Origin of the sequence: Streptomyces violens (genome assembly GCF_000717745.1) — a bacterium.
GTDB classification, from domain to species: domain Bacteria; phylum Actinomycetota; class Actinomycetes; order Streptomycetales; family Streptomycetaceae; genus Streptomyces; species Streptomyces violens.
Map to the genome: position 1 here is coordinate 1 of NZ_JOBH01000005.1, position 226,887 is coordinate 226,887.

At 71.9% G+C, this 226,887-nt stretch carries 196 protein-coding genes, 4 pseudogenes and 1 riboswitch (1 of these 201 only partly in view); of the genes and pseudogenes, 91 read left to right on the top strand and 109 right to left on the bottom strand.

Going from position 1 to position 226,887, the window contains the following annotated elements:
• Positions 1-691, top strand: a pseudogene (locus IF04_RS0110740) (biotin/lipoyl-containing protein); the annotation flags it as partial.
• Between the two features lie 71 nt (positions 692-762).
• Complete coding sequence (locus IF04_RS0110745; RefSeq protein ID WP_030254016.1) at positions 763-1,314, top strand: TetR/AcrR family transcriptional regulator; 552 nt, start codon at positions 763-765, stop codon at positions 1,312-1,314.
• Positions 1,315-1,368: 54 nt separating this feature from the next.
• Here the strand turns inward: IF04_RS0110745 and IF04_RS0110750 are convergent, their stop codons facing one another.
• Positions 1,369-2,358: a DeoR/GlpR family DNA-binding transcription regulator gene (locus IF04_RS0110750; RefSeq protein WP_078600152.1), complete on the bottom strand. Its 990-nt coding sequence runs from the start codon at positions 2,356-2,358 to the stop codon at positions 1,369-1,371.
• Positions 2,359-2,491: 133 nt separating this feature from the next.
• Positions 2,492-3,928: an NAD(P)H-quinone dehydrogenase gene (locus IF04_RS0110755; RefSeq protein WP_030254018.1), complete on the bottom strand. Its 1,437-nt coding sequence runs from the start codon at positions 3,926-3,928 to the stop codon at positions 2,492-2,494.
• Between the two features lie 229 nt (positions 3,929-4,157).
• Between IF04_RS0110755 and IF04_RS0110760 the strand changes: the two genes are divergently transcribed.
• From IF04_RS0110760 to IF04_RS0110770, 3 genes are all read left to right on the top strand, one after another.
• Positions 4,158-4,595 (top strand): gamma-glutamylcyclotransferase family protein, encoded by a 438-nt coding sequence (locus IF04_RS0110760; RefSeq protein ID WP_030254019.1) that lies wholly within the window; start codon positions 4,158-4,160, stop codon positions 4,593-4,595.
• 105 nt (positions 4,596-4,700) lie between these two features.
• The gene (locus tag IF04_RS0110765) at positions 4,701-5,528 is read left to right on the top strand and encodes a purine-nucleoside phosphorylase (protein WP_030254022.1); all 828 of its coding nucleotides are present in this window, start codon (positions 4,701-4,703) and stop codon (positions 5,526-5,528) included.
• A 267-nt stretch (positions 5,529-5,795) separates the two neighbouring features.
• Positions 5,796-7,469 (top strand): phospho-sugar mutase, encoded by a 1,674-nt coding sequence (locus IF04_RS0110770; RefSeq protein WP_030254024.1) that lies wholly within the window; start codon positions 5,796-5,798, stop codon positions 7,467-7,469.
• Positions 7,470-7,589: 120 nt separating this feature from the next.
• Here IF04_RS0110770 and IF04_RS0110775 read toward each other — a convergent pair whose 3' ends face one another.
• On the bottom strand, positions 7,590-8,204 hold the full coding sequence (locus IF04_RS0110775) for a PH domain-containing protein (protein WP_030254027.1): 615 nt from the start codon (positions 8,202-8,204) through the stop codon (positions 7,590-7,592).
• Positions 8,205-8,322: 118 nt separating this feature from the next.
• Between IF04_RS0110775 and deoC the strand changes: the two genes are divergently transcribed.
• The 3 genes from deoC to IF04_RS0110790 are packed head-to-tail and all read left to right on the top strand — an operon-like array spanning position 8,323 to position 11,628.
• Positions 8,323-9,318, top strand: a complete 996-nt coding sequence (deoC, locus tag IF04_RS0110780; protein WP_030254029.1) for a deoxyribose-phosphate aldolase — start codon at positions 8,323-8,325, stop codon at positions 9,316-9,318.
• A gap of 11 nt (positions 9,319-9,329) precedes the next feature.
• Positions 9,330-10,769: an aldehyde dehydrogenase family protein gene (locus IF04_RS0110785; RefSeq protein WP_030254031.1), complete on the top strand. Its 1,440-nt coding sequence runs from the start codon at positions 9,330-9,332 to the stop codon at positions 10,767-10,769.
• Complete coding sequence (locus IF04_RS0110790) at positions 10,762-11,628, top strand: aldehyde dehydrogenase family protein (RefSeq protein WP_030254033.1); 867 nt, start codon at positions 10,762-10,764, stop codon at positions 11,626-11,628. Before IF04_RS0110785 ends, IF04_RS0110790 begins: the two co-directional genes overlap by 8 nt.
• A gap of 81 nt (positions 11,629-11,709) precedes the next feature.
• Here the strand turns inward: IF04_RS0110790 and IF04_RS0110795 are convergent, their stop codons facing one another.
• Entirely contained in the window at positions 11,710-12,132 is a 423-nt protein-coding gene (locus IF04_RS0110795; protein WP_030254034.1) for a hypothetical protein, read from the bottom strand.
• Positions 12,133-12,304: 172 nt separating this feature from the next.
• On the opposite strand from IF04_RS0110795, the gene IF04_RS0110800 reads away from it, so the two are divergent.
• Positions 12,305-12,931, top strand: coding sequence for a uridine kinase family protein (locus tag IF04_RS0110800; protein ID WP_030254035.1), 627 nt, complete (start codon positions 12,305-12,307; stop codon positions 12,929-12,931).
• A gap of 119 nt (positions 12,932-13,050) precedes the next feature.
• Here the strand turns inward: IF04_RS0110800 and IF04_RS0110810 are convergent, their stop codons facing one another.
• A complete protein-coding gene (locus tag IF04_RS0110810) occupies positions 13,051-13,818 on the bottom strand; it encodes a SigE family RNA polymerase sigma factor (RefSeq protein ID WP_030254036.1) in 768 nt (255 codons plus the stop codon).
• Between the two features lie 253 nt (positions 13,819-14,071).
• Between IF04_RS0110810 and afsQ1 the strand changes: the two genes are divergently transcribed.
• The 5 genes from afsQ1 to IF04_RS0110835 all read left to right on the top strand — a co-directional run bounded on the left by afsQ1 (position 14,072) and on the right by IF04_RS0110835 (position 17,864).
• Positions 14,072-14,749 (top strand): two-component system response regulator AfsQ1, encoded by a 678-nt coding sequence (gene afsQ1 / locus IF04_RS0110815; protein ID WP_131124765.1) that lies wholly within the window; start codon positions 14,072-14,074, stop codon positions 14,747-14,749.
• A complete protein-coding gene (locus tag IF04_RS0110820; protein ID WP_078600154.1) occupies positions 14,647-16,341 on the top strand; it encodes a sensor histidine kinase in 1,695 nt (564 codons plus the stop codon). The genes afsQ1 and IF04_RS0110820 overlap by 103 nt, the downstream gene beginning before the upstream one ends.
• A complete protein-coding gene (locus IF04_RS0110825; protein WP_051831091.1) occupies positions 16,338-16,967 on the top strand; it encodes a hypothetical protein in 630 nt (209 codons plus the stop codon). Before IF04_RS0110820 ends, IF04_RS0110825 begins: the two co-directional genes overlap by 4 nt.
• 111 nt (positions 16,968-17,078) lie before the next feature.
• Positions 17,079-17,600 carry a VanZ family protein gene (locus tag IF04_RS0110830; RefSeq protein WP_245654367.1) on the top strand — a complete coding sequence of 174 codons (522 nt, stop codon included), beginning with the start codon at positions 17,079-17,081 and terminating at the stop codon, positions 17,598-17,600.
• A 60-nt stretch (positions 17,601-17,660) separates the two neighbouring features.
• On the top strand, positions 17,661-17,864 hold the full coding sequence (locus IF04_RS0110835) for a PspC domain-containing protein (protein ID WP_030254046.1): 204 nt from the start codon (positions 17,661-17,663) through the stop codon (positions 17,862-17,864).
• A gap of 110 nt (positions 17,865-17,974) precedes the next feature.
• On the opposite strand, the gene IF04_RS0110840 is transcribed toward IF04_RS0110835, so the two are convergent.
• Both IF04_RS0110840 and IF04_RS0110845 read right to left on the bottom strand, forming a co-directional pair.
• A complete protein-coding gene (locus IF04_RS0110840) occupies positions 17,975-18,244 on the bottom strand; it encodes a hypothetical protein (RefSeq protein ID WP_030254048.1) in 270 nt (89 codons plus the stop codon).
• Positions 18,245-18,398: 154 nt separating this feature from the next.
• A complete protein-coding gene (locus IF04_RS0110845) occupies positions 18,399-19,535 on the bottom strand; it encodes an adenosine deaminase (RefSeq protein WP_030254050.1) in 1,137 nt (378 codons plus the stop codon).
• Positions 19,536-19,702: 167 nt separating this feature from the next.
• On the opposite strand from IF04_RS0110845, the gene IF04_RS0110850 reads away from it, so the two are divergent.
• Entirely contained in the window at positions 19,703-20,473 is a 771-nt protein-coding gene (locus IF04_RS0110850; RefSeq protein ID WP_078600156.1) for an alpha/beta hydrolase, read from the top strand.
• Positions 20,474-20,653: 180 nt separating this feature from the next.
• On the opposite strand, the gene IF04_RS0110855 is transcribed toward IF04_RS0110850, so the two are convergent.
• Complete coding sequence (locus tag IF04_RS0110855; RefSeq protein ID WP_037959097.1) at positions 20,654-21,619, bottom strand: LysR family transcriptional regulator; 966 nt, start codon at positions 21,617-21,619, stop codon at positions 20,654-20,656.
• A gap of 63 nt (positions 21,620-21,682) precedes the next feature.
• On the opposite strand from IF04_RS0110855, the gene IF04_RS0110860 reads away from it, so the two are divergent.
• Positions 21,683-23,002 (top strand): MFS transporter, encoded by a 1,320-nt coding sequence (locus IF04_RS0110860; protein WP_030254057.1) that lies wholly within the window; start codon positions 21,683-21,685, stop codon positions 23,000-23,002.
• Positions 23,003-23,070: 68 nt separating this feature from the next.
• Here IF04_RS0110860 and IF04_RS0110865 read toward each other — a convergent pair whose 3' ends face one another.
• The 12 genes from IF04_RS0110865 to IF04_RS0110920 all read right to left on the bottom strand — a co-directional run bounded on the left by IF04_RS0110865 (position 23,071) and on the right by IF04_RS0110920 (position 37,014).
• Positions 23,071-23,667, bottom strand: a complete 597-nt coding sequence (locus IF04_RS0110865; RefSeq protein ID WP_030254059.1) for a Uma2 family endonuclease — start codon at positions 23,665-23,667, stop codon at positions 23,071-23,073.
• Positions 23,668-23,764: 97 nt separating this feature from the next.
• Positions 23,765-25,042 carry a thymidine phosphorylase gene (locus IF04_RS0110870; RefSeq protein WP_030254061.1) on the bottom strand — a complete coding sequence of 426 codons (1,278 nt, stop codon included), beginning with the start codon at positions 25,040-25,042 and terminating at the stop codon, positions 23,765-23,767.
• A gap of 14 nt (positions 25,043-25,056) precedes the next feature.
• The gene (locus IF04_RS0110875; protein WP_245654375.1) at positions 25,057-25,401 is read right to left on the bottom strand and encodes a cytidine deaminase; all 345 of its coding nucleotides are present in this window, start codon (positions 25,399-25,401) and stop codon (positions 25,057-25,059) included.
• Positions 25,402-25,480: 79 nt separating this feature from the next.
• Complete coding sequence (locus IF04_RS0110880) at positions 25,481-26,776, bottom strand: ABC transporter permease (protein ID WP_030254065.1); 1,296 nt, start codon at positions 26,774-26,776, stop codon at positions 25,481-25,483.
• Complete coding sequence (locus IF04_RS0110885; protein WP_030254067.1) at positions 26,773-27,879, bottom strand: ABC transporter permease; 1,107 nt, start codon at positions 27,877-27,879, stop codon at positions 26,773-26,775. Before IF04_RS0110885 ends, IF04_RS0110880 begins: the two co-directional genes overlap by 4 nt.
• Positions 27,876-29,546 carry an ABC transporter ATP-binding protein gene (locus IF04_RS0110890; protein ID WP_425428380.1) on the bottom strand — a complete coding sequence of 557 codons (1,671 nt, stop codon included), beginning with the start codon at positions 29,544-29,546 and terminating at the stop codon, positions 27,876-27,878. Before IF04_RS0110890 ends, IF04_RS0110885 begins: the two co-directional genes overlap by 4 nt.
• A 15-nt stretch (positions 29,547-29,561) precedes the next feature.
• Positions 29,562-30,596 (bottom strand): BMP family lipoprotein, encoded by a 1,035-nt coding sequence (locus tag IF04_RS0110895; protein WP_030254072.1) that lies wholly within the window; start codon positions 30,594-30,596, stop codon positions 29,562-29,564.
• A gap of 132 nt (positions 30,597-30,728) precedes the next feature.
• A complete protein-coding gene (locus IF04_RS0110900; protein WP_030254074.1) occupies positions 30,729-31,967 on the bottom strand; it encodes an amidohydrolase in 1,239 nt (412 codons plus the stop codon).
• A gap of 208 nt (positions 31,968-32,175) precedes the next feature.
• Positions 32,176-33,384, bottom strand: a complete 1,209-nt coding sequence (locus IF04_RS0110905; protein ID WP_425428381.1) for a hypothetical protein — start codon at positions 33,382-33,384, stop codon at positions 32,176-32,178.
• A gap of 20 nt (positions 33,385-33,404) precedes the next feature.
• Positions 33,405-34,343, bottom strand: coding sequence for an N-acetylneuraminate synthase family protein (locus IF04_RS0110910; protein WP_030254079.1), 939 nt, complete (start codon positions 34,341-34,343; stop codon positions 33,405-33,407).
• Between the two features lie 56 nt (positions 34,344-34,399).
• Complete coding sequence (locus IF04_RS0110915; protein ID WP_030254082.1) at positions 34,400-35,677, bottom strand: acylneuraminate cytidylyltransferase; 1,278 nt, start codon at positions 35,675-35,677, stop codon at positions 34,400-34,402.
• A gap of 35 nt (positions 35,678-35,712) precedes the next feature.
• Positions 35,713-37,014, bottom strand: coding sequence for a DUF6716 putative glycosyltransferase (locus IF04_RS0110920; protein WP_030254083.1), 1,302 nt, complete (start codon positions 37,012-37,014; stop codon positions 35,713-35,715).
• 223 nt (positions 37,015-37,237) lie between these two features.
• On the opposite strand from IF04_RS0110920, the gene IF04_RS0110925 reads away from it, so the two are divergent.
• Genes IF04_RS0110925 through IF04_RS0110935 form a run of 3 tightly spaced genes read left to right on the top strand, consistent with a single transcriptional unit; the run spans position 37,238 to position 40,763 of the window.
• A complete protein-coding gene (locus tag IF04_RS0110925; RefSeq protein WP_030254085.1) occupies positions 37,238-38,215 on the top strand; it encodes a glycosyltransferase family 2 protein in 978 nt (325 codons plus the stop codon).
• Positions 38,215-39,633, top strand: a complete 1,419-nt coding sequence (locus tag IF04_RS0110930; RefSeq protein ID WP_030254087.1) for an alpha-2,8-polysialyltransferase family protein — start codon at positions 38,215-38,217, stop codon at positions 39,631-39,633. The genes IF04_RS0110925 and IF04_RS0110930 overlap by 1 nt, the downstream gene beginning before the upstream one ends.
• Positions 39,630-40,763 carry an acyltransferase family protein gene (locus tag IF04_RS0110935; RefSeq protein WP_037959100.1) on the top strand — a complete coding sequence of 378 codons (1,134 nt, stop codon included), beginning with the start codon at positions 39,630-39,632 and terminating at the stop codon, positions 40,761-40,763. The genes IF04_RS0110930 and IF04_RS0110935 overlap by 4 nt, the downstream gene beginning before the upstream one ends.
• Here the strand turns inward: IF04_RS0110935 and IF04_RS0110940 are convergent.
• A complete protein-coding gene (locus IF04_RS0110940) occupies positions 40,753-41,436 on the bottom strand; it encodes a TetR/AcrR family transcriptional regulator C-terminal domain-containing protein (protein ID WP_030254089.1) in 684 nt (227 codons plus the stop codon). The genes IF04_RS0110935 and IF04_RS0110940 overlap by 11 nt on opposite strands.
• Before the next feature lie 76 nt (positions 41,437-41,512).
• On the opposite strand from IF04_RS0110940, the gene IF04_RS0110945 reads away from it, so the two are divergent.
• The gene (locus IF04_RS0110945; protein WP_030254091.1) at positions 41,513-43,036 is read left to right on the top strand and encodes an FAD-dependent monooxygenase; all 1,524 of its coding nucleotides are present in this window, start codon (positions 41,513-41,515) and stop codon (positions 43,034-43,036) included.
• Positions 43,037-43,049: 13 nt separating this feature from the next.
• On the opposite strand, the pseudogene IF04_RS37275 reads toward IF04_RS0110945, so the two are convergent.
• From IF04_RS37275 to IF04_RS0110955, 3 genes and pseudogenes are all read right to left on the bottom strand, one after another.
• Positions 43,050-43,474 (bottom strand): annotated as a pseudogene (locus IF04_RS37275) (cytidine deaminase family protein).
• A gap of 106 nt (positions 43,475-43,580) precedes the next feature.
• Positions 43,581-44,978, bottom strand: a complete 1,398-nt coding sequence (locus IF04_RS0110950) for a GntT/GntP/DsdX family permease (protein WP_030254093.1) — start codon at positions 44,976-44,978, stop codon at positions 43,581-43,583.
• A 110-nt stretch (positions 44,979-45,088) separates the two neighbouring features.
• Complete coding sequence (locus IF04_RS0110955) at positions 45,089-45,625, bottom strand: gluconokinase (protein WP_030254095.1); 537 nt, start codon at positions 45,623-45,625, stop codon at positions 45,089-45,091.
• A gap of 165 nt (positions 45,626-45,790) precedes the next feature.
• Here IF04_RS0110955 and IF04_RS0110960 point away from each other — a divergent pair, with 165 nt between their 5' ends.
• On the top strand, positions 45,791-46,492 hold the full coding sequence (locus tag IF04_RS0110960) for a FadR/GntR family transcriptional regulator (protein WP_030254098.1): 702 nt from the start codon (positions 45,791-45,793) through the stop codon (positions 46,490-46,492).
• 21 nt (positions 46,493-46,513) lie between these two features.
• Here the strand turns inward: IF04_RS0110960 and IF04_RS0110965 are convergent, their stop codons facing one another.
• Complete coding sequence (locus IF04_RS0110965; RefSeq protein ID WP_030254100.1) at positions 46,514-46,726, bottom strand: hypothetical protein; 213 nt, start codon at positions 46,724-46,726, stop codon at positions 46,514-46,516.
• Between the two features lie 89 nt (positions 46,727-46,815).
• Positions 46,816-48,414, bottom strand: coding sequence for an acyl-CoA mutase large subunit family protein (locus IF04_RS0110970; protein WP_030254102.1), 1,599 nt, complete (start codon positions 48,412-48,414; stop codon positions 46,816-46,818).
• Between the two features lie 183 nt (positions 48,415-48,597).
• Here IF04_RS0110970 and IF04_RS0110975 point away from each other — a divergent pair, with 183 nt between their 5' ends.
• Entirely contained in the window at positions 48,598-49,455 is an 858-nt protein-coding gene (locus tag IF04_RS0110975; RefSeq protein WP_030254104.1) for a L,D-transpeptidase family protein, read from the top strand.
• 248 nt (positions 49,456-49,703) lie between these two features.
• Here IF04_RS0110975 and IF04_RS0110980 read toward each other — a convergent pair whose 3' ends face one another.
• The 5 genes from IF04_RS0110980 to IF04_RS0111000 form a co-directional block, all read right to left on the bottom strand.
• The gene (locus IF04_RS0110980) at positions 49,704-50,798 is read right to left on the bottom strand and encodes a serine/threonine-protein kinase (RefSeq protein WP_030254106.1); all 1,095 of its coding nucleotides are present in this window, start codon (positions 50,796-50,798) and stop codon (positions 49,704-49,706) included.
• Complete coding sequence (locus tag IF04_RS0110985) at positions 50,798-51,562, bottom strand: RNA polymerase sigma factor (protein ID WP_030254109.1); 765 nt, start codon at positions 51,560-51,562, stop codon at positions 50,798-50,800. Before IF04_RS0110985 ends, IF04_RS0110980 begins: the two co-directional genes overlap by 1 nt.
• A gap of 409 nt (positions 51,563-51,971) precedes the next feature.
• Entirely contained in the window at positions 51,972-52,706 is a 735-nt protein-coding gene (locus tag IF04_RS36570) for a hypothetical protein (RefSeq protein WP_157847637.1), read from the bottom strand.
• Between the two features lie 7 nt (positions 52,707-52,713).
• Positions 52,714-53,322, bottom strand: coding sequence for an RNA polymerase sigma factor (locus IF04_RS0110995; RefSeq protein ID WP_078600160.1), 609 nt, complete (start codon positions 53,320-53,322; stop codon positions 52,714-52,716).
• Between the two features lie 101 nt (positions 53,323-53,423).
• A complete protein-coding gene (locus tag IF04_RS0111000) occupies positions 53,424-53,852 on the bottom strand; it encodes a hypothetical protein (RefSeq protein ID WP_030254116.1) in 429 nt (142 codons plus the stop codon).
• 253 nt (positions 53,853-54,105) lie between these two features.
• On the opposite strand from IF04_RS0111000, the gene IF04_RS0111005 reads away from it, so the two are divergent.
• Positions 54,106-56,778, top strand: a complete 2,673-nt coding sequence (locus IF04_RS0111005) for an N-acetylmuramoyl-L-alanine amidase (RefSeq protein WP_342668124.1) — start codon at positions 54,106-54,108, stop codon at positions 56,776-56,778.
• A gap of 43 nt (positions 56,779-56,821) precedes the next feature.
• Here the strand turns inward: IF04_RS0111005 and IF04_RS0111010 are convergent, their stop codons facing one another.
• Entirely contained in the window at positions 56,822-57,385 is a 564-nt protein-coding gene (locus tag IF04_RS0111010; protein WP_030254120.1) for a hypothetical protein, read from the bottom strand.
• Positions 57,386-57,667: 282 nt separating this feature from the next.
• Positions 57,668-59,332, bottom strand: a complete 1,665-nt coding sequence (locus IF04_RS0111015) for a beta-N-acetylhexosaminidase (protein ID WP_030254122.1) — start codon at positions 59,330-59,332, stop codon at positions 57,668-57,670.
• 289 nt (positions 59,333-59,621) lie between these two features.
• Here IF04_RS0111015 and IF04_RS0111020 point away from each other — a divergent pair, with 289 nt between their 5' ends.
• The 7 genes from IF04_RS0111020 (at position 59,622) to IF04_RS0111050 (ending at position 65,462) form a co-directional block, all read left to right on the top strand.
• Positions 59,622-60,203 (top strand): 2-oxo-4-hydroxy-4-carboxy-5-ureidoimidazoline decarboxylase, encoded by a 582-nt coding sequence (locus tag IF04_RS0111020; protein WP_425428406.1) that lies wholly within the window; start codon positions 59,622-59,624, stop codon positions 60,201-60,203.
• A 192-nt stretch (positions 60,204-60,395) separates the two neighbouring features.
• On the top strand, positions 60,396-60,776 hold the full coding sequence (gene sdhC / locus IF04_RS0111025) for a succinate dehydrogenase, cytochrome b556 subunit (protein ID WP_030254126.1): 381 nt from the start codon (positions 60,396-60,398) through the stop codon (positions 60,774-60,776).
• Between the two features lie 9 nt (positions 60,777-60,785).
• Complete coding sequence (locus IF04_RS0111030; protein ID WP_030254128.1) at positions 60,786-61,256, top strand: succinate dehydrogenase hydrophobic membrane anchor subunit; 471 nt, start codon at positions 60,786-60,788, stop codon at positions 61,254-61,256.
• 20 nt (positions 61,257-61,276) lie between these two features.
• Positions 61,277-63,031 (top strand): succinate dehydrogenase flavoprotein subunit, encoded by a 1,755-nt coding sequence (gene sdhA, locus IF04_RS0111035; RefSeq protein ID WP_030254130.1) that lies wholly within the window; start codon positions 61,277-61,279, stop codon positions 63,029-63,031.
• Positions 63,031-63,807, top strand: coding sequence for a succinate dehydrogenase iron-sulfur subunit (locus IF04_RS0111040; RefSeq protein ID WP_030254132.1), 777 nt, complete (start codon positions 63,031-63,033; stop codon positions 63,805-63,807). The genes sdhA and IF04_RS0111040 overlap by 1 nt, the downstream gene beginning before the upstream one ends.
• A gap of 98 nt (positions 63,808-63,905) precedes the next feature.
• The gene (locus tag IF04_RS0111045; protein ID WP_051831097.1) at positions 63,906-64,718 is read left to right on the top strand and encodes an alpha/beta fold hydrolase; all 813 of its coding nucleotides are present in this window, start codon (positions 63,906-63,908) and stop codon (positions 64,716-64,718) included.
• Between the two features lie 60 nt (positions 64,719-64,778).
• On the top strand, positions 64,779-65,462 hold the full coding sequence (locus IF04_RS0111050) for a TetR/AcrR family transcriptional regulator (protein ID WP_051831099.1): 684 nt from the start codon (positions 64,779-64,781) through the stop codon (positions 65,460-65,462).
• Here IF04_RS0111050 and IF04_RS0111055 read toward each other — a convergent pair.
• From IF04_RS0111055 to IF04_RS0111065, 3 genes are all read right to left on the bottom strand, one after another.
• Positions 65,443-65,979 carry an FBP domain-containing protein gene (locus IF04_RS0111055; RefSeq protein ID WP_030254137.1) on the bottom strand — a complete coding sequence of 179 codons (537 nt, stop codon included), beginning with the start codon at positions 65,977-65,979 and terminating at the stop codon, positions 65,443-65,445. The genes IF04_RS0111050 and IF04_RS0111055 overlap by 20 nt on opposite strands.
• A 62-nt stretch (positions 65,980-66,041) precedes the next feature.
• The gene (locus IF04_RS0111060) at positions 66,042-67,319 is read right to left on the bottom strand and encodes a metallophosphoesterase (protein WP_030254140.1); all 1,278 of its coding nucleotides are present in this window, start codon (positions 67,317-67,319) and stop codon (positions 66,042-66,044) included.
• On the bottom strand, positions 67,316-67,588 hold the full coding sequence (locus IF04_RS0111065; protein WP_030254142.1) for an SCO4848 family membrane protein: 273 nt from the start codon (positions 67,586-67,588) through the stop codon (positions 67,316-67,318). The genes IF04_RS0111060 and IF04_RS0111065 overlap by 4 nt, the downstream gene beginning before the upstream one ends.
• Before the next feature lie 100 nt (positions 67,589-67,688).
• On the opposite strand from IF04_RS0111065, the gene IF04_RS0111070 reads away from it, so the two are divergent.
• Positions 67,689-68,972: a D-alanyl-D-alanine carboxypeptidase family protein gene (locus IF04_RS0111070; RefSeq protein ID WP_425428382.1), complete on the top strand. Its 1,284-nt coding sequence runs from the start codon at positions 67,689-67,691 to the stop codon at positions 68,970-68,972.
• Between the two features lie 40 nt (positions 68,973-69,012).
• Here the strand turns inward: IF04_RS0111070 and IF04_RS0111075 are convergent, their stop codons facing one another.
• From IF04_RS0111075 to IF04_RS0111105, 7 genes are all read right to left on the bottom strand, one after another.
• Positions 69,013-69,924 (bottom strand): YihY/virulence factor BrkB family protein, encoded by a 912-nt coding sequence (locus tag IF04_RS0111075; RefSeq protein ID WP_051831100.1) that lies wholly within the window; start codon positions 69,922-69,924, stop codon positions 69,013-69,015.
• 101 nt (positions 69,925-70,025) lie between these two features.
• Positions 70,026-70,607 (bottom strand): 2'-5' RNA ligase family protein, encoded by a 582-nt coding sequence (locus tag IF04_RS0111080; protein WP_030254149.1) that lies wholly within the window; start codon positions 70,605-70,607, stop codon positions 70,026-70,028.
• A gap of 143 nt (positions 70,608-70,750) precedes the next feature.
• Positions 70,751-71,764: a tryptophan--tRNA ligase gene (gene trpS / locus IF04_RS0111085; RefSeq protein ID WP_030254151.1), complete on the bottom strand. Its 1,014-nt coding sequence runs from the start codon at positions 71,762-71,764 to the stop codon at positions 70,751-70,753.
• A 128-nt stretch (positions 71,765-71,892) separates the two neighbouring features.
• Positions 71,893-73,077 (bottom strand): glutathionylspermidine synthase family protein, encoded by a 1,185-nt coding sequence (locus tag IF04_RS0111090; RefSeq protein WP_030254154.1) that lies wholly within the window; start codon positions 73,075-73,077, stop codon positions 71,893-71,895.
• A gap of 14 nt (positions 73,078-73,091) precedes the next feature.
• Positions 73,092-73,451, bottom strand: coding sequence for a hypothetical protein (locus IF04_RS0111095; protein WP_030254156.1), 360 nt, complete (start codon positions 73,449-73,451; stop codon positions 73,092-73,094).
• 44 nt (positions 73,452-73,495) lie between these two features.
• Positions 73,496-73,708, bottom strand: a complete 213-nt coding sequence (locus IF04_RS0111100; protein WP_030254158.1) for an AroM family protein — start codon at positions 73,706-73,708, stop codon at positions 73,496-73,498.
• Positions 73,709-73,743: 35 nt separating this feature from the next.
• Entirely contained in the window at positions 73,744-74,487 is a 744-nt protein-coding gene (locus tag IF04_RS0111105) for a glucose 1-dehydrogenase (RefSeq protein WP_030254160.1), read from the bottom strand.
• A 108-nt stretch (positions 74,488-74,595) separates the two neighbouring features.
• On the opposite strand from IF04_RS0111105, the gene IF04_RS0111110 reads away from it, so the two are divergent.
• On the top strand, positions 74,596-75,357 hold the full coding sequence (locus IF04_RS0111110; RefSeq protein WP_245654368.1) for an isocitrate lyase/PEP mutase family protein: 762 nt from the start codon (positions 74,596-74,598) through the stop codon (positions 75,355-75,357).
• Between the two features lie 51 nt (positions 75,358-75,408).
• Here the strand turns inward: IF04_RS0111110 and IF04_RS0111115 are convergent, their stop codons facing one another.
• Complete coding sequence (locus IF04_RS0111115) at positions 75,409-76,566, bottom strand: trypsin-like serine peptidase (RefSeq protein ID WP_030254164.1); 1,158 nt, start codon at positions 76,564-76,566, stop codon at positions 75,409-75,411.
• A 104-nt stretch (positions 76,567-76,670) separates the two neighbouring features.
• On the opposite strand from IF04_RS0111115, the gene IF04_RS0111120 reads away from it, so the two are divergent.
• Positions 76,671-77,210 carry a GNAT family N-acetyltransferase gene (locus tag IF04_RS0111120; RefSeq protein ID WP_030254166.1) on the top strand — a complete coding sequence of 180 codons (540 nt, stop codon included), beginning with the start codon at positions 76,671-76,673 and terminating at the stop codon, positions 77,208-77,210.
• Between the two features lie 33 nt (positions 77,211-77,243).
• Here the strand turns inward: IF04_RS0111120 and IF04_RS0111125 are convergent, their stop codons facing one another.
• From IF04_RS0111125 to IF04_RS0111170, 10 genes are all read right to left on the bottom strand, one after another.
• The gene (locus IF04_RS0111125; protein WP_030254168.1) at positions 77,244-78,236 is read right to left on the bottom strand and encodes an ABC transporter substrate-binding protein; all 993 of its coding nucleotides are present in this window, start codon (positions 78,234-78,236) and stop codon (positions 77,244-77,246) included.
• Positions 78,237-78,238: 2 nt separating this feature from the next.
• On the bottom strand, positions 78,239-80,233 hold the full coding sequence (locus IF04_RS0111130; RefSeq protein WP_030254171.1) for an ABC transporter permease: 1,995 nt from the start codon (positions 80,231-80,233) through the stop codon (positions 78,239-78,241).
• Complete coding sequence (locus tag IF04_RS0111135; protein ID WP_030254173.1) at positions 80,230-80,409, bottom strand: hypothetical protein; 180 nt, start codon at positions 80,407-80,409, stop codon at positions 80,230-80,232. Before IF04_RS0111135 ends, IF04_RS0111130 begins: the two co-directional genes overlap by 4 nt.
• Positions 80,409-81,536 carry a quaternary amine ABC transporter ATP-binding protein gene (locus IF04_RS0111140; RefSeq protein ID WP_030254175.1) on the bottom strand — a complete coding sequence of 376 codons (1,128 nt, stop codon included), beginning with the start codon at positions 81,534-81,536 and terminating at the stop codon, positions 80,409-80,411. Before IF04_RS0111140 ends, IF04_RS0111135 begins: the two co-directional genes overlap by 1 nt.
• Positions 81,536-83,098: a GMC family oxidoreductase gene (locus IF04_RS0111145; protein ID WP_030254177.1), complete on the bottom strand. Its 1,563-nt coding sequence runs from the start codon at positions 83,096-83,098 to the stop codon at positions 81,536-81,538. The genes IF04_RS0111140 and IF04_RS0111145 overlap by 1 nt, the downstream gene beginning before the upstream one ends.
• A 217-nt stretch (positions 83,099-83,315) precedes the next feature.
• Entirely contained in the window at positions 83,316-84,824 is a 1,509-nt protein-coding gene (locus IF04_RS0111150; protein ID WP_030254180.1) for an aldehyde dehydrogenase family protein, read from the bottom strand.
• Positions 84,825-85,087: 263 nt separating this feature from the next.
• On the bottom strand, positions 85,088-86,077 hold the full coding sequence (locus IF04_RS0111155; protein WP_030254182.1) for a malate dehydrogenase: 990 nt from the start codon (positions 86,075-86,077) through the stop codon (positions 85,088-85,090).
• A 406-nt stretch (positions 86,078-86,483) separates the two neighbouring features.
• Positions 86,484-87,608, bottom strand: coding sequence for a helix-turn-helix domain-containing protein (locus IF04_RS0111160; protein ID WP_030254183.1), 1,125 nt, complete (start codon positions 87,606-87,608; stop codon positions 86,484-86,486).
• Positions 87,609-87,787: 179 nt separating this feature from the next.
• Positions 87,788-88,216 carry a DUF3017 domain-containing protein gene (locus tag IF04_RS0111165; protein ID WP_030254184.1) on the bottom strand — a complete coding sequence of 143 codons (429 nt, stop codon included), beginning with the start codon at positions 88,214-88,216 and terminating at the stop codon, positions 87,788-87,790.
• A gap of 49 nt (positions 88,217-88,265) precedes the next feature.
• Positions 88,266-89,120, bottom strand: a complete 855-nt coding sequence (locus IF04_RS0111170) for a bifunctional methylenetetrahydrofolate dehydrogenase/methenyltetrahydrofolate cyclohydrolase (protein WP_030254185.1) — start codon at positions 89,118-89,120, stop codon at positions 88,266-88,268.
• A gap of 367 nt (positions 89,121-89,487) precedes the next feature.
• Here IF04_RS0111170 and IF04_RS0111175 point away from each other — a divergent pair, with 367 nt between their 5' ends.
• From IF04_RS0111175 to IF04_RS0111190, 4 genes are all read left to right on the top strand, one after another.
• Positions 89,488-90,246, top strand: a complete 759-nt coding sequence (locus tag IF04_RS0111175; protein ID WP_030254186.1) for an RDD family protein — start codon at positions 89,488-89,490, stop codon at positions 90,244-90,246.
• A gap of 172 nt (positions 90,247-90,418) precedes the next feature.
• Positions 90,419-91,162: a hypothetical protein gene (locus IF04_RS0111180; RefSeq protein WP_030254187.1), complete on the top strand. Its 744-nt coding sequence runs from the start codon at positions 90,419-90,421 to the stop codon at positions 91,160-91,162.
• The gene (locus IF04_RS0111185) at positions 91,159-92,589 is read left to right on the top strand and encodes a protein kinase domain-containing protein (RefSeq protein ID WP_030254188.1); all 1,431 of its coding nucleotides are present in this window, start codon (positions 91,159-91,161) and stop codon (positions 92,587-92,589) included. Before IF04_RS0111180 ends, IF04_RS0111185 begins: the two co-directional genes overlap by 4 nt.
• Positions 92,590-92,688: 99 nt before the next feature.
• Entirely contained in the window at positions 92,689-93,069 is a 381-nt protein-coding gene (locus IF04_RS0111190) for a peptidase inhibitor family I36 protein (RefSeq protein ID WP_030254189.1), read from the top strand.
• Positions 93,070-93,125: 56 nt separating this feature from the next.
• Here IF04_RS0111190 and purH read toward each other — a convergent pair whose 3' ends face one another.
• Together purH and purN are read right to left on the bottom strand one after the other, a co-directional pair.
• The gene (gene purH / locus IF04_RS0111195; protein ID WP_030254190.1) at positions 93,126-94,694 is read right to left on the bottom strand and encodes a bifunctional phosphoribosylaminoimidazolecarboxamide formyltransferase/IMP cyclohydrolase; all 1,569 of its coding nucleotides are present in this window, start codon (positions 94,692-94,694) and stop codon (positions 93,126-93,128) included.
• Positions 94,691-95,350 (bottom strand): phosphoribosylglycinamide formyltransferase, encoded by a 660-nt coding sequence (purN, locus tag IF04_RS0111200; RefSeq protein WP_030254191.1) that lies wholly within the window; start codon positions 95,348-95,350, stop codon positions 94,691-94,693. Before purN ends, purH begins: the two co-directional genes overlap by 4 nt.
• Positions 95,351-95,614: 264 nt before the next feature.
• Here purN and IF04_RS0111205 point away from each other — a divergent pair, with 264 nt between their 5' ends.
• On the top strand, positions 95,615-96,598 hold the full coding sequence (locus IF04_RS0111205; protein WP_030254192.1) for a hypothetical protein: 984 nt from the start codon (positions 95,615-95,617) through the stop codon (positions 96,596-96,598).
• Between the two features lie 21 nt (positions 96,599-96,619).
• Here IF04_RS0111205 and IF04_RS0111210 read toward each other — a convergent pair whose 3' ends face one another.
• Positions 96,620-97,987, bottom strand: a complete 1,368-nt coding sequence (locus IF04_RS0111210) for a cell division protein PerM (RefSeq protein WP_051831103.1) — start codon at positions 97,985-97,987, stop codon at positions 96,620-96,622.
• A gap of 174 nt (positions 97,988-98,161) precedes the next feature.
• On the opposite strand from IF04_RS0111210, the gene IF04_RS0111215 reads away from it, so the two are divergent.
• A complete protein-coding gene (locus tag IF04_RS0111215; RefSeq protein ID WP_051831105.1) occupies positions 98,162-98,923 on the top strand; it encodes a sigma factor-like helix-turn-helix DNA-binding protein in 762 nt (253 codons plus the stop codon).
• A gap of 142 nt (positions 98,924-99,065) precedes the next feature.
• Here IF04_RS0111215 and sucD read toward each other — a convergent pair whose 3' ends face one another.
• Positions 99,066-99,950, bottom strand: coding sequence for a succinate--CoA ligase subunit alpha (gene sucD / locus IF04_RS0111220; protein ID WP_030254199.1), 885 nt, complete (start codon positions 99,948-99,950; stop codon positions 99,066-99,068).
• A gap of 21 nt (positions 99,951-99,971) precedes the next feature.
• Positions 99,972-101,150: an ADP-forming succinate--CoA ligase subunit beta gene (gene sucC / locus IF04_RS0111225; RefSeq protein WP_030254201.1), complete on the bottom strand. Its 1,179-nt coding sequence runs from the start codon at positions 101,148-101,150 to the stop codon at positions 99,972-99,974.
• 708 nt (positions 101,151-101,858) lie between these two features.
• Between sucC and IF04_RS0111230 the strand changes: the two genes are divergently transcribed.
• From IF04_RS0111230 to IF04_RS0111315, 19 genes are all read left to right on the top strand, one after another.
• Positions 101,859-103,706: a phage tail sheath C-terminal domain-containing protein gene (locus IF04_RS0111230; RefSeq protein ID WP_030254203.1), complete on the top strand. Its 1,848-nt coding sequence runs from the start codon at positions 101,859-101,861 to the stop codon at positions 103,704-103,706.
• A gap of 44 nt (positions 103,707-103,750) precedes the next feature.
• Positions 103,751-104,275, top strand: coding sequence for a phage tail protein (locus IF04_RS0111235; RefSeq protein ID WP_030254205.1), 525 nt, complete (start codon positions 103,751-103,753; stop codon positions 104,273-104,275).
• A 63-nt stretch (positions 104,276-104,338) separates the two neighbouring features.
• The gene (locus tag IF04_RS0111240; RefSeq protein WP_030254207.1) at positions 104,339-105,094 is read left to right on the top strand and encodes a T4 family baseplate hub assembly chaperone; all 756 of its coding nucleotides are present in this window, start codon (positions 104,339-104,341) and stop codon (positions 105,092-105,094) included.
• The gene (locus IF04_RS0111245) at positions 105,087-105,824 is read left to right on the top strand and encodes a hypothetical protein (protein ID WP_037959117.1); all 738 of its coding nucleotides are present in this window, start codon (positions 105,087-105,089) and stop codon (positions 105,822-105,824) included. Before IF04_RS0111240 ends, IF04_RS0111245 begins: the two co-directional genes overlap by 8 nt.
• Before the next feature lie 55 nt (positions 105,825-105,879).
• Entirely contained in the window at positions 105,880-106,812 is a 933-nt protein-coding gene (locus IF04_RS0111250; RefSeq protein WP_030254212.1) for a Pvc16 family protein, read from the top strand.
• Between the two features lie 32 nt (positions 106,813-106,844).
• The gene (locus IF04_RS0111255) at positions 106,845-108,848 is read left to right on the top strand and encodes an ATP-binding protein (protein ID WP_030254214.1); all 2,004 of its coding nucleotides are present in this window, start codon (positions 106,845-106,847) and stop codon (positions 108,846-108,848) included.
• Entirely contained in the window at positions 108,839-109,135 is a 297-nt protein-coding gene (locus tag IF04_RS0111260; protein WP_030254216.1) for a hypothetical protein, read from the top strand. Before IF04_RS0111255 ends, IF04_RS0111260 begins: the two co-directional genes overlap by 10 nt.
• Positions 109,132-115,878, top strand: coding sequence for an eCIS core domain-containing protein (locus IF04_RS0111265; protein ID WP_051831107.1), 6,747 nt, complete (start codon positions 109,132-109,134; stop codon positions 115,876-115,878). Before IF04_RS0111260 ends, IF04_RS0111265 begins: the two co-directional genes overlap by 4 nt.
• Positions 115,879-115,928: 50 nt before the next feature.
• Positions 115,929-116,702 carry a HEAT repeat domain-containing protein gene (locus IF04_RS38660; RefSeq protein WP_157847638.1) on the top strand — a complete coding sequence of 258 codons (774 nt, stop codon included), beginning with the start codon at positions 115,929-115,931 and terminating at the stop codon, positions 116,700-116,702.
• 28 nt (positions 116,703-116,730) lie between these two features.
• Positions 116,731-117,396 (top strand): hypothetical protein, encoded by a 666-nt coding sequence (locus IF04_RS0111270; protein WP_030254220.1) that lies wholly within the window; start codon positions 116,731-116,733, stop codon positions 117,394-117,396.
• A gap of 375 nt (positions 117,397-117,771) precedes the next feature.
• The gene (locus IF04_RS0111275; RefSeq protein WP_030254223.1) at positions 117,772-118,914 is read left to right on the top strand and encodes a hypothetical protein; all 1,143 of its coding nucleotides are present in this window, start codon (positions 117,772-117,774) and stop codon (positions 118,912-118,914) included.
• Between the two features lie 70 nt (positions 118,915-118,984).
• The gene (locus tag IF04_RS0111280; RefSeq protein ID WP_030254226.1) at positions 118,985-119,512 is read left to right on the top strand and encodes a phage baseplate assembly protein V; all 528 of its coding nucleotides are present in this window, start codon (positions 118,985-118,987) and stop codon (positions 119,510-119,512) included.
• A gap of 52 nt (positions 119,513-119,564) precedes the next feature.
• The gene (locus tag IF04_RS0111285) at positions 119,565-119,909 is read left to right on the top strand and encodes a hypothetical protein (protein ID WP_030254228.1); all 345 of its coding nucleotides are present in this window, start codon (positions 119,565-119,567) and stop codon (positions 119,907-119,909) included.
• Positions 119,906-120,292, top strand: coding sequence for a GPW/gp25 family protein (locus IF04_RS0111290; protein ID WP_030254230.1), 387 nt, complete (start codon positions 119,906-119,908; stop codon positions 120,290-120,292). Before IF04_RS0111285 ends, IF04_RS0111290 begins: the two co-directional genes overlap by 4 nt.
• Positions 120,289-123,510: a putative baseplate assembly protein gene (locus IF04_RS0111295; RefSeq protein WP_051831111.1), complete on the top strand. Its 3,222-nt coding sequence runs from the start codon at positions 120,289-120,291 to the stop codon at positions 123,508-123,510. The genes IF04_RS0111290 and IF04_RS0111295 overlap by 4 nt, the downstream gene beginning before the upstream one ends.
• Entirely contained in the window at positions 123,507-127,301 is a 3,795-nt protein-coding gene (locus IF04_RS0111300) for a putative baseplate assembly protein (protein ID WP_030254235.1), read from the top strand. The genes IF04_RS0111295 and IF04_RS0111300 overlap by 4 nt, the downstream gene beginning before the upstream one ends.
• Positions 127,301-129,484, top strand: a complete 2,184-nt coding sequence (locus IF04_RS0111305; RefSeq protein ID WP_030254237.1) for a hypothetical protein — start codon at positions 127,301-127,303, stop codon at positions 129,482-129,484. The genes IF04_RS0111300 and IF04_RS0111305 overlap by 1 nt, the downstream gene beginning before the upstream one ends.
• 62 nt (positions 129,485-129,546) lie before the next feature.
• Entirely contained in the window at positions 129,547-131,178 is a 1,632-nt protein-coding gene (locus tag IF04_RS0111310; protein ID WP_030254240.1) for a DUF6519 domain-containing protein, read from the top strand.
• 124 nt (positions 131,179-131,302) lie between these two features.
• A complete protein-coding gene (locus tag IF04_RS0111315) occupies positions 131,303-132,235 on the top strand; it encodes a peptidoglycan-binding protein (protein WP_030254242.1) in 933 nt (310 codons plus the stop codon).
• A gap of 214 nt (positions 132,236-132,449) precedes the next feature.
• On the opposite strand, the gene IF04_RS38665 is transcribed toward IF04_RS0111315, so the two are convergent.
• The 5 genes from IF04_RS38665 to IF04_RS0111340 all read right to left on the bottom strand — a co-directional run bounded on the left by IF04_RS38665 (position 132,450) and on the right by IF04_RS0111340 (position 140,189).
• Positions 132,450-133,844 (bottom strand): hypothetical protein, encoded by a 1,395-nt coding sequence (locus tag IF04_RS38665; RefSeq protein ID WP_051831113.1) that lies wholly within the window; start codon positions 133,842-133,844, stop codon positions 132,450-132,452.
• 159 nt (positions 133,845-134,003) lie between these two features.
• Entirely contained in the window at positions 134,004-134,888 is an 885-nt protein-coding gene (locus IF04_RS0111325) for a hypothetical protein (RefSeq protein WP_157847639.1), read from the bottom strand.
• 320 nt (positions 134,889-135,208) lie between these two features.
• Entirely contained in the window at positions 135,209-136,444 is a 1,236-nt protein-coding gene (locus IF04_RS0111330; protein WP_051831114.1) for a VWA domain-containing protein, read from the bottom strand.
• Between the two features lie 32 nt (positions 136,445-136,476).
• Positions 136,477-139,047, bottom strand: coding sequence for a DUF5682 family protein (locus tag IF04_RS0111335; RefSeq protein WP_078600171.1), 2,571 nt, complete (start codon positions 139,045-139,047; stop codon positions 136,477-136,479).
• A complete protein-coding gene (locus tag IF04_RS0111340) occupies positions 139,044-140,189 on the bottom strand; it encodes an ATP-binding protein (protein WP_030254253.1) in 1,146 nt (381 codons plus the stop codon). Before IF04_RS0111340 ends, IF04_RS0111335 begins: the two co-directional genes overlap by 4 nt.
• Before the next feature lie 174 nt (positions 140,190-140,363).
• Between IF04_RS0111340 and IF04_RS0111345 the strand changes: the two genes are divergently transcribed.
• Positions 140,364-141,827, top strand: a complete 1,464-nt coding sequence (locus IF04_RS0111345; RefSeq protein ID WP_030254255.1) for an SWIM zinc finger family protein — start codon at positions 140,364-140,366, stop codon at positions 141,825-141,827.
• A 117-nt stretch (positions 141,828-141,944) separates the two neighbouring features.
• Positions 141,945-143,720, top strand: a complete 1,776-nt coding sequence (locus IF04_RS0111350) for a DUF5691 domain-containing protein (RefSeq protein WP_051831117.1) — start codon at positions 141,945-141,947, stop codon at positions 143,718-143,720.
• 119 nt (positions 143,721-143,839) lie between these two features.
• Here the strand turns inward: IF04_RS0111350 and icmB are convergent, their stop codons facing one another.
• A complete protein-coding gene (gene icmB / locus IF04_RS0111355; protein ID WP_030254259.1) occupies positions 143,840-144,250 on the bottom strand; it encodes a coenzyme B12-dependent isobutyryl CoA mutase small subunit in 411 nt (136 codons plus the stop codon).
• Positions 144,251-144,790: 540 nt separating this feature from the next.
• On the opposite strand from icmB, the gene IF04_RS39670 reads away from it, so the two are divergent.
• Both IF04_RS39670 and IF04_RS0111365 read left to right on the top strand, forming a co-directional pair.
• The gene (locus IF04_RS39670) at positions 144,791-145,978 is read left to right on the top strand and encodes an alpha/beta hydrolase (RefSeq protein ID WP_245654369.1); all 1,188 of its coding nucleotides are present in this window, start codon (positions 144,791-144,793) and stop codon (positions 145,976-145,978) included.
• A gap of 209 nt (positions 145,979-146,187) precedes the next feature.
• Complete coding sequence (locus tag IF04_RS0111365; RefSeq protein ID WP_030254264.1) at positions 146,188-147,768, top strand: peptidoglycan DD-metalloendopeptidase family protein; 1,581 nt, start codon at positions 146,188-146,190, stop codon at positions 147,766-147,768.
• 73 nt (positions 147,769-147,841) lie between these two features.
• Here IF04_RS0111365 and pcrA read toward each other — a convergent pair whose 3' ends face one another.
• On the bottom strand, positions 147,842-150,310 hold the full coding sequence (pcrA, locus tag IF04_RS0111370) for a DNA helicase PcrA (protein ID WP_030254267.1): 2,469 nt from the start codon (positions 150,308-150,310) through the stop codon (positions 147,842-147,844).
• A 294-nt stretch (positions 150,311-150,604) separates the two neighbouring features.
• A riboswitch (cyclic di-AMP (ydaO/yuaA leader) is annotated at positions 150,605-150,783 on the top strand.
• An 8-nt stretch (positions 150,784-150,791) separates the two neighbouring features.
• On the opposite strand from pcrA, the gene IF04_RS0111375 reads away from it, so the two are divergent.
• Positions 150,792-151,964 carry a C40 family peptidase gene (locus tag IF04_RS0111375; RefSeq protein WP_030254269.1) on the top strand — a complete coding sequence of 391 codons (1,173 nt, stop codon included), beginning with the start codon at positions 150,792-150,794 and terminating at the stop codon, positions 151,962-151,964.
• Positions 151,965-152,037: 73 nt separating this feature from the next.
• On the opposite strand, the gene IF04_RS0111380 is transcribed toward IF04_RS0111375, so the two are convergent.
• Both IF04_RS0111380 and IF04_RS0111385 read right to left on the bottom strand, forming a co-directional pair.
• Positions 152,038-152,391, bottom strand: a complete 354-nt coding sequence (locus IF04_RS0111380) for a hypothetical protein (RefSeq protein WP_030254273.1) — start codon at positions 152,389-152,391, stop codon at positions 152,038-152,040.
• Between the two features lie 467 nt (positions 152,392-152,858).
• On the bottom strand, positions 152,859-153,737 hold the full coding sequence (locus IF04_RS0111385) for an alpha/beta fold hydrolase (protein WP_030254276.1): 879 nt from the start codon (positions 153,735-153,737) through the stop codon (positions 152,859-152,861).
• Positions 153,738-153,867: 130 nt separating this feature from the next.
• Between IF04_RS0111385 and IF04_RS0111390 the strand changes: the two genes are divergently transcribed.
• A complete protein-coding gene (locus IF04_RS0111390; RefSeq protein WP_030254279.1) occupies positions 153,868-154,617 on the top strand; it encodes a GNAT family N-acetyltransferase in 750 nt (249 codons plus the stop codon).
• Here the strand turns inward: IF04_RS0111390 and IF04_RS0111395 are convergent, their stop codons facing one another.
• Positions 154,618-154,806 carry a DUF397 domain-containing protein gene (locus IF04_RS0111395; RefSeq protein ID WP_030254282.1) on the bottom strand — a complete coding sequence of 63 codons (189 nt, stop codon included), beginning with the start codon at positions 154,804-154,806 and terminating at the stop codon, positions 154,618-154,620. It abuts the gene before it with no gap.
• Positions 154,803-155,597, bottom strand: coding sequence for a helix-turn-helix domain-containing protein (locus IF04_RS0111400; protein WP_030254284.1), 795 nt, complete (start codon positions 155,595-155,597; stop codon positions 154,803-154,805). Before IF04_RS0111400 ends, IF04_RS0111395 begins: the two co-directional genes overlap by 4 nt.
• Positions 155,598-155,688: 91 nt before the next feature.
• On the opposite strand from IF04_RS0111400, the gene IF04_RS37285 reads away from it, so the two are divergent.
• Positions 155,689-156,204 (top strand): ATP-binding protein, encoded by a 516-nt coding sequence (locus tag IF04_RS37285; RefSeq protein ID WP_078600173.1) that lies wholly within the window; start codon positions 155,689-155,691, stop codon positions 156,202-156,204.
• Here IF04_RS37285 and IF04_RS0111405 read toward each other — a convergent pair.
• The 3 genes from IF04_RS0111405 to IF04_RS0111415 form a co-directional block, all read right to left on the bottom strand.
• Positions 156,104-156,808, bottom strand: coding sequence for a LuxR C-terminal-related transcriptional regulator (locus IF04_RS0111405; protein WP_030254287.1), 705 nt, complete (start codon positions 156,806-156,808; stop codon positions 156,104-156,106). The two genes, IF04_RS37285 and IF04_RS0111405, sit on opposite strands and share 101 nt — an antisense overlap.
• Complete coding sequence (locus tag IF04_RS0111410) at positions 156,805-158,124, bottom strand: ATP-binding protein (RefSeq protein ID WP_030254291.1); 1,320 nt, start codon at positions 158,122-158,124, stop codon at positions 156,805-156,807. The genes IF04_RS0111405 and IF04_RS0111410 overlap by 4 nt, the downstream gene beginning before the upstream one ends.
• 106 nt (positions 158,125-158,230) lie before the next feature.
• Positions 158,231-159,937, bottom strand: coding sequence for a serine/threonine-protein kinase (locus tag IF04_RS0111415; RefSeq protein ID WP_030254294.1), 1,707 nt, complete (start codon positions 159,935-159,937; stop codon positions 158,231-158,233).
• Positions 159,938-160,094: 157 nt separating this feature from the next.
• Here IF04_RS0111415 and IF04_RS0111420 point away from each other — a divergent pair, with 157 nt between their 5' ends.
• Together IF04_RS0111420 and IF04_RS0111425 are read left to right on the top strand one after the other, a co-directional pair.
• Complete coding sequence (locus tag IF04_RS0111420) at positions 160,095-161,531, top strand: PspC domain-containing protein (RefSeq protein WP_063829468.1); 1,437 nt, start codon at positions 160,095-160,097, stop codon at positions 161,529-161,531.
• The gene (locus IF04_RS0111425; protein ID WP_030254298.1) at positions 161,518-161,739 is read left to right on the top strand and encodes a hypothetical protein; all 222 of its coding nucleotides are present in this window, start codon (positions 161,518-161,520) and stop codon (positions 161,737-161,739) included. Before IF04_RS0111420 ends, IF04_RS0111425 begins: the two co-directional genes overlap by 14 nt.
• Here IF04_RS0111425 and IF04_RS0111430 read toward each other — a convergent pair.
• From IF04_RS0111430 to guaA, 7 genes and pseudogenes are all read right to left on the bottom strand, one after another.
• Complete coding sequence (locus IF04_RS0111430; RefSeq protein WP_030254302.1) at positions 161,729-162,274, bottom strand: DoxX family membrane protein; 546 nt, start codon at positions 162,272-162,274, stop codon at positions 161,729-161,731. The genes IF04_RS0111425 and IF04_RS0111430 overlap by 11 nt on opposite strands.
• A 137-nt stretch (positions 162,275-162,411) precedes the next feature.
• On the bottom strand, positions 162,412-163,701 hold the full coding sequence (locus IF04_RS0111435; RefSeq protein WP_106975584.1) for a hypothetical protein: 1,290 nt from the start codon (positions 163,699-163,701) through the stop codon (positions 162,412-162,414).
• Between the two features lie 148 nt (positions 163,702-163,849).
• Positions 163,850-164,641, bottom strand: a pseudogene (locus IF04_RS0111440) (class II aldolase/adducin family protein); the annotation flags it as partial.
• Between the two features lie 79 nt (positions 164,642-164,720).
• Positions 164,721-165,605, bottom strand: coding sequence for a 2-hydroxy-3-oxopropionate reductase (locus tag IF04_RS0111445; RefSeq protein ID WP_030254310.1), 885 nt, complete (start codon positions 165,603-165,605; stop codon positions 164,721-164,723).
• Positions 165,606-165,700: 95 nt separating this feature from the next.
• Complete coding sequence (locus tag IF04_RS0111450; protein WP_030254313.1) at positions 165,701-166,288, bottom strand: Uma2 family endonuclease; 588 nt, start codon at positions 166,286-166,288, stop codon at positions 165,701-165,703.
• Entirely contained in the window at positions 166,288-166,884 is a 597-nt protein-coding gene (locus IF04_RS0111455; protein ID WP_078600179.1) for a Uma2 family endonuclease, read from the bottom strand. Before IF04_RS0111455 ends, IF04_RS0111450 begins: the two co-directional genes overlap by 1 nt.
• Before the next feature lie 111 nt (positions 166,885-166,995).
• On the bottom strand, positions 166,996-168,582 hold the full coding sequence (guaA, locus tag IF04_RS0111460) for a glutamine-hydrolyzing GMP synthase (protein ID WP_030254318.1): 1,587 nt from the start codon (positions 168,580-168,582) through the stop codon (positions 166,996-166,998).
• A 306-nt stretch (positions 168,583-168,888) separates the two neighbouring features.
• Between guaA and IF04_RS0111465 the strand changes: the two genes are divergently transcribed.
• On the top strand, positions 168,889-169,209 hold the full coding sequence (locus IF04_RS0111465; RefSeq protein WP_030254321.1) for a chorismate mutase: 321 nt from the start codon (positions 168,889-168,891) through the stop codon (positions 169,207-169,209).
• A 769-nt stretch (positions 169,210-169,978) separates the two neighbouring features.
• A complete protein-coding gene (locus tag IF04_RS0111470; protein WP_030254325.1) occupies positions 169,979-171,007 on the top strand; it encodes an LAETG motif-containing sortase-dependent surface protein in 1,029 nt (342 codons plus the stop codon).
• 73 nt (positions 171,008-171,080) lie between these two features.
• Here the strand turns inward: IF04_RS0111470 and IF04_RS0111475 are convergent, their stop codons facing one another.
• The 3 genes from IF04_RS0111475 to IF04_RS0111485 all read right to left on the bottom strand — a co-directional run bounded on the left by IF04_RS0111475 (position 171,081) and on the right by IF04_RS0111485 (position 176,333).
• The gene (locus IF04_RS0111475; protein ID WP_030254328.1) at positions 171,081-172,901 is read right to left on the bottom strand and encodes a GMC family oxidoreductase; all 1,821 of its coding nucleotides are present in this window, start codon (positions 172,899-172,901) and stop codon (positions 171,081-171,083) included.
• 38 nt (positions 172,902-172,939) lie between these two features.
• Positions 172,940-174,562: a succinic semialdehyde dehydrogenase gene (locus tag IF04_RS0111480; RefSeq protein ID WP_030254330.1), complete on the bottom strand. Its 1,623-nt coding sequence runs from the start codon at positions 174,560-174,562 to the stop codon at positions 172,940-172,942.
• 139 nt (positions 174,563-174,701) lie between these two features.
• The gene (locus tag IF04_RS0111485) at positions 174,702-176,333 is read right to left on the bottom strand and encodes a serine/threonine-protein kinase (protein WP_030254333.1); all 1,632 of its coding nucleotides are present in this window, start codon (positions 176,331-176,333) and stop codon (positions 174,702-174,704) included.
• Between the two features lie 118 nt (positions 176,334-176,451).
• On the opposite strand from IF04_RS0111485, the gene IF04_RS0111490 reads away from it, so the two are divergent.
• From IF04_RS0111490 to IF04_RS0111505, 4 genes are all read left to right on the top strand, one after another.
• Positions 176,452-176,922: a hypothetical protein gene (locus IF04_RS0111490; RefSeq protein WP_030254336.1), complete on the top strand. Its 471-nt coding sequence runs from the start codon at positions 176,452-176,454 to the stop codon at positions 176,920-176,922.
• Positions 176,923-177,101: 179 nt separating this feature from the next.
• Positions 177,102-178,106, top strand: a complete 1,005-nt coding sequence (locus IF04_RS38675) for a hypothetical protein (protein ID WP_051831123.1) — start codon at positions 177,102-177,104, stop codon at positions 178,104-178,106.
• A gap of 259 nt (positions 178,107-178,365) precedes the next feature.
• The gene (locus tag IF04_RS0111500) at positions 178,366-179,019 is read left to right on the top strand and encodes a response regulator (RefSeq protein WP_030254341.1); all 654 of its coding nucleotides are present in this window, start codon (positions 178,366-178,368) and stop codon (positions 179,017-179,019) included.
• Positions 179,016-180,245 carry a sensor histidine kinase gene (locus IF04_RS0111505; RefSeq protein WP_078600181.1) on the top strand — a complete coding sequence of 410 codons (1,230 nt, stop codon included), beginning with the start codon at positions 179,016-179,018 and terminating at the stop codon, positions 180,243-180,245. Before IF04_RS0111500 ends, IF04_RS0111505 begins: the two co-directional genes overlap by 4 nt.
• Before the next feature lie 144 nt (positions 180,246-180,389).
• Here the strand turns inward: IF04_RS0111505 and IF04_RS0111510 are convergent, their stop codons facing one another.
• On the bottom strand, positions 180,390-180,764 hold the full coding sequence (locus IF04_RS0111510) for an STAS domain-containing protein (protein WP_030254346.1): 375 nt from the start codon (positions 180,762-180,764) through the stop codon (positions 180,390-180,392).
• Positions 180,765-181,196: 432 nt separating this feature from the next.
• On the opposite strand from IF04_RS0111510, the gene IF04_RS0111515 reads away from it, so the two are divergent.
• Together IF04_RS0111515 and IF04_RS35645 are read left to right on the top strand one after the other, a co-directional pair.
• Positions 181,197-181,814 carry a sigma-70 family RNA polymerase sigma factor gene (locus tag IF04_RS0111515; RefSeq protein WP_030254349.1) on the top strand — a complete coding sequence of 206 codons (618 nt, stop codon included), beginning with the start codon at positions 181,197-181,199 and terminating at the stop codon, positions 181,812-181,814.
• Positions 181,811-183,257 (top strand): annotated as a pseudogene (locus IF04_RS35645) (MDMPI N domain containing protein). Before IF04_RS0111515 ends, IF04_RS35645 begins: the two are co-directional and overlap by 4 nt.
• 87 nt (positions 183,258-183,344) lie before the next feature.
• On the opposite strand, the gene purU reads toward IF04_RS35645, so the two are convergent.
• Both purU and IF04_RS0111530 read right to left on the bottom strand, forming a co-directional pair.
• The gene (gene purU, locus IF04_RS0111525; RefSeq protein ID WP_030254351.1) at positions 183,345-184,217 is read right to left on the bottom strand and encodes a formyltetrahydrofolate deformylase; all 873 of its coding nucleotides are present in this window, start codon (positions 184,215-184,217) and stop codon (positions 183,345-183,347) included.
• An 85-nt stretch (positions 184,218-184,302) separates the two neighbouring features.
• Positions 184,303-184,815 carry an SCO4402 family protein gene (locus tag IF04_RS0111530; protein ID WP_078600211.1) on the bottom strand — a complete coding sequence of 171 codons (513 nt, stop codon included), beginning with the start codon at positions 184,813-184,815 and terminating at the stop codon, positions 184,303-184,305.
• A gap of 136 nt (positions 184,816-184,951) precedes the next feature.
• Here IF04_RS0111530 and IF04_RS0111535 point away from each other — a divergent pair, with 136 nt between their 5' ends.
• A complete protein-coding gene (locus IF04_RS0111535) occupies positions 184,952-186,301 on the top strand; it encodes an ABC transporter substrate-binding protein (RefSeq protein WP_030254358.1) in 1,350 nt (449 codons plus the stop codon).
• 42 nt (positions 186,302-186,343) lie between these two features.
• Here the strand turns inward: IF04_RS0111535 and IF04_RS0111540 are convergent, their stop codons facing one another.
• Positions 186,344-188,350, bottom strand: coding sequence for a hypothetical protein (locus IF04_RS0111540; protein ID WP_030254362.1), 2,007 nt, complete (start codon positions 188,348-188,350; stop codon positions 186,344-186,346).
• 215 nt (positions 188,351-188,565) lie between these two features.
• Positions 188,566-189,954 carry an NsdA family TPR-like regulatory protein gene (locus IF04_RS0111545; protein WP_030254365.1) on the bottom strand — a complete coding sequence of 463 codons (1,389 nt, stop codon included), beginning with the start codon at positions 189,952-189,954 and terminating at the stop codon, positions 188,566-188,568.
• Positions 189,955-190,287: 333 nt separating this feature from the next.
• Between IF04_RS0111545 and IF04_RS0111550 the strand changes: the two genes are divergently transcribed.
• From IF04_RS0111550 to IF04_RS0111560, 3 genes are all read left to right on the top strand, one after another.
• Complete coding sequence (locus IF04_RS0111550; protein ID WP_030254368.1) at positions 190,288-190,965, top strand: bifunctional DNA primase/polymerase; 678 nt, start codon at positions 190,288-190,290, stop codon at positions 190,963-190,965.
• 391 nt (positions 190,966-191,356) lie between these two features.
• Complete coding sequence (locus IF04_RS0111555) at positions 191,357-192,181, top strand: ABC transporter ATP-binding protein (RefSeq protein WP_051831124.1); 825 nt, start codon at positions 191,357-191,359, stop codon at positions 192,179-192,181.
• A complete protein-coding gene (locus tag IF04_RS0111560) occupies positions 192,178-193,821 on the top strand; it encodes a hypothetical protein (RefSeq protein ID WP_030254374.1) in 1,644 nt (547 codons plus the stop codon). The genes IF04_RS0111555 and IF04_RS0111560 overlap by 4 nt, the downstream gene beginning before the upstream one ends.
• Before the next feature lie 115 nt (positions 193,822-193,936).
• Here the strand turns inward: IF04_RS0111560 and IF04_RS0111565 are convergent, their stop codons facing one another.
• Positions 193,937-194,818: an alpha/beta fold hydrolase gene (locus tag IF04_RS0111565; protein ID WP_030254376.1), complete on the bottom strand. Its 882-nt coding sequence runs from the start codon at positions 194,816-194,818 to the stop codon at positions 193,937-193,939.
• A 771-nt stretch (positions 194,819-195,589) separates the two neighbouring features.
• Entirely contained in the window at positions 195,590-196,282 is a 693-nt protein-coding gene (locus IF04_RS0111570; RefSeq protein ID WP_030254379.1) for an iron-dependent transcriptional repressor DtxR, read from the bottom strand.
• Between the two features lie 289 nt (positions 196,283-196,571).
• On the opposite strand from IF04_RS0111570, the gene IF04_RS0111575 reads away from it, so the two are divergent.
• Entirely contained in the window at positions 196,572-197,336 is a 765-nt protein-coding gene (locus IF04_RS0111575; RefSeq protein WP_030254381.1) for an SIS domain-containing protein, read from the top strand.
• A 67-nt stretch (positions 197,337-197,403) separates the two neighbouring features.
• Here the strand turns inward: IF04_RS0111575 and IF04_RS0111580 are convergent, their stop codons facing one another.
• Together IF04_RS0111580 and pdxH are read right to left on the bottom strand one after the other, a co-directional pair.
• Entirely contained in the window at positions 197,404-198,759 is a 1,356-nt protein-coding gene (locus IF04_RS0111580) for a PAS domain-containing protein (protein ID WP_037959190.1), read from the bottom strand.
• Positions 198,760-199,305: 546 nt separating this feature from the next.
• Entirely contained in the window at positions 199,306-199,986 is a 681-nt protein-coding gene (gene pdxH, locus IF04_RS0111585; protein WP_245654370.1) for a pyridoxamine 5'-phosphate oxidase, read from the bottom strand.
• A gap of 408 nt (positions 199,987-200,394) precedes the next feature.
• On the opposite strand from pdxH, the gene IF04_RS0111590 reads away from it, so the two are divergent.
• Positions 200,395-201,498, top strand: a complete 1,104-nt coding sequence (locus IF04_RS0111590; protein WP_030254390.1) for a citrate synthase 2 — start codon at positions 200,395-200,397, stop codon at positions 201,496-201,498.
• A 33-nt stretch (positions 201,499-201,531) separates the two neighbouring features.
• Here the strand turns inward: IF04_RS0111590 and IF04_RS0111595 are convergent, their stop codons facing one another.
• The 8 genes from IF04_RS0111595 to IF04_RS0111630 all read right to left on the bottom strand — a co-directional run bounded on the left by IF04_RS0111595 (position 201,532) and on the right by IF04_RS0111630 (position 211,720).
• Positions 201,532-202,134 (bottom strand): TetR/AcrR family transcriptional regulator, encoded by a 603-nt coding sequence (locus tag IF04_RS0111595; RefSeq protein WP_030254393.1) that lies wholly within the window; start codon positions 202,132-202,134, stop codon positions 201,532-201,534.
• A complete protein-coding gene (locus IF04_RS0111600; protein ID WP_030254396.1) occupies positions 202,122-202,874 on the bottom strand; it encodes an enoyl-CoA hydratase family protein in 753 nt (250 codons plus the stop codon). The genes IF04_RS0111595 and IF04_RS0111600 overlap by 13 nt, the downstream gene beginning before the upstream one ends.
• Entirely contained in the window at positions 202,871-204,448 is a 1,578-nt protein-coding gene (locus IF04_RS0111605; protein WP_030254399.1) for an AMP-binding protein, read from the bottom strand. The genes IF04_RS0111600 and IF04_RS0111605 overlap by 4 nt, the downstream gene beginning before the upstream one ends.
• Positions 204,449-204,541: 93 nt before the next feature.
• Positions 204,542-205,705 (bottom strand): acyl-CoA dehydrogenase family protein, encoded by a 1,164-nt coding sequence (locus IF04_RS0111610; protein ID WP_030254402.1) that lies wholly within the window; start codon positions 205,703-205,705, stop codon positions 204,542-204,544.
• Between the two features lie 49 nt (positions 205,706-205,754).
• A complete protein-coding gene (locus IF04_RS0111615; protein WP_030254405.1) occupies positions 205,755-207,596 on the bottom strand; it encodes an acetyl/propionyl/methylcrotonyl-CoA carboxylase subunit alpha in 1,842 nt (613 codons plus the stop codon).
• 7 nt (positions 207,597-207,603) lie between these two features.
• Entirely contained in the window at positions 207,604-209,202 is a 1,599-nt protein-coding gene (locus IF04_RS0111620) for an acyl-CoA carboxylase subunit beta (RefSeq protein ID WP_030254408.1), read from the bottom strand.
• On the bottom strand, positions 209,199-210,908 hold the full coding sequence (locus tag IF04_RS0111625; protein ID WP_030254411.1) for an acyclic terpene utilization AtuA family protein: 1,710 nt from the start codon (positions 210,906-210,908) through the stop codon (positions 209,199-209,201). The genes IF04_RS0111620 and IF04_RS0111625 overlap by 4 nt, the downstream gene beginning before the upstream one ends.
• Positions 210,905-211,720, bottom strand: coding sequence for a TIGR03084 family metal-binding protein (locus tag IF04_RS0111630; RefSeq protein WP_030254414.1), 816 nt, complete (start codon positions 211,718-211,720; stop codon positions 210,905-210,907). Before IF04_RS0111630 ends, IF04_RS0111625 begins: the two co-directional genes overlap by 4 nt.
• A 241-nt stretch (positions 211,721-211,961) precedes the next feature.
• Here IF04_RS0111630 and IF04_RS0111635 point away from each other — a divergent pair, with 241 nt between their 5' ends.
• Positions 211,962-212,321: a cupin domain-containing protein gene (locus tag IF04_RS0111635; RefSeq protein ID WP_030254417.1), complete on the top strand. Its 360-nt coding sequence runs from the start codon at positions 211,962-211,964 to the stop codon at positions 212,319-212,321.
• A gap of 27 nt (positions 212,322-212,348) precedes the next feature.
• Here the strand turns inward: IF04_RS0111635 and IF04_RS0111640 are convergent, their stop codons facing one another.
• The 3 genes from IF04_RS0111640 to IF04_RS0111650 all read right to left on the bottom strand — a co-directional run bounded on the left by IF04_RS0111640 (position 212,349) and on the right by IF04_RS0111650 (position 217,611).
• On the bottom strand, positions 212,349-213,443 hold the full coding sequence (locus IF04_RS0111640; RefSeq protein ID WP_051831127.1) for a phage baseplate protein: 1,095 nt from the start codon (positions 213,441-213,443) through the stop codon (positions 212,349-212,351).
• A 203-nt stretch (positions 213,444-213,646) separates the two neighbouring features.
• Positions 213,647-214,477, bottom strand: coding sequence for an EamA family transporter (locus tag IF04_RS0111645; protein ID WP_037959196.1), 831 nt, complete (start codon positions 214,475-214,477; stop codon positions 213,647-213,649).
• Between the two features lie 269 nt (positions 214,478-214,746).
• On the bottom strand, positions 214,747-217,611 hold the full coding sequence (locus IF04_RS0111650; RefSeq protein ID WP_030254421.1) for an FAD-binding and (Fe-S)-binding domain-containing protein: 2,865 nt from the start codon (positions 217,609-217,611) through the stop codon (positions 214,747-214,749).
• A gap of 123 nt (positions 217,612-217,734) precedes the next feature.
• Here IF04_RS0111650 and serC point away from each other — a divergent pair, with 123 nt between their 5' ends.
• Positions 217,735-218,853 (top strand): phosphoserine transaminase, encoded by a 1,119-nt coding sequence (serC, locus tag IF04_RS0111655; RefSeq protein ID WP_030254424.1) that lies wholly within the window; start codon positions 217,735-217,737, stop codon positions 218,851-218,853.
• Between the two features lie 78 nt (positions 218,854-218,931).
• Here the strand turns inward: serC and IF04_RS0111660 are convergent, their stop codons facing one another.
• Together IF04_RS0111660 and IF04_RS0111665 are read right to left on the bottom strand one after the other, a co-directional pair.
• Complete coding sequence (locus IF04_RS0111660) at positions 218,932-219,528, bottom strand: Uma2 family endonuclease (protein WP_030254426.1); 597 nt, start codon at positions 219,526-219,528, stop codon at positions 218,932-218,934.
• A gap of 78 nt (positions 219,529-219,606) precedes the next feature.
• Positions 219,607-220,644, bottom strand: a complete 1,038-nt coding sequence (locus IF04_RS0111665; protein WP_030254429.1) for a hypothetical protein — start codon at positions 220,642-220,644, stop codon at positions 219,607-219,609.
• A 90-nt stretch (positions 220,645-220,734) separates the two neighbouring features.
• Here IF04_RS0111665 and IF04_RS0111670 point away from each other — a divergent pair, with 90 nt between their 5' ends.
• Positions 220,735-221,421, top strand: a complete 687-nt coding sequence (locus IF04_RS0111670) for a GDSL-type esterase/lipase family protein (RefSeq protein WP_030254431.1) — start codon at positions 220,735-220,737, stop codon at positions 221,419-221,421.
• 40 nt (positions 221,422-221,461) lie between these two features.
• Here the strand turns inward: IF04_RS0111670 and IF04_RS0111675 are convergent, their stop codons facing one another.
• Together IF04_RS0111675 and IF04_RS0111680 are read right to left on the bottom strand one after the other, a co-directional pair.
• Complete coding sequence (locus tag IF04_RS0111675) at positions 221,462-221,920, bottom strand: VOC family protein (protein WP_030254434.1); 459 nt, start codon at positions 221,918-221,920, stop codon at positions 221,462-221,464.
• Between the two features lie 62 nt (positions 221,921-221,982).
• Positions 221,983-222,402 (bottom strand): hypothetical protein, encoded by a 420-nt coding sequence (locus IF04_RS0111680; protein ID WP_030254437.1) that lies wholly within the window; start codon positions 222,400-222,402, stop codon positions 221,983-221,985.
• Positions 222,403-222,521: 119 nt separating this feature from the next.
• Between IF04_RS0111680 and IF04_RS0111685 the strand changes: the two genes are divergently transcribed.
• From IF04_RS0111685 to IF04_RS0111695, 4 genes are read left to right on the top strand one after another with little or no spacing between them, the layout of a single operon-like run.
• Positions 222,522-223,298: a helix-turn-helix domain-containing protein gene (locus IF04_RS0111685; protein ID WP_037959127.1), complete on the top strand. Its 777-nt coding sequence runs from the start codon at positions 222,522-222,524 to the stop codon at positions 223,296-223,298.
• Positions 223,295-223,543 (top strand): DUF397 domain-containing protein, encoded by a 249-nt coding sequence (locus IF04_RS0111690; RefSeq protein WP_030254444.1) that lies wholly within the window; start codon positions 223,295-223,297, stop codon positions 223,541-223,543. The genes IF04_RS0111685 and IF04_RS0111690 overlap by 4 nt, the downstream gene beginning before the upstream one ends.
• On the top strand, positions 223,533-223,751 hold the full coding sequence (locus tag IF04_RS37290; protein WP_078600183.1) for a DUF397 domain-containing protein: 219 nt from the start codon (positions 223,533-223,535) through the stop codon (positions 223,749-223,751). Before IF04_RS0111690 ends, IF04_RS37290 begins: the two co-directional genes overlap by 11 nt.
• Positions 223,733-224,731 (top strand): aldo/keto reductase, encoded by a 999-nt coding sequence (locus tag IF04_RS0111695; RefSeq protein WP_030254447.1) that lies wholly within the window; start codon positions 223,733-223,735, stop codon positions 224,729-224,731. Before IF04_RS37290 ends, IF04_RS0111695 begins: the two co-directional genes overlap by 19 nt.
• A gap of 162 nt (positions 224,732-224,893) precedes the next feature.
• Here IF04_RS0111695 and thpR read toward each other — a convergent pair whose 3' ends face one another.
• Entirely contained in the window at positions 224,894-225,472 is a 579-nt protein-coding gene (thpR, locus tag IF04_RS0111705) for an RNA 2',3'-cyclic phosphodiesterase (RefSeq protein ID WP_030254450.1), read from the bottom strand.
• A 115-nt stretch (positions 225,473-225,587) separates the two neighbouring features.
• Between thpR and IF04_RS0111710 the strand changes: the two genes are divergently transcribed.
• From IF04_RS0111710 to IF04_RS0111720, 3 genes are read left to right on the top strand one after another with little or no spacing between them, the layout of a single operon-like run.
• Positions 225,588-225,947: a hypothetical protein gene (locus IF04_RS0111710; RefSeq protein ID WP_030254453.1), complete on the top strand. Its 360-nt coding sequence runs from the start codon at positions 225,588-225,590 to the stop codon at positions 225,945-225,947.
• 24 nt (positions 225,948-225,971) lie between these two features.
• Positions 225,972-226,322 carry a hypothetical protein gene (locus IF04_RS0111715; protein ID WP_030254456.1) on the top strand — a complete coding sequence of 117 codons (351 nt, stop codon included), beginning with the start codon at positions 225,972-225,974 and terminating at the stop codon, positions 226,320-226,322.
• Entirely contained in the window at positions 226,319-226,576 is a 258-nt protein-coding gene (locus IF04_RS0111720; RefSeq protein ID WP_030254458.1) for a hypothetical protein, read from the top strand. Before IF04_RS0111715 ends, IF04_RS0111720 begins: the two co-directional genes overlap by 4 nt.
• A 58-nt stretch (positions 226,577-226,634) precedes the next feature.
• Here IF04_RS0111720 and IF04_RS0111725 read toward each other — a convergent pair whose 3' ends face one another.
• Positions 226,635-226,887: the 3' portion of an MFS transporter gene (locus IF04_RS0111725; protein ID WP_030254461.1), read on the bottom strand. It continues 1,118 nt past the right edge of the window; the window shows 253 of its 1,371 coding nt (coding positions 1,119-1,371); the start codon falls outside the window, past its right edge; the stop codon is at positions 226,635-226,637.

Genomic DNA, 226,887 nt, shown 5'->3' on the forward strand with positions numbered 1-226,887 from the left:
CATCAACGGCGAGGACCCCGGCCGCAACTTCCTGCCCGCGCCCGGCACCGTCACCAAGTTCGAGGCCCCCGCCGGCCCCGGCGTGCGCCTGGACGCCGGCGTGGAATCCGGCAGCGTCATCGGCCCGGCCTGGGACTCCCTGCTCGCCAAGCTCATCGTCACCGGCGCCACCCGCCAGCAGGCCCTGCAGCGGGCCGCCCGCGCCCTGAACGAGTTCACCGTCGAGGGCATGGCCACCGCCATCCCCTTCCACCAGACGGTCGTGCAGGACCCGGCGTTCGCGCCGGAGCTGACCGGCTCCACCGAGCCGTTCCAGGTCCACACCCGCTGGATCGAGACCGAGTTCGTCAACGACATCAAGCCGTTCGCGGCGGCCGGGACGGACGAGGCCGAGGCCGACACCCGTGAGACGGTCGTCGTCGAGGTCGGTGGCAAGCGCCTGGAGGTCTCCCTCCCGGCCTCCCTCGGGATGCCGCTGGCGCGCGCCGCGGTGGCCGGGGGTGCCAAGCCCAAGCGCAAGGCCGGCAAGAAGTCCGGCTCCGCCGCCTCCGGCGACGCGCTCGCCTCCCCCATGCAGGGCACCATCGTCAAGATCGCGGTGGAGGAGGGCCAGGAGGTCAAGGAAGGCGACCTGGTCGTCGTCCTGGAGGCCATGAAGATGGAGCAGCCGCTCAACGCGCACCGCTCCGGCATCCTGGACCCATCACAGCAGGGAGGACGGCGATGGCGACCGACACGGCGCAGGACGCGGCCGCACGCCCCATGCGTGCCGATGCGCGCCGGAACTACGAGCGGCTGCTGGCGGAGGCGCGTACGGCCTTCACCGAGCGTGGCACGGACACCTCGCTGGAGGACGTCGCGCGCCGCGCCGGTGTCGGCATCGGGACGCTCTACCGCCACTTCCCCAATCGGACCGCGCTGATGGGCGCCGTCTTCCAGGGGGAGGTGGACGCCCTGCTGTCCCGCGCGCGGGAGCTGGGGGACGCGCCGCAGCCGTGCACGGCGCTCGTGGAGTGGCTGCGCGCGATCATCACGCACGCCAGCACCTATCGCGGCCTGTCGCGCGCGCTGATGGCGGCGCCGGCCGACGAGAGCTCCGGGCTGGCGCGGTGCAGCCGGCCGATGCGAGAGGCGGGCGAGGTGCTGCTCACCCGCGCTCAGCGGTCCGGTGCCGTGCGGCCCGATGTGGACATCCGCGATCTGATGCAGCTGACCAATGGGATCGCGCTGGCCGCGGAGGAGTCGCCGGACGACCCGGAACTGGCCGACCGGCTGCTGACGCTCACGCTGACCGGCCTGAAGGCCGGCCGGTGAGCGACCGCGTACGAATGCTGCTGTGAGCGACTGGGACCCCGCGGTTCCCAGTGCTCAGCGCCTGCGCGGCGCCAGGTCGGCGACCCGGCCGCCCTGTGGATCGGCGGTCAGTGGGGCCGAGCGGAGCTGTGGCGCGGCGCCGGGCGCCGCCGTCGGATGGCTGCGGCGCTGACCGGGCAGTGGTACCTCCCTTCTCGGCCCCCGGCGGTCGGCCGCCGGGGTGCCCTCCGCGCCTCCCTGCCCCTGGGCGGCCGCGGCCGCGGCCCCGCCGGCGACGGTGATCTGTACGCCCTGGTCGGCCAGGGCCTGCAGTTCGGTCGCGGCACGGTCGTCGTGGCCGGGTGGCTCGTCGGTCACCAGGCGGGTGATGACGTCGGTCGGCACGGTCTGGAACATGGTGTCCGTGCCGAGCTTGGTGTGGTCGGCGAGGACCACCACCTCCGCCGCGGCCTGCACCAGCGCTCTGTCGACGCTGGCGGAGAGCATGTTGGAGGTGGAGAGTCCGCGCTCGGCGGTCAGGCCGCTGCCCGACAGGAAGGCACGGGAGACCCGCAGTCCCTGGAGGGACTGCTCGGCGCCGCTGCCGACCAGTGCGTAGTTGGAGCCCCGGAGCGTGCCGCCGGTCATCACGACCTCGACGCGGTTGGCGTGCGCCAGGGCCTGGGCGACCAGCAGGGAGTTGGTCACCACGGTCAGCCCCGGGACCCGGGCGAGCCGGCGGGCCAGCTCCTGTGTGGTCGTCCCCGCGCCGACGACAATCGCTTCGCCTTCTTCGACGAAGCCCGCGGCGAGATCGGCGATGGCCGTCTTCTCCGCGGTTGCTAGATGGGATTTCTGCGGAAAGCCGGATTCGCGGGTGAAGCCACCCGGCAGCACCGCACCGCCGTGCCGGCGGTCGAGCAGTCCTTCTGCCTCCAGTGCCCGCACGTCCCGCCGTACGGTCACTTCTGAGGTCTGGACGACGCGGGCGAGCTCACGGAGCGAAACCGCTCCGTTCGCTCGCACCATTTCAAGGATCAATTGGCGACGTTCTGCAGCGAACACGAAACTGACAGTAACGCCAACGACCGTCTGTTTTCAGCAGGTTGCACCAATTATCGGAAGTTGTTCGTCTGCGGTACCCGCGAGTGATATAGAGCGGGCGTCCGTGCGAACGTGTTCGCACGGACGCCCGGACTCACTCCCCGGCGGTCTTGCGCGTGTGCAACTGCCGTGCGACCTCGGCTATCGAGCCGGAAAGGGAGGGGTAGACCGTGAAGGCGCTGGCGATCTGCTCGACCGTCAGGTTGTTGTCGACCGCGATCGATATCGGATGAATCAGTTCGCTCGCGCGCGGTGATACGACCACACCGCCCACGACGATGCCCGTGCCGGGGCGGCAGAAGAGCTTGACGAAGCCGTCGCGGATGCCCTGCATCTTGGCGCGCGGGTTGCGCAGCAGCGGCAGTTTCACGACCCGGGCGTCGATCTTTCCGTTGTCGACGTCGGCCTGGCTGTAACCGACCGTGGCGATCTCCGGGTCGGTGAAGACGTTCGCGGAGACCGTCCTGAGGTTCAGCGGGGCCACCGCGTCGCCGAGGAAGTGGTACATCGCGATCCGGCCCTGCATGGCCGCGACGGAGGCGAGCGCGAAGACGCCGGTGCAGTCGCCGGCCGCGTACACACCGGGCGCCGAGGTGCGGGAGACCTTGTCGGTCCAGATGTGGCCGGAGTCCTTGAGCTTGACGCCGGCCTCCTCCAGGCCGACGCCGGCGGTGTTCGGGATCGAGCCGACGGCCATCAGGCAGTGCGTGCCGGAGATCGTCCGACCATCCGAAAGAGTGACCTCGACGCGGTCGCCGACGCGCTTGGCGGAGGCGGCGCGGGAGCGGGACATCACGTTCATGCCGCGGCGGCGGAAGACGTCCTCCAGGACGGCGGCGGCGTCCGGGTCCTCGCCCGGGAGCACGCGGTCGCGGGAGGAGACGAGGGTGACGCGGGAGCCGAGGGCCTGGTAGGCGCCGGCGAACTCGGCGCCGGTGACGCCGGAGCCGACCACGATGAGCTCCTCGGGGAGCTCGTCCAGGTCGTAGACCTGCGTCCAGTTCAGGATGCGCTCGCCGTCGGGCAGCGCGTCGGGGATCTCACGGGGGTGCGCGCCGGTCGCGATCAGTACGGCGTCGGCGGTGAGCGTCTCCTCCGTACCGTCGGCGGCGGTCACCGTGACCTTGCGGGAGCCGTCCACGGCCTGGCCGGGCTCCAGCCGGCCGCGGCCGCGCACGACCCGGCCGCCCGCGCGGGTGACGGAGGCGGTGATGTCGTGGGACTGGGCGAGTGCGAGGCGCTTCACACGGCGGTTGACCTTGCCGAGGTCCACGCCGACGACGCGCGCGGGGCGGTCGATGTGCGGGGTGTCGTCCTCGACGATGATGCCGAGCTCTTCGTACGACGAGTCGAAGGTGGTCATCACCTCGGCCGTCGCGATCAGAGTCTTCGACGGTACGCAGTCGGTGAGCACGGATGCGCCGCCGAGGCCGTCGCAGTCGACGACGGTCACCTCCGCGCCGAGCTGGGCGCCCACCAGCGCCGCTTCGTAGCCGCCGGGTCCGCCACCGATGATCACGATACGGGTCAAGGGTTTACGCCTCGCGCTCTCGTTTCCGGCCCACCCAGCGCGGTTCCGGCCGGGGGTCCGGGGGTCGCCCCCCGGGGGAGATGCAGTACGTACTCCATTGTCCCGCACGCTCCTCCCGTGGTCAGCGCGGGGGCCGCCGTACGGACCGCGCGCCTCATGACCGCAGGCCGGACGCCGTGGCCCCGGCGGATCCACGGGACGCGGCCCGCGCTCCCGTACGCTCTGACCCATGTCGCTCTACGCCGCCTACGCCGGCAACCTCGACGCGCGGCTGATGTCCCGCCGCGCTCCCCACTCACCACTGCGCGGCACCGGCTGGCTGAACGGCTGGCGGCTCACCTTCGGCGGGGAGCAGATGGGCTGGGAGGGCGCGCTCGCCACGCTCGTGGAGGCGCCGCGCTCGCAGGTCTTCGTCGCGCTGTACGACATCGCCCCGATGGACGAGGAGTCGATGGACCGCTGGGAGGGCGTCGGGATGGACATATACCGCCGGATGCGGGTGCGGGTGCACACCCTGGACGGCGACGAGGCGGCCTGGCTGTACGTCCTGAACGGCTACGAGGGCGGGCTGCCCTCCGCGCGGTACCTCGGTGAGATCGCCGACGCCGCGGAGTCGGCGGGCGCGCCGCACGACTATGTGATGGAGCTGCGGAAACGGCCTTGCTGAGGGGCTGACGGGGCCCGGTTCGTAGGAAGCCACAAATGGGGCCGCCGAAGGTCCGTGACGAGACACATCTACGCGCGTAGGCGATTACCGGCTACCCTCGTCCGCGTGAACGCATCAGTTACCCCGGACCTGGACCTGGCGAGCGACCCCCGTGCCGCCGCCGACGCCGCCGCCGACCGCCTGCGCGAGCTGACCGGCGCCGAGACCCACGACGTTGCCCTGGTCATGGGCTCGGGCTGGGCCCCGGCCGCCGAGGCGCTGGGCGAGCCCGAGCACGAATTCCCCGTCACCGAGCTGCCGGGCTTCCCGCCCCCGGCCGTGGAGGGCCACGGCGGCAAGATCCGCTCGTACGCCCTCGGCGACAAGCGCGCACTGGTCTTCCTCGGCCGGACGCATTACTACGAGGGCCGCGGAGTGGCGGCGGTCTCGCACGGCGTCCGTACCGCCGTGGCCGCCGGCTGCAAGACGATCGTCCTCACCAACGGCTGCGGCGGCCTGCGCGAGGGCATGCGCCCCGGCCAGCCGGTCCTCATCAGCGACCACCTGAACCTCACCGCCACCTCCCCCATCGTCGGCGCGAACTTCGTCGACCTGACCGACCTGTACTCGCCGCGGCTGCGCGCGCTGTGCAAGGAGGTCGACCCGACCCTGGAAGAGGGCGTCTACGCCCAGTTCCCCGGGCCGCACTACGAGACCCCCGCCGAGATCCGCATGATCCGCACGCTGGGCGCCGACCTGGTCGGCATGTCCACCGTGCTGGAGGCCATCGCCGCACGTGAGGCGGGCGCCGAGGTGCTGGGCCTGTCCCTGGTGACCAACCTCGCCGCGGGCATGACCGGCGAGCCGCTCAACCACGAAGAGGTGCTCCAGGCCGGCCGCGACTCCGCGACCCGCATGGGCAGCCTGCTCGGTCAGGTGCTCGGCAAGATCTGATCCGGCGGTACGGAACCGGCCGGTGCGGCCGGTTCCCGCCGTCCGCGCCGGGCGCGGGGTATGGGTTACGCACCGGGGCACGCGCCGCCCTGTACGCCTTGGGCACGCCGTCCCCGTACGCCCGGGCACGCGCCGCACGCGTGCGCCCCGGGAAGGGAACCAGGGCGCACGCCGGCCCGTCCGTAGGGCACGCACGCCCCGGTCCCGTACCGCACCCGCACCGCACCCACAGGCACCCCTCACGCACCCACAGGCAGGAGCATCACCGTGGCAACCGTCCCCGAGGAGCTGGCCGGCCGGGCGAAGGTCTGGCTGGCCGAGGACCCCGACCCGGAGACCCGCGAAGAGCTGGCCAAGCTCATCGCGACCGAGGACACCGACGAGCTGGCGGAGCGGTTCGCCGGCACCCTGCAGTTCGGCACCGCGGGGCTCCGCGGCGAGCTGGGCGCCGGCCCGATGCGGATGAACCGCGCCGTCGTCATCCGCGCCGCCGCCGGGCTCGCCGCGTACCTCAAGGACCAGGGCCAGGGCGACGGCCTGGTCGTCATCGGCTACGACGCGCGCCACAAGAGCGCCGACTTCGCCCGGGACACCGCCGCGGTGATGGTGGGCGCCGGCCTGAAGGCCGCGCTGCTCCCCCGCCCGCTGCCCACGCCCGTACTCGCCTTCGCGATCCGGCATCTGGGCGCGGTGGCCGGCGTCGAGGTCACCGCCAGCCACAACCCGCCCCGCGACAACGGCTACAAGGTCTACCTCGGCGACGGCTCGCAGATCGTGCCGCCCGCCGACGGCGAGATCGCGGCCCGCATCGCCGCGGTCGGCCCGCTCACCGACGTACCCCGCCCGGAGGACGGCTGGGACGTGCTCGGCGAGGACGTCCTGCAGGCGTACCTGGCCCGTACGGAGGCGGTCCTGGCCCCCGGCTCGCCGCGGGACACCCGCGTCGTCTACACGCCGATGCACGGCGTCGGCCGCGACGTCCTGGTGGCCGCGTTCGAGCGGGCCGGATTCCCGGCGCCGGTCGTCGTGGCCGAGCAGGCCGACCCCGACCCGGACTTCCCTACGGTCGCGTTCCCCAACCCCGAGGAGCCGGGGGCGATGGACCTGGCCTTCGAGGCGGCCCGTACGGCCGCTCAGGCCCCGGACATCGTCATCGCCAACGACCCGGACGCGGACCGCTGCGCCGTGGCCGTACCGGCCCCGGAGACGCCCTCGGGCTGGCGGATGCTGCGCGGTGACGAGGTCGGCGCGCTGCTCGCCGCGCACGTGGTCGGCTCGGGCGCGCAGGGCACGCTCGCCACGACGATCGTCTCCTCCTCGCTGCTCTCCCGGATCGCCGCGGCGGCCGGCCTGCCGTACACCGAGACGCTGACCGGCTTCAAGTGGCTGGCCCGCGTCGACGGCCTGCGGTACGCCTTCGAGGAGGCGCTGGGCTACGCGGTGGACCCGGCCGGGGTGCGGGACAAGGACGGCATCACGGCAGCCCTGCTGATCACCGAGCTCGCGGCCGTCCTCAAGCGGGACGGGCGCACGCTCACCGACCTGCTGGACGACCTGGCGGTGGAGCACGGGCTGCACGCCACGGACCAGCTCTCCGTCCGTGTCGAGGACCTGTCCGTCATCGCCGACGCGATGCGCAAGCTGCGCGAACAGCCGCCGGCCGCGCTCGGCGGGCTCGCGGTGGCCGCGGCCGAAGACCTGTCGCAGGGAACGGAGACGCTGCCCCCGACCGACGGCCTGCGGTACACGCTGTCCGGGGCCGGCGAGGTGGCCGCGGGCCGGGTCGTCGTCCGCCCCAGCGGCACGGAGCCGAAGCTGAAGTGCTACCTGGAGGCCGTGGTCCCGGTCGCGTCACGTGACGCGCTTCCCGAGGCCCGCCGCACGGCCGACGCGGCACTGGCCGCGGTGAAGGCCGACCTGTCGGCCGCCGCCGGGCTCTGAGCCGCCCGGGGGGGGGACGGGCCGCCAGGCCCGCCCCCCTCAGGGGCGCGGGGAACTGCGCGACCGGCCACAACGCCGCGGCACCCGGGGTCAGGGAAGCACCCCCCACCCCCGCTGCCGCTACAGCGCAAGCACCACAAGCCCGATCGCGCCCACCACGATCGGCACGATGATCTCGTACATCCAACGAACCGTAACGGCCCCCTGAGCCGTCTCCCGGCCGGAATTCCGCTCCCGCAACTCCCGCAGCTCGTCCAGCGCCTGGTCCGCCGACGCACGCCGCACCTCGACCGGCTCCTCGCCGCGCCCCGCGGCCCCCGCGGCCTTCGCCGAGGCCCGGTTCGCCCGCTTGCGCTGCCGCAGCGAGACCGGGATCGACCAGAGCTGGTACTTCTTGTCGCCCGCGAACACCTCGCAGGAGAAGGACGCGCGCAGGTCGTCCACCGCGGCCCAGGGCAGCACGATGGTGCGGAAGGGGTTCCGTACGGTGAGCCGGTCCTCGTTCGCGCGGACCACGGGCCGCAGCGTGAACGCGGCCACCAGCGGCACGGCGAACAGCAGTCCGGCCACCGCCAGCAGGCGGGTGCGCGCGGTGCCGTGCACCAGCGCGTCGATGCCCAGCCAGGCGAGCAGCGCGAGCAGCAGGACGCCGCCGACGAGGGCGGCGGGCGACCGGTAACTGCGGTCCGCGTAGGGCTGCGTGGGCGTACGGGAGGAGTTGTCCGGGCTCGTCATAGGGGCGATTGTGCCCGAGAGTCCGGCATCCGGACGTTGCGGTCCGGCATCGATGCACAACCGCCCGACGGCGGGGGTGTCCTGTCACTACGCGCGTAGATATGCTCCCCTCGTGACCATGCCCACCACTGTTCCCGCATACGGCAAGGAAGCCGCGGGGCGTCTGGCGTCGATGGCGGACGTGACCGCCAACGACGGTGCGCTGCGCCGCTTCCTCCACGGCCTCCCGGGCGTCGACGAGGTCGGGCTCAACGCCCGCGCCGCCGCGCTCGGCACCCGCTCGATCAAGAACACGGCGAAGGCGTACGCCATCGACCTCGCCATTTCGATGATCGACCTGACGACGCTCGAAGGAGCGGACACCCCGGGCAAGGTCCGGGCCCTGTGCGCCAAGGGCGTCAACCCCGACCCCACGGACCGCACGGTGCCCAAGGTCGCCGCGATCTGCGTGTACCCGGACATGGTGGCGACCGCCAAGGACGCGCTCGGCGCCTCCGGCGTCCACGTCGCCTCCGTGGCCACCGCGTTCCCCGCGGGCCGCGCCGCGCTGCCGGTGAAGCTCGCCGACACCCGGGACGCGGTCGCGGCCGGCGCCGACGAGATCGACATGGTGATCGACCGGGGCGCCTTCCTCTCCGGCCGCTATCTGGAGGTCTTCGAGGAGATCAAGGCCGTCAAGGAGGCCTGCGTCCGCGCGGACGGCAGCGCGGCGCACCTCAAGGTCATCTTCGAGACCGGCGAACTCCAGACGTACGACAACGTCCGCCGCGTCTCCTGGCTCGCGATGCTCGCGGGCGCCGACTTCATCAAGACCTCCACCGGCAAGGTCGGCGTCAACGCCACTCCCCCGGTCACCCTGCTGATGCTGGAGGCCGTGCGCGACTTCCACGCCCAGCTCGGGGTGCAGGTCGGTGTGAAGCCGGCGGGCGGCATCCGCACGTCGAAGGACGCGATCAAGTACCTGGTGATGGTCAACGAGACGCTGGGCGAGGAGTGGCTGACCGCGGACTGGTTCCGCTTCGGCGCGTCCAGCCTCCTCAACGACCTGCTGATGCAGCGCCAGAAGCTCGGTACCGGCCGCTACTCCGGCCCCGACTACGTGACGGTGGACTGAGACCCATGCCCATGGAAAAGCAGGCTTTTGCGTACGCACCCGCGCCGGAGTCGCGCGCGGTCGTCGACATCGCTCCGTCGTACGGGCTGTTCATCGACGGCGAGTTCGCCGAGGCGGCCGACGGCAAGGTCTTCAAGACCGTCTCGCCCGCGAACGAGGAGGTCCTCTCCGAGGTCGCACAGGCCGGGACCGCCGACGTCGAGCGCGCCGTGAAGGCCGCGCGCAAGGCGTTCGAGAAGTGGGCGGCACTGCCCGGTGCCGAGCGCGCCAAGTACCTCTTCCGGATCGCGCGCATCATCCAGGAGCGCTCGCGCGAACTGGCGGTGCTGGAGTCGCTGGACAACGGCAAGCCGATCAAGGAGTCCCGCGACGCCGACCTGCCGCTGGTCGCCGCGCACTTCTTCTACTACGCGGGCTGGGCCGACAAGCTCGGCCACGCGGGCCTCGGGCCCGACCCGAAGCCGCTGGGCGTCGCGGGCCAGGTCATCCCCTGGAACTTCCCGCTGCTGATGCTGGCGTGGAAGATCGCCCCGGCGCTGGCCTGCGGTAACACCGTCGTACTGAAGCCCGCCGAGACCACGCCGCTCTCCGCGCTCTTCTTCGCGGACATCTGCCGCCAGGCCGGGCTGCCCAAGGGCGTCGTCAACATCCTGACCGGCGACGGCTCGACCGGCGCCGAGCTGGTCGCGCACCCGGACGTCAACAAGGTCGCCTTCACCGGCTCCACCGAGGTCGGCAAGGCCATCGCCCGCACGGTCGCGGGGACGGACAAGAAGCTCACCCTGGAGCTGGGCGGCAAGGCCGCGAACATCGTCTTCGACGACGCGCCCATCGACCAGGCCGTCGAGGGCATCGTCAACGGCATCTTCTTCAACCAGGGCCACGTGTGCTGCGCGGGCTCCCGGCTGCTGGTCCAGGAGTCGGTCCAGGACGAGGTGCTGGACGCGCTCAAGCGCCGTATGCAGACCCTCCGGGTCGGCGACCCGCTGGACAAGAACACCGACATCGGCGCGATCAACTCCGCCGAGCAGCTCGGCCGCATCAAGGAGCTGGCCGCCGCGGGCGAGGCCGAGGGCGCCGAGCGCTGGGCGCCGGCCTGCGAACTGCCCGGCGAGGGGTACTGGTTCGCGCCGACCCTGTTCACCGGCGTCACGCAGGCGCACCGCATCGCCCGCGAGGAGATCTTCGGCCCGGTGCTGTCGGTGCTGACCTTCCGTACGCCGGAGGAGGCCGTGGCCAAGGCGAACAACACGCCGTACGGCCTGTCGGCGGGCATCTGGACCGAGAAGGGCTCCCGCAGCCTGTGGATGGCGGGCAAGCTGCGCGCGGGCGTCGTCTGGTCCAACACGTTCAACAAGTTCGACCCGGCCTCGCCCTTCGGCGGCTACAAGGAGTCGGGCTTCGGCCGCGAGGGCGGCCGGCACGGTCTGGAGGCGTACCTCAATGTCTGAACGGCTCTCCGTCCTCAAGACCTACAAGCTGTACGTCGGGGGCAAGTTCCCCCGGTCCGAGAGCGGGCGGGTGTACGAAGTGACCGACTCGAAGTCGAACTGGCTCGCCAACGCCCCGCTCGCCTCCCGCAAGGACGCCCGGGACGCGGTCGTCGCCGCCCGCAAGGCGTTCGGCGGCTGGTCGGGCGCCACCGCGTACAACCGCGGGCAGATCCTGTACCGCATCGCCGAGATGCTGGAGGGCCGCCGCGACCAGTTCATCGCGGAGGTCGCGGACGCCGAGGGGCGCTCGAAGTCCAAGGCGGCGGCGCAGGTGGACGCGGCGGTCGACCGCTGGGTCTGGTACGCGGGCTGGTCCGACAAGATCGCGCAGATCGCGGGCGGTGCGAACCCGGTCGCGGGCCCGTACTTCAACCTCTCCACGCCGGAGCCGACCGGTGTGGTGGCCGTCCTCGCGCCGCAGGAGTCCTCGTTCCTGGGGCTGGTGTCGGTGATCGCGCCGGCGATCGTGACCGGTAACACGGTCGTGGTGGTGGCCGCCGAGAAGGCGCCGCTGCCTGCCCTGTCGCTGGGCGAGGTGCTGGCCACGTCCGACCTGCCGGGCGGCGTGGTGAACGTACTGTCGGGCCGTACGGCGGAGATCGCCGGGCCGCTGGCCGCGCACCAGGACGTCAACGCGATCGACCTCGCGGGCGTGTCCGGCGACGCGGCGGAGGCGACCGCGCTGGAAACCGCCGCGGCCGACAATCTCAAGCGCGTCCTTCGTCCACAGGCTGTGGACTGGGCCGCCGATCCCGGCACCGGCCGCATGCTGGCCTTCCTGGAGACCAAGACGGTCTGGCACCCGATGGGCGTCTGAGGACGCCGCACGGCGCACGTGAGGGCGCCCGCAGCCGTACATACGGACGGCTGCGGGCGCCCTTTCGCGTACGCGCCCGATCTAGCCCGGCAGGACCTGCGTCAGCTGGCCCACGACGGGGAGCTGGCCCAGCGACGCGCCACTGGCCAGCGGGGCGGTCAGCACCGCCGTGCTGATCGGCTTGAAGTCGGCGATCTGGGTGCCGACGGCGTTGTTCAGCGGGTCGCTGCCGGTGCCCGCGAGGGGGTTCAGGCGGAGGTTCTTGACCGTGCCCAGACCGCTGGAGGTGGCCTGCTCCAGGGCGCCGACCGTGGACTTCGTGGCCGCCCGGATGTCCTCCAGGCTGGCCGGATCGGACTTCCCGTCGGCCTTCCCGTCGGCGGCGGTGGCGGCCGGGGCGCCGACGGCGAGTGCGGCGCCCGCCACGGACACCGCCAGCCCGGCGCGCAGCAGCAGCCCGCGCGCGGTGCGGCTCTGGTGGGGAGGACGTGCGTGAGAGGCCATGAGCACCTGCCTGTGGTTCGCGTGGCGGCGGCGATGCCGACCGCCGCACCGCCGCCGGTGTCCTGATCGTACGTAATGGGTCGGATGCGCAGAGTAGTTGACGGATGTGTCCACATTCCACCTTGTGCGGCCGGGGTAGCTCACACGGGCGAATGCGGGACAATGAGTGCCCGTGAGCTTTCTCCTCGGTGCACCGTCCGCCCGCGTCATCCTGCTGACCGGCCCCTCCGGCTCCGGAAAGTCCTCCCTCGCCGCCCGCACCGGCCTGCCCGTGCTGCGCCTGGACGACTTCTACAAGGAGGGCACGGACGCCTCCCTGCCCCAGCTCCCGGACGGCGGCGGCGCCGACTGGGACTCGCCGCTCTCGTGGGACGCGGCCGCCGCGCTCGCGGCCGTCGAGGAGCTGTGCCGTACGGGCCGCACGGCCGTCCCCGAGTACGACCTCGCCAGCAGCTCCCGGGTCGGCGAGGGCAAGCTGGAACTGGCGAGGGCGCCGCTCTTCATCGCCGAGGGCATCTTCGCCGCGGAGATCGTCGCCGGCTGCCGGGCCGCGGGCGTACTGGCCGACGCGCTGTGCCTGCGCGGCAGGGCCACCACGACCTTCCGGCGGCGGCTGCTGCGGGACCTGCGCGAGGCCCGGAAGCCCGCGGGGTATCTGGTGCGCCGGGGGCTGCGGCTGCTGCGCGCCGAGCGGTCCGTGGTGGCGCGGCAGACGGCCCTGGGCGCGTACGCCTGCGCGAAGCCCGAGGCGCTGGCGCGGATCGCCGCGGCGGACGGGGCCGGCGCGCGGGCAGCATGAAAGAGCGGGAATCGGCAGACCCCCCGGCTGCCGGTTCCCGCTCCTTCTTCCCCCGTGTCCCCCTGCGGTCCCCCGTCCGCTCTTCCCCCGTTGTCCCCCAGCCCCCTCGGGCCGGTTCCTCAGGCCACCAGCTCGCCGAAGGACTCCTCCTGGTCGCGGCCGAAGCTGAGGACCTCGTCCTCGCGCAGCCGCCGCAGCGAACGCCAGATGCTCGACTTCACCGTGCCGACGCTGATGTTCAGTATGTCGGCGATCTCCGGGTCCGTCCGGCCCTCGTAGTAGCGCAGGACGAGCATCGTGCGCTGGGTCTCGGGCAGCTTGGCCAGCGCCTGCCACAGCACGGCGCGCAGCTCCGTGCCGCGCATCGCGTCGTGGTCGCCGGCCGTCTCCGGCAGTTCCTCGGTGGGGTACTCGTTCAGCTTCCGCCGACGCCACGCACTGATGTGCAGGTTGGTCATCGTGCGGCGCAGGTACCCACCGACCGCCCCCTTGTCGCTGATCCGGTCCCACGCCCGGTAGGTCGAGAACAGCGCGCTCTGCAGCAGGTCCTCGGCCTCGTGGCGGTCGCCGGTCAGGTGGTAGGCGGTGGCGTACAGGGAGGCGCGGCGCTCCTGGACGTAGGCGGTGAACTCGGCTTCGCTGTCCACCGCCGGCGACGCGGAACCCCGCTCCCCCGTGGCCTCCCCGTACGCGTTCCCCCCGTCGGTCCCCGCTACGACGGTGTCAACGGCCTCGACCGGCGTCACGAAGAACGCGGTCTGCCGCTGACGCCCGGTGCCGCGAGCGCACCCCCGCCCGATCGCGGCACCGGACTTCTCCCCGGCCCGTACGACATCGTGGAGCCGCGTGATTACTGCGCTGTTGGCGGTGCTGTGCAGTGTGTTCATCTCGCGCCCCCCGTCGGTAGAGCCGGCTCGTTCAGCTGCTTCCCGGGCCGTCTTTCCCACCCGGTGACAGAAACTCTGCCGCGGCAGTTTCATCGCGGTGTCCGCCGACTGTCACAGCCCTGTCACAGGGGGCCGCGGGAGGTTCACAACGCCCGCTTCGGGCGTACGCCGGTGCAGGTGGGGCGGGTGTGCGGCGGTGCCGGGGGTCGCCGCCGGTCGAAGTCCGGCCGTGCCATGCGCCAGAATGGCGCACGTGCCTTTCCTGTTGCTGATCGAGGACGACGACGCCATCCGCACGGCCCTCGAACTCTCGCTGTCGCGCCAGGGTCACCGTGTGGTGACCGCGGCGACGGGCGAGGACGGCCTGAAACTGCTGCGTGAGCAGCGCCCCGACCTGATCGTCCTGGACGTGATGCTGCCGGGGATCGACGGTTTCGAGGTGTGCCGGCGGATCCGCCGTACGGACCAACTGCCCATCATCCTGCTGACCGCACGCAACGACGACATCGATGTGGTCGTCGGACTGGAGTCCGGCGCCGACGACTATGTCGTCAAGCCGGTGCAGGGGCGGGTGCTGGACGCCCGCATCCGGGCGGTGCTGCGCCGCGGCGAGCGCGAGTCGAGCGACTCGGCGACGTTCGGGTCGCTGGTCATCGACCGTTCGGCGATGACCGTCACCAAGAACGGCGAGGACCTCCAACTGACGCCGACCGAGCTGCGGTTGCTGCTGGAGCTGAGCCGCCGGCCCGGGCAGGCGCTGTCCAGACAGCAGCTGCTCCGCCTGGTGTGGGAGCACGACTACCTCGGCGACTCGCGCCTGGTGGACGCGTGTGTGCAGCGGCTGCGGGCCAAGGTGGAGGACGTACCGTCCTCGCCGACGCTCATCCGCACGGTCCGCGGGGTCGGTTACCGGCTGGACACCCCGCAGTGAGCGAACCGGCCCCGGGCCGGCTGCGCGGCGTCGCCTCGGGCCTGCTGCGCTGGACGAGCCTGCGGCTGCGCCTGGTCGTGGTCTTCGCGCTGGTGGCGCTGACCGCCGCGGTCTCGGCGTCCGGCATCGCGTACTGGCTCAACCGCAACACCGTGCTGGACCGCACGCAGAACGCCGCGCTGAAGGACTTCCGCACCCAGCTCGAGGAGCGCACGCGGTCGCTGCCGCTCCACCCGGCCTGCGAGGAACTGCGGGACGCCGCGCGCCAGATGGCCGCGGGGCCGCAGAACTACGCGGTACTGCTGCTGGCGAAGGACGGCGCGGGCAGGACCTGTACGGCCACCACCGACCGGGAACTGCTGAACCTGAAGACCGTGCCGGCGACGCTCCAGAAGGCAGTGGAGCAGCGACGCCCTGTGGACGCGTCGAACAAGGCGCCGTACCACCTGTACTGGCAGCGGCAGGAGATCGAGGACGACCCGTACTTCGTGGCCGGGGCGAAGCTGAACGGCGGCGGCCCGACCGGTTACATGCTGAAGTCGCTGGCCACCGAGCGGCAGGACCTGAACTCGCTCGCCTGGTCACTGGGCGTGGCGACGCTGCTCGCGCTGGTCGGCTCGGCGCTGCTGGCGCAGGCCGCCGCGACGACCGTACTGCGGCCCGTGCAGCGGCTCGGCACGGCCGCGCGCGAGCTGGGCGAGGGCAAGCTCGACACCCGGCTGCGGGTGACCGGCACCGACGAGCTGGCCGATCTCTCCCGTACGTTCAACAGGACCGCCGAGCGGCTGCAGCAGCGGGTGGAGGAGCTGAGCGCCCGGGAGGCGTCCTCGCGGCGGTTCGTCGCGGACATGTCGCACGAGCTGCGGACGCCGCTGACCGCGATCACGGCCGTGACGGAGGTCCTGGAGGACGAGGCCGAGTCGCTGGACCCGATGATCGCACCCGCGGTACAGCTCGTGGTCAGCGAGACCCGGCGGCTGAACGACCTGGTGGAGAACTTGATGGAGGTCACCCGCTTCGACGCGGGGACGGCGCGGCTGGTCCTGGACGACGTGGACGTCGCCGACCAGGTGACCGCGTGCATCGACGCGCGGGCCTGGCTGGACGCGGTGGAGCTGGACGCCGAGCGCGGCATCATGGCGCGGCTGGACCCGCGCCGCCTCGACGTGATCCTGGCGAATCTGATCGGCAACGCGCTCAAGCACGGCGGGTCGCCGGTGCGGGTCTCCGTGCGCACGGAGGGGGACTCCCTTCTGGTGCGGGTACGGGACCACGGGCCCGGTATCCCCGAAGAGGTACTGCCGCATGTCTTCGACCGGTTCTACAAGGCGAGTGCCTCCCGGCCACGGTCGGAGGGCAGCGGGCTGGGACTGTCGATCGCGCTCGAGAACGCGCACATTCACGGCGGTGAGATCACGGCCGCCAACTCCGAGGAGGGCGGCGCGGTCTTCACGCTGCGGCTCCCGAGGGACGCGTCGCGGCTGACGGCGGACGGGGAATCCGGCTCCGAGGCCGGCTCCGGGGCGTCCGCCGAGCGGAAGCGGCACGACGGCGGCAGCGACGGCGGCACGACTGCGGAGGGTGAGCGATGAGGCGGGCAGCCGCGCTCCTGGCGCTCGCCCTCACGGCCGCGGGCTGCGGCATCCGCGGCACGTCGGTGCCGGTGGACGCGGGCGGCGCGCCCTCACGGGTGAGCTGCCGGGCCGAGGAGCCGGCCGGGGTGCCCGAGGTGCCGGTCGGCGACCCGGTCAGGATCTACCTGGTGTGCAGCTCGGCGCTGGTCCCCGTGGAGCGGACCGTGTCGCTGCCCAAGGGCGGTACGTCCGAGGACCGGCCCGAGGTGGCCCGTACGCTCCTGGACGAGCTGCGGCAGCGGCCCGCGCCCGGCGAGGAGGACGCGGGCTTCGGCACGGCGGTACCGGACGACCTGACGGTGTCCGGGCCGCGCGCGGGCGACCCGGACGACGCGCTGCGGCTGAACATCCGCCCCGAGGACCTGCCGTCGTTCGCGCTCGCCCAGCTCGTGTGCACGTACGGGACGCGGCTGCCGGTGGACGGGAAGCGGGCCGCGGTGCTCGGCGGCCCGGACGACGCGCCGCCGCGCCACTACGAGTGCTCCGACGCCGTCCTGCGCCACCCGGACATCTCCCAGCACGCCGACTGGGGCAGCCCGGTACCGGACCCGGACGGGACGGACGGGGCGGACGGCAAGGGCTGAGCCCCGGCCCCGGTCCGGCTCCCGCTGTGCCCCGGCTGTGACCACGCGCACGGAACCGCTGCCGCCCGTCGCGACGTCTGGGCGGGTGTGCAGCGTCATGGCCCCGGCGGGATGGCCGGTTTCCGTATGCGCGCCGCGGGCTTCGTCCTCCTTCTGGCGCACCTGTCGATCGTCTACTCGGTGATGCTGCGTCCACGCGCGGTGCCCTGGGTACCGGCCGCCAATCTCCGGCCCCTGGAGACGATCCGCGCCGCGCTGGCGCTGGGGCCGTGGGAGGCCGTGCACCAGCTGGGCGGCGCGGTGCTGCTGATGGCGCCGCTGGGCGTGCTGCTGCCGCTCGCGGGCGGCCGGCTGACCGCCTCGGCGCTGGGCTCCTTCACCCGTACCGTCTTCACGGGCGCGATGATCGCGTGCGCCGTCGCGGTGCTGCAGGGCACGGTGCCCGGGCGGGTGCCGGACGTGGACGTGGTGCTGCTGAACACGCTCGGGGTGGCGCTGGCACACCTGGTGATCGTCCCTGTGGTCAGGGCCCGGCTCCGCCGTCGGGAGTACGCGGGGGCGGGGCCGACCCCGACGATCCCCAGGGTCGGTCTCGCTCCGCAGGCCGACGCACTGTCCGGCTCGCGGACCTAGCGTGGAGTCATCGGGTCGCACCGGAAGCGGACCCGGAAACCGAGCAAGGAGTCGAGCCCCATGGCCGCCGCACTGGTCCGCCCCCGCAACAACAGGATGATCGCCGGAGTCTGCGCGGGCCTGGCCCGGCGCTTCGGCACGACCCCCACCACGATGCGCGTGATCTTCGTGCTGTCGTGTCTGCTGCCCGGCCCGCAGTTCCTCGTCTACCTCGCGCTGTGGATCTTTCTCCCGACGGAGAAGAAGTACAGCGAAGCCTGGTGATCCGCGCGCGGTCCGTCGCTTCGGCCGGCCGCGCGCCGCAGTACCCGGGCACAGCCGCGCCCCGGTCCGTACGGATGCGTACGGGCCGGGGCGCGGTGCGTGGCGGCGTCTCAGCCCCCGAGGGGGAGGCCGCCGCCCACGGCCTTGGTGATGCCGCCGGCGGGCAGCCCGCCGAGGAGGTTCCCCTTGGCGTTCGTCGTGCTCTTGCCGCCGTCGTCGGAGGACGGCGCGGCCTGGCCGGTGAGGCTCTGCAGCGGGCCGCTGGCGGCACCGGTGACCGGCTCGGCCACGGAAGCGGCGGAGGCGGTGCCGGCCGCGGTGGCGGCGAAGGCCGCTCCGAGGGCCGCGGCACCGATGATCTTGACGGTTCCCTGCTTCATCAACTTTTGTCCTCGTGACGGGGTTTTGTCCGGCCACTGGACGCTAAAGACATGATCGCCCAAGCCGCAAACATCCCACATGCCCGGTTCGGCACCTCGGCGGACGGTCCGAACTCCCCGCCCCAGCACCTCACTCAGCGTCAGGACGCCCAGCTCACACGGACCCTGCGACGCCCTTCGGGAAGAGCCATTCCGACTTCAGCTCGGCGTAACCGGGCTTGATCACGTCGTTGATCATGGCCAGACGTTCATCAAAAGGAAGGAACGCGCTCTTCATCCCATTGACGGTGAACCACTGCATGTCGTCGAACGTGTACTGGAACGTCTTGACCAGGTGCTCGAATTCGCGCGACATGCTCGTGCCGCTCATCAAGCGGTTGTCCGTGTTGACCGTGAGCCGGAACTGCAGCCGGCGCAGCAGCCCGATCGGGTGCTCGGCGTACGAACTGGCCGCGCCGGTCTGGAGGTTCGAGGTCGGGCACATCTCCAGCGGAATGCGCTTGTCGCGCACGTACGACGCCAGCCGGCCCAGCTTCACGCCGCCGTCGTCGTCGACCTGGATGTCGTCGATGATCCGCACGCCGTGCCCGAGACGGTCGGCGCCGCACCACTGCAGCGCCTGCCAGATGGACGGCAGTCCGAACGCCTCGCCCGCGTGGATCGTGAAGTGGTTGTTCTCGCGCTTGAGGTACTCGAACGCGTCCAGGTGGCGGGTGGGCGGGTAGCCGGCCTCGGCGCCCGCGATGTCGAAGCCGACCACGCCCAGGTCGCGGTAGCGGTTGGCGAGTTCGGCGATCTCCAGGGCGCGGGCGGCGTGCCGCATCGCGGTGAGCAGCGCGCCGACACGGATGCGGTGGCCGTTGGCGCGCGCCCGCCGCTCGCCCTCCCGGAAGCCCTCGTTGACCGCCTCGACGACCTCTTCGAGGGTCAGCCCCTTCTCCAGGTGCTGCTCGGGCGCGTACCGGATCTCGGCGTAGACGACGCCGTCGGCGGCCAGGTCCTCGGCGCACTCGGCGGCCACCCTGGCCAGCGCGTCGCGGGTCTGCATGACGGCGCAGGTGTGCGCGAAGGTCTCCAGGTAGCGCTCCAGCGAGCCGGAGTCGGCGGCCTCGCGGAACCAGATGCCGAGCTTCTCGGAATCCGTCTCGGGCAGGCCGTCGTACCCGGTCTCGCGGGCGAGTTCGACGATCGTGGCGGGACGCAGACCGCCGTCGAGGTGGTCGTGGAGCAGCACCTTCGGCGCGCGGCGGATCTGCTCTGCGGTCGGGAGATTGCTGGTCTGGCTCGTCATTGCGGCACTGTAGCCCCTACGCGCGTAGAACGCACTAGCGATTCGGCCCCTTATCGGCGGGCGCCGAGTCGCTTCCGTACGGCTCACGGCCGGGCCGGCCACCGATACGGAACAGTGACCCGTACACGGGGTGGGCCACCGACCCCCCGTCTGCCATCGTTCATCCCATGGATGGGCAATCGTTGTCCGGGCGCACGGCCCGGCTGGGGAAACGACTGGGAGCGGGTACGGGACCGGCGGGCGACGCGGTGAACGCGGTCGCCCTCTTACTTCCCGAGGGCGGCGAGACGGGCACCGGGCGCCCCTCGCCGGTGGCCACGCTGACGGCCCGCGCGCTGGCCACGGGCCTGGCACGGGCCGGCCGCAGGGACGGGCTGACCACCCACGTCCTGCACTTCCGCTGCCGCGGCTGGAACGGGGACGCGGCCCACCCCGCGCAGGACGCGGAGTGGGCGGTGGCCGAGATCGTCCGCCGCTACGGCGACGTCCCGGTCTGCCTGATCGGTACGGGCACGGGCGCCCGGGCAGCGCTCCTCGCCGCCGGCCACCCGGCGGTCAACTCCGTTCTGGGCATCGCCCCCTGGCTCCCGGCCGGCCCGGCCACCACCCCGCCCGACCCGGTCAAACAGCTCGTCGGCCGCCGCGTACTGCTCGTACACGGCACCAACGACGAACGCGTCGACCCCGACCTGTCCTACCGCTACGCCGAGCGCGCCAAGAAGATCAACCGCGACACCTGCCGCTTCGAGGTCCACTCCGACGGCCACGGCCTCCACCAGCACCGCTCCGAAGTCCGCTCCCTCGCCGCCGACTTCGTCCTCGGCTCCCTCTTCCACCGCGCCTACTCCCGCCCCGTCCAGGACGCCATGGCCGCACCCCCACCCCTCGGCCTCCGCATGCCCCTGGCAGCGGGCTTCGGGGCGACACTGCGGGGGTGAGCCGGCTCCGGCCGGATTGTCAGTGGGGCGCGGTAGCTTCGGGAGCAGTGTGGCGGAGGTGGGGGAGGGGCCTCGTCACCGGGCTCCCGGGGCTTGCCCCTTGCGGGGAGAGGGAGGGGCCCTGCCAGGAAACATGCGAGCCGGGCCCCCACCACGACCGCCCCTCCCCCGCACCCACCCTCAATCCAGCAACTGCCCCCGCCGGCTCAGCAGGAACTTCTTGAATGCGGCCACCGGCGGGGTGTCCACATGGCCGTCCAGCCACGCGACGCCGATCTCGCGGACGGCGCGTGGGGCCGTGACGGTCAGTTCGACGACGCCCGGGCGCGGGACCGGCGGGGGTGGCAGCAGGGCGACGCCCAGACCCGCCGCGACCAGGCCGCGCAGCGTCTCGGCCTCCTCGCCCTCGAAGGCGACCTTCGGGGTGAAGCCGGCCTCGGCGCACAGCGCGTCGGTGATGCGGCGCAGCCCGAAGCCCGCTTCGAGGGTGACGAACAGCTCGTCGGCGGCCTCCGCGAGGCGGATGCGCTTGCGGGTGGCGAGGGGGTGGTCGTCGGGGACGACCAGGCGCAGCTTCTGTTCGTCCAGGCGGCGGGCGACCAGCTCGGGCGCGTCGGGGACCGGCGAGGTCAGGCAGAGGTCCAGGTCGCCCGCGCGGAGCCGGTCGAGCATGGCCTCGCCGTAGGTCTGTACGAGCTGGAAGCGGACCTTGGGGTGGTCGACGCGGAAGGTGCGCAGCAGGCCCGGTACGGTCTCGGAGCCGAGGGTGTGCAGGAAGCCAAAGGCGACCTTGCCGGCGGTCGGGTCGGCGTCGGCGCGTACGGACTCCGCGGCCCGTTCGATGTCGGTCAGGGCGCGCTCGACGGAGCCGAGGAAGGCGCGGCCCGCCGGGCTGAGGGAGAGCGTGCGGCCGTGCCGGGCGAAGAGCGCGACGCCCAGTTCCTCCTCCAGGCGGACGATGGCGCGGCTGAGGGTCGGCTGCGGCATGCCCAGTTCGTATGCGGCGCGCGTCACGTGTTCGTGCCTCGCCACCGCCTCGAACTGGGCGAGGCGGGGCGCGAGGGCCAGCGCCCAGGACGAATCAGGGATGTCTTTTCTGTTGCGAAGCTGCAACAGGGGCCGCTGTGAGCTGTGATCATGCCGCATGGCATCGATTATCGCGTTTCTATGCATTGGACGCATGAAACGCGTCCGCCGTACGTTCGAGCCATGCCTCCTGCTGATACCAGGGCGTCCGCCGAAACCCGCGCGGACGCCTCTGCCCTGTCGTCCACCACTGCCGATTCCGCCGCCACCGCTGCCGACCCCGAGGCCGGCAAGCTGCGGCCCGGGGGCCCCGGCTATCGCCGGATGAGCTTCGCCCTCTTCGCGTCCGGCATCTCCACCTTCGCCCTCCTGTACTCCACGCAGGCGCTGCTGCCCGCCATCTCCGACGACCTCGGGGTGACGCCGGACCAGGCCAGCTGGACCGTGTCGGCGGCGACCTTCGGCCTTGCGCTCGCGGTGCTGCCGCTGAGCGCCTGTTCCGAGCGGTTCGGCCGCCGCACGATGATGACGGTCTCGCTGAGCGTCGCCGCCGTGATCGCGATGCTGGTGCCGTTCGCCCCCTCCCTCGGGGCGCTGATCGCGCTGCGCGCGCTCCAGGGTGTCGCGCTGGCCGGCGTCCCGGCCTCGGCGATGGCCTTCCTGGCGGAAGAGGTACGGGCCAAGGCGCTGGTCGCCGCGGTGGGGCTGTTCGTCGCGGGCAACAGCATCGGCGGCATGTCGGGCCGGATCGTGACCGGCTGGGTCGCGCAGGCGTGGGGCTGGCGGGCCGGGCTCGCCGCGGTCGGTGTGATGGCCGTGGTGTGCGCGGTGGCGTTCCGGGTGCTGGTGCCCAAGGCCCGGCACTTCGTACCGAAGGCGGTCGGCCCCAAGGCACTCGGCAGGACGATCCTCGGCCACCTCTCCGACCCGCTCCTCTGCCGTCTGTACGCCATCGGCGCGCTGTTCATGACGGTGTTCGGCGCGGTGTACACGGTGATCGGGTACCGCCTGGTCGGCGAGCCGTTCTCGCTGCCGCAGGGCATCGCGGGCTCGGTCTTCCTGGTGTACCTCGTCGGCACGGTCTCCTCGGCCGCGGCGGGCCGCCTGGTCGGCCGGCTGGGTCGGCGCGGGGCGCTCTACCTCGCCGTGGGCACCACGGCCGCTGGCCTGCTCCTCTCCCTCGCCGACGTCCTGATCCTCGTCGTCCTCGGCCTGGTACTGATCACCGCCGGCTTCTTCGCGGGCCACGCGGTGGCGTCCTCGGCGGTCAGCCGCACGGCCAAGACGGCCCGCGCGCAGGCGTCGGCGCTGTACCAGAGCGCGTACTACGTCGGCTCCAGCGTGGGCGGCGCGCTCGGCGCGGCCGCCTTCCACGCCGGCGGCTGGCCCGCCACGGTCGCCCTCGGCCTCCTGGCCATGGTCGCGGCGGCGTCGGTCACCCTGTACGCCACCCGCAAGGCGGTCGTGGAACAGCGCGTACTGCACATGCAGAAGGCCGCGTAAGCGGCCCTGCCGAAAGCCCGAAGGGGCCGCCCCGCCACCTGTCCTGGCGGGACGGCCCCTTCGTCGTGTCAGTTCCCGCCGTAGGGGAAAAGGCCGGTGTCGATCGTGAGGCCGAAGGGTTCCGGGAGGTGGATCGCCTCGCCGAACTTCACCTTCTGGAGCTCCCGGTAGACGTCGCCCTGCGGCTCCCCGAAGAGCGTGACCGTCGGCCCGGGCGGGGCGAAGCGATCGATGAGGAGGTACAGCGGAACGGCTGCCTGCGCATAGGCAGCCGCCTTGTTGATCCGGTCGTAGCTCGCGTTGGACAGCGAAGTGACCTCGACGACCAGCTCGGCGGCTGTGAGCGGTACGGCGTTGCCCTCCTCCGCCTCGTCCACTGCCGCATGGGGGATCACGACGAGGTCCGGGATGTAGAGGCGGCCGTACGGGGGATGTGCGACCCCGAGAGTCTCGTAGGCCCCCCAATCCGCAGGCAGCACTGTGTACATCAAGCGATGAAGTGTCTCGGCAATTCGGTTGTGCGGCGCAGCAGGCGGTGGTGACACAACGATGATCCCCTCGATGATCTCCACCTTGCTGCCCTCAGGCCAGTCCGACTCCTCCCAGAACCGGAGAAGGTCGTCCCAGTGCCGACCCGGATCGGGATCGACGGGGAGTGCACTCATGGCGGTCTCCTTACTCGGTGCGTCACCGATCCCAGCATGCCGAACAGGACCCGAACCGGTCCACTGATGCCGTTCACCCGTACGAGGAAACCGCAGGTCAGGCGATACGTTCCAGCACGACGGGGGGCGGCGTGGCGGGCGCGGCGTCGGGGGCGATCAGGACGCCACCGTCCAGGGCTTCGAGCGCGGCGGGGAGTCGGTCCGGGGTGTCCGTGTGGAGGGTGAGGAGGGGCTGGCCCGCCTGCACGGCGTCGCCGGGTTTGGCGTGGAGTTCGATGCCGGCGGCGGGCTGTACCGGGTCCTCCTTGCGGGCGCGGCCGGCGCCGAGGCGCCAGGCGGACAGGCCGATGGCGTAGGCGTCGAGGGTGGTGAGGATGCCGGAGGAGGACGCGTTGACGGTGTGCTGTTCGCGGGCCACGGGGAGCGGCGCGTCGGGGTCGCCGCCCTGGGCCTGGATCATGCGGCGCCAGTGGTCCATCGCGGAGCCGTCGGCGAGGGCCTTGGCCGGATCGGCGTCGCCCAGCCCCGCCGCGTCCAGCATCTCGCGGGCGAGGGCGAGGGTGAGTTCGACGACGTCCGCCGGGCCGCCGCCCGCGAGGACCTCGACCGACTCCCGGACCTCCAGCGCGTTGCCCGCGGTCAGGCCGAGGGGGGTGGCCATGTTGGTGAGGAGGGCGGTGGTGCGTACGCCGTGGTCGGTGCCCAGTTCGACCATGGTGGCGGCCAGTTCGCGGGCGTCGTCGAGGTTCTTCATGAAGGCGCCGGAGCCGACCTTGACGTCGAGGACGAGGGAGCCGGTGCCTTCGGCGATCTTCTTGGACATGATGGAGGAGGCGATCAGGGGGATCGACTCGACCGTGCCCGTGACGTCGCGGAGGGCGTAGAGCTTCTTGTCGGCGGGGGCGAGGCCGGCACCGGCCGCGCAGACGACCGAGCCGACGTCCCCGAGAATCGCCAGCATCTCGTCGTTGGTGAGATCGGCGCGCCAGCCGGGGATGGCTTCGAGCTTGTCCAGCGTGCCGCCGGTGTGGCCGAGGCCCCGGCCGGAAAGCTGGGGTACGGCGGCGCCGCAGGCCGCGACCAGCGGCGCCAGCGGGAGGGTGATCTTGTCGCCGACGCCGCCGGTGGAGTGCTTGTCGGCGGTGGGGCGGGAGAGGGAAGAGAAGTCCATCCGTTCGCCGGAATTGATCATTGCGGCGGTCCAGCGGGCGATCTCCTTGCGGTTCATGCCGTTGAGGAGGGTCGCCATGGCGAGGGACGACATCTGCTCGTCGGCGACCTCGCCGCGGGTGTACGCGTCGATGATCCAGTCGATCTGGTCGTCGGTCAGCTCGGCACGGTCGCGCTTGGCGCGGATGACGGAGATGGCGTCCATCGGCTCTCCTTTGTTCAGCGGGACAGGTGTTCCGGGCCGAAGGCGTCCGGGAGGAGGTCGCTCAGGGGGCGGATGCCGGATTCCGTGTCGATCAGGAGGTCCGGGCCGCCGTGTTCGTACAGGAGCTGGCGGCAGCGGCCGCAGGGGATCAGGACCTTGCCGTACCGGTCCACGCACGCGAACGCGGTGAGCCGGCCGCCGCCGGTCGCGAACAGCTCGGAGATCAGGCCGCATTCGGCGCACAGGCCGAGGCCGTAGGAGGCGTTCTCCACGTTGCAGCCGGTGACGGTGCGGCCGTCGTCGACGAGCGCGGCCGCACCGACGGGATAGCCGGAGTAGGGCGCGTAGGCCCGGGACATCGCGTCCCGGGCCCGTTCGCGCAGCTTCTCCCAGTCGGGAGCTTCGGTCACGTGCGCGAGCCCCCTCGCTGTACGTCGGTCACTTGCCCTGGCCCCTTCGGTACGCCTTGCCGATGGCTTTCGGTGCCCGCAGTCGCTGGGCGGCCAGCGACAGGACCAGCAGCGTAGCGATGTACGGCGCCACGGAGACGATTTCCAGCGGGACCGTGTCGGTCGTGGCGTACCAGAGGCCGAGCAGGGCCGCGACGGCGATGCTGGCGATGCCCTGGACGCGGTGGCCGCCGCGCAGCTTCCAGACCGCGAGGCCGACGAGCAGCACCGCGAGCAGGAGGAGCAGGGCGTGCACGGTGGTGCCGCCGCCGCGGAGCTGGAAGGCGTCCATGAAGCCGAAGAGGCCCGCGCCCATGGCGACGCCGCCGGGCCGCCAGTTGCCGAAGATCATGGTGGCGAGGCCGATGTAGCCGCGGCCGCCGGTCTGGCCGTCCTGGTAGATGTGCACGTAGATGGCGAGGAACGCGCCACCGAGACCGGCCAGCGCGCCGGAGACGATCACCGCCGCGTACTTGTACGTGTAGACGTTGACGCCGAGGGACTCGGCCGCGACCGGGCTCTCGCCGCAGGACCGCAGCCGCAGTCCGAAGGACGAGCGCCACAGGACGAAGAAGCTGAGCGCGAAGACGGCCGCGGCCAGCACGGCGAGCCAGGAGACGTTCGTGACCAGCGAGCCGAGGATGCCGGCCAGGTCGGAGACCAGGAACCAGTGGTGCTTCTCGATGGAGAGCAGCCAGTCGGAGAGGCCGGGGACCGTGAAGGTCGGCATGTCGTCCATCGGCGGGGACTGCTTGTCGTTGCCGCCCGCCTGGGCCGCCGCGCTGCCTTCCGCGCCGAACCACAGCTTGGCGAGGAACTGGGTCAGGCCGAGCGCCATGATGTTGACGGCGACGCCGGAGATGATGTGGTCGACGCCGAAGGTGACGGTGGCGATCGCGTGGATCAGGCCGCCGAGCGCGCCGCCGAGGACGCCGGCCAGCGCCGCCGCCCAGGGTCCGTACTCCCAGCCGACGAAGCCGGCGGAGAACGCGCCGAGCATCATCATGCCTTCGAGGCCGATGTTGATGACGCCGGAGCGCTCGGCCCACAGGCCGCCGAGGCCGGCGAGGCCGATCGGCACGGCGGCGTTGAGGGCCGCGGTGTACTGGCCGGAGCCGGTGAGGTCGGTCGCGCCGGTGACGACGCGGAGCAGGGACAGCAGGACGAGGGCGCCCGCGATGATCAGCAGGACCTTGGGGTAGGTCAGCTTCGCGCGGAGGGCGGCGGGCTTGCCGCCCTTGCCGCCCGGGTCCTTCGCGACCGGGGCCGTGAGGTTCTGGCTCACGCGGACACCTCCGCCTTGTCGGTCTTGCGGGCCTGCGCGGCGAGCTCCTCGCCGACCTTGCGCTGCTGGATCCGCAGGCCGTAGCGGCGTACGACTTCGTAGGCGATGACCACGCACAGCACGATGACGCCCTGCATCACGCCGACGATCTCCTGCTCGTAGTCCTCGAACTCCAGCTGGGTGCCGGTGCGTTCCAGGAAGCCCCACAGCAGCGCGCCGGCGGCCATGCCGAGGGGGTGGTTGCGGCCGAGCAGCGCGATGGCGATGCCGGTGAAGCCGATGCCGACGGGGAAGTCGGTGCCGTAGTTGTGCGAGACGCCGAGCAGCGTCGGCATGCCGATCAGGCCCGCGGCGGCGCCGGAGAGCAGCATGGACGTGATGACCATGCGCTTGACGCTGACGCCGCCGGCCTGCGCCGCGGACTCCGACCGGCCGACCGTGCGGAGGTCGAACCCGAAGCGGGTGCGGCCGAGCACGAACCAGTACGCGAGGCCGACGACGGCCGCGACGACGAGGAAGCCGTCGAGCGGGTCGGGCTGGGTCGGGATCGTGAAGAAGTGGCTGGAGGCCGGGATGTTCGGGGTGTGGAAGAGGTTGCCGTCCTTGACCGCGAGCCGGCCTTCCTGGAGGAAGTAGCCGATCACGGCGGCCGCGATGGAGTTCAGCATGATGGTCGTGATGACCTCGCTGACCCCGCGGGTGGTCTTCAGTACGCCCGCGATGCCCGCCCAGACCGAGCCGACCAGCATCGCCACGATGATGATCAGCGGGATCTGGAGGAAGCCGGGGAGGGTGAGCGCGCCGCCGACGACCGCGGCGAAGAAGGCCGCGATGCGGTACTGGCCGTCCACGCCGATGTTGAAGAGGTTCATCCGGAAGCCGATGGCCACGGCCAGCGCGGAGAGGTAGTACGGCACCGCCTTGTTGATGATCCAGACCTGGCTGTCGCTCTTGGAGCCGAAGTCCACCATCACGGCGTAGGCGTGCAGCGGGTCCTTGCCGGTGGCCAGGATGATCACCGAGGTGATGACGAGGGCCGCGACGATGGCGAGGACCGGGGCCGCGATGCCCAGCGTGAGCTTCGTACGGTCGATCTTCTTCACTCCGCCGCACCTCCCCCGGTCTCCGCGCCGTCCTCGGCGTGTTCCAGATGGCCGCTGGCGGCGCCGGTCATGGCCGAGCCCAACTCCTCGGGAGTGATGGTGGCGGGGTCCGCGTCGGCGACCAGCCGGCCGCGGAACATCACCCGCAGGGTGTCGGACAGGCCGATCAGCTCGTCCAGGTCCGCGGAGATCAGCAGGACGGCCAGGCCCTCGCGGCGGGCCTCGCGGATCTGGTCCCAGATCTGCGCCTGCGCGCCGACGTCCACGCCGCGCGTGGGGTGCGCCGCGATCAGCAGCTTGGGGCGGTGGCTCATCTCGCGGCCGACGATCAGCTTCTGCTGGTTGCCGCCGGAGAGCGAGGCCGCGGTGACCTCGATGCCGGGGGTGCGGACGTCGTACTCGGCGACGATCCGCTCGGTGTCGGCGCGCGCCGCCTTCAGGTCCAGCAGCTTGCCCTTGGAGTTGGGCTTCTCGGTGACATGACCGAGGATGCGGTTCTCCCAGAGCGGGGCCTCCAGCAGCAGGCCGTGCCGGTGCCGGTCCTCGGGGACGTACCCGATGCCGTCCTCGCGCCGCTTGCGGGTGGGCGCGTGGCTGATGTCCGCGCCGTCCAGGGTGATGGTGCCGCCGTCCGGGTCGCGCATGCCCATGATGGCCTCGACCAGTTCGGCCTGGCCGTTGCCCTCGACGCCGGCGATGCCCAGGACCTCGCCCTTGTGGATGGTGAAGCCGATGCCGTCCAGGACGGCGCGCGTGACGCCGTCGGGGTCGGTGGCGCTCAGGTGCAGCCCGTCGACCGTCAGCATCGGGGTGTCGGTGACCGTGGACTCGCGGGTCTCCGGGGAGGGCAGTTCGCTGCCGACCATCAGCTCGGCGAGCTGCTTGGGGGTGGTGTCGGCCGGTGCCACGGAGGCGACGGTCGTGCCGCGCCGGATGACGGTGATGTCGTCGGCGACGGAGAGCACTTCACCCAGCTTGTGCGAGATGAAGATGACGGTGAGGCCCTCGGCCTTGAGCTCACGCAGGTTGTCGAAGAGCGCGTCGACCTCCTGCGGGACCAGGACGGCCGTCGGCTCGTCGAGGATGAGCGTACGGGCGCCTCGGTAGAGGACCTTGAGGATCTCCACGCGCTGCCGGTCGGCGACGCCGAGGTCCTCGACCAGGACGTCGGGGCGTACGTTCAGCCCGTACCGGTCGGAGACCTCGAGAACGGCCTTGCGGGCCGCCGCGCCGATGCCGTGCAGCTTCTCGGCGCCCAGGACGATGTTCTCCAGGACGGTGAGATTGTCGGCGAGCATGAAGTGCTGGTGCACCATGCCGATACCGCGGGCGATGGCGTCGGCGGGGCTCGCGAAGCTCACCTGCTCGCCGTCGATCGCGATGGTGCCCTCGTCCGGCTTCTGCATGCCGTAGAGGATCTTCATCAGGGTGGACTTGCCCGCGCCGTTCTCCCCGACCAGGGCGTGCACGGTGCCGCGCCGGACGGTGATGCCGATGTCGTGGTTGGCGACGACGCCGGGGAACCGCTTGGTGATGCCGCGGAGTTCGACGGCAGGGGCCGCGGCGGGGGCGCGCTCTGCCGGGGGGCTGCTGGACGCTGTGATGGCGCACTCTCCTCGGAGAGAAGGAGCGAGGGCGGGGCGGAGCAGGGCCCCGCCCTCGGACACAGGCTCGTGGAGCTCTTACTTGGCGGGGTTCTCGGCGACCTTGACCTTGCCGTCGACGATCCGCTTCTTCGCCGCGTCCAGTTCGTCCTTGAGGTCGTCGATGTGGCCGCCGGAGGTGGCCAGGCTGACGCCGTCCTGCTTCAGCGTGAGGTGGACGGTGCCGGTCAGCGGCTTGCCGTCCTTGACGCTCTTGATCACGTCGTAGACCGCCACGTCGACGTTCTTCACGACGGAGGTCAGGATCTGGTCCTTGTACTTGGCCAGGCCCGGCTGCTCGTACTGGTCGGAGTCCACGCCGATCGCCCAGGCGCCCTTCTTGCCGGCGACCATCTCGATCGCGCCGGCGCCGGACTGGCCCGCCGCGGAGTAGATGACGTCCTTGCCGTCGTCGAGCATGCCCTTGGCCTTGCCCTTGGCGGCCGCCGGGTCGTTGAAGCCCTTGTCGTCGTTGGCGTAGAGGTACTGGGACGTGACCTTGACCTTCGGGTCGGTGTCCTTGACGCCCTGCTCGAAGCCGGCCTGGAACTTCTGGATCAGCGCGTTGTTCACACCGCCGATGAAGCCGACCTTCTTGGTCTTGGTCTTCAGGGCCGCGGCGACGCCGGCGAGGTAGGAGCCCTCGTTCTCGGCGAAGTTGATGCCGTAGACGTTCTTGGCGGTGGACGCGGAGTCCACGACCGCGAAGGTCGTCTTGGGGAACTTCTTGGCGACCTTGTTGATGGAATTGCCGTAGTTGAAGCCGACGCCGATGACGGGGTTGAAGCCGGCCTCCGCGAGGGAGGTGAGCCGCTGCTCGCGGTCGGCCTCCGTCTCGCCGTTCTTGGCGGTCATGAGCTTGGACTTCACGCCCAGCTCCTTCTCGGCCTTGTCCGTGCCGCGGGCGGCCGCCTCGTTGAACGAGTGGTCGTCCCGGCCGCCGACGTCGAAGGCGAGGCCGACGCCCTTGTTCTTGCCGGCGGCCTCCGTGGAGGATTCACCGCATGCGGTCAGCGAACAGGCGAGGGCCGCGGAGGCTATACCCGCGGCAGCGATCTTGGTTACCCGGCGCACGAGGGGTCCCCTTCGGCTCGTAGCGCCTCCTACGGCGCTGATTCCGCCGCATCGTAACGCGCGTAGATGCCAGATAAAGGGGTGTCTGGAAGCCGTTATCGGATCGTCGCGAAGCGCGGCCGACGGCTGTGTTTACAGCACGTTGCGGTCGAGCAACGCGGCGGCCGTGAACAGTTCGACGCCCACCCGGACCGCCTCTTCGTCGACGTCGAAGTCGCCCTGGTGCAGGTCGCGTCCGACGGGGTCGCCGACCGGCTTCACGCCCAGGCGCGCCATCGCGCCCGGCACCTTCTCCAGGTACCAGGAGAAGTCCTCGCCGCCGAGGGACTGCTCGGTGTCCTCCACCGACTCGGGGCCGCGGCGGGCCGCCATGGCGTTCTGCAGCAGCGAGGTGGTCATCGGCTCGTTGACCACCGGCGGGACTCCGCGCACGTACGTGATCTGGGACTTGGCGCGGTGCAGCGTGGCGATCTCGTCGATCGCGGCGTAGACCAGGTCCGGCGCCTGCCGCCAGGCCTCCAGGTCCAGGCAGCGGACCGTGCCGGACAGCTCGGCGCGCTGCGGGATGACGTTGCACGCGTGGCCGGTCTCCAGGCGGCCCCAGGTCACGGCGAGCCCGGCGCGGGCGTCGACCCGGCGGGCGATCAGCGAGGGCACGTCGACGGCGACCCGTGCGGCGGCGGTGACCAGATCGGTGGTCAGATGCGGGCGGGCCGTGTGGCCGCCGGGGCCCTCCAGCGCGACCTCCAGCCGGTCGCAGGCGGAGGTGATCGGGCCGGTCCGCAGCCCGATCCGGCCCACCTCGACCTTCGGGTCGCAGTGCACCGCGAGGATGCGGCCGACGCCTTCCAGGACGCCGCAGTCGATCGCGTCGGTGGCGCCGCCGGGCAGCACCTCCTCGGCGGGCTGGAACAGCAGCCGTACGGGGCCGGGCAGCAGGCCCTGCGCCGCGAGGTCGGCGAGCACCAGCCCGGCGCCGAGCACGACGGTGGTGTGCACGTCGTGGCCGCAGGCGTGGGCGCGGTCGGGCACCGTGGAGCGGTAGTCGACGGTCTTGGTGTCCGGGATGGGCAGCGCGTCGATGTCGGCCCGCAGCGCGAGCATGGGGCGCCCGGCGGCCGGTGTCGTACCGGGGTCCCTGCCGATGTCGCAGATCAGCCCCGTACCGGTGTCCAGCACCCGCGGGGCGAGGCCGGCCTTCTCCAGCCGCGCCTTGAGCGCCGCGGTGGTCCGGAACTCCTGATTCCCCAGCTCTGGATGCATGTGCAAGTCCCGCCGGAAGGCGATGAGTTCGGCGAGCAACTCCTCGGTGAGCGCTCCGGGCAGGGAACCGTGTACAGGGCTGGCATCGGCTTCGGGTCCGCGGGACATCAGTTGGTTCACCCGCTGAAGGTTACGGGGCCGAGCGGGGCAACTGTCCGTCGATCAACAAAAGTTCAGCCCGTTAGGGGAAGACAATCTAGGCCGCCCGGCGCATGGACAGGTCATCGAGGGGGTATGACCAAGGGTTTCACACAGCGGCGAATCCCAAACACCGATCTTGTCCGCGAGGCCTGTCCCGGCGCCCGTCCGCAGCTCTTCAGAAGCTCCCGGCGTAGGTGAGTCGCTGCACGTCACGGGCGGTGCCGGTGACGCCGGAGAGGAATCCCTGGGCGCGCGGGGACGCCTTGGTGGTGAGCCAGGCCGGGTCCACGTCGCACACCGCGACCTTCACTCCCGTGCCGACGAGCGCGAGCGGCAGGGTGTGCACCACGGTGGACGGGAAGCTGAGGATCGTGCGGCCGATCGGGCCGCGCCGGGCGATCAGTTCGAGCGGCAGGTCGGGCCGGACGATCTCCAGCCCGGTGGCGGCCTCCAGCGCGTGCAGCTTGTCGGCGCTCTCCCTGCGGTGCGCGAAGTAGCGGGTGGCGCCGTGCGTACGGGCCAGGGCGCGGACGGCCGCGAGGTAGTGGTCCGGGTCGACGACGCCGGTCTCGACCAGGGAGGTGCCGACGATGTCGGTGCCGCGGGTGAGCCTGGGCGGGCCGAAGCGGGCCCGGGTCCAGGAGAAGTCGTTGGCGGTGACCGTCACGCCCGGCGGGGGCTCGACGGGCATCGAGGAGAAAACTCCGACGCTACGGCTGCCCGTACGGCGGTCGCTGTCCGGTACGGGGGTGAGCCGGCGGCGTGCGGTGGCGGAGAACGGCGCGAAAACGAGGTCGCGCGCGCCGCGGCTGCCGCCGCTGCGGTGCCAGCGCACCAGCCGCTCGCCGCGCGCCAGCTGGGAGATGAACTCCATGGTCGCGGTGCCGTCGTCGACCACGACGAGGTCCCGGGCCCGGGCCAGCGTCAGCAGTAGCTGGACGTAGCGCGAGAACGGGTCGCCGATGACGATGCGGCGGGCGCGGCGCAGCAGCGGGGCCAGGCCCCCGATGGTCCGCAGGGGGGCGGCCGCGCCGCCGCGCGCCTCCTCCCAGCGGACCGTGCAGCCCTCGTCCCGGGCCAGCTCCGCCATCCGGCGCAGCTGGCCACGGGTCATCGGGTCGTGCGGGGAGAGCACGACGACGGTGAGCGCACCGGCCTCCATGGCCTGCGCAGTTTTCGCTCCGTACGCCCATTCCAGGACGTTCAGGAGCTGCACCGGGCTCTCGACGAAGGCGAGGGTGGTGCCGGCGGCGTCCGAGTTCCGCCGGAACACCCTGCGGGGGCGGGCGGCCCTGCGGGAGTCAGGGCTGCCCGCCGCCTCCTGGGCCGGGTCCCCACACCCGGCCTCGGGGACAGGGCGCCGGGCCCCGCCTGCTGCGCTCACGGTGTCGTCGCGCTTTCTGTTCAGACCGAGACCGGCTCGCGGTCGGCCTCGGCGGCCTCGGTCTCGGCGACGACGCCCGCGACGCGGCGGAGCTTCTTCATCGGGCCGAGCTCGCTCTCGTACACCTTCTTGACGCCGTCACCGAGGGACTCCTCGATGGTGCGGATGTCGCGGACCAGGCGGGTCAGACCGCCCGGCTCGACGGAGGCGGCCTGGTCGGAGCCCCACATCGCGCGGTCGAGGGTGATGTGGCGCTCGACGAAGGTGGCGCCGAGGGCGACGGCGGCGAGGGTGGTCTGCAGGCCGGTCTCGTGGCCGGAGTAGCCGATCGGGACGTTCGGGTACTCGTCCTGCAGAGTGTTGATCATCCGCAGGTTCAGCTCCTCGGCCTTGGCCGGGTAGGTGCTGGTGGCGTGGCAGAGCAGGATGTTGTCGCTGCCCAGGACCTCGACCGCGTGGCGGATCTGCTTCGGAGTGGACATACCGGTGGAGAGGATGACCGTACGGCCGGTGGCGCGCATGGCCTTCAGCAGCTCGTCGTCGGTCAGCGAGGCGGAGGCGACCTTGTAGGCCGGAACCTCGAACTTCTCCAGGAAGTCGACCGACTCGACGTCCCACGGGGAAGCGAACCAGTGGATGTTGCGCTTCTTGCAGTAGTCCGCGATGGCGCGGTAGCCGTCCTCGTCGAACTCCACGCGGTGGCGGTAGTCGATGTAGGTCATCCGGCCCCAGGGGGTGTCGCGCTCGATCTCCCACTGGTCGCGCGGGGTGCAGACCTCGGGGGTGCGCTTCTGGAACTTCACGGCGTCGCAGCCGGCGTCCGCGGCGGCGTCGATCAGCGCGAACGCGTTCTCCAGGTCGCCGTTGTGGTTGATGCCGATTTCACCGGTGACGTAGACGGGGTGGCCGGGGCCGACGAGGCGGTCACCGATGGTGCGAACGCGGTTGTTGCTGGTCATCTTGGGGAGTTCCTTCTTCACTAGGGGTTCTCTGGGCTACGGGTGGTGGGTGCGGCTCAGAGAGACGGGCCGAGGATCCACGAGGCGATCTCGCGGATCGCGCCGTTTCCTCCGGGAGTCGAGGTGACGGCGCGTGCAGCGCCACGCACGACGTCGTGTGCACTGGAGACCGCCACGGGCCAGCCGACGAGGCCGAAGCACGGGAGGTCGTTGACGTCGTTGCCGACGTAGAGCACGCGCTCCGGCGCGATGCCCTGGTCCTCGCACCACTGCTTGAGCGCGAGGTCCTTGCGGTCGATGCCGTGCAGGACCGGGATCTTGAGCTTCCTGGCCCGGGCGGCGACGACCGGGTTCTGTTCCGTGGACAGGATGAGCATCTTCAGCTCTGCCTTGCGCAGAGCTGCGATGCCCAGGCCGTCGCCGCGGTGCACGGCGACGATCTCCCGTCCGTCGGAGTCGATCAGCACCCTGTCGTCGGTCTGGGTGCCGTCGAAGTCGATGACGACCGCGTCGATGTCGTCGCGGGTCGGCAGGGCGCCCGGCCGGGGGCCGTCCAGCAGGGGCGCGAGGGCGCGGGCGCGGGCCAGGTCGTGCGGGTCGTCGACCTCCAGCACGCGGGCCGGGTCGGTGCGCACGAGTTCGGTACGGCCGAAGAAGCGGTGGCCCGCGGTGCGGAAGCCCGCCGCGTCCATGGCGTACGCGGCGCCGGTCTCCAGGAGGTCCTGGGGGCGGTCCTGGCGGCGCGGCCGGAAGGACTTGTCGTGGTTGACGCCGTAGCCGCCCTCGGTCGTGGTGGTGACGGTGGCCACCGGGGCGTCCTGCCCGTCCGCCGTCCGCGCGTCACGGCCGGCGCCGATGCCCGAGGCCGCGTCGTCCGCCGCGTCCCGCCACACGAAGCCGTGGAAGGGGGCGACGGTCAGCGCGGAGTCGGCGCCCTGCTCGACGACCGCGGACGCGACGCCGTCGATGTCCTCGCGGGCGATGAAGGGGCTGGTGCACTGGACGAGGAGGACCGCGTCGACGGCGGTGCCGTGCTCGGTCTCGTACGCGTCCATGGCGTGCAGGACGGCGGCCTCGCTGGTGGCGGTGTCGCCGGCGATGGCGCCGGGGCGGCGGACGATCACGGCGCCCGCGCCGCGCGCCGTCGCGGCGATCGCGTCGTCGTCGGTGGAGACCACGACGTCGGTGATCAGGCGGGACGCCAGGCACTCGCGCACGGCGCGGGCCACCAGCGGCACGCCGCCGACGGCGGCCAGGTTCTTGGCGGGCACACCCTTCGATCCGCCTCTGGCGGGGATGACGGCCACCACGGTGGGCCGGTCGGTCTGCGGCATCTCAGGCTCCTTCCGGAGACCGGTAGAGGGGGAGTTCACAGCTGGCCCCAGCGGCGGATGGCGGGGGCGACGCGCTGGACGCCGTGCCGGTAGGCGCCGCGGGCCGCCTCGCGGACGGTGTCGCGGGCCATCCGGCGCAGTCCCGTGGGCTCCGCGGCCTCGGCCGCGTAGCCGGGCAGCGGCTCACCCGTCGCGTCCAGGCCGTGCCGGGCGAGGATCCCGGGCAGATAGCCGGGGGCCGTACGGGGCGTGTAGTACGGGGCGAGCGGCGGCAGCGCGTCGGCGTCGCACAGCTCGGTGACTCGGGCGCGGGCCGCGTCGAAGGCGTTCTCGTACGTACCGTCGGCGCAGACACCCTGGCGGGCCAGCCACTCCGGGTCCGGCTCGGGCAGGTACCCGGCGTCCAGCTCGTCCCAGGAGGCCAGGCAGCCGGAGCCGAGGAAGTGGTGGTTGCCCAGCGCCTCGCGGATGCCGAGGTCGGTGAGGACGGCGGTGGGGACGCCGCGGTGCAGGGACTCCAGCGCGGCGGTCGAGGAGACCGTGACCATCAGGTCGGTGCGGTCCAGGACCTCGCCCATGTTCCCGTACACCAGGCGGCAGTTGGCGGGCAGTCCGCCGGGGATCCTGGCCGCGAGCTTCTGGTACGGCAGTTCCTCGATGTGCGTGGTGTGCTCGCCCGGCTTGCTGCGGAGCTTGATCAGCACCTCGCGGCCGGGGTGCCGGCGGGCGTGCTCGGCGGCGCGGTGCAGCAGGTAGGCGCGGTCGTTGCGGTTGTCGGGCACGGAGGGCTGGACGGCGAAGACGACGGTGCGCACCTCGCCGGTGCCGTCGGCGCCCTTCGTACGGTCGTGCCGGGCGCCGCCCAGGAAGGGCAGTGCGCACTCCACGACGCTGCGCTCGTCCGCGTTGACGCCCCGGTAGACCGCGCGGAAGCGGTCCGCGTCGTGCCGGGAGTTGGCGAGCACCACGTCGGCGCCGTGCCGCAGCAGCAGCCCGTCGGCGAGCTTCTCGTAGACCACGCCGACGTAGCCGGTGACGACGACGGGGCGGCGGGCGCTGCCCTCCCAGGCGCGGGCCAGGCCGTGCAGCATCGCCTGCACCGCGCCGCCCACGCAGGACAGCAGGACCACGTCGTAGCCGGTACGGTCGATGGACCGCACGAAGTCGACCCCGCGGATCTCGCGCAGCGTGTCCGCCCGGGCCCCGACCTCGTCGAGCTGGCGGACCGTGGGGGTGGCGCGGCCGCGGAGCAGAAAGCCGTCGAGCCGGCAGCCGGGCTGGAGACGGTGCGCCGTGAGGGCGCCCCATTTCCACCGGGTGTCCGAGTCGGCGAGCACCGCGACCCGCGGCTGAGAAGGTGTACGTGATGGCACGTCGAAGACGCTAGGAAGGCATTTCGATTCGCGGGCCAACCAGGGCGCAACAAAGGGTTAACAGCACATCGACGAACGGCGAACCGGCAGGCCGGAAAGGGTGGTTAACCATTCCGCCATTCTTCGTTCACCCAAGCGCCCCCATACGGCAAAGACGAATGCCGGAGCCGCACCTAACGTCTCCTGAGTGGTTAAGCTCTCCGTCATCGTGCCGTTCTACAACGTGCAGACATACGCGCCCGACACCCTGAGAAGTCTCGCGGCCAATGCCCGTGAGGACTTCGAATTCCTTCTCGTCGACGACTGCTCGCGCGACGGGACGCCGCAGATTCTGGAGCGCGCCGAGCGTGAGCTGCCGGGTGCCCGGCTGCTGCGGCACGAACAGAACGGCGGCCTGGCCACCGCCCGGAACACCGGGCTGGACGCGGCCCGCGGCGAATACATCACTTTCCTGGACGGCGACGACTGGCTCGCGCCCGGTTATTACCAGGAACTCCTCGCCGCGATCGAAGCCCTGGGGTGCGATTTCGTCCGCACCGACCACGTGCAGTGCACCGCACGCGCACGCTCCGTGCACCGCGTGCCGTACGGCCGCCGCAACGTCGTCCTCGACCCGCGCGAGCTGATCCTGCCCGCCGACCGCTCCACCTCGGTGGACTACGCGTTCGCCTGGGCCGGGATGTACCACCGGCGGCTGCTGGACGACGGGGTGCTGCACTTCCGTCACGGGCTGCGCACGGCCGAGGACCGGCCGTGGATCTGGCGGCTGCACCGCGAGGCGGAGTCGATGGCGGTGCTCGGGATGCTGGGCGTGTTCTACCGGCGCGGCGTGGCCTCGTCGCTGACCCAGATCGGCGACGTCCGCCAGCTGGACTTCATCCGCGCATTCGACCAGGTCATCGAGGAGACGGCCAAGGACCGGGACGCCGCGGTGCTGCTGCCGAAGGCGGTCCGGACGTATTGCGCGATCATTTCCCACCACCTCGGTTCGATCGACCGTTTCGAGCCGCAGGTGGCCCGTAAATTGCGTTCGATGAGTGCCGCGGCATTGAAGCGAATGCCGCAGGACGTATTGAAGGAAGCCCTCGATTCCATGGATGTACAGCGCGCTTCCCGGCTGCGTCGGCTCCGCCGCAAGCCGGTTCCGGCGGAGGTGGCCGCCTGATGTCCGCCGCCGGATTCTCCCCGCGGTCCACCGGGCCGCGTACGCAGATCTTCTTCGCGTCCACGCTGTACGGCGCCGCCACGCTGGCCGCCGCCCTGGACGCCGACCGCTTCGAGCCGGCCGGCCGCCGGATCCTGCTGGTCAGCAATAACGCCGCCATCCCGGAGACCACCCCGGCGCTGGACACGATGCCGGGCTTCGAGCGGCTGCGCGGCCGCTTCGACGAGGTGCGGTCCTGGAACGAGGCGATCAGCCCGTTCCACCCCGGCGGCTGGTCCCCGCGCGGCGACGACGCCCCCCTGTGGGAGCGCCACCTCCGCCTCCTCTGGGAGCTCGGAGACGCGCCGATCGAGCTGATCGTCGAGTCCATCCAGGTCAACCCGGCCCTGGCCCTCTGCCAGATCTTCCAGGGCGCGCCGGTCGAGGTCTACGCCGACGGCCTGATGAGCTACGGCCCCACCCGCTCCAAGCTCGACCCGCTGGTCGGCACGCGCATCCGGCGGCTGCTCCACCTGGACCTCGTACCCGGCCTGAAGCCGCTGCTCCTCACCGAGTTCGGTGTGCCCGCCGAGACCGTGCCGACCGAGCCGTTCCTGGCAGTGCTCACGGAGCTGGCCGAGGAGGCGGAGCGGACCGCGCGCCGTACGGGCGAGGCGTCCGTACCGGCCGAGGGCGGTGCCCTGCTGCTGGGCCAGTACCTCTCCGCGCTCTCCATCCTCACCCCCGAGGAAGAGGAGGAGCTGCACGTCCAGATGTTGCGCGGGGCCGTGGACCTGGGCCACCGTCAGGTGGTCTTCAAGCCGCACCCGACCGCGCCCGCGCGCTGGTCGCGCGTCCTGGAGCAGGAGGCGGAGCGGCTGGGCGCGGAGCTGACCGTGCTGGACACGCCGCAGCTCGCCGAGGTCCTCTACCAGCGCATCAAGCCGGCCCTCGTCGTCGGCTGCTTCTCCACCGCGCTGCTGACCGCCACCGCGTTCTACGGCCTGCCCGCGGCCCGCATCGGCACGGACCTGCTGCTGGAGCGCCTCGCGCCGTACCAGAACAGCAACCGCGTCCCGGTCACGATCGTCGACGCGCTGCTGCCCCCGCTGACCGACGCGACCGCGGTGGCCCGCTGGACGCCGCCCACCGAGGGCGAGGTCGCGCGCGACCTGACCGGTCTGATCAAGGCCGTCGGCTACGCGATGCAGCACCAGATCTACCCGAACCTCCGCCCGGCGGCCGAGCGTTACCTCTCGGCCCATCTGGACGACACCACCTGGCGCTACTTCAAGCGCCGCCGGCTCACTGCCCTGGCGCTGCCGGGCGGCGTCCCGGTCCAGCTGGCGTTCATCCCGCGCAATCCCACGGTGCGGAAGGTCGCCCGGCGGGCCCGGTCCGTGCAGCGCCGGCTGAAGAAGCGGGCCGCGTTCGGATGACGACCGCACCGGCTCCCCCCACGCTCCCCCGCACCACGGGAGCGCCTGTACCTGTCGTTCCTTCTCGCGGAGCCGGCCCCACCCGGCTGCGCGCCCTGGACGGACTGCGGCTGCTCGCCGCCCTGATGGTCGCCGCGTACCACTACGGCGGCCGGGACGGCGAGATCGGTGACGCCTGGGGCAGTTCGCCCGCGTACCAATTCCCGACCGCGTCGGGCTACTTCGCGTACGGCTGCCTCGGCGTCCAGATCTTCTTCGTCATCAGCGGCTTCGTGATCTGCATGAGCGGCTGGGGCAGACCGCTCCGGGCGTTCTTCGCCTCCCGCGTCTCCCGCCTCTTCCCGGCCTACTGGGCCGCGGTCATCCTGGTCACGGTCGTCTTCGCCCTCCCCTGGGTGGCGTACGAGGCCGTCTCCCCGACCGACGCCCTGACCAACCTCACGATGCTGCAGATGCCACTCGGCGTGGACCGCGTCCTCGGCGTCTGCTGGACCCTCTGGGCCGAGATGCGCTTCTACGCGCTCTTCGCACTCTGCGTCGTCCTGCCGGGCGCCACCCGCAGCCGCGTCGTCCTCTTCTGCGCGGGCTGGACCCTGGCGGCGGTCATCGCCGAGGCGGCGAACAACTCCGTCCTCGACATCGTCCTGATGCCCGAGTACGCACCGTTCTTCATCGGCGGCATCGGCTTCTACCTGATCCACCGCTACGGCAGCCGGGACACCGCCGGCTGGGCGATCGTCGCCGTCAGCTGGCTCCTCGGCCAGCACTACGCGGTCACCCGCCTCTGGCACCCGGCGGACATGCCCGACGCCTTCTCCTACCGCCCCTCCCTCGGCATCGTCGCCGTCATCACCCTCGGCTACCTGCTGATCGCAGCCATTGCCCTGGGCAAACTCCGCTGGGCGAACTGGCGCTGGCTGACCGTCGCGGGCGCGCTGACCTACCCCTTCTACCTGATACACGAACACCTGGGCTGGGTCGCCGTACACCTCTTCCACCAGAGCCTCGGCCTCCCGGCCGCCGCCACGTTCCCCCTGGTCCTGGCCCTGATGCTCGCCCTGGCCTGGTGCCTGTACCGCTTCGTGGAGCGCCCGCTGACGCCTCGGCTGAAGCGGGCGATCATGGGGTGACGCGCGGCACCGCCGCCTCGATCCCCGCCACGACGATCCGCAGGCCGGTTTCGAAGCTGTGGTCGAAGTCGCCGAACATCTCCCGGCCCGCGAGTGCCGCGAGCGGATATCGGTCCGCCAGCCGGCGCTCGCGGTCCGCGAGGTCGTATGCCGGGTCGCGGGCCTCGGGGGCGCGGTCCTCCGGCGCCCCCGGCTCGGGGAAGACCGACTGCTCCTCGATGACCAGGCCGATCGTGAAGTTGTACGCGGTCCACCAGGCGCGCGCCGCGTCGCCGAGCGCGAAGCCGGCGTCCGTCAGCTCCCGCAGGAAGTCGTCCATCGGCCCGGCGTAGCTGTCGTCCGTCATCCGGGTACCGGAGAAGACCTTGCCGCCGTCCCGGTACCGCAGCAGCGTGCGGCGCAGCCCGCGGCAGGACGCGGTCAGCGACTCCTGCCAGGACGAGCCACGACCACCCGCCCGGCCGCCGGGGAATTCCGCCCGCATCCGCCGGAACATCTCCGTGGCCATCTCGTCGAGCAGTTCCTGCTTGTTCTTGAAGTGCCAGTACAGGGCCGGGGCCTGGACGTTCAGCTCCTTCGCGATGCGGCGCAGGGTGAGCCCGTCCAGGCCCACGTCGTTCAGCAGCCGCAGGGCGGTGTCCACCACCAGTGTCCGGTCCAGTCGCGTCGCCATGTTGACAACTTAACACCGTTAAGCGCATCCTCGGCACGAGGGGCATTTAACGGCGTTAAGGAACGGGGATCCGAAGATGACCATGGCCATGACCGTGGACGTGGAAGTACTGGTCGCCGGGGCCGGGCCGACCGGGCTGGCGCTCGGGATCGATCTGGCCCGGCGCGGTGTGCGGGCGCTGGTCGTCGAGCGGCAGGACCGGCTCTCGCCCGGGGCCCGCGGGACCGGGCTGCAGCCGCGTACCCAGGAGGTGTACGACGACCTCGGCGTGCTCGCGGCCGTGCGCGCCGCGGGCGGCCCGTACCCGCCCATGGCGACCTGGCGGGACGGCCGGAAGACGGACGTCTTCGAGATGGTCGAGCGGGTGGCGCCGACGCCGCACACGCCCTACGCGGACACGCTGATGATCCCGCAGTGGCGCAACCTGGAGCTGCTGCACGGCCGGCTGGCGGAGCTGGGCGGCGCGGTGGCGTTCGGCACCGAACTGACGGCCATCGGCCAGGACGCGGCCGGCGTCACCGCCGAGCTGACCTCGGCCGCCGACGGCACGACCCGCACCGTGCGCGCCGCGTACCTGGTCGGCGCCGACGGCGGCCGCAGCGTCGTCCGGCGGCACCTGGGCGTCCCGATGAGCGGCCCGGACCTGGAGCCGGGCGCCGCGCTCCTCACGGACCTGCGCATCGACGGCCTGGACCGGGACCACTGGCACCGTTTCCCGCAGCCGCACGGCGGCTTCGTGATGCTGCTGCCACTCGCCGGAACGGACCACTTCCAGTGCATGGTGGCGCCCTCCGACGCCGCCACCCCGGACACCGGCCCCGAGGCCGTACGCGCCACCGTCGCGGACCGCACCCACCTGACCACCGACCAGATCCGCGAGGTGCTGTGGACCTCGGTCTTCCGGCCCCGCGCGGGCATGGCCGAACGGTTCCGCGACGGCCGGATCTTCCTGGCCGGGGACGCCGCGCACATCCACTCCCCCGCCGGCGGCCAGGGCCTGAACACCAGCGTCCAGGACGCCTACAACCTCGGCTGGAAGCTCGGCCAGGTACTGCGGCACGGCGCGCCCGACGCGCTGCTGGACACGTACGGGACCGAACGGCTGCCCGTCGCCGCCGGCATCCTGGAGACCAGCACCCGGCTGCACCGCTCGGGCTCCCTGCGCCGCGGCCGCGACCTGCACCAACTCACCCTGCACTACCGCGAGTCACCGTTGACCGCCGACCACCGCGCCGGCCTCGCCCCGAACGCCCTGCAAGCCGGCGACCGCGCCCCGAACGCCCCCTGCGCGACCCCCGACGGCACCCCCTCCCACCTCTTCGACGCCTTCCGCGGCCCCCACTTCACACTCCTCGCCCTCGGCGACACGGAACTGCCCCGGCCCGCCGACGAGTGGTCCGGACACGTCCACACGTACCGCGTGGGCGGCCGCACCCCCGACCTGACGGACCCCGAGGGCCACGCCCAACAGGCGTACGGGGAGGGCCTGTTCCTCGTCCGGCCGGACGGCTACGTGGCGGTGGCGGCGGCCGAGCCCGGACCGGTCACCGCCGAACTGTCCCGCTACTTCCCGCCCAGCGGGGCGGCGCGGGCGGCCTGAGGCGCCCGGTGAGTCAGGGCTGCTGGTCGGCCTGCACGTATGCCGCGGGCAGGAGAGCGCGGAGGGGGGGGCGCGGGGCTCGTCGGACGGGCCGAGGATGACGGTGAGGTCCGGGTAGTAGTCCAGCAGGACCTGGCGGCAGCGGCCGCAGGGCGGGAGGATGCCGCGGTTCTCGTCGGCGACCGCGACGATCTGGCGGAGGTCGTACGCGCCCTGGGCGGCCGCGGCGCCCATGACGACCAGTTCGGCGCAGGGGCCGCCAGTGAAGTGGTAGACGTTCAGGCCGGTGACGATGCGGCCGTCGGCGGTGCGGGCGGCCGCCGCCACGGTGTGGTCATCGCCGCGTGCGTGGGCCGCTACGGCTTCCTCAGCAGCGCGTACCAGGGCGTGGTCGACCAGTACGCCGCTGTCGACCGGTACGTCGTCGTGCGTGGACATGGGGTCGCCTCTCGTACGGGAAGGGCCGTACGGACGCTACCCGTCCGTACGGCCCTTCCGCGATGGCATTTCCCGTGCCGGGCTGCCGGGTTACCGGGCTACCCGGCTACAACACCAGCGACAGCAGCAGTACGAAGATGATCGAGACGACGGAGATGACCGTCTCCATCAGGGACCAGGTCTTGACCGTCTGGCCGACGTTCATCCCGAAGTACTCCTTCACCAGCCAGAAGCCCGCGTCGTTGACGTGGCTGAAGAAGAGGGAGCCGGCGCCGACGGCGAGGACCATGAGTGCCGCGTGGGTGGTGCTCATGTCGGCGGCGAGCGGGGCGACGAGGCCGGCCGCGGAGACCGTGGCGACCGTCGCGGAGCCGGTCGCGAGGCGGATGGCGACCGCGATCAGCCAGGCCAGCAGCAGTGCCGGCAGGCCCCAGTCCTTGGACATGTCCAGGATCATGTCGCCGACGCCGACGTCGACCAGGGTCTGCTTGAAGCCGCCGCCCGCGCCGACGATCAGCAGGATGCCGGCGATCGGGGCGAGGGACTTCTCCACTGTCGAGGAAAGCCGGCCGGCGCTGAAGCCCGCGGCCCTGCCCAGGGTGAACATGCCGACCAGGACCGCGGCCAGCAGGGCGACCAGCGGCGAGCCGATGACGTCGAAGACGCGCTGCACGTGCTGCTCGGGGTCGTCGACGACGATGTCGACCAGGGCCTTGGCGAGCATCAGGACGACCGGCAGCAGGACGGTGGAGAGCGTCGCGGCGAAGCTGGGGCGCTTCTCCAGCTCCTCGGAGGGACGCTGGGGGATCATCTTCTCCGGCGGCGCGATGTCCACCCAGCGGGAGGCGAAGCGGGCGAAGACCGGGCCGGCCAGGATCGCGGTCGGGATAGCGACGATCACGCCGAGGCCGAGGGTGACGCCCAGGTTGGCCTTGATCGCGTCGATGGCGACGAGCGGGCCGGGGTGCGGCGGGATCAGCCCGTGCATCACGGAGAGGCCGGCCAGCGCCGGGATGCCGATCCGCATCAGGGAGAAGTTGCCGCGCTTGGCGACCAGCAGCACGACCGGGATCAGCAGCACGATGCCGACCTCGAAGAAGAGCGGCAGGCCGACGATCGCGGCGATCAGGACCATCGCCCAGGGCATCATCCGCCGGCTGGACTTGGCGAGGATGGTGTCGACGATCTGGTCGGCGCCGCCGGAGTCGGCGAGCAGCTTGCCGAGGATCGCGCCGAGCGCGATCAGTACGCCCACGCCCGCGACGGTCGAGCCGAGGCCGTTGGTGAAGCTGGTGATCGCCTTGTCCAGCGGCGCGCCCGCCACCGCACCGAGCACCAGCGAGCCGATGGTCAGTGACAGGAAGGCGTGCAGCTTAAATCTGGTGATGAGAAGGACGATGACGGCGATGCCGACGAGCACGGAGATGCCCAGCTGCGCGTTGCCGGCCGAGGTGATCGGCTCGACCGCGTCCGCTGCCATCATCTCGACGCTGAGATGGGTCACGGCTTTTCCTTCGGTTGGAGCCCGGTCTGGCGATCGGAGCTCGTGGGTACGGCTCGGGACCGGACCCCGGGGGAAGGGGCCGGTTCAGAGCTCGGGGGTGCGGCTCCTGATCAGAGCTCGGTGGTGGCCGGAGAGGTGCCCTCGTCGAGCTGCCGCAGCGCGGCGACGGCCCGCTCGGTGATCTCTTCGGGGGTCCCGGCGACGTCCACCGCCACGCCCCGCTCGTCGTCGCCGAGCGGCTGCAGGGTGGCGAACTGGGAGTCGAGGAGCGCGGTGGGCATGAAGTGCCCCTTGCGCTCGGCCATGCGGCCCGCGATCAGCTCGCGCGAGCCGGTGAGGTGCAGGAAGACGATGCCGGGGGCCTCGGCCCGCAGCCGGTCGCGGTAGGCCCGCTTGAGCGCGGAGCTGCTGACCACACCGCCCTTGCCGGCCCGGCCGTGCGCCCAGGCGCCGATGGCGTCGAGCCAGGGCCAGCGGTCGGCGTCGTCGAGGGGGGTGCCGGCGGACATCTTGGCGATGTTGGCCGGGGGATGGAAGTCGTCTCCCTCGGCGTACGGGACATCCAGCGCATCAGCGACGAGCGGTCCGATCGTCGTCTTGCCGGTGCCGGCGACTCCCATCACGACGATGACATGGGGGGTGCTCATCGCGGTCTACCTCGCTCTTCGTCCTCATTGACTTGGCGTGTCGAGTCACCTGAGTGGCTCGAATGCATCGCTCCACTGAAACGCATTAGGTACGACGTATTCAAGAGTCTGTGACACAAACGTCATACTTATTATTCCCGGGAGCCGGGAACGTAGGCTTATCCCATGGAGAACACGGGGCAGGGGCTGCATGCCAGAGTGCTGGAGTCCCTCGGGCCGGAGATCACCGCGGGCGAGCACTCCCCGGGCACGGTGCTCCGCACCGATGAGCTGGCCCAGCGCTTCGACGTCTCCCGTACGGTCATCCGCGAGGCGATCCGGGTCCTGGAGTCGATGCACCTGGTCGAGTCCCGGCGCCGGGTGGGCGTGACCGTACGCCCCACCGAGGAGTGGAACGTCTTCGATCCGCGGGTCATCCGCTGGCGGCTGGCCGGCGCCGACCGGCCCCGCCAGCTCCGCTCGCTCACCGTGCTGCGCTGCGCCATCGAGCCGGCCGCGGCGGGCCTGGCCGCCCGGCACGCCACGCCCGATCAGTGCGCGGCGCTCACCGAGCACGCCATGGGCATGGTCGCCACGTCACGCGGCCAGCAGCTGGAGGCGTACCTCGTCCATGACACGGCCTTCCACCGGACCCTGCTCACGGCCTCGGGCAATGAGATGTTCGCCCGGCTCAACGACGTCGTGGCGGCGATCCTGACCGGCCGCACCCACCACCACGTGATGTTCACCGACCCGGACCCGGCGGCGGTCACGCTGCACGTCCAGGTCGCGGAGGCGGTACGCACGGGCGACGCGGCCCGCGCGGAGGAACTGACGCGTGAGATCACCGTCGGCGCGATGGCCGAGCTGGACATCCTCGCGCCGTAAGCGCCGCCGGCCCGTACGGGCTCAGAACAGCGGCTGCTGCCCCGGGAACGGCGGCTCCTCCGGGTCGAACAGCTTCTCCGCCGGCGCCATCATGGGCGCCATCCGCCGCGAGCCGGGACACGAGATCAGTTCGAGCCCCGTACGCCGCCCGGGCGGATCGTGCCGGGCGAACCGCCCGCCGACCACGGCGATCTCTCTGGTGCAGACGGGGCAGGTGCGGCGGGGTGACGACATGCACCTAGTTTGACGCAGGGCGCGGACAGCGGTCCGCGCCCCTGTGCTCAGTACGCGAAGAAACGCGTCAGCAGAACGTCTCCAGTCGCTCAGAACGCGTCCGTCGGGACGTAAGCGCCCCAGACCTCGCGCAGCGTGTTGCAGACCTCGCCGACCGTCGCCTTGGCCTTCAGCGCGTCCTTCATCGGGTACAGGACGTTGTCCGTGCCCTCGGCGGCCTTCTTCAGGTCGGCCAGCGCCGCGTCCACCGCGGCCTGGTCCCGCTCGGCACGCAGCTTCTTCAGGCGCTCGGCCTGCTGCGCCTCGATGGCCGGGTCGACGCGGAGCGGCTCGTACGGCTCCTCCTCGTCGAGCTGGTAGCGGTTGACGCCGACCACGACGCGCTCACCCGAGTCGGTCTCCTGGGCGATGCGGTACGCGCTGCGCTCGATCTCGTTCTTCTGGAAGCCGTGCTCGATGGCGGACACGGCGCCGCCCAGCTCCTCGACCTTGCCCATCAGTTCGACGGCCGCGGCCTCGACGTCGTCGGTCATCTTCTCGACGACGTAAGAACCGGCGAACGGGTCGACGGTGGCCGTCACGTCCGTCTCGTACGCCAGCACCTGCTGCGTACGGAGCGCCAGTCGCGCGGACTTGTCGGTCGGCAGCGCGATGGCCTCGTCGAAGGAGTTGGTGTGCAGCGACTGCGTGCCGCCGAGGACCGCACCGAGGCCCTGGATGGCGACGCGGACGAGGTTGACCTCGGGCTGCTGGGCCGTGAGCTGCACGCCCGCGGTCTGGGTGTGGAAGCGCAGCATCAGCGACTTGGGGTTCTTCGCGCCGAACTCCTCCTTCATCACCCGGGCCCAGATCCGGCGCGCGGCACGGAACTTGGCGACCTCTTCGAGGATGGTGGTGCGGGCGACGAAGAAGAAGGAGAGGCGGGGCGCGAAGTCGTCGACGTCCATGCCGGCCGCGACGGCGGTCCGTACGTACTCGATGCCGTCCGCGAGGGTGAAGGCGATCTCCTGCGCGGGCGAGGCGCCGGCCTCGGCCATGTGGTAGCCGGAGATCGAGATGGTGTTCCACTTCGGGATCTCGGCCTTGCAGTACTTGAAGATGTCGGCGATCAGGCGGAGCGAGGGCTTGGGCGGGAAGATGTACGTCCCGCGCGCGATGTACTCCTTGAGGACATCGTTCTGGATGGTGCCGGTGAGCTTCGCCGGGTCCACGCCCTGCTCCTCGCCGACGAGTTGGTACAGGAGCAGCAGCAGGGCACCGGGCGCGTTGATGGTCATCGAGGTGGAGACCTTGTCCAGCGGGATGCCGCCGAAGAGCACCCGCATGTCCTCGATGGAGTCGATCGCCACGCCGACCTTGCCGACCTCGCCGCTGGCGATCGGCGCGTCGGAGTCGTGACCCATCTGGGTCGGCAGGTCGAAGGCGACGGACAGGCCCATCGTGCCGTTCGCGATGAGCTGCTTATACCGGGCGTTCGACTCGGCGGCCGTACCGAATCCGGCGTACTGGCGCATCGTCCAGGGGCGTCCCGTGTACATCGTCGGGTACACGCCACGGGTGTACGGGTAGGCGCCGGGCTCACCCAGCTTCTCCGCCGGGTCCCAGTCGCCGAGGGCGTCCGGACCGTAAACGGGCTCGATGGGCAATCCGCTCTCGGTGTGTCGAGAGCTGCCGGACTCGCGCGCCATGGTGCCTGCCTCCCGCTGTGCTACTGCTCAGTAGTGAAGTGCCTTCGCGACGGACTGTAGCGGCGACCGTGCGCCCCGTGGAGGGGCGCAGCCTAGGACCTTGCTCACAGCATGGCCGCAGGTTCGGCGGCCCGCAGCGCCGGGAAGTATGGGGAGGGGCGGGTGAGACCACAGGGGTGGGATATGCGTCGCAGCAGAGCCTTCCGTACGACGCTGACGGGCACGCTGGCGCTGGCGGCCGCGCTGTCGGTGACTACCGGCTGCAAGGAGGTGCGGGTCCGGATCGACGACGGCAAGGGCGCCGGGCATGCCGCCCCGGCGCCGAGCGCATCCCTCCCGACGGCGCCGACGGCACCGGCCGCGCCGTCCTCGACGCGCGCGCCCGCTACCCGCCCGCCGGCGACGCACCCGAAGCCGGTGCTCGCACCGGGGGCCCGCAGTGAGCGGGTGCGTGAACTACAGGCGCGGCTGCGGCAGTTGAAGCACTTCGACCGGAATCCGACCGGGTACTACGGATCCGTTACGGCCGCTGCCGTCACGGCCTTCCAGCGTGAGCAAGGGCTTCCCCGGACCGGCAGTGTGGACGAGGCGACGCTGAGCGCCCTCCGGGTGCGGACACAGCGGCCGACGCGCGACGAGCTGTATCCGCCCACCACCCGGCCGGTCGCGGCGCCCGACAAGCGGTGCCTGACGGGCCGGGTGATCTGCATCAGCAAGACGAGTGACACGCTGGCCTGGATGGTTGACGGCAAGGTCGTCTCGGCGATGGACGTGCGCTTCGGCTCGCAGTACACCCCCACCCGCGAAGGCACCTTCGGCATCACCTTCAAGAGCCGCCACCATGTCTCGACGATCTACGACACGCCCATGCCGTACGCGATGTTCTTCAGCGGCGGCCAGGCGATCCACTACTCCAGCGACTTCGCGGCCCGCGGCTACGCCGGCGCCTCGCACGGCTGCGTCAACGTCCGCGACAAGAAGAAGATCGCCGCCCTGTTCCAGCAGGTCAGACCGGGGACGAAGGTCGTCATATACAAGTAACCCGTCACACAGCAACCATCAATTGAGCAACCCCCACGGCGCCCAGCCACATCCGCGAGAGCGGCGGCGGTTTAGCCGCAAAGAAGGGGCGCGAGCGGGGCCGGGGGAACGTGCCCCGCTCGCGCCGAACGCGCGGTGCCGTAGGTACGGGGGGAACCCCGGCTCCCGCGCAGCCGATGACCAGTCGGCTTCAGTACGTACAGCGTCACGCGCTCCAAAAACGTCACACCGGATGGTCAGGAGGGGTGTCAGCCGACCGGGGACGGTGTGGTGGAGGGGGCCGGCGCGGTAGTGGCCGGAGCCGTCGTGGGGCTCGGGGAAGTGGTAGGGGCGGCGGCTGGGTGGCTTTCGTCGTCACCCGTCTTAGTGTCGTCGCCCGACTCCTGGTCGCCGGAGTCGTTGCCGCCTGTGGCGGGGGCGTCCGAGGAGTCTCCGTCGTTTCCGCCGCCGGTGAGGCCGGTGTCGGGGGTGGGGGCCGAGCCGCCTGCGCCCTCCGTGACGCCGTTCTTCTGCAGGTACTGGTGGCAGAAGGTGTGGAGTTTTTCTGCGCCGCCCATGGTGCGTTCCAGGCGTTGGCGGTCCTTGGGCGGGGTGCGGCCTGCTTCGTAGTCGCGGCAGAGGGCCAGTGCCGCTGCGCGGCGCTTTGTCTTGTCGGTGTTCAGGTCGCCGGCTCCGGGGGTGAGCTGCGGGAGCGGGGCCTTCGAGGTGTGGTCGGTGCCCTCTCGGCCGGGGGTCGATCTGCCGTGTGATGCGCCGGGGGATTCGGGCGTGGCGGGCTTCGAGGAGTGCGGGGTCGCGTCGGGGGACTTCGCGGTGTCGTCCGAGGCGTCCGCTTCGGGGGCCCGGCTCTCCAGGAGGCTGGGGGTGGCGGCCTTCGTGACGCTCGGGGACGGGCCTGCGTGGCCGCCCTGGAAGGGAGTGGGGAGGACGCCCGTACTGGCGGCCACCGCGACGCCGCCGAGCGCGCAGCCGGCGAGGGCGACGGCGAGGCCGCGCCGGAACGGGCGGCCGAAGCGAGCGCCTTCAGCGGTGCGGGACGCGCCTCCGCCGGGCACGGACCGCACCACGGGTATGCCGTCCTCCGCGGCGGCCCGCGCCGCGCCGCCGGCCGCGGCAGTGTCGCGCGTAGACCTTCCCGACGAAACCTGGCGGAACGCGGCGACCGCGGCCTCCTCGCCGGGCAGCGGGGCGTCCGCCGACGGGACCGCGCGGGCCACGGCGGCGGCGCTCAGCAGGTCGTTCAGTTCGTCCGCGCCGAAGCCGTCGCCGGCATCGACCCGTTCGCCGCGCAGCAAATTCTCCGCGGCGTTCTTGTCGAGCCAGCTGTACCGGTCGTCGGCCATCACATGTCCTTCTGCGTCCGTGCGGCCGTTTCCGTCACACCTGGTGCATACGATTCCGTTCCGCCGGTCCGGCATCCGCGGCGCGGGAAGGGCACCCCTCCCACGGGCCCGCCGGCCGGCCTGCTCCCTGGTACAGGACGGTCCGGAAGTCCTTCCGGTTGCTCCGGCACGGCCCCTTCACGGGGGGCCTGATCGTCGTCACGGTCGGTGATCAGCTCGGCGAGCCGGCGCAGCCCGCGGTGGGCGGCCGTACGGACCGCGCCCGGGCGCTTGCCGAGCACCCCGGCCGCGCTCTTGGCGTCCAGCCCGACGACCACGCGCAGCACGACCGCCTCGGCCTGGTCCTGCGGGAGCTGGCCGATCAGCCGGAACGCGCGTCCCGTACCGAGCGACTCCAGGGCCTCGCCGACCGTGTCGGACGGGCCCGGCTTCTCGGTGAGCTCGCTCTCGTCGCCGCCGATGGCCGGGCGGCGGCCGCGCATACGGATGTGGTCGAGCGCGCGGTTCCTGGCGATGCGGGCCGCCCAGCCGCGGAAGCGGTCGGCGTCGCCGCTGAAGCGGGCGAGGTCCCGGGTGATCTGCAGCCAGGCTTCGGAGGCGACGTCCTCGGCGTCCGCTTCGCCCACCAAGGTCCGTACATATCCCAGAAGACGGGGATGTACGGCCCGGTAGACGGTACGGAAGGCCGTCTCGTCACCGTCCTGTGCCGCCTGTACGGCGACCGTCAACCGGCTGTCGTCCGGCTGAGTGTCGTCCCCTTGCACGGGTCCATCCTGTCGCACGCGGAGCATCCGCCGCCCGGTCGTTGCTGCCTACGTCTGCTGCCGGCGTCCGGCTACCGCAGGTAAAGGAACATCTTCTGGCGCCGACGGTATCCCGTGGTGCCCCCTACGCCGAAGTAAGTACGCCTGGCGGCCGTCCACCGGGCCCGCAGGGCCGCCGCAGGACGCGTGGCAAGCGCACCGACCGGCGCGGACCTGCACGTTACGGGCATCGGCCGCTCTGCGTCCAGAGTCGCCGGGATGTGGGCGTCCGTACGGCGCGTGACGCCACTGTGACGCTTTTGGACCCGGTGGCGCTGTAGAGAGTGAGGGCCCGCGCGGCCCTCCCTCGAACGACGGCCGGGGCCTCTCCTGTGGGGGGTGGCGGCCCCGGCCGTCCCCCTTTTGTTCTTTACTTCTTCACCTTGGGCGAGTGCTGCGCCTTGTGCGGGGGCTTCGCCTTGGGCCCGTGGTGCGCCTTCTGCGGCGGCTTTCCCTTGTGCGGGCGCTGCGTCGCCTGCTGCCCCTGGTCCCGCGCCTCCCCCTTCGGGGATTTCGGGGGCTTCTTGGGCTGCTGCCCCGGCTTCTGCTTCTCCTCCTGCCCCGGCTTCGGTCCCGGCTTGTGTTTGCCGTGGTGGTCGTGCTTGCCCGGTGCTCCGGTCTCCGGAGGGGTTTCCGGGGAGGGCTCCGGGGGGCGGAGAAGGGGGACGGTCGGGCGCGCGGGCAGGGTCGGGCGGCCGGACGGGGGTACGGCGTGGCCGGGTGCCGAGGGGGACGGGGCGGGGCGGTCCGGGGTGCTGTCGAACGTACCGATCGAGGCCACCGCCACGCCGCCCAGCATCACCGACGCCAGCAGCGCGCCGACCGCGGCGCGTACCGGCAATCCGGTACGCCTCGGGCGCCGGTCGCCCCACGGCAGGGCACCCCGCAGCCGGCCGGGCCGGTGCCGGACGTCAGCCGACGCCCGTGCCTCCTGGGCGGCGCGGAATGCGGCGACCGCCCGCTCTTCCCCCTCGGGGGTGGGGGCCGAGCCGGCGCGTACCGCGGTGCCGAGCAGTTCGGCGAGCTCGGAGAGGTCGCCCGTGTCGTCTTCTCCGGACGCCGCACCGGCGTTCCTGGAACCGCCGCCCATGCGTGGCTTCCTCACCTTCGCCTCATGTCCTTCGTTCCGCTTCGTTCTTCCCGTTCCGCCGCACGCCCATCTGCTCCGCCAGCCGCTGCAGCCCGCGGTGCGCCGACGTGCGGACGGCGCCGGGCCGCTTGCCGAGGACCCGGGCGGCGGCCGGGCCGTCGAGGCCGACCACGACGCGCAGCAGTACAGCCTCGCCCTGGTCGCGCGGGAGTCCCGCGATCAGGTCCAGCACCCGCTCGGTCGAGAGCGTCTCCAGGGCCTGCTCGGAGGTGCTGTGCGGGCCCGGGAGCTCGACCAGGTCCGGCTCGAACGCGGCAGCGCGCGGCCGTACCTTCTGCCGGCGCAGCAGGTCCAGCGCCCGGTGCCGGGCGATGGTCGCGGTCCAGCCGCGGAAGCCGGCGCCGTCCCCGCTGAACCGCCCGAGGTCGCGGGCGATCTCCAGCCACGCCTCGGCGGCCACGTCCTCGGCCTCGTCGCCGACGAGGCCGCGCAGATAGCCCAGCAGCCCCGGCTGCACCAGGCGGTACGCGGCCGCGAAGGCGGCCTCGTCGCCCTGCTGCGCCCGTGTCACCGCCGCGCCCAGCTCCCCGTCGTGCGCCTGCACCCGACGGGGTTCCCCTCCCCGGCCCAACCCCGTTGTCCCCTTCTCGGCGGATCCGCGGCGGCCGCCGCGCGGCACGGATCAGGGCATCTGCGCCTCCAGAGTCATCAGCGTCGAAGCGGACGGAAATGTCACAGTGCCGCCCCCGCGCGACCCCGGCCGTGCAGCTGGAGGTAGAAGGTCAGCAGCGAGTCCTCGGGGCCGAATTCGAAGCGGTTCGCCACCCGGCCCAGCGGATTCCACACCCGGCCGTCGGGCATCCGCACGCCGACCGGCTGCTCGAAGTACGCACGCTGCGCCTCGTCCAGGTCGACCCACACGGCGCCGGCCTGCCGGACCAGCACCTCGCCGACGTACGCGCCGAGCCCGAAGAGCGCGTCCGCGGGCCGGGCCCGCCCGGTACCGCCCTTGCGCAGCCCGTCGACCAGGAAGTCGGCGACCCGCAGGCTGGCCACGGTGTAGTCGAGCGGCAGCCGGTTCCGCACCGTCACGCGGGCGACGAACGCCGCCGCCCGGCCGCGCATCTCCGCCGCCGGCACCTGTCTCGCGGCCTCGTCCATCTGCTCCCCCTCGGCTGCCCGGACCGGATACCGGGAGGCCGGGCATGCCTCCCACCAAGTCCCAGCGGACGGCGGCGGCGAATCATCACAGGACACGCCTGCATAGCGCCTTTTGCCCCGCCATGTCCGCTCACTGGAGCGGACATCGTGGCCTGCGGTATAACCAGCCGGTTTTCCGCACCGGCGCATCCGCGCAGGCGGTGCGTCGCGCCTTCACGGCGAAGAATCCTGAAGAACACTGAGGAGTGGGCACGTGAGCCCTCGAAGACCGCGCTCGTCGCGCCTGCCGCGCACATCGCACGCGTACCGGCCGATGAGCCTGAAGAGCAGGGTGTGGGTGACGGCCGGTGCCGTCCTGCTGGGCGGCGCGGGGGTGGCGACGTACGCCGTCGCGGGCCCCGCGGGCCTCGACGGGAAGGCCCGCAAGCCCGCCGTCCACGACGTGAAGCTGGCGGACCTCGGCGCGGGCCGCAAGGGCCTGGCGAAGCGGGACACCAGCCGGTTCAGCGCCGTGATGGTGTCGTGGAACGACCCGCACGCCGAGGTGAAGGGCACCCCCGAGGTGCGGTACCGCGCCGCCGGGACCGACGAGTGGTCGGGCTGGACGAAGCTGCCCGACGACCCGTACTCGGCGGACGGCGCGGAGGCGGAGCGGGCCGGGACCCGCGGCGGCACCACCTCGGTGTGGACCGGTGACGCGGACGGCGTCGAGGTGCGGCTGGTGCGCGCGGACGGCTCGGCGGCCACCGGCCAGCCCGCCGGGCTCGAAGTGAACCTGCTCGACCCCGGTACCGGCGGCGCCCCCGCGGCGTTCGCGGAGCCCGTCGCGTACGCCGAGGACCCCACGACCGCGCCCACGGCCCCGGCGACGGACACCCCCTCGCCCACTCCCACGGAGCCGGCAACCGGCACCCCCTCCCCCACCCCGACCGGGACGGCCACCACGACGCCGTCGCCCGAGCCGACCCCGACGGTCCCCGCGCCCCGCCCGTCGACGGTGGTGAAGCCGCCGGTGATCACGCAGCAGGAGTGGGGCGCGTCCACGGACTACGACGGCACGCCCTCGTACGGCACGGAGATCAAGGCCGCCGTCGTCCACCACACCGGTGTCGACAGCGACAACAAGATCTCCTGCGCCGAGTCCCGGCAGCGGATGCGGACCATCCAGCAGGAGCACTTCACCCGCGGCTACTACGACATCGGGTACAACTTCGTCGTCGACAAGTGCGGGCAGATCTTCGAGGGCCGCAGCGGCGGCATGGAGCTGCCCGTCACGGGCGCCCACGACGTCGGCTTCAACACCAACACGGTCGGCATCTCCTACATCGGCAACTACATGAGCGCCAAGCCGAGCCGGGCCGCGATGGATGCCGTGGCCCGGGTCATCGCCTGGAAGTTCGGGATGTACGGGATCGACCCGGCCGGCAAGGTCACCATGACCTCGGGCACCGACGCGGGCGTGGACGGCAACAAGATCCCCAAGGGCTCCTCCGTCGAGCTGCCGCGGGTCTTCGGGCACCGCGACACCAACAGCACGCTCTGCCCCGGCGACAACCTCTACTCCAAGCTGTCCCTGATCCGGTCCCTGGCGGCCGCCCCCGGCGTCTCGCACGCCCTGGCCACCTCCGACGTCGACCGGGACGGCGTCAGCGACCTGGTCGCCGGCACGCCGAAGGCGTCCTCGGGCGGACGGGTCACCGTCGTGCCCGGCGGCATCAACGGCCCGGTGTCCGCGAAGAAGATCGCGCTCACCCAGTCCAGCGCGGGCGTGCCCGGCGCGAACGAGTCCGGCGACCAGTGGGGCGCCGCGACCGCCTGGGGCGACCTGAACGGCGACGGCCACGCGGACCTCGCGATCGGCTCCCCCGGCGAGGACGACTCCTCGAACACGGACCGCGGCGCGGTCACCCTGCTCTACGGCCCGGCCCTGAACACCGGCACGACGATGCAGCTCGGTGACGGCTTCTCGTACGCCGGGGCCAAGTTCGGCGCCGCGGTCGCGGTCGGCGACTTCGACGCCGACGGCAAGGCGGACGTCTTCGCGGCGTCCACCGGCTCCGGCGGCACCTGGTCAGCGCGGTACAGCAAGGGCGGCGAGGACGCCTCGACGATCAGCACGGCGTCCGGTTCGCTGGCGTACGCGGACGCCGCCTCCGGTGACTTCAACCGCGACGGCTACGCGGACGTGGCGCTGAACTACCGCGACACGGGCCTCGTCGGCCGCGTCGTGTGGTTCAAGGGCGGCGCGAACGGCCTGTCCAAGGTGGGGACGCTCTCCGTGAAGGGCGGGCGCGCGATCGCCGCGGGGGACGTCAACGGCAACGGGTACGACGACATCGCCATCGGCCAGCCGTACACCTCCGAGTCCGGCGCCTACGCGGGCGGCCAGGTCACCGTGGTCCCCGGCACCGCCACCGGCTTCACCACCACCGGCATGAAGACCGTCCACCAGGACACCTCCGGGGTCCCGGGCGCCGCCGAGGCGGGCGACGCGCTGGGCTGGTCGGTCTCGGTGGGCGACTACGACGCCGACGGATACGCGGATGTCCTGGCGGGTGCCCCGAACGAGGACACCACCCGGGACGGGACCAACCGCGGCAACTCGGGCACCTCGCTGCTGCTGCGCGGCACATCGAGCGGCCTCACCGGGACCGGCGCGCTCTCCCTCCACCAGGACACCAGCGGGGTGTCCGGCGCGACGGAGACCGACGACAAGCTGGGCTCCGCCGCCTCGCTGACGGACCTCTCCGGCTACGGCCGGGCGGATCTGACCCTCGGCGCCGAGGGCGAGGACGCGGGCAACGGCACGCTGCTGCACATCCCGAGCAACAGCACGGGCGTCAGCCCGTCGCAGGCCGTCTACTTCGGCCTGACCCAGCTCGGTACGCCGACGGGCGCCCGGCTGGGGCAGCAGCTGACGCCCTGACGGACCCGGGTCCCCGTGGACGGCTCGCGCCGTTCACGGGGGCTCAGACCGCGCCGCGTGCCTGCCGCGAGACCACCGCGCGCAGCACGCGGCGCCCCTCGGCGGAGATCTCCACCGCCTGCCGCAGGCCCACGGGGCCGTGCCCGGCCAGCAGTTCCAGGATCGTCGTCTGGCGCCGGAGCTCGGCCTCGACCAGCGGGGTCGTGCCGTCCGTGCGGCCCGCGCGGCGGTCCGCGAGGGTGTGCGGGCCCTCGTACGACCTGCCGGGGTGGTCCAGCAGGTGGTGCACCTGGAGCGCCGTGCTGGAGCAGTCGTCGGCCCAGGCGCGGAGCGCTTCCTCGTCGGAGTGGGTGGCCGGCGCGGCGTCGAGCATCCGGCGGACCAGTACGGCCGGTTCATCGCCGTCCGCCGGGCCCGGCGGCAGCACGGCCCGTACCGCCGCGAGCTGGGTGCCCCACTCGGCGCCGTCCGCCGTCAGGCTCGCCCACAGCGGGCGCAGCGCGTCGTCGTCCGCGCCGAGCAGCGGCAGGCAGCGGTCCACGCAGGCGAGGCCGCTCGCCGCCAGCCCGCGCGCATCCGCGCGCGCGACCAGTTCCACCAGGCTCATGACGTACGCCTTCCCCTTCGCACCGGGCACTTCCCTTGCTGCGCCCTACTGCGTGCCGACGCGCGGGAACGTCACAGCGGACCGTGACATACCGGGGTGAAGGCGTACGTCCTTAGGGGGCTTCTGACGGATCTCCGCGGCGTCACGACGCCTGGCACCCACGCTCGCGGCGTTGTCGTCACTCGCCGACGCTCCGCGTCGACTCCCTCCTCCGCCTTGCGATCGCACGCGCCAGACGCCGCTCCTTGCTCCACGGAGATCCGTCAGAAGCCCCCTAACCGCTCAGCGCGCGGGCGCCACCGTCGCCGCGCGAGCCTTGAAGTCCGTCCAGGACAGGGACGGCTTGCGCGGGTCCCAGACCTTCTGGGAGAGCGCGGCGAGCGGCAGCCGGATGCCGCGGGCGACCTGCTCGGTGGTCTGGGACTGGGCGAGGTCGCACCAGACGCCGAAGCGGGCGCCGGGGATGCGGTCGGGGCCTGCGAGCGAGGCCGGGACGGGCTTGGTGCCGCGCAGCACGGCCGGGGTCCACTCCTTGTAGATCCGCTCGCCGGTCGGGTAGGTGAAGTCGTTCGGCTGGCCGAGGACGTAGTAGAGGTACTCGTCGTTGAGGTTGACGACCCTGCGACCCTCCTTCAGGAACCCGGCCGGGTCGTTCGCGCCGATCTCCTTGCCGGTCCAGTACGCCACTGTGCGGTCCTTGTCGGGGGTGACCACCTTGGAGTCGTGGAAGCCGTCGTTCCACGCCTCGACGTGCTTCACCCCCGCCTTGCGCAGGGTCTTCTCGCGGTCGTTGAGCCAGCCGGTCGTCAGGTCCGAGACCGTGGCCCCGGAGCCGTACTTCTTCGTGGCGGCGCGCGCGAGCTGCGGATAGGTGGCGCCGGGCGACTTCACGGTCAGGGCGCGGTACTCGTCGCCGCCCAGGTGCCAGCGCGGTCCGGGCACGCCCTCCTCGGCGAACAGCTTGGCGTACTCGCGCAGCAGGTCGTCGACGATCTGCGCCGCCTTGGGCTGCGAGATGTCGATCGCACCGCGCTGGGAGGTGCCGGCGGCGCTGCGCAGCTGGAGCTCAGGGTGCTTGTCGATCACCGCGCCGAGGTGGCCCGGGGAGTCGATCTCGGGGATGACCGTGATGTGCAGCTCGCGCGCGAGCTTCACCAGGCGGCGGACCTGCGCCTTGGTCAGGTGGTCCTTGGAGACGATCTCCGGGTGGCTGCTGCTCTCGATGCGGAACGCCTGATCGTCGGAGAAGTGCAGCTGGAGCTGGTTGAGCTTGAGGTCGGCCATCTCGCGGATGCGCTTCTCCAGCCAGTCCGCGCTGAAGTGCTTGCGCGCGGTGTCGACGAGCAGGCCGCGCTGGGCCCGGTCGGGGCGGTCCTGGATCGTCCCTTCGGGGACGCCGCCGGAAGCCCGTACGGACTGCACGACCGTGCGGGTGGCGTTGAAGATCCCGGTGTCGGTGGGCGCGGTCAGGGTGAGGCGGGTGTCGCGGGCGGTGATCGTGTACGACTCGTCGGCGGTGCTCGCGGGGGCCGCGTTGTTCTCGCCCGCCGCCTTGCCCTTGCCCGAGAGCGTCAGCTCGACGTCGCCGGGGCGCGCGTCGTCCTTCCAGGACAGCTTCAGGCCGCCGAGGTCGGCGGCGAGCCGGCGGGCCTCGTCGGCGACCGGGCTGTCCTGCCCGGCGGGGACGACGACGCGGGCGTTCTTCGAGGCGCGCCAGCCGGTGCCGTCGGCCGCCTTGAAACCGCGGACCGCGGGGATCGTGCGCGGGGGCCCCTTGACCGCGGCCCAGCGGGGCGTGGGCGCCGCTGAGGACGCGGCGGACGTGGGCGACTTGGAATCCTGGTTTCCGGTACCGCTGCCGCCGCCGTGCTGCGCGGAGCCGTCCGAGCAGCCGGTGATGGTCAGGGCCGAGGCGGCCAGTGCCACCCATGCCGTCAACTTCCTCATCTACGCAAACCTCCCTTTCCAGGGCGAAGTATGACCAGCTTGAGAAATGTCCCGTCCACTACGCGCGCGAAAGCTCTCTCATCCGGGTGAAATTCGCGCATCCGTCGGACAGAAGACGGCTTGCGTCGTTACGGTGACACCGCTCCCGCCCGTCGCCCGACCTCCACCCCCAGGAGACGGCGCGAGCGCCGACAGCCCCTCCTTCCCCGGGGCCCTCGCCTGCCCCCCACGGAGTCGCCCCGGTCCCGCGCCGCGCGCGCGTAGTCCCCTGTTCCCCGAGGAGATCACGCTGACCAGCGAGCCCCCGGCCGCCCCGCCGACCACGCTGCATGCTCCCCGCTCCGGCATACCTTCGCAGAAGTGCCGGCCGCGGCGGACGCTGCCCGACGGCGCGTCCGGTCTCGATCGTTTCAATTCGGCCGCGGCGGGCGCCGTCGAGGCCGCGTTGCTCGCCTGCTGCGGCAGCCGCCGCTGGGCCCGCCGGATCGCCGCGCACCGCCCGTACCCCGACCTGGAAGCGCTGCTGGCCGCCGCCGACGAGGCCAGCTACGACCTCAGCCCGGGCGATCTCACCGAGGCGCTCGCCGAGGAGTCCCTCTCCCCGCAGCCGCTCGCGGGCGCCCGCGGCCGCGGCACCCTCGCGGCGCACACCGCGCTGCGCGCCGCGCACGCCGAGTACGAGCGCCGCTTCCGGCACGCCTTCGTGATCTGCCTGGACGGGCTGCGCGAGGAGGAGCTGCTGGACCGCGTGCTGAGCGGGATCAGGGACCGGCTGGGACACGAGCCGGACGAGGAGCGCGCCATCGCCGCCGACGAGCTGCGCCGGATCGCGCGGGGGCGGCTCGCCCACCTCGCGGGCGAAAGTCCGTGATGTTCGCTTTCCTCCCCGTCCGTTAGCCCGTCCGATCGCCCGTCCGTGCTTGTTTGATCACACCTGAGGACCCCGGCGGGAGGAACCGACAAGTCGTCGCTACGATGGCCAGGGCCGGTGGACCGTACCCGGCCGGGCCAGACCGACAGTGAAGCCGGCAGGCCCCAGTCCCCGCTCCCGGAGGGTTTTTCCGTGCCGGCTGGAACGCTGTATCGCGGCCGGGAAGGTATGTGGTCCTGGGTGGCTCATCGAGTCACCGGCGTCCTCATTTTCTTCTTCCTGTTCGTGCACGTGCTCGACACCGCTCTCGTTCGTGTCTCCCCGGAGGCCTACGACGACGTCGTCGCCACGTACAAGACGCCTCTCGTCAACGTGATGGAGTACGGCCTCGTGGCCGCCATCCTCTTCCACGCGCTCAACGGCCTGCGCGTCGTGGCCGTGGACTTCTGGTCCAAGGGCACGAAGTACCAGAAGCAGCTGCTGTGGACCGTTGTCGGTGTGTGGGCCGTCCTGATGGCCGGCGCCTTCTACCCCGTGCTGCAGCACACCCTGCGCACGCTGTTCGGGAGCTGATGAAGCGCGATGTCCTCTGCTGAGACGACTCCTGTGAACGACTCCGTGTCCCTGTACGACGTGGACAACCCGGCTCCCGTCATCGAGCCGCCCCGCGCCCGTACCAAGAAGACCCCGCGGTCGACCCGGACCAACTTCGAGCTGTACGGCTGGCTGTTCATGCGGCTGTCCGGCATCGTGCTGGTCGTCCTGGTCCTCGGCCACCTGCTGGTCCAGCTGGTGCTGGACGGCGGCGTGAGCAAGATCGGCTTCGCCTTCGTGGCCGGTCGCTGGGCCTCGCCGTTCTGGCAGGCATGGGACCTGATCATGCTGTGGCTGGCGATGCTGCACGGCGCCAACGGCCTGCGTACGGTCATCAACGACTACGCGCAGCGGGACAACACCCGCTTCTGGCTGAAGATGCTGCTGTACGCCGCCACGGTGTTCACCGTCCTTCTGGGCACGCTGGTGATCTTCACCTTCGACCCGAACATCCGCTAACGCCGGGGCTGACTGGAACAATGAAGATCCACAAGTACGACACCGTCATCGTCGGCGCGGGTGGCGCCGGTATGCGCGCGGCCATCGAGTCGACCAAGCGCAGCCGCACCGCCGTCCTGACGAAGCTCTACCCGACCCGCTCCCACACCGGCGCAGCGCAGGGCGGCATGGCCGCCGCCCTCGCGAACGTCGAGGAGGACAACTGGGAGTGGCACACCTTCGACACGATCAAGGGTGGCGACTACCTGGTCGACCAGGACGCCGCCGAGATCCTCGCGAAGGAGGCCATCGACTCCGTCCTCGACCTGGAGAAGATGGGCCTGCCGTTCAACCGCACCCCGAACGGCACGATCGACCAGCGCCGCTTCGGCGGTCACTCCCGTAACCACGGTGAGGCCCCGGTCCGCCGGTCCTGCTACGCCTCGGACCGCACGGGCCACATGATCCTCCAGACGCTGTACCAGAACTGCGTCAAGGAGGGCGTGGAGTTCTTCAACGAGTTCTACGTCCTGGACCTGCTGCTCAACGAGGTCGACGGGGTCAAGAAGTCCGCCGGTGTCGTCGCCTACGAGCTGGCGACCGGCGAGATCCACGTCTTCCAGGCGAAGTCGATCATCTTCGCGTCCGGCGGCACCGGCAAGTTCTTCAAGGTGACCTCCAACGCGCACACCCTGACCGGTGACGGCCAGGCCGCCGCCTGGCGCCGCGGGCTGCCGCTGGAGGACATGGAGTTCTTCCAGTTCCACCCGACCGGCATCTGGCGGATGGGCATCCTGCTGACGGAGGGCGCCCGTGGTGAGGGCGGCATCCTCCGCAACAAGGACGGCGAGCGCTTCATGGAGAAGTACGCGCCGGTCATGAAGGACCTCGCCTCGCGTGACGTCGTCTCGCGCTCCATCTACACGGAGATCCGCGAGGGCCGCGGCTGCGGTCCCGAGGGCGACCACGTCTACCTCGACCTCACGCACCTCCCGCCGGAGCAGCTGGACGCCAAGCTGCCCGACATCACCGAGTTCGCGCGGACCTACCTCGGCATCGAGCCCTACACGGACCCGATCCCGATCCAGCCGACCGCGCACTACGCCATGGGCGGCATCCCGACCAACGTCGAGGGCGAGGTGCTGGCCGACAACACCACCGTCGTGCCGGGCCTGTACGCCGCCGGCGAGGTCGCCTGTGTCTCCGTGCACGGCGCCAACCGCCTGGGCACCAACTCGCTGCTCGACATCAACGTGTTCGGCCGCCGCGCGGGCATCGCCGCCGCGGAGTACGCGCACAAGAACGACTTCGTCGAGCTGCCCGAGAACCCGGCGAAGCAGGTCCAGGACCAGGTCGAGCGGCTGCGCGACTCGAACGGTACGGAGAGCGTGACCAAGCTCCGCACCGAGCTGCAGGAGTGCATGGACGCCAACGTGATGGTGTTCCGCACCGAGCAGACGATCAAGACCGCGGTCGAGAAGATCGGCGAGCTGCGCGAGCGCTACCTGAACGTCTCCGTCCAGGACAAGGGCAAGCGCTTCAACACCGACCTGCTGGAGGCCATCGAGCTGGGCAACCTGCTCGACCTGGCCGAGGTCATGGCGGTCTCCGCGCTGGCCCGCAAGGAGTCCCGCGGTGGTCACTACCGCGAGGACTACCCGAACCGCGACGACGTCAACTTCATGCGGCACACCATGGCGTACCGCGAGGTCGGCGCTGACGGCAAGGAGTCGATCCGTCTCGACTACAAGCCGGTCGTCCAGACCCGCTACCAGCCGATGGAGCGTAAGTACTGATGAGCACCCCCACGCTTGAGAAGCACTCGGCAGCGCTGGACGCGGCCGAGAGCACCGCTGCCCAGAAGATCACCGTCACGTTCCGCATCCGCCGGTTCAACCCGGAGGTCTCGGACGAGGCGAAGTGGCAGGACTTCCAGCTGGAGCTGGACCCGAAGGAGCGCGTGCTCGACGGGCTGCACAAGATCAAGTGGGAGCAGGACGGCACCCTGACCTTCCGCCGGTCCTGCGCGCACGGCATCTGCGGCTCCGACGCCATGCGGATCAACGGCAAGAACCGGCTCGCCTGCAAGACGCTGATCAAGGACATCAACCCTGAGAAGCCGATCACGGTCGAGGCCATCAAGGGCCTGACGGTCCTGAAGGACCTGGTCGTGGACATGGAGCCGTTCTTCCAGGCGTACCGCGACGTGATGCCCTTCCTGATCACGAAGGACACCAACGAGCCGACGCGCGAGCGTCTGCAGTCCGCCGAGGACCGCGAGCGCTTCGACGACACCACCAAGTGCATCCTGTGCGCCGCGTGCACGACCTCGTGCCCGGTGTTCTGGAACGACGGCCAGTACTTCGGCCCGGCGGCGATCGTCAACGCGCACCGCTTCATCTTCGACTCGCGTGACGAGGCCGGTGAGCAGCGCCTGGAGATCCTGAACGACAAGGACGGCGTCTGGCGCTGCCGTACGACCTTCAACTGCACGGACGCCTGCCCGCGCGGTATCGAGGTCACGAAGGCGATCCAGGAAGTGAAGCGGGCCCTGATTACCCGGCGCTTCTGATTTCGGCCTGATCCCGCGAAGGGCCCCTGTCCGGTTTTCGTACCGGACAGGGGCCCTTCGCGTAGGTTCGCCTGCCGTGCCGGGGAATGCTCATTCGTATGAGGAACGACACCACCCCCCTTTCCCCGCACCGGCCCCTGCCTCCGCTCTCCGCCACCGTCACCGGTTCCGGCCCGGGCATCGTCCTGGCCCACGGCGCCACCGGCAGCATCGACGAGAACTACGCCCGCCTCTTACCGGCACTCGCCGCCGGCCACACCGTCGTCGCCCCCGACTACCCCGGCTCGGGCCGCACCCCGCGCGCGGCCGGGCCGCTCACCCTGGACGGCCTCACCGACGCGGTCGTCGACGGCGCGGTCGCCGCCGGGCTGGAGACCTTCACCCTGGTCGGGTACTCGCTCGGCACGGCCGTCGCGGTGCGCACCGCCACCCGCTACCCGCAGCACGTCAGCGGCCTCGTGCTGACCGCGGGGCTGGCCGTCCCGGACCGCCGTACCGATCTCTGGCTGGCGCTCTGGCAACGCCTGCTGGCGCAGGACGACTACACGGGCCTGGCGCTGGCCCGTACGCTCAGCGGCTGGTCCCCCGGCCGCCTCCAGGACCTGCCGCACGACGACCTGGACGCACTGCTGGATCCCTGCCCGGAGCTGGTGCCCGACGGTTCGGCGGACCAGGCGGCGCTCGTACGGTCCCTGGACGTCCGCGCCGACCTGCCGGGCATCGCCGTCCCTACGCTGGTCATCGCCACCCTCCACGACCAGCTGGTCGACCCCGCGCACTCCCGCTACCTGGCCGCGCACATACCCGGCGCGCAGTACGCCGAACTCGCCGCCGGCCACGTGCCGATGCACGAGTGCCCCGAGGAGTGGGAGCGGCTGATCACCGGCTTCCTCGCCGCGCACGGCCTCTAGGAAGCGCCCGACGGGCCCCTGCGGTCCCCCGCGTCCCGGCCGCTCGCTTAGGGTCGGGGCGTGGACGACGCGAAGCAGGTATCCCGGGGAGAGCAGACGCGGGCGCTGATTCTGGCCACCGCGATGCGGCTCTTCGAGGAACGCGGGTACGACCGGACGACGATGCGGGCCATCGCCCAGGAGGCGGGCGTCTCCACCGGTAACGCGTACTACTACTTCGCGTCCAAGGAACACCTGGTCCAGGGGTTCTACGACCGGATCGCCGAGGAGCACCGGGCGGCAGCGCGCGAGGTGCTCGCCACCGAGACGGAGCTGGCCGGGCGGATCCGCGGGGTGCTGCTGGCCTGGCTGGACGTGGCGGCGCCGTACCACCGGTTCGCCACCCAGTTCTTCAAGAACGCCGCCGACCCCGACAGCCCGCTCAGCCCCTTCTCCGAGGCCTCGGCGGGCCCCCGGGAGGCCGCCGTCGCGCTGCACCGCGAGGTGCTCGCGGGCGCGGGCGTGAAGGCCGCGCCGGAGCTGGCGGACCAGCTCCCGCGGCTGCTGTGGCTGCACCAGATGGGGCTGGTGCTGTTCTGGGTGCACGACCGATCGCCGGACTGCGCCCGGTCGCGGGCGCTGGCGGCCCGTACGGCGCCGCTGATCGCCCGCGCGATCGCCCTCTCGCGCTACCGCGTCCTGCGGCCGCTCGTACGGGAACTGACCGGTCTGCTGGACGACTTCCTCACACCCGGCCGTCGGTGACCTGGCCGGCGCTGACCTTGTCGTCGATGACCTTCGCGAGGAAGGCGTCGAGGTTGGCGGTCATCCGGGCGACCTTCTCCTCGACGCTGAGCTGCTCCTCGTAACGCGCGGCGAGGTCGGGCCGCTTCTTGCCGCGGAGGTACAGCGGGCAGGCGAGGTCGGCGCAGACGTACGCGCCGACGGTGTTGCCCTGGCGGCCCGCCGCGCCGGCCCGGGGCGCGGCGAGCAGGCTGACGCCCGAACCACCGTGCCCGGTCAGGCAGAAGGAGCAGACCGTGGTCTTGGTGAACGTACGGCGGACGTTCGTGGGGCGGCGCAGCGTGACGCCGAGCGGGCCGTCCGCGCGCGGGACGACGAGATAGGCGCGGTCGGGCGCCTGCGGGTCACGCCAGCCGAGGAAGTCCAGGTCGGGCCAGGGAAGTTCGGCGAGCCCGGCGGGGAGGTTCAGCCGACGGGCCTCGCCCTTGGAACAGTTCACGAAAGAGGCGCGGATGTCGGGTTCTGCCAGGGGATCCATGATCCGAAAGCTAACAGGCGGTACGGACGGGCGTCGCCCGATTTTTCTGTGGCCCGCGCGGGTCATGCCTGCCGGGAGGCCAGCTGGACGAGGGTGACGTCCGGCGGGGCGCCGACGCGGACCGGCGGGCCCCAGGCGCCCGCGCCGCGGCTGACGTAGAGCTGGGTGTCGCCGTAGCGGTCCAGGCCCGCGACGGTGGGGTTGGCGGCCGCGGCGATGTAGTTGACGGGCCACATCTGGCCGCCGTGAGTGTGCCCGGAGAGCTGCAGATCGACACCGTGCCGTACCGCCTCGTGGATCATCACCGGCTGGTGGGCGAGGAGGACCGAGGCCCGCGCGGGGTCGCGGTCGCCCAGGGCGCGGTCGTAGTCGGGGCCGTCGGCGTGGTTCTCGCCGGAGATGTCGTTGACGCCGGCGAGGTCGAAGCCGGGCATCTCGACGCGGGCGTTCTCCAGGGGGTGCACGCCCAGTTCGCGGACGTGGTCGACCCATTCGTGGGCGGCGCCCGAGATGTACTCGTGGTTGCCGGTGACGAAGTACGCGCCGTGCCGGGCGGTCAGCGCGCGCAGCGGCTCGGCGGCCGGGCCCAGGTCCGCCACGCTGCCGTCGACGAGGTCGCCGACGATCGCGATCAGGTCGGGGTTGGTGCGGTTGACGGTGTCCACGACGCGCTGGGTGTGCGCGCGGCCCAGGATGGGGCCGAGGTGGATGTCGCTGACGACGGCGATACGGAAGCCGTGCGCGGCGCGCGGCAGCTTGGCGAGGGGTACGGTCACCCGCTTCAGCCGCGGCCCGCCGAGCACGCTGTACGTGCCGTACCCGACGGTCGCGGCGGCGGCTGCCGAGGCCCCGACGGCCACCGAGCGGGCGACGAAGAGGCGCCGGGAGGGGGCGGCGGGGGCAGCGGCGGGAGGCGCGCTCGCGACGACCGTGTCGCCGCCCGCGCCCGCGTCCGCACCCGCGTCTGCTCCCGCGAGAGCCGGCTCCGGCTCGCGTATCTGCTCCCGTACCGGCTCCGGCACCGTCTCGCGCGCCCGGACCCGCAGCCACACCGCGCGGACCACCTCGCCCGCCAGCAGGGCGAGGGTGAGGTAGAGCACCGTGGCGAGCCACAGGTAGCCCGGCCAGGCGAAGAGCTGCTGGAGGGGGAACGGGGCGCCCGCACGGGGCGCGACGAAGGCGCCGAGGATCAGCAGCGGCAGCACGACGGCGAGCACGGTGCCGGTCCGGCGCGCGCCGCTGCCGGGCGAGGTCGTGTCGCGGACCAGGCGGCGCCACAGGTACCAGTGGACCGCGCCGAGCAGCGCGAAGATCGTCGCGACGACCAGAAGGAAGATCACTTACCGGACTTCTCGCTCGCCGGGGCCGCGGTCTCGCGCCGCAGAGCCCGTACCCCGCGGAACCCGATCACTCCGATTGCCGTCCCCAAGAGAAAGGACGTCACGGCGAGCGCCAGATGCACCCAGAAATAGGCAGTCGGGTCACCTGCGTCATCGAAGGCGAGACCACTTCCGTCCTTGACCAGATTCTTGACGAAAGTGATCCAGATGAACCAGCTCCAGACCCCGAAGGCGAGCAGGAACCAGGAGACGGGGCGCGAGAGCTTCATGCCTTCCAGTATGAGCGGCGGCTTCGTAAGGCCGCTGTCAGGGGCCGCGTCGTGCGGGGTGACGGTGGCCGCGCCGGACACGGCGGGTACGTTCACCGTCGTGCCGACGATCTCGCCCTCCCTCGCCCCGTCCCCCGCCCGCCGCCGCACCGCCCACAGGGCCGCGGCCGCCGCCCTGGTGTGTGCCGCGCTGACCGCGCCGCTGGCCGTGGCGGCGCCCGCGTACGCCGACGACGCGAAGCCGACGAAGTCGAAGGCGCCCGCGCCGCCCGCCACGATGTCCGCCGTCGGCGGCGGGCCGCTGGCGAAGCCCGGCACGCAGGTACGGCTGAAGGACGGCGCCCCGAAGCTCCCCAAGGGCCTCTCCGCGCGCTCCTGGATCGTCTCCGACCCGGAGTCCGGGGACGTGCTCGCCGCGCACAACGCGCACTGGCCGCTGCCGCCCGCCTCCACGCTGAAGATGCTCTTCGCCGACACCCTGCTGCCGAAGTTCCCGAAGACCGAGCAGCACAAGGTCGCGCCCGAGGACCTGGCGGGCATGGGCGAGGGCAGCAGCCTGGTGGGCATCAAGGAGAACCAGACCTACTCCGTGCACGACCTGTGGCTGGGCGTCTTTCTTCGCTCCGGCAACGACGCGGTGCACACGCTGGCCGCGATGAACCATGGCGTCGAGCAGACGGTCCGCGACATGCAGGCGCACGCGGACGAGCTGAACGCCCACGACACGCACGTCGTCACCCCGGACGGCTATGACGCGAAGGGGCAGGTCTCCAGCGCGTACGACCTGAGCCTGTTCGCCCGCTCCGGGCTGCAGAACGCGGACTTCCGGGAGTACGCCTCGACGGCGTTCGCGCAGTTCCCGGGCGAGGCGAAGAAGGGCAAGAAGCGCCCGACCTTCGGCATACAGAACACCAACCGGCTGCTGACCGGCGCGTTCGGCATGAAGCCGTACAAGGGCATCGCGGGCGTGAAGAACGGCAACACCACGAACGCGGGATCGACCTTCACCGGCGTCGCGCAGCGCGGCGACAAGGTCCTCCTCGTCACGGTCATGAACCCGGCCAAGAAGGACCTGAACGAGGTCTACAAGGAGACCGCGGCGCTGTTCGACTGGGGATTCGCGGCGCGGGACAAGGTCGAGCCGGTGGGACGGCTGGTCGGCCCGAAGAGCGAGGAGGGCGACGCCGCCAAGCACAGCGCCGGCCAGCAGCACGGCAAGCCGGGCGCGGCGCATCTGTCCGCTACGGAGGGCGACGGAGAGCGGGGCGGCGCGTCGACCGCCCTGGGGATCGCGGGCGGCGCGCTGGTCGTCCTCGGCGGCGTGGCCTTCGCGGTGCACCGCCGCTGGCCGCTGCCGGAGCTGGTACGGCGACGCGGACGCTGAGCCGGGCCGCTGAGCCGGTCCCCGACGGGCGGGGAGGGCGTCAGGCGGCGTCCTCCGCCGCCCCGCCGCCCGGCTCGGCGGCGGGCACCTCCACCGGCTCGTCGGCCGGCTCCTGGGTGGCCGTCCAGGCCGCACAGAAGACCAGCAGCTTCGCGGTGAAGTTGATCCACAGCAGCAGCGCGATCGGGGTGCCGAACGCGCCGTACATGCTCTTCGCCGCGACGCCCTGCAGATAGCCGCTGAGCGCGTACTTCAGTACCTCGAAGCCGACCGCTCCGATCAGCGCCGCAACGGCCACCGCCCGCCGTGGCGGCACCGCGCCGGGCAGCTGCGTCAGGACGTACGCCAGCAGCAGGAAGTCGGCGAGCACGGCGATCAGGAAGCCCGCCAGCGTCAGCAGGACGCTGCCCGCGCCGTCCTCGGGGATGCCGATGGCCTGTGCCACCCGGCCCACCGCCGCCGAGGCGAACACCGAGCAGGCCAGCGAGACCACCGCCACCCCGCCCAGGCCCAGCAGCAGCGCGCCGTCCTTGGCCTTGGCGAGGAAGAAGTTGCCGTCCTCGTCGTCGGTCTCCCACACCGCGCGCAGACAGTCCCGCAGCGACTGGACCCAACCCACGCCCGTGAAGAGCAGCGCGGCACCGGCGATCACCCCGACCGTGCCCGCGTTGTCCACCAGCGCCCCGATGTCCAGCTGCCCGGCGATGCCGGGGACCTGATCGGCGAGTCGGCCCTGGAACTCGCGCAGCTGCGCGTCGCTGAGCAGCGCGGCGCCGATGGCCGCCGCCACCGTGAGCAGCGGGAAGAGCGCCACGAAGCTGGTGAAGGTGAGGGCGGCGGCCAGCCGGGTCCAGTGCACGCGGTCCATCCGCTGGTACGCCCGCCACAGGTGGGTGCGCATCAGCCACACCACCGCGGGCCCGATCAGCGGCAGCCTGGTCAGCCACTCCATGAGCCGCGGGTACCCCTTCCCGAGGGCCGTTGTCCCCCATCCGGCGGAACACTAGCCTCCGGATGGCCGCATACGGCGCAGACGCGCCAGGGCGCGGCGGGTTACCGGGAGGGGGCCGGCGGCCGGGTCAGGTCGGCCTGCCGCGGTACACCGCCGACCGGCGCGCCGAAAGGGTATTCGCGCTCCAACCGCCACACGCCGTCCGCGCCCTGCTGGTACAGCGCGAAACCGCCTATCGTCCAGGCGGCCTCGAAGTCCGCCAGCTCCCGCTGCGCCCGGTCCATCGCCTCTTCGGAGATGCCGTGCGCGACGGTGACGTGCGGGTGGTACGGGAACTGCAGCTCACGGGCGCACGGCCCGGACGCGGCACGGATGCGCTCCTGCAGCTCCGTGCAGCCCGCCTTGCCGTCGACGAGCTTGACGTAGACGACGGGCGAGAGCGGCCGGAAGGTGTCGGTGCCCTTCAGGCGCAGCGTGAAGGGCGTGAAGGCCGCCGCGACCTCCGCGAGGTACTCCTCGATCCGGGGCAGGGCCGCCGGGTCGGTCTCGGTGGGCGGGAGGAGGGTGATGTGGGTGGGGATGGCCTGCGCGGCCGGGTCACCGAAGCTCGCGCGCTGCTCCTGGAGGAAGCGGCCGTACGGCTCCGGGACCGCGATCGAAACGCCGAGCGTTACGGTCCCCACTGCGTTCTCCTCCCTGAAACGGATGGTTGCCCCGGATGCCAGTGTGCCGGGTGCGCCGCCCTTACGGCGAGCGCCGACGGTCCTGCCCCGGCGGGACCTCGGCCCCCCTGTGCGGGGGCGCGCGGCGCCCGCCCGGCGCGCGATCAGTGCTTGGCGGGCAGGAAGCCGATCCGGTCGTACGTGGTGGCCAGCGTCTCGGCGGCCACCGCGCGCGCCTTCTCGGCACCCTTGGCCAGGATCGAGTCCAGCGTCTCGGGGTCGTCGAGGTATTCCTTCGTACGGTCCCGGAAGGGTGTGACGAAGTCGACCATCACCTCGGCGAGGTCGGTCTTGAGCGCGCCGTACATCTTGCCCTCGTAGTCCTTCTCCAGCTGCGGGATGTCCGTGCCGGTGAGGGTGGAGAGGATGGTCAGCAGGTTGGACACGCCCGGCTTGGCCTCGCGGTCGAAGCGGATCACCGTGTCGGTGTCGGTCACCGCGCTCTTGATCTTCTTGGCCGTGACCTTGGGCTCGTCGAGCAGGTCGATGATGCCCTTCGGCGAGGACGCCGACTTGCTCATCTTGATCGCCGGGTCCTGAAGATCCTGGATCTTCGCGGTCTCCTTGACGATGTGCGGGTTCGGGATCGTGAAGGTGTCACCGAAGCGCTGGTTGAAGCGGTCCGCGAGGTCGCGGGTCAGCTCCAGGTGCTGGCGCTGGTCCTCGCCGACCGGGACCTGGTTGGCCTGGTACAGCAGGATGTCCGCGACCATCAGCACGGGGTACGTGAAGAGGCCGACCGTCGTGCGGTCCTGGCCCTGCTTCGCCGACTTGTCCTTGAACTGGGTCATGCGGGACGCCTCGCCGAAGCCGGTGAGGCAGTTCAGCACCCAGCCGAGCTGCGCGTGCTCCGGCACATGGCTCTGGACGAAGAGGGTGCAGCGCTCGGGGTCCAGACCGGCGGCGAGCAGCTGGGCTGCCGCGACGCGGGTGTTCGCGCGCAGCTCCTTCGGGTCCTGCGGCACGGTGATCGCGTGCAGGTCCACGACCATGTAGAAGGCGTCGTGGGACTCCTGGAGCGCTACCCACTGGCGGACGGCGCCGAGGTAGTTGCCGAGGTGGAAGGAGCCGGCGGTGGGCTGGATACCGGAGAGCACACGCGGACGATCGAGAGCCATGGCACTTATTCTCTCAGGTCCGCGGCCCGTCCTGGCCGCCGGTGGGAATACCGACAGGTAGGACATGGCCCCGGGGCCGGCCACGTGGGGTGCCCGCCCGGTGACGGTGCGGGCACGGGGCCGCGCTCCTACAAGATCACATGCGGCAGGAAGCGCGCGTACTCGTCCGTGATCAGCCCGGCCGACTCCCGGATCCCGAGCCCGGCCGCCTCGTCCTCGACGACCCAGGCACCGAGGACGACATGGTTGCCGTCGAAGTCGGGAAGCGGGGCGAGCTCCTGGTAGCAGCAGGGTTCGTCGCGTACCACCGGCTCGGCGCCGGCCCTGTGGACCGTGACGCCGGCCCCCTCCCGGCCGAGCAGCGGCTTGGCGACGTATCCCGCCGTGTCCGCGAGTGCGCGCGGGCCGTCCAGGTACGCCGGGAGGAGGTTCGGGTGGCCCGGGTACAGCTCCCAGAGGATCGCGAGCAGCGCCTTGTTGGAGAGGAGCATCTTCCACGCGGGCTCGATCCACAGCGTGGTACCGGTGCCGCCACCGTTGTCGAGGGTGTCCAGGACGTGCGGGCCGAACCGGTCGGTGGCCAGCCACTCCCACGGGTAGAGCTTGAAGCAGGAGCGGATGAACTTCAGCCGCTGGTCGACGAAGCGGCCGGCGAGGCGGTCCCAGCCGATCTCCTCCATGGAGATCGCGACCGTTTCCAGACCGGCCTGCTGGGCGGTCTCCTCCAGGTAGGCGACGGTCATCAGGTCCTCGCCCAGCTCGTCCCCCGCGGAGTGCGCGAAGTGCAGGGGCGCGCCGGGCGGCAGCAGCTTCGCCTGCCGCCGCCATGCTTCGACCAGCCGTTCGTGCAGCGAGTTCCACTGGTCGGCGCCGGGGAAGCGCTCCTCCATCCAGAACCACTGCGGGCCGGCCGCCTCGATCAGCGAGGTGGGCGTGTCGGCGTTGTACTCCAGCATCTTCGCCGGCCCGGTGCCGTCGTAGTGCAGATCGAACCGGCCGTAGAGGGAGGGCAGTTCGTCCCTGCGCTGCCACGCCTCGGTGATCAGGCCGGCCAGCCGCGGGTCGTCGATGCCGAGATCGGTGAAGCGGTCGTGCTCGACGATGTGCGCCGCCGCGGCCAGGCACATGCCGTGCAGCTCCTCGACGACCTCCTCCAGCGCCTCGACCTCGGGCAGCGTGAAGGAGTAGTACGCGCTCTCGTCCCAGTACGGGCGCAGCGAGTCGTCCGGGTACCGGGTCAGCGGATAGATCAGGCCCTGTGCCTCGACGGTCTGCTGCCAGCCGGGGCGGGGCTCGATGGTGTGCCGTTCCATGCCGCCGCGCCCGCTCAGCCGCCGGCCGAACCCGAGCAGCCGAAACCGCCCCGGTCCACGGCCTGGCTCTTGCTGAACGTGCCGTAGTCGGCGTGGCGCCCGTCGACGTCCGCGTCGTAGTACCACTGGCCGTCGACCGACCCGCCGCGGCCGCCGCTCTTGCCGCTCTTGCCGCTCTTGCCCGCCGACGTACTGCCGCTCGTGCAGTTCTTGGAATCGACGATGCGGTATCCGTTGAGCGTGTCGTAACTGCCGCGGTCCACGCAGCGCTTGTCGGGCTCGGAGCCGCAGGAGGTGAGGGCCGCGGCCAGCGCGCCCATCCCGCCCAGGATCACCGTGCTCGACCGCAGCCTGCGCCGTGCCTTTTCGGCCATGGTTCGTCGTCCCCCGTAGAAGCGATTGTCGTGCTCCCGCCAGCCTAGGGGGCGGTCGGACGCGACGCGCAGGCGGCCTCTGCTGCGAGCCGGACGGCGAGGCCGCGGGCGAGGAGGACGGGGACGGTGCAGGTGGCGGCCACGCGGTGGGCTTCGGTGTAGCCGATGCAGTCCAGAACCAGCCGGCGACCGGGGCCCGCCTCTTCCTCTCCGGCTCCGCCCCGTCCGAACACGGCCCGGGCACCGACCTGAGTCATCTCCTTAGCGCCCCGGCCCACTTCGTGCTAGTCGCTCACCGCCCGCCGGACACCCTCAGGACCGTGCCCGTGGTGTACGAGGCGTCCGGGGAGAGCAGCCAGGCGATGGCGGCGGCGATCTCGTCGGGCTCGCCGGCGCGGCCGAGGGGGATGCCGGGGGCGGCCTGTGCCGCGCGGTCCGGGGCGCCCATCGCGGCGTGCATGTCGGTGTCGGTGATGCCGGGGGCCACGGCGTTGACGCGGATGCCGTCGGGGCCGAGCTCCTTGGCGAGCCCGACGGTCAGCGCGTCGAGGGCCGCCTTCGAGGCGGCGTAGTGCACGTAGTCGCCGGGGCTGCCGAGGGTGGCGGCCGCCGAGGAGACGTTGACGATGGCCCCGGTCCGACGCGGGGCCATGACCTGGGCTGCGCGGCGGCAGCAGAGCAGCGCGCCGAGGACGTTGACGTCCAGGACGCGACGGAGCACGGCGGTGTCGGCGTCGGCGAGCCTGCCGAGCGGTCCGGTCACGCCCGCGTTGTTCACCAGCCCGGTGACCGGTCCGAGCCGCTCGGCCGCCGCGTCGAACAGCCGGTCCACGTCGGCCTCTTCGGCGGTGTCGGCCCGGACGACGACGCAGCGGGCCCCGGCGGCGCGTACCGCCTCGGCGGTCCGCTCAGCGGCCCCGGCGTCCTGGACGTAGGACAGCGCGAGGTCGTGGCCCGCGGCGGCCAGCCGGACGCAGGTGGCTGCGCCGATGCCGCGGCTGCCGCCGGTGACGAGGGTGACGGGGCGCGCGGTCATGGTGAACTCCTCAGCGGGCGACGGGCGATCGGCCTGCCGGAGACGGATTCCCGGCGAAGACCGGGAAGGACCCTACCCAGCTGCCAGGAGCGTCGTACCGTCGGGCGCATGACGATGAACACGACGGCCGGCTCCGGCGACGATCGCGCGAGCGCCGCGGCGCTGCGCGCTCTGCATCTGCGGCGGGCGCCGGAGGATCCGCTGGTGCTGCCCGGGCCCTGGGATGCCGCGAGTGCGCGGGTTTTTGTGGAGGCCGGTTTCGAGGCGCTGGCCACGCCCAGTGCGGGGATCGGCGAGTCGCTGGGGTACGGGGACGGGCACACGCCGCCGGACGAGATGTTCGCGGCGATCGCGCGGATCACCCGGGCCGTGGACGTGCCGGTCACCGCCGATGTGGAGGCGGGGTACGGACTGCCCGCCAAGGAGCTGGTCGAGCGGCTGCTGGACGCGGGCGCGGTGGGCTGCAATCTGGAGGACTCGGACGCGGCGACCGGCACCCTGCGCGACCCGGAGGAGCAGGCGGACCGGCTGGCCGAGGTGCGGGCCGTCGCCGGGGACGCGCTGGTGATCAACGCCCGGATCGATACGTTCCTGCGCGGGGAGACCGGGGCCGCGCCGGCCGTGGCGCGCGGGCTGCGGTACGTCGCCGCGGGCGCGGACTGTGTGTATCCGATCCTCGCGCCGCCGGAGCTGCTGGCCGAGCTGGCCGCCGGGATCGGTGCGCCGGTCAACGCGATCGCGGTGCCGGGCGGCCCGTCGCCGCGCGCGCTGGGTGCCGCCGGTGCCTCCCGCGTCACCTTCGGCGGCGGGCTGCAGCGCCGGGCCATGGAGACGCTGCGCGGGGTGGCGGCGGAGCTGCGGGCGGGCTGAACGTGCGCGGGCGGCGGTACGTCTGTGCCTCGTACCGCCGCCCGCCCCGCGTCACTGCCCCGCGTACTTCTTGCTGATCGCGTCGAACACGCCCTTCGCCTCGGAGCCGAGGTGCGGGCCGGCCAGCCAGGTGTGATCCAGGGAGCCGATGGAGCTGTTGGAGACCAGGGAGAGCTCGCCGTTGTGGTTGGCGAGCCAGCCGCCGCCGGAGGTGCCGCCGGTCATGCCGCAGCCGATCCAGTGCATGGCGGGGGTGCCCTGGGCCATGGTCAGCCGCACCGGCCGGTCGAGGCAGTTCATCATCTTCGCGCCGTCGTACGGGGGCGCCGCCGGGTAGCCGATCGCCTTCGTGGCGCCGAGGCCGGTCACGCCGCTGCCCGAGGGCGCGCCGAACCAGACCGGCAGCGAGGCGCCGACGGTCTCCTCCAGGGACTTGCCGCCGCCGTTCTCCGGCTTCACGTGCAGCACGGCGAAGTCGTAGGCGGACGCGGCGTTGCCGCTGTGGCCGCCGCCGTCGATCCACTGCGAGGAGGTCTGCGACCAGTCCGCCCACCAGGTGCCGTACGGGGTGACGTTCCGCTCCGAGGAGGCGGAGACCTGGTTCGCGGGCAGCCCGTTGTCGTTGTACGAGGGCACGAAGACGATGTTGCGCATCCAGCCGCCGTTCTTGCCGGAGTGCACGCAGTGGCCCGCGGTCCACACCAGGTTGGACTTCCCCGGGTTGGCGGGGTCCGCGACGACGGTGCCGGAGCAGACCATCGGGCCGTCGGGGCTGTCGAAGAAGATCTTCCCGATGGGCGCCATGTGCTGGTGGTACGGGCGCTCGACCTGCTGCGCGGTCACCGGGCGCGGCTCGGGGTCGGTGGCGCCCGTGCCGGTGCTCTGGGTGGTCACCACGGGGGTGTCCGCGGCCTTCGCCATCCGGGAGGGCTTCCAGAGGTCCTTGATGACCGGGTTGGCGAACTCGGACGCCTTCCGGGCCCAGGTCTCCTTGTCCCAGTCCTTCCAGCCGCCCTGTTCCCACTTCTTCAGCGAATCGAGGTCCTTGGGGAGGCCGTTGGGGAGCTTGATCCCGTCCGGCTTCCCGCCGGCCTCCGCCGCGCCGTCCTGGCCCGCGGCCCTGGTGTCCTCGGGCCCGCAGGCGGTGGCGGTGACGAGCAGCGCGGCGACCGCCACGGCGGCTGCTGCGGTCCGGCGTATGGATGGCATGGGTCCTGCTCCCCCTGGTAACTCTGTATTTGTCATGACCCCATTCAGGGGCGGGCCCCTACTATGCCGGTACGCAGGGGCTGACGCGCGAGTAGGGGGCTGTGATGCACGTCTTGCTGGAGACGGAACGGCTGCGTTTGCGCGCTTTCGCCGGGGCGGATCTGGACAATCTGCATGAGATGGATGGAGATCCTGAAGTCATGCGATTTCTGGACAGGGGGCATCCGGCGGCCGAGTTGCTCGTCACGCGGTATGCGCAGCCTTCGCCATTCGGATACTGGGCCGCCGAGGAAAGGGACACCGCCGCATTTCTCGGCTGGTTCGAATTCCGGCCCGTGCGGGACGGCCGTACGGACGAGGTCGAGCTGGGCTACCGGCTCCGGCGCGCCGCCTGGGGAAAGGGGTACGCCACGGAGGGCGCCCGGGCGCTGGTCCGCAGGGGTTTCGCGGAGCTGGGTGTGGTGCGGGTGACGGCCACGACGATGGCGGTGAACACCGGGTCCCGGCGGGTGCTGGAGAAAAGCGGGCTGCGGTATGTCCGTACGTTCCACGAGGAATGGGCCGACCCGCTGCCGGGCGCGGAGCACGGGGACGTCGAATACGCGCTGACCGCCGGGGAATGGCGGCGGCCGGGCACCCCCTGAGGGATGCCCGGCCGCGTCCTCACCCGGCGGGTGTCACTTCTTCGGAAGCCACTTCTTCCAGACGTCCGGGTTCTTCTTCACCCAGCGCGCGGCCGCTTCGTCCGCGGGCAGATGCTGGGAGGCGATGAGCTCCGAGACGTAATTCTGGTCCTCGGTGGTCCACTTGAAATTCTTCAGGAACTTCGCGGCCGAGCTGTTGCCCTTGGCGAAGTCGGCGTTGAGGAACTTCTGCAGCGGCGTCGTCGGATAGGCGCAGTCGATCGACTCCGGGTCCTTCTCGCCCTTCTTCGCACACTCGTCGGTGTACTTCGGAAGCTTGACTTCCTTCAGCGGGAGCTGGTTGAAGAGCCAGTGCGGTGCGTACCAGTACGTCAGGAAGGGCTTCTTCTCCTTGGCGAACTGCTGCATCTGCGTGATCTGGGCCGCCTCGGACCCGGCGAAGACCACCTCGTAGTCCAGCTTGAGGTTCTTCACCAGGGCCTTGTCATTGGTGACATAGGACGGCGAGCCGTCCATCAGCTGGCCCTTGTCGCCGCTCTCGGCGGTCTTCAGCTCCTTGGCGTACTTGTTGAGGTTCTTCCAGTTCAGTACGTCCGGGTGCTTGTCCGCCCAGTACTTGGGGACCCACCAGCCGATGTGGCCGTCGACGCCCAGGTCGCCGCCGCGGGCGATGGTCTTCTTCTCGTCGACGTACAGCTTCTCCTGGGCGGGGTGGCCCCAGTCCTCCATGATCGCGTCGACGCGGCCCTGGCTGAGCGCGTCCCAGGCCGGGGTCTCGTCCACCTGGACGGTGTCGACCCGGTAGCCCAGCTCGTGCTCCAGCAGGTACTTGGCGACCGCGACGTTGGACTGCGCGCCCACCCACGTCTGCGTGGAGAGGGTCACCGTCTTGGTGCCGGCCGCCGCCGCGAACGGCGACGTCTGCTTGGTCATGTCGGCCTTGCCGCAGCCGCTGAGGGCCAGCAGCACGGCTCCGGTCAGCGCCGTGGCGCCGACGGCCGTGGTCCGCTTCCGTATCCGGGTCATGGTCAGGCTCCCTTCCCCGCGCGGCGGTCCGTCGGCTGCGTCACCCGGTCGAGCATCAGGCCGAGGCAGACGATCGCGATACCGGCGATCATGCCGAGGCCCAGATCGCCCGTGGACAGGCCGGCGACCACGTCGTAACCGAGCGCGCCACCGCCCACCAGGCCGCCGATGATGACGACGGCGAGGACGAGGACGACGCCCTGGTTCACGGCCAGCAGCAGCGCGGGGCGGGCCAGCGGGAGCTGGACCTGGCGGAGCTGCTGCCAGCGGGTCGCGCCGAGCGACTGCGCGGACTCCATGGCGGCAGGGCTGACCTGGCGCAGGCCCTGAGTGGTGATGCGGATGACGGCGGGCAGCGCGTAGACGACGGCCGCCGCTGCGGCCGGGGCGCGACCCACGCCGAACAGCGCGACCACCGGGATCAGGTACACGAACTGCGGCATGGTCTGGCAGACGTCCAGCACCGGCCGGAGGATCTTCTCCATGCGGGCGCTGCCGGCCGCGAGCACGCCCACGCCGATGCCGACGACGAGCGTGACGACCAGGGCGGCGAGCACCTGCGAGAGGGTGTTCATGGACGGTACCCAGACGCCCAGCACGCCGATGACGGCGAGCGCGACCGTGGCGGTCAGCGCGGTGCGCCAGGTGCCGATCACCCAGGCCAGCGCGGCGACGATCAGCAGCGCTCCCCACCAGGGCAGCGCGGTCAGGCCGTCGCGGAGCGGGTTGAGCACCCAGGAGGTGAAGCCCGCGGCCCAGTCGGCGGTGCCGCCGAGGACGGGGATGCCGGAGTAGATGTGATCCACCATCCACTCCTTGAAGTGGTTCACCGGCGGCGCGATGTCGATCACGGAAGCGGTCGGCCAGACCAGCGAGCCGGTGAGCCGGCCCGCGACCACCGCGAGCGCGGTCACCACGGCGACGGCCGGCCAGACGAGGCGGCCGCGCAGCCAGGACGGGCCCGCGCTCTTGTCGGCGCCGAGCCGCTCGCCGGCCTTGGCGGTGGTGCGGTCCATGACGACGGCGAGCAGCACGATCGGGATGGAGGCGGCGAGCGCGGCGCCGACGTCGACGGAGGCCAGCGCCTGGTACACGCGGTCGCCGAGACCGGCCGCGCCGATCATCGAGGCGATGACCACCATGGACAGGGCCATCATGATCGTCTGGTTGATACCGAGCAGCAGTTCCTTGCGGGCGAGCGGCAGCCGGGCGGTCAGCAGCCGCTGCCGGCCGGTCGCGCCGAGCGAGGAGACGGCCTCCAGAACGCCGGCGTCGGCGCCCCGCAGGCCGAGCGCGGTCAGCCGGGCCATCGGCGGGGCCGCGTAGATCACGGTGGCGAGCAGCGCCGCGGGGACGCCGATGCCGAAGACCATGACGAACGGCAGCAGGTACGCGAAGGCGGGCAGCACCTGCATGGTGTCCAGGACCGGCCGCAGCAGGCGGAACATGCGGTCCGAGAGGCCGCCGGCGAGGCCCAGCAGCGCGCCCACGGCGATCGAGACGAGCACCGAGACGACCATCAGCGCGATGGTCTGCATGGTCGGCACCCACATCCCGAGCACGCCGCTGACCAGCAGGGAGATCAGTGCGGTGGCGGCGATGCGCAGGCCGGCCACGCGCCAGGCGACGAGCGTGACCAGGGCGGTCACGCCGGTCCAGCCCAGGGCGAGGAGGCAGAGGTAGACGGCGCGTACGGAGACGACCACGCCGTTGGAGAGGTGGCCGAGGAAGTAGACGAAGAACCAGTGCGTATCGCGGTTGTCCACGATCCAGGTGCTGGCGTCGCCGAACGGACCGGAGAGGTCGACGGTCAGCGCGTGCGGCCAGGTGCCGCTCGCCCACTTGGCACTGGCGAGGGGGACGAGGACGGCCGCGGCGACGGCGAGGATCAGCAGCTTGCCGAGGGCGCCGTGGCGGAGGGAGGCGGTGACGCGGGCCGTGCGCGCGGAGGCGGTGCCCGGTGCGGTGGTGGCGGGGCTGGTCGTGGCGGCACTCACACGCGCCCCCGCTTCGCGGTACCGGTGGGCACGTTCAGCGCGGCGGCGCGCTGCGCTTCGTGCCAGTACCGGCGGGCCGTGGTACGCAGCCCTCGCAGGGTCAGCGGCCGGGCGGCCGCGGGGCGGGCTCTGAGGTTCAGCGCCACGGGAACGGTGGGGACGGTACGGGGATGCATCAGGCGGCCGCCTTCCCGTGGTCCGGCGCCGCTTCGTCGAGCCGGGCGACGACGTTGAGCAGGCAGGCGTGGTCCACGATGCCCAGGCAGCGGCCGTCCTCGACGACGCGCGCCGCGCCGCCGGAGCGGGCCACGGCCTCGATGGCGTCGGAGATCAGCGTGTCGGGGGCGAGCGCGGCGCCCTCGTCGGCCTCGCCGGACTCGGCGGGCCGCATGGCGCGGCGCACGGTCAGCACCTGCTCGCGGGGCACGTCGCGGACGAAGTCCCGGACGTACTCGTCGGCCGGCGAGCCGACGATCTCCTCGGGGGTGCCGAGCTGGACGATCTTCCCGTCGCGCATCAGGGCGATGCGGTCGCCGAGCAGCAGGGCCTCGGCGAGGTCGTGGGTGATGAAGACCATCGTGCGGCCCTCCTCCTTGTGCAGGCGGATGACCTCCTCCTGCATGTCACGCCGGATGAGCGGGTCCAGCGCGCTGAAGGGCTCGTCGAAGAGCAGGATCTCGGGGTCCACGGTGAGCGCACGGGCCAGGCCGACGCGCTGCTGCTGGCCGCCGGAGAGCTGGCCGGGCCTGCGGTGCTCCAGGCCGCCGAGGCCGACCTTCTCGACCGTCTCCATGGCGCGGGCGCGGCGTTCGGCCTTGCCGACGCCCTGGATCTCCAGCCCGTACGCGACGTTGTCCAGTACCGAGCGGTGCGGCAGCAGGCCGAAGTGCTGGAAGACCATGGCGGCGCGGTGCCGGCGCAGCTCGCGCAGCCCGGACCGGTCCATGCCACGCACGTCCTCGCCGTCCATCTCCAGGTCGCCGCTGGTCGGCTCGATGAGCCGGGTCAGACAGCGCACCAGGGTGGACTTGCCGGAGCCGGAGAGGCCCATGACGACGAAGACCTCGCCCTTCTTGACGTCGAAGGAGACGTCCCGGACGGCGGCGGTGCAGCCGGTCTTCTCGCGCAGCTCCTGCGCGGACAGCTCGGCGAGGGAGGCGTCCTCGGGCACCTTCTCGGCCTTGGGTCCGAAGACCTTCCACAGGTGGCGGACCGCGAAGACCGCGTCCTGCTCGGCTTGCGAACCGGTGGTCGTGGCGGTGGACTTCTCGGTGCCGGATGCGTCGACGACGGTGCTGGCCATCACGCATCACCTCCCTGGGTCGGGGTCTCGGTGAGGATCTCGGCGCACTTCTCCCCCACCATCAGCACGCCGATCATCGGGTTCACGGCGGGCATCGTCGGGAAGACGGACGCGTCCGCGATACGGATACCGTTCAGGCCGCGGATCTTCAACTGCGGGTCGACAACTGCGAGTTCGTCGTCGGTGGCACCCATCTTGCAGGTGCCGGCGGGGTGGTAGACAGTGTGCGCGGCCTTGCGGACCAGCTCGCTGATCTCCGCGTCGTCGGTGACGTCGGGGCCGGGGAAGACCTCGCGCTTGAGCCACTTGGCGAACGGCTCGGACTGCGCGACCTTGCGCGCCAGCTTGATGCCGTCGACCAGGGTCTGCCCGTCGTAGTCGCCCTCGTCCTCGAAGTACTTGAAGTCCAGCGCGGGCTTGACCTCGGGGTCGGCGGAGGTCAGGTAAAGGCGGCCGCGGGCACGGGACTTGGGGATGTTCGGGGTCATCGACACGCCGTGCTCGGGGCGTTCGTAGCCGAGGCGCTCCGGGTTGTCGGTGAAGGGGATCTGGTAGAAGTGGAACATCAGGTCCGGGCCCTTGTGGTCCGGGTCCCGCTTCACGAAGAGGCCCGCGTCGGAGTCCATCGCGGAGTTGCCCGGGAGCGGCCCGTTGGTCTCCCAGACGATGACCGACTCGGGGTGGTCGATCAGGTTCTCGCCGACGCCCGGCAGGTCGAGCACGCACTCGATGCCCAGCGCCTCCAGGTCCTTCTTCGGACCGATGCCGGAGTGCATCAGCAGCCGCGGGGTGTCCACCGCGCCGGCGCAGACCAGCACCTCGCGGCCGGCCTCCAGGTAGATCTCCTCGCCGTCCTTGGTGCGGACGTGGACGCCCTTGGCGGTGGTGCCGTCCAGCTCCAGCTTGTACGCCCAGGTCTCCAGCAGCAGCGTCAGGTTCGGCCGGTCACCGGCCTCCATGTGCGGGTGCAGATAGGCCACCGAAGCGGAGGAGCGCTTGTTGTTCTCCGGGTGGTAGGAGAGGTCGAAGAAGCCGACGCCCTCCTCGAAGGGCTGGTCGTTGAAGCCGACGACCTCGGGGACGTCCAGGGCGTCCTTGACGGCCTCGATCCAGTCCGTGGCGATCTGGTTCTGGTCCTTCTTGGCCACCCGCACGATGTTGTTGCGGAGCTTGCCGAAGTACGGGTCCATCGCCTTGGCGTTCCAGCCGGTGGCGCCCGCCTCTTCCCACTCGTCCCAGTCGGAGGGCAGCGGCTTGAAGGAGATCAGGGTGTTGTGCGACGAGCAGCCGCCGAGGACCTTGGCGCGGCTGTGCAGGATGTGCGAGTTGCCGCGCGGCTGCTCGGTGGTCGTGTACTCGTAGTCCAGCTCGCCGCCGAGCAGGCCGAGCCACTTGCGCAGCGTCAGCACGTCCTCGCGGTCGATGTCGGAGGGGCCGCCCTCGATGACGGCGACGGTGACGTCGGGGTCCTCGGTCAGGCGGGAGGCGATCACCGATCCTGCGGTGCCGCCGCCGACGATCACGTAGTCCGCGGACATCTTCTTCGCTGCTGCGGGAGACATGGGTAGCTCCTTGTGTTTTCCAAAGTTCGAGCGGCTGCGCAGTGCTTCGGAGCGGGTGCGCTCGGCGGGGCTGCGGTTCCGCTGGGCCGCTTCATCGCGGCCGGGAGGTACAGGTGCGGGCCGGGCCTGGCATACAGGGGCGGCCCGCTCGGAGGGGCGGGCTGCGGGTGCCGGGCGGGTGCGGGGTGCCGCTGCCCGCCCGGTCACCGCGGGCTCGTCAGCCCGCGAACCAGCGCACCGGCTCCGGGCGCAGGTTCTCGTAGATGTGCTTGCTCTCGCGGTACTCGTCCAGGCCGGCCGGGCCCAGCTCGCGGCCGATGCCGGACTTGCCCATGCCGCCCCACTCCGCCTGCGGGAGGTAGGGGTGGTAGTCGTTGATCCACACCGTGCCGTGGCGCAGCCGGGCGGCGACCCGGCGGGCGCGCGCGGTGTCACCGGACCACACCGCGCCGGCCAGGCCGTACTCGGTGTCGTTGGCGAGCGCGACGGCCTCGTCCTCGGTGGTGAAGGTCTCCACCGTCAGGATCGGCCCGAAGGTCTCCTCGCGGACCACCTTCATGTCGCGGTGGCACTGGTCCAGGATGGTCGGCTGGTAGAAGTAGCCGCCCTCGGGGCGGACGTCGCTCGGCTTGGGGCGCGAGCCGCCGCAGCGCAGCCGGGCGCCTTCCTTGAGCGCGGACTCGACGTACGCCTCGACCTTGTCGAGCTGCTGCTGGGAGACGAGCGGGCCGCACTCGACGCCCTCTTCGGTGCCCCGGCCGAGCTTGATGCGCTCGGCGCGGCGGGCCAGCTCGGCGACGAAGCGGTCCTTGACCGACGCCTGGATGATCAGGCGGGCACCGGCCGAGCAGACCTGGCCGCTGTGGATGAACGCGGCGTTCAGCGCCTGGTCGACGGCGGTGTCGAACTCCTCGTCCGTGGAACAGGCGTCGGCGAACACCACATTGGGGTTCTTGCCGCCCAGCTCCAGCGCGATCTTCTTGGCGCCGGACACGGCGGCCGCACCGGCCTTCGTACCGCTGACCAGGCCACCGGTGAAGGAGAACAGGTCCACGTCCGGGTGCTCGGCGAGGCGCTGGCCGACGGGGACGCCGGCGCCGGTGACGATGTTCGCGACGCCGGTCGGCAGACCGGCCTCCACCAGCAGCTTCACCAGGTGCACGGTGGACAGCGGGGTGACCTCGCTGGGCTTGATCACGAAGGTGTTGCCGGCCGCGAGGGCGGGGGCGACCTTCCAGCTCGCCTGCAGCAGGGGGTAGTTCCAGGGCGTGATCATCGCGCAGACGCCGACCGGCTCGTACACGACGACGCTGTGCACGTCCTCGCTGCCCGCGTCCACGACCCGGCCGCCGCTCTCGTTCATCACGAGGTCCGCGAAGTACCGGAAGGCATTGGTCACGTCGTCGACGTCGACCCGGCCCTCCTCCAGGGTCTTGCCGGTGTCCCGGCTCTCGATCAGCGCGATCTCCTCGCGGTCCCGCTGCAGGAGGTCCGCGACGCGGCGCAGCAGCGCGGCCCGCTCGGCGGCGGCCGTGCGCGGCCACTCACCGGCCCCGCCGCCGAATGCCCGGGACGCGGCGGCGACCGCCGCGTCCACGTCCTCGACGCCGCCTTCCGACACGGTCGCCAGCACCGTCGCATCGGCGGGGTCGAGGACCTCCCGCGTGGCGTCGGATGCGGCGGCGCGCCACACCCCGTCTACGTGAATGGTCTCGATTGCCGACACGTCCGCTCAGCCTTCCACTTTCACTTGCCGTCTTGTGCCCGCTGGTTCACACCAGCAACATCGACCCCTCCCCCCTTATCCGGTCCTCATGCGCAAAACTTCACGGAAGGTGACCGGGGTCACGGATTTACTGGCGAGTTGCCCAAGCTTGTCCCGTTTTCGCGGATCGGTGTCGTCTACAGCGGGGTAGAAAAAAGCGAGCCCGTACCGCTCACCGTGAAGTGAGCGATACGGGCTCGCGCTGTCCCCCGAGGGGGAACGGATCAGATCAGGCCCAGGCCGCGGACCGCGTCGCGCTCCTCGACGAGCTCCTGCACCGAGGCGTCGATGCGGGCGCGGGAGAAGTCGCTGATCTCCAGGCCCTGGACGATCTCGTACTTGCCGTCCTTGGTGGTGACCGGGAAGGAGGAGATGATGCCCTCCGGCACGCCGTAGGAGCCGTCCGACGGGATACCCATCGAGGTCCAGTCGCCGGCGGCGGTGCCGTTCACCCAGGTGTGGACGTGGTCGATGGCGGCGTTCGCGGCCGAGGCGGCCGAGGAGGCGCCACGGGCCTCGATGATCGCCGCACCGCGCTTGGCGACGGTCGGGATGAACTCGTCGGCCAGCCACTGCTCGTCGTTGACGACCTCGGCGGCGTTCTTGCCGGCCACCTCGGCGTGGAAGATGTCCGGGTACTGGGTCGCGGAGTGGTTGCCCCAGATCGTGAGCTTCTTGATCTCGGAGACCGGCACACCGGTCTTCTTCGAGAGCTGCGAGAGCGCACGGTTGTGGTCCAGGCGGGTCATCGCGGTGAACCGCTCGGCCGGCACGTCCGGCGCGGCGGCCTGGGCGATCAGCGCGTTGGTGTTGGCCGGGTTGCCGACGACCAGGACCTTGATGTCGTCCGCCGCGTGGTCGTTGATGGCCTTGCCCTGCGGCTTGAAGATGCCGCCGTTGGCCTCCAGCAGGTCACCGCGCTCCATGCCCTTGGTACGGGGGCGGGCGCCGACCAGCAGCGCGACGTTCGCGCCGTCGAAGGCGACGTTCGGGTCGTCGGTGATCTCGATGCCCTGGAGCAGCGGGAAGGCGCAGTCGTCGAGCTCCATCGCGGTGCCCTCGGCGGCCTTCAGGCCCTGCGGGATCTCCAGGAGGCGCAGCTTGACCGGCACATCGGCACCGAGCAGGTGACCGGAAGCGATGCGGAAGAGGAGTGCGTAGCCGATCTGGCCGGCGGCGCCGGTGACGGTGACATTGACGGGAGTGCGGGTCATGGCGATCTCCTGCGGCGTGTTTTTTCTGGGGGCGAGCCCCAGAGCCACCATGTTGCGGTGGGCGGTGGGTGTCCCTGCCCATGTATACGGAGCCCCTCGATGTATCTCGGTATCAAGAGACCCGGGCGTCAGGCTATCGGACGGCGGCGCCCCACCGGTGACAGGCCGGTGTGTAACTCCTCACCGGCCGTCACCCCGCAGGTCACCGGCCACCCGGACGAGGGCACCCAGCCGTCCCGCGGCGGACGGGAAGCGGCCGCCCGCGACAAGGAGGGGAGCGCGAACGGCCGCCGGGCGGTGCCACACCCGTGGGGGGTCGACCGGGCGCCTGCCCCGTTCCGGCCGGGTCATGCCCACGGTTCCGCGGTACGCCCGAACGGTCCAACGGGGGCCCGCGCCGGGGCGGTCAGGGCGCGGTGGCGGGGGCCGACGCGGTGCCCGCAGCGGCTTCCGGTTCGGTGCAGCTCTGGTAGCCCGCGTTCGTCGTGCCGCACGCCCTGACCTTCTCCGGCGCGCCGCTGACCCGCACCATCGCGGTGTACGCCGAGCCGTCCCGGCCCGCCTTCGCCTCCTCCGTACGGCCGCCGGAGGTGACGGTGGCGCGGTCGCCCTGCGCGGCGCCGGTGAGGCGGGCCCAGGCGGTACCGCAGACCTTGCTGTACCGGACCTCGATCAGCGCGCCGCCCATGACGCCCCGGGACGGGGTCGTGGCGTGCGTGCCGCCGCAGCCCATCTCCTCGGGGTCCTTGCCCGTGCAGCCGGCGCCGCTGCACTTCACGCCGGCCGGCAGGTCGGGCGCCGCGGACTCGGTGGGCGCGGGCGCCGGCTTCGCCTGCTGCCCGCCGCCCCCGCCACCTAGCAGCAGCACGGCACCGGCGATCAGCAGCAGCGCTCCGACGACGCCGGTCACGAACATGGTGATACGACGGCGGCGCTCGGGGTCGGGGACTGCGGGCGGCGCTGTGGGCGGAGTTGTGGGCGGTGCCGTGGGTGGCGGGGCGGGCGGGGCGGGCGGCGGGCCGACGCGCTGGTGCGGCAGTCTCGGCGCCGCGGGCGCTGCGGGCACGCCGGGCGCTTCCGAGGCGGCGGGTGCCTGCGACGCGACGGGCGCTTCCGGCTCGCCGCGCGCCGGGGCGGCGGCCACCCCCGATCGCTTGCCGAGGCCCCCCTTCGGCTCGTCCGGCGCCGGGCCGAACTCGCCGAGCGCGGCCCGCGCCTGGGCCACCCGGATCGCCTCCATCGTGACGTCGTGCCGCATCTCCGAGCGGCTCCACGCCCGTTCGGCCAACTCCCACATGGTCGTGAGATGGCCGGTGTGCGCGCCCGTCACCTCGGCCAGCGCCACCACCGCGCGCTGCGGCGGCAGCAGCCGCCCGTTGAGGTACCGCTCCCACGACGTCTTGCTGTAGCCGGTACGGTCCGCGACGGCCGATATGCTCAGGCCGCTGCGCTCCACCTGCCTGCGTAACTGTCCGGCGAACTCCCGCACTTGCGGATCGAGTTCCTCCGGTAGCGCCCTCCAGCGAGGCATTGCCTCCCCCTATCCCCCCGAACTGCTGCGGCTACCCGTTGGGATGCCGGCAGCCAGGATGCCAGTTCCCATGGAGAGGGCGCAGGGAAGCGTTCACGCTTTGGACACGCGCCTCCGCACGCGGGGCACGTACGGAACCCTCACTTCCCTTACGCGCGCGGGGCCTTCGACCCCTGCCGTCAGCGCACCGTGAAGTGGACGATGTCGTCCAGGAAGGGCAGCGACAGCCAGGGCTTGGGCTGGATCATGAGCGCCAGCATCACGATGACGAAGCCGAGCCCGCCGTACGTGGCCATGTCCGTGAAGCGCGACCGCACGGCGAGCATGCCGACGGACGGCAGGACCCGCCGCAGTACCGCGCCGGCCAGCAGCGACAGCCCGATCAGCAGGGTCCCCGCCCGGAAGGCGTCGAAGGAGAGCACCAGCAGCCCGAGCGCGACACCGCCGATCACCGTGAGCAGCGGCCACTGCCGGACCGGCGCCGGCGCGTCGCCACCCGCCGCGCGCCCGCCGCCCTGCGGCCGCGCGGTGTCCTTCGTGATCAGCGGAAAGCGTCGCGTGAGGCGCTGCGGCCTGGACACCCCGTCCGAGTGCGCTCCGGCGTTCATGCGCTGGCTGCCCTTCTGTCGTCCGTACCGTCGTCGGCCCGCCCGCGGCTCAGCCGGCCGCGCGCTCGGCGGCCTCGACGACGTTGACCAGCAGCATCGCGCGGGTCATGGGGCCGACGCCACCCGGGTTCGGGGCGACCCAGCCGGCCACCTCGCGCACGCCCGGGTGCACATCGCCGACGATCTTGCCGTTCTCGTCCCGGCTGACGCCGACGTCCAGGACGGCCACGCCCTCCTTGACGTCCTCCGGCTTGATCAGGTGCGGCGAGCCGGCCGCGGCCACGATGATGTCGGCTTCCTTGAGGTGCTTGGCCAGGTCCCGGGTGCCGGTGTGGCACTGGGTCACCGTGGCGTTCTCGGACTTGCGGGTGAGCAGCAGCGGCATCGAGCGGCCGATGGTCACACCGCGGCCGACCACGACGACCTCGGCGCCCTTGATCTCGACGCCGTACTCGCGCAGCAGCCGCAGGATGCCGTTCGGGGTGCAGGGCAGCGGGGCCGCCTCGTTGAGCACCAGGCGGCCGAGGTTGGTCGGGTGCAGGCCGTCGGCGTCCTTGGCCGGGTCGATCAGCTCCAGGACGCGGTTCTCGTTGATGCCCTTGGGCAGCGGGAGCTGGACGATGTAGCCGGTGCAGGCCGGGTCCTCGTTCAGCTCGCGGACGGCCGCCTCGATCTCCTCCTGGGTCGCGGTGGCCGGCAGTTCGCGCTGGATGGACGCGATGCCGATCTCGGCACAGTCGCGGTGCTTGCCCGCGACGTACTTCTGGCTGCCGGGGTCCTCGCCGACCAGGATGGTGCCCAGACCCGGCTGGACACCCTTGGCCTTCAGCGCTTCCACGCGGGCGGACAGGTCGGACTTGATCGCGGCGGCGGTGGCCTTGCCATCGAGAATCTGGGCGCTCATGGCTCCTATCCTCCCGGATGACGGCGCCGGGGTACCAATCAGGGCCGGGTTCGGGAGTCGACGCGCGTAGAGGCACGTTGGTTGTCGCGAACGGACGACAGAGCTGTCCTTTCTCGGTAACAGGAACAGCACATATCGGGATCACCTGGGGACTACGGCCTCTCCTCCGCTGGACAAAGTCTTTATCCGGACTTCACGATGTTGCGACACGTGCTGTGGTCGCAGGAGGGGCCGAATGTGACGGCAGCACGCTCGGGGGAGAACACCAAGCACTCTTCACAGCTCACGCGGCATGGTCGCGGGGGCGGTCCGGTGGCTTCCCGTAGTAACCGTCGGCCCGCCACGTCCCCGCCCGAAGGAAGCTTCCGTGAGTTACCCTCCGCCCCCCGCCGGCGACCCGAACAACCCCTACAGCCAGCAGCCGCCCCAGCAGCCGCAGGGCCAGCCCGGCTACGGCTACCCCCAGCAGGCCCCCCAGGGCGTCCCCCCGCAGCAGGGCTACGGCTACCCGCAGCAGGCGCCGGGCGTCCCGCCGCAGCAGCCGTACGGCCAGCAGCAGCCCCCCGGCAGCTCCGTCCAGGCCAACAACGGCTACATCAACCTCGTCAGCGGCCCGGTGCTGCTCGCGACGATGGGCCAGCGCTTCCTCGCGCGACTGCTGGACGGCGTGATCGTCGGTGTGATCATGACGATCGCCATGGTCGCCGGCATGGGCAGCGTCGTCGGCATCGCCGGCAACGCCGCCGAGGAGTGCGGCAGCTACATGGACCCGGGCTATGACGCCTGCATGAACGAGGCGGCCGCCCAGGCCAGCAGCGGTGTCGCCGTCATGTTCGGCATCCTGGGCATCTTCGCCCTCTTCATGCTGCTCTACGAGTGGCTGATGATCGGCATCAAGGGCGCCACCTTCGGCAAGATGGCGCTCGGCCTGCGCGTCGTCAAGGAGTCCACCGGCGGCGTCCCCGGCGTCGGCGCGGGCTTCATCCGCTACATCATCCCGATGGTCGGTGCCTTCCTCTGCTACATCGGCATGCTGCTGACCTACCTGTCGCCGTTCTTCGACAACAGCGGGAAGCTGCAGGGCTGGCACGACCGTGCCGCCGGCACCGTGGTGATCAAGAAGTAACCGGCTTCACCGAAGGCCCCCGTCCGCACTGCGGGCGGGGGCCTTCGCCATGCGCCCCTCGCCCACCCGCACCCCTCGTGTCACACTCCGTAACAGAATCCGCATGTCAGGCTGATTTCGATCACTCTCCGCCGTTACCCTTCCGCTGATCCACCGGGGGAAGGAACGGCTCATGTTCAGCATCATCGTGGTGCCCTCGCCGTGTGGCGGGAGCGGGGAACAGATCCGGCTGGAGCCGGGCGAGATCTTGGGGTTCGGCCGTTCGGAACGGCGCATTGACGGTGGCCGCCAACTGACCATCCCGCACTGCGGGGTCTCCCGTACGGCCGGGGAGATCACGGCCACCGGCGCGTACTGGACGCTTACCAACCACAGCGCCCGGCAGACCTACGTCGTGGAGAACCCGGAGGGCGCGGGCGAGCACATCAAGGTCGCGCCGGGGCGGATCGGGGCGCCGGTCCCGTTCGAGTTCGCGCGGGTCGTCCTGCCCGCCGCCGATGAGCTGCTGACCTTTGACGTCTGGGCGCCGCGGCACGACTACGCCGACCCGCTCGCCGGCTCCGACGGCGGCGAGGTCACCGCCCTCGCCTTCCCGCTCGACCGCACCAAGCGCTACTTCCTCGTCCTGGCCGCGCTGTGCGAACCGCGGCTGAGCGGCGCGCCGCACGCCCCGCTGCCCACCACGGACCAGATCGTCGAGCGGCTGCGGCCGGTCTGGCCGGCCGCCGGGCGGGCCGCCGTGCAGTGGAACATCGACTATCTCGCGGTCAAGCTGCGCCTCAAACAGCCGCCGGAGTCCGCCGACTGCGGCCCGCGGCTGAACGGCAAGAAGGAGTCCGTGGTCTCCCTCGCGCTCCGCTTCGACCTCGTACGCGAGAACGAACTGGGCGTACTGGATGGGGTGCTGACGGCATGACGGATCCACGATCCGGTGTCGCGGTCCCCGTGCCGGCCGGGTTCCGCATCGGCCGATGGGAAGTGGGAGAGCCGATCGCTTCGGGGGCGTTCGGCAGTGTGTACGCGGCGCGGGCGGTGGACGGTGGCGCAGCCGGTGAACCCGCCGAGGCCGCCCTGAAGTTCCTGCCCACGGGCACCCGTACGCCCCGCCAGCTGCACCATCTGCGGGACCTCGCCGAGCGTGAACTCACCCTGCACCGCAGGTGCCGGCAGCCGCGGCTGATCCGGATGTACGAGGCGCTCACCGTCGACGCGCCGGAGTGCCCCGACCTCGACGGCGCCACCGTCCTGGTCCTCGAACGCGCCGAGAGCTCCCTGGCCGCGCTGCTCTCACTCGTCTCACTGGTGGCACCGGGCCCGCTGCCCGGCGCCGGGACGCTGCTCGTCCAGATCTGCGAGGGGCTGGCCCAACTGCACGGCGCGGGCTGGGTGCACGGCGATCTCAAGCCCGGCAATGTGCTGCTGATGGCCCAGGGCGCCGGGTCCGCCGCCGCGGCCGGCAGCGGGGCGGCCGACGCCGTCGCGCCCGACACCGTCCGGCTCGCCGACTTCAACCTCGCCGCGGAGCTGGAGGGCACCCACGCCTACTCCCCCGCCTTCTCCACCCCCGACTACACCCCGCCCGAGCTGCTGTGGTCCGAGATCGGCGAGCGCGGCAGGCTCGTCCGGCAGAGCGCCGACATCTGGGCCTTCGGCGTCCTCGCCCACCTCGTCCTCACCGGGACCCCGCCCTTCCCGGGCGGCACGCCCGCGGCCCGCCGGGACGCCGTGCTGAGCTATGCGCAGGGCCGCGGCGGCCTGCGGCTGTCGCCCGCGCTGCCGTCCCCCTGGCGGGAGATCGTCCGCGACTGCCTGGCGCCGACACACGAGGAGCGCGCCGCACATGACGCCCCGTCACTGCTGCGCCGTACGAAGGAGGCGGCCGGCACCGCCGCCCACGCACCGGCCCCCCGTCGACGTCTGCGCCGGGCCGTCGCCGCGGGCGGTGCCGCCCTGCTGCTGATGGCCGCGTCCGCGGGGGTCACCGCGCTGCTGCTGGGCGGCGCGTCCGGAGCCGCCCAAGAAAGCAAGGCCCCGGCCGGCTACGACCGCTGCAAGAAGGGGCACGTCTGCTTCTTCACCGAGTCGACCGGGAAGGGCGACATGTGCAGCTGGTTCGGCTTCGACGAGGACTGGCGGACCGGCACCATCTCCTGTCCCTGGAGCGGCAGTACGCCGCCGCGCTCGGTGTTCAACAACGGCGTCGACGGCTCGTACACGGCCGTCTCGTACTACCCCGGCGACGACTTCCGCGGCCGGCAGGGCTGCATCAGCCGCCTCGGCCGCACGGACCTCCCGGCCGGCCAGGAGAAACTCCGCTCCCACCGGTGGGTCAAGAGCTGCTGAGCGCACCCTGAGAGTTCCGAGGTACCGGCCGTCGATCCGCTCCGGGATGGTGAGGGCATGCCATCACGGGGGTGGCAGTCAACGGAGGGACGTACGACCATGATGCGCAGGATCGCGATGACGGTGGCGACGGCGGCGGTGGCCGTGGGCACGATCGCCATGGCTCCGGCGGGGGCGGCCGCACCGGCGGAGGCGGCCGGGCAGGCCGCGGCGCCCAAGGGCTGGAAGCACTGCCCGAAGGGCGCGGTGTGCCTGTACACCAAGCCGCACGGCCAGGGGAAGGTCTACAAGATCTGGGCCAACACGAACCGCAACTACAAGCACATCAGCTCGATGTGGAACAACGGGGACACCAGCCACCCGCGGGACCACGCGAAGATCAAGCGGTTCAGCAACGACTGGACCTGTCTGGCGCCCGGCTCGTGGCGCAGCGGCCTCGACTACACCGTCGACGCCGTGCGGTGGCGCAGCGGCTGCTGAGCGGCCACCGCGTACGGGCCCGGCGGAGCGCTCCGCCGGGCCCGTACGCGCGGTGATCAGTGGAAGAAGTGGCGTGTGCCCGTGAAGTACATCGTCACGCCCGCCTTCTTCGCGGCCTCGATGACCAGCTCGTCGCGGACCGAGCCGCCGGGCTGGGCGACGGCCTTCACGCCGGCCTCGGTCAGGACCTCCAGGCCGTCGGGGAAGGGGAAGAACGCGTCGGAGGCGGCGTACGAGCCGCGCGCCCGCTCCTCACCCGCGCGCTGCACCGCGAGCTTCGCGGAGTCCACGCGGTTGACCTGGCCCATGCCGACGCCGACCGTGGCGCCGTCCTTCGCGAGCAGGATCGCGTTGGACTTCACGGCGCGGGAGGCGCGCCAGGCGAAGGCCAGCTCGGCGAGCTCGTCGGCGGAGAGCGCCTCGCCGGTCGCGAGGGTCCAGTTCGCCGGGTCGTCGCCGTCGGCCTGCAGACGGTCGGTGACCTGGAGCAGCGCGCCGCCGTCGATGGCCTTGACCTCGACCGGGTTCGCCGGGGCCTCGGGGGCGCGCAGCACGCGGATGTTCTTCTTCTTGGTGAGGGCCTCCAGCGCGCCGTCCTCGTAGTCCGGAGCGACGATGACCTCGGTGAAGATCTCGGCGACCTGCTCGGCCATCGCCTTGCTGACCGGGCGGTTGACGGCGATCACGCCGCCGAAGGCGGACAGCGGGTCGCACTCGTGGGCGCGGCGGTGCGCCTCGGCGACGTCCGCGCCGATCGCGATGCCGCAGGGGTTGGCGTGCTTGATGATCGCGACGCAGGGCTCGGCGTGGTCGTACGCGGCACGGCGCGCGGCGTCCGTGTCCGTGTAGTTGTTGTACGACATCTCCTTGCCGTGCAGCTGCTCGGCGTCGGCGAGGCCGCCCTTGCCGTCCACGTAGAGCGCGGCGCCCTGGTGCGGGTTCTCGCCGTACCGCAGGACGTTCTTGCGCTCGTAGGTGGCGCCGGTGAAGGACGGGAAGCCGCTGTCGTCCGCCGCCGCGTAGTCGTCGGCGAACCAGGAGGCGACGGCCACGTCGTACGAAGCGGTGTGCTGGAACGCCTCGGCGGCCAGCCGCTTACGGGTGGCGAGGTCGAAGCCGCCCTCGGAGGCGGCGGCGAGCACGTCCTCGTAACGCTGCGGGTTGACGACGACGGCCACCGACGGGTGGTTCTTGGCGGCGGCGCGGACCATCGACGGGCCGCCGATGTCGATCTGCTCGACGCACTCGTCCGGGGTCGCGCCCGAGGCGACGGTCGCGGCGAACGGGTAGAGGTTCACGATCACCAGGTCGAACGGCTCGACGCCCAGGTCGGCGAGCTGCTGCTGGTGGTCCTCCAGGCGCAGGTCGGCGAGGATGCCGGCGTGCACCTTCGGGTGCAGCGTCTTCACGCGCCCGTCCAGGCACTCGGGGAAGCCGGTCAGCTCCTCGACCTTGGTCACGGGGACGCCGGCCGCCGCGATCTTCCCTGCGGTGGAGCCGGTCGACACGAGCTGGACGCCCGCCGCGTGCAGCCCCTTCGCCAGCTCTTCCAGCCCGGTCTTGTCGTAGACGCTGACCAGCGCGCGGCGGATGGGCCGCTTGGTACCTTCGGCGGTCTCGGTCACGGGATAACTACCTTTCGTCCCTCAGTGCGGTAGCCGTTACGGGCCAGACGCCCCACGACATCGACGAGCAGCGAACGCTCGACTTCCTTGATCCGCTCGTGCAGCGCGGATTCGTCGTCCTCGTCCCGGACCTCGACCACGCCCTGGGCGATGACCGGACCGGTGTCGACGCCGTCGTCGACGAAGTGGACGGTGCAGCCGGTGACCTTCGCGCCGTACGCGAGCGCGTCGCGTACGCCGTGGGCACCGGGAAAGCTGGGCAGCAGCGCGGGGTGGGTGTTCACCACGCGGCCGCCGTACCGGGCCAGGAACTCCTTGCCCAGGATCTTCATGAAGCCCGCCGAGACGACGAGGTCCGGCTCGTACGCGGCGGTCGCCTCGGTGAGCGCCAGGTCCCACGCGGCGCGGTCGGCGTGGTCCTTGACCCGGCAGACGAACGTCGGCAGCCCGGCGCGCTCGGCGCGCTCCAGGCCGGCGATGGCCTCCCGGTCGGCGCCGACGGCCACGATCTCGGCGCCGTACGCCTCCGCGCCCTGCTCGGCGATGGCGTCCAGCAGCGCCTGGAGATTGGTGCCGGAACCGGACACCAGCGCGACGATCCGGGCCGGGCGGCCCGGCCGGGCGGGCGCGGGGACGGTGAGGGGGGAGGGAGCCACGGCGGTTCTTTCTCGGTCTCGCGAGGTTTGTGTGGTCGTACAAGGCCGTGGGTACCGGAAATCCGGGGAACCCTACGAAGGCGCCGACCGTCAGCAACGATACCGGCACACCGAGCGGCCCCCACGGGACGGGGGCGGACGCGGAAGGTAGCGTCGGGCGTAAGACCGCAAGTGATCTGTGCAGATCGCGTGTGATTCGTGCTGGACCCGCCGCCGGACGGACGGCCCGGCGAACGGACGAGACAAGGGGAAGACGCACCTCAGATGACGGACCGACGCCGCCGGGCGGCCCTCCTTCTCGCCCTGCCCGCCACCGCTCCCGGGTCGGCGGTGCTGCTGCCGCGCGAGCGCAAGCCGTCACCGTCCTCCCCGGAGGGCGCTTCCGGGGACGGACGGGGTGCGGGGGCGGGCGGCCAGGACGGCCGCGACCGGGACCGGGACAACCCCTTCGCCGCGCCACCGGCCGGGACGCCCGACCGGGAATGGCGCCCCCGCCACGCGCACTCGGGACATCCCGAGGACTCCGGGGACTCCAAGGACTCCGGGCACGGCCCCGAGGGCTCTTCCGGTTCCTCCGGCTCCTCCGGCGAGCACGACGGCCGGCATGCCTGGGGCAGCCAGTGGAGCAGCAAGCAGCCGGGGCGCCAGGGCGGCGGATTCGGCAGCCGCCCCGGACGCGGCGGCCCGGAGGGACCGGGCGGCCCCGGCGGCCCCGGCCAGACCGGACTGCGCTGGGACCCGACCGACCCGGCCCAGCGGCGGGCGCGCTACGCGCTGCTGTCGGGCATGTGGGCGTTCTTCTTCTCGCTCTTCAGCCTCCCGGAGATCGCCCTGCTGCTCGGCGCGCTGGCGCTGTACTGGGGCATCAGCGCGCTGCGCGCCAAGCCGCGCGCGGGCAAGCCGGGCCAGGGCAAGACGGAGGGCGCGAAGGCCACGGCGGCGGACATCGGGATCGGCAGGCCCTCGCACGAGCCGGAGACCACGACGGCGGGACCGCCGCACGCGACCGCCGGGAACACGGGTACGCCCGCGGCCTACGGCAGCACCCGGCCGCAGACCACGGCGGCGGTGAGCGGGCTGGTCACGGCGTGCCTGGCGCTGTGCATCGTGGCCGCCGGCTTCACGCTCCAGCTCGTGTACAAGGACTACTACACCTGCGTCAACGACGCCCTCACCCAGTCCGCCCGGCACTCCTGCGAAAAGCTCCTCCCGGAGCAACTCCGGCCGATCCTCAGCGTGCAGGAATAAGGCTCACAGAGGGCACGCGGGTTACGAGCGGAGTTTCGGCAGCGGCGAGCGGCCGGGTGTGTGCCACAGGTGCCACTCGCGCAGGAGCAGTGCGCCCGGTACGGCGACGGCCGCCGTCCAGCCGGTCGCTGCCGCGCCCGTGAGCCACCAGCTCGGGCCGACGTGCCGGAGCGCGGCGGTGCCGAGTGCGCCGCCCGCCGCGCCCGCGAGCACGGCGGCCCCGGCCCCGCACACCAGTGCCGCGAGTGCCGCGACCGTGGCGGTGGCCCGGCGGTTCCAGCGCAGCAGCCGGGCCTCGGGCCCGCGCGCGGGCCGCGCCGCGTACCAGGCGGCGGCCGCCCCCGCCGCGACGGGCCCGACGGCCGCCGCCCAGGTCAGCGGGGACCCGGCGGCCTCCTGCGGGACCGCGTCGAGCAGCGGGAAGGGCGGCAGGCCCGCCGGGTAGCCGGCGGCGCCGAGCGGGCCGACCGTGCTGCCGGCGCCGAGCGTGAAGCCGGGGCCCAGCGCGTACGCGGCGCCCCAGACGGCCGCGTTCGGCAGCAGCAGGAGGCAGACCAGCAGGACCGTGCCGCGGCCGGGCCAGTCCGGGGCGACATGGAGGAGGTCGTGGCGCACGGCGCCCGCGTGCCACACCAGACCGGTCAGGACCAGCAGCGCGCCCGTGGCGAGCAGCACCGCGCCGGCCGCACACGCGGCGCGCAGTGCGGCGGCGCACCGGGGCGGGGCGAGCGCCGCGCGCACGCCGGGCGGCAGTCCGGCCCAGACCCGCCGGGCGCGCGCGGGCAGCGGCAGTACGGCGCGCAGCCCGACCGTGCGCGCCGCCACCACGGTCACCGTGCCCGCGGCGGTGAGCGGCACGCACAGCAGCGCGCTGACCGGCGCGACCCGCAGCGCCCCTGACGCGGCGTACGCCACGGCGGCCGCGGCGGTCAGCAGGTATCCGCCGAGGAACCGGCCGAGTACGGCGCCGGGGGAAGCGGGGCGGCGCAGCGGTCCCGTACCGCGCGCATGCCGTCGCGGCCCGCCCTCCGCCGCCGACAGGGTGCGCTGGGCGCAGCGGTACAGCAGCCATACGGGCACGGCGACGAGGAGCAGTGGCGTCACGCCCACCGGCACGGCGGCCGCGCCGGGCCCCGCCGTCCGTACGAGGTCCGCGCCGTGCGCGAGCAGCCACAGGTCGGCGGCGATGTGCAGCGCGCCGGAGGGGCTGCCGGCGGCCGGCGCCGGCGCGACGATCCACAGGAGGAGGACGGAGACGGTACAGACGCCGAGGCCCAGCCCGGCGGTCACCACCCCCGCGAGGAACGCGCCGCCGGTCGTGGTGGCGGGCTGCGCGGCGGCCCCGCCCGGCGCGGCCGCCGTCGGTCCGTTGTCGGTCGTCTGGCTCACGCCGCCATGCTGCCAACAACACCCGTTTCCGCTACGCAGCGGGCGAATACCGGACGTGTCGCCCAAGATACGTTTATGGGATTTACAACCCGGACAGCCCGAAAGTCCCAGCAGCCCCGCTCGCCCGGGAAGGGCCCCGGCCCGGCTGACGTACCGTCACCCGCGATCGGTGACGTGCCGTCACCCGCGGCCGCCTTCGACGCGCTGTACGTCCGGCACGCGCCGGCGCTCGCCCGGCAGACGTTCCTCCTCACCGGACGGCCGCACCTCTCCCGCGAGGCCGTCGAGTGGGGCTTCCACCTCGCCTGGCAGCGCTGGCCGGAAGTGGCCAGGGACCTCGACCCGGCCGGCTGGGTGCGGGCCGCGGCACACGAGTACGCGCTCTCCCCCTGGCACCGCTTCCGCCCCAGCGCCCGCCGCTCCCCCGTGAAGGCGCCGGGCACCGGCAGGCCCGATCCGCTGCTGGCCGCGCTGCTGCGGCTGCCCGCGCCCTACCGCCGCGCCCTGCTGCTGCACGACGCCGTCGGCCTGGGGCTGGCCGAGACCGCGGCCGAGATCGAGGCGAGCACGCCGGCCGCGCACGGGCGGCTCACGCATGCCCGCGAGGCGCTGGCCGGGCGGCTGCCGGAGCTGGGGCTGGCCGGCGAGCCGCCGGCCCGGCAGCGGGAGATTCTCTGCGAGCGGCTGGCGCGGCTGGCGGCGGCGCATCCGGTACGGACGGCGTCAGCGCGTGCCGTACGGACCGGCAGCGAGCGCAGCACCCGGCGGATGACGCGCAGCGCGATCGGGCTGACCGGGCTGATCGTGGCGGTCACGGCCGCCTCCTTGTGGGCGGGGACCGGCGAGCGGTACGTCCAGCCGCCCATGCAGCCCGGCGTGCCCGCGGGCCCGGCCGGTGACGCGCACGCCGAACACGACCCGCAGCACCGCCCCTGACGCGCGATCCGCAGCACCGCCCTGACGCGCGGTCCGGAACAGACGAACGCGGACCCGTACACCCCCCAAGGGAGTACGGGTCCGCGCTCGGAAAAGCTACGCGCACGCCACGTCAGGGACGCAGCGCCGCGCCGCGCCGGATTCAGCCGGCGAGCAGCTCACGGGCGAGCTCGGCGGTCTCGGTCGGGGTCTTGCCGACCTTGACACCGGCGGCCTCGAGGGCCTCCTTCTTCGCCTGGGCGGTGCCCGAGGAGCCGGAGACGATGGCGCCGGCGTGGCCCATGGTCTTGCCCTCGGGGGCGGTGAAGCCCGCGACGTAGCCGACGACCGGCTTCGTCACGTTCTCCTTGATGAAGTCCGCCGCGCGCTCCTCGGCGTCGCCGCCGATCTCACCGATCATGACGATCAGGTCGGTGTCGGGGTCCGCCTCGAACGCCGCGAGGGCGTCGATGTGGGTGGTGCCGATGACCGGGTCGCCACCGATGCCGACGGCCGACGAGAAGCCGATGTCACGGAGCTCGTACATCATCTGGTACGTCAGCGTGCCGGACTTCGAGACCAGGCCGATGCGGCCCGGCTTCGTGATGTCGCCCGGGATGATGCCGGCGTTGGACTGACCCGGGGTGATGAGACCGGGGCAGTTCGGGCCGATGATGCGGGTCTTGTTGCCCTTGGACTTCGCGTACGCCCAGAAGGCGGCGGAGTCGTGGACGGCGATGCCCTCGGTGATCACGACGGCGAGCGGGATCTCGGCGTCGATGGCCTCGATGACGGCGGCCTTGGAGAAGGCCGGCGGCACGAAGAGGACGGAGACGTTGGCGCCCGTCTTCTCCATGGCCTCCTTGACCGAGCCGAAGACCGGTACGGAGGTGCCGTCGAAGTCGACCTCGGTGCCGGCCTTGCGCGGGTTCACGCCGCCGACGATGTTCGTGCCGTCACCCAGCATGAGCTTGGTGTGCTTCATGCCCGTGGCACCGGTCATGCCCTGGACGATGACCTTGCTGTCCTTGTTGAGGAAGATAGCCATTGTTCTGGAGTCCCTCTTCCCTTACTTCGCAGCCGCGAGCTCGGCGGCCTTGTCGGCCGCGCCGTCCATGGTGTCCACGCGCTGCACGAGCGGGTGGTTCGCGTCCGACAGGATCTTGCGACCCAGCTCCGCGTTGTTGCCGTCCAGGCGGACGACCAGCGGCTTGTTGACGTCCTCGCCCTTGGACTTCAGCAGCTCCAGGGCCTGCACGATGCCGTTGGCGACCTCGTCGCAGGCGGTGATGCCACCGAAGACGTTGACGAACACGGACTTGACGTCCGGGTCGCCGAGGATGATCTCCAGGCCGTTCGCCATGACCTCGGCGGAGGCGCCGCCACCGATGTCGAGGAAGTTGGCGGGCTTGACGCCGGAGTGCTTCTCGCCGGCGTACGCGACCACGTCGAGGGTGCTCATGACGAGGCCCGCGCCGTTGCCGATGATGCCGACCTGGCCGTCGAGCTTGACGTAGTTCAGGCCCTTGGCCTTGGCGGCAGCCTCGAGCGGGTTGGCTGCGGCCTTGTCCTCGAGGGCCTCGTGCTCCGGCTGGCGGAACTCGGCGTTGGCGTCCAGGGACACCTTGCCGTCCAGCGCCAGGATGTCACCGGAGGCGACCTTGGCGAGCGGGTTGACCTCGACGAGGAGCGCGTCCTCGGCGACGAAGGTGTCCCACAGGGTCACCATGACCTCGGCGACCTTCTCGGCGACCTCGGCCGGGAACTTCGCCTGGGCGACGATCTCGCGGGCCTTCTCGATGGTCACACCCTCGATGGAGTCGACCGGGACCTTCGCGAGGGCCTCGGGGGTCTTCTCCGCGACCTCCTCGATGTCCATGCCGCCCTGCACCGAGGCCATGGCCAGGAAGGTGCGGTTGGTGCGGTCGAGGAGGTACGAGACGTAGTACTCCTCGAGGATTTCCGGAGCGGTCTCCGCGATCATCACCTTGTGGACCGTGTGGCCCTTGATGTCCATCCCGAGGATGTCCGTCGCGCGGGCGACGGCCTCGTCCGGGGTCGCGGCCAGCTTCACGCCGCCGGCCTTGCCGCGGCCGCCGACCTTCACCTGGGCCTTGACGACCGACTTGCCGCCAAGACGCTCGGTCGCCTCGCGGGCCGCCTCAGGCGTGTCAATGACTTCACCGGCCAGCACCGGTACACCGTGCTTGGCGAAGAGGTCCCTCGCCTGGTACTCGAACAGGTCCACGCGCGTCCGTCCCTTTGCTAATCAAGTAGCCCGCGAGTCGTGGTGATCGCGGATTCGTTGTCTGCGCGGGCGTGCCGCGAAGGCAGGGTGACAACGCAGTCACAGCAAGGGCGTACATCGTCAGCCGGTACGCGGCATGTCCGTCTCGCAGGTTATCCCCGCGGCAGCGACCCTCCTAAATCACAGATCACACTGCGGCGGTGATTACTGTCACAGATCACGCGGACGGAGGCGCGCGTCACACCGGCCGGCCGGACTCGGCCGGATCTCGACGGTGGCCCGCACCACCCCCTCACACGGAGTACACCCGTCCGCTGCCGGACCTCCCCCCGCGGCGCGCAACCGATGACCGGTATGCACCGGGGCGACCCGCTCACGGCCGATACGGCCCGGACACCCAGCGCGGCCGGCCGCTTACCGGGCCGCACCGGCCCACACAACTCCTTCGCAAAAGCTGACCGGAACGCATCCTTGACCCTCCAACTCACAGCCTTGGAGACTGCGTTGTGCACTTACGCATCAGGAGTCACAGGCCGGCGCCGCAAGCGGCGGCCTGGTCCCGGAAGACCGAAACTCGCCGGGGCGGACGGGGGAGACTGATGAGCAGTGCGCGGCCGCGTAGGGGCGCGGTGGCGTCGGCTTGGCCACCTCCTCCCCACCTCCCTCTTGGTGCCCTCTTACTCGGTGCCTGAAGGGATTGGAGGGGGAATGCCGACACACGCGACCTATCCCGGCGTCTACGTCGAAGAGCTTCCCAGCAGCGTCCGCAACATCTCCACCGTCACCACCTCGGTGACCGCCTTTGTCGGACACACTCGGCGGGGTCCGCTCAACCACCCGGTGCGCGTCACCAGCTTCGCCGACTTCGAGCGCCGCTTCGGCGGTCTGACCTCGAAGAGTCCGCTCAGCTACGCCGTGCACCAGTTCTTCGGCAACGGCGGCACCGTCGCCGTGATCGTCCGGGCCGTCAAGGCGGGCACCGGTGAAGAGGCATGCGTCACCCTGGAGTCCACCGAGGGGCACAGCGAGTGCCCGGTGCTGGAGGTGCACGCCAAGGAGCCCGGTATCTGGGGCGACGGCCTGCGCGTGGCCGTCGACCACGACACCACCGCCTGCGAGGAGACGTTCAACCTCCAGGTGCTCGACGCCAAGGGCACGGCCCGCGAGTCCTACGGCAACCTGTCCATGGACCCCGAGAGCGGCCGGTACGCCGAGACCGTGATCAACGCGGGCTCGCAGCTCATCCGCGTCAAGGTGCTCGACGAGGGGCGCCCCGACCCCTCCGGCACGGTCTCCAAGCCGTTCGCGCACGAGCTGCCCGACCTGGCCGTGGACCTCACCGTCAAGATCGGTGAGGTGGAGCGCGAGTTCACGCTCTACGACCCGGACCAGGACGGCGAGGCCCCCTGCACCGTCACCGAGCTCGCCCTCCTCCTGGAGCGCAAGCTGCGCGCGCTGCCGGACGCCCCGGGCAAGCACGCCTTCGCGGGCGCCCAGGTCACCGCCTTCGGCCGCCGCCTCCAGGTGGTCGCCGGGTCGGCCGACCCCGAGGACGTGGTCCGGTTCGTCGGCGAGTGCGCCAACGACCTGGGCCTCGAGGCATCGGTCAACCCGCCGGTCTTCCCGCTCTCCGGCGGCGTGGACGGCGACGCGCCGGGCCCGCGCGACATCATCGGCAGCGAGGCCCGCAAGACCGGCCTGCAGGCGCTGCGCGACGTCGACGACGTGAACCTGCTGTCGCTGCCGGAGCTCTCCGCGTACGAGAACACCGAGGACATGGTCACGGTGCTCTCCGCCGCCGAGCGGCTCTGCCGGGAGCGGCGCATCTTCCACCTCGTGGACGCGCCCTCGACCTGGGTCTCCGTGGACTCCGCGCGGGCCGGCATCGGCGCCCTGGACTCGGTCCGCGGCAACCACTCCGGGCTGTACTTCCCGCACCTCCAGCTCACCGACCCGCTCACCGGCCGGCTCCGCACCTTCCCGCCGTCCGGCGCCATCGCGGGTGTGATCGCCCGTACCGACGGCGAGCGCGGCGTGTGGAAGGCGCCGGCGGGCACCGAGGCGCGCCTGGCGGGCGTGCACTCCCTCTCGGTCAAGCTCACCGACCGGGAGAACGGCCTGCTGAACCCGCTGGGCATCAACTGCCTGCGGACCTTCCCGATGGTCGGCCCGGTGGTCTGGGGCGCCCGCACGCTGCAGGGCGCCGACGCGCTGGACAGCGAGTGGAAGTACGTACCGGTCCGCCGCCTCGCGCTGCACGTCGAGGAGTCCCTGCTGCGCGGCCTGCAGTGGGTGGTCTTCGAGCCCAACAACGAGCAGCTGTGGCAGCAGATCCGGCTCAACGCGTCGTCGTACCTGCACGGCCTGTTCCAGCAGGGCGCGTTCAAGGGCGGCACGCCGCGCGAGGCGTACTTCGTCAAGTGCGACAAGGACACCACGACCGCCGAGGACATCGACAACGGCATCGTCAACGTCGTCGTCGGCATCGCGCCGGTCAAGCCCGCGGAGTTCGTGATCGTCAAGATCCAGCAGATGGCCGGGCAGTTCGAGCTCTAGCCACGCATCCGTCAGCGAAGGAACCTAGGCAACGAAGGAAACCGATGGCTGAGTTCACCATCAACGCCCATCGCTTCGACCCGTACAAGAACTTCAAGTTCCTGGTCCTGTGGGACGGTCGGACGGTCGCGGGCATCAGCAAGATATCCCCGCTCAAGCGCACCACCGAGGTCGTCAAGCACCGGCACGGCGGCGACCCCAGCTCGCCGCGGAAGTCGCCCGGGCGCTCGGAGTTCGAGGGCATCACCCTGGAGCGCGGGGTCACCCACGACCCGGAGTTCGACCGCTGGGCCAACAAGGTCTGGCAGGTCGGCGCGGGGCTGGGCTCGGAGGTGTCGCTCGCGGACTTCCGCAAGGACATCGTCATCCAGGTCCTGAACGAGGCCGGCCAGGTCGCCGTCTCGCACAAGATCTACCGGGCCTGGCCGAGCGAGTACCAGGTGCTCGGCGAGATGGACGCCAACGCCAACGCGGTGGCGATCCAGAGCCTGAAGCTGGAGTGCGAGGGCTGGGAGCGGGACTACGAGGTCGAGGAGCCGCAGGAGCCCTCGTTCACGCACCCCGCCTGAGCCATCCCGTATCCGGGACACCCCGTACGCGAGACACCCGAGCACCATCGGACGAGGTGAGGAATGGCGGTCACCGGGCCCGCTGAGCTGCTGGCCACCTGGGAGGCCGGGCTGGCCCTCCAGGACAGCGGCCGTGCCCTGCTGCTGCACCGCGCCGCCCGCCCCGAGGCCGGCACCGACACACTGCTGTCGGTGCCGGCCGGGGAACGGGCCGCCGACCTGTTCGCGCTGCGCCGCGCGCTCTTCGGCGAGCGCATGCAGGTCAAGCTGGCGTGCGCGGACCCGGAGTGCGGCGAGGCGATGGAGTTCGAGCTGGACGCGGCCGAGCTGGGCGCGGTCCGGCCGTCGCCGCCCGAGGACGGCCTGCGGGTCGCCGAGGACGGCTGGCAGGTGACGTTCCGGCTGCCCGCCGTCGCCGACCTCACCGAGGCCGCGGCCGCCGCCACGGACGCGGCGGACGCCCGGCGGCTGCTGGGTGCGCGGTGCGTGCGCACGGCGGTACGGGACGGCCGTACGGCGACGGAGGAGGAGTACGCGCGGCTGCCGGAGGCGGTACTGAAACGGTTCGCCGAGGCGGTCGAGCAGGCCGACCCCGGCGCCGAGGTGACGCTGAACATCGCCTGCCCCGAGTGCGGCGCGGCCACCCCGGCCGAGCTGGACATCGCCGCCTACCTGTGGACCGAACTGGACGCCTGGGCACGCGACGTGCTCCTGGACGTCCACCTGCTCGCCTCCGCCTACGGCTGGAGCGAGCCCGAGATCCTGGCGCTCAGCCCGCTGCGGCGCCGCTACTACCTGGAGCTGTGCGCTGATGTCTGACGACTACTTGGGGCGGCTGGTGGCACGGCACGCCCCGGCGCGGCACGCGCTGCCGGGCGCGTCCGGGGCCGCGCCGCGCACACTCGTACAGCCGCGCCTGCCCGGGCCTTTCGAGCGCATCGAGGCACTGGGCGGCGCACCCGCCGAGCCGCACGCTCCGGCCGCACGGTACCCGTACGCGCCGCTGCCCGCTCCCTCCGAACAGGTCCTCGTCGAGCGCGAGATCAGGACCACCGAACGGGAGACGACCGTGCTGCGGCCCGAGACCGCGCGCCCGGACACCGCGGTCCCCGCCGAGCGGCCCGTACGGCCGACGGCCCCGCTGCTGCGGCCCGCCGCACGGCCGGAGCCGGGGCCGCGGCCCACCGCACCCGAGGGGCAGCGCCCCGGAACCCGGCGTGCGGGCGGCCGCCCGGAGGAGCCGGGGGCGCCCCGTCCGGCGGCCGCGCCTCTCCGCCCGGACACGGACGCCGCCCCGCGCGCGGTGACGCCCGCGCTCCGCCCCCGTACAGAGGTGCCCACGGCCCGCGACACGGCACGCGCCGCGGCCGCCGGGCGGCGCGGGCAGCGGCCGGCCGAGCGCGTCGTGCACGTACAGATCGGACGGCTGGAGGTCAGCGCGGTCGGCCCGGACCGGCCGGCGACGGGGGCACGGGCGAGCCGCCCCGACCGCCGCGGCCCGGCCCTGAGCCTCGCCGACTACCTGGCGCGCGGGGAGAGGACGAGCTGACGCGCATGGCCACGACGACTTCACGGACCTCACGGACCTCACCGGGACTGAACTCATGAGCAACGCACTCGCCGTCGCGACGGTCACCCAGGCCCTTGCGCTGCTGATCGAACACAATCTGCACCCCGAGATCGACATGGCCGTCTCGGTGGAGACCCGCAAGCCGCCGGCCGACCCGCCGACGGACCCGACGATCACCGTCTTCTGCTACCAGGTCACGCACAACCCCTCCATGCGCAACAACGACCTGGTCACCCGCGCCCCCGACGGCACGCTGCTGAAGCGGTCGGCGGCGGCGCTGGACCTGCACTACGTGATCAGCGCGTACGGCGAGGAGACGGAGCTGGTCGGGCAGCGCCTGATCGGCAGCGTCGTGCGCACGCTGCACGAGATACCCGTCCTGCCCAAGGATCTGATCGCGGAGGCGACGCAGCGCCCGTACCTGGACGGCAGCGACCTCGCGGAGTCCCTGCAGAAGGTCCGCTTCACACCGACCCAGATGGACGTCGACGAGACGTCGAAGCTGTGGGGAATGCTGCACAACACGCCGTACTCCCTGTCGGTCGTGTACCAGGCCTCGCTGGTCCTGCTGGACGGCCACGAGAAGCCGGCAGCGACGAAGCCGGTCAGGCGGCCGGAGGTACGGGTGCTGCCGTTCGGGGCGCCGGGGGCGCCGGAGCGGCCGGTTCCGGGGGGCGCGCCGGCGGGGGACGTCGTGCCTGTGGAGGCGCCGCGTGCCGAAGCGCCGCGTGCCGAAGCGCCGCGTGCCGAAGCGCCGCGTGCCGAAGCGCCGCGTACCGAGACGCCGCGTGCCGAGGCGCCGCGTACCGAGGCTCCCGCCGCGGAAAAGCCCCCCGTGAAGAAGACGGCCGGTGGCGCGAAGGCCGCCGGTGGCGCGCCCGTTCGGGCGCGTACTCGCACCCGTAAGGCGACGGGTGGACCGAGCGCCACGGGCCGTGCGGACAAGGACCAGGGCAAGGAGAGCTGAGGCGGGTGCGCGGAGCGAGGGGAACCGAGGACATGGGCGAGCGCAAGGGACCCGGTACGGCGGACGGTGACGCGCTGGCCGCAGCCGTACGGTCCGTACTGGCGCGCGTGGACGCCCATGCCGCGCGGGGCCGCGGTACGGCAGAGGACGGCGAGCCCGCGGGCGACGCCGACGGCCCGGCGGCCGACGCCGCGGTCGCGCCCGGCACTGCCGTCGAGCGCGTCCCCACCACGCCGAGCGTGACCACCCTCGACGCCCTGACCACCTGCTTCGGCCTGAGCGCCTTCGAACGCGACATCATCCTGCTCGCCGCGGCGGCCGAACTCGACCCCACCACCGACGCCCGCTGCGCCGCGGCGAGCGGCGACCCCACCCGCACGTATCCGACCTTCTCCCTCGCCCTGGCCGCCCTCGCCGACCCGCACTGGAGCGCCCTCACGCCCGTGGCGCCGCTCCGCCGCTGGCGCCTGATCGAGCTGGACGACGAGACCCGGCTGACCACCACCCGCCTCCGCCTGGACGAGCGCATCCTGCACTTCCTGGTCGGCACGCCGTACCTGGACGCCAAGCTGCACGGCCTGCTCACCCGCACCACCGCACCCGCGTCCCTGCCGCCCTCGTACGACGCCGCCGCCGACCGCGTCGCCGCGGGCTGGTCCGGCGCAGGCCCCGAAGCGCCCCTCCGCGTCGAGCTGGTCGGCGCCGACCTGCGCACCCGCGCCGACATCGCGGCCACCGCGGCGCGCCGGTCCGGCCTCGGCCTGTACTCCATGGCCGCCGACGACATCCCCACCGACGCCGCCGAACGCGACCGCCTCGCCCGCCTCTGGCAGCGCGAGGCCATCCTGCTGCCCGCGGCGCTGCTGGTGGAGGTCGGCGAGATGGACCGGGACCAGCACGCGGCCGCCGACGCGTTCATCGCGGGCGCCGCCGTACCGCTGGTCGTCTCCAGCCCGGACCCGCGCCGGACCGGCCGCCCCCGCGGCGAACGCGTCACCGTCCCGAAACTCTCCGACGAGGAACACCTCACCCTCTGGACCGACGCCTTCGCCGACGTCCCCGAGGTCACCGACCGCCATCTCCAGTCCCTCGTCGCGCAGTTCCAGCTCCCCCCGCACGTCGTGCGCCAGGCCGCCGCCACCGTCCGCCGCGACCTGCCGCACTCCGACGTGCTGGACGGCGCGGAACTCGCCTGGCAGGCCGGCCTCACCGAGGCCCGGATGGGCCTGGACGAACTGGGCCGCCGCATCGAACCGCGCGCCGGCTGGGACGACCTGGTACTCGCCGACCGCCAGCTCCGTATCCTCCAGGAGATCGTCGCGCACGTACGCCGGCGCAGCACGGTCTACCAGGACTGGGGCTTCGCCAAGGCGCTGCGCAGCGGCCTCGGCGTCACGGCCCTCTTCGCGGGCGGCTCCGGCACGGGCAAGACCCTGGCCGCCGAAGTCATGGCCAAGGAACTGGGCCTCGATCTCTTCATCATCGATCTGTCCCAGGTGGTCAGCAAATACATCGGCGAGACCGAGAAAAACCTCAGCCGGGTCTTCGACGCGGCCGAACGCGGCGGCGCGCTGTTGTTGTTCGACGAAGCCGATGCCCTCTTCGGCAAGCGCAGCGAGGTCAAGGACAGCCACGACCGCTACGCGAACCTGGAGGTCAGTTACCTCCTCATGCGCATGGAGGCGTACCGCGGCCTGGCGGTCCTGACCACCAACATGAAGAAGGCCCTCGACTCGGCCTTCATGCGCCGCATCCGCTTCGTCGTCGACTTCCCCTTCCCGGGCGAGAGCGAGCGCGCTGAAATCTGGCGCCGCGTCCTCCCGCCCCAGGCCCCCACGAAGGGCATCGACCCGGCGCTGCTCGCCCAACTCACGGTCGCCGGCGGCTCGATCCGCAACATAGCCCTCTCGGGAGCCTTCCTCGCCGCCGAGGAGGGCGACCACCTCCAGATGCGCCACATGCTGGCCGCGGCCCGCACCGAATACCTGAAGCTGGAACGCTCCCTGACCCCGTCGGAGGTCCACGGATGGGTGTGAACGAGCCCGAGCCGCAGCGCTCTTTCCGTATCGACATCGGTGAGCTGGTCCTGGACGGCTTCGACTCCCGCGTCGATCCCGACCGTGTGATGACGTCCTTCGAACGCGAGCTGACCCGGCTGGTGCGGGACCGTGGCGTACCCCTGGCCGCCGACGGCTCCCCCGTGTCCCTCGACGGCCTCGCCGGGCTGCCGCCCCTCCCCCGTACGACGTCACCGACCCGCCTGGGCGAGGCCCTGGCCCGCTCGGTGCACGCGGGCCTCACGGGACGAGGTGAGCCCCGATGAGCACGTCGCACTCCGCCACCCAGGACAACAGCCAGTCAGCCGCCGCCGACAAGCGCCGCAAGCGCAAGGAACGCGCGGCCAAATCCCGCACCCCGGAACCCAAGGACATCGTCAGCGGCGCCGGCCACCCCCTCGACCTGAGCGTCCGCCGCGACCTCGAAGAACAGCTCGGCCACGACTTCAGCCAGGTCCGCCTCCACACGGACCGCGAATCCGGCCAACTGGCGGAACTGATGGGCGCCGACGCCTTCGCCGTCGGCCAGGACATCTTCTTCCGCGAGGGCACCTACCGCCCGGGCACGGCCGACGGGCAGCGCCTACTGGCCCATGAGCTCCTGCACACGGTCCAGAACCCGCACGGGCTCGGCGCGCTGCGGGCGGGCCGCGACCTGGGATCCGTATCCCTTCCCCAGGAGACGATCGAACGGGAAGCGGAGTCGGCGGCGCGGTCCTCTGTACTGGACGCGATGCGGGACTCCGTGCGCACGGAGGACCCGGCAGCCGCCGAGGTCGAGGAGGGCCAGGCAACGCCGGGGTGGCTGCGGTACGCGACGGTGGACGCGGACCGTATGCGACTGGAACAGACCGACCCGGCAACGGTCGTGGACCGGCTGGCCAACAGGGTGCTGCGCTCGTTGCGCGGCGACCCGGAGGACCTCTCGGGCCGCGTCCGCATGCAGCTCGCCCGGATGGCCCCCGACCTGCAGGATTCCGTCCTGGACCGGCTGGAGGTCCGGCTCCTTTCGCCGGAGTACGAACGCCTCCTCGACCTCACCGACGAGGCCGGTCAGCCCGCCCCGCTCGCCCTCCAGCCGTCGAACGTGCCCGCCCCCGTACCGGACGCGATCGACCTGCTCGAGGACGAACGGGAGACCGCGGCCGGCCGTGCCGAGGGCGAGAAGCAGTCCGAGGAATCCCGGGACGCGGACGCCAAGGAAGAGAAGAAGGACGCCAAGAGCCGCGACGGCGAACGCGAGAAGGATCAGTCGCGCGCCGAGCAGGACTCCGCCGCCGAGGAGAAGGAAGCCGGCGAACGCAAGGCGCAGGAGGACGAGCGCGCCGAGGAGCAGGCGGACGCCGAGAAGGAGCAGCAGCAGGACGAGGAGAAGCAGGCCAAGGAGCGCGAACAGGCCGATCAGCAGGACAAGCAGCAGGCCGAGAAGGGCGAGGACGGCAAGGAGCGCGCCAAAGAGGAGCGCAAGGAGCAGCGCGAGCGCGAGGAGCAGGACCCGGAGCAGGCCAACCGCCCGGGCGCCGACAAGCGCAAGCGCAAGGACGACGAAAAGAAACCCGCCGACGGCTCCAAGCAGGAAGAGCTCGAAAAGAAGAAAAAGGAGCAGCAGGGGCCCGTCCGCCCGGAGAAGGTCGACGAACGCGCCGAGCGGCCCGACAGCGCCCTGTCCGAACACGGCCTGAACGAGAAGGACGAGGACGAGGGCGAGCCCCGCGAGGAGGAGAAGCCGCTCGGCCTGGAGGCCGGCGCCGAACGCGAGGTCGACGGCGGCCACGAGGACAAGCCGGGAGGCGGCTCGGGCAAGGGCGAGGCGGAGCTCAAGCCCGAAGACTTCGTTCCGGAAACCGACCCGGACCTCTCCTCCGTACCGACCGCCGACACGCTGCGGCCGGGTGCCGCTGCTCCCTCCGTACCGACCTTCCCCGCCGCGCCGCCCACCAAGGCCGAAAAGGTCCAGAAGGAGCGGGAGAACGAGGCGGACGAGGAGGAGGACGAGGAGGCGCCGGAGGCCGAGACCAAGGCCCCGGGCGAGGAGCGCGGCCCCGTGGAGGGCGAGGCGCCGCAGCCCGAGCACGGTCCCGCTTCCGAGGCCCCCGACCGCAGCGAGAAGGACCTGCAACCGGAGAAGCCGGTCGACCAGGAGGTCGGGCCCGACCCGGAGCACGAGGACAAGGCCGACCCGGAGCCCGAGGCCGAGCAGAAGAAGGACCCCGAGCAGCAGCAGGAGCAGGACGAGGACGGGGCGAAGGAAGCCAAGCAGGACGCGGCCGACAAGGACGCGGAGCGGGACGGCGAGGCGGGCGACGCCGACGAGGCGCCGGACGCCAAGGAGACCCAGGACGAGCAGCAGGAGAAGAAGGACCAGGACGAGCACGAGGAGAAGAAGGAGGCCAAGGGGCAGCCGGAGGGCGCGGCGGCGGAGAAGCCGGCCGGTTCCGCTGCGCCGGGCAAGGCCGAGGGACCCAACCCGGGCCCCTCGGCCGCTCCCCTGGCACCGCCGGCCGGTGCGCACACGGAGAAGACGCCGACGCAGGACCGGCACCCCTCCCCCGCGGTGCGGCGGGCGATGGAACCCGTACGGGGCGAGCGCGAGGCACCGGCGGCGAAGAGCACCGTACCGAAGGAGGCCGGGCCGGGCGCGGCGCCCAGTGGCACGGTCGGTGAGACCGAGCCGGCCGCCGCTCCCAAGGCCGCGGCCGGCCCCGGTGGTGCGCCTTCCCCTGCCCAGGCCGCCGTCAGCCCGGTGGGCGAACAGGCCGCGAATCCCGGGAAGATGGGCGCCCCCGCGCCCGAGGGGGCCAAGGCCCAGCCCGACGCTTCGCTGGAGAAGGACGGCGGTGGCTGTGCGCCGCCGGAGCCCGCGGCGGAGAAGGAGGAGAAGGGCGGCGCCTGCGGCGGGGGCGGCGGTGAAAAGGCTCCGGAGGAGAAGAAGGAAGAGCCGCCGGACGTCTCCGGGCAGGACCCGAAGGCCGCGCTCAGCACCGTCAGCAAGCTCTCCCCTGACCAGGCGCAGGCCGCCATGCCCGGCGTGGACGGGGCGGCGGACAAGAAGATCAACCAGGAACAGAAGCGTCTGGAGGCAAATCCGCCCAAGCGGGAGCGGCCTTCGGGCGCGCCGCAGACCCAGTCCGGGCCGCCGAAGGCCGAGGCGCCCGAGGCGGCGGTCACCGGCAAGCTGGAGAAGGTCGGGCCCGAGGAACAGGGCAAGAAGCAGGAGGCCAAGGGCAGCGAGAAGGCCCAAGGCGCCAAGCCCACCGACAACGTCAAGCCGCCGTACGTGCCGCCGACGAAGGACGGCAAGCTGACGGCCGGCGATGCCAAGAGCGTCGAGGCCGCCGCGGACAAGGTGCCCACGACCGACCCCGAGCTCCGTAACAAGACGGTCGGCCCTGCCCCCAAGATGAAGCTGGAGGGCGAGAGCGACCCGAAGCGTACGGACAAGCAGGCGGAGAAGCTCAAGGAGAAGCAGGGCAAGATCCAGGACACCGGCCGGGCGGACGCGTCCAAGCCGATGGGCGAGGACAAGATCTTCCCCGACGCTCCCAAGGAGGAGTTGACCGGCAAGGCGTCCGGACGGGCGGGCGGCCGTGGCGGTGGCCGGCAGTCGGCCGGCAGCGCGCCGAAGAGCCACGTCGGCGTCGTCGCCAAACAGGAGCGCGGCGGCGAGCTCAAGAGCGGTGCGGCGCAGTCGCAGACCGACATGGCCGCGGAGGACAAGAAACACCAGCAGGGCGAGCAGAAGGCGAAGCAGGAAAAGCAGCAGGAGATCGACAACGAGGTCGCGCAGAACGCCGAACAGCAGACGGCGGAGCGCGGCCGGGCGGCCGAGCAGGCCGGCAAGGAGCGTCAGAGCTGGCGCGACGAGCAGGACAAGAAGATCGAGCAGGCCGACAAGGACACGGAGAAGGAGCACAAGGACGGCAACAAGAAGATAACCAAGGAGCGGGACGGCAAGGACAAGGAAGTCGAGGACCGCAAGAACACCGACAACAAGGAAATCGACACCAAGGCGGAGCAGGCGGAGAAGGACGCCGAGAAGAAGAAGGAAGAAAAAAAGGGCGAATCCGACAGCCTCTTCGGCAAGCTGCTGGACGCCGTCGGCGACTTCTTCAAGGGCCTGCTGGACGCCGTCACTGCGATCTTCGACGCGGCACGCAACGCGATCAACAGTGTCATCGACAAGTTCAAGGAGTTCGCGAACAAGGCGATCGACGCCGTCCGCGACTTCGCCATCAAGGCCATCAACGTCCTCGCGGACGCCCTGATCGCCATCGGCGACGTCCTCCTGGCCGCCTTCCCCGAACTCCGCGACAAGTTCCGCAAGGCCATCGAAGGCCTGCGCGACGCCGCGATCGCCACGGTCAACAAGCTGGCCGACGGCCTCAAGAAGGCGGTCAACGCCCTTCTCGATGCCCTCGCCGCCGGCCTCAACGCGCTCCTGTCCGCTCTCGAAGCGGGCATCAAAGCCGTTATCAAGGCCTACCAGGCCGTCATCACCGCCGCGATCAAGTTCGCCGAGGCCGCCATCGAAGCCCTCGGCAAGTTCGCGGCTCTGGTCGCCGACATCGCGCCGGATCCGGGCGGCTGGCTCAAGAAGGCGGGCAGCGCCGCCAAGACGGGCATCCAGGAACACCTCTGGGGTGCCATCAAGTCCGCCGTCAAGCAGTGGTTCGACGCCAAGGTCGAAGGAATCCTGGGCCTCGGCAAGGCCGTCATCAACGTCCTCATCAAGGGCTGCATGTCCTTGAAGCAGATCGGCAAGATGGCCTGGGACGCAATCATCGCGTCCCTCCCGATGATGATCGCGTCCCTGGTCATCGAAAAGGTCGTCTCGATGATCGTCCCCGCGGCGGGCGCGATCCTCACGATCGTCCAGGGCCTGATGGCCGCGTGGCAGAGCATCAGCTCCATCCTTACGGCGTTCAGCAAGTTCTGGGCTTACCTGAAGGCGGTCAAGGCAGGCCCCGCCGCCTGCCTCTTCGCCGAAGCCGTGGCCGCTGGCGTAGTGGCCCTGCTGGACTTCATCTCCAACTTCCTCATGATCCGCCTGTCCTCGGCGACCAAGGGCGTCGGCAAACGCCTCAAGGGCATAGCCCAGAAGATCACCGCTGGCCTCAAGAAGACCGGCAAGGGCGCCCGCAAGGTCGCCGGCAAGGCCGTCAACGCCGCCAAGGGCGCCGCCCGTAAGGCCGCCCAGGCCCTCCGCAAGCCGGCCCGCCCCGCAAAGCCCAAGGGCCCCCGCGTCCCCACCCGCCCGGGCGCCTCAACAGACCGCACCCCCGGCGGCGGCACCCCCAAACACCAGCCCAAGACCCACCCCACCGGCCGCCCGACCAGCAAAACCCCGGACCCGACCAAGAAGAAGCACGAGGACGAGTCCGACACCAAGAAGACCAGGGACGAGGCAGCGTCACCCAACAAGCCCCAGGACAAGGACACCCCGAACACGCCCCAGGACAAGACCCTGGGCAAGGACGGCCCGGCCCAGAAGCCCGACAGGGACGGCGCGGACGCCAAAAAGGACAGGACTCCCGACAAGGACGGTCCGGACGCCAAGAAGGACAAGAAGCCCGACAAGCCGTCCAAGAAGAAGGAGACCGACGCCCCCAAGCGCGCCAAGCCGCGCAAGCCCAAGTCTCCCCTGGGCCGCGCTCTGAAGAAGATCAAGGGCAAGGTCAAGTCCGCCCTCAAGAAGGTCCGCAACGCCGGCAAGGCCCTGGGCAAGAAACTCCGCAAGTCCAAGGTGGGCAAGGCCCTCAAGAACACGGCGAAGAGAGCACGCGACTTCTTCAAGAAGAAGCGAGATCACCTGCGCGACAACAAGAAGCACCGCGCAGACGTCAAAAAGCAGCACCGCAAGGAGAGGAAGAAGAAGGAGGATTCGAGAGAATCCAAGTCGAGCCGACTCGACCAGATCGTCAGCCGTATACGCCCCAAGCTCCGCCCGCTCCTCAAGCGCGGCATCGATGGAATCCCCTTCCGCACCCTCCTTGCCACCCTGCGATCCTGGTACCGGCTGACCAGGCTCTCTGCGGAGGGTCGCCCAGATTTCGACATCACGGCGACTCTCAACCCGCAAAAGCCGGTACAGCACGGCATCTGGGACGACAATGTCGCCTATCTTGATCTCGAAGACCGATATGAAGGATTCGACATCAATGACGAAAGCGCCAAGCTGCGTGCAGCCATAGCTGCAAGATTCCAAACCATGCCCAAGGATGCGGAAATATGGGACATCAAACGCATGTGCCAGCAGGTTGCCGCCCCCTTGCTCAAGAAGGGGGAACACCTGAAGTGGGACGACCATCAGGACTCCCATCTTCTCTCCCTGATTCGCCCTGACCGGAAATCCGCCCCCTCGGGCATCGGCACTTTCAAGCGTGGCGGGCGTTACGAGGAGCAGGGCCGTGTGAAGGACCAGGCGGCGAGCCAGAAGCTGATCAAGGGGCCCGACGGTCAGGAATACGTACTGGATCAGAAGAATCAGCTCGTCCCGCGCTTCATTCGCCGCAACATGCACGCCGAGGACCTGGAGCGCCTGAACAGCGGCAAGGGGCTGCGTTCGAGCTCCGAATCCTTCAAAGATCAGAAGAAGCAGAAGCAGAAGCGCAACAAGGACTCGATGCGAAGCCCGAATCGCCCGGCAAATACTCCAGGGCAACACGCCATGGGCGGCTATCCGTCGAAGTTCATATCCGCCTCCAAGCAGCTCGACGGAGACATCCTGGACCCGAATGGTCACCACATCGGTGGCGAAGAGGGGAGAAAGCTCAGCACCCCGCCGAACCAGTCTCAGAGGTACGGCAGCGGCATCGTCCTCATCGACCTAGCCAAGATCCCCCGAGAGTCCATATCTGATTTGTCCACCCACCATGGACAACGAAGCTGGGACCTGATCAATAACGTCACGGGAAGCCGCGTCTTGAGAGCTACGGAGGACGTCATCCGCACACAGGAAGTCGTGATCTTCAAGGCCATCCCAGCCAACGCGATCGAAAGAATAGACTGAACGGAACCGCGACTGCCGTTCAACGTGTCACCGAAAGGAACTGGTGGAACATGCATTCTCATTACTGGCAAGGCTGCGAGCTCAGCGCACCCGAGCTGGCGCACGCCCATGAGGTGCTGGCTTCACCAGCCCCGCCGGCGGAACGGATCACCGCATTTCTCAAACTGCTCCGCAGCGGCGATCCAGTGGCCACTGGAATCGCCATGGACCATTACCAGCTGGCCGATGCCACTCGTCGTTTCGGCGAAGACAATCCATTCACCGATCATTCCGACGAGCTTCTTGCCACCGCCAGAGAGGTGCTTCGGCAGTCGCCGTCCTCTGCCACCCTCAGCCCCCACGTGGGAGAGGGGGCCAACCACGCCAGCGCGCTGTACGCGATCACGAACCTCGCAGAAGCCGAAGATTCCGCACTTCTGGCGAAAATCATCAGGACCACCAGAACTCCAGAAGTTCGCAACGTCGCCCTGGAGGTGGCTGGAGGGGTCATGTGGAACTCCGAGACCCCTGACCCGCAACTACTGAAAACCCTCAAAGAGATCGCACTCAATCAGCATGAGGAATACATGGATCGCGTCTACGCCCTCAACGCAACAGGGAGCGCACGATCTGAAGATGCGATCTCAACTCTCGTTCGTGCAACCAAGGACTCTGATCTCAGAATTCAGGCACACGCAGCACTCAGCCTGGCCGAAGAAGATCTAGTGGTGAAATACCGTCCACTGATCGAGCAGCTAATCGCCACTTGGCCGCCCGATGCGCCGTCCCCCGCCAACGAAGTTCGTCTCGCGATCGCCGAACTCGACGAGCCCGACGAAGAATGATCACCGCAGACGACAGGAACCCAGGGATATGACCACTTACGCCGACATACCCAAGCCCATCCGGTCCGGGATCGTCATCGTCGATTCCGAGCGCGGTACCCCCCAGCGCATCATCGTGCTGCAGTTCAACCCCGACACGCTTGAACGCTCCGTCGCGCCGCAAGCCGCCGGCGGGGAAGGCGGTGGTGGCGGAGGAGACAGTGGTGGGGATCGTAACGAGGCCCTGCGCCTCAAGGGCCCGGCGCAGGAGACCTGGAAGTTCACCGCTGAGATTGATGCCACGGATCAGTTGGACGTGGCTGCGCCCGATGGGATCCACCCCCAACTAGCGGTGCTGGAAATGCTGGTGCAGCCGACCACGGCGCAGTTGCGGGCCGCGAGCAAGCTCAGCAAGAAGGGGACCATCGAGATCAGCCCGATCGAGATGCCGTTGACGCTCTTCACTTGGGGGAGCAAGCGGGTGATGCCGGTCAGGTTGACGGAGTTGTCGGTCAATGAGTCGGCATTTGATGTCAACCTCAACCCGATCAGGGCCTCGCTGTCCATTGGGATGAAGATTTTGACGGTGAGTGATTTGCCGGCGGGGCATCGCGGAGCTGAGCTCTACCTCGCGCACCTCGCGCAGAAGGAGCAGTTGGCGCGGCGGGCTCGGGTCGGGAGCTTGGCGCAGTTGGGGCTCGGGGGAGGGATCTGAGCGTGATCGAGCCGTATGAGAGTGCGTTGGATGATGTGCCGGGGGCTCATCCGTATCCCAGGAGCAGTCGGTATCACGATGTGGAGATCGGGGTTCATAGGACCCGAGACGGCTCTGAAGTGAAGTACGCCAAGCGACGGTTGCTGCCGCCCGTCAACCACGATGCCGATGAGACCGTGCCGCATACCGTGAGCGCTGGGGAGCGGGCCGATCAGCTTGGGCAGCGGTATTTCGGGGATTCGGGGCAGTGGTGGCGGGTTGCTGATGCCAATCCTGTGCTGGCGCCGAGGGAGCTGACGGACGAACCCGGTGAGGAGATAGCCGTACCGTTGCCCGGTGGGTTCCCCGGTGGAATGGGTGGGCCGGGGGTGCGGAATGGCTGATGATCTGCCCGTCGGGGGTGGGCCCATTCATGTGTCGCTGTACATGGGGCCCAAGTTGGCGCGACTGGTTCCGCAGGAGGTGACGGAGGCGCTGCTGTCCGCTCAGATCACCAGTACGGCGGGTGAGCGGAGCGGCTTCCAGTTGGCCTTTGACCTCACCAAGAAGGGAGCGATCATACAGAGGCTGCTTCCCGAGGGGTTTTTTGATCCCAAGACGAGAGTCATCCTCACCGTTGCGGTCAAGGGGACTCCTGTGGTGCTGCTGGACGGTCTCATCGTGCGGCAGGAGGTCGGGGCCAGTAATCAGCCCGGGCAGACCACCCTGACGGTTACGGGGGAGGATCTGACGCTGCTCATGGACCTCGAGGAGCGGACGGATCGGTATCCCAACCTCGCGCCCTCGCAGAGGGTGGAGAGGATTCTGTCGAAGTATGCGGATTATGGGATCGACGGACGGATCATTCGGGAGCAGGTTCCGCAGCCGCCGAGGGAGCAGGCCCGAGTGGACTACCAAACGGGTACTGACTTGCAGTATGTGAATGAGTTGGCCAACGCCAACGGTTACACGTTCTACCTGGACCCGGGGCCCGTGCCGGGGCGGTCGACCGCGTTCTGGGGGCCTGAGCAGCGGCTCGGGCAGCGGCAGCATGCGCTGAATGTGAATATGGATGTGAACTCGACTGTGGATCAGTTGACGTTTGCTTACGACGGGACGGCGAGAGAAGAGCCGCAGGCTCGGGTGCAGGATCCTGTGACGCGGCGCGCGCCGCTGCTCGCACAGCCCGATATCAGCCCGCTGCGACCGCCGTTGGGTCGGCGTGCCTCGCCCGCCCTCAAGCGCAAGACCCTGACAGGGACCGCGAAGAAGGACGAGGCGCTGGCGAAGGCGGAGGCGTTGGGGCGGGCCGCGACAAGTGCCGATGCGATCAGTGGCTCCGGCCAACTGGACGTGAATCGGCACGGATATGTGCTGCGGCCCCGGGAGTTGGTCGGCGTGCGGGGCGCCGGCGTCACGTACGACGGGGATTACTACGTGAAGAGCGTCACCCATAACCTCCGGCCGGGGTCGTACCAGCAGAACTTCACCCTGTCGCGCGAGGGGCTGATTGCCCGCAGTGACCGCGTGCGTCCGTAAGCCCGTGAGCCCGTAAATCCGCGGCGAACCACCGCAGAGTGACCAGAGAGACCGACCAGGAGCAGCCACCATGGCGCCAGCATCGAACAATCGCTTCCTCGGCAAGTTCCGGGGCCGGGTGGCGAGCAACAACGATCCGTTGCGGATCGGCCGGATCACGGCCCATGTGCCGGACGTGCTCGGTGACGAGGCGTCCACCTGGGCCATGCCCTGTTTTCCGTTCACGGGCGCGCAGGCGGGTCAGTACGTGATCCCGAGTGAAGGTGCCGGGGTGTGGATCGAGTTCGAGCAGGGCGATCCCAGTTTCCCGGTCTGGACGGGGTGTTGGTACGGCGCCGAGGCCGAGATGCCGGTGGACGCGCAGGCCGGGGCGCGGGCCGGTGCCGAGCCGGTGGTCATCGAGACGCAGGGGCATCACAAGATCGTGCTGTCCGATGTGCCGGAGGAAGGGATTCTGCTGCAGGCGCCGGGTGGTGCGTATGTGCGGATCAATGCGGCGGGGGTGCAGATCAACAACGGGGCGGGAGCCTCGATCCTGCTCCAGGGCGACCAGGTCGACATCAACGAGGGCCGGTTGACCGTGCCGAAGAAGCGATGACCGAGACGCCATGCATCAGGAAGCGACAGCGGAGACGGGGGAGCGAGAAGACGTGGGGAACGGGAATCTCGTGCACGGCGGCGCGGTGATCAGCTGCCCGCACGGCGGTCGTGCGGTGTCCACCGCGGCTGCCGGTACGGGTGTACGCATCGACGGTCTGCCCGCCGTCACCGCCGCCGACCTCTTCACGGTCAGCGGCTGCCCGCACTCCGTCGGCGGCCGCCCGCAGCCGTGCACCAGCGTGCGCTGGATGCCGGCCGGCGGCGGAGACGAGGTACGGATCGACGGGGTGCCGGTACTGCTGGACACCTCGGCGGCGATGTGTTTCAGCGCCGGGCTGGTGCCGCAGGGCCCGCCGGTCGTGGCGCCCGTCCATCAGGGGGTGTCCAGCCGATGAGGGCTGTGAAGAAAGTGCGGAGTGAGATCGCTTTTCCGTTCCGGACGGACCGGCGGGGGCGGACCGCGCACGCGGACCACGACGAGCATGTGCGCGATCTGATCGAGCAGTTGCTGTTCACCAGCCCGGGTGAGCGGGTCATGCGGCCGGACTTCGGCTGCGGCCTGCTGGATCTGGTCTTCACGCCGAACAGCCCGGAGCTGGCGTCGGCGGTCGAGCTGTCCGTACAGGCGTCGCTGCAGCGGTGGCTCGGCGATCTGATCGAGGTCGAGTCGCTCGACGTGGTGAACGAGGAGAACGTCGTACGGGTGTATCTGCGCTATGTGGTGCGCTCCACCGCGAGCAGGCGCGACGAAGTGTTCGAGGGGCGGGGCGAGATATGAGTGAGCAGCAGCTCATCAGCGGTGAGCTGGTGTGCCGTACCGACCAGCGGCGCGGGCGGATCAGAGCGGCGCGGCTGAACGGCATCGACGGCGTGGAGGTCGCGGACGACGGGGTGACGCTGACCGTCACCTTCCTCGGCAAGGCCCCGCACGGGCTGTGCCCGGAGAACATCCGGATCGACGGCGGGCGGCGGATCACCGGCCTGGAGGCGCTGGAGGTCTCCGTCGAGCGGGAGGAGGACCCCGAGCTCGACGACCGGCTGCATGTGGTGCTGGACCGGACGGGCGACACGTCCCGGTACCGCCTGTCGGTCGTGGAGACCGATCCGTACGGGCGGCCGGGCACGGAGCCGTACGAGGGCTTCGACCAGCGGTATTTCACCACCGACTTCCGGTTCCGGACCGACTGCCCGAGTCCCTTCGACTGCGCGGAAGGGGAAGCGGAGCCGGACTGCCCGGACACCTTCAAGCCCGCGCCCGTCATCGACTACACCGCGCGCGACTACGAGACGCTGCGCCGGCTCGTCCTGGACCGGCTGCGGCTGACCACGCCGGACTGGGTCGAGCGCAACCCCGCCGACCTGGGGATGACGCTGGTCGAGATGCTGGCGTACACGGCTGATCAGATCAGTTACCAGCAGGATGCCGTGGCCACCGAGGCGTACCTGGACACCGCGCGGCGGCGGGTCTCCGTGCGCCGGCATGTGCGGCTGATCGACTATCCGATGCACGACGGGTGCAGCGCGCGGGCGTTCGTGTCCGTCGAGGTGGCCTCCGGCCTCGTGCTTCTGCCGGGCACGTTCCGGTTCGCGGCGGTGGACTTCCGTACGTACGGGCCGCGCGACCGGCCGGAGATCGGGACCGTCATCGACGACCGGGACCTGGCCGTACTGGACGAGCGCGGCTCGGTGGAGGTCTTCGAGCCGGTCGGTGACGCGCCGCTGCGGCTGCGTCCGGAGCACAACGCCATCCGGCTGTGGACCTGGGGAGATGAGGTCTGCGCACTGCCGAAGGGCGCGACGTCGGCGACGCTGCGGGACGAGTGGGCGGACGACACCCGAGAGACCCGCTCGCTGCGCCTCTCCCCCGGTGACCTGCTGCTCTTCGAGGAGGTCAAGGGTCCGCGTACGGGTACGCCCGGCGACCAGGACCCGGGCCACCGGCAGGCCGTCCGGCTGACCTCCGTCACCCCCGCCGTCGACCAGCTCGACGGGCAGCCGGTGCTGGAGATCACCTGGGCGCAGGAGGACGCGCTGACGTTCCCGCTGTGCCTGTCCACTCGGGGCAGTACGGACTGCGCGCCCGTGACGGACGTGAGCGTGGCGCGCGGCAACGTGGCGCTCGTCGACCACGGGCGGTCGCTGACCTTCGGGGAGTGCCCGGAGGGCGTACCGGAGACGGTGACCGTGCCGCCCGTCCCGGCCGTGACCGGGTCCTGCGAGCCGCCCGCCTTCGGGTGCGGGGACAGCAAGGACGGCGGGAATGCCACTGCCCGCACCATCCAGCACCTGCTCGACAAGACGGAGCACCACCGGGCGCTGACCGCCGACGACATCCGTGAGCTGTTCGAGGTGGTCGGCGAGGAGGCGACCGTACGGGCCGGGCTCGGCCTGGAGCTGGCCGGACAGCGGCGCGAGAAGGTCGTGCCGGGGACGGTGTACGCGCAGGCCGAGGCGTTGCGCACGCTGCTCGCGCAGTCCGTGTACCCGGGCATCCGGCCGCGCTTCCGGCCCGTCCTGCACCGCTCCCCCGTCGCCCAGACCGTGCCGTTCCCGCGCCCCGAGCTGGTGGCGGCGGGGCAGGCCGAGCGGCTCGCCGGCATCCGGGAGCGGGTGCGGGCGCGGCTGGTGGAGCTGTGGCGCAGCGCCCGGGACCACGACGGGCTGTCGGAGGCGGAGATCGCCGAACTGACGGGGCTGTTCGGGCTGCACGTACTGGAACGCCTCGAACTGCACCGGCATCCCGTACGGGCGCTGCGCGAGCTGCTGCACCGCAGCGACCGGCTGCTGGCGCCGAAGCTGCGCCGCCTGGACGTGCTGAGCGCCCGGGCGCGGGCCGGCGCGGTGCTGGACGCGCGGATCGCCTGGGAGATCGCGCACAGCTGGGGCCCGGCGTACGCGGCGGGGCTGCACCCGGACGAGCCGGTGCTGCACGGCCCGGCGGCGAGCCTGGCGCCCGACCCACGGGCCGCGCTGCCCGCCGTACGGATCGAGGACGGCGAGCACACATGGGAGCCGCGCCGCGACCTGCTGGACAGCGGGCCGCGCGACCGGCACTTCGTGGGCGAGCTGGAGGACGACGGGCGGATCGCGCTGCGCTTCGGGGACGGCCGGTACGGCGCGCGCCCGGAGCCCGGCAGCCGGCTCACCCTGCACTACCGGCTGGGCGGCGGCACGGCGGGCAATGTGGGCGCCGAGGCCATCAACCACCTGGTGCTGAGCCGTCCGGCGGAGGACTCGGACCGGGGCGACCCGATGCCGGTGGCGGGCGTGCGCAATCCGCTGCCCGCGACCGGCGGCGCCGCGCCCGAGTCCGTCGAGCAGGTACGGCAGCTCGCGCCGCTCGACCTCAAGCGCACCCGCCGGCGGGCCGTCACCGCCGCCGACTACGCGGAGCTGGCCTCCGCGCTGCCCGGTGTGCAGCGGGCGGCGGCCGAGATCCGCTGGACCGGCAGCGTGCAGGAGGCGCACATCGCGATCGACGCGGCGCGCACCGGCGAGCCCACGCCCCAGCTGCTGGACTCCGTCGCGTACGCGCTGGAGAGCTACCGGCGGATCGGCCACGACCTGGTGGTCGAACCGGCCCGTACGGTGCCGCTGGACATCGAGATCGAGGTGTGCGCGGCGCCGGGGCATCAACACGGCCGGATCCTGGCCGAGTTGACCCGTGTACTCGGGAACCGGCGGCTGTCCGGCGGGCGCCTCGGCTTCTTCCACCCGGACGCGCTGACGTTCGGCGAACCGGTACGGCTCAGCCGTCTCACCGCGGTCGCCGCGGCCGTACCGGGCGTGGAGAGCGTACGGGTGACCCGCCTGCAGCGGCTGTCGTTCCAGGCACACAGCCAACAGGGATCCACCGACATCAGAGACAACAGAGCACTGGAGGACGGTGTGCTGCGGCTCGGCCCGCTGGAGATCGCCGTGTGCGACAACGACCCCGAGCGCCCGGAGAACGGCCGCCTGGTCATCGACCTCGGAGAGCTCGGGGGTGCCCGATGAGCGCCACGTGCGGCTGCGGCTGCGGGGGCGGCAGCGACGAGCGGCGCGCCCCGGACGCCCTGTACAACCCGCCGGCCCGGACGGCCCTGGACTACCGCGTCGGTACGTACGGCACGTTCCTGGCCGGCATGCTGGACCGGCTCGCCTCGCCCGCCTACCCGGCGCTGCGCGGCCTGACCGTCCGCACCACCGACGATCCCGCGATCGGGCTGCTGGACGCCTGGGCGGTCCTCGGTGACGTACTGACCTTCCACAGCGAGCGGATCGCGGACGAGGGGTATCTGCGCACCGCCAACGAGCACCGGTCCCTCGCGCTCCTCGGGCGGCTGGTCGGGCACCGGCCGCGGCCCGGCGTCGCGGCCGACACCCACCTCGCGTACACCCTGGACAAGGACCCGCGCGCCGAGGACCTGCCGGTCGTCATCCCGCGCGGGGCGCGCAGCCACAGCGTGCCGGCGGCCACCGGCGAGGAGTCGCAGACCTTCGAGACGAGCGAGGACCTCACCGCGCGCTGGGCGTGGAACGAGCTGAAGGTCCGCAGGCGGCGGCCCGCGCTGCTGGTCGCCGAGGACCTGAAGAAGCGGTCGGAGCTGTACGTCTCGGGCACGAACACCTCCCTGCAGACCGGTGACCAGCTCCTCTTCGACTTCGGCGGCAAGGAGCAGCAGCTGCTGCCGGTCGCCAAGGTGCGCATCGACCGGGAGGAGGACGTCACCGCGATCGGGCTGCAGCAGTCCGCGCCGCCCACGCTCAAGGAGCTGGTCGACGAGCTGAAGCAGTGGATCACCGAGCCGGAGGACGGCGGCGACCCCGACGATCCGGACGAGCCCGGGCCGCCCACCGCCGAGACGCCGAACCCGCGTCCGGTCAGCAAGCTGATCGAGACCTTCGACACGCAGGTACTGGCGCCGCTGCGCAAGGACCTGGAGGGCGAGGCGGCCAAGACGCCCGCGGCGTTCGCCGAGCGACTGGCCGGGCCGCACGACCGGCTGGCCGAGGCGCAGGTGCTCGCCGCGCCGTACGAGGCGGTCGCGGCCTGGTTCGAGCAGCTCGAAGCGGTGATCGGGGAACTGCGGGAGCGGGCCGGGGACTTGGAGCCGGCGCGGACCGTGCCGCCGTCGGAGCCGCAGCCCAAGACGTCTCGGCCGAAGAAGGCCGGTGGGCCCACGCCCGCGCTGCGCGCCCTGGACGCCGTACTGCCCGCCCTCCGTACGAGCGTCGTCCGTCCCCCGTCCGGCGCGCGGGCCGTCTCGCGCGACCCCGGACGCCTCTTCGCGCCCGGGTCGGACCTCACCGCGCGGCTGCTGTCCGCGCTGGACCCGAGGCTGTCCGACGGGATGTACACGGCGTGGCGGCAGGCCGCGCCCGCGACGCCCGCCGCGCTGCGCGCGCTGCTGGCGATGCGGGTGACGGCCGCGCCCTTCGGGGCCACCGCGCCGCTCAAGCCCGTGCAGGACAAGGCGGGCCGGGTCATCAGGACGGCCGACTGGCCGCTCACCGGCGGCGTGCTGACCAGCGTGCGGATCGTCTTCGACACGGCCGGCAAGGTGCCGGTGAAGGCGGAGTTCCAGCACGTCGAGACCGGCAGCTCGGTGCAGTACACGGAGAACCTGCCCTCGGAGAACTCCTTCGACCTGGGGCCGGGCCGGGTCCAGGTGTCCACCCGTACCGGGCAGGACCGCGACCTGAGCTGGCTGGGCCGCCGGCCGACCGAGTCCCAGGAGCCCGGGGTCACCGTCCGGCTGCTCGCCGGGCTGCCCGAGCGTTCCCTGTTCGTGGCCCGCCCGGACGAGGACGGGAAGATCGAGGTCGCGGTCAACAACGGCGACACGAAGACCTGGGACCTCGCACCGGGCGACAAGCACCAGGTCCGGCACGGCGAGTACGAGGTGACCGTGCGGCGCACGCCGGGCAGCGAGCCGCCCGCCGTGGAGATCGGCATCGCCACCGTGCCCGAGCCCGCCAACCGCTACGTCCTGCCGCTGGAGTCGGTGCAGGACGGCATCACGGTCGGCAGCTGGGTCGCGGTGCAGCGGCCCCGCAAGGGCGCCGAAGGGCCGGACGGCATCCCCGGCGACAAGAAGCTGGCGTTCGTCACCACCCGTGTGACGGCCGTCCGCACCGCCGCGTACACCAACTTCGGGATCACCGGGCGCGGTACGGAACTGACGCTCGCCGACCCGTGGCTGGACGAACACGACGTCGTGCTGTCGGCGATCCGGGACACGACCGTGCACGCGGGCGGCGAGCCGCTGCGCAGCGCGGACGAGCCGCTGGGCGAGGACGTGCACGGCAACGAGCTGGAGCTGGCCGACCTGTACGAGGGGCTGCGCCCCGGCCGGTACATCGTCGTCTCCGGCGAGCGGACCGACATCCCCGGCTCGGCCGGGGTGCGCGGCACGGAGCTGGCGGTGATCGCCGCGGTCGACCAGCGGCTGGACGAGAACCTGCCGGGCGACCACGTCCACACGGTCCTCACGCTCACCGCCGATCTCGCCTACCGGTACCGCCGCGACACCGTCCGCATCCAGGGCAACGTCGTGCCGGCCACCCACGGCGAGAGCCGGGACGAGCCGCTGGGCAGCGGGAACGCGGAGCAGGCGAACCAGACGTTCGCGCTGTGGCAGTCCCCGCTCACCTGGCTGCCCGACGACAATCCGCTGGGCGCGGTGCCCGAGCTGGAGATCCGGGTCGACGGGCTGCTGTGGCACCGGGTCGACAGCCTGGCCGGGCGCGGGCCGCGCGAGCGGGTGTACGTGCTGGGCGCGGCCGGGGACGGCCGGACGACGGTGACCTTCGGCGACGGCGTGCACGGCGCGCGGCTGCCCACCGGCCACGAGAACGTCCGGGCCCGCTACCGCTTCGGTACCGGGCGCGCCGCCAACGTCAAGGCGGGCCGCATCACCCAGGCGATCACCCGCCCGCTGGGCGTCACCGGCGTCACCAACCCGCAGCCCGCCACGGGCGGCGCGGACGCCGACGGCCCCGGGCTCACCCGCCGCACGGTCCCGCTCGCGGTCTCGGCCCTCGACCGGCTGGTCTCGCTCCCCGACTACGAGGACTTCGCGCGCTCCCGGGCCGGCATCGGCCGGGCGGCGGCGGCCGAACTGTACGACGGGCGGCGGCAGGTGCTGCACCTGACCGTGGCCGGGGTGGACGACAACCCGGTCGCGGCCGACGCCGAGGTGCTGCAGGCGCTGCGGTCCTCGCTGGCCGAGTACGGGGACGCGGCCCTCCCGGTGCGCGTCGATGTACGCGAGCTGGTCCTGCTCCTGCTGGTCGCCAAGGTCAAGGTCGCACCCGACTACTCCTGGGCAGCGGTCCAACCGCGCGTACGGGCCGCCCTGCTGCGCACCCTCGGCTACGAGGGCCGCGAACTGGGGCAGCCCGCAAGGCTGTCGGAGGTGCTGGCCACCGCCCAGTCCGTGCCCGGCGTGGACTACGTGGACGTGGACGCCTTCACGGGCGTACCGGCCTCCGCCTCGCCCGCCGACCTGGCCGGGCTCGGCGAGCGGCTGACGGCCCCGCAGACCACGGTCCCGGCCCGCCGGGCCACCTACGACGAGCAGCTGTACCGGGTCACCGACGGGAAGGGCGAATCGCTCTCCTCGGTCGCGGCCCGCAACGGCATCCCGCTCGCCGAACTGCTGCGCCTGAACCCGGACATCACCGACACCCGGCCGCTGGCCAAGGGCCGCTCGGTGTGCGTCTTCCGCGGCATCCGGCCTGCCCAGCTCGCGCTGTTCTCGCCGCAGGTCGCCGACACCATGATTCTGACGGAGGTCAAGTGATGTCCAGGGAGCCGGACGGGCTCGCGGAGCTGCTCCCGCAGTGGCACCGGCTGCGGGATGCCGAGAACGGCGAGCCGCTGCGCGCGCTGCTCGCGGTGATCGCCGAGCAGGTCGATCTCGTACGCGACGGGGTCGAGCAGCAGTACGACGACTGGTTCGTGGAGACGGCGGCGGAATGGGTGCTGCCGTACCTCGGTGACCTGGTGGGCTACAAGCCGCTGCCCGGATACGAGCGGGTGCTGGCCACCGGCCTGAAGGACGGCGGGCTGCCGGACTCCTCGCGCAGACGGCTGGCCGAGGCGCTCGCGCCGCGCCGCGACGTGGCGTCCACGGTCGCCAACCGCCGCCGCAAGGGCACCCTCGCGCTGCTGGAGGAGCTGTCCGCGGAGGTCGCGAACTGGCCCGCGCGGGCCGTGGAGTTCTCCCGGCTGGTCTCCCACGACCAGCCGGTGAAGCTGTACGGCTCGGGCACCGCGGCCGTCAACGGGCGACGGGCCGCGCGCGGCCGCTCGGTCGACGTGCGGGACTCCGCCGCGCTGGACCTCGCGGGCGGCCCGTTCGGCGCGACGGCCCGCTCGGCGGACGTCCGCCGGGCCGACTCGCGCCGCCGCCAGGGCGGCCTCTCCCCCGCCGGAGTGGGCCTGTACGTATGGCGGCTGAAGCCCTACTCGGTGACGCGGGCGCCCGCGTACTGCATCGACCGGGCCCGCAACCTGTACACCTTCTCCATCCTCGGCAACGACACCCCGCTGGTCACCAAGCCCGAGCCGGAGCCGTCGGCCACCCACATCGCGACCATCGACAACGTCCCGGCGTACGTCCGGCGGCGGCAGCTGCACGACCGGCTCGCGGACTACTACGGGCCCGGCAAGTCCTTCACGATCTGGCGGGACGGGCAGCGCGAGCCGGTCGACCCGTCCGACATCGTGGTGGCCGACCTCAGCGACTGGCGCTACCGGCCCAAGCACGGGCAGGTCGCGGTCGACCCGGAGCTGGGCCGCATCGCCTTCGGCTCGCGCTCGGCCCCGCGCCAGGGCGTGTGGGTGACGTACCACTACGCCTTCGGGGACGACCTGGGCGGCGGCGAGTACCTCCGGGAGCGCGAGACGCCCGCGGACGCGGCCGTGTACCGGGTCGGGCCCGGCCAGACGTACCAGCGGATCATGGACGCGTACGGGCAGTGGCAGCACGACCGGCGGGCCGGGCGGTGCGGCCCCGACGGCATCATCGAGATCACCCACAGCGGCGCCTACCAGGAACAGCTCGACTTCGACCTGGACCCGGGCGACCGCCTGGAGGTACGCGCCGCGGGGGGCACGCGGCCGGTGATCCGGCTGCTGGACTGGTACAGCAACCGGCCCGACGCGCTGAACATCCGGGCGCGGGACGAGGAGTGCGCGGCGGGTGACCGGCCGCGGATGGTGCTGGACGGGCTGCTGATCACCGGCCGCGGCATCAACGTCCAGGGCCCGGTCGGCGCGCTCGCGCTGCGGCACTGCACGCTCGTCCCCGGCTGGTCGCTGGAGCCGGAGTGCCACCCGCACTCCCCGGAGGAGCCCAGTCTCGTACTGGACCGCACGAGCGCGTGCGTGGAGATCGACCGGACGATCCTCGGCACCATCGAGGTCATCGGGGACGAGGTGTCCACCGACCCGCTGCCGATCCACATCCGCGACAGCATCCTGGACGCCACCGGACACGACCGCGAGGCGCTCTCCGCGCCGGACTGCCGGCACGCCCACGCCGTGCTGCACGCGCACCGCACCACGGTGATCGGTGAAGTCCACGTGCACGCCGTGCAGCTCGCCGAGAACTCGCTCTTCACCGGGCGGCTGCACGTCGCCCGGCGGCAGCTCGGCTGCATCCGGTACTCCTATGTCACGCCGGGCTCCCGGACACCGCGCCGGTACCGCTGCCTGCCGGACCTCGTCGGCCCCGAACAGGCCGGTGCCGTACGGCCGGTACTGCGCAGCGAGCGCTACGGCACGCCCGCGTACGGGCAGTTGGCGGCGGAGCGGCCGGACGGCCCGGCCGGCGAGGGCTGCCGGCGCGCCGCCGAGGACGGGGCCGAACTGGGCGCCTTCCACGACCTGTACCAGCCGCAGCGCGAGGACAGCCTGCGGGCGCGGCTCGCGGAGTACACACCGGCCGGAACGGATGCGGGGATCTTCTTCGTGACCTGAGCCGATCCGCCCACCCGCCAGCCGATATCCACGAGTTTCTTTTCCGAGGGGGAACCCTTCCGATGCACGCAGATCTCTCCCGCATCACCTTCCGGCCGCAGGCCCACTACTCCGCCGTCCTCGCCCAGCAGGGCCGCGTCCAGCTCGACGCGGACGCCAACGAGCAGACAGCGATCCAGCTCTACCAGGCCCGGGTGACCGCCACCGACCTGATAGGCCAGCACGGCGGCCCGGCCGGTGACGCCGGCTTCAAGATCGACATGACCGGCGGCAGCCGCGAGCTGGACGACCTGTCGATCAGCCCCGGCCGGTACTACGTCGACGGCATCCTGGTCGAGGCGTACCGGCCGCAGCCGGGCGTCCCCGTCCCGGACCCGGCCGAGGCCGATGCCAAGGACGAGGAGAAGGGCGCCAAGGACGGCGAGGGCGCGGCCGCCGAGCCGCCCGCCACCTGGACGTACTGGGACCAGCCCGACGCGTACCGCGACGCCGAGCGCCCCGAGGACCGGCTGCCCACCCAGTTCCCGTACCTGGCCTACCTCAAGGTCTGGGAGCGCTCGGTCACCGCGGCCGAGGACCCGGCGCTGCGCGAGGTCGCGCTCGGCGCGGCGCTGCCGGACACCGCGGCCCGCCTCAAGGTCGTCTGGCAGGTGCTGCCGCTGCCCGGCGGCGAGCTGGACATCGACGGCGACGAGACGAAGAAGGCCCCGGTCCGCGAGGCGTTCCGCAAGTGGGTCGCCGAGCAGCGGAAGGCGACCGCGCGGCTCGCCGTGCGCAGCGAGCGCCCGGACCACGCCGACGACGACCCGTGCCTGGTCAAGCCGGACGCCCGCTACCGCGGCCCGGAGAACCAGCTCTACCGGATCGAGATCCACGAGGGCGGCGCCGCCAAGGACGCCACCTTCAAGTGGTCCCGCGAGAACGGCTCGGTGACCTTCCCGGTCGACGGCCTGGACGGCACCTGGGTCGAGCTGGCCACGCTGGGCAACGACGACAAGCTGGACCTGGACGTCGGCGACTACGTGGAGTTCATGGACTCCGCGGTCGCCTCGCGGCTCGACGCCCATCCGCTGCTGCGGGTCGAGGAACTGGACCTGCCGGGCCGCCGGGTACGGCTCTCCGACGAGCCCGCGCAGGGTGTCGGGCGGCGGCCTGAACTCCACCCGTACCTGCGCCGCTGGGACCACCGCGAGGGCGGCCGGGCGCAGGAGCGCGCGACGAAGAAGGGCACGGCCGGGCGGCTGAAGAACGGTGCGGTGCGCGTCGAGGAAGGCGCGTGGCTGCCGCTGGAGGACGGCGTCGAGGTGTACTTCGCGGCCGGCAGCACCTACCGCAGCGGCGACTTCTGGCTGGTACCGGCCCGAACGGCCACCGGCAGCGTCGAGTGGCCGACGGATGCGGCGCGCCGCCCGCTCCTCCAGGGACCGCTCGGGCCGCAGGTGCACTACGCGCCGCTGGGCTGGGTGATGGGCGAGAAGACCGTGTCCGACCTGCGACTGGCGTTCAAGCCGCTGGCCGGGGAGATCGCCGCGGCCAGCGACGAGGAACTGGCCGCCGAGGAAGAGGCGCGGGCCGCCGACGCCGCGGCGGAGGCCGAGAACGAGCCCGCCGACGTGGCCTCCGCCGGCCCGGCGCACGGCGCGGCGCTGCGCTCGCAGACGACGGCGGAGGCGGAGTCGCTGACGGAGGAGTGACACCGGCGGGTGGCGCCACGGGGATCGCGCCACCACGTACGTACAAGGCGGCGCGCGGATGATTCCGCGCGCCGCCGACCGGGGGACCGGCCCGCCCGGGCCGGGTCGAGGAAGGAGCACAACGATGGCCGAGCCGCTGAGCGCGTCGCGCCTGGTGGAGGTCCTGCGCAAGGAGGGCCTGACCGTCCACGAAGTCCGCAACTGGCGCCGGCACAACAGGAACAGCAAGGGCCCGTGGGGCCCGTTGAACGGCGTGATGATCCACCACACCGTCACCAAGGGCACCGAGAGCTCCGTCAACCTCTGCTACGAGGGCCGCTCCGGGCTGCCGGGACCGCTGTGCCACGGCGTCATCGACAAGAAGGGCGAGGTCTGGCTGGTCGGCAACGGCCGCGCCAACCACGCCGGGCTCGGCGACTCCGACGTCCTGCGCGCGGTGGTCAACGAGTCGAAGCTGCCGCACGACAACGCGGCCAACACCGACGGCAACCGCCACTTCTACGGCTTCGAGTGCATCAACCTCGGCGACGGCGACGACCCCTGGCCCGAGGAACAGAAGGTCGCCATCGAGAAGGTGTCGGCGGCGATCTGCCGGGCGCACGGCTGGACCGAGAAATCCGTCATCGGCCACAAGGAGTGGCAGCCGGGCAAGACGGACCCGCGCGGCTTCACGATGAACGGGATGCGAGACCGGATCAAGAAGCGGCTCGCGGGCAAGCCGAGCGGGAACGGCGGTGGCGGGGGCGGCGGCACGGACGAGAAGCCGGCGCCCGAGAGGCCCGCACCGGAGCGGCCGCGGCCCGGCACCCGGTACGAACGCTTCCCCGGCGGCGGCTTCTTCCAGGCCGGCGCGCACAGCCCGATCATCACGGCGATGGGCAAGCGCCTGGTCGCGGAGGGCTGCTCGCACTACGAGGACGGGCCCGGACCGTACTGGACCGAAGCCGACCGCAAGTCCTACGCGGCGTGGCAGCGCAAGCTCGGCTTCGGGGGCAAGGACGCGGACGGGATTCCGGGGAAGGTGAGCTGGGAGCGGCTGAGAGTGCCGAAGTCCTGAGAGCCAATTAGCCGGTTGGCCGGTTGACCGGTTGATCGACTGCGGCTCCCCGCAGCGGAAAAGCCGCTGGACGGCCCCCTCCCCAAAGAGGGCCGTCCAGCGGCTTTTTGGTACGTGTTGCTTACTGCTGGTCGCGGCTACCGGGGGCCGTGCGGGCGGCGTCCCCATAACGCCGGCCGGTGGGCACCCGGGCGCCGGCCCGGGAGTCCGGGGTTCAGCCCGCCAGCGCCGGCAGGACCGGCAGCGCCGGGATGTTGGCGGGGCTGGTCAGGTCACCCTGCGCGACGTCGACGGGGATGATGCGCTGCACACCGGCGGCGGCGTTGCCCGCGGTCTCCTGGCCGTGGGCGGCCACGGTGGTGGCCAGACCCTGCGAGAACGGCACGGCGTCGGTCGCGACACCCTGCGCGAAGGGCTGCGCGTCGGCGGCCACACCCTGCGCGAACGGCACCGCGTCAGCGGCCGCGCCCTGGGCGAAGGGGATGGCGGTGGTGGCGGTGCCCTGGGCGAAGCCCTGCGCGTCGGCGACCGTGCCCTGCGCGAACGGCACGGCGTCGGCGGCCGCGCCCTCGGCGAACAGCTGGGCGTCGGCGGCGACGCCCTGCGCGAACGGGGTGGCCTGGCCGGCCGCGTCACCGGCGAGCAGGCCCACGCCGCCCACCGCGTTCTGGGCGACCGGCACGACCTTGCCGACGGCGCGCTGCGCGACGGGCGGCAGCACGTCGGCGGCGGTCTGGTCGACGACCGGACGGGCGGTGGCCAGGGCACCCTGCGCCGGGTTGGTCAGCGTGCCGGGACGCAGGTCGGTACCGGCGAGCGAGGTGACACGGTCAGCGGCGGCGGAGGCGTCGGGCAGGTTGGGGGTGTTGGGGAGCTGGGTGGGCAGCTCAGCGTTGGGGGCGTGGACCGGGAGGTCGGCGGGGAGCTGGGCGGCGGGGGCCTGGACCGGGAGGTCGGCGGGCAGCTCGGCGTTGGGGAGCTGGGTGGGCAGCTCAGCGTTGGGGAGCTGGGCGGCGGGGGCCTCGACCGGGAGGTCGGCGGGCAGCTCGGTGGGGAGCTCGGCGGCGGGGGCCTCGACCGGGAGGCTGCGGAGGTCGAGGGCGGGCACGCCCGGGACCGGCAGGAACGGGACGGCCGGCAGACGGCCGTTGCCGACCTGCTGGACCTGCGGGAGCTGCTTCGCGGCGCCCTTGACGGTCTTGGTGGCCTTGCCCGCGACCTTGGTGGCCTTGCCCGTCTTCTTCGCCGTCTTGGCGACCTTGTTCAGGTCGGCCTTCTTCTGCACGTCGTTCAGCGTGCCGGTCGCGTCGCCGACGCGGCCGGTGGGCAGGCCGTCCATGGTGTGCACGTCGCCGCCGAGCACGCCGGTCACCTTGTCGGCCGCGCTGCCCACGGTGTTCTCGACGGTGCCGGTCGCCTGGCCCGCGGTCTCCTCGACCGTGCCGGTCAGCTCGCCGGCGGGCAGCTTCTGCTGGACGGTGCCGGTGAGGGCACCGGTGTCAGGGGCGTCGACGGGCAGCTCGGCGGCGCCGGCCCCCGCGGTGCCCAGGGCGAACAGACCGGTGGCGGCAGCGGCGACGAAGATGGAACGGCGGATGTTGTTGCGCATGATGGCGATGAGCCCTTCGAATTCCAGGAAGATGTGACGGGCAGACCTGTCCCGCCCCCGCGCGGCAGGTCTAGGGGTGCTGACGGCCGTCGGATCCCTGCGCTCGCCGTGCGTCGGCGAGGGCGCGTGTGTACGTGGGGATCCGGCGGGAGGTCTGCCCTAGCCCGGGAATTCGAGGATGTCGGTGCTGCGCTCGCGCGTCGGCGCGCCGCTCGCGACCCGTACGCCACCGGGCACCAGCCCGAAGCGCGGGTCCGTGCCCGGCAGCACGGCGTGCTGGTCCCCGCCTCGGGGGCCGTTGCCGTCGCCGGTGAGATGCGGGGCCGGTGCAACCGGGCCCTGCGGAAGCTGGCCGGGCAGTCCGCCCTGGCCGGGTGCGTCACCGTCGCCGTCGGCCGCGGCCTGCGCCGCCGTACGGTCCGGGCCGCCGGTGCTGTCCACCGGAGCCGTCGACGGGTCGCCGTCGGTGCGGTCCCCGCAGTGATGGGGTACGGCCACGTGCTGCCGGCCGCTGTCCCGCGCGTCACCGCGCTGCGGCTGCTCACCATCCCGGCCCTGGCCCGCGCCGTCGCCGGCCAGCCGGATCGGGAGCCCGGTCGCGTGCTGTACGCCCCGCACGACCTGGTCCACCGGAGCGGTGACCGGGTCGGTGACGGGCCGCAGACGGTCCGCGAGCGGGTGTACGGCCTTGCCCAGCCGCTCCCCGGTCGCCTGCGCGCCGTCGGACAGCCGGGCGCCGGCCTGCTGCGCGGCCCCTGCCTCACGCTCCGCGGCCTCCCGCTCCAGCGCCGCACCGGAACCGTCGAACGGCGAATCGCCGTCGGTCGTCCCGGGGTTGGCGTCGGGCTCGGAGGTGGCCGAGTCGGCAGGCGAGGTGGAGGTGCCGGGCATACCGGATGCGGAACTCGCCGTGGCGGACTCGAAGCCGGTGTCCGTGGCGGAACCGGCGTCCGCCGCATGTGCCGTACCGCCGCCGAAGACAACGGCGAGGACGACGAAGCCGATCAGGAAGAGCCCACTCAGCAGCGCACGCCGCACAGCCACGGTGCGCGGCAGGCGCACAGCGACAGGCAGAGCGAGCACAACAGACAAGGGGGACCTTCCCGTACGGACGGCGTCCGGGAGCGAGGTACTCAGGGCACCCCGCATCACACAGCACGTCGCGGGTGATCGAGCGATGCGCAGATCCTTGCATGAGCAGCTATGTGCCGCGCAAGTCCCCTGTGCCACCTGTCACTGTTACTCCGTCATGTCCGGTATCGGAGGTGGCGGATGGCTGACGGAAAGCTGTACGACCTGCGAACACTCCGCCGGAGGGCGGCTCGGCGGACGTCCGGGAGTGGCGCCGCGGACGTGGGTCGGCGTCAGCCCGTCGGGTCCGGTATCGGCAGCGGCCGCTTCTCCAGCGCGGCCGCCATCACCTCCGGGAAAAGATCCGGCGTACACGCGAACGCCGGTGCCCCCAGCGCTCCGAGAGCCGCCGCGTGCTCCCGGTCGTACGCGGGCGCCCCCTCGTCCGACAGCGCCAGCAGCGTCACGAACTGCACGCCGGACGCCTTCATCGCCGCCACCCGCTTCAGCATCTCGTTCCGTATCCCGCCCTCGTACAGGTCGCTGATCAGCACGACGACCGTCTCGGCGGGACGGGTGATCCGCGACTGGCAGTACGCCAGCGCCCGGTTGATGTCCGTGCCACCGCCCAACTGCGTACCGAAGAGCACGTCGACCGGGTCGTCGATCTGATCGGTGAGGTCGACGACCGAGGTGTCGAAGACGACCAGGCGGGTGGCGAGGGAACGCATGGACGCGAGCACGGCCCCGAACACCGAGGCGTACACGACGGACGCCGCCATCGAACCGGACTGGTCGATGCAGAGGATGACCTCCTTCTTGACGGACTGTGCCGCCCGTCCGTATCCGATCAGCCGCTCGGGCACGACCGTGCCGTACTCGGGGAGGTAGTTCTTGAGGTTCGCGCGGATCGTGCGGTCCCAGTCGATGTCGCGGTGCCGGGGCCGGCTGATCCGCGCCGAGCGGTCCAGCGCGCCGCTCAGCGTGGCCCGCGTCCGGCTCGCCAGCCGCTTCTCCAGGTCCTCGACGACCTTGCGCACGACCGTCCGTGCGGTCTCCTTCGTCGTCTCGGGCATGGCCTTGTGCAGCGAGAGCAGCGTGCCGACCAGGTGCACGTCGGCCTCCACGGCCTCGAGCATCTCCGGCTCCAGCAGCAACGCGGACAGGCCCAGCCGGTCGATCGCGTCCCGCTGCATCACCTGGACGACGGGGGTCGGGAAGTACCGGCGGATGTCACCGAGCCACCTGGCCACGACGGGCGCGGACCCACCGAGTCCTCCGGACCGGGACGCGCCGTCCTTCCTGCCGCCCCGCCCTCCGGGCCCTCCGGCACTCCCGGTGCCGGGGCCTGCGCCGGGACCGCCGCCGTACAGCGCCCCGAGCGCGCCATCCATCGCCGCGTCTCGCCCGCGCAGTTCGCACCCGGTCCCGTCACCGTCTCCCCCGCCCAGCACCAACCGCCAGCGCCGCATGCGCTCTTCGACCTGAGCACCGGTCTCGGCCTCCGCTTCCGTTGCCACCGGACCCATCGCTACCTGCCCCGTCGCTACCGGCTCCGCAGTCATCGCATCTCCCCCGTGGATGTGTCCTTGCCGTCGGCTCCCTCGCCCAACAGGGCGTGCAAGGTCGGCAGTACGGCCGCGGCGCGGTCTCGGTCCAGGCCTGGGCCGAAGCCGGGGGCCACCGCCTCCTCGTCGCCGCCCGCGGCACCGCGGCCGAGGACCGCCGTACCGCCGCCAGGCACCCCGGCGACCACCGGTCCACGCCGCACCAGCTCACCGAGCGTGCGCCGCACTCCCGGCTCGTACTGCGAGAACGTCCGTCGCAGCAGCGGCAGAACGTCCGTGAACGCCTCCCCCGGCACCCGCGTCAGCCAGCCGTCCACCAGCGCCAGCAGCCGCTCGTCATGGACCAGCAGCATTCCCCCGGCCCCGCCCCCGACGAACCCCTCGATCCAGGCCGCGGCGTCGGCGGGCGGCACGCCCGGCGAAAGCGCCAGCCCCATGAGCCGAGCCGCCCCGCCGTCCCCGCGAGTACCGCCGTCCTCCCTCGTACCGCCGTCCTCCAGCCGGCCGTCGTCGACGAGAATCCGCGCCGCGCGCCCCCGTATCAGCCCCGGTATCGCCTCCCGCTCCGCCAGCACGCGCAGCACCGCGGTCCAGCGCTCGCGCAGTCCCGACGGCGCGTCACCCGACGGCCCGGCGTCGCCCTCGGGCGCGCCGTCCCCCTCCGCGCTGCACAGCAACCCCACGGCCTGCTGCGTCGCATCGAGGTGCGTCCGCATCTCCGCCGCGCCCTCCGCGTCCAGGGAGGCGCAGGCCGGCGGCAGGCCCACGAAGACCCGCTCGGCCAGGCCGACCGCGACCTCGCGCAGCGCCGCCGCGTCCGTGCCGCGCACATCGCCGTACCGCACCGACCGCACCAGCGCGGGCAGCGCCTGGGCGAGGTGGCCGACGTCGGCGTCGAGCGCCGCCCGGTCGGCCAGGACCCGCATCACCACCGGCAGCGCATCCGGCAGTTCGGCGAGCAGGCAGCGTTCGGCCAGTGCCGTGACCTCTGCGAGCGCGCTCGCGTCCGCCGCGTCCGATGCCGCCCGTGCCGTGGCCGCGGCGAGCACGGTCGTCCCCCAGATCCCCGCCTCCGCCACCCGCACCGACAGCTCCGGCTCCCAGCGCAGCCGCCAGGTCTCCCGGAACGTGCCCGTGCTCGAACGGGAGTGGGCCGGCGCGCCCCACGGGATGTCCAGCAGCCGCAGCCGGTGCAGCAGCCGGCTGCGCGCGGCGTCGGTCTCCTTGCGCAGGTCCAGCTCCAGTTCGCGCTCCTTCGCCTCCGGCTTGAGGCGCAGGGTGCGCTGGAGCCGCGCGATGTCCCGCTGGAGCGGCACGGCGGGCGCGGCCTGTGGCACCTCGCCGAGCACGTCACCGACCACCAGTCGGTCGTGGATCAGCGAGGCGGGCACGTCGGAGCCTTCGCTCAGCACGGCGCGCACCGCGTCCTCGGTCTCGGTGAGACCGGCGAGCGGGCGGCCGCGCATCGCCACGAGCGACTCGGCGAGCCGCACCGCCTCGATGACGTGGGCGGTGGAGACGGCGTAGTCCTCCTCCCGGAGCAGCCCCGCGACCTTCGTCAGCCAGCGCTCTATGGGACGGTCGGGGCTGCTGAAGAGGTGGCCGTACCAGCCCGGCGAGGCGATCCCCGCCCCGTAACCGCTCTTCCGGGACAGCCTGCGGTGGGTCCAAGGCACCCAGGTGACCGACACCTTCGCCTTCGGGAGGCCCTTGAGGAGGGCGCGGTCGGCGGTGACGGTCGTCCGGCGGGCGAGCGCCGGTACGTGCCACGCCCCGCAGACGACCGCGATGTCGTCCCCGAACTCCCGCCGCGCCTCGCGCAACCGCAACCGCATGTGCGCCTCGCGCACGGCGTCCCGGGAGGCCCCACCCTCGACGCCCTCCTGGCCATCCTGGCCCCCCTGGCCCTCCTCCCGGAGTGCGCCCATCGCCTCGGCCAGTGCTGCGAAGGGGGCGAGCGCGTCACCGGACGCGGCCGTACCGCGGTGCTCGACCACGTCCTCCCACCAGCGCTCCGCGTCGTCGTACCCGGCGGCCTCGGCCAGTACCCCGATGGGATCGACGCGTGCGTCACCCGCCGCCGGCCCGGGCTCCGGCCCCGTCCCCGCCTCCGGGCCCGGGGACGCGAGCGATGGCTCCTCCGGGCCCGGGTCCGGGGCCGCGAGCGACGGCTCCTCCGGCTCCGCCCCCGCGAGGGAATGCGCCGCCGGAAGGTCGATGAAGCGCACCGGGACGCCGCGCCGCAGCGCCCACCGGAGGGCCACCCACTCCGGTGAGAACTCCGCCATCGGCCAGAACGCGGCGCGCCCCGGGTCGTCCGTCACATGCGCGAGCAGCGCGACCGGCGGCCGCATCTCCTCGTCCGCGGCCAGCGCCACCAGCGCGTCCGCCTCCGGCGGCCCCTCGATGAGCAGCGCCTTCGGCTCGTACTGCGCCAGCGCCGCCCCGACCGCGCGGGCCGACCCGGGCCCGTGATGCCGCACCCCGAGCAGCCACGGCCCGACCGCCCGCCGCTCCCCCGCGTCGCGCGCCCTACCGTGCTCCCCCTCGTCGCGCTCCGTCATGCGCTCACCTCCCGGCAGGCGCGGTAGAAGTCCTTCCAGCCGTCGCGCTCGCGGACCACCGACTCCAGGTACTCCTGCCAGACGACGCGATCGGCCGCCGGGTCCCGGACCACCGCGCCCTGGATGCCCGCCGCCACGTCCGACGGCCGCAGCACGCCGTCCCCGAAGTGGGTCGCCAATGCCAGCCCGTTGGTGACCACGGAGATCGCCTCGGCCGTGGACAGCGTCCCGGAGGGCGACTTGAGCTTCGTACGCCCGTCCGTCGTCAGCCCGTCCCGCAGCTCGCGGAAGACCGTCACGACCCGGCGGATCTCGTCCATGCCGTCAGGCGCCGGCGGCAGGTCCAGCGAGCGGCCGATCTGCTCGACGCGCCGTGTGACGATGTCGACCTCCTCGTCCGGGGTGGCCGGCAGCGGCAGTACGACCGTGTTGAAGCGGCGGCGCAGCGCGCTGGACAGCTCGTTGACCCCGCGGTCGCGGTCGTTGGCGGTGGCGATGAGGTTGAAGCCGCGGACCGCCTGCACCTCCTGGCCCAACTCCGGTATGGGCAGCGTCTTCTCCGACAGGATCGTGATGAGCGTGTCCTGGACGTCCGCCGGGATGCGCGTCAGCTCCTCGACCCGCGCGGTCATGCCCTCCGCCATCGCGCGCATGACGGGGCTGGGCACCAGCGCGTCCCGGCTGGGGCCGTGCGCGAGCAGCCGCGCGTAGTTCCAGCCGTACCGGATCGCCTCCTCCGGCGTGCCGGCCGTGCCCTGGACCAGCAGCGTGGAGTCGCCGCTGACCGCCGCGGCCAGGTGCTCCGACACCCAGGTCTTGGCCGTGCCGGGCACGCCGAGGAGCAGCAGCGCGCGGTCGGTCGCGAGGGTGGTGACCGCAACCTCGACGATGCGGCGCGGGCCGACGTACTTGGGCGTGATGACCGTGCCGTCGGCGAGCGTGCCGCCGAGCAGATACGTCGCCACCGCCCACGGCGAGAGCCGCCAGCGCTCGGGCCTCGGCCGGTCGTCCGCGGCCGCCAGCGCGGCCAGCTCCTTTGCGAATGCATCTTCCGCATGCGGCCGCAGCGCCACCGCCTCGCCGTCCTGCCGCCCGGCTTCCGCCGCCGTCCCCCGGCCGCTCCCCGCGCCGTTCTCCGCCATCGCGCAATCCATGACTCCCCCTTGTCCCAGGCCGCACGGCCCGCACCCCGCAACTCGCGGGCCGCTTGCGGATTCCAGACTGCACCATGCCACTGACAATCGGCCTCGCCGTGACAAACCTGCTGGTCAGAGCGATTGTCAGTGGCGGGGTCTAGCGTTTTCGACATGCTGGGAATGGACGGGGAGAAAACCCCGAACCCCCGAGCGCAGGGGGAACGCTGGACGACCGAGCAGGTACTTGCGATGGCGCCCGACGCGGCGTCGCGCAAGGCCGGCGGCAAGCTCGCGACGCCCGGCCCGTGGTCGGAGGCGGGCGCGGGCGACGGAGCGGTATGGGGAGTGTGCAAAGGGAGCGGGAGCACTCCGTACCGCGCGATGGTGGACACGACGGGCCCTGCCTTCAAGTGCAGCTGCCCGAGCCGGAAGTTCCCGTGCAAGCACGCGCTGGGGCTGCTGTTGCTGTGGGCGGGCGAGGACGGCTCCGAGGGGGATGGCGGGGATAACGGGGGTGTGGTGACGGGCGGCGAGCCGCCGCAGTGGGTCGCCGAGTGGCTGTCCGGGCGGCGCGAGCACCGCGAGGACCGGCCGGGCAAGGGGGACAAGGACGGGGGCAAGGACAAGGGCAGCAAGGGGCTCGCCGATCCGGAGGCCGCGCGGCGGCGGGCGGAGCGCCGGGCGCAGCGGGTCGGCGCGGGGGCGGAGGAGCTGGAGCGGCGCCTCGCCGACCTGCTGCGGTCCGGGCTGGCCGCGGCGGACCGGGCGGGATACGGAAGTTGGGACGAGACGGCGGCCCGCATGGTGGACGCCCAGGCACCCGGACTGGCGGCGCGGGTACGGGAGTTGGGGTCCATCCCCGGATCGGGTGCCGACTGGCCGTCCCGGCTGCTGGAGGAATGCGCGCTGCTCCACCTTCTCGACGAGGGGCTCCTTGGTATCGAGCGGCTTCCGGAGCCGCTGGCGGCCACGGTCCGCTCGCGAGTGGGCCTGCCGACGGACGCGAACGGCACTGGGGACGGCTCCGGGGAGAGTTCCGCGGAGCGGACGGTGCGGGACCGCTGGCTGGTGCTGGCCCAGCAGGACCGCGAGGAAGGCCCACAGGGCAAGCTGACCACGCGGCGCATATGGATGCGGGGCGAGCGGACGGGCCGGATGGCGCTGCACCTCTCCTTCGCGGGCCCCGGGCGGGCGCACGATCTCGCCCTGCCGCCGGGGCTCGTCCTGGACGCCGACCTGACGTACTACCCGGGCGCCCGCCCGCTGCGCGTCACCGTGGGCGAGCGGTACGCACCGGCCGCTCCCGGGGGCGTACCGGCCGGGTGCGGCGCGGACGCCGCGCTCGCCGCGTACGGCGACGCGCTGCGCGACGATCCGTGGCTGGACTCCTGGCCGGTCGTACTGGCCGACGTCGTACCGATACCGGGCCGGCCGCCCACTCCGGGACGGCCGGGCACGGGGTGGCAACTGGCCGACGCCGACGGCGAGTCCGCGCTGCCCGTGGACCCGCGCTGCGAGGGCGGTACGGGCCTGTGGCAGCTCGCCGCGATATCCGGTGGCGGCCCCCTCACCGTGTTCGGTGAGTGCGGCCACCGGGGCTTCGTCCCGCTGACGACGTGGGATCCGGCACCGGTGGCGCTGTGAGAGGGCATCGATGGCGCTGTGACACGGCACCGGGGGCCCTGTGAGAACTGAGCACCGAGAACTGAGAACTGAGCACTGAGAACTGGTCCGAACGGCCGACGAGAGGGGAGGGGAGCCGTGAGTGGGAGCGTGGCTTCTTGGGGGGAGCTGGTGAGTGCCGCGCTGCTCGGGACGGAGCGGCGGGCCGCACCGGTGCCGGTGCGTGCGGGGCGGGAGCCCGCGGCCGCGCTGCTGGACGCGGCCGCGGTGAGCACGGTACGGCGGCGGGCGGGACTGCGCCCCGCGCCCGCCGCGGAGCGGCCGGCCGTCGCCCCGCCGGACCCGCGTCCCGAGCTGCCGGACGCGGCGCGGCGCAGGCTCGCGCTGCTGCTGGCCGACCGGGGCGGGCACGCGGGCAGCCGGCGCGGCGCGGCCCCCGACCTGACGGAGCTGCTGCCGCAGTGGCTCGCGACAGCCGGGGAGCGGGGGTACCGCGCGCCCGCCGCGCTGCTGCCGGCCCTGCTGGACGCGGCCCGGGCCCGTACGGACCTGCGGCCGGCCGCGCTCGCGCTGGCCGGGCCGCGGGCGCTGTGGCTGGCGCGACTGAACGACGACTGGAAGTTCGCGCTGCGCGGGATCGGCGGCGCGGCGGCGCTGCCGGCTCGGCGGGACCACGCGGCGAGCCAACGCCTCTGGGAAGAGGGCCTGTTCGCCGAGCGGGTCGCGCTGCTGTCGGCGACCCGCCGCCTCGATCCGGCGGCTGGCCTGGCGCTGCTCGCGGGCACGTGGTCCACCGAACGGGCCGAGGACCGGCTGATGTTCCTGGACTCGCTCCGCGAAGGGCTGTCGCCGGCCGACGAGCCGTTCCTGGAGAAGGCGCTGTCCGACCGCAGCCGGAACGTCCGGGCGACAGCTGCCGAACTGCTCTCCGCCCTGCCGGAGTCCGCCCTGGCGTCCCGCATGGCCGACCGCGCCACGGCCTGCCTCCGGCTCGACGACCCGGCCGAGGACAACGGCACGGACAGCGAGCGGCCGGCCACGGGCCCGGTCCTCGTCGTGACGCCGCCGCGGGCGTGCGATGCAGGGATGGAGCGGGACGGCGTGGTGGCCAAGGCCCCGGCCGGGCGGGGCGAACGGGCGTGGTGGATGAGCCAGTTGCTCGAAGCGACGCCGCTCGGGGTGTGGTCGGGGCTACTGGGGCACCGCACCCCGGAGGAGATCGTCGCGCTGCCGGTGGCGGACGGGCGGCGCACGGAGGTGCACGACGCCTGGTGCCGGGCGGCGGTGCGCCAGCGGAACGCCGCCTGGGCGCGGGCGCTCCTGGGCACCCCGACCGCAGCCGCCAACGGGATATCGAGCAGCGCCGCTTCCGGTGGAGGAACCGGGACGTACGGGGAAGCCGGGGCGTCCGGGGAGGCCGGGTCGTCGCGGGACGCGGCGAAGCTGCTGGGGGTGCTGCCCGAGGGGGAACGCGCGGCGTGGGTGGCGGAGTTCGTCGCGTCGCACGGGCTGTCGGACGCGTTCCGGCTGCTCGGGGTGTGCGCCGTGCCGTGGGCCGAGCCGCTCGGCCGGGCGGTGGTCGACGCGCTGGACATCGCGCGGGACGCCGGCAGCTATCCGTGGAGCTTCAGCGGGGTGATGGGGCTGGCCGAACGGTGTCTGGATCCGGCCGCGGCGGACCGGCTCGACATGCTCACGGCACAGGGCGGCGAGCCGGAGGACGGCTCGCCCGGCGCGGACGGCTACTGGTCCGAAGCCTTCCAGCGCCTGGTCGGCACCCTCCGGCTCCGCGCCACGATGCACGCCGAACTGACCGAGGGGGACGCCCGGCACACCGAGGGGGACGCCCCGCACGCCGAGAGGGACGCCCCGCACGCCGGGGCAGGCTCCGGGCACGCCGGAGCGGGGCCGTGAGCCCCCGGACAGCCCCCTGGAAGGGGGCGCGGGTGGGCGCTCGGGCGCGGGGGTGCCCCGCGCCCGCGCCCGAGCCGGGGCCGGGGCCGGAGACGGAGCCGACGCGAGCAGACGCTCGCTCAGGCCGTCAGCTGGCGGACGTTGGCGTTCACCCACTCGACGATGGAGGCCGTCGTGGCGCCCGGGGTGAAGATTTCGGCGACACCCTGCTCCTTGAGCGGCGCGATGTCGGCCTCGGGGATGATGCCGCCGCCGAAGACCTTGATGTCCTCCGCGTCGCGTTCCTTGAGCAGTTCGATCACCTTCGCGAAGAGAGTGTTGTGCGCCCCCGAGAGGATCGAGAGGCCGATCGCGTCGGCGTCCTCCTGGATCGCGGTGTCGACGATCTGCTCCGGGGTCTGGTGGAGCCCGGTGTAGATGACCTCCATGCCCGCGTCCCGCAGGGCCCGCGCGATGACCTTGGCACCACGGTCGTGGCCGTCGAGCCCCGGCTTGGCCACCACCACACGGATCGGACCGGTCACACCCATCACTGCCTCCAAGCCAAGCGCGGCACCGACCTTGACCAGCGCCGTCGAGCCGACAACCGAATATGCGGCCGCCTGGGCAGCCGCCAGCGTGAACGAACGTTATCCCCAGCATCGCGTACGGAGCCGTTTCGCGACATGGAGGGAGGGGGAAATCACACGTGGGACACGTTCGCTACGCGCCGTACGCCGCATCTCCTCCGCCGCCGCAAGGCGGCGGGGGCGTCTGCGGGGCGGCGCAGGGAGCCGCAGCAAACAGCCGCACCGCCGCGCCGTAGCCGCGCGGCACGGCAGTGCGCATTCCGGGTACGTACAGGCCCCCATGCACACGCACGGTGTGCGGGGAAGAGGTACCGCGTCACATACGGACAGGCCGGCCGCGAGAGACGAAACGGACAGCACGGTCGGCACGTATGGCAGCCGCAGCAGCCGCGGGACCCGCGTCGGGTGACACCCGTCGGCGGTCCGCGCCGGTACCTCATCGTCATCGGCGAGCACGGTGCACGGGGGCCGTGTACGCACCCAACGGCTCCCCATGAGGGCATGACGGGGGACAGAGGCGTCCTCCGCGTGCCGTTCGGAGGTCGGCCGATGAAGGCCCTGCCCTTTCTCTGCTGTCTGATCCGCCCCTCCGCCGCCATGCTGCGCGTCACGGTCTGGGAGCTGGCGGTGCTCGCCGGGCACCTCCTGCTGTACCCCATGGGCGTCTCGCAGGAGCAGGCCGCGGCGGCGGCAGCCCGCGCGAGCGCAGCCGCGGACTCGGCCGGGGGCCCGCCCACCGACAAGACCGGAGGCACACCCGCCGACCCGACCACGGACTCGGCCGCCGAGGCGGTACGCGATGCCGGACGGTCGCCATCCGCATGTACGAAGTCCGGACCGAAAACCGCCACGGCCAAAGCGCCCACGGCCGCGGCCGGGACGAAGAGCGCCGGGACGAAAACGGGGGCGCACGCCGGTGCACGCACCGGGACGGGCGCCAGCAGATCCAACGCCTGGTCGCAGGCCGCGACTGAGTCGCTGCCCGCGCCCGCCATGCTGCCGACCGAAGGCCGGTCGCATCCGCCGGTGCTCCTGCTGCACGGCTTCATCGACAACCGTTCCGTCTTCGTACTGCTGCGCCGCTCGCTGCGCCGGCACGGCTGGCGGCACCTCGAGGCGCTCAACTACTCCCCTCTCACGTGCGACATACGCAAGGCCGCTGAGCTGCTCGGCCGGCATGTGGAGGACGTCTGCGAGCGCACCGGTCACCGACGCATCGACCTGGTGGGGCACAGCCTCGGCGGCCTGATCGCGCGGTACTACGTGCAGCGGCTGGGCGGGGACGCCCGGATCCGGACGCTGGTCACGCTCGGCACCCCGCACGGCGGCACCCGGCTCGCCGCGCTGCTGCCCGCGCATCCGCTCGTGCGCCAGATGCGGCCGGATTCCGACGTGATCAAGGAGTTGGCCCGGCCCGCGCCGAATTGCCGGACGTCTTTCGTCTGCTTCTGGAGCGATCTCGATCAGATGATGGTTCCGACCGAGACGGCACAGATCAATCATGCCGATCTGCGGAGCCGGAACATCCATGTCTCCGGTGTCGGACATCTGGCTTTTCCGGTCAACGGCACGGTCGCGGCAGGCATCCGCGAGGCGCTGGCCTCGGCGGACCCGACGAATCCGGCCCAGTCGGAGAATCCCGGCAGCGCGGCGGGCGGGATCGCGTCCGACCAGGCGTCCGTCGCCTGACCACAGCGCCCTCCGATCACGACGGCTACGCCAATCGATGTCGAACATTCATCGAACGTGGCGCCAAGAACATGCCGGGCGTCCTCCGAAAGACGGCCAAATGCCCGGTCTGGAAGGGCCCGAAACCTACGGAAGATTGTCGCCGTCGCATACCGCCGGGTACAGTCGCCGCTAATTCTCCTGCTGCCGAGGCGAAAGAGAAGTTGGTGGTGAACGACCGTCACCCGTCGGGGAACCAAGACCCGACCGGCTCTGCTGCTGACTCCTCGTACGGGTCCCATCCCGGTTACGAGCAGCACGGACAGCAGGACGCCCAGCTCGGTTACACCGCGTACGACGGGTACACCACCGGCACGTACGACACCGGTGCGTATGCCGCCGGTACGTACGACACCGGCACCTTCGACACCGGCACCTATGACGTGAGCGGTGCGTACGACGCCTACGGAGCGACCGCCTACGACACCGGTGCCTACGACACGGTGACCTACGGCGGCGGGACGTACGACACTGGTACGTATGCCACGGGGTACGAGACCGGTGCGTACGACCCGTATGCCTACCCGTCGTACGACGCCACGGGCACGTACGACGTGAGCGACGTGAACGCCGCGTACGACACCGGCACGTACGACGTGAGCGGTGCGTACGACACCGGGACGTACGACACCGGTTCCTACGACACGGTCGGCGGCGCCTGGCCGGCTGCCGAAGGCTACGAGGCCGCCCCCCAGGACGCCCAGTTCGAAACGGGCCAGTTCGAAACAGGCCAATTCGAAACGGGCCAGTTCGAAGCGACCCAGTACGGGACCGGTCACTTCGACACCGGTCAGTACGAGGCCGTTGCCGGTCAGTACGAGGCCGCTGCCGAGTCCACCGCCGTCTTCACCGTCGACGAGCTGGTCGACCCCGAAGCCGGAACCGGCGACGCGGCCGACGAGGATCTGCACTCCGCAGCCACCGCGATCATCCCCGCCCCCACCCTCTCCCCCGAAGCGGCGCCCGAAGCCGCTCCCGGTGGCCGTCGGGCCCGGCGGGAAGCGCAGGGGAACAGCGGCCGGGGCCGGCGGCGGACGCCGAAGAAGTCCGCGCTGCTGACCGTCGCCGTGCCCTCCGTGGCCGCCATGGGCGTGTGCGCCGTGGCCGCCGCCTCCGTCTCCGGTGCGACCGACAAGGACGAGGACACCGCCGTACAGGCCGCTTCGGAGGCCTCGGCGGTGAAGCCGTCGGCCGCGAACAACAAGCTGGACTCCCAGCTCTCCAACCTGAGCGCGGACGCCAACGACTTCGCCGACCGTGCCAGTCGTACGCAGGAACGTCTCGACCTGCAGGCCCGGGAGGCCGCCGAGAAGAAGCGGCGGGCGGAGGAGGCGGCGCGCAAGGAGGCGCTGCGGCCGAAGTTCGCGCTGCCGGTCAAGCAGCACGGGCTGAGCGCGCTCTTCGGGCAGGCCGGCGTCAACTGGATGTCACTGCACTCCGGCATCGACTTCCCGGTCAGTTACGGCACACCGGTCATGGCCGCCACCGACGGCACCGTCGTGACCAAGTGGAACCCCGCCTACGGCAACATGATCGAGGTCACCGCGCCGGACGGCACCGAGACCTGGTACTGCCACCTCAGCAGCGCCAAGATCCGCTCGGGCACGGTCAAGGCCGGAGACGTCATCGGGTACTCCGGCAATTCGGGCAACTCCACCGGCCCGCACCTCCACTTCGAGGTGCACCCCGACGGCGGCGACGCGATAGACCCGCTGCCCTGGCTGCGCTCCCACGGCATCAACCCGAACTGAGCAACAGCGCACGAAGGCGGCCCGCCCCCTGGGGGTCCGGGCCGCCTTCCGTGCGTACCACTCGTGCGTACGACTACAGCTTCTCCACCGGCGCGTACCGCAGCAGCAGCCGCTTCGGCTTCTCGCCGCCGAAGTCGATCGTGGCCTCGGCGTTGTCGCCGCTGCCCTTGACGCCGACGACCGTGCCCAGCCCGAAGCTGTCGTGCGTGACGCGGTCGCCGATCGCCAGCGCGCCCACCGGGCGGTCCTTCGCCCGCCGGGTCGCGAAGCCGCTCGGCCCCGCTTTGCTCCGCGAGGAGGAGACGGACGACGAGGCCCCGAAGCCGCCGCCGGACAGGCCGGAGGACAGCCCGCCCATGGACGCGGACGGCGTCGCGGGGCCGGTCCGCTTCCACTCGACGTACTCGTCCGGGATCTCCTCCAGGAAGCGGGACTGCGGGTTGTACTGAGGCTGGCCCCAGGCGCTGCGCATCGTGGAGCGGGTGAGGTACAGGCGCTCCTGGGCGCGCGTGATGCCGACGTACGCCAGCCGCCGCTCCTCCTCCAGCTCCTTGGTCTGGCCGAGCGCGCGCATGTGCGGGAAGACGCCGTCCTCCATGCCGGTCAGGAAGACGGTCGGGAACTCCAGGCCCTTCGCGGTGTGCAGGGTCATGAGCGTGATGACGCCCGTGCCCTCCTCGTCCTCGTCGGGGATCTGGTCGGAGTCGGCGACCAGGGCGACCTGCTCCAGGAAGTCGGAGAGCGTACCTGGGTTGTCCTCGTCACGGTCCTGCTCGAATTCGAGGGCGACCGCGGCCAGTTCCTGGAGGTTCTCGATGCGGGTCTCGTCCTGCGGGTCCGTGGACGCCTGGAGCTCGGCCAGATAGCCCGTACGCTCCAGGACGGCCTCCAGGACGGTCGCGGGCCCGGCACCGGACTCCACGATGGTCCGCAGCTCCTCCATGAGCGCATTGAAGCGCTTGACGGCGTTCGCGGAGCGCGCCGCCATGCCGTACGCCTCGTCGACGCGGCGCAGCGCCTGCGGGAAGGTGATCTTCTCGCGCAGCGCGAGCGCTTCGATCATGGCTTCGGCGCGGTCGCCGATGCCGCGCTTCGGCACGTTCATGATGCGGCGGAGCGGGACGGCGTCCTCGGGGTTGGCCAGCACGCGCAGGTACGCGAGGACGTCCCGGACCTCCTTGCGCTCGTAGAAGCGCACGCCGCCGACGACCTTGTACGGCAGCCCGACCCGGATGAAGACTTCCTCGAAGACACGGGACTGGGCGTTCGTACGGTAGAAGATCGCGACGTCGCCGGCCCGGGTGTCGCCGGCGTCCGTCAGCCGGTCGATCTCGTCGGCGACGAACTGCGCCTCGTCGTGCTCGGTGTCGGCGACATAGCCGGTGATCTTCGGGCCCGTGCCGGCGTCCGTCCAGAGGTTCTTGGGGCGGCGGTTCTCGTTGCGCTCGATCACGGCGTTGGCGGCCGAGAGGATCGTCTGCGTGGAGCGGTAGTTCTGCTCCAGCAGGATCGTGGTCGCGTCCGGGTAGTCCTCCTCGAACTGGAGGATGTTCCGGATCGTGGCGCCGCGGAAGGCGTAGATCGACTGGTCGGCGTCGCCCACGACGCACAGCTCGGCGGCGGGCACCTCGGGCGTCCCGGGGCCGACCAGCTCGCGCACGAGGGTGTACTGGGCGTGGTTGGTGTCCTGGTACTCGTCGACCAGGACGTACCGGAAGCGGCGGCGGTAGTGGTCCGCGACGTCCGGGAATGCCTGGAGCAGGTTCACCGTCGTCATGATGATGTCGTCGAAGTCCAGGGCGTTGGCCTCGCGCAGCCGTGCCTGGTACATCGTGTACGCCTCGGCCAGCGTCTTCTCGAAGCCGTCGGCCGCCGTGCCCGCGAAGGTCTCCTCGTCGATGAGCTCGTTCTTGAGGTTGGAGACCTTGGCGCTGAAGGACTTGGGCGGGAAGCGCTTGGGGTCGAGGTCCAGGTCGCGGCAGACCAGGGCCATCAGGCGCTTGGAGTCGGCGGCGTCGTAGATCGAGAACGACGACGTGAAGCCCAGCTTCTTGGACTCGCGGCGCAGGATGCGCACGCAGGCGCTGTGGAATGTCGACACCCACATGGCGTTGGCGCGCGGGCCCACCAGGTCCTCGACGCGCTCCTTCATCTCGCCCGCGGCCTTGTTCGTGAACGTGATCGCGAGGATCTGGCCGGGGTGGACGCCGCGCGCGCCGAGCAGATGCGCGATGCGGTGCGTGAGGACGCGGGTCTTGCCGGAGCCGGCGCCGGCGACGATGAGCAGCGCGCCGCCGCTGTGCACGACGGCGGCCTTCTGCTGGTCGTTCAGCCCCTCCAGGAGCGCGGCCGGGTCCACCGCGGGGCGGGCGGCGCCGTCGCGGTAGTACGCGTCCCGCTGCACGGGGGCGTCGAAGCGGCCGCCGAAGAGGTCGTGCGGCACCTCCTCCGCTGCCGGACGGTCCTCGTCCTCGGGAGGCGGCGGCTCCTCGTCCTTGGGATCGAGGTCCGCCAGGAAGCTGTCGTCAAAGAGGCTGCTCATCGCCCACCGAGTCTAGGCCGCCCCACTGACAACGCGGTCCCGGCCGCGGAATTCCGCGGCTGCGGGAGCGGACGCGGAGGGTACGGCACCGCTTCCGCCCTCACGGACGGACAACGGCACCGGACAGTGCGTGGTCAGAACCGGTCCGGCATCGGCCCGGACACGGCGAGATCACGAAAAGGTTTCGGGCAAAACGAACATCAGCCTTCACAGAAGTCACACGAGTTGGCTACCGTGCCGACCGGGCAGCCCGCCCCACCGCCCGGCGAAAGCGCCGGCACGGGCCGCCCCGCCGAGTCCGGACCGCCCCACCCGAGGCGCCCGGAGCCGGGGACCCACACGTACGACCGGGGTGAATCGACCCGCGCGGAGCGATCCGTACGGACCGTAGGGCACCTTCCGTAACAGTGCCGCAGCATGCGGCACACGCCCGAACCCGACAGCTAACCCGGTAGGCGGTCCACGGAAGGAGTCGCCGGCCTTGGCGTCTCATCGCAAGCCGCGCACCCGCATCCTCGCCGTGCCCGCGCACCGCCGTACGGCGGCCGGGCTCACCACCGCGGCGCTCGCCTCCGTCACGCTGCTCACCCAGAGCGCGGACGCGGCCCCCAGAAATCCCAAGCCCTCCATAGAGGAGGTCAAGAAGAAGGTCGACGGCCTGTACCGGCAGGCCGAGGTCGCCACCCAGAAGTACAACGCCGCCAAGGAGCGCGCCGGCACGCAGCGCGAGAAGGTGGACGGGCTGCGCGAGGCCGCGGCCCAGCGGACCGAGAAGATGAACGAGGCCCGGCGCGAGCTGGGCACCTTCGCCTCCGCGCAGTACCGCTCCGGCGGGCTGAGCCCGACCGCCCAGCTCATGCTGGCCCGGGACCCGCAGCAGTTCGTGGACCGCAACCACCTGATGGAGCGGCTCACCGGCCGCCAGCAGGAGGCGGTCGCCGACTACCAGGACCAGCAGGCGCAGGCCGCGCGCAAACGGGCGCAGGCGACCCGGAGCCTGGAGGAGCTGCAGAAGTCCCAGGAGGCGCTGAAGACGTCCAAGCAGGACGTCCAGGACAAGCTGACCGAGGCCCGGCAGCTGCTGTCCCGGCTGACCGCGCAGGAGAAGGAGCGGCTGGCCGAGCTGGAGCGCAAGAAGAAGGCCGAGGCGCAGCGCAAGGCCGAGCGGCTGGCGCGGGAGCAGGCCGAGCGCGAGCGGCAGGAACAGCAGGACGGGTCGGGTGGTACGAACGGCGGGTCCGGGTCCGGGGGTGACACCGGGACCGGTACGGGGTCAGGCTCCGGAGTGCCCGACGGTTCGTACGCGACCAAGGCGGAGAAGGCGATCGCCTTCGCCCGCGCGCAGATGGGCAAGCCGTACGTCTGGGGCGCGACCGGCCCCGCGTCGTACGACTGCTCGGGGCTGACCCAGGCGGCGTGGAAGGCGGCGGGCGTCTCGCTGCCGCGGACGACCTGGGACCAGGTGAAGGTGGGCACGCGGGTCGCGACGGGCGATCTGCAACCCGGTGACCTGGTGTTCTTCTACGACGACATCAGCCACGTCGGGATGTACATCGGCGACGGCAAGATGATCCACGCGCCGAAGCCGGGCGCGAACGTACGTGTGGAGTCGATCTACTACATGCCGATCTACGGGAGCGTACGACCGGCCTGACCCGGAAACGACGAACCGCGCAGCCCCCCGGAGAACGAGGCGGCCGCGCGGTTCGTCGTGGATGCGCGTGGACTCACGTCCAGAGCAGCGCGATGAAGATGTTGACGACCGTGAGCAGGCCGACGAGCCCGAAGAGCGGCTTCTCCACCTTCTCCTCGTCGCGCTTCACGTAGACCAGGCCCAGGATCACGATCAGGACGGCGAGCTTGACGCCGATCTTGATGTTGTTGACCGAGTAGTCCTGCATCTGATTCAGGCCGACCAGGATGACGCCGGTCACCAGCATCGTGATCGCGCCGTGCAGCATCGCGGGCACGAAGCGGGCGGTGCCCGCGCCCATCGCCTTCATCTGCGTGAGGAAGCCGCCGAGCAGCGAGGCGATGCCGATGATGTGCAGCGCGACGAACACATTGATCACTACGTCCATAGTGGTCGATCGTAGTCCCGCCCTCAGTCCGGCCATCGGGCAGGGCTGCCGTCGTTGTCCCGGTCCGTCACCGATCGGCACCTGTCACCCGGTGACCGAAAGCGAGCAACCCCCGGCGGCGTATCGGACAAGTACCGGCAATGCCCCGCCTGATGGCCGCCGGGAGGTTTAGCGTCCTCGTCCAGGTGGTCGGCTCCCCATCGCCGTCGGATCCGCCCCGACGGCCGTCGACCGCCCCCGCCGAGGTACGGCGGCGGCCCGCTCCCCCTTGTTACGGACCGCCGCCGTACCGCACCGACCGCGAGCAGCCCCGGCCCCAGGAGCCCCCTTCGGCTTTGCTGTCGCGAGGCGGAACTCGGGATAACTGGCGCCACACCAGTAACGAAAAACGATCCAGCACTCAATCAATTCCACCGCGGAATTCGACCGTACGGTCGGAATTCGACAGAAGTAATCAGCCACAGCCCTCAATGCAGCCGCGGTACATGGCCGCTCACCACGAAGTCCCGCAGCAGGTCCATCGCCCGTGTCGGCGCCTCGCGGAAGACGCCGTGCCCCGCCTTGGCCAGTACGTGCAGCCGTACGTCCGTATGGCTCAGCCGGTGCGCGAAGCGGCGGGCCGCCGACGCGGTCGCCACCGGGTCGTGCTCGCCCGCCAGTATCATCGTCCGGCACTCCAGCCGGTCCAGCCCGCGCCAAGGGTCGAACTCCCGCGCCAGCACGAGCCGGAAGTGGTCCAGCACGTCGTCGTTCCAGCGCACCCGGCGCAGCCGGTCCCGGCCGACCACGTCCCCGCCGTCCTGCTGCGAGTACAGCGGCAGACAGATCCGCTCCCACGCGTCGGTCATCTCGTCGCCCGTGTCCCCCGCCCAGTAGCGCAGCGCGACGTCCCGGGCCTCGGGCCCACCCAGCCGTTCGAACATCTCCAGCCGTTCGTACGTGTCGCCGGGCATCACGCTGTCCAGCACCAGCCCCGCGAACCGGTCCGGGTGCCGGATCGCCGCCAGCAGCGCCACCCAGCCCCCGCTGGACGTACCGACGAGAACGGGCCGTTCGATCTCCAGCGCGTCGCAGAAGTCGATCGCGTCGTCCGCCCACCGCTCCCACGTCCACTGCAGCGGCCCGCTGCGCACGGAGCGACCGCTTCCGCGCTGATCCAGATAGATGACCTGAGCGAAACCGGCCGCGGCGGAAAGCTCCGGTTTGAACAGGCTGTGATCTGCCCCCGGCCCCCCGTGGAGCAGCACGATCGTCGGCCGTTCGGCCATGTCCGGGCCGTCCGTCACCAGTTGGGCCCCCTCCACATCGAAGTAGAGCCGAACACCATCACCGATATGTACCCGCACGGCCCTTGACCTCTCTCAAGTAGCCTGATTTTTGAAGGATTCGGGTGGCCCCGGCAGCGTTATGCAAGGGGGCCGAATTCCACCGTCACTATTGCGAAGCTCTCGCAATACGATCGGGTCCGTGGACACAATGACCGAGCACCACCGCGTGCCAGTGGCACGGCCGGAGGTCGTACGCGCCTGGGTGGACGGCTGGGTACGTTCGCGCGGCGCGGACGGCGCGGTCGCGGTACCGGGCGGCTTCCGGATAGCCGTCGGCCGCACGGACCAGGTCGCGCGGTACGTCCTGCCCGCGGCCGACCCGGCGGTACTGCGCCGACTGTCCGTCGCGCTCATCACGCCGGGCCTGTGGCTGAAGGTCTGCGCGCCCCGCTCGGTCGTCGAGCCCGCGCTGCCGGCGTCCTGGGACTTCCAGGCACCGGAGTATCTGATGACCGCCCCCCTGGGGCGCGCCGTGCGCACCGGGGTGCGCGATGGGGTGCCCGACGGGCTGCGGGACGGGCTGGTGCCCGGCGCCGCGCCCGCGCCGCCGCCGGATCCGGCCGTACTGCCCGGCGGATACGTCGTCGAGACGGTCGCCCAGGGCGACCTCGTCGACGCGCGCGCGTTCAGTACGACCGGGGAGGTCGCCGCCGGTGGCCGCGTCGCGCTGGCCGGTACGGTGGCGGTCTTCGACCGCGTGCGTACGGATCCGGCGCACCGCCGCCAGGGGCTGGGCCGGGTCGTGATGACGGCCCTCGCGGCCCGCGCCGCGCAACAGGGGGCGACGCAGGGGGTCCTGGTGGCCCGGGACGACGGTCTGTCCCTGTACCGGGCCATGGGCTGGGAGCTCCACTCCCCGGTGACCACGGCGGTACTCCGTAGACGGGGGACCCGGTGACTATCCGCCTACGGCGGCGTACTCGACAAATGCCGCCCAGGCGACGGGGGCTATCGCCAGACGGGGGCCGTCCGGCTCCGCCTTGGAATCCCGAACGAGTACGCGTGCCCCGTCTTCGGCGACCTCGACGCAATTGCCGCCCTGTGAGTCGCTGTAGCTGGACTTGAACCACGTAAGACGATCGCTCATAGCTCCTTCGCCACCTTCTCGATGAACGCGGCCGACTCCTCCACGGTGAGGGCCTGCATGCGGATCATGCCATGCAGCTGTGTCAGCGAGCTGAGCCGTTCGGCGTCCGCGTGGAGCACGCTCGTCTCCTGCGCTTCTACGTAGGCGTAGCGGTCGTGCTCGGAGGTCTCGAGCAGCACCACGGACCCGTTGAGGGCCAACCCGCCGCAACGTCCGAACGGCAGGATCTGAATCGACACGTTCCGCAGCCTGCCGACCTCGAGCAAGTGGTGCAACTGGTCCCGCATCACGTCGGGACCGCCCACCAGGGTGCGCAGGGCGGCCTCGTAGATGACGAACCCGAATACCGTGCGCGGCCGCTCGGTCAGCGCCTCCTGGCGCCTCATACGGGCGGCTACGCGTTCGTCGACAGTCTCGTCGTCCAGGGGTGGGCAAGCTTCGCTGATCAGCGCCCGCGCGAACGGCTCGCTCTGCAACAAGCCGGGGATGAGCAGCGGTTCGTACGAGTGCATGACCGCGGCATCGGCGGCGAGCGCCATGAACTCGTCGGCCCGTGCCCGGAACGGCGCCGGCTTCAGGTAGCTCTGCGCCGCCAGTAGCAGTCCGCGCGCGCTGCACATGTCGTCGGCGACCTGAAGGAGTCGCAGCGAGGGGCGGCGGCGGCCGAGTTCCATCGACTTGACCGTCTCGTACTCGTAATTGGCCTCTCGGCCCAGGTCCTCGCGAGAGACACCCGCTTGATTTCGCCACAGCTTGATCTGATTACCGCAGTACCGCCAGGCATCCGTCACCACTCCACCTCCGGAGTCCGGCCGTGTACAACAACGCTGTGTACATAGGCTGTGACTCCATAACGTAACGCCGTGCGGTCACGCTCTCCGTATGACCGACGGAACACCTCAAGACATCGAGTGGCGTTTGCCGCGGAGCGCACGGAGTGTCGGGAGGGCGCGTACACTGCTCGCCGCACAGGCGCGGTCGTGGAAAGTACCCGACGAAATCGCCGACACCGCCGTGCTGTTGCTCAGCGAGCTGATGACCAACGCGTGCCGGCACGCACACGTCTCCCCCGGCCGCGAGCTGCGCGCCCGAGCGCTCGTACGGGAGCACACCCTCCGTATCGAGGTCGCGGACGCGAGCAGCGCGCAGCCGGAGCCGCGGGACGCCGGGCCCGGCGACGAGTCCGGGCGGGGCCTCGCGCTCGTCGCCGCCCTCGCGGACGCGTGGGGCACCGAGCCCCGCCCGTACCGCATCGGCAAGACCGTCTGGTGCGAACTCCGGCTGCCCTCTGACGAAGTCAGATCAGGCGGCGGGCCGTTGCCCAGCGGGTCAGCTCATGACGGTTCGAGAGCTGGAGCTTGCGGAGGACCGCCGAGACGTGGGACTCGACCGTCTTGACGGAGATGAAGAGCTGCTTGGCGATCTCCTTGTACGCGTAGCCACGCGCGATCAAACGCAGCACCTCGCGCTCGCGCTGCGTCAGGCGGTCCAGGTCCTCGTCGACCGGCGGGGCATCCGTGTTGGCGAACGCGTCGAGGACGAAACCCGCCAGGCGGGGCGAGAACACCGCGTCGCCCTCCTTGACGCGGAAGACCGCGTCGACGAGGTCGGTGCCGGTGATCGTCTTGGTGACGTAACCGCGCGCGCCGCCGCGGATGACGCCGATGACGTCCTCGGCCGCGTCGGAGACCGACAGGGCGAGGAAGCGGACGGGGCGGTCGGGGTCGGCCATGAGGGGCGCGCACCGGCGCAGCACCTCTACGCCGCCGCCCCCGGGCAGGTGCACGTCCAGCAGGACCACCTCGGGGCGCGTGGCCGTGATGACCGTGACCGCCTGGTCGACGTCCGCGGCCTCGCCGACCACCTCGACGCCGGTCGAGTCCGTCTGGCCGATCTCGGCCTGGACGCCGGTACGGAACATCCGGTGGTCATCGACCAGGACGACCCGCGCGCGCCGGGCCTCCCCCGCGCCGCTCCCCTGTGCTGCTTCCGTCGCGCTCATTCCGCGGCCGCCCTCTCCATTTCCAGTTCCACTTCCGTGCCCCCGTCCGGCGCCGAGCGCAGCCGCGCCGTCCCGCCGTTGCGCTGCATCCGCCCGATGATGGACTCCCGTACACCCATCCGGTCACCCGGCACTTGGTCCAGGTCGAAGCCCGGCCCCCGGTCGCGTACCGAGACGAACACCTTCCGGCCCTCCACCTCGGCGAAGACCTGCACCGCGCCGCCGCTGCCACCGTACTTGGCGGCGTTCACCATCGCCTCGCGCGCGGCCTGCAGCTGGGCTCCGAGCTTTTCGTCCAGCGCGCAGTCGCCGACGACCACGACCTCGATCGGTACGCCGTGGGCGTCCTCGACCTCGGCCGCCGCCTTGCGTACGGCATCCGCCAGGCGGTCCGGCTCCACCTCCTCGTCCTTGCCGCGCCCCTCCGGCTTGTACAGCCAGGCGCGCAGCTCGCGCTCCTGCGCGCGGGCGAGGCGGGCCACCTCCCGGGGGTCGTCCGCGCTGCGCTGGATGAGCGTGAGGGTGTGCAGTACGGAGTCGTGGACATGGGCCGCGACCTCGGCCCGCTCCTGCGCCCGGATGCGCATCAGACGCTCCTCCGAGAGGTCCTGCGTCATGCGGACCAGGTACGGGCCCGCGAGCAGCGCGATGCCGACGACTACGGCGAGCGCGGCCTGGAGGACGGTGCCGAGGTTCCGGACGGAGCCCTGGAGGACGACGATGCCGGTGACCCCGATGCCGACCAGGAGGACGCCCGCCGCGCCGCGTACGACGGGGAGCAGGCCCTTGCGGCGGCCGATCTCCAGCCACTGGGCGCGGCGGGCGTTGTCGGCCTGGCGCCAGACCAGGGCGACGCCCGCGCCGATCAGCAGGACCGGCCAGAGGTAGGCGTTGGCGCGGCCGAGCTCGAACTGCGAGGCGAGCACCGACGCGCCGACGACCAGCGCGATCAGGGCGAAGATCTGGCCCTTGTCGAGGCGGCGGAAGCGGCGGCGCCAGCCGTCCAGAGCCGTCCCCTCGGAGGCAGCGGACGCGGCGTACGGGAGGTGCCGGTGGGTGTCCACGCCGCCGACCCCGAGGGGAACGAAGAACCAGAACGCGGCATACAGGAGCGCGCCCATGCCCTGCGCCACGAAGAGGGCGAGGAAGACGATCCGTACCCAGGAGACGGGCAGCCCCAGATGGCCGGCCAGGCCGCGGGCGACGCCGCCGAGGAGCCGGCCGTCGGCGCTGCGGTAGAGGCGGCGCGGGGGCGGCTCTACTGGGTCGGGCGCCGGGGCGTAGGGGCCCTCGGCACGGGGCGGAACGGTCGTCATGCCCCGATCGTCACATGCGGACGGATGTCCGGGCATCAGGGTCGACCCTGATCGACCCCTGATCGCCCCAGTGGTCGTTGCTTGCCCCGGTGGTCGCTACTCGTCGCTACTCGTTGTCAGTCGTGTAGCGGAAGCCGTCGCGGGCCACCTGGAAGACCTCCTGGAACTTCGGCCACTGGTCCTTCGGCGCCGACAGGTAGATCGCGTACTCGTCCTCGCCCTCCTTGCCGAAGCCGAGGTCGATGGCGCGGAAGTCGCGCACCCGGCCCTGGAAGGTGAACTCCCAGATCGCCGCCGGCTGCCCCCGGAACAGGGTGTCCTGCAGCCGCAGCCGCTCGTACCCCTGCGACTTGCTCTGCAGCTGCTGCTCGACCTGCTCGAAGTGGCGGACGTGATTCGAACTGGCGAAGTTCAGCACACTGACTTTCAGGCCGACGAGGCCGGACGGGGCCAGGTAGTCGACCTCGTTCCGCTCCGGCATGTACTTGCGGGTCCAGCCGTTCGGCACGGGGAAGGAAACGCCGAACTCCTTCTCGGTGACGAGGTGGTAGCCCACCGGGACCTTCGGCAGCTTCGGCTTGGCCGCGCCGCCCCCGGAGGCGGAGGCGGACGGCTTGGCCGGCTCGTCGGACATCCCGGGGATGACCTTCACGCCGCCGCCGTCCTGCAGCAGATACAGCACGCCGGCCGTCACCGCGCCGGCGGCCACGACGGCCAGCGCGCCCCACAGGACGGCGGCCAGGCGCCGCCGGCGGGCGGGGGCCGCGGGGACGCCTACGGGGACGCGGCTGGTGGCTGTGGTGGCGGCAGTGACGGCGGTGTCGCGCTGGGCGGGGACGGGGGTGGGAGTGGGGGTGGGAGTGGGGGCCGGGACTTCGGCTTGGGCCGGGGCGACTGGGAGGGCAGTGGTGCTGGTATCCGTACCGGTGTCCGTCCGCCAGCCGCCCATCGTGTGCAGCTCCGTCGCGGCCTCGGAGGCGGGCGCGCGCAGGGTGCGCTCGACGGACTCGGCCGTGGGACGGTCCGCCGGCTCCTTGGCGAGCAGCGCCTCGATGAGCGGCGTGAGCGGCCCGGCGTTGCGCGGCGGGACCAGCGGGTCGACGGCGATCGCGTACGCCGTCTCGACCGCGGTGTGCTTGCGGAACGGCGGCCGGCCCTCGACCGCCTGGTACAGCGTCGCGCCCAGCGCCCACAGGTCGGAGGCGGGGCCCGGGGTGCCGCCCTTGACGCGCTCGGGGGCCAAGTAGTCGATGGAGCCGACCAGTTCGCCGGTCTTGGTGAGCGTGGACGTACCACTGGCCACCGCGATACCGAAGTCCGTGAGTACCACCCGGCCGTCGTCACCGAGCAGCACGTTGCCGGGCTTGACGTCGCGGTGCAGGACGCCGGCCGCGTGCGCGGCGCGCAGTGCGGCGATCATGCCGCGGCCGATGCGGGCGGCCTCGTCCGGCGGCACGCCGCCCCCGGAGAGCGCGGCCTCCTTGATGACGTCCCCGAGGGTCACGGAGGGGACGTACTCCATGACGATGCAGGGCAGGCCCGCGTCGTCGACGACGTCGTGCACGCCGACGACGTTGGAGTGGTTGATGCGGGCCGCGGCCCGGGCCTCGCGGCGGGTGCGTTCGTTACGGGTGGCCAGCTCGTCCGGCTCCAGCTGGAGCGAGGCGGCGTGCAGGCGCTTGACGGCGACCTGGCGGCCCAGCAGTTCGTCGTGGGCCCGCCAGACGGTGCCCATGCCGCCCTGGCCTATGCGCTCGAGCAGGCGGTACCGCCCGGCGATCAGCCGACCCTCGTCCACCGCAGCCTCCGACACCGCACGCCCTCCGGCTCCCCCGTAACCCGTCAGAGAACAACGATAGTCAACACAGCCACACCTGTTACCGGCCGGTCGTCGCCGCGTCCGGGATCTCAGGGTCCGGCCAGGGTTGTCACTGATGCCCATTGCCGGTTCCGCTTGCCACCATGAGCGCATGAACGATGCCTCACCGTCCGGGCCGCCGCAGGGCGCGACCGCCGAGCCGCAGGGCGCGACCGCCGATGCCCCTCCCCTGCCGCCGCCCCAGCCACCGCTGCGGCGCAGCCGGCGGCAGAAGGTGGTGGCCGGGGTGTGCGGCGGGCTGGGGCGGCACTGGGACCTGGACCCGGTGATCTTCCGCATCGTGCTCGCCGTACTGGCCGTGAGCAGCGGCATCGGCCTCATCGTGTACGGCTTCGCCTGGCTGCTGATCCCGCTGGAGGGCGAGGACGAGAACGAGGGGCGGCGGCTGCTGTCCGGACGGGTCGAGGGCACGGCGCTGACCGCGATCCTCGTCGCGCTGGTCGGCTGCGGGCTCTTCCTGTCGGTACTGGGCCGGGGCGACGACCTGGCGTTCACGCTCATGCTCGCGCTCGCGGTGGCCGGCTCGGCGTACTGGTCGAAGCAGCGGCGGGCCGCGGCGCACGGTACGGGCCCGGTGGACCCGGCGACCGCGCAGGCCGTCGCGGACGCGCCGCCCGAGACACAGGCACCGCCCGCACCGAGCAGCCCTTCGTGGTGGCGGGATCCGCTCACGAAGGACGGCCCGGAGGCCACGACGGGGGGCCGTGCGGGGTACCTGTGGGGGCCTGCTGACACACCGTCGTACACTCCCCCGGTCGTGCCGGAGACCCGCAAGCCGCGGCGGCCGGCGCGGGCGCGGTCGATCGGCGGGCTGACGTTCCTGCTGGCGCTGGTGGCGGGCGCGGTGGCCGCGCTGCCGTCCTGGCACGGCGGCTCGCTGCCCGCGAGCCTCCAGGCGGGGCTGGCGGCCGCGCTGGTGGTGTTCGGGCTCGGCATGGTGCTCAGCGCTTGGCTGGGCCGGACCGGCGGCGGCACGGTCTTCATGGTGGTGGTCACCGCCCTGCTGCTCGGCGCGACCGCCGTCCTGCCGCGCAGCATCACCACCGACTGGGACAGCCGCACCTGGCCGCCGTCGACCGCGGCCGCCGTCCGGCCCGCGTACGAACTGGGCGCGGGCCACGGCCACCTGGACCTCGGCGGGCTGCGCCTGAAGGAGGGGCAGACGGTCCGGACGCACGCCGAGGTGGGTGCCGGGCTGCTGCGGGTGACGCTGCCGGAGGGGGTACGGACGCGCGTACGGGTCGACGTCGGGCTCGGCGACATCCGGCTGCCCGGCGAGGCGGCCGAGGACATCGACGTCGCGCCCGACCGGGCGCGCACCGTCACGCTGCCCCCGCACGGCCTGAAGAAGGGCGAGCGGCCGCACGGCACGCTGGACCTGCGGCTGGAGGTGGGGGTCGGCCAGGCGGAGATGCAGTACGTGGGGACCGAGAGGAAGCCGTCGCCGGAGGTACCGGCGAAGCCAGAGGTACCCGCGAAGCCGGCGGCGCCGGCACAGGAGGAGGTGGCCGACCGTGCTGCGGCATGAGTTCCAGCCCGCCCGGCTCGTCACGGGCCTGACCGCGCTCGGCATCGGCGGCGTCTACGTGCTGGACACCGCCGGCCGGGTCGACGTGCCCGGCGCGTGGCCGCTGATCGCGCTCCCCGCCGGCCTCTTCCTCTCGGGCGGCATCTCGGCGCTGTACGGCCTCATCCACCGCCGGAGGCGGGGCGCCGAGCGGCCCGTCAGCCGATGAGCCGGCGGCCGAAGCGGCGGCGGCGCTTGGCGTAGAGCGCGTCGAGGGAGAGGTACGGCGTGCCGGCCAGGATCAGCGGCAGCCAGGCCATCAGGTACGCCAGGTCGTTGCCGAAGTAGTACGGCGTCGTCGACCAGCTGACGGTCAGCCAGAAGCTCAGCGAGATCAGCGCGCCGCCGGTCGCCGCGAGCCGGCCGAGGAGGCCGAGCAGTATGCCGATGCCGACCGCCAGCTCACCCGCCGCGATGATGTACCCGAAGACCGCCGGGCTGTTCAGCGCCAGGTCGACCAGTTGCGGCACGCCGGCGGACGGCCGGGACTGCCGCATCCACTCGCCGATCGAGCCGTTGCCGGAGGCCGCGAAGAACCCCGGCTCGGTGAGCTTGTCCAGGCCCGCGTAGACGAAGGTCACGCCGAGGAAGATCCGCAGCGGCAGCAGCGCGTACCGGCCCAGTGTCCCGCGCAGTCCCGTCGGACCCGCATCGCCGCCGGTCCCTCCGTGGCCCATCGCGAGCGAGCTTCCTCTGTGCACCATGGTGTCCTCCCGCCTCTGCGTCGCCGCCCGGCGCGGACGATTCTGCCCACGGGCGGGCGTTCGAAGACTGATACGGGCCGGACGTCACAGAACATTCAACGGAAGCGGGAGCCACGAGGATGCGCGCCGCACCCGTGTCACTCCTGGATGAACAGCGGATACGCGGCGGATTCGACGCCCGCCGCCGTGATGACGCGGACCTCGGCGCGGCCCGGCTCCACGTCGGCCGGCACGGGCACGACCAGCACGTCGTCCGCCGGGTTCGCGAAGCCGCCGGGGACCGGCACCAGTGGGACGTGCACGTCGACGCCGCCGATGCGGACGACCGTACGGGCCAGCCGGTGCGGCGGCTGCGCGCCCGGCGGGACGAAGCCGCTGCCGCGGATCTCGATGTCGTCGCCGGTGCGGACCGGCCCGTCCAGGCCGCCGATCTCCCGGGCCCGCACGACGGAGAGCACGACCGGACGGGCACCCTCCGCGTACTTGCCCGCCAGGTACGTCGCCGCGCTGACCGCGGCCAGCGCCACCAGCCCCCACGGGAGGTCCGGGAGCCGGTCCGGTTCGGTCGCGAGGCGGGCCGCGGCGAAGACCACGGCGACCGCGTTGAGCAGCACGTACTGCGCGTCCGCGAAGCTGCCGCGGCCGGCGTCGTCGGTCAGCAGGTCCCCGGCGCGCGGGTACTCCGCGGGCACCTTCTGCTGGCGTCCGGCGGCGAGGCGTACGGACACCAGTCGCGCGGCGACGGCCGCCGCCGCGCAGGCCAGCGCCACGACGGTGAGCAGCCCGGCGCCGCGCGAGAGGTCGAGCCCGGCCAGCAGGCGGCGGCGCCCGTCGGCGTCCGGGGCCAGCGCCAGCCGGGCCGCGAACATCAGTACCGCCCAGACGACGGGCAGCAGCCAGGCGGCGGCGACCGTGCGGGAGGTGGACAGGCGGCTGTCCGCGCCGGTGAGGGGCGCGAGGAGGCCGCCGTGGGCGCGGTGCCGCCAGGCGAGTGCGGTGAGCAGCGCGGCCACGACGACGGCCGCGGCCAGTGCGGCGGTACGGGCGTCGGTCCAGCCCGCGCCGATCGCGCTGAGCGCCTGCCCGATGAGCAGCGCGGCGACAGCGCCCCACAGCACGAGCGGGGTGCCGCGCCAGAGCCTCTCGCGCCGGGCGCGGCCCTCGGCGGCGGCGCGTTCGGCGACCGTCCGGGCCGACTGCGCCAGCTCGTCGGAGATCCACTGGCGGGCGGCGCCGGCGGAGTGCGCGAGCGCGGCCGGTACGCCGTGCCCCGCGGCGAAGTCCTCGCGGAGCGCGAGGAACGCGGCGACCGCCTGCCGGTGCCCCGTCCGGGCACCGTCCGGACAGTCCCCGCAACCGCACTCGTGACGGGCCCCCGTCTCCGCCCCTGTACTCGTCTCCGCCCCTGCTCCCGCCGCCGCGTCCACCGACACTTCCGTACCGCCCGCTACCCGTAGCCGTGAACCGCTCCCTGATGGCAGCGATGGCTGCGCATTGTGCCGAGGTGGCGGGGCGGGCGCCAACCGCGCTGTTCCGGGGCGTGCGGGCGGGGCGGATCCGGTACGGGGCCGTGGCTCAGCCGAAGAGCTCCGGCTCCTCGCGGCTGATCTGCTGGAACAGCGGCTGGTAGTTGATCCACGCGACCAGGTCGCTGCCGAGCTGCTCGCGCGTGCGGAGCGCGTCGCCGTGATCGATGAGTACGGGCTTACCGGCCGCCTTCGCGGTGAGCTGTACCTGGCAGGACCGTTCCATCGTGAGGAACCACCAGGCCGCGGCGTCCACGGAGTCGCCGACCGTCAGCAGCCCGTGGTTGCGCAGGATCACCGCCTTGCGCGGCCCGAGCGCGGCCGCGATCCGCGCGCCCTCCGCCTCGTCCACGACGACGCCCGTGTACTCGTCGAACAGCGCGTGGTCCTCGTAGAACGCGCACACGTCCTGCGTGATCGGCTCCAGCGGCTCGCCGAGCGCGGCCAGCGCCCTGCCGTACGTGGAGTGGCTGTGCGCCGCGGCGACGACGTCGGGGCGGGCGGCGTGGATCTGCGCGTGGATCGCGAACGCGGCCTGGTTGACGTGGTGGCGGCCGTCGACGACCTGCCCCTCGCGGTTGACGAGGAGCAGGTCGCTCACGGTGATGTGCCGGAAGGACATCCCGAAGGGATTCACCCAGAAGCAGTCGGTGAACTCCGGGTCCCGGGCGGTGATGTGGCCCGCCACGCCCTCCTCGAAGCCGTACCTCCCGAAGAGCCGCAGCGCCGCGGCGAGCCGCTCCTTGCGGTACCGGCGCTCCTCCTCGACGGTCGCGTGCGTCGGCGGCATCGCGAACCGGAGCTGGTCGGTGGGTATCGGCGTCGGTTCGGGCATGGCGGTTCTCCTCTTCGTACGCGTGCGTACCGGCGGCTCGCACCGGAAGCTACGCCGCCGTAAGTGAAGAGGCCAGTGGTGCCCGCTACTTCTCTTCCTGGCCGCTCATCGCGCGGACGCCGCGGAGCAGCGCCGAGTGGTCCAGGTCGCCGTCGCCGCGGGCCACGGCCGAGGCGATGAGCTGGGCGGCGGTGGCGCCGACGGGCAGCGTCGCGCCGACCGTGCGGGCGGCGTCCGTGACGATGCCCATGTCCTTGTGGTGCAGGGCGAGCTTGAAGCCGGGGCGGTAGTCGCCGGCGAGGAAGTTCGCCTTCTTCCGGGTCAGTACGGCCGAGCCGGCGAGCCCGCCGTTCAGCACCTCCAGCGCGGCTTCCAGGTCCACGCCGGACTTCTCCAGGAAGCCGATGGCCTCCGCGCACGCCTGCAGGTTGACGGCAACGATGAGCTGGTTGGCGGCCTTCACGGTCTGCCCGGCGCCGTGCGGGCCGCAGTGCACGATCGTGCCGCCCATCGCCTCGAACACGGGGCGGGCCGCCTCGAAGTCGGCCTGCTCGCCGCCGACCATGATCGAGAGCACGCCCTCGATGGCACCGGCCTCACCGCCGGACACGGGCGCGTCCAGCACCCGCACGCCGTGCTCCTTGGCCCGCGCGGCCAGATCGATCGACGTCTGCGGCGTGATCGACGACATGTCGATCAGCAGCGCGCCCTTTTGGGCATTGGCGAGGATCCCATCCTCCCCATACGCCACCTCTTCGACCTGCGGCGAAGCGGGAACCATCGTGATGACCACGTCGGCACCCCGGACGGCCTCGGCAATGCTCGCCGCCTCGGTCCCCCCGGCCTCAACCAGCGCCCCTGCCTTCCCGGGGCTGCGGTTCCACCCGCGAACGGTGTGCCCGGCCTTCGCCAGATTGACCGCCATCGGGCTGCCCATGATCCCGAGTCCGATGAAACCGATGGTGCTCATGCCGTACGCCCCACTTACTTCCGCATCGCGGACATCTGTTCCGTAGTACGGAATCAATTTTCCGCGGTGGAGGGTGGGGCGTCAACAGGGTGCTGTCAGCGGAGGCGTCTGTTGTTGATCGCGGTGAGATCGATGTCGATGGGGAAGGGGACGGTCAGCTCCAGGCGATTCTGGTAAACCCCGGAGAGCGCGTACACCCTCGTCGCGGGGTCGAGCTCGTAGACGTGCACGACGGGAAGCCCGTCAGCCGGCTCGACCCGCCAGTAGTGCGGGAAGCCCGCCTCGGCGTACTTACGCGGCTTGAGCTCGCGGTCACGCTCCACGGAGTCGTCCGAGACGGCCTCGACCGCCAGGAGGACGTCCTCGGGCCGCAGCCAGGTGCCCTTCGGACCGGTGTCCGCATCGGCCGGGACCACTGTGACATCGGGCGACGGACGGTTGCGCCTGTCCAGCCTGACGTCGAACTCCCGGAAGACGCCGAGGCCGTCCGGCACCTGGCCCAGCAGCCCGTACTCCAGCAGGCTCAGGACCCTGGAGTGGAACCGCGTCTGGGGGCTCATGAAGACGAGATTGCCGTCGAGCAGCTCGGTGTGCCTGGGGAGGTCCGGCAGCCGGTCGAGATCCTCCGCGGTCCAGCCGTCCGGCGGCGGAACGGGGTAGTGGTACTGCGTGTCCAGGGACATCAGAGGTTGTCGATCTCCGCGAGGTCGATGTCGATGTCGAAGGGGGTGGTGAGCTTGAGGCGTTCGTGGTGGACCGCGACCGGGTGGTACGTCCGGTCTTCCTTGTTGAGCTCGAAGACATGGACGGTCGGGCGGTCGTCGATGCCGGACATCTCCACGCGCCAGAAGTGGGGGATGCCGGCGCCCGCGTACTTGTGCGGCTTGGTGTCGCGGTCGCGGGCCTCGGACTCCGGCGAGACCACCTCAACGGCCAGCATCACATCCCTGGCCTGGAATTGGGTCTGCGTACGGGAGCGCGCCGCAACGGCCCGGACGACGGCGATGTCCGGTTCCGGCCCGTTCCGTTTGTCGATGGCCACGGTCATCTCGCGCACGACCTTAAGCTCAGGCGGCACGGTACGGCGGAGCCCGCTCACGAGAAGGTCGATCACGATGCTGTGGAAGTAGCGTTGCGGGCTCACGAAAATCAGGCTCCCGTCGAGCAGCTCAGTGTGCGGCGGGAGGTCGGGCAGCGTCAGCAGGTCGTCCACGGTGTAGCCGTCCTGCGGCGGCACCGGCCAGTGGTGCTCGGTCTCGGCGGTCATGAGTCCTCCCATGGACGGGATTCTGGGCCGTGCCGTCAGCGTACCCAGCACATACGACAACGCCGCCGCCCAAACGAATGAGCGACGGCGTCGGCGTTGACCGGGAGTGTCCCTACAGGAACGTCACTCCCACTCGATCGTGCCCGGGGGCTTGCTCGTCACGTCGAGGACTACGCGGTTGACGTCCTTGACCTCGTTGGTGATGCGGGTGGAGATGCGGCCCAGGACGTCGTACGGCATGCGGGTCCAGTCCGCCGTCATCGCGTCCTCGGAGGAGACCGGACGCAGGACGATGGGGTGGCCGTACGTGCGGCCGTCGCCCTGGACGCCCACCGAGCGGACGTCGGCGAGGAGCACGACCGGGCACTGCCAGATCTCGCGGTCCAGGCCGGCGGCGGTGAGCTCCTCGCGGGCGATCGCGTCGGCCTCGCGGAGGAGGTCGAGGCGCTCGCGGGTGACCTCGCCGACGATGCGGATGCCGAGGCCGGGGCCGGGGAACGGCTGGCGCTGAACGATCTCCTCCGGCAGGCCCAGCTCGGCGCCGACCATGCGGACCTCGTCCTTGAAGAGCTGGCGGAGCGGCTCGATGAGCTTGAACTCCAGGTCCTCGGGGAGGCCGCCCACGTTGTGGTGGGACTTGATGTTGGCCGTGCCCGTGCCGCCGCCGGACTCGACGATGTCCGGGTACAGCGTGCCCTGGACCAGGAACTCGACGGGCTCGCCCGCGGCACCCGCCTCGGCGATGATCTCGGCCTGGGCCTGCTCGAAGACCCGGATGAACTCGCGGCCGATGATCTTCCGCTTCTCCTCGGGGTCGGAGACCCCGGCGAGCGCGGAGAGGAAGCGCTCGGAAGCGTCGACGACCTTGAGCTGCACGCCCGTGGCCGCGACGAAGTCCTTCTCGACCTGCTCGGTCTCGTCCTTGCGCATCAGACCGTGGTCGACGTACACGCAGGTGAGCTGGTCACCGATGGCCTTCTGGACCAGCGCGGCGGCGACCGCGGAGTCCACACCACCGGACAGGCCGCAGATCGCACGCTTCGTGCCGACCTGCTCGCGGATCGCGGAGACCTGCTCCTCGATGATGTTGCCCATCGTCCAGTTGGGCTCGATGCCGGCGCCGCGGTAGAGGAAGTGCTCCAGTACCTGCTGGCCGTGCGTGGTGTGCATCACCTCGGGGTGGTACTGCACGCCGTACAGCTTCTTCTCGTCGTTCTCGAACGCGGCCACCGGCACGACGTCCGTGGAGGCCGAGACCGTGAAGCCCTCGGGAGCGGCGGAGCAGGCGTCGCCGTGCGACATCCACACCGACTGCTCGGCCGGGGTGCCCTCGAAGAGCGTGGAGCTGGTCTTGGAGACGGCCAGCGGGGTGCGGCCGTACTCACGCGCACCGGTGTTGTCCACCGTGCCGCCGAGCTTCACGGCCATCAGCTGGAAGCCATAGCACATGCCGAAGACCGGGACACCGGCCTCGAACAGGGCACGGTCGATGCTCGGGGCACCTTCCTCGTAGACCGACGACGGACCGCCGGAGAGGATGATCGCCTTGGGGTTCTTCGCGAGCATCTCCTCGACCGGCATGGTCGAGGGCACGATCTCGCTGTAGATCCGCGCCTCGCGGACGCGGCGGGCAATGAGCTGGGCGTACTGCGCGCCGAAGTCGACAACGAGGACGACATCCGGGGCGGCGGCGGGGGGCGCTGCTGGCACTTCGGCGGCCTTCCGGCGGTGGTGGAGCTACGGGGTTGTGCTTTCGATTCTACCGGGCACATACTGAGCCCCATGTTCACGCAGCTGACCTTCGCCTTTACCTATGGCACCGGCCCGTCCGGCTGCCATGGTCGCGCTGCATGAACCGCTGATCACAGCGACAAGCGACTTCCCAGCCGCCCCGGGCCGTACAAGGCCCGGGGCGCTGTGTTTTCCCCTCCGGGCGGTGCGGTTCCAGGGCCACGGACCACGGGACCACGGGATCCCGAAGATCCCCGTAGACCCTCAGAACCCCAGGAGACGGATATGAGCAGCAACACGGCCGGCAACGCGACCAGCATCACGACCAAGCCCCGCCCGGAGACCGGTGCGCGCACCGAGGAGGCCGCCGCCGTGATCGGCGACGCGCGCCGGCGGATCGACGATCTCGACGGCCGGATCATCGGCCTCGTACAGGAACGGATGGCCGTCTCGGCCGTGATCCAGAAGGAACGGATCGCCTCGGGCGGGCGCCGGGTGAACCTCGCCCGCGAGATGGAGGTCCTGGAGCACTTCCGCGACCAGCTCGGCCGGCCCGGCACCGCGCTGGCGATGACGCTGCTGGAGCTGTGCCGCGGGCGCATCTGAGTTCGGGCGGCGCCACCCGTACGGGGTCCGGGGCGGCGGCTCACCCGTACGGACCGTGACCGGGCGGCTCGGGGCTTCGTTGTTCCCGGTGCCACGCCAGCCAGGCGCGGCCTGCAGGACTACGCGTAGACGCCGCCCCGTGGGCGGGAACGCCGAAGCGATGAGACGCCGCCCGGGTTGAAGCGGACGGCGCCGTGGGACCTCGCTGCGGTGCTGTGGCCGGTCGGCAGGGGACAGCAGCCCGGTCACATCCGATGGGGCGGTCGGCCCCGGGGACGCCTGGGGCCGACCGCATCCGGTCGAAACGGTTGCGCCGGATGTGGCGCATCCAGCACGATGCATGAAGAGCCGATTACCTCGCATCGAGGTGGCTCCCGATACTGCCATTGGTCTATACCGGTAGAGCCTCGCCGGGTTCTTACAGAACCAGCAGAGCCTCACAGGCGCCCTCCCCCCGGCGCCTTCCTTCGGCGCCGCCGCTGCCCTGACGACGGCGCCGAGCAGCAAGGGCCCCGCGGTCGCCCGCACCCCCCTCGCGGACGGCACCTCGGGGCCCTTCGCTCTGCCCGGACTCTGCCTTTACGAGCTCTCGCCCGCTCGTCGCCGCTCGTCGGTCCGCAGATATATGCAACTTCGCGTGCAACCTTTGAGCCATGTGGCTGGTCATGCACTCGTAAACGCACGGCCATACCGCGCCCCACCGCGACGGCCCGCTACCGATTCGTGCCTCCCCCTCGGCACTCCGGACCCACGAAGAGGTCTTGACACGATGAAGCTTCGCCGTGCACTGACGGCTGCCGCCGCGACGGCCGTCCTCGCTCCCGCCGCGCTGCTTGCGGCGCCTGCCGCGTATGCGACGGAGGGCGACCCCACCACGCCGCCGTCCGCGTCCCCCTCCGAGGTGCCGGAGGAGCCGGCGCCCAGCGCGAACGCGCCGGAGACGGAGGCGCCGACCGAGGAGCCCTCGGAGAGCGCCGAGCCGACGCCCCCGCCGTCGGAGGAGGAGCCCACCACCGAGCCGTCGGCCTCCGCCCCGACGACCGAGGAGCCCACCGAGGGCACGACCGAGAAGCCCACCGGTACGCCGTCGGCCACTCCCTCCGAGACGCCCACCGAGGAGCCGGTCTGTGAGAAGGAGTCGGAGGAGGCGGCGATCACCACCACGCTGCGCGGCCTGCCCAGCCAGGTCGTGGCCGGCTCCGGGTGGCACAACTTCACCTTCCGGGCGACCAACGTCTCCGAGCAGGCCATGAAGTCCGTCGACGCCTACGTCATGCTGTCGGCCATCGACAAGGACGACTTCGACGATGTCTCGCACCTGCTCACGGTGCAGTGGCTGGACGAGGCGTCCGGCACCTGGCACACCATCGGCGACGAGGGCTACTTCGCCTCCACCGCCGATCTGGCGTCCGGTGAGTACTCCGACGCCAAGCTGCGTCTGAAGGTCGACGCCAAGACGCCTGGCAGCTACGGCTTCGCCTTCGCCATCGGCGCGTACCACGACGAGAAGGACGTCTGCGGGTTCTCCGAGGGGTCGGAGTACGAGTTCGACGTGCTGGTCGCGGGGAGCAAGCCGGGCACGGTGCCGCCGGCCACGGGGAAGCCGGGCGGCAAGAAGCCCAGCAAGCCGGCGCCGCAGGGCGGGATGAAGGAGCTGCCGGTCTCCGGGAAGCTTGCCGAGACCGGGTCTTCCTCGGCGCTGCCGATGATTGCGGCGGTGGCCGGGGTGACGATGGCCGTGGGCGCCGGGGCGATCTTTGTGGTGCGTCGTCGTAAGACGGATGGCGCTGCCGCGTAACGGCGGTTGAGCTGTGAGGGGCCGCGCCTGGGTTGCCGGGTGCGGCCCCTCGTCGTACCGGTCAGAGATGTCCTCAATCGCCGGACGGGCTGGACTTTGGGACCTTCGGTACCGGGACGAACGGGAGATTCAGGGCCGCGAACGCCTTTTCCGGGACTGCCGGGCTGTGTGGCTGCACCGGTGTCAGGCGTTGGTATGGGTGGCCGGGGGCCGGGCGGGGGTCCTGTTCGCCCTTGTTCGGCCAGAGGGACATCGCGCGTTCGGCCTGGGCAGTGATCGTGAGGGACGGGTTGACGCCGAGGTTCGCGGAGACCGCGGAGCCGTCGACGACGGAGATGCCGGGGTGGCCGTACAGGCGGTGGTACGGGTCGATGACGCCGTGGTCCGCGTCCTCGCCGATCGGGCAGCCGCCGAGGAAGTGCGCGGTCAGCGGGGTGCCCATCAGCTCGCCGACGTTGCTGCCGGGGAAGCCGTTGATGTCCTCGGCGATCAGCGTGGCGGCCTGGGCGGCGGCCGGTATCTGTGCCGGGTTGGGCGCGCCGTGGCCCTGCCGCGCGGTCAGCAGGCCCTTTCCGATGCCGCCCGGCTTCCGGTACGTGGTCAGGGAGTTGTCCAGGGACTGCATGACCAGGCCGATGATGGTCCGCTCCGACCAGCGGCGGTTGGAGAGGGAGCGGAGCGAGAGCACGGGGTGGCGCGCCGACTTGGCGAGGAAGCCGAGGACGCGGGCCGCGGCGCCGTCCCGTACCGGGACCTGGAAGAGGGACAGGCCGCCCATCGCGTTGGAGCCCTTGCCGTAGCGGACCGGTTCGATGTGGGTGTCGGCGTCCGGGTGGATGGAGGACGTGATCGCCACGCCGCGGGTGAAGTCGACCTTCTTCTCGCCGGTCTTCTTGCGGTAGCGGCGGTTGTCGGTGAGGGCGCCCACCAGGGCCTCGGAGTTGGTACGGGTCAGCTCGCCCAGCTTGGGCGAGAGGTGCGGCAGCAGACCGGTGTCCTTCATCTTGTGGAGGAGGGTCTGGGTGCCGTACGTGCCGGCGGCGATCACGACCCGGCGGGCGGTGAAGGTGCGGCCCTTGCCCTTGCGCTTGTCGTCGGTGGGCAGGGTGCGGACCGCGAAGCCGCCGCGGGAGTCCTCGGTGAGGGCGACGACGGAGGTCATCGGGTGGATGACCGCGCCGGCCCGCTCGGCGAGGTAGAGGTAGTTCTCGGTGAGGGTGTTCTTCGCGCCGTGCCGGCAGCCGGTCATGCACTCGCCGCACTCGGAACACGCCCTGCGGGACGGGCCCGCGCCGCCGAAGTACGGGTCGGGCACCTCGCCGCCGGGCGCCGCCTTCGTCGCGCCGTCGGCGTCCTTGCCGTCGCCGAAGAAGACGCCGACCGGCGCCATGTGGAAGGTGTCGCCCACGCCCATCTTCTCGGCGGCAGCCTTGAGGTGGACGTCGGAGGGGGTCAGGGTCGGGTTCAGTCGTACGCCGAGCATGCGCTGGGCCTGGTCGTAGTACGGCTTGAGCTCGTCCTGCCAGTCGGTGATGTGGCCCCACTGCTGGTCGTCGAAGAACTGCTTCGGGGGGACGTAGAGGGTGTTGGCGTAGTTGAGCGAGCCGCCGCCGACTCCAGCGCCTGCCAGGACCATGACATTTCCGAGCAGGTGGACGCGCTGGATGCCGTAACAGCCCAGGGCCGGGGCCCAGAGGTAGTTGCGGATGTCCCAGGAGTTCTTGGGCAGCGTCTCGCGGGTGAAGCGGCGGCCGGCTTCCAGAACGCCGACGCGGTAGCCCTTCTCGGTGAGACGGAGGGCGGATACGGAGCCGCCGAAGCCGGAGCCTATGACCAGTACGTCGTAGTCGTAGGCCGGCTGCTCCTGGTTTTGGGCAGAGTTCTCCCCTGGCATCGGCGCTCCTTGAAAGTGTGCGGGTCGGGGCTGGGGGGTCAGCGGAGGCGAATGGCCTTCATGGCCTTGAGGCTGAGGGACATGAAGGCGGCGTACTTTTCGTCGTCCATGCCGAAGGACGGGGCCAGGGGCATGATGCGCTGGTGGGCGACGGTCTGGGCCTCGGTGTACTTGAGGATGCCCTCGGAGCCGTGGCGGCGGCCGAGGCCGGAGTCGCCCATGCCGCCCATCGGGGACTGGACGCTGCCGTAGCCCGCCGCGTAGGACTCGTTGACGTTGACGGTGCCGGTGTTCAGCCGGGCGGCGATCTTGCGGCCGCGGCGGCCGTCCTTGGTCCAGACGCTGGAGTTCAGGCCGTAGGGGGTGGCGTTGGCGAGGGCGATCGCTTCGTCCTCGTCGCTGAAGCGGTAGATCGAGACGACCGGGCCGAAGGTCTCCTCGTTGCAGACGGCCATCGGGGCCTGGACGCCGTCGAGGATGGTGGGCTCGTAGAAGAGCGGGCCGATGTCGGGGCGCGGCTTGCCGCCCGCGAGCAGCTTGGCGCCCTTGGCGACGGCCTCCTCGACGTGCCGGGTGACGGTCTCGAGCTGGCGCTCGCCGACGAGGGAGCCCATGTCGGCGCCGTACGCGAGGGCGTTGCCCAGCCGCATGGCCTTCGTACGGGCCGCGAAGCGCCCGGCGAACTCGTCGGCGATCGACTCGTGGACGTACAGCCGCTCGATGGAGATGCAGAGCTGGCCCGCGGAGGAGAAGCAGCCGCGGACGGCGCCGGCGGCGGCCTTGTCGATGTCCGCGTCGTGCAGCACCAACATGGCGTTCTTTCCGCCCAGTTCGAGCGAGCAGCCGACGAGGCGGGCCGCCGCGCCCTGGGCGACCTCGCGGCCGGTGCGGGTGGAGCCGGTGAAGGAGACGTAGTCGGCGTGCTTGACGACCTCGGGGCCGACGACCGGGCCGTCGCCGATCACGACCTGCCAGACCTCCGGCGGCAGGCCCGCCTCGATGAGCTGCTCGCGCGCCCACAGGGCGGTCAGCGCGGTCTCGGTGTCGGGCTTCATGACGACGGCGTTGCCCGCGACGAAGGCGGGAAGCGCGTCGCCGACGGAGAGCTCGAAGGGGTAGTTCCAGGGGGCGATCTGGCCCACCACGCCCTTGGGCTTGCGGAGTTCGGTGACCTTGGTGAGGGTCGGCACGACGCCGGTGTGGCCCTTGGGCTTCAGGTATGCGGGGGCCTTGCGGCCGTAGTGGCGGGCGGCGACGGCGACCGCCTGGATCTCCTCGTGGGCGTGCAGCCGGGCCTTGCCGGTCTCCAGCTGGATGAGGTCCAGCACCTCGGCCTGGCGCTGCAGTACCAGGTCGTGGAAGCGGAGCAGGACCGCGGCGCGCTTGCGTACCGGGGTGGCCGCCCACTGGCGCTGGGCCACGCGGGCCCGCTCGAAGGCCTCCGCGACGTCCTCGGGGGTGGATTCGGGCAGCTCGGCGAGGACCTCGCCGGTGAACGGCGTGTGGTTCGCCGTACTGCCGCTGCCGACCACGCCACGGGTGAGGCGGGCGACCAGGTCCTTGGTGACCACGTCGGCGGCGGTGCGGCTGCCCGCGGCGGCGGAGGCGACCGGGTTGCCGTCGGCGGGGGCGGTCTGTGCGGTGTCCAGCGAGTCCGTCATGGCGCCGAGCGTATGCCTCCCGACACGCTTTGTGTACCCGGGAGTAATGAGTTTTCACCGGCTGCCCACAATTACGCCAGTGATCACTGGCCAGGACGCTGCTGTACAGCGGTTTCGTCCAGCGGCGACCGGCGGACGATCAGCCGGTCAAGGGCGGACGAAGCGCCCGGAAGGTGGCCAGCGCGGTGTCGAAGTGTCGTTTCGCCACGGTCCGGTCGCCGGCCGGCGCGGAGATCCACACGTCGTACATCCGGCCCCCCTCGTCCCAGCTCAGGTCGTACGTGCGGCGCGGGCCGCCGTCCTCGGGCCCGCCGTCCCAGGTGAACTGCCACAGCGCGGCGCGATGGCCGCCGTGGGTGGTGGCGGTGACCTTGCCGTCCCGGTAACCCCGGTAATTCTGCGGGCCGTTGATGTGCGCGTCGCGCATCGTGCCCAGCGGTCCGCCCTGCTGCGGCGGCTGCACGTGAATGCCCAGCCGGAACCGGCGGCCGACGGAGTAGTAGTACACCCGCGGCTTCTCGTAGGAGCGCGTGAACCCGTCCGGTACGGCGAGCGCGAAGCCCTGCGGGTCGCGGACGGTGGTGTACCCGGCCGGGACGGTGGGCGCAGGGGTGGCCGTACCGCCCTGGCCTGGACTTTTGGACGCCGTCGGGGTCGGGCTCGGGGAGCGCGTGGCGGGCGCCCTGCCGTCGTCCGCGCCCCGCCCGTTCAGTACCAGCGCGGCGATCCCGGCGCCCGCGGCGGCCAGTGCCAGCGCGGCGGTCACCGCGAGCAGTACGTTGCGCACGTTCCGGGTGCGTCCGGTGTGCGGACGCGCGGCGGCCGCCAGCGCCCGGCCGTCGAACGCGTCCCGGAGCGGCGCGGGCTGCCGGGCGGGCCCGGTCAGTAAGGGCGGCCGCTCCTCGGCGGTGAGCGCGCCGCCCGGCTCCGGCATCCGGCCGGTCTGGAGGTAGCCGCGCAGCAGCCGCTCGGTGGCCGCGACGGTCAGCCGGCGCTCCGTGTCCCGCCGCAGCAGCCCGGCGACGACCGTGTGCAGCGGCCCGGCCGCCTCGGGGATGCGGATGTCGTCGGAGACGACGGCGTGCAGCACACCGCCGATGGAGTCGCGGTGGAAGGGCGTCTCGCCACCGCTCAGTACCGCGCACAGCAGCACCCCGAGGGACCACAGGTCGCCCTCGGGCCCCGTCCCGCGGCCCGCCATCCGCTCGGGCGCGGTGTACTCGGGCGAGCCCACGAACGCGCCGCTCTCGGTGAGCGTCGTGGCACCCGGCACCTGCGCGATGCCGAAATCGGTGAGAACCACCCGGCCCGTGCCCGCCTCCAGCAGGACGTTGGCGGGCTTGATGTCGCGGTGCAGGACGCCTCTGGCGTGCGCCACGCGCAGCGCGCCGAGCAGCGCGACGCCGATCCGGGCCGCCTCGCGCGGGGCCAGCGGTCCCCCGCTCGCCAGCCGGTCGGCCAGCGAACCGCCGTCCACCAGCTCCATGACCAGCCACGGGCGCTCGTCCTGCATGACCACGTCGTGCACGACGATCACGTTCGGATGCTTGATCTGCGCGACCGTACGGGCCTCACGCAGCATCCGGTCGCGCTGTACGGAGGTGTCCGCGTCGTCCCGGTCGTCGTCGAGGTTCAGCTCCTTCACCGCGACCTGCCGGCCCAGCAGTTCGTCGGTGGCCCGCCAGACCGTGCCCATGCCGCCGCGGCCCAGCCTCCCGTCCAGCCGGTACCGGCCGGCGATCAAGCGGCCGTGTCCCCCGAAGCTCCCCATGGAGGCCATCTTGCCCCACGGTCACCGAAGCGGAAGGAGCGGGCAGGCGCCTTCGCCCCGGTGGCCGCACGGCCTCTCCCCCTGTTGCCGCACGGGGCCGAAGTGATCAACTGTCGGCATGGAGGCAGTTGTTACCAGCGTGGTGGCCGTGGTCGGCACGCTCCTCGGGGCCGGGATAACCCACTTCTTCCAGCGACAGGAGACCGAGCGCAGCCACGCCCTCGCGCGCGACGAGAAGCTGCGGCAGGAACGCATCGACGCCTACTGCGCGTTCGCGGGCACGCTGCTGGACTACCGCCGCGTGCTGGTCCACCGGTGGTTCGTCCTGCACGACGAGGACCGCTGCGACGAGGACAGCCCCGAACTGCGCGAGGAGCAGTACAAGACGCGGTACGCCGCGCACGAGGCGATGTTCCGCGCACAGCTCGTCAGCGACGACGCCGAGGTGGTGGAGCTGACCGAACGGCTGCTGGCGGATGTGACGCAATTGCACTGGGTGGACGACCGGGACGAGCTCACCGAACTCCGCGCCCGCACCCGCCAGGAGATCCGCGACTTCGTCACGGCGGTCGCGCGACGGGTGCGCTGAAGGATGCCGCGGCGGGCCCGCGGGGCCCCGGGGCACGCGACACACAGGCGTGGAACCTCCGTACCTGCGCACGCCGTCCTTGAACAATGACAGTGGACGGCGGGCATACCGCAGTACGGGTGCCCGCAATGCGAGAACGCGGCGCGGAGCGGTGGCGCGCGGCGGATCGGGGGTCGGTCATGGTGATGCAGGACGGCGGGCTGCTCGATGTGCGGCCGGGCGCCGACCCCGGCCGGGCGACGCCCGAACACAGCGGCGCCTACCTCGCGACCGGACTGGCCCTCGGGCTGTACGCGGGCGCCCTCGTCGCCTGGGTCGTGACCGGCGTGGCCGACGCCCGGGTGGGCCCGCTGGACTTCGTCGAGGGGCTCTTCAACCCGCTGGCCGGCCCCGTGGGCGCGCTGGGGCCGCAGGAATGGGCGCTCGCGGTGGCACTGGCGGCGGTGGCCGGCGCGGCGCTCGCGCAGCGCACCCTCGCCCGCCCGGCCGCCCTGCTGCTCGCCTGCCTGGTGCTCGCCCGCTCACTGCGCGAGGGCGTCGGACTGCTGCACCCCGGCTACCGCTCCGCGTACAGCTTCGAGGCGATGGGCGGCTGGACGCTGGCCACGCACGTGCTCGGGCTGCTGGCCGGGGCGGTCGTACTGTGCGTCCTGCTGCCCGCGCGCACGGAGCCGGGACCGGCCGCCGGGGCCTGGTGGCGCGGGCGGCTCTCGCGGATCTGCGGGGTGCTGTTCGTGCTGGCCGGGCTGGTCCAGGCGGCCTGGACGGTGCGGCTGCTGACCGACGGCACGGAGGGAGCCGGGGAGTGGCTGGCGGGCGCCTTGGACGCGGCCGTGCTCCCCTCGGCGGACGCGCCGGTCACCGGGCCCGGATTCGCCGCGCTCGCCGCGATCACCGGCTGGCTGGTGGTCGGCGGGCTGGCGCTGAGCGGGCGGCGGGACATGCGCGGCGCGCTGCTGGTCTTCGCCGCGGTACAGCTCTACCTCACGGTGCGGACGGTGGTCGGCTACGCGGTCACCGACGCCTTCAGCGCCGGGACGCGCAGCGCCGAGGGGACGCTGGACCTGGCCACCACCGCGTACTTACTGGCCGCGATGACCTCCGTACTGGTACTCACCACGGGACGGGCGTTCAGCCCCTGCCCGGGCACCACGCACTCCTGGGCGCGGACCCGGCCGGAATGACGGACGCGGCCCCGGTAGGACGCATTCCGTACGGAAACACCACAGGCGGCCGTCGCGTGTGGGGGTCGCGGCGGCCGCCGGTGTGAGCTGCACCGCGTGGACGGCTTGTGGCCTCCTCAGTGGTGCAGCATGAGAGCACTCTGCCCGCGGGTGCCGTCCCGCGGCATCCTCCGCAGGTCGCGTGCGGACCCCCGCCCTCCGGCGGGGGTGGCACCCCGCCGAAGCGGAATCGGTACGGCACGACAGGAAGGGGCGACCGGTGATCCGTGTCGCTGTGGTGGACGACGAGCGGCTGGTGCGGTCCGGGCTGCGGATGATCCTGGGGACGGCGCCGGACGTCGAGATGGTCGCGGACTGCAGCGGCGCGACGGCCGTGGAGACGGTCCGGCGCAGCGCGGCGGAGGTCGTGCTGCTCGACATCCGGATGCCGGACGTCGACGGTCTGACCGTACTCCGCGGCCTGCGCGCCGCCTCCGAGCCCCCCGCCATCGCCATGCTGACCACCTTCGACGCACAGGAGTACCTGACCGCCGCGCTCCGCGAGGGCGCGTCCGGCTTCCTGCTGAAGGACTCCGACCCCGAGCAGCTCATCCGCGCGGTGCGCACCCTCGCCGCGGGCGGCAGCGTGCTGGACCCGGGCGTCACCCGCGCCGTCATCGGCGGCTATCTGACCGCCGAGACCCAGGCGGCCGCCGCCGAGGCCGTACGCGCCCTGACACCACGGGAGTCGGAGGTCCTGGCGCTGCTCGGCGAGGGCCTGGGGAACGCGCAGATAGCCGCCCGGATGGGCCTCGCGCCCAGTACGGTCAAGGACCACGTGAGCGCCCTGCTGGGCAAGCTCGGCGGCATCAACCGGGTACAGGCGGCAATCGTCGCGGACCGCGCGGGGCTGGTCACGGGAGGTCCCAGATGACGCCGGCCGCGGGCGCGGAGGCCCCGGTGGAGACAGCTGCGACCGAGACGGCCCCGGCGGCCGGTCCGCCGGTCGGCACCCGCGCGGCCCGGCTGCGGCACCGCGCCGTCCTCCTCGTCCCCACCCTGCTCGGCATCGCCGACTCCTTCCTCGTCAACGACCTCGACCAGCCGCTGGAGCTGAGCGTCTCGCTGCTCGCCGCGTTCGCCCTCCTGCTGCGCCGCCGACTCCCGCTGACCGTCTTCCTGGCGACGATGCCGGGCCTGTACATCGGCTACATCTGGTTCGCACCGATGATCGCCCTGTACACGGTCGCCGCGCTGCGGCCGGGCCGCGCCCGCCTCGGCTGCTGCGCGTTCCTGCTGATCGCCGCGCACTTCTTCCCGTATCCGATCTCCGACCTGGAGATCACCGCGTACCGCGAGAACACCCTGGTACTGATCGACGCGTCGGTCACCTCGGCCGGGCCGATCGCCCTGGGCCTGCTGGTGCGCACCCGGCGCGAGCTGGCGGCGCGGGTCGCGGAGCTCACCCGCAGCCTGGAGCGCGAGGACCGGCTGATCGCGGACCGGGTGCTGGCCACGGAGCGGGCCCGGCTGGCCCGCGAGATGCACGACGTGGTCGCCCACCAGGTCAGCCTGATCAGCCTGCAGGCCGGGGCGCTGCAGGTGGCCTCGGAGGACGCCGCGGCGCGGGACGGTGCACGGACCATCCGGCAGCTGTCGGTACGGACGCTGGAGGAGCTGCGGCACATGGTCGGCATCCTGCGCGCCGCGGGCGGCGGCCCGCGCGAGGCCCCGGACGACGCGGCGCAGGACCTCGCACCCCAGCCGGACCTGGCCGAACTGCCGCGGCTGATCGAGATGTCGGCGCTGGACGTGACGTACGAGAACGGCGTGGACGGGGACGCGCCGACGGACCGGACCGTGGAGCGCGCGGCGTTCCGCACGGTGCAGGAGGCGCTGACCAACGTACGCAAGCATGCGCCGGGGGCGCGGGTCCGGGTCCGGGTCGAACAGCCCCGGGCGGCGGACGCGGGACTCCTGGTGGAGGTACGGAACGGCCCACCGGACGCGGGCACCGACGCACCCGCGCTGCCCGGCGGCGGACACGGGCTGGTGGGCCTGCGGGAACGGGCGCAGAGCCTGGGCGGCACGCTGGAGGCCCGGCCCACGCGGGACGGGGGTTTCGTGGTGCGGGCGGAGTTTCCGCAGAGGGTGGGGTGAGGGAGGCGGGGCGGGCGGCGGGCGTTGTCAGACCCTCCCGCTACTGTGTTGAGAAGGGGACCTCGCAACCCCCCATTGGGGGAGAAAAGCGGGGGAAACGGTACGGCGGAAGGCGGCGAGGGGGCTAGCGGCGAAGCGGCTGGGTCACGCCGACAGCGGTGCCGCTGCCTCGTCGACCGCCGTCGCCACGTCCGGGTACACCTCGAAGAGGCGGCGCACGCCGAGTGCCGCGAGTACGCGGTTCACGTGCGAGCCGTCGACCGCGCCCTGAGCCGGCAGGATCAGCCGCAGCCGGCCCTGGCACGAGCGCATCAGGCGGCGCGCGGCGATCAGTACGCCGACGCCGCTGGAATCGCAGAACTGCACGCCCGAGAGGTCGAGCACCACACTGCGGCGCCCCTCGGCGACCGCGTCGTGCACATGCTGACGCACCGAGGGAGACGTGACCAGATCCATCTCACCGGAAACCTGCAGTACGGCCCAGGGCCCCTGCTCGTCTTCTGCCACCTTCAACGTCACGCGCTCGAAGCCTTTCGCTCGCTTTCGGACCGGACGCCTCCGGAGGCCATCCGGAACGCACCCTTCCCAGCATCGGCTGCCCGGCCTTGCCCCCCTGAAACTCGAAAGAATTCCGCGCGCAACAGGCTGCCAGTACCCAGGCTATGCCCTGGATCATCGACTTTTCTCTCCGCACCCGGTCACGCACGAATAACGCGCGGGCAAAAACGGGCATGAACGGTCTGTATCAGTCGAGTTCTGACCGATAGCCGAATCAGAAAGTGACGGGACCTATACCATCCGCAGTCGCCGCACGGCTCGTTTTGCCGTAAAGGAAGGTGCACCGACGGACCGGAGCACTACATTCGATGGCACGGTGGACGCACGACGGACTCTGTGACGATGGACTTCTGTGACGGCGGGCACAGCGGCGGCGGAGAAGGGGGGCCGTGGATGGTGAACGAAGCGCCACCGCGCTGGGACAGGCGGATGCAGCAGCGGCTCGCGCGCGGTGAAGCGGCCGCGCTCGGAGAGCTGTACGACCGGTTCGCTTCGCTTGTGCACAGCCTCGCGCAGCGCGTTCTGGAGGACGAGGCGGCCGCCGACCGGATCACCCGCGAGGTGTTCGGCTACATATGGGAGAACCCCGACGCGTACGACCCCAAGCAGGGCTCGCTGCGCTCCTGGGTCGCCACGCTCACCCACCGCCAGGCGGTGCACCGGCTGCGCCAGGCCGAGGCCGCCTCCGCGCTGGACTGCGGCGCGGACGCGCCCGGACCGGCCGAGATCGAGCAGAAGATCAACGCCGCTTCGACCGCGGCCCGCGCCGACTACATCGTCACGTCCATGCCGGCGCCGCTGCGCGCCGCGCTGGAACTGGCGTACTTCCAGCGCCGCGACTACCGCCAGACCGCCGCCGACCTCGGCGTCACCGAGGTCGAGGCGCGCCGCCGGCTCCGGCTCGGCCTGCAGCTCCTCGCCACCGCGCACAACCACCAGGCGGGGCCGCCTGCTCCGGGACGCCCCGCGACACCACCGCCGCCGGGCTCCGGATACGGACGGGCGCTGTGAACGGCCCGGAGGACTGGGACCGTTACGGCCCGCAGGACCCGGAAGGCCCCGGCCGCCCGTGCCCGGGCCGCGGTGAGCGCCCGCGCATACCGTCCCCCCGCCGCCCGGCCGAGGACCAGGGCCCGCTGCCGGACGTCCGCGCGTCCCGGCCGGACGAGGACCCGCCGGAGGCACGGCAGACGCCGGAGGAACGGCGTACGCCCGAGGAGCCGCGGCAGACACCGCAGCAACGGCAGACGCCGGAGGAGCAGGAGGCCCCCGAGGACGCGGGTGCAGAGGACGCCGCCACGGAGAAGGACGGGACCACGGACCAGGACACCGCCGGCGCCGGCCTGCCCGAGCTGCCGCACGCCGTGCTCAAGTCGCTGCTGGGCGCTGGCCGCCTGCTCGCCCGAGGAGACCGCCGCCGTCGAGGCGCACCTCACGGACTGCGCCGCGTGCGCGGACGAGGCGCTGCGGCTGCGGGACGCCGTCGGCCTGCTGCACCCCGCCGACAGCCTGGACCTGGACCCGCTGCTGCGCAGCCGGGTCCTGGAGAACTGCCTGGGCCGCCGCCCGGCCCGTATCCCGGTGCCCGAGTGGGCGGGCCCGTACGACGCGGAGACCGCCAAACTGGACGCGCTGCTGCGGGACATGGGCGAGTCGGAGTGGCGGGCCCCGGTACGGCTGCGGTGGTTCGAGAACGACCGTGAGGCCGGCCGCACCACGACCGTCGCCGGCGTCATCGGCCATCTGATGTCCGTGGACGGCCTGGTCGCCACGGCCCTCGGGCTCACCGACCCGCTGGGCGCCGAGGTACCGGAGGACTCCCCCAGCGATCCGACGGAGCGCACGCTCGCGTACTGGCGCACGGCGGTGCACGAGGAGTCCCCGCTCGCCACCCGCGAGCCCTGGCGCGAGCAGTCCCACGCGCTGATACGGACGGTGGCCTTCGCGGGCCGCGGGGTCGCCGAACTGGCCGTGCCCTACGGGGACTTCCGGCTGCCGCTGCGCGACTCCCTGCTGGAGCGCGCCTTCGAGTGCTGGGTGCACGCCGGTGACATCGCCGACGCCGTGGATTACCCGTACGAGGCGCCGGCCGCGCATCACATGCACGGCATGGTCGACCTGGCGGCGCGGCTGCTTCCGTCCGCGCTGGCGGTACGGCGGCGGGCCGGGCTGGCCGCGCCGCCCCGGCGGCTGGTCGAGGCGGGCACGCCGGGGCGCACGCTGCACCTGGAGGTGGAGGGCAGCGGCGGCGGCCACTGGTACATCGCGCTGGACTCGCCCGGCGCGCTCGGCACACCGGACCGTACGGTCGCGCACATCGCGCTGGACAGCGTGGAGTTCTGCCAGCTGGCCGCGGGGCATGTCTCGCCCGAGGACGCGGCGGCGGGGCAGCACGGCGAGCGGGACGCGATCCGCGAGGTCCTCTTCGCGACGGCTTCACTGTCGCGCCTCTGAAGGCTGTCGCGCCTATGAACGCTCTCGCGCCCCTGGCCGGTCGGACCGGTCAGAGGCGCGAGGAGCGGTACCTCAGGAAGTCGGCCGTCAGGCGAAGACGACCGTCCGGCTGCCGTTCAGCAGCACGCGGCGCTCGCTGTGCCACTTCACCGCGCGGGCCAGCGCCTGGCACTCCACGTCCCGGCCGACGGCGACGAGCTGGTCCGGGGTGACGTCGTGGCCCACCCGCGCGACCTCCTGCTCGATGATCGGGCCCTCGTCGAGGTCGGCGGTGACGTAGTGCGCGGTGGCGCCGATCAGCTTCACGCCGCGGGCGTGCGCCTGGTGGTACGGCTTCGCGCCCTTGAAGCTCGGCAGGAAGGAGTGGTGGATGTTGATGATCCGGCCCGACAGCTCCTTGCACAGGTCGTCGGAGAGCACCTGCATGTACCGGGCCAGTACGACCAGCTCGACCTGCTCGGCGCGGACCAGCTCCAGCAGCTGCGCCTCGGCCTGCGGCTTGTTGTCCTTCGTCACCGGAATGTGGTGGAAGGGGATGTCGTACGAGGAGACCAGCTCGGCGAAGTCGGTGTGGTTGGAGACCACGGCCGCGATCTCCACCGGCAGCGCGCCGATGCGGGAGCGGAAGAGCAGGTCGTTCAGGCAGTGCCCGAACTTGGACACCATCAGGATGACGCGCATCTTCTCGTCGTTCCGGTGGATCTGCCAGTCCATCTGGAAGGAGTCGCCGACCGCGGCGAAGCTGGCGCGCAGCTTCTCCAGTGTGACGGCGGTCTCGGCGCGGAAGTGCACCCGCATGAAGAAGAGTCCGGTGTCCCGGTCCCCGAACTGCTGGCTGTCCACGATGTTGCACCCGGTCATGAAGAGGTAGCTGGACACCGCGTGCACGATGCCCTGCTTGTCCGGGCAGGACAGGGTCAGGACGTACTGGTCGGAGAGGGCGGGCTGCGACTGGCTCATGAGGACAAAGGGTCGCACATTCCGGCCCGCCGGTCACCGCCCGCTCCCCGGTACCGGGCAGTGGGCACCGCCCGCGTGGCCCGGCTCACTCCTGCGGTTCCAGTCCCCTGGTGAGGATGGCCAGCACTTCGAGAGAGCGCGGGGGCGTGTCGGGGTCCTCGCCGTCGGCGGTCGCCATGCGGACGTGGGCGTCCCGCGCGGCACGTACGGCCTCGGGCCAGCCGTGGTGCTCCAGGTAGGCGGCCACCGGGGCGTCCGCGCCGACCTGGTGGAGGATGCGCAGCACCCGCAGCACGGCGACGTCGACCAGCGAGGCTTCCTGGGAGTCCCGGAATATCGTGCCGACGTACTTCTCGGCGGACCAGTTGTCCAGCCAGGTGTCCTCCACCAGCCGGTACACGGCGTCGGTCACATCGCCGTAGCCGGGCAGGCCGGCCAGCCAGGTCTCCTGCTGGAAGACGGGGTCGGAAAGCATGTGCAGCGCCGAGCGCACATTGGCGCGCCAGCGCCACCACGGCATGTCAGTGAGCGGCATGGCGCCCATGGTGGTCGAGCGGCGGCCGCGACGGGAAGACTTCTCCGAACCTTGCACAACAATCGATCGTACGTTCTTGGACACGGGGCGACCGGCAGGGGGGCCGGGGCCGCCCATTTCCTGCTGTTCACCTTCGCGTCACTTTCCGTTACCCGGCCGGCACTCAGGTGTTATGCCCTGGCCGGAAGGGTGCCGGTACATGACCGGATGGCGACGTTCCTTTCCCCGCTTCTGCCACCGCGCCACCGTGATCCGCTCAGCGACGGCGGGCGCGGCGGCCATGGCCGCCCTGCTGACGGGCTGCGGCACGCTCCCCGGGGCCGACGGGAACGCCGCCGGGGCCGGTGAGGCCCCCATCACCGTGATGACCTGGGCGCCCGCCGGCACCAAGGGCACGAACATGGCCGGAATGCCCGCCATGGCCGAGGCGTACGCCCGCTGGGTCAACTCCAAGGGCGGCATCGCCGGCCACCGGCTGAACGTCCTCACCTGCAACGAACGCAACGAATCGGTGGCCGCCGCGCGCTGCGCCCAGAAGGCGGTCGCCGCGCACGCCGTCGCCGTCGTCGGTTCGTACAGCCGCCAGGGCCGCTCCTTCATGGCTCCGCTGGAGGCCGCCGGCATCCCGTACATCGGCGGCTACGGCGTCACCAGCGAGGAGTTCGACAGCCCGCTGTCCTACCCGGTCAACGGCGGCCAGGCGGCCCTGCTGGCCGGCAACGGGCGGCAGCTCGCCGCCGAGTGCAAGCGCGTCTCGCTGGTCCGCCCCGACACCATCCAGGGCGACCAGATGCCGCCGATCCTCAACGCCGGGCTGGCCACCGAAGGCCGCTCGCCCGCCCACGACATCCGGGCGCCCGAGAACGCCACCGACTACACCGACGCGGCGCAGACCGCGCTGGACGAGGTCGGCGCCGACCCGGCGTTCTACGGGACGGCGGAGTTCGGCGCGCGGGCCAAGGGCGCCTGCGTGACCGCGACGCTCGGCGAGCACACCGACACCTTCTTCGACTCCTTCCGGCGCCTCCAGGAGGACAACCCGAAGGTGCAGATGGCGTCCGTGCTCGGCAGCGTGAACCAGACGCTGGTGGACCGTACGGGCGGCAAGTCCAGCCCCCTGGAGGGCGCGCTGGTCACCGGCTGGTACCCGGACGCCCGCGACCGACGCTGGCAGCCCATGCGCGACGTGATCACCGAGCACGCCTTCAACGACAACCGCATCGACCCGGCCGACGCCGGCGTGCAGACCACGTGGATCGCGTACACCGTGCTGCGCGCGATGGTCGAGCAGGTCACCGAGGAGGGCAAGGACGTCACCGCGCACTCGCTGCAGCAGGCGCTGGACCGCGGCGACCGGGCCGTCGACACCGGCGGTCTGACCCCGAAGCTGCGCTGGCGCTACGACGACATGCTCGCCGTGCAGTCCTTCCCGCGGATCGTCAACGCAATGGTGACGTACCAGATCGTACGGGACGGCCGGCTGGTCACGACGCACTCCGGCTTCAGCAACCTCGCGCGGACGCTGGAGAAGCCGCGCCGGGACGCCTGACCGAACTGAGCGGGCCCCGGCGACGCCGGGACGCCCGCTCGGCTAGAGCTGCTCCGGGCTGTGCTCGGTCAGGCCGTACTTCTTGGCGATCGGGTTCCAGAGCTTCGCGGCTTCCTTCTTGGCCGTGGTGGCCTGCCCGCTGGCGGTGTTGCCCGCCACCGCCGCCTTCGTGCCGCGCGCCTTGCCCTTGTGGCAGCCCTTCTTGCCCGCGTGCGCGACCTGGTCGGCCCAGGTGGCGTAGTGGTTGTCGGCCGCCGCCGAGGACTTCCAGGCGTTGGTCAGCGCGGTGGTCAGCTCGATGTGGTCGGGGAGCTGGTCGGTGGAGAGCTTCCCGAGACGGGTGACCAGGCCGTTCCGCTGGCCGGCCGCGTCCCGCAGGTCCTTGGCCGCGGCACCGAGCTTCGTGCAGGACTTGATGTTGCCGACCGCCCCGATCACCGCGGAACGGCTGTTGTTGCTGTCCTTGAGCAGCGCGTCCAGCTCCTTGGCCTGTACCTCGGCGGGGTCCGCGGTCGGCGAGGGCTTGGCCTGCTTCACCGTGCCCGCGTTGCCGGCATCCTTCTTCGCGCCGTCGTCGTCGCTGCCGCTGAGCGCGTAGCCGACGCCGAGCCCGGCGCCGACGCAGACCACCACGACCGCGCCGATGATCGCGGCGGGCGCGAGCTTGCGGCGGCGCCCGCCACCACCGCCGTGACCGTGACCGCTGCCGGAGCGGCCCTCGGGCGGGTACGGGCCCTGGGGCGTGAATGCGGGGTGCTGCGGCGCGGGGCCGCCCGGCTGCTGGGCTGCATGGCCGGGCTGCTGCGCGGCGAAGCCGGGCTGCTGGGGCGCGGGGCCCGGCTGTGCGCCGTAACCCTGCCGGCCGCCGTGGCCCTGCGGCGCCGCGGGCGGCTCGAAGCGGGGCATCTGCTGGGTGGACGCGGGGGACTCGGCCTCGGAGGCACCGGCCCCGGCACCGCCCGGCCCGTCGCGGAAGAGGCCGTCGAACTCGGCCGGGGTCGGCCGGTCGCCCGGCATCCCCGGCCGGATGGCGAACGGCGCACCCGGGGGCGGCTGCGGCGTGCCACCGCCGACCGGCGGGATCAGCTGGGTCGCCGCCTCCGTGCCATCGGGGGAAGCGGGCGCCTGCGGCATGACGGGCCGCCGCAGCATCGTCGTGGCCTCGGCGTCCGACTCGGGCCGCTTGTTCTCGGGCGGCAGCGAGCCGTTCTCGGGCGGCAGCGAGCCGGGCATGGGACCGGCGGCCCCCTGCGGCGCCGGCATCGGCTGCGCGCCGGGCCCGCCGGCGAAGGGCTGGATGAGCTGGGTGGCCTCGCTGTCGTCGGCGGCGGGCGGCAGCGGCCCGGCGCTCTGCGGCGGCAGCGGCGCGCCGGCCTGCCGCTCGGCACGCACGAGCGCGCCGCCGGTGGCGTTCCCGGCCTCGTCCGTACTGGATTGGGGGGCTGGACCGGGCTGGGCGTCCGGACCGGGCTGAGGGCCGGCGGGCTGCTGCGGGTAGCCGTAGGCGGGGCTCGGAGCGCTCGGGGCGGCACCGTAGGCGGCGGCCTGGCCGCTGTACGGGTTCTGCTCCCCGTAGGAGGGCTGGGGCTGCTGGGGCTGGGCGTACGGGGACGGCGCACCGTACGAGGGCTGCTCGCCGTAGGAAGCCTGCGCCCCATAGGAGGGCTGCTGCTCACCGTAAGAAGGCTGGGCACCGTAAGAGGGCTGGGCACCGTACGCGCCCTGGCTCGCGGAACCCGTCCCGGTCCCGGCCCCCGCCCCGGCCGACGGCTGCTCCGGCGGCATCGGGGGTACCGGCGGCTGCCCCTGGGGCGGCGGCGGGTACGCGCCCGGCTGCTGCGAGTACGCATCCGGCTGCTGCGGCGCGTAGGAGCCCTGCTGCGGCGCCTGGGACGGGCCCCACGGCTCGCCCCACGGCTGACCGGCGGCCGGCGCGGACTGCTGGTCGGGCACGTACGGCTCGCCACCGTTCGCGGGCAGCACCACGCCCTCACGCGCGGGCCCGCCCGCAGGGTTCTGCGGGTCGCCGCCCTGTCCGCTCTGCGTCACCGGGACTCCTACTTCTGCTTCTTACGGAATCGTCGGCTCACGCTACCGGGTAGCAGTCACGTTCGACCACGTCCCCTGGTCACCGGCCACTTGACGCACACCGGCACCACCCGTCGATTCCGGAGGATCGACGGACAAAGAGGACGCAAGGCAGACACCGGCCGACAGACACCGGCCGAATGTCACCCGGGGCGGGCCGCCCCGGGTCCGTACCGTCACGCCGCCCGCAGCTCCAGCCGCGCGGCGAACTCCCGCACCACCGCCTCCTCCCGGTACGGCTCCAGGCGCTCCTGGAAGTCCTCCAGATACTCCGTGCCGCGCGAGGAGCGCAGCCCGCTCAGCAACTCGGCCGCCTGCGTGCCCGTATGACACGCCTGCTCGATCTCGCGCTGCTGCACCTGCGCGCTCGCCAGCAGTACGAGCCCGATCGCGCGCCGCCGCGCCCGGCTCTCGGGGTGCCCGGCGAGCGCCTGCTCGGCCTGCTGCCGGGCAGCCGCCGCCTGCCCCAAGTCGCGGTGGCAGTGCGCCAGTTCGTCGGCGAGATAGGCGGGGTCGAAGTGACCGATCCACGCCGGGTCGTCGCCCGCGTCCGTACCGGACTCGGCCCGCTCCATCGCGCTGACCGCGCGCCCGGCCACGGACTGGAACGCCCGGGTGTCCCCCATCAGCGCGTGCCCGCGCGCCTCCGCCGCGCAGAACATCGCCTCGGCGCGCGGCGTCACGTGCCCGCGGGTGCCTTCCTGTGCCGCGCGCGCGAGTTGCGCGATCTCCCGGGGGTTGCCGAGCGAGGCGGCGAGGTGGCTCATGCTGGCGGCGAGCACGTACCCGCCGTAACCACGGTCGCCGGCCGCCTGTGCCAGGCGCAGCGCCTGGATGTAGTACCGCTGGGCCAGTCCGGGCTGGCCCGTGTCGACCGCCATGTAACCGCCCAGCTCGGTCAACCGGGCTACCGCGGCGAACAGTTCGCGCCCCACAGACTCCCGGTACGTGCCCGCGAGCAGCCCGGAGACCACGCTGTTGAGGTAGTGCACGACGACCGGGCGGACGTGCCCGCTGCCGTACTGGTGGTCCAGTTCGCTGAGCGCGGTCGTCATGGCGCGGACCGCCTCGACGTCCGAACGGCCCACGCGGGCACCGGCGTTGCGCGCGACCTGGGTGTCGGCGCCGGTGATCAGCCAGTCCCGGCTCGGCTCGACCAGCGCCGAGGCGGCGACGGTCGAGCCGCTGAGAAAGTCGCGGCGGCCCACGTCACTCCGCCACAGCTCACAAACCTGCTCTATCGCACCGAGGACGGTGGGCGAGAACTGCAGCCCGACACCGGAGGCGAGGTTCTTGCCGTCGGCCATGCCGATCTCGTCGATCGTGACCGTGCGGCCCAGCTTGCGACCGAGTGCCTCGGCGATGATCGCGGGCGCCCGGCCGCGGGGTTGCTGGCCGCGCAGCCAGCGGGCAACGGACGTCTTGTCGTAGCGCAGGTCCAGGCCGTGCTCGGCACCGCAGACGTTCACGCGGCGGGCGAGCCCGGCGTTGGAACAGGCAGCTTCCTGGATGAGCGCCTGCAGCCGTTCGTTCGGCTGCCGCGCGACGAGTGGCCTGGCGGCCATGCTGTACCCCCTGTGTACTGCGGCGCGTTCACCGTCGAACGCCGTCCCCGTCCATCATTTCCCGCCCATACCCGCGATATCCGCTTTTTCCGCCGCTACCGCGTGACATAAGCGATACTCACCAAATGCCGGACCAGCCCCCTTAACCGCTCACCGCCGACCGCTGCCGGACGGCCTTCCCGCCCCGTCACGCAAGTGGCTACCCAGCCTCCGCCGCACGGCCTCGCACGCGCCCCCGCCCGTGCATCCATGCGCCCCACGTGCAAGAACGTTGCGCCGTGCCGTGCCACTTGTTGGCCGTAACCCTTGGTGACAGCGGAAGTTGTCCCGTTCGTGGAACAGAGCAGCGGAGTCACAGGAGCCCCACAGGTCCCCCAGCAGCGCGGTGAGCGGCTGCTCGACATTGCGGTGCGTTACGCGGCGGAACGCCACTGGGACGTACTCCCCGGCGCATGGCTGGAAGACGACGGTGCGGCAACGTACTGTTCCTGCGGCGCCCGTGACTGCCGGACCCCCGGCGCCCACCCCCTCGCGGCCGACTGGCCCACGGCGGCCACCGGCAGTACGACTGCCATCCACAACCTGTGGACGCAGCATCCCCGTGCGGCGATCCTGCTGCCGACAGGCCGCACATTCGACGCGCTGGACGTGCCCGAGACCGCGGGCTGCCTGGCGCTGGCCCGCATGGAACGGCAGGGCCTGCCGCTCGGCCCGGTCATCCGCACCCCGGACCGCCGGATGCTCTTCCTCGTCCTCCCGGGCGCCGCCGCCAAACTCTCGGACCTGGCGCGCACCCCGCTCCGCTCCTCCCCCGCCGCCCTCGGCCTGATCACCCACGGCGAGGGCACGTACATCGCCGCTCCCCCCACCCGCACGGGCCGCCACGCCCCGGTCCAATGGGCCCGCCACCCCACCCCCGCCAACCGCTGGCTCCCCGCCACGGAAGACCTCCTCAACCCCCTCACGTACGCCTGCAGCCTCGAATCAACGCCGGACCGGGGCCACAGGTAAGGCGTCAATCGCGCCCCTGCCCGACCGGCTCCGCGCGACGCACGGCCAACTCGGCCCACACCGTCTTCCCCCGCCCCTCCACCACCCACCCCCGGCACCGACTGAGCGCACACACAAGCGCAAGCCCACGCCCCCGCTCGCAAATGCCCCCCGAGCCGGCCGCGCCCGCAGGTCACGTGCAGCCCGATCTCCGGGGCGGAGTGCTGCACGGGTGGAGGCGGGGCGGGATGGGGGCGGGCCTGGGCCCCCTCCCCCGCCCCCCTGGCTAGTGCGCATAGCAGTACAGCCGTTGCTTGATCATCCGGCTCGCGTGCCCGTCGTCCGCATATCGTTGGGGGACGGCGGGGGCTTGACCGGGCCCTGCCTTGACGTCCGAGGACAGGGGAACCGAGTGACGACCGAAAGTTCGGGTGCTGGGGAACAGGCTGGCACGGCCGGGGCGCCGGCGGCGGTGCGTATCCACAGCCTCTGGAAAAAGTATGGAGATCACACCGCGGTTGCGGGGATTGATCTGACGTTGCCCGCCGGGCGGTTCATCGGGCTCGTGGGACCGAACGGCGCGGGGAAGACGACCACGCTGTCGATGGTGACCGGGCTGCTGCGGCCGGACGCGGGTCAGGTCGAGATCGGGGGACATGATGTCTGGCGCGATCCGGTCGCGGTGAAGTCCCGGATCGGGGTGCTTCCTGAAGGGCTGCGGCTGTTCGAGCGGCTGTCGGGCGGCGAGCTTCTTTCGTACATCGGGCGGCTGCGGGGGCTGCCCGGCGACGAGGTCGACAAGCGGGCCGGGCAGTTGCTGGACGTGCTCGATCTGTCCGCGGCCCGGAACAAGCTGGTCGTGGACTACTCGACCGGTATGCGGAAGAAGATCGGGCTGGCCGCTGCCTTGCTGCACAACCCGGAGATTCTCTTTCTGGACGAGCCGTTCGAGGGGGTGGATCCGGTGTCCGCCCAGACCATTCGGGGCGTACTGGAGCGCTACACCGGGTCCGGCGCGACCGTCGTCTTCTCCAGTCATGTCATGGAGTTGGTGGAGTCGCTGTGTGACTGGGTCGCGGTCATGGCAGGCGGGAAGATCCGGGCCGATGGGCCGATCGGTGAGGTGCGCGGTGACGCGCCCTCGCTGCAGGACGCCTTCCTCGAACTGGTCGGCGCGGGCAGCCGCGCGCGGGCCGGGGAAAACCTGGACTGGCTGGGCGGGGGCGGCGCCCGATGAGCACGGCCACCCGCTCCGTGAGCACGCCGGCCGCCGCCCCGCCGTCCCCGGCGCTCACGCCCATCTTCGTACGGCTCAAGCTGTCGCTCCTGAAGAACGGGCTGCGGCAGTCGCCGGGGCGCACCGCCGCGTACATCATCTCGATGGCCGTCACGCTGCTGTTCGCGGCCGGGCTGCTGCTGGGGCTGATCCTGCTGCGCGGCGTGTCCGGCGCGCCGGCGCTGGCCGTGCTGCTGACCGCGATCCTCACGCTCGGGTGGGCGGCGATGCCGCTGTTCTTCCCGACGGCTGACGAGACGATGGATCCGACCCGGCTGGTGATGCTGCCGCTGCGGCCCCGGCCGCTGATCGGCTCGCTGCTGATCGCCTCGCTCATCGGTGTCGGGCCGGTCTTCACCGTCGTACTGGCGGCCGGTTCCGTGGTCGCCGTGGCGCACGGTGCGGCCGCGGTGATCGTCGGGGTCATCGCGACGGTGCTGATCGTCCTGGTGTGCGCGGCGCTCGCGCGGGCCATCGCGACCGCCAACGTACGGCTGCTGACCAGCCGCCGCGGCCGCGATCTCGCCGTCCTCAGCGGCCTGTTCGTCGCGCTCGGCGCGCAGGGCGTGAACCTCGCCGCGCAGAAGCTCGCCCAGTCGCAGGGGCTGGCGGCCCTGGAGCCGGCCGCGGCGGTACTGCGCTGGATCCCTCCCGCCTCCGCGGTGGACGCGGTGGACGCGGCGGGCCGGGGCGCTTACGGGCGCGCGGTGTTCGGCCTCGCGCTGACGGCGCTGGCGCTCGTCGTGCTGCTGTGGTGGTGGAGCCGCACGCTCACCACTGTCATGACCTCGCCCGACTCCTCCACACTGCAGGCCATCGAGAAGGACAGCGGCCGCAAGCGGGCCGGCCGGGCGGGCGGCTGGGAGCGGCTGCTGCCGGACGGCCGTACGGGAACGGTCATGCGGCGCACGATGCTGTACGGCTGGCGCGACCCGAAGACGAAGATGGGCTGGGCCGCGGCGCTCGGCGTCGGCCTGATCCTCCCGGTGGTCACGGCGGTGCAGGGCGGTGGCAGCGTCTATACGGCGTGCTGGGCGTCGGGGCTGCTCGGGCTGCAGATGTACAACCAGTTCGGGCAGGACACCTCCGCGTTCTGGATGGTCGCCTCGACGCTCTCCACGCGCCGCGACGCTTTCCTGGAGCTGGCCGGGCGGGCGCTGGCGGTGGCCGTGATCGCGGTGCCGTACGTGACGCTCGTGGTGCTCGGCTCGGCGGCGCTGCTCGACGACTGGGCGGCCTTCCCCGAGGTGTACGGGGTGGCGCTGGCGCTCCTCGGTGCGCTGGTGGCGACGGGGGCGTTCGCCTCGGTCCGTTTCCCGTACTCGATCCCGTCCGACGGCAACAAGAACGTCGCGCCGGGGCAGGGCGGGATCGCCTGGATCAGCATGCTGGTCGGGGTGGTCATGGGCGGTCTGCTGTGTCTGCCGGTGATCGGCCTGACCGTCGGGCTCCATGTGGCGGGGCTGCAGGGGCTGTTGTGGCTGGTGCTGCCGGTGGGCGCGGTGTACGGGGCGGTCGTGGCCGTCCTCGGGCTGCGGCTGACCGCGCCCGTCGTCCTCCGGCGGCTGCCGGAGATTCTTGTGGCGGTGAGCAAGGGGTAGCGGGGCACGACCTCGAGAGCCGACGGGCGCCCGTCCCCCCAGGGAGCGGGCGCCCGCTGCTTCAGGTCAGTACCGCTTCAGGTCAGGGTTTGTACCGTCCCCAACGCCCGGTCGCTCACGTCGGAATCGCCGCGTGCAGGAACGGTTCCAGCGCGCGGCGCCAGTCGTCCGGGCGCTCCCAGGGGAGGAGGTGGCCGGCGTCGGAGATCTCGGCGTAGGCGCCGCGCGGGAGGACTCGGACCATCTCCTGGGCCTCGGCACGGCCCAGTTCGCCGTCGAGGCCGCGGACGACCAGCGTGGGGCATTCGATCTGGGCGAGCTCCTCCCAGTGCGCGTCGTGCACCCATGCCTCGCGGACGGCGAGCATCTGGCGGCGGGAGAAGACCGGGCGCCAGCCGTCGCCGCGCTCGGCCATCACCTCGGCGAAGTACTCGCCGCGCACGGGCTTCGGCCGCTCCAGCGTGGGGTCGTCCTCGCCGAACCACTTGCGGACGTCGGCGAGCGTGGCGAAGGGGACCGGCCAGGAGCGGAACCATGCCTCCCATTCGCGCTGCGATGCCGCGCCCAGGGCCGATGCCCGCATGTCGCAGATGACCAGGGCGCTGACCAGGTCGGGCCGGCGCGCTGCGAGCTGCCAGGCGGTGAGCGCGCCCATGGAGTGGCCGATGACGGCGGCCGGCGCGAGATGCAGCTGCTCGATGGCAGCGATCGCGTCGTCCACGTACGTCATGCGGTCGAACGGCCCGTCGGTGGGCTTCTCACTGCGGCCGTGGCCGCGCTGGTCGAGGCCGACCGGGCGGTAGCGCGCGCCGAGCCAGCGGGCGGTCTCCGCCCAGTGCGCGGCCCGCCCCATCAGGCCGTGGAGGAGCAGCACGCCGGGACCGCGTCCGTTGTGCTTCCGCTCCGCTCCCTCGCCGCCGGCCTTGGGAGGGTCGGTGAACTCCCAGGCCGCGAGCCGTACGCCCCCGGTACCTGTCACGTCGATGCGCCGCACCATTGCCCTGGCACCCCCATCCGTCCCTTGAGCAGCCCCACACTATCGAACCCGTATTCGAATGTATCGCCGTCGCTCCCAACACCCCTCGTACGAGTGACCATGCTCAAGGATTGGCCGTCCGCGGCACGGGGAGAGTGTGAGCGGGAGGCGGGCCCTGACGGGAAGAGGGCCCGCGGGGGAAGACCCTGAGAGCTCGGGGCTCCGGGTCTTCGCGGGGGGACATGGGGAGGCGGGGCCCCGGCTGCTCGCAGCGCCGGGGCCCTCGCTGTCAGTGGCCCCCCGGCCCTGCGGCCCTGCTGTCCGGTGACTCATCCGAGCCCCCTCCCCCAGGGGCACGACGACCGGCCGGATGTTCCCCACATCCGCCCCGCCGCCCCGGCCCCAGGTCTTGAACGCAAGCCGTCATATGCGCCTGCGCGTTTGCGACAGCGCCAGGGTGACACGGCGTCGCGCCCACCGCTCGCATTCCGCCAAGTCCGTACTGGGCAGGAAATCCGGGCACGGCTCGGTGCGGGCCGTCGCTCCAGGTCAGTGCCGCCGCGCGGCGGAGGCGGCGGCCGAAAAATTCTCCGCGGGAAGGCGGGCGGCAGGGGGAAGCGGAATCTCCGCGGGGAGCGCGGGACGGGATGTCGTACCGGGTGGGCGCCTGCGCGCGGTGCGCGGAGGCGGCGCCACGCCGGTCAAGCGGAGGGGCGGGGCGCCGGGCCGGGAAGCGCACCGCCGAGCGGCCGGCGAGCAGCCGGAACGCTCAGCGCTTCGCGATGAAAGCGCTCAGCGCTTCGCCACGAAGACGTGCTGCGCGATGTCCGTGGCCAGCTCGGCGGCCTCGCCGCTGCTGCCGACCAGCACCCCGGCCGGCGACTCCGTCACGCTCACCACGGCCCCCGGCTGCACCCCGGCCCGCCGCAGCGTGTACATCAGCTGGGCGTCCGTCTGGATGGGCTCGCCGATCCGCCGCACGACGACGGTCTTGCCGTCGGCGCCCGGGTCGAGGTCCATCAGGCTCAGCAGGCCCTCGTCCAGGAAGGCATCGGCCTCGGACTTCTCGCCCAGCTCGTCCAGGCCGGGGATGGGATTGCCGTACGGCGACTCGGTCGGGTGCCGCAGCAGCTCCAGGACGCGGCGCTCGACCGCCTCGCTCATGACGTGCTCCCAGCGGCACGCCTCGGCGTGCACCTGCTCCCACTCCAGGCCGATCACGTCGACGAGCAGGCACTCGGCGAGCCGGTGCTTGCGCATCACACGCGTCGCGAGGCGGCGGCCTTCCTCGGTCAGCTCCAGGTGGCGGTCGCCGGCGACCTGGACCAGGCCGTCCCGCTCCATCCGCGCCACGGTCTGGCTGACGGTCGGGCCGCTCTGGTCGAGCCGCTCGGCGATGCGCGCGCGCATCGGGACCACACCTTCCTCTTCGAGCTCAAGGATGGTGCGGAGATACATCTCCGTGGTGTCGATCAGTCCGGACATGCGTGCCCCTCGGCTGTGTCGTGCGGTGGCCCTGAACTCAATTCTGACGCATCCCACTGACATCGGTGCCGCGCGCGGCCCGAAGGCTGCCGCCGGGCCCCGGATGCGGCCGGTGGCCGGGGGCCGCGCGCGGACTCCGGTCCGGGCGGGCGCCTTTCGGCCGTACGGTGCGAGCGCCGTATTGACAGGGCACTGGTCCAGACCGCAACGTGAGCCGCGCCACGAGGGCGGTACCGGCCCGGACCGGGCGGGACCATACGAGGAGATACCAGGAGAGAGGCACTCCGCGATGGGCGAGAGCGGGAGCAACGGACTGGCCGGGCAGTACTTCGATGCCGCGATCGACCTGCTGCGGACGGTGCGGGACACCCAGGGCGAGGTGATCGCCGAGGCCGGGACGCTGATCGCCGACACCGTGGCGGCCGGCGACCGGATCTTCTGCTTCGGCGCCGGGCACTCCTCGCTGCCCGCCCAGGACACCGTGTACCGCGCCGGCGGCCTGGCGGTGATGAACCTGCTGGCCGTGCCCGGTGTGGTGGGTGTGGACGTGATGCCCGCGACGCTCGGCAGCGCCCTGGAGCGGGTCGACGGGCTGGCCGCCGCCGTCCTGGACACCAGCCCGGCGCGGTCCGGCGACGTACTCGTGATCATTTCGCTGTCCGGGCGGAACCCGCTGCCCGTGGAGATGGCGCTGAACGCCCGCGCGCTCGGCCTGAAGGTCATCGGGCTGACCTCGGTCGCGTACGCGGACGACACCAAGTCGCGGCACGTGTCCGGCACGTACCTCAAGGACCACTGCGACCTCGTGCTGGACAGCCGCATCCCGGTCGGCGACGCGGAGCTGGCGGCGCCGGGCATCGAGGCGCCGTTCGGGCCCGCGTCCACCGTCGTCACCAGCGCGGTCATGCAGGCGGTCGTGGCGACGGCCGCCGGGGCGCTCGCCGAGCGCGGCATCGACCCGCCGCTGCTGCGCTCGGGGAACGTCGACGGCGGCCACGACTGGAACGGCCGGGTCATGCGCGAGTACGCGGACCGGATCTTCTACCGGCACTGAGCCCGCCGCCGGGCCCGGCGCCGCGACCGGAGCGCGAGGCGGAGCCGTACTCCCGCGCCCCGCTACCTCATCTCTTCCCCAGCGCCTCCGCCAGATCCAGTGAAGCGGCGATGCGGGAGGCGACCTCCTCGGCGTACGCGGCGTCCGCGCGGTCGAAGGGGCGGCGGGAGGCGCCGCGCAGGAACGTCGCCACGCCCAGCGTCCGGCCCCGGCTGCGCAGCACCACGCACAGGCCGTGCACCGTGCCCTCGGGCCACTTCCGGGCCGCCGCCCAGCCCTCCGGCGTGACCGCCAGGCCCGCGCTGGCCCGTACCGAACCGCGGCGCCGGTACGCCTGGACGGCCGGGTGCCCCGCTACGTACGTCAGCGGGATGCCGGTCCCCGCGACCGGCTGCGCGGGGCCGGGCGCGCCCGAGGGCGAGGCGAGGGCGCGGATCAGCCGGGGCGCGGGCTCGGTCGCGTCATCGGGGGCCGCCGCCAGGTCCGCGTCCTCGATGGGTGTGGTCGTGTCCATGTCGGAGAGGGGCGGGCCGGCGGGCGACGGAGTGGCGGCGAGGTCGACCAGGCCGTGGTCGGCGAAGCCGGCCAGCGCGAAGTCGAGGTGGACGGCGGCCGCCTCCCCCGGGTCCTCGCACTCGGCGGCCGCGCGGCCCGCGCGGTGCAGCTGATTGGCACGGAAGCGCAGCAGCGAACTGTCCTGTTCGGCGCGCTTGAGGTCGGTGATGTCCTGGAAGAGCCAGCCGACGCCGAGCGGGACGGGCTCCTCGGCGAGCGGCGACGCCAGCCGCAGGAAGCCGCTGCGCCAGCACCGGCGCGGCTCCTCGGCCTCCTCGGAGCGGAGCGTCACCCACAGCTCGGTGGCGGCCGGGGGCGCGCCCTCCGCCAGTACGTGCTGGAGCGCGGCCTCCAGCTCCTCGACGCCCTGTACGAGCAGATCACCCAGCGGGCGCCCGAGGACGTGCGTACGCCCGAGGCCCAGGGCGCGCGCGGCGTGGGCGTTGACGACGGCGGGGCGCAGGTCGGCGTCGACGAGCACCACGCCCCAGGACGCGTCGTCGAAGAGGGCTTCGCTGAGCGCGATGGAGCGTTCGAGGTCGATCTGGGTGTGGACCTCGCTGAAGGCGCAGTACACCCCGGCGGGCGCGCCGTCGGCGCCGGTGACGGCGGAGGACTGGGTCCGTACGAGGACCCGGCCGCCCTCCTTGGTGAGCAGCGCGAACTCGTGCACCTGGCGGCCCGGAGAGGTCATCGCGGCCATCAGCGCCGCGTGCACCTCGTCGGCGTCCTCGGCGCGCACCGCCCAGCCGGCCAGCCCCGCGCGGCCGACCGCCTCGGCGGCGGTCCAGCCGAGGATGCGCTCGGCCTCGCGGTTCCAGTGGGTGACGGTGCCGTCGGCGTCGAGAGCGCACAGGGCGGCGTCCATGCCGTCCAGGAGGGCGGCGAGCAGGCCGGAGTCCTCACTGTCGGGTGGCGGCGGCGGGTCCGTTTCCGCTCCCTGGTCGTGGCTCTGGTCCGGGCGGCCCGGTTCCCCGGGCAGCGCGGCATTGAAGTGGCGGGACGAAGCAGTCACTGGCACCCCCTGCTGGACGCGGCTGCACGTGCTGCACGTCGGATCATTCAACTGGAACGTGATGCAGCACACACCCCATTCCGCGAAATCGGTGCCCGCCGGAAATTCGGTTGTGAGGAGCCGGGCGGGTTCCTAGTGTGTGGCGCACACGAGAAGGGAGGTGGTTCGGAAGTGATTTCCTACCGGACGCGTGAGGTGGCTGCGGGCTAGCGGCCCGTCGCTTCACTCAGTGCAGCGCCGGACCAGCGCACGAGACCTGTGCGCAGCCGGCCAATCTCCAGCAGTCACCCGACCCGCGGGCCGCCGGTTCGTCCGACCGGCCCCCGGCGCCTCCCGGCGCCGGGGCAGTGGCCCGCGGGTCGTCTGCGTGTGCGGACGTTCCCGGACCCGGCCGGCCCCTCAGGGCGCCAGCCGCTCCACCGTCCAGCCCGTCTCTGTACGCACGTACCGCAGGCGGTCGTGCAGGCGGTTCTCGCGCCCCTGCCAGAACTCCACGGACTCGGCGGCGACCCGGTAGCCGCCCCAGTGCGGCGGTGCCGGCACCTGCTCGCCCTCGGGGTAGCGGGCCGCCAGCTCCTCGTACGCGCGCTCCAGCTCCTCGCGGGAGCCGACCACCGAGGACTGCTCGCTGGCCCAGGCGCCGAGCTGGGAGCCGTGCGGGCGGGTGCGGAAGTACGCGGCGGTCTCGTCGCGGCCGATGCGTTCGGCGGTGCCGCCGACGATGACCTGGCGGGCGAGCGGGTGCCAGGGGAAGAGCAGCGAGACGGCCGGGTTCCCGGCGAGGTCGCGGCCCTTGCGGCTGGTGTAGTTGGTGAAGAAGACGAAGCCGCGGTCGTCGAACGCCTTCAGCAGGACGGTGCGGGAGCTGGGCCGCCCGGCGGCGTCCGCCGTGGAGACGACCATGGCGTTGGGTTCATGTATGCCGCTCGCGGCCGCTTCTTTGAACCAGCGCGCGAACTGTTCGTACGGAGTGCCGGCGAGGTCTTCCTCGGCGAGGCCGTGCGCGCGGTACTGGGCGCGCATCGAGGCGGGATCGGGGTGGTGGGCTGCGGATGCGGCGTCGGCAGAGTGCACGGGCATATCTTGCAGCATCGGCCGGGCCGCGCGGGCGGTCGGCGGCCGCCTCGTGAGCCACTCGTGGCCAGGCAGTCTGCCCGCCTTCGGTGGCGCGTAACCCTCCCGTTGGGAAATCGCACAGTGTGCCGGATGTCACGCTTCCCCGCACGTGCGGAACCCACCAAAATCATCTGCTGGGACGCTGTGGGCTCCGGACATCCGGAGATATGGTGTCCGCCCCGAAACGCCGGAACGAACCGGTGACGTACCGTCACCGCCCGCGGTCCGACACGGAATGCGGGGACCGCCGGGCGAGCGCGAGCAGTCCAGGCAAGGAGCACAGAGACCGCATCACACGTGACCGCACGGCCCCGACCGAACGGCAGCGTGGCCACGAGCCGACGCGCCGTCCCTAGCTTGAGGAGCAGCCTGATGTCCGACTTCGTACCCGGGCTCGAAGGAGTCGTCGCGTTCGAGACGGAGATCGCCGAACCGGATAAGGAAGGCGGCTCGCTGCGGTACCGCGGCGTCGACATCGAAGACCTGGTCGGCCAGGTGTCGTTCGGGAACGTGTGGGGCCTGCTGGTCGACGGGGCGTTCAACCCCGGCCTGCCGCCCGCCGAGCCGTTCCCGATCCCCGTGCACTCCGGTGACATCCGCGTCGACGTGCAGTCCGCGCTGGCGATGCTCGCCCCGGTATGGGGCCTGAAACCGCTGCTGGACATCGATGAGGCCGAGGCCCGCGACAATCTCGCGCGCGCCGCCGTCATGGCCCTGTCCTACGTCGCCCAGTCGGCCCGCGGCCAGGGCCTGCCGATGGTCCCGCAGAAGGAGATCGACAAGGCGGACACCATCGTCGAGCGGTTCATGAAGCGGTGGCGGGGCGAGCCCGACCCCAAGCACGTGAAGGCCGTCGACGCGTACTGGACGTCGGCCGCCGAGCACGGCATGAACGCCTCGACCTTCACCGCCCGCGTCATCGCCTCCACGGGTGCCGACGTGGCCGCGGCGCTCTCGGGTGCGGTGGGCGCGATGTCCGGTCCGCTGCACGGCGGCGCGCCGTCCCGCGTGCTGGGCATGATCGAGGAGATCGAGCGCACCGGTGACGCGAAGGCGTATGTGAAGCAGGCGCTGGACCGCGGCGAGCGGCTGATGGGCTTCGGGCACCGGGTGTACCGCGCGGAGGACCCGCGGGCGCGCGTGCTGCGCCGGACGGCCAAGGAGCTGGGCGCGCCGCGCTTCGAGGTCGCCGAGGCGCTGGAGAAGGCTGCGCTGGAGGAGCTGCACAACCGCCGGCCCGACCGGATCCTCGCGACGAACGTGGAGTTCTGGGCGGCGATCACGCTGGACTTCGCCGAGGTCCCGGCGCACATGTTCACGTCGATGTTCACCTGTGCCCGTACGGCCGGCTGGAGCGCGCACATCCTGGAGCAGAAGCGGACCGGCCGGCTGGTGCGGCCCTCCGCCCGGTACGTGGGCCCGGCGGCGCGCAGCCCGCGCGACATCGAAGGGTACGAGGACATCTCGGCCCGCTGACGGCCGGAGAGCCGTGGCTGACGGCCGGCGCCCTCAGTGGCCCAGTGCCCCGTCCAGGAGACGGGACCACTGGGCCACTACGCGTTCGCGGCGGGCCGTGTCGTCGCTGAGCAGGGTGGCCAGCCCCAGGCCCCGGGCCATGTCGAGGAGGCCCTGGATGGTTTCTCGTACGCCCGGGACCGATTCGTCCGCGGCCAGGAGTTCGACGGCTATGCGGTGGGATTCGCGGCCCACCCGCGCCTCCAGTTCGGTGACGCGCTCGCGGAGCTGGTCCTCGTTGGAGGCGGCCACCCAGAGGTGGAGGGCTGCGCGGAAGAGGGGGCCGGTGTAGAGGTCGACGATGGCCGCGACGACGGTTCCGCGGTCGGCCCTGTGGTCCGGGAAGAGGGTGCGGAGGGCCTGGGAGCGTTCCTCTGCCACGTATTCGACCGCCGCCGTGAAGAGGTCTTCGCGGGTGGGGAAGTGGTGCTGCGCTGCACCCCGGGAGACGCCCGCGCGCTCGGCCACGACGGAGACCGTGGAGCCCGCCCAGCCGTGTTCGGCCAGGCAGGAGACGGCGGCTGCGAGGAGCTTGCGGCGGGTGGCGCGGCTGCGGTCCTGCTGGGGTTCTCGGCGTGGTGAGGTCATCGTGACCATGATGGCTCCCGGCGTTCGAGGAAGGCCGTCATGCCCTCCCGTGCTTCGTCCGAGGAGAATAGGCGGGCCGACCGGCGGGCCAGGGCGGCAGTGTCGCGGTCGAAGGCGCGGAGCGTATCGGCCGTGGTGAGCTGCTTGGATTCGGCCAGTCCCTGGGGGGATGCCTTGCGGAGACCGGCGAGGAGGGGGGCGAGTGCCTCGTCCACGTCCTCCGCGGCCAGGGTGATCAGGCCCGTACGGGCCGCCTCCGTGGCGTCGAAGCGTTCGCCGGTGAGGTAGTAGCGGGAGGCGGCCCGGGGGGCCATGCGGGGCAGTACCGGCATGGAGATCACCGCGGGGGCGAGGCCGAGTCGCGCCTCGGTGAAGGCGAAGGTCGCGGCGGGGCCTGCCACGGAAATATCGCAGGCGGCCAGGAGGCCCAGGCCGCCGGCCCGTACGTGACCCGTGACGCGGGCGACGACGGGCCTGGGCAGCTCGACGAGGGTGCGGAGGAGACGGGCCAGCTCCAGCGGGCCGTCCTCGGCCGGGCCCGATGCCGCTTCGGAGAGGTCGGCGCCGGCGCAGAACGTGGTGCCGGTGTGGGTCAGGACGAGGGCTCGGGTGTCGGGGTCCTCGACGGCATCGGCCAGTGCCTGGTGGAGCTCGGTGACCAGGGCGGCGGAGAGGGCGTTGCGGTTGTGGGGCGAGTCGAGGGTGAGGGTGGTGATGCCGCGCTCGTGGGAACGGTGAACGAGCGTCATGGGGTCCTCCTTTCCCGGGCGCGGAGTTCGCGCCGCAGGATCTTGCCGGTGGCGGCGCGCGGCACGGCGTCCGTGAACTCCACCCGCCGGATCTTCTTGTAGGGGGCCACCCGGGCTGCCACGTACGCGATGATCTCCGCCTCGGTGAGCAGGGCCCCCGGCTGCCGTACGACGTACGCCTTCGGGATCTCGTTGCCGTCGGCGTCGGTCACGCCGATGACGGCCGCGTCGGCGATGTCCTCGTGCTGGAGGAGCAGCGCCTCCAGGTCGGCGGGGGCCACTTGGTACCCCTTGTACTTGATCAGTTCCTTGACCCGGTCGACGACGTGCAGCCAGCCGTCCGCGTCGCAGTAGCCGATGTCGCCCGTGTGCAGCCAGCCCTCGGCGTCGATCATGGCGTCGGTGGCCTCGGGGCGGCCCAGGTAGCCCTTCATGACCTGGGGGCCGCGGATGAGGATCTCGCCGGTGGCGTCCGGGCCGAGGTCGGCGCCGCCGGCCAGGTCGAGGATGCGCATCTCGGTACCGGGCAGCAGCTTGCCGACCGTGCCGGGCGGCGCCTCGCGGGCGTCCCGCGGCACGACGTGGGTGCCGGGCGAGAGTTCGGTCATGCCGTACGCCTGGAGGAGCGGCGGCAGTTTCAGCCGGCCGGCGCACGCGGCCGCCAGGTCGGCGTCCAGCGGCGCCGCCGCGCTGAGCACGTACTCCAGCGAGGAGAGGTCCCGGCCCGCGACGGCCGGGTGCTTGGCGAGCGCCAGGACGATCGGCGGGGCCACGTAGACCGCGTTGACCCGGTGGGTCTCGATGGCGGTCAGGAAGGTGTCGAGGTCGAAGCGGGGCAGCACGACGACGGTGGCGCCCTGCCGGAGCGGAGCGTTCATCAGCGCGGTCATCCCGTAGATGTGAAAGAAGGGAAGAACCGCCAGAATCCGGTCGCCGGGGCCGCCGCTGAGGACGCCGTCGAGCTGGACGAGGTTGGTGGCGATGTTGCGGTGGGTGAGCATCACGCCCTTGGGCGCGCCGGTGGTGCCGGAGGAGTACGGCAGGCAGGCCAGGTCCTCGGCCGGGTCGATCGTGACCTGCGGCTCGGGCGCCTCGGTGGCCAGCAGGTCGGCCAGGGACCGGTGGCCCTCGGCCCCGTCGCAGACGAAGATCTCCGTCACGCCGCCGCACTTCTCCGCCGCGGTACGGGCGGTGGCCAGCAGCATCGAGACCGTCACCAGCCAGCGGGCGCCGGAGTCGCGCAGCTGCTTCGCCACCTCGTCCGCGGTGGCGAGCGGGTGGACGGGCGTGACGACGGCGCCACAGCGGGAGGCGGCGTAACAAACGACGGGATACGCGAGGGAGTTCGGGCTGTGCAGGGCCAGCACATCGCCCTTGCGGACGCCCGCGTCGGCGAGGGCTGCGGCGAGCCGGCGGGTGCGGGCGTCCAGTTCGGCATAGCTGAGGGTGGTGCCGGTCAGGCCGTCGACCAGGGCCACCCGGTCGGCGTGCGCGACGGCCGAGTGGCCCAGTACGGCTTCGTGGATGGGCAGGTCGAGCGGTGCGACATCGGGGTACTCGCTGCGGAACACCATGGACTCACGGCCCTTCGCTCGGTGGTCGGACGGCTGCCGGCTGCGGCGTGGGGGGCGAACGATGGCTGACGATGTCCCGCAGCATGACGGCAATCAGTACGACTTGGGGAGTCCCAGGGACTGGTGGGAGACGAAGTTGAGGATCATCTCGCGGCTGACCGGGGCGATTCTGGCCACCCGGGCCGCGGTGATCATCGAGGCGAGGCCGTACTCCGTGGTGAGGCCGTTGCCGCCGAGGGTGTGCACGGCCTGGTCGACGGTCTTCACCGCGGCCTCCCCCGCCGCGTACTTCGCCATGTTGGCGGCCTCGCCCGCGCCCATGTCGTCGCCGATGTCGTACAGATGGGCCGCCTTGTGCATCATCAGCCGGGCCAGCTCGATGTCGATGTGGCACTGGGCGAGCGGGTGCGCGATGGCCTGGTGCGCGCCGACCGGCACCTTCCACACCTGCCGGTCGCGGGCGTACTCCACGGCCCGCTCCAGCGCGTAACGGGCCATGCCGAGGGCGAAGGCGGCGGTCATCACGCGCTCGGGGTTGAGCCCGGCGAAGAGCTGCAGCAGACCCGCGTCCTCGTCGCCGACCAGCGCGTCCGCGGGCAGCCGCACATCATCGAGTACGAGCTCGAACTGCTTCTCCGGCGCGGCGAGTTCCATGGAGATCGGGTTGCGGGAGAAGCCTGGGGTGTCGCGGGGGACGATGAAGAGGCACGGCTTGAGCTTGCCGGTCTTGGCGTCCTCCGTACGGCCGACGATCAGTGTCGCCTCCGCGATGTCGACGCCGGAGACGAAGACCTTGCGGCCGTTGAGTATCCAGCCGCCGGTCTCCGGGTCGCGGCGCGCCGTGGTGGTGATGCGGTGCGAGTTGGAGCCCGCGTCGGGCTCGGTGATGCCGAACGCCATCTTGCGGGAGCCGTCGGCGAGGCCGGGCAGCCACTGCCGCTTCTGCTCCTCGGTACCGAAGCGGGCGATGACCGTGCCGCAGATGGCGGGCGAGACGACGAGCATCAGAAGGGGGCAGCCGGCCGCGCCCAGCTCCTCCAGGACGATGGACAGCTCGGTGATGCCGCCGCCCCCGCCGCCGTACTCCTCGGGGAGGTTGACGCCGAGGTACCCGAGCTTGGCGGCCTCGGCCCACAGCTCGTCCGTGTGCTTGCCGTCGGCGACGACCTGGGTGAAGTACTCGCGTCCGTAGCGCTTTCCGAGGGCGGCGACGGCGTCGCGGAGGGCGCGGTGCTCTTCGGTTTCGATCAGGCTCATGCGGTGCTCCTTCGGGCCATCAAGCCCGTCCGGCGATTGAGGACAAACGTCAGTCGGATACGACGGCGAGCAGGGCGCCCACCTCGACCTGCCGGCCGGCTTCGGCGTGCAGCGCCGTCACCGTGCCGGTCGCGGGCGCTGTGATCTTGTGCTCCATCTTCATGGCCTCCAGCCACAGCAACGGCTGGCCGGCTTCGACACGGGCCCCCTCGGTGATCCCGTCCGCAACGCGGACCACCGTGCCGGGCATCGGGGCCAGCAGCGACCCCGGCTCCTGGCCGGCCGTGGGGTCGGGGAAGCGGGGCAGGGCGGTGAGGGCGGTGCCGCCGACGTACACCCGGTCGCCGTACGCGGTGACCTCGTACGTACGCCGTACACCGGCGGCCTCCAGCACGACCCGCGCCGCGTCGGCGTGCACGACCACCACCCCCTCGGCGGCCAGACCGTCCCGGGTGTGCCGGTACCGCACCTCGTGCTCGGTGCCGTCCGGCTCGGTGCGGTACCACTTGACCTGCGGCTGCGAGTACACGTTCCGCCAGCCGCCGAAGCGTGAGCGGCCGTGCGCGTCGGCGAAGGCGGCGGCGAGGGGTGCGTACGGGTCGGGTGCCGCGGCCGTGAGGACGGGCAGGTGGCGGTCGTAGAAGCCGGTGTCCATGCGCGCCTCGGTGAATTCCGGGTGGCGCAGGGACCGTACGAGGAGGTCGCGGTTGGTGACCGGGCCGTGGACGCGGGCCCGCTCCAGCGCGCCCGCCAGCTTGCGGACGGCGGCGGTGCGGGTGGGTGCCCAGGCGACGGCCTTGGCGAGCATCGGGTCGTAGTGGATGCCGATGGTGTCGCCGTCGGCGTAGCCGGAGTCCAGGCGGACGCCCGGTACGGAGAGGCCGTGCAGGGTGCCGGTCTGCGGGGCCCAGCCGGCGGCCGGGTCCTCGGCGTAGAGACGGGCCTCGACGGCGTGGCCGCGCGGCTCCGGGGGCGCGTCGGGCAGCGCCTCGCCCTCGGCGACGCTCAGCTGCAGCGCCACTAGGTCGATGCCGAAGATCTCCTCGGTGACGGGGTGTTCGACCTGGAGGCGGGTGTTCATCTCCAGGAAGTGCGCGGTGCCGTCGACGACGAGGAATTCGACGGTGCCGGCGCCGCGGTAGTCGGTGGCGCGGGCGGCTCTGATGGCCATCTCGTAGAGGGTGGTGGCCAGTTCGGGGGTGAGTCCGGGGGCCGGGGCCTCCTCGATGACCTTCTGGTGGCGGCGCTGGAGGGAGCAGTCGCGGGTGCCCAGCGGCCAGACCGTGCCGTGCGCGTCGGCGAGGATCTGCACCTCGACGTGGCGACCGCCCTCGACATACGGCTCGACGAAGACCTCACCGTCCCCGAAGGCGCTCAGCGCCTCGGCCCGCGCCGCCGCAAACTCGCCGTCCAGCTCGGCGAGTTCGCGTACGACGCGCATGCCGCGGCCGCCACCGCCCGCCGCCGCCTTCACCAGTACCGGCAGGTCGTCCTCCGTGACCTCGGTCAGCGGGGCGATGCCCATCAGCTCCTTGGCCCGGGTCTTGGAGGCCATCGCCTCGATGGCGGCGGGCGGCGGGCCGATCCAGGTCAGCCCGGCATCGGCGACCGCGGCGGCGAACTCCGGGTTCTCGGAGAGGAATCCGTAGCCGGGATGGACCGCGTCGGCGCCCGCGTCCAGCGCGGCCTTCACGATCAGATCGCCGCGCAGGTAGGTGTCGGCGGGCGCGTCCCCCGGGAGACGGACGGCCGCGTCCGCCTCCTTGACGTGGGGCGCGTCGGCGTCCGCGTCCGAATGCACGGCGACGGTGGATATGCCCAGGTCACGGCAGGTACGGAAGATGCGGCGGGCGATCTCGCCGCGGTTGGCGACGAGGAGGGAAGAGATCACTGCTACCTCACATCCGGAAGATGCCGAAGCCGCCCCGTGCGCCCTCCACGGGCGCGGAGTGGATCGCGGACAGACACAGCCCGAGCACCGTGCGGGTGTCGCGCGGGTCGATGACGCCGTCGTCGTAGAGCCGCCCGGACAGGAACATCGGCAGCGACTCGGACTCGATCTGCTGCTCGACCATCGCGCGCAGCCCGGCGTCGGCCTCGTCGTCGTACGGCTGTCCCTTCGCGGCGGCCGAGGCGCGCGCCACGATCGACAGCACGCCCGCGAGCTGCTGCGGCCCCATGACGGCCGACTTGGCGCTCGGCCAGGCGAAGAGGAAGCGGGGGTCGTAGGCGCGGCCGCACATGCCGTAGTGGCCCGCGCCGTAGGACGCGCCCATCAGCACGGACAGATGCGGCACCCGCGAATTCGACACCGCATTGATCATCATCGCGCCGTGCTTGATGATGCCGCCCTGCTCGTACTCCTTACCGACCATGTAGCCGGTGGTGTTGTGCAGGAAGAGCAGTGGAATGTCGCGCTGGTTCGCCAACTGGATGAACTGTGCCGCCTTCTGCGACTCCTCGCTGAAGAGCACGCCCTGCGCGTTGGCGAGGATGCCGACCGGGTAGCCGTGCAGCCGCGCCCACCCGGTCGTGAGCGACGGCCCGTACAGCGGCTTGAACTCGTCGAAGTCCGAGCCGTCGACGAGCCGGGCGATGACCTCGCGCGGGTCGAAGGGGATCTTGAGGTCGCCGGGGACGATGCCGAGCAGCTCGTCCTCGTCGTACTTCGGGGGCTCGGCGATCGGTGGATCGGCGTGTGCCTTGCGCCAGTTGAGGCGGGCGACCACGCGGCGGGCCTGGCGCAGCGCGTCCGGCTCGTCGACCGCGAAGTAGTCCGCGAGGCCGGAGGTGCGAGCGTGCATCTCGGCGCCGCCCAGCGACTCGTCGTCGCTCTCCTCACCGGTGGCCATCTTCACCAGCGGCGGCCCGCCGAGGAAGACCTTCGCCCGCTCCTTCACCATGATCACGTGGTCGGACATGCCGGGGACGTACGCGCCGCCCGCCGTCGAGTTCCCGAAGACCACGGCCACGGTCGGAATCCCGGCCGCCGACAGCCGCGTGATGTCCTTGAACAGCGCCCCGCCCGGGATGAAGATCTCCTTCTGGCTGGGCAGGTCCGCGCCACCGGACTCCACCAGCGACACCACGGGGAGCCGGTTGGCGTACGCGATCTCGTTCGCGCGCAGCGCCTTCTTCAGCGTCCAGGGGTTGGAGGCGCCGCCCCGTACGGTCGGGTCGTTGGCGGTGATCAGGCACTCCACGCCCTCGATCACGCCGATCCCGGTGACCAGCGAGGCGCCCACCTGGTAGTCGCTCCCCCACGCGGCGAGCGGCGACAGCTCCAGGAAGGGGGTGTCGGGGTCGAGCAGCAGCTCGATGCGTTCGCGGGCGAGCAGCTTGCCGCGCTTGCGGTGCCGCTCGACGTACTTCTCGCCGCCCCCGCCGACCGCCTTGGCCTGCTCGGCGGCCAGCTCGTCCAGCTTGGCGAGCAGCGCCGCGCGGTTCTCCGCGTACTCGGGGCTCGCGGTGTCCAGCCCTGTGCCGAGCACGGTCACAGCAGTACCTCCGGTATGTCCAGGTGGCGGGCGCGGAGCCACTCGCCCACGGCCTTGGCCTGTGGGTCGAAGCGGGCCTGCGAGGCGACGCCCGCGCCCAGCAGTCCGTCGATCACGAAGTTCAGCGCCCGCAGGTTCGGCAGTACGTGCCGCTCGACGGGCAGGCCGGCGGCCTCCGGGAGGAGCGCGCGCAGCCGGTCGGTCGTCAGCTCATGTGCCAGCCACCGCCACGCCTCCTCCGTACGCGCCCACACCCCGACATTGGCCGCGCCGCCCTTGTCACCGCTGCGGGCCCCGGCGACGAGGCCGAGCGGGGCGCGGCGGGTGGGACCGTCGTGGTGCAGCGGCTCGGGAAGTGGTGGATCGGCTTGCCGTACCAACTCCCTGGTTTCTACGGGTGGTTCGATGGTCATCCGGCGGCCGTCCGGCAGTACGGCGACGTGCGGGACCTCCCCGGCCGGTACGTACGCCGCCTCGAAGACGCCGTACGGGGCGCCCTTGCCGGGCGGGGCCGTGACATGGAAGCCCGGGTAGCTGCCGAGCGCCAGCTCGACCGCCGCGCCGCTGATGACCCGGCCGACCGCGTCCTGGTCCGGGTCCCGGACCACCAGCCGCAGCAGCGCGCTGGCCTCCTCCTCGGACGCCGCGTCGGGGTGGTCGGTGCGGGCGAGGCGCCAGTCCACCTCGGCGGGCCGCCGCCCGGCCGCCGCGAAGGCCGCCTCCATCTGCTCGCGCACCAACTGCGCCTTGAGGTCCACGTCCAGCCCGGTGAGCACGAACGTGACCTCGTTGCGCCAGCCGCCGAGCCGGGTGAGCCCGGTCTTGAGGGTGGGCGGCGGCGCCTCGCCGCGCACGCCACCGAGACGCACCCGGTCCGGGCCGTCCTCCGACAGTCGTACGGAGTCCAGCCGGGCGGTCACGTCGGGCCCGGCGTACCGCGCGCCCGTCGTCTCGTACAGCAGTTGCGCGGTGACCGTGCCGACCGTGACGGCACCGCCCGTGCCCGGGTGCTTGGTGATCACCGACGAGCCGTCCGCGGCGATCTCGGCGAGCGGGAAGCCGGGGCGGTGCACGTCGAGGGCGCCGAAGAAGGAGTAGTTGCCGCCGGTGGCCTGGGTGCCGCACTCCAGGACGTGCCCGGCGAGCACGGCGCCCGCCAGCCGGTCGTAGTCGTCGGGCCGCCACCCGAAGTGCGCGGCCGCGGCCCCGCTGACCAGCGCGGCGTCGGTGACGCGGCCGGTGACGACGATCTCGGCACCGGCCCGCAGGCACTCCGCGATACCTCCGCCACCGAGGTAGGCGTTGGCGGTCAGGGTGCCGGCGGGCCAGCCGGGTCTGGCGAGCAGGTCGTCGCCCTCGACGTGCGCCACGCGCACAGGGACGCCGACCTTCTCCGCCAACTCCCTTACCGCGTCGGCGAGTCCGGCCGGGTTCAGGCCGCCCGCGTTGGTGACGATCCGTACGCCGCGCTCGGCCGCCAGCCCGAGGCCGGTCTCCAGCTGCCGCAGGAAGGTCTTCGCGTAGCCGCGGCCCGGGTCCTTCAGGCGGTCCCGACCCAGGATGAGCATGGTGAGTTCGGCGAGGTAGTCGCCGGTGAGGATGTCGAGGGGGCCGCCGGTGAGCATCTCCTCCAGCGCGCCGAAGCGGTCGCCGTAGAAGCCGGAGGCGTTACCTATGCGCAGGGGTGCGGTGGGTGCCGGGGTCACGCGGTGGGTCCCTTCGAGGTGGCGGCCGACCGGGGGCTGCGGCCCGGGCCCGGCGGCCCGGCGAACGCCTGGGCGATGCCCAGCCACCGCTCGGCCTCCGCGCCCTCGGCCCGTACGTCCACGTCGTCGCGGTGCGCCCGCTGCGTGACCAGCAGACAGAACCCGAGTGCGTCGCCGGTCACCCGCTGCGCCGCGTCCTCGGGGCCGTACGTCCACACCCCGCCGTCCGGGCCCGGCGCCCGCAGCTCGACGCGGAACTCCTCCTCCGGGGGCGTGAGTCCGTGCGCCAGGAAGGCGAAGTTCCGTGCGCGTACGCCGATATGGGCGACGTGCCGCAGCCGGGCGGTGGGCTCCCGTACGACGCCGAGCGCGTCGGCGACGTCCTGGCCGTGTGCCCAGGTCTCCATCAGCCGGGCGGTCGCCATCGAGGTGATGCTCATCGGCGGGCCGAACCACGGCAGCCGGCCGCCGGTGTACGCGGCGAGCGCGTCGTGCAGCGCGTCGCGGCCCGCGCGCCAGTGGGCCAGCAGCTCGGCGGGCGGCCGGCGGGCCCCTTCCTCGGCGCCTTCGTCGACGAAGGTGTCCGGGGAGGCGAGCGCCGCCTCGGCGGCGCGCCGGAAGCCGTCCGGGTCGGTGGCCGCGAGCAGCGCCTGCTGGTCGGTCCAGGCGAGGTGGGCGATCTGGTGGGCGATCGTCCAGCCGGCGGCGGGCGTCGGCGTCGCCCAGCGGTCCGCGGCGAGCGGCCCCACGAGGGCGTCCAGCGCCTGGCCCTCCGCGCGCAGGTCGGCGAGCACCGGGCTCGGGTCGGACACGCTGCACTCCCCTCATCGGGCCCGACTCACAGGCGGACGGGCCGCGTTGACGTGTGTGGTGCGGCTACGAGAGTGACAGCCCCCTCAGAAACAATCAAGCACGCCTGCATGATTTTCTGGGCCCGCTTTCGAGACCGGATTTCAGGCCCTTCTCCCCCGGATGGTGGCCTCCGATTTGCGGGCGCACCATGAAGAGAGGGGTCCGATTACGAAGGAATCCATCATGCTCAAGGAAAAGACGATCCTCGAGGTCAAGACGATCGACGAGCCGGAGGAGCGGCGCGATTTTCCCCGCGGCCACCTCGACAGCGTCCACCTGTCCGGGCTGGACTTCGCCAAGGCGACCTTTGAACCGGGCTGGCGCTGGTCCGAGTCCGTGGCCCCGCTCGCGGGGACCAGGAGCTGCGAGGTGCCGCACAACGGCTATGTCGTACAGGGACGGTTGCACGTCCGCATGGACGACGGCACGGAGGGCGAAGCCGGTCCCGGCGATGTCTTCGTGGTCTCTCCCGGGCACGACGCCTGGGTCGTGGGAGACGAAACGGCCGTGGTGTACGACTTCGCGGGCGTCATGGCCCAGGAGTACGCGAAGTCGCAGTAGCGGTTGGCTCCTGTTGTCCGTACCGGCTCAGCCGCCGTGCGCGTACAGCGAGAAGCGGCGGCGGTTGACCTTTCCCGAGGTGAAGCCCGCGACCAGCCGTTCGCCGCCGCGGTGCAGCACGGCCAGGCCCTCCGGCTCGCGCGGGTGCAGCTTCTGTCCCGCCCTCGTACGGACCTCCTGCACGATCGCGCCGGTGCGCAGGTCGATGCAGGTCAGGCGGGCGTTGCCGGGCCCGGAGGCCGGGTTGCCGGGGCCGTACGGGCTGCCGGTGAGCTGGTACGCGTAGTTCCCCGACAGGGCCAGACCCTGGTGGAAGACGCCCTTGCGCAGGAGCGGCTGCGCGACGTCGGCGAGCGGCTTCGGGGTGCCCGCGCCGAAGTCGTCCAGGTCGTAGAGCGCGTAACGGTAGACGCCGGTCCTGCGGCGGTAGCGGAGCAGCAGGCGGCGAGTGGTCATGTCGATCGCCGGCTGGTTCTTCGTGGTGCCGGGCTGCGGCCGGTACGTGAGCAGTGAGCGGTCGGCGGCCCGCAGCACCCGGTTCGGGGTGTAGGGGAAGCGCGCGATGCCGCGGCCGTAGCCGGAGGCGGGGTTGACGTCCCACTCCGTCCAGAGCAGCGGTCCCTTGCCGGGCCGCTGCTGCACGCCGAGGGAGCCGCCGTGCCCGAAGCCGGTGAGGAACATCCGGTCCTTGAGCTTCCCGGACATGGTGAGGCGGTTCAGGCACAGGTCGCCGCGGGTGACCCGCTGCGCGTGGGTGTACTTCCGTGACTCGCCCTTGAGGCGGACGCCGCCCTGGACGACCTGGAGGGCGTAGATGTACCCGGCCGCCTCGTCGAACGCGAAGGACTGCAGGACGGAGTGGTGCGTGAGGCGCTTTTTCTGCAGCAGCACGGTGGCCGGTCCGGACAGGTCGATCATGCCGCCCACGTCCGGGGCGGCCCCGGGCATGTCGATGTCGGGCATGACGACGTCGGCGGGCGCCGGGCGGACGCCGGGGACCGGACGGCCGCCCGGGCCGGGTGGCCGCGGGGCCGCTTCGGCCCGGTCGGTGAGCAGCACCGGGCCGCCGAGGACCGCGGCGCCTCCGAACCTCAGAAGTTCCCTGCGCCCGATCCCCGCCATACCGCGTGACCCCTCCGTCGTCGTCCGTACTGGCACGCGTCGCGGAGCATGGCTGTCCCGGACCGTTTCCGTCCGGACTGATCCGCGGCTCGTGAGAACGTTCATGACCGGTGACGGCCGGGTGCCACACGTGTCCCCGGAGTACTTCATCCATCCGCCCCCGGCCGCTCACACCAACGGCGGCAGGGGGCGGCAGGGCAGGGTCAGTGGTGGGAGCCCGCCGAGCGGACCGCGCCGACGCTCGCGAGGACGACCATGGCGATGGCGGCGATCTCCGCCCAGCCGAGCGCCTGGTGCAGGACCAGGAAGCCCGCCGTCGCCGCCGCGGCCGGCTCCAGGCTCATCATCACGGCGAACCCGGACGCCGGGAGCCTGCGCAGGGCCAGCAGCTCCAGGGTGTACGGCAGCACCGAGGACATCAGCGCGACGGCCGCGCCGAGGCCGAGCGTCACGGGGTCGATCAGCGCCGAACCGGCGGACGCGACACCCAGCGGCAGGCTGAGGACGGCCGCGACGGTCATCGCCAGCGCCAGCCCGTCCGCCTGCGGGAAGCGCTGTCCCGCGCGGGCGGAGAGCAGGATGTACGCGGCCCACAGCGCACCGGCCGCCAGGGCGAAGCCGGCGCCGGCCGCGTTCAGCCCGTCGAAGCCCTCGCGGCCCAGCAGCGCGACGCCGCCCAGCGCGAGCGCCGCCCACACCAGGCTCAGCGCGCGCCGCGAGGTCACGATCGACAGCACCAGCGGGCCGAGGAACTCCAGGGTGACCGCGGCGCCCAGCGGGATGCGGTCGATGGCCTGGTAGAAGAGCGAGTTCATGCCGGCCAGCGCGATGCCGAAGCCGACGACGGTGGCCCAGTCGCCGCGCGAGTAGCCGCGCAGCTTCGGGCGGCAGGCCACGAGCAGGACCAGCGCCGCGACGACGAGGCGCAGGGTGACCACGCCGAGCGCGCTGGCACGGTCGAACAGCAGTACCGCCACCGACGAGCCGAACTGCAGCGAAATGATGCCGCCGATGACCAGCCCGACGGAGACCATGCGCGCGCGGGAGCCGCCGGCCCGCTCGGCCTGCCGTACCTCGTCCGAGGGCGGTACCGGGACCGGCACCGCGCCCGCGTCGGACGCCGCGAGCTGCGCGGGCTCACGGGCGTCCGGGAGACCGGCGGCGGAGCTGGAGCGAGGATCGGCCTGCGGGCCGGACTGGGGAGACGAGTGGTTCACACACCCCAAGCTAAGGGCCGCCGCCCCGGTTGGTGAAATGCGCTTCAGCGTCTTTAGGTACTGACAGAGATTTCCGGCCGCCGCCGTCAGAGGCGCTCCGCCAGTACCTCCGCCAGGTGGCGCCCGGGCCGCTCGCCCAGCTGCGCGAGCTGGGTGCGGCAGGAGAAGCCGTCGGCGACGATCTCCGCGTCCGGGGCCGCGTCCCGTACGGCCGGCAGCAGCTGCTCCTCCGCGCAGGCCACGGACACGTCGTAATGCCCGCGCTCGAAGCCGAAATTGCCCGCGAGGCCGCAGCAGCCACCGCTCAGCTCGCCGGTCAGCCCGGCGCGCTCGCGCAGCCGGCGCTCCGCCGCGTCGCCGAGCACGGCGTGCTGGTGGCAGTGGGTCTGCCCGGCCACCGGGCGGTCGACGCGCGGCGGCCGCCAGTCCGGCGCGTACTCCTCCAGGTACTGCGCGAAGGTGCGGACGGAGCCGGCCAGCTCGGCGGCGCGGTGGTCGTCGGGGAGCAGCTCGGGGAGGTCGGTGCGGAGGGTTGCGGCGCAACTCGGCTCCAGGACGACGACCGGCGAGCCGAGCGTCGGCTCGACGCGGTCCAGGGTGCGCCGCATGACCTTGCGGGCCTGGTCGAGCTGGCCGGTGGAGACGTAGGTCAGGCCGCAGCAAAGGGCCTTCTTGCCGCCACTGCCCGGCAGCAGTACCTCCTTGCCGGCGGCCTCCAGGACCTTGACGGCGGCCTGTCCGACGGACGGCGCGAGGTGGTTGGTGAAGGTGTCCGGCCAGAGAAAGGCGACCTGATCGCTGGAGAAGATGTGCGTACCTTCGCCGTGCCGCGCCCGCGAGTGGCGGTCCAGCCAGCGGGTGAACGGCTCCGGCGCGATCGCGGGGATCGTGCGCTCCGCCGCGATGCCGCCCGCCCGTTTGGCCAGCGATGCGACCGGCCCGACCCGGGCCGCCGCGTTGATCACGGGGGCCAGCCGGGAGATCTCGGCGGCCCGCAGCCACAGCGGCAGCCGCCCCATCGCGTAGTGCGCGGCGGGCCGCAGCCGCCCTTCGTAGTGGTGGTGCAGGAACTCGGCCTTGTACGTCGCCATGTCCACGCCCACCGGACAGTCGCTGCGGCAGCCTTTGCAGGACAGGCACAGGTCCAGCGCGTCGCGCACCTCTGTCGACCGCCAGCCGTCCGTGACGATGTCACCGGCGAGCATCTCGTGCAGCAGCCGGGCGCGGCCGCGGGTGGAGTGCTGCTCCTCGCCGGTCGCGCGGAAGGAGGGGCACATCACGCCCGCGCCGGAGACGGAGGTGTTGCGGCACTTGGCGACGCCGACGCAGCGCCGGACAGCGGCGGAGAAGTCCCCCTTGTCGTGCGGATAGCCGAACTCCACGTCGACCGGCTTCTTCGGCAGCACGGCGAAGCGGAGGTTCTCGTCCATGCGGTGCGGACGGACGAGCATGCCGGGGTTGAGCCCGCCCGCCGGGTCCCACACATCCTTGAAACGCCCGAAGAGACCGGTGAGTTCCGGCCCGTACATCTTCGGCAGCAGCTCGGCCCGCGCCTGTCCGTCGCCGTGCTCGCCGGACAGCGACCCGCCGTGCGCGACGACCAGATCCGCCAGGTCGTGCGAGAAGTCCCGGAAGCGCCGGATGCCCGGCTCGGTGAGCAGGTCGAAGTCGATGCGTACGTGGATGCAGCCGTCCCCGAAGTGACCGTACGGGGTGCCGCGCAGGCCATGCTGTCCGAGCAGCCCCCGGAAGTCGCGCAGGTAACCGCCGAGCCGCGCCGGCGGCACGGCGCAGTCCTCCCAGCCGGGCCACGCCTCGCTCCCGTCGGGCATCCGGGTCGCCGTCCCGGACGCGTCCTCCCGCACCCGCCACAGGGCGCGCTGCCCCGCCGGTTCCGACACGAGCAGGTGGTCCGTCGTCCCCGAGGCCGCCGCCCGGCACAGCTCCTCGGCGCGGGCCCGCGCCTCCTCCGGCGAGCCCCCGGCCATCTCCACGAAGAGCCACGCGCCGCCCTTCGGCAGCCCACCCGGGTCGGGCACCAGGTCGGACGCCATGCCCTCCACGGTCAGCGGCCCGTACGGCAGCAGGGTGTGCGCGGCCTCGGCGGCGGCGCTCTCGTCCGGGTATCCCAGTACGGCGAGGACCCGGGCGGCCGGCGCCTCGACCAGCTTCACCGTCGCCTCGGTCAGCACGCCGAGCGTGCCCTCGCTCCCGGTGAGCGCCCGGGCGAGATCGACGCCGTTCTCCGGGAGCAGCGAGTCCAGCGCGTACCCGGAGATCCGGCGCGGCAGCTCGGGGAAACCGGTGCGCAGCAGCGCGAGGTCCCCGTCGACCAGGGCGCGCACGCCGTCCGCGAGGGCGCCCGGCACGCCGTCGAGCCCCTGCCCGGCGCGGACGCGCTCGCCTCCGTACGTCAGCACGTCCAGCGCGCTCACGTTGTCCGCCGTCGTCCCCCAGGCCACCGAGTGCGAGCCGCAGGAGTTGTTGCCGATCATGCCGCCGATCGTGCAGCGGCTGTGCGTGGAGGGGTCGGGGCCGAAGGTCAGGCCGTGCGCGGCGGCCGCGGTGCGCAGCTCGTCGCAGATCACGCCGGGCTGGACCACGGCCGTCCGCGCCTCCGGGTCCAGCGACACGATCCGTCGCATATGGCGAGTGAAGTCCAGCACCACGCCCGTGCCGGTGGCCTGCCCCGCGATGGACGTACCGCCGCCGCGCGGCACCACGGGCACGCCGTGCTCCCGGCAGACCCGCAGCGCGGCCGCGACATCCGCGTCGTCCCGGGGCGCGACGACCGCCCGCGGCACCCGCCGGTAGTTCGACGCGTCCATGGTCATCAGCGCCCGGTCGGCGGCGGTGACCGACACCTCACCGCGCACGGCCGCGCTCAGGGCCCGCGCCAGCTCCCGGTCCGCCGTCCCCGCCTCTGCATCCTTCTGCGCACGCTCAGCCATGCCCCCAGCCTGCCCCGCCGAGCGCCGGGAGATGACCTTTGAAGCGCGTCCATCCCGGACACATGCGTCTCAACGGCTGGACTCCGGTCAGATCCCGGCGGTCCGACGGATTAGGCTTCGTACGTGGCTGAGATCCAGATTCCCGCTGACATCAAGCCCGCCGACGGACGTTTCGGCGCTGGCCCCTCCAAGGTGCGCACGGAGGCGCTCGAGGCGCTGGCCGCCACCGGCACGTCCCTCCTCGGCACCTCCCACCGCCAGGCCCCGGTCAAGAACCTGGTCGGCAAGGTGCGCGAGGGCGTTCGCGACCTCTTCCAGCTCCCCGAGGGCTACGAGGTCGTCCTGGGCAACGGCGGCTCGACCGCCTTCTGGGACATCGCGACGCACGGCCTGATCGAGCGCAAGTCCCAGCACCTCTCCTTCGGCGAGTTCTCCTCGAAGTTCGCCAAGGCCGCGAAGCTCGCGCCGTGGCTGGAGGAGCCCACCGTCATCTCCTCGGACCCCGGTACGCACCCGGAGCCGCAGGCCGAGGAGGGCGTGGACGTCTACGCCCTCACGCACAACGAGACCTCCACCGGTGTCGCCGCGCCGATCAAGCGCGTCGCGGGCGCCGACGAGGGCTCCCTCGTGCTGGTCGACGCCACCTCCGGCGCCGGCGGCCTCCCGGTCGACATCGCCGAGACGGACGTCTACTACTTCGCCCCGCAGAAGTCCTTCGCCTCCGACGGCGGCCTGTGGATCGGCGTCTTCTCCCCCGCGGCCCTGGAGCGCGCCCGCGCGGTGCACGCCTCCGGCCGCCACGTCCCGGAGTTCTTCTCGCTCCCGACGGCGATCGACAACTCGCTCAAGAACCAGACGTACAACACCCCGGCCCTCTCCACGCTCTTCCTGCTCAACGAGCAGCTCGACTGGATCAACGGCCAGGGCGGCCTGGACTGGGCGGTCCGCCGCACCGCGACCTCCTCGCGCACGCTGTACGGCTGGGCCGAGGACTCCAAGTACGCCACCCCGTTCGTCACCGACCCGGCGAAGCGCTCGCAGGTCATCGGCACGATCGACTTCAACGAGGACGTGGACGCCGCGGCCGTGGCCAAGGTCCTGCGCGCCAACGGCATCGTCGACACCGAGCCGTACCGCAAGCTCGGCCGCAACCAGCTCCGCATCGCGATGTTCCCGGCGATCGACCCGGCGGACGTCGAGGCACTGACGAACTGCGTCGACTACGTGATCGACAAGCTCTGATCAAACAGCAGCACGCAACACGGCCAGGGGCCCCGGCGAGGTAATCGCCGGGGCCCCTGGCCGTGCCGGGAACGCACGTCATCCCCGCGCGAATTCATCGGTCGTGATCTCCAGTCCGACGACGGTCGTGGTCAGGTCGACCGGCATGCCGAAGGTGACGGCGAGGTCGTTGGTGTACTCGCCTTCCTTGGGGAGCGTGTAGAGGTGGCACTTGCCGACGTACGGGTCGACGACGAGGTACACGGGCACCCCCGCCGTCGCGTAGGCGGCGAGCTTGGGACCGTAGTCGTTCCGCGCGGTGTCCTTGGAGATCACTTCCGCGACGAACTCGACGTCCTCACAGCGCCAGCGGCCCTTGTCGGTCTTCACGGCACCGTCTTTGAGGGCTGTGACATCGGAGCAGAGACCGTTCAGCCCGCCCGGGTAGTCGATACGCACGTCGGACTTGATCTGCTTCTTCGGATACTTGGCGCGAAGCTGGTCGACGATCTCCAGAATGATGTCCCAGTGGTTGTCCCGCTGCGGCGACATGTAGACGGTGCCCTCGACGATCTCGACCTTGTAGCCCTCGGGGACAGGCATCCGCTCCAGCCGCTCGAACATCTCGTCCAGGCGGCACTCGTCGATGTCGGCCATCTCGATCTCGATCCTGCAGTCGGACTCTGTGATGGTCATCGTGCGCTCCTCCCCACCGCCACGGACCGCGGCAGTCGCGCGGTACAACGCTACGCACGGTGACAAGGTCACGCAGCGTCAGCGGCGGCCGCGGCGGCGGATTGCCAGAATGGCTGCGATGGCCACGCCGATGACGAGGATGCCGGTGACGGCCGGATTGCTCTTCTCCGAGGAGTCCGAGGAGTCCGAGGAGTCGGAGGAGTCGCCTGGGCCCTCCGAGCCGTTCTTGTCACCGCCTCCCGGAGTCGCGGAGCCGTCCCCGGACGTCGACTCCGGGAGTTGTCTCCCGCTCAGTCCGACCGGCTCGACCCGGCTGTCCGCGCCCTCCGACCCGAACATCAGCGTCCGCCCGTCCGGCGTGAACGTGACCGACTCGCCCTGCCCCTGGATCGGTACGCCCACGCTCCCGATGTCGTCCTTCGGGCGGCCGTCCTCCCAGCGGTACATGCGCCCGCCGAAGTAACTGCGCAGCATCAGCCGCGTGCCGTCCGGCGAGAACGCGCCGTCGGTGACCCACATGTCGATTCCCGAGACCCGCCGGAAGACATTCGGGCCCGACGTGCTCAGCCGCTCGGGACCGGCGTACAGCGCGGCTCCCCTGTCCTCCTTCTTCGAGACGACGTACACCCGCCCGGTCTTCGGATGGACCATCATCGCCTCGGCGTTCCGCGGCCCGTCCGCGTACTTCACGTCGTACTGAGTGGCCGTCACGGTCCGGTCGCGCAGCTCCTTCGGCTCCGGGAACCGGTAGATCCAGACGTGGTCCCAGGACCCGTCGAGGTTGTCCCCGATGTCGCCGACGTACAGGTCGCCGTCCGGCCCGACCGATATCGCCTCGACGTCGCGCGGATCGCCGACCCCCCGCATCGTGACAGTGGCAACCGTCCGCCCACTCCGGGAATCCACGGCGTAGATGTACGGGCCGTCATCGCTGTCGTTGTGGGTCCAGTAGATGCCCGGGTGGGCGCGGCTCGCGGCCAGCCCGCTGGATTCGGTGATCCGCTGGTCCTTGATCGTGAACGGTTCCGGGTCGGCGGCGGGCGCGGCCACGGCAGTGGCGGCCGACGCGACCAGCAGGACCCCCGCGGCACCGGCCGCACACAGAAGCGAACGCATGCCCCCAGCTTCCCATCAGCGGGACGATTCGCGGCGGCGCGTGGGCAGCGTCACGTACCGGCCGGGCCCGCGATCAGCGAAAATGGCCGGATGCGGATCATGTTCGTCGGCGACTCCATGACTATCGGCTCCGCCGGCGATTACACCTGGCGTTACCGCATGTGGCAGCACCTCAACAGCACATACGGCGGCCCGTACCGCATCGTCGGCCCGCGCGACACGCTGTACGACATCGCCGCGGCCGCGCCCGTCTCGTACGACTACGGCGACTCGGCCTTCCCCGAGCGCGCCCGCCGCCATCTCGCCGGCTGGGGCGAGGGCTGGCTGCACATGGCCCCGCTCATCGGCGAGGCCGTCCGCGCGCACAAGGCCGACACGCTCCTCGTCTCGCTCGGCCTCATAGACCTCGGCTTCTACACGGACGCGGACCAGACCGCGGAGAACGCCCGCCGCTTCCTTGAGGAGGCCCGCGCCGCGCGGCCCCACGTACGCGCCGTACTGCTGCCCGTCATCCCCAACGTCCGGGCGGCCGGGGACCCCGACTTCGCCGCCCAGTGCGACCGCTTCAACGAACTCCTCGCGAAAACGGTCGCCGACCTCTCCACCCCGGCGTCGCCCCTGCTCCTCGCGTCGCCCCCGTACGACTACTCCCTGGACCGCGACACATACGACGGCACGCATCCGTCGCCGTCGGGCGAGCACCTGCTCGCCGCCGCCTTCGCCGACGCGATGCACCAGGCGTGGGACGTGGGCGGCCCGTACGAACCGGCTCCCTGAGCCGAGCCGTGTCCGGCGGCTGTCCCTGGGGTCCTTGGGGTTACTGGAGCCCCTGGAGCAGGTCGTTGCCCCGCTGGGCGACCTCCTCCGGCGAGAGCTCCTCGACCTGGGTCAGGAAGACCCAGACATGTCCGAAGGGGTCCTTCAGCATGACGGTCCGGTCGCCGTAGAACATGTCGGTGGGCGGCTGGAGCGACTCCGCCCCGGCGGCGACGGCCCGGCGGTACAACGTGTCGACATCATCGACATACACGTGCAGACCCACCGTCGTGCCGCCCGCTTCCCGCGGAGTGCGGAACGCACCGTCCCCGTCGCCGACCATGAGCACCGAATCCTGAATCCGGATCTCGGCGTGCAGGATCCGCCCGTCGGGGCGAGCGATGCGCATGATCTCCTCGGCCCCGAACGCGGTCGCGTAGAAGGCCATGGCCTCGGCGGCGCCGTCGATCATGAGGTGGGGGACCACGGCGTGGCGGTAACGGCCGGGAATGGCGGGCATGGGGATGTCCCTCCTGATCAGTGCCGGAGCGCTTGCTCGGCGACGTGACCGACGCTATGACCTCAAGCTCCCTTGAGGTCAAGGCGGACGATCACGTCGTGCAGCAACCACGGCTCCACGAAGGGTGCTTCGGCGCACGGCAGCGAGCGCCACGAGAGGGGCCAGGTGTTCCCGTACAACGCGGGCACCCCGACGAATGCGGCCTCCCGGCCACCCCTCCCAAGATCGCGCACCCCGACGGGCCATCGGTACGCCGCGGCGCTCTTCGGCGGCAACAGAAAGTACGAGTACCGCCCGCCGGTCGCCGTACGCACGATGGGCCCGGCCCGGAAGTCGGTGAACGCCATGATTTCGTACGCGACTTGTTCCCCGGTGAAGTCGGCGATCCGGACGGCGTCGAAGTGCACACCGACGGACCGGAGCGCATGCCCTGAGGCGGGCACCCAGGCCGGTACGAGATCGGGTGAGATTCGCAGGTTCATGACCCGAACCCTTCCGCCCGTGAGTTCACTGTGACCAGTGCCACGCGTGGATGGTGCAGTGCTGTGCACTCAGGGAGGTTGCCGTGCACTCATGTGAACACGGCTCCAGTAACTCGAAGATGTTCGGGACGTTATTGCGCTTCTACCGGGAGCGAGCCGGCCTGTCACAGGAGGCGCTCGCCCGGCACCTGGGCTTTTCCAAGTCCCAGGTGGCCATGGTGGAACGCGGCGAGCGCCCACCCAAAGGCCAATTCGTCCCGCTCGCGGAGGAAACATTGGGTGCACAAGGTGCACTGCTCGCGGTAGCGGGCGAATTGCAGATCACCCACATGCCGTCATGGTTCGACGAATACGCCGCGGAAGAAGCCAGGGCGGTCGCCCTGCACACGTACGCGAACCACCTCATGCCGGGGCTCCTGCAGACCGAGGCGTACGCCCGATCGGTCTTCAACTGCCACTGCCCACCCCTTGATGACGAGACGATCGAGGGGCGGGTAGCGAGTCGCCTGGAACGCCAGAAACTCTTTCGCCGCAAGCCGGCCCCGGTCGTCAGCTTTGTGCTGGAGCAGATCGCCATCACCCGCCCCTTGGGCGGGCCCGACGTCCTACGCGAGCAGCTGCACCATGTGCTCGACGTCGCACGACTGCGGCACGTGGAAATCCAAGTGATGCCCTCGGACAGGTGGACACATGGCGGGCTCGACGGCCCAATGATCCTGTTGGAGACGGAAGTACACCGTCAGCTCGCCTACATCGAGGGGCAGAACGGCGGCTACTTCGTCAGCGAGCAGCCCGATCTCGGCAACCTGTTCAGCAAATATGGCATTCTGCGAGCTCAGGCCCTCACCCCCGAGGAGTCCGCGGAACTCATCGAACAGGTGGCACAAGGACTATGAGCACCGACCTGAAGTGGTTCAAGAGCTCGTACAGCGGCACGCAGGGTGAATGCGTCGAGGTCGCCGTCGACTGGGTCAAGTCCAGCTACAGCGGCAGCCAGGGCGGCGATTGCGTCGAGGTTGCCATCGCGCCCTCCACCATCCACATCCGGGACTCCAAAGACATAACGCGTCCTGCGGTCAGCGTCTCGGCCGGTACCTGGGCCGCGTTCATCGAACAGGTGGCGAGTGCCCATGAGCACTGACCTGAAGTGGCACAAAAGCAGCTACAGCGCGGAACAGGGTGAGTGCCTCGAGGTCGCGGTGAGTCCTCGAGCTGTGCATGTGCGGGACTCAAAAGACATAGCGCGCCCCGGTGTTACCGCCTCCCCCGGCTCCTGGTCCGCGTTTCTTCACTTGATTCGAGTGGACTCCAAGGCGTTGGCTGTGGAGGCATGGAGTACACGCAGCTAGGACGTACCGGGCTCAAGGTCAGTCGACTCGTTCTCGGGACGATGAACTTCGGGCCGCAGACCGACGAGGCCGACAGTCACACGATCATGGACGCCGCGCTGGGCGCGGGCGTCAACTTCTTCGACACGGCCAATGTGTACGGCTGGGGCGAGAACAAGGGGCGTACGGAAGAGATCATCGGGTCCTGGTTCGCCAAGGGCGGGGACCGGCGCGACAAGGTCGTGCTCGCGACCAAGGTCTACGGGAACATGGGGCCGGACGGCGGCACCGTGTGGCCCAACCACGACAAGCTGTCCGCCGTGAACATCCGGCGGGCCGTGGACGCCAGCCTGAAGCGGCTGGGGACGGATTACATCGATCTGTACCAGTTCCACCACGTCGACCGGTCGACGCCCTGGGATGAGATCTGGCAGGCGATGGACGTGCTCGTGCAGCAGGGGAAGATCCTCTATGCCGGGTCGTCCAACCACGCCGGCTGGCACATCGCGCAGGCCAATGAGACCGCCGCGCGCCGCGGCTCGTACGGGCTGGTCAGTGAGCAGTGTCTGTACAACCTTGCCGAGCGGCGGGCCGAGATGGAGGTCATCCCGGCGGCCGAGAGCTACGGGCTCGGGGTGATCCCGTGGTCGCCGCTGCACGGCGGGCTGCTGGGTGGCGCAATCCGCAAGGAGCGCGAGGGCGGCGGCGCGCGGACCACCAGCGGCCGGGCCGCCGACGCGCTCGCCGACCCGACGACCCGCGCGCAGATCCAGGCGTACGAGGACGCGTGCGCGAAGTACGACCTGGAGCCGGGCGAGGTCGCCCTGGCCTGGCTGCTCACGCGGCCCGGCGTGACGGGGCCGATCGTCGGGCCGCGTACGACGGACCAGCTCGCGTCGGCGCTGCGGGCCGTGGAGCTGACGCTGCCGGAGGAGCTGCTGCGGTCGCTGGACGAGATCTTCCCGGGGCCCGGGCCGTCCCCCGAGGCGTTCGCCTGGTGAGCGCGGCGGCTGCCCGGGGCGAGCGTCACTGGAACGCGGCCGCCACGATGACGACGATCAGCAGTACGGCGAGCAGGCCGGACATGATCCGGTTACGGGTCTTGGGGTCCACCCTTTGAGCGTAACCGGACGGCCGGACGGGCCCGCAGCCAGTACCGCTCCTCAGTCCGACCGGCGGCCCAGGGGCCAGGTCGCCACCGTCTCGTAGCGGGGCTGTTCGCCGGGGATGCCGGAGGTGGGGAGGTTGCTGCGGACCAGGGCCAGCTCGGCGACCTGCCACTCCGCGCTCTCGTACGCCGCGAGCGCGTCCACGAAGGGGGCGAGGTCCACGCGGTCGTCGCCCCGGTGGCGGGCCAGCGTCAGGTGCGGGGTGTAGCGGCGGTGCTCGCCCGTGTCGACGCCGGCCCGGCGCGCCGCGGCCCGTGCGGAGTCCGCGAGGTGCCGCATCGGCTCGCGGCCGCCGGCCGCGCCCGCCCACAGCACCTTGTGGTCGAACCGGCCGCTGCCGCTGATCCGCAGCGGGAACGGGGCGTGCCGGTGGGCCGCGCGGGCCAGCCGGGTGTACAGCTCGGGGAGCAGGTCCTCGGCGACCTCGCCGTAGAACGCGAGCGTGAAGTGCCAGCCGTCGTGGCCGGTCCAGCGCATGCGCTCCGCGCCGGGCAGCCGACGTACGGGGGCCACCTCGGCGGCCAGGTCGTCGATCGCCGCGGGTGGCGGCAGGACCGCTGCGAAGAGTCTCATGGCGCCATTCTCGCGGGCGCGTACGACAGCCCGGTCGTACCGGGCTCCTTCACAAGGTTGCCTGGGGAAGGGAAACTCCCTTACTCTCGCCCTGACGCCAGCAGAAGGAACGGCCATGCCGCCCGCGCCCCGCACCCGCCAGCAGCCACGCATAAGCCGCGAGACGGCCACACAGGTCGCCGGCCTCGCCGGACAGATCGGGCTCTCTACCGCCCGCGTCCTCGAAATGCTGCTCATGGCCTACACGAGCAAGCAGATCACCATGGCCGACTGCCCGCCCTACATACGCTCGGGCGTCGACCGCCGGCAACTCGACGTAGAGATCGACGAAGAGGTCTGGCGCCGCGCTGACCAGCAGCGCAAGAACGACGACATGCACAGCATGGGCCCCCTGTGCGAACGGCTGCTCAGCGCCTACGCCAACGGGACCTTCACGATCGGGGTGGTGCGCACACCTCAAGCCCTCGTCGCCTGACCGTCACCAGGAAGAAGGCCGCTCATGACCACCGCCGCCGTCCCCCCCGCCGGACCGCTCATCCCCCGCCCGGCCAACACCCCCGACGCGCTCCGACAGGCCCTCGCCATCGTCGCCCCTGACCGGCTCGACGAAATGGCGGCGAGCAAAGACGAAGCCTTTGCCCAAGCCGTCGAACAGCAATCCCTCACTCCGGTACGGGCATGGGTCCTCACCTGGGCCCGGGACATCGAGATCGCCCGCCGCCCCGACCTCGCCACCCGCTACCACCACGCCAACAGCCACCTCGAGGACGAGGACCCCGACACCGCCCGGAAGGCTCTTGAAGAACTGACCGCCGTGCTCGATGAAGCACTGGCGGAGGTACGTCAGTGAGTTGGAAGTGGGAATACGCCTTCGGCGCTGAGCAGGCATCCCATACAGCACCGCCGGAATTCGTTTCCGAGGTGGAGAAGAAGGTCGCCGAGCTGGTGCGGATGTGCGAAGCGAAGTACCTGGACGGCACCCTCCACCAGGACGCCAGCCCCAGGGGCGGTGACCTCACCGTCCCTGGGGGAATGTTCCGGTATCAGATCGTCATCCGCCGCGAACGGGTCTACATCGTCCAGATCACTTATCTCGGCTTCTGATCGACAGCACCCCGCGGAACTGCGCGACCGGCCACGACGCGTCCGCAGACGGCGACGCTCAGGCCGCGGCAGCGACCCGGTCCCGCCGAGCGCGAGCTCCCTCGCGGGGGACGAACTCGAGATGCCGGTGACCGCGGCGGAGGTCGATCTTCAGGCGGAGGCCGCCGGAGCGGGCCAGGAAGAGGCCGACGCCCACCGCCGCCAAGGCGGAAATCGCTCCGCCCGACAGGAAGCCGATGCGCGCGCCGTACGCGTCCGTGATCCAGCCGACCAGCGGAGCGCCCAGCGGCGTGCCGCCCATGAAGACCATC

What these genes read in the sequence shown, in the direction of transcription:
- IF04_RS0111640 (WP_051831127.1), bottom strand. Translation starts at nt 213,443, where the DNA reads ATGGCGGGGATCGGGCGCAGGGAACTTCTGAGGTTCGGAGGCGCCGCG.
- IF04_RS0111660 (WP_030254426.1), bottom strand. Translation starts at nt 219,528, where the DNA reads ATGACCATCACAGAGTCCGACTGCAGGATCGAGATCGAGATGGCCGAC.
- IF04_RS0111545 (WP_030254365.1), bottom strand. Translation starts at nt 189,954, where the DNA reads ATGGCCGCCAGGCCACTCGTCGCGCGGCAGCCGAACGAACGGCTGCAG.
- IF04_RS0111420 (WP_063829468.1), top strand. Translation starts at nt 160,095, where the DNA reads ATGAACGATGCCTCACCGTCCGGGCCGCCGCAGGGCGCGACCGCCGAG.
- IF04_RS0111680 (WP_030254437.1), bottom strand. Translation starts at nt 222,402, where the DNA reads ATGAACCTGCGAATCTCACCCGATCTCGTACCGGCCTGGGTGCCCGCC.
- IF04_RS0111570 (WP_030254379.1), bottom strand. Translation starts at nt 196,282, where the DNA reads ATGTCCGGACTGATCGACACCACGGAGATGTATCTCCGCACCATCCTT.
- IF04_RS0111690 (WP_030254444.1), top strand. Translation starts at nt 223,295, where the DNA reads ATGAGCACCGACCTGAAGTGGTTCAAGAGCTCGTACAGCGGCACGCAG.
- IF04_RS0111335 (WP_078600171.1), bottom strand. Translation starts at nt 139,047, where the DNA reads ATGACGGAGCGCGACGAGGGGGAGCACGGTAGGGCGCGCGACGCGGGG.
- IF04_RS0110855 (WP_037959097.1), bottom strand. Translation starts at nt 21,619, where the DNA reads ATGCGGCATGATCACAGCTCACAGCGGCCCCTGTTGCAGCTTCGCAAC.
- IF04_RS0111075 (WP_051831100.1), bottom strand. Translation starts at nt 69,924, where the DNA reads ATGGAGTGGCTGACCAGGCTGCCGCTGATCGGGCCCGCGGTGGTGTGG.
- IF04_RS0110960 (WP_030254098.1), top strand. Translation starts at nt 45,791, where the DNA reads ATGGAGAACACGGGGCAGGGGCTGCATGCCAGAGTGCTGGAGTCCCTC.
- IF04_RS0111230 (WP_030254203.1), top strand. Translation starts at nt 101,859, where the DNA reads ATGCCGACACACGCGACCTATCCCGGCGTCTACGTCGAAGAGCTTCCC.
- IF04_RS0111180 (WP_030254187.1), top strand. Translation starts at nt 90,419, where the DNA reads ATGTTCAGCATCATCGTGGTGCCCTCGCCGTGTGGCGGGAGCGGGGAA.
- IF04_RS0111590 (WP_030254390.1), top strand. Translation starts at nt 200,395, where the DNA reads ATGTCCGACTTCGTACCCGGGCTCGAAGGAGTCGTCGCGTTCGAGACG.
- IF04_RS0111330 (WP_051831114.1), bottom strand. Translation starts at nt 136,444, where the DNA reads ATGGGTCCGGTGGCAACGGAAGCGGAGGCCGAGACCGGTGCTCAGGTC.
- IF04_RS38665 (WP_051831113.1), bottom strand. Translation starts at nt 133,844, where the DNA reads ATGCGCAACAACATCCGCCGTTCCATCTTCGTCGCCGCTGCCGCCACC.
- IF04_RS0110975 (WP_030254104.1), top strand. Translation starts at nt 48,598, where the DNA reads ATGCGTCGCAGCAGAGCCTTCCGTACGACGCTGACGGGCACGCTGGCG.
- IF04_RS0110970 (WP_030254102.1), bottom strand. Translation starts at nt 48,414, where the DNA reads ATGGCGCGCGAGTCCGGCAGCTCTCGACACACCGAGAGCGGATTGCCC.
- IF04_RS0110745 (WP_030254016.1), top strand. Translation starts at nt 763, where the DNA reads ATGCGTGCCGATGCGCGCCGGAACTACGAGCGGCTGCTGGCGGAGGCG.
- IF04_RS0111145 (WP_030254177.1), bottom strand. Translation starts at nt 83,098, where the DNA reads ATGTCTCCCGCAGCAGCGAAGAAGATGTCCGCGGACTACGTGATCGTC.
- IF04_RS0111295 (WP_051831111.1), top strand. Translation starts at nt 120,289, where the DNA reads ATGAGTGAGCAGCAGCTCATCAGCGGTGAGCTGGTGTGCCGTACCGAC.
- IF04_RS0111685 (WP_037959127.1), top strand. Translation starts at nt 222,522, where the DNA reads ATGTTCGGGACGTTATTGCGCTTCTACCGGGAGCGAGCCGGCCTGTCA.
- IF04_RS0110870 (WP_030254061.1), bottom strand. Translation starts at nt 25,042, where the DNA reads ATGGACGCCATCTCCGTCATCCGCGCCAAGCGCGACCGTGCCGAGCTG.
- IF04_RS0111405 (WP_030254287.1), bottom strand. Translation starts at nt 156,808, where the DNA reads ATGAGCGCGACGGAAGCAGCACAGGGGAGCGGCGCGGGGGAGGCCCGG.
- sdhA (WP_030254130.1), top strand. Translation starts at nt 61,277, where the DNA reads ATGAAGATCCACAAGTACGACACCGTCATCGTCGGCGCGGGTGGCGCC.
- IF04_RS0110945 (WP_030254091.1), top strand. Translation starts at nt 41,513, where the DNA reads ATGACCATGGCCATGACCGTGGACGTGGAAGTACTGGTCGCCGGGGCC.
- IF04_RS0111455 (WP_078600179.1), bottom strand. Translation starts at nt 166,884, where the DNA reads ATGGGAGGACTCATGACCGCCGAGACCGAGCACCACTGGCCGGTGCCG.
- IF04_RS0111315 (WP_030254242.1), top strand. Translation starts at nt 131,303, where the DNA reads ATGGCCGAGCCGCTGAGCGCGTCGCGCCTGGTGGAGGTCCTGCGCAAG.
- IF04_RS0111445 (WP_030254310.1), bottom strand. Translation starts at nt 165,605, where the DNA reads ATGAGCACCATCGGTTTCATCGGACTCGGGATCATGGGCAGCCCGATG.
- deoC (WP_030254029.1), top strand. Translation starts at nt 8,323, where the DNA reads ATGCCCACCACTGTTCCCGCATACGGCAAGGAAGCCGCGGGGCGTCTG.
- IF04_RS0111675 (WP_030254434.1), bottom strand. Translation starts at nt 221,920, where the DNA reads ATGCCCGCCATTCCCGGCCGTTACCGCCACGCCGTGGTCCCCCACCTC.
- IF04_RS0110860 (WP_030254057.1), top strand. Translation starts at nt 21,683, where the DNA reads ATGCCTCCTGCTGATACCAGGGCGTCCGCCGAAACCCGCGCGGACGCC.
- IF04_RS0111580 (WP_037959190.1), bottom strand. Translation starts at nt 198,759, where the DNA reads ATGGACGCCGCCCTGTGCGCTCTCGACGCCGACGGCACCGTCACCCAC.
- IF04_RS0111190 (WP_030254189.1), top strand. Translation starts at nt 92,689, where the DNA reads ATGATGCGCAGGATCGCGATGACGGTGGCGACGGCGGCGGTGGCCGTG.
- IF04_RS0111095 (WP_030254156.1), bottom strand. Translation starts at nt 73,451, where the DNA reads ATGGCCGAAAAGGCACGGCGCAGGCTGCGGTCGAGCACGGTGATCCTG.
- IF04_RS0111110 (WP_245654368.1), top strand. Translation starts at nt 74,596, where the DNA reads ATGACGATGAACACGACGGCCGGCTCCGGCGACGATCGCGCGAGCGCC.
- IF04_RS37285 (WP_078600173.1), top strand. Translation starts at nt 155,689, where the DNA reads ATGACCGACGGAACACCTCAAGACATCGAGTGGCGTTTGCCGCGGAGC.
- IF04_RS0111450 (WP_030254313.1), bottom strand. Translation starts at nt 166,288, where the DNA reads ATGTCCCTGGACACGCAGTACCACTACCCCGTTCCGCCGCCGGACGGC.
- IF04_RS0111000 (WP_030254116.1), bottom strand. Translation starts at nt 53,852, where the DNA reads ATGGACGAGGCCGCGAGACAGGTGCCGGCGGCGGAGATGCGCGGCCGG.
- IF04_RS0111515 (WP_030254349.1), top strand. Translation starts at nt 181,197, where the DNA reads ATGGTGAACGAAGCGCCACCGCGCTGGGACAGGCGGATGCAGCAGCGG.
- thpR (WP_030254450.1), bottom strand. Translation starts at nt 225,472, where the DNA reads ATGAGACTCTTCGCAGCGGTCCTGCCGCCACCCGCGGCGATCGACGAC.
- IF04_RS38675 (WP_051831123.1), top strand. Translation starts at nt 177,102, where the DNA reads ATGGTGATGCAGGACGGCGGGCTGCTCGATGTGCGGCCGGGCGCCGAC.
- IF04_RS0110790 (WP_030254033.1), top strand. Translation starts at nt 10,762, where the DNA reads ATGTCTGAACGGCTCTCCGTCCTCAAGACCTACAAGCTGTACGTCGGG.
- IF04_RS0111270 (WP_030254220.1), top strand. Translation starts at nt 116,731, where the DNA reads ATGACCACTTACGCCGACATACCCAAGCCCATCCGGTCCGGGATCGTC.
- IF04_RS0111345 (WP_030254255.1), top strand. Translation starts at nt 140,364, where the DNA reads ATGGACGGGGAGAAAACCCCGAACCCCCGAGCGCAGGGGGAACGCTGG.
- IF04_RS0111695 (WP_030254447.1), top strand. Translation starts at nt 223,733, where the DNA reads ATGGAGTACACGCAGCTAGGACGTACCGGGCTCAAGGTCAGTCGACTC.
- IF04_RS0111670 (WP_030254431.1), top strand. Translation starts at nt 220,735, where the DNA reads ATGCGGATCATGTTCGTCGGCGACTCCATGACTATCGGCTCCGCCGGC.
- IF04_RS0110940 (WP_030254089.1), bottom strand. Translation starts at nt 41,436, where the DNA reads ATGGCGACGCGACTGGACCGGACACTGGTGGTGGACACCGCCCTGCGG.
- IF04_RS0111125 (WP_030254168.1), bottom strand. Translation starts at nt 78,236, where the DNA reads ATGACCCGGATACGGAAGCGGACCACGGCCGTCGGCGCCACGGCGCTG.
- IF04_RS0111485 (WP_030254333.1), bottom strand. Translation starts at nt 176,333, where the DNA reads ATGGGGAGCTTCGGGGGACACGGCCGCTTGATCGCCGGCCGGTACCGG.
- IF04_RS0111160 (WP_030254183.1), bottom strand. Translation starts at nt 87,608, where the DNA reads ATGCCTCGCTGGAGGGCGCTACCGGAGGAACTCGATCCGCAAGTGCGG.
- IF04_RS0111105 (WP_030254160.1), bottom strand. Translation starts at nt 74,487, where the DNA reads ATGACCGCGCGCCCCGTCACCCTCGTCACCGGCGGCAGCCGCGGCATC.
- IF04_RS0111665 (WP_030254429.1), bottom strand. Translation starts at nt 220,644, where the DNA reads ATGCGTTCGCTTCTGTGTGCGGCCGGTGCCGCGGGGGTCCTGCTGGTC.
- IF04_RS0111475 (WP_030254328.1), bottom strand. Translation starts at nt 172,901, where the DNA reads ATGCCAGGGGAGAACTCTGCCCAAAACCAGGAGCAGCCGGCCTACGAC.
- IF04_RS0110845 (WP_030254050.1), bottom strand. Translation starts at nt 19,535, where the DNA reads ATGACGAGCCAGACCAGCAATCTCCCGACCGCAGAGCAGATCCGCCGC.
- IF04_RS0110875 (WP_245654375.1), bottom strand. Translation starts at nt 25,401, where the DNA reads ATGTCCCGGGCCTACGCGCCCTACTCCGGCTATCCCGTCGGTGCGGCC.
- IF04_RS0111490 (WP_030254336.1), top strand. Translation starts at nt 176,452, where the DNA reads ATGGAGGCAGTTGTTACCAGCGTGGTGGCCGTGGTCGGCACGCTCCTC.
- IF04_RS0110930 (WP_030254087.1), top strand. Translation starts at nt 38,215, where the DNA reads ATGTCCGCCGCCGGATTCTCCCCGCGGTCCACCGGGCCGCGTACGCAG.
- icmB (WP_030254259.1), bottom strand. Translation starts at nt 144,250, where the DNA reads ATGGGTGTGACCGGTCCGATCCGTGTGGTGGTGGCCAAGCCGGGGCTC.
- IF04_RS0111135 (WP_030254173.1), bottom strand. Translation starts at nt 80,409, where the DNA reads ATGCATCCCCGTACCGTCCCCACCGTTCCCGTGGCGCTGAACCTCAGA.
- IF04_RS0110900 (WP_030254074.1), bottom strand. Translation starts at nt 31,967, where the DNA reads ATGTCCCGCGGACCCGAAGCCGATGCCAGCCCTGTACACGGTTCCCTG.
- IF04_RS0111015 (WP_030254122.1), bottom strand. Translation starts at nt 59,332, where the DNA reads ATGAGGAAGTTGACGGCATGGGTGGCACTGGCCGCCTCGGCCCTGACC.
- IF04_RS0110775 (WP_030254027.1), bottom strand. Translation starts at nt 8,204, where the DNA reads ATGACGAGCCCGGACAACTCCTCCCGTACGCCCACGCAGCCCTACGCG.
- IF04_RS0111255 (WP_030254214.1), top strand. Translation starts at nt 106,845, where the DNA reads ATGGGCGAGCGCAAGGGACCCGGTACGGCGGACGGTGACGCGCTGGCC.
- IF04_RS0110830 (WP_245654367.1), top strand. Translation starts at nt 17,079, where the DNA reads ATGGCCGGTTTCCGTATGCGCGCCGCGGGCTTCGTCCTCCTTCTGGCG.
- IF04_RS0111065 (WP_030254142.1), bottom strand. Translation starts at nt 67,588, where the DNA reads ATGAAGCTCTCGCGCCCCGTCTCCTGGTTCCTGCTCGCCTTCGGGGTC.
- IF04_RS0111140 (WP_030254175.1), bottom strand. Translation starts at nt 81,536, where the DNA reads ATGGCCAGCACCGTCGTCGACGCATCCGGCACCGAGAAGTCCACCGCC.
- trpS (WP_030254151.1), bottom strand. Translation starts at nt 71,764, where the DNA reads ATGGCTCTCGATCGTCCGCGTGTGCTCTCCGGTATCCAGCCCACCGCC.
- IF04_RS0110795 (WP_030254034.1), bottom strand. Translation starts at nt 12,132, where the DNA reads ATGGCCTCTCACGCACGTCCTCCCCACCAGAGCCGCACCGCGCGCGGG.
- IF04_RS0111090 (WP_030254154.1), bottom strand. Translation starts at nt 73,077, where the DNA reads ATGGAACGGCACACCATCGAGCCCCGCCCCGGCTGGCAGCAGACCGTC.
- IF04_RS0111600 (WP_030254396.1), bottom strand. Translation starts at nt 202,874, where the DNA reads ATGACGCTCGTTCACCGTTCCCACGAGCGCGGCATCACCACCCTCACC.
- IF04_RS0111100 (WP_030254158.1), bottom strand. Translation starts at nt 73,708, where the DNA reads ATGACTCAGGTCGGTGCCCGGGCCGTGTTCGGACGGGGCGGAGCCGGA.
- IF04_RS0111265 (WP_051831107.1), top strand. Translation starts at nt 109,132, where the DNA reads ATGAGCACGTCGCACTCCGCCACCCAGGACAACAGCCAGTCAGCCGCC.
- IF04_RS0110760 (WP_030254019.1), top strand. Translation starts at nt 4,158, where the DNA reads ATGTCGCTCTACGCCGCCTACGCCGGCAACCTCGACGCGCGGCTGATG.
- purU (WP_030254351.1), bottom strand. Translation starts at nt 184,217, where the DNA reads ATGAGCCAGTCGCAGCCCGCCCTCTCCGACCAGTACGTCCTGACCCTG.
- IF04_RS0111430 (WP_030254302.1), bottom strand. Translation starts at nt 162,274, where the DNA reads ATGGTGCACAGAGGAAGCTCGCTCGCGATGGGCCACGGAGGGACCGGC.
- IF04_RS0111340 (WP_030254253.1), bottom strand. Translation starts at nt 140,189, where the DNA reads ATGGCGGAGAACGGCGCGGGGAGCGGCCGGGGGACGGCGGCGGAAGCC.
- IF04_RS0111310 (WP_030254240.1), top strand. Translation starts at nt 129,547, where the DNA reads ATGCACGCAGATCTCTCCCGCATCACCTTCCGGCCGCAGGCCCACTAC.
- pdxH (WP_245654370.1), bottom strand. Translation starts at nt 199,986, where the DNA reads ATGCCCGTGCACTCTGCCGACGCCGCATCCGCAGCCCACCACCCCGAT.
- IF04_RS0111645 (WP_037959196.1), bottom strand. Translation starts at nt 214,477, where the DNA reads ATGGTCTCCGTCGGGCTGGTCATCGGCGGCATCATTTCGCTGCAGTTC.
- IF04_RS0111260 (WP_030254216.1), top strand. Translation starts at nt 108,839, where the DNA reads ATGGGTGTGAACGAGCCCGAGCCGCAGCGCTCTTTCCGTATCGACATC.
- IF04_RS39670 (WP_245654369.1), top strand. Translation starts at nt 144,791, where the DNA reads ATGACGGGGGACAGAGGCGTCCTCCGCGTGCCGTTCGGAGGTCGGCCG.
- IF04_RS0110915 (WP_030254082.1), bottom strand. Translation starts at nt 35,677, where the DNA reads ATGCCGCAGACCGACCGGCCCACCGTGGTGGCCGTCATCCCCGCCAGA.
- IF04_RS0111120 (WP_030254166.1), top strand. Translation starts at nt 76,671, where the DNA reads ATGCACGTCTTGCTGGAGACGGAACGGCTGCGTTTGCGCGCTTTCGCC.
- IF04_RS0110835 (WP_030254046.1), top strand. Translation starts at nt 17,661, where the DNA reads ATGGCCGCCGCACTGGTCCGCCCCCGCAACAACAGGATGATCGCCGGA.
- IF04_RS0111605 (WP_030254399.1), bottom strand. Translation starts at nt 204,448, where the DNA reads ATGGTGTTCCGCAGCGAGTACCCCGATGTCGCACCGCTCGACCTGCCC.
- IF04_RS0111240 (WP_030254207.1), top strand. Translation starts at nt 104,339, where the DNA reads ATGGCGGTCACCGGGCCCGCTGAGCTGCTGGCCACCTGGGAGGCCGGG.
- IF04_RS0111480 (WP_030254330.1), bottom strand. Translation starts at nt 174,562, where the DNA reads ATGACGGACTCGCTGGACACCGCACAGACCGCCCCCGCCGACGGCAAC.
- IF04_RS0111155 (WP_030254182.1), bottom strand. Translation starts at nt 86,077, where the DNA reads ATGACCCGCACTCCCGTCAATGTCACCGTCACCGGCGCCGCCGGCCAG.
- IF04_RS0111185 (WP_030254188.1), top strand. Translation starts at nt 91,159, where the DNA reads ATGACGGATCCACGATCCGGTGTCGCGGTCCCCGTGCCGGCCGGGTTC.
- IF04_RS0111290 (WP_030254230.1), top strand. Translation starts at nt 119,906, where the DNA reads ATGAGGGCTGTGAAGAAAGTGCGGAGTGAGATCGCTTTTCCGTTCCGG.
- IF04_RS0111715 (WP_030254456.1), top strand. Translation starts at nt 225,972, where the DNA reads ATGACCACCGCCGCCGTCCCCCCCGCCGGACCGCTCATCCCCCGCCCG.
- IF04_RS0111465 (WP_030254321.1), top strand. Translation starts at nt 168,889, where the DNA reads ATGAGCAGCAACACGGCCGGCAACGCGACCAGCATCACGACCAAGCCC.
- IF04_RS0111235 (WP_030254205.1), top strand. Translation starts at nt 103,751, where the DNA reads ATGGCTGAGTTCACCATCAACGCCCATCGCTTCGACCCGTACAAGAAC.
- IF04_RS0111250 (WP_030254212.1), top strand. Translation starts at nt 105,880, where the DNA reads ATGAGCAACGCACTCGCCGTCGCGACGGTCACCCAGGCCCTTGCGCTG.
- IF04_RS0110910 (WP_030254079.1), bottom strand. Translation starts at nt 34,343, where the DNA reads ATGACCAGCAACAACCGCGTTCGCACCATCGGTGACCGCCTCGTCGGC.
- IF04_RS0111165 (WP_030254184.1), bottom strand. Translation starts at nt 88,216, where the DNA reads ATGAACGCCGGAGCGCACTCGGACGGGGTGTCCAGGCCGCAGCGCCTC.
- IF04_RS0110980 (WP_030254106.1), bottom strand. Translation starts at nt 50,798, where the DNA reads ATGGCCGACGACCGGTACAGCTGGCTCGACAAGAACGCCGCGGAGAAT.
- IF04_RS0111170 (WP_030254185.1), bottom strand. Translation starts at nt 89,120, where the DNA reads ATGAGCGCCCAGATTCTCGATGGCAAGGCCACCGCCGCCGCGATCAAG.
- IF04_RS0111575 (WP_030254381.1), top strand. Translation starts at nt 196,572, where the DNA reads ATGGGCGAGAGCGGGAGCAACGGACTGGCCGGGCAGTACTTCGATGCC.
- IF04_RS0111535 (WP_030254358.1), top strand. Translation starts at nt 184,952, where the DNA reads ATGACCGGATGGCGACGTTCCTTTCCCCGCTTCTGCCACCGCGCCACC.
- IF04_RS0111205 (WP_030254192.1), top strand. Translation starts at nt 95,615, where the DNA reads ATGACGGACCGACGCCGCCGGGCGGCCCTCCTTCTCGCCCTGCCCGCC.
- IF04_RS0111055 (WP_030254137.1), bottom strand. Translation starts at nt 65,979, where the DNA reads ATGGATCCCCTGGCAGAACCCGACATCCGCGCCTCTTTCGTGAACTGT.
- sucD (WP_030254199.1), bottom strand. Translation starts at nt 99,950, where the DNA reads ATGGCTATCTTCCTCAACAAGGACAGCAAGGTCATCGTCCAGGGCATG.
- IF04_RS0111470 (WP_030254325.1), top strand. Translation starts at nt 169,979, where the DNA reads ATGAAGCTTCGCCGTGCACTGACGGCTGCCGCCGCGACGGCCGTCCTC.
- pcrA (WP_030254267.1), bottom strand. Translation starts at nt 150,310, where the DNA reads ATGAGCAGCCTCTTTGACGACAGCTTCCTGGCGGACCTCGATCCCAAG.
- IF04_RS0111380 (WP_030254273.1), bottom strand. Translation starts at nt 152,391, where the DNA reads ATGGACGTAGTGATCAATGTGTTCGTCGCGCTGCACATCATCGGCATC.
- IF04_RS0110935 (WP_037959100.1), top strand. Translation starts at nt 39,630, where the DNA reads ATGACGACCGCACCGGCTCCCCCCACGCTCCCCCGCACCACGGGAGCG.
- IF04_RS0111045 (WP_051831097.1), top strand. Translation starts at nt 63,906, where the DNA reads ATGAGGAACGACACCACCCCCCTTTCCCCGCACCGGCCCCTGCCTCCG.
- IF04_RS0110850 (WP_078600156.1), top strand. Translation starts at nt 19,703, where the DNA reads ATGGATGGGCAATCGTTGTCCGGGCGCACGGCCCGGCTGGGGAAACGA.
- IF04_RS0111650 (WP_030254421.1), bottom strand. Translation starts at nt 217,611, where the DNA reads ATGGCTGAGCGTGCGCAGAAGGATGCAGAGGCGGGGACGGCGGACCGG.
- IF04_RS0111275 (WP_030254223.1), top strand. Translation starts at nt 117,772, where the DNA reads ATGGCTGATGATCTGCCCGTCGGGGGTGGGCCCATTCATGTGTCGCTG.
- IF04_RS0110785 (WP_030254031.1), top strand. Translation starts at nt 9,330, where the DNA reads ATGGAAAAGCAGGCTTTTGCGTACGCACCCGCGCCGGAGTCGCGCGCG.
- IF04_RS0111280 (WP_030254226.1), top strand. Translation starts at nt 118,985, where the DNA reads ATGGCGCCAGCATCGAACAATCGCTTCCTCGGCAAGTTCCGGGGCCGG.
- IF04_RS0110965 (WP_030254100.1), bottom strand. Translation starts at nt 46,726, where the DNA reads ATGTCGTCACCCCGCCGCACCTGCCCCGTCTGCACCAGAGAGATCGCC.
- IF04_RS0111565 (WP_030254376.1), bottom strand. Translation starts at nt 194,818, where the DNA reads ATGGTGCGGCGCATCGACGTGACAGGTACCGGGGGCGTACGGCTCGCG.
- IF04_RS0111040 (WP_030254132.1), top strand. Translation starts at nt 63,031, where the DNA reads ATGAGCACCCCCACGCTTGAGAAGCACTCGGCAGCGCTGGACGCGGCC.
- IF04_RS38660 (WP_157847638.1), top strand. Translation starts at nt 115,929, where the DNA reads ATGCATTCTCATTACTGGCAAGGCTGCGAGCTCAGCGCACCCGAGCTG.
- IF04_RS0111595 (WP_030254393.1), bottom strand. Translation starts at nt 202,134, where the DNA reads ATGGTCACGATGACCTCACCACGCCGAGAACCCCAGCAGGACCGCAGC.
- IF04_RS0110865 (WP_030254059.1), bottom strand. Translation starts at nt 23,667, where the DNA reads ATGAGTGCACTCCCCGTCGATCCCGATCCGGGTCGGCACTGGGACGAC.
- IF04_RS0111610 (WP_030254402.1), bottom strand. Translation starts at nt 205,705, where the DNA reads ATGAGCCTGATCGAAACCGAAGAGCACCGCGCCCTCCGCGACGCCGTC.
- IF04_RS0110825 (WP_051831091.1), top strand. Translation starts at nt 16,338, where the DNA reads ATGAGGCGGGCAGCCGCGCTCCTGGCGCTCGCCCTCACGGCCGCGGGC.
- IF04_RS0111710 (WP_030254453.1), top strand. Translation starts at nt 225,588, where the DNA reads ATGCCGCCCGCGCCCCGCACCCGCCAGCAGCCACGCATAAGCCGCGAG.
- IF04_RS0111030 (WP_030254128.1), top strand. Translation starts at nt 60,786, where the DNA reads ATGTCCTCTGCTGAGACGACTCCTGTGAACGACTCCGTGTCCCTGTAC.
- IF04_RS0111395 (WP_030254282.1), bottom strand. Translation starts at nt 154,806, where the DNA reads ATGAGCGATCGTCTTACGTGGTTCAAGTCCAGCTACAGCGACTCACAG.
- IF04_RS0111305 (WP_030254237.1), top strand. Translation starts at nt 127,301, where the DNA reads ATGTCCAGGGAGCCGGACGGGCTCGCGGAGCTGCTCCCGCAGTGGCAC.
- IF04_RS0111560 (WP_030254374.1), top strand. Translation starts at nt 192,178, where the DNA reads ATGAGCACGGCCACCCGCTCCGTGAGCACGCCGGCCGCCGCCCCGCCG.
- IF04_RS0111505 (WP_078600181.1), top strand. Translation starts at nt 179,016, where the DNA reads ATGACGCCGGCCGCGGGCGCGGAGGCCCCGGTGGAGACAGCTGCGACC.
- IF04_RS0111410 (WP_030254291.1), bottom strand. Translation starts at nt 158,124, where the DNA reads ATGACGACCGTTCCGCCCCGTGCCGAGGGCCCCTACGCCCCGGCGCCC.
- IF04_RS0111300 (WP_030254235.1), top strand. Translation starts at nt 123,507, where the DNA reads ATGAGCGCCACGTGCGGCTGCGGCTGCGGGGGCGGCAGCGACGAGCGG.
- IF04_RS0110840 (WP_030254048.1), bottom strand. Translation starts at nt 18,244, where the DNA reads ATGAAGCAGGGAACCGTCAAGATCATCGGTGCCGCGGCCCTCGGAGCG.
- IF04_RS0111010 (WP_030254120.1), bottom strand. Translation starts at nt 57,385, where the DNA reads ATGAGCCTGGTGGAACTGGTCGCGCGCGCGGATGCGCGCGGGCTGGCG.
- IF04_RS37290 (WP_078600183.1), top strand. Translation starts at nt 223,533, where the DNA reads ATGAGCACTGACCTGAAGTGGCACAAAAGCAGCTACAGCGCGGAACAG.
- IF04_RS0111115 (WP_030254164.1), bottom strand. Translation starts at nt 76,566, where the DNA reads ATGCCATCCATACGCCGGACCGCAGCAGCCGCCGTGGCGGTCGCCGCG.
- IF04_RS0111390 (WP_030254279.1), top strand. Translation starts at nt 153,868, where the DNA reads ATGACCGAGCACCACCGCGTGCCAGTGGCACGGCCGGAGGTCGTACGC.
- IF04_RS0110955 (WP_030254095.1), bottom strand. Translation starts at nt 45,625, where the DNA reads ATGAGCACCCCCCATGTCATCGTCGTGATGGGAGTCGCCGGCACCGGC.
- IF04_RS0110810 (WP_030254036.1), bottom strand. Translation starts at nt 13,818, where the DNA reads ATGAACACACTGCACAGCACCGCCAACAGCGCAGTAATCACGCGGCTC.
- IF04_RS0111245 (WP_037959117.1), top strand. Translation starts at nt 105,087, where the DNA reads ATGTCTGACGACTACTTGGGGCGGCTGGTGGCACGGCACGCCCCGGCG.